The organism is Streptomyces fagopyri (genome assembly GCF_009498275.1).
GTDB classification, from domain to species: domain Bacteria; phylum Actinomycetota; class Actinomycetes; order Streptomycetales; family Streptomycetaceae; genus Streptomyces; species Streptomyces fagopyri.
The window spans coordinates 517,417-748,102 of record NZ_CP045643.1 but is presented as its reverse complement, the minus strand read 5'-3'; the positions used below and the strand labels follow the sequence as shown (position 1 = coordinate 748,102).

General features: G+C 70.6%; 182 protein-coding genes, 1 tRNA gene and 5 pseudogenes (2 of these 188 running past the window's edge). 89 read left to right on the top strand and 99 right to left on the bottom strand.

What is annotated here, in order from left to right:
• Positions 1-495 carry the 3' end of an iron uptake system protein EfeO gene (gene efeO, locus GFH48_RS03145; RefSeq protein WP_153286767.1) on the top strand. It extends 654 nt beyond the left edge of the window, so only the last 495 of its 1,149 coding nucleotides appear in the window; its start codon lies off the left edge, out of view; its stop codon occupies positions 493-495.
• Between the two features lie 21 nt (positions 496-516).
• Positions 517-1,386, top strand: coding sequence for an iron uptake transporter permease EfeU (efeU, locus tag GFH48_RS03140; protein WP_153286766.1), 870 nt, complete (start codon positions 517-519; stop codon positions 1,384-1,386).
• 37 nt (positions 1,387-1,423) lie between these two features.
• Here the strand turns inward: efeU and GFH48_RS03135 are convergent, their stop codons facing one another.
• The 3 genes from GFH48_RS03135 to GFH48_RS03125 all read right to left on the bottom strand — a co-directional run bounded on the left by GFH48_RS03135 (position 1,424) and on the right by GFH48_RS03125 (position 4,675).
• Positions 1,424-1,933: a DUF302 domain-containing protein gene (locus GFH48_RS03135; protein ID WP_153286765.1), complete on the bottom strand. Its 510-nt coding sequence runs from the start codon at positions 1,931-1,933 to the stop codon at positions 1,424-1,426.
• Between the two features lie 267 nt (positions 1,934-2,200).
• A complete protein-coding gene (locus GFH48_RS03130) occupies positions 2,201-3,277 on the bottom strand; it encodes an ABC-2 transporter permease (protein WP_153286764.1) in 1,077 nt (358 codons plus the stop codon).
• A gap of 873 nt (positions 3,278-4,150) precedes the next feature.
• Complete coding sequence (locus GFH48_RS03125; RefSeq protein WP_153286763.1) at positions 4,151-4,675, bottom strand: winged helix-turn-helix transcriptional regulator; 525 nt, start codon at positions 4,673-4,675, stop codon at positions 4,151-4,153.
• A gap of 89 nt (positions 4,676-4,764) precedes the next feature.
• On the opposite strand from GFH48_RS03125, the gene GFH48_RS03120 reads away from it, so the two are divergent.
• Positions 4,765-6,282, top strand: a complete 1,518-nt coding sequence (locus GFH48_RS03120; RefSeq protein WP_228120324.1) for an MFS transporter — start codon at positions 4,765-4,767, stop codon at positions 6,280-6,282.
• Positions 6,283-6,496: 214 nt separating this feature from the next.
• On the opposite strand, the gene GFH48_RS03115 is transcribed toward GFH48_RS03120, so the two are convergent.
• Positions 6,497-7,279, bottom strand: a complete 783-nt coding sequence (locus GFH48_RS03115) for a S1 family peptidase (RefSeq protein WP_194280479.1) — start codon at positions 7,277-7,279, stop codon at positions 6,497-6,499.
• 252 nt (positions 7,280-7,531) lie between these two features.
• Positions 7,532-8,338 (bottom strand): IclR family transcriptional regulator domain-containing protein, encoded by an 807-nt coding sequence (locus GFH48_RS03110; RefSeq protein WP_153286760.1) that lies wholly within the window; start codon positions 8,336-8,338, stop codon positions 7,532-7,534.
• A 154-nt stretch (positions 8,339-8,492) separates the two neighbouring features.
• Here GFH48_RS03110 and GFH48_RS03105 point away from each other — a divergent pair, with 154 nt between their 5' ends.
• From GFH48_RS03105 to GFH48_RS03070, 8 genes are all read left to right on the top strand, one after another.
• Positions 8,493-9,374 (top strand): dioxygenase family protein, encoded by an 882-nt coding sequence (locus tag GFH48_RS03105; protein ID WP_153286759.1) that lies wholly within the window; start codon positions 8,493-8,495, stop codon positions 9,372-9,374.
• Positions 9,371-9,895 (top strand): DoxX family protein, encoded by a 525-nt coding sequence (locus GFH48_RS03100; protein WP_153286758.1) that lies wholly within the window; start codon positions 9,371-9,373, stop codon positions 9,893-9,895. Before GFH48_RS03105 ends, GFH48_RS03100 begins: the two co-directional genes overlap by 4 nt.
• On the top strand, positions 9,892-11,367 hold the full coding sequence (locus GFH48_RS03095) for an amidohydrolase family protein (protein ID WP_153286757.1): 1,476 nt from the start codon (positions 9,892-9,894) through the stop codon (positions 11,365-11,367). Before GFH48_RS03100 ends, GFH48_RS03095 begins: the two co-directional genes overlap by 4 nt.
• Before the next feature lie 3 nt (positions 11,368-11,370).
• Complete coding sequence (locus GFH48_RS03090) at positions 11,371-12,678, top strand: CaiB/BaiF CoA transferase family protein (RefSeq protein WP_194280478.1); 1,308 nt, start codon at positions 11,371-11,373, stop codon at positions 12,676-12,678.
• The gene (locus GFH48_RS03085; RefSeq protein ID WP_153286756.1) at positions 12,671-13,465 is read left to right on the top strand and encodes a citryl-CoA lyase; all 795 of its coding nucleotides are present in this window, start codon (positions 12,671-12,673) and stop codon (positions 13,463-13,465) included. The genes GFH48_RS03090 and GFH48_RS03085 overlap by 8 nt, the downstream gene beginning before the upstream one ends.
• Before the next feature lie 226 nt (positions 13,466-13,691).
• The gene (locus GFH48_RS03080; RefSeq protein WP_153286755.1) at positions 13,692-16,241 is read left to right on the top strand and encodes a SpoIIE family protein phosphatase; all 2,550 of its coding nucleotides are present in this window, start codon (positions 13,692-13,694) and stop codon (positions 16,239-16,241) included.
• Between the two features lie 181 nt (positions 16,242-16,422).
• Positions 16,423-17,622 (top strand): PP2C family protein-serine/threonine phosphatase, encoded by a 1,200-nt coding sequence (locus GFH48_RS03075; RefSeq protein ID WP_153286754.1) that lies wholly within the window; start codon positions 16,423-16,425, stop codon positions 17,620-17,622.
• Between the two features lie 183 nt (positions 17,623-17,805).
• On the top strand, positions 17,806-18,522 hold the full coding sequence (locus tag GFH48_RS03070) for a tetratricopeptide repeat protein (protein ID WP_153286753.1): 717 nt from the start codon (positions 17,806-17,808) through the stop codon (positions 18,520-18,522).
• Between the two features lie 55 nt (positions 18,523-18,577).
• On the opposite strand, the gene GFH48_RS03065 is transcribed toward GFH48_RS03070, so the two are convergent.
• Both GFH48_RS03065 and GFH48_RS03060 read right to left on the bottom strand, forming a co-directional pair.
• Positions 18,578-18,961 carry a toxin Doc gene (locus GFH48_RS03065; RefSeq protein WP_153286752.1) on the bottom strand — a complete coding sequence of 128 codons (384 nt, stop codon included), beginning with the start codon at positions 18,959-18,961 and terminating at the stop codon, positions 18,578-18,580.
• The gene (locus GFH48_RS03060) at positions 18,961-19,200 is read right to left on the bottom strand and encodes a hypothetical protein (protein ID WP_168533035.1); all 240 of its coding nucleotides are present in this window, start codon (positions 19,198-19,200) and stop codon (positions 18,961-18,963) included. The genes GFH48_RS03065 and GFH48_RS03060 overlap by 1 nt, the downstream gene beginning before the upstream one ends.
• A 226-nt stretch (positions 19,201-19,426) precedes the next feature.
• Between GFH48_RS03060 and GFH48_RS03055 the strand changes: the two genes are divergently transcribed.
• From GFH48_RS03055 to GFH48_RS03045, 3 genes are all read left to right on the top strand, one after another.
• Positions 19,427-19,873 (top strand): SRPBCC domain-containing protein, encoded by a 447-nt coding sequence (locus GFH48_RS03055; protein ID WP_153286751.1) that lies wholly within the window; start codon positions 19,427-19,429, stop codon positions 19,871-19,873.
• On the top strand, positions 19,870-20,241 hold the full coding sequence (locus GFH48_RS03050) for an ArsR/SmtB family transcription factor (protein WP_153286750.1): 372 nt from the start codon (positions 19,870-19,872) through the stop codon (positions 20,239-20,241). Before GFH48_RS03055 ends, GFH48_RS03050 begins: the two co-directional genes overlap by 4 nt.
• Before the next feature lie 225 nt (positions 20,242-20,466).
• Entirely contained in the window at positions 20,467-21,006 is a 540-nt protein-coding gene (locus GFH48_RS03045) for an EF-hand domain-containing protein (protein WP_153286749.1), read from the top strand.
• A 99-nt stretch (positions 21,007-21,105) separates the two neighbouring features.
• Here the strand turns inward: GFH48_RS03045 and rph are convergent, their stop codons facing one another.
• Positions 21,106-23,703 carry a rifamycin-inactivating phosphotransferase gene (gene rph / locus GFH48_RS03040; protein WP_153292694.1) on the bottom strand — a complete coding sequence of 866 codons (2,598 nt, stop codon included), beginning with the start codon at positions 23,701-23,703 and terminating at the stop codon, positions 21,106-21,108.
• 1,140 nt (positions 23,704-24,843) lie between these two features.
• Here rph and GFH48_RS03035 point away from each other — a divergent pair.
• Positions 24,844-26,271 (top strand): chitinase, encoded by a 1,428-nt coding sequence (locus tag GFH48_RS03035; protein ID WP_228120323.1) that lies wholly within the window; start codon positions 24,844-24,846, stop codon positions 26,269-26,271.
• Between the two features lie 152 nt (positions 26,272-26,423).
• Here the strand turns inward: GFH48_RS03035 and GFH48_RS03030 are convergent, their stop codons facing one another.
• Positions 26,424-26,990, bottom strand: coding sequence for an enoyl-CoA hydratase/isomerase family protein (locus GFH48_RS03030; RefSeq protein ID WP_194280477.1), 567 nt, complete (start codon positions 26,988-26,990; stop codon positions 26,424-26,426).
• A gap of 39 nt (positions 26,991-27,029) precedes the next feature.
• On the opposite strand from GFH48_RS03030, the gene GFH48_RS03025 reads away from it, so the two are divergent.
• Positions 27,030-27,509, top strand: a complete 480-nt coding sequence (locus GFH48_RS03025) for a winged helix-turn-helix transcriptional regulator (RefSeq protein WP_228121262.1) — start codon at positions 27,030-27,032, stop codon at positions 27,507-27,509.
• Positions 27,510-27,592: 83 nt separating this feature from the next.
• On the opposite strand, the gene GFH48_RS03020 is transcribed toward GFH48_RS03025, so the two are convergent.
• Positions 27,593-28,252, bottom strand: coding sequence for a TetR/AcrR family transcriptional regulator (locus GFH48_RS03020; protein WP_153286746.1), 660 nt, complete (start codon positions 28,250-28,252; stop codon positions 27,593-27,595).
• A 131-nt stretch (positions 28,253-28,383) separates the two neighbouring features.
• Here GFH48_RS03020 and GFH48_RS03015 point away from each other — a divergent pair, with 131 nt between their 5' ends.
• The 7 genes from GFH48_RS03015 to GFH48_RS02985 all read left to right on the top strand — a co-directional run bounded on the left by GFH48_RS03015 (position 28,384) and on the right by GFH48_RS02985 (position 38,973).
• Positions 28,384-29,931 (top strand): FAD-dependent monooxygenase, encoded by a 1,548-nt coding sequence (locus tag GFH48_RS03015; RefSeq protein ID WP_153286745.1) that lies wholly within the window; start codon positions 28,384-28,386, stop codon positions 29,929-29,931.
• A gap of 441 nt (positions 29,932-30,372) precedes the next feature.
• Complete coding sequence (locus GFH48_RS03010) at positions 30,373-32,391, top strand: ATP-binding protein (protein ID WP_153286744.1); 2,019 nt, start codon at positions 30,373-30,375, stop codon at positions 32,389-32,391.
• A gap of 265 nt (positions 32,392-32,656) precedes the next feature.
• The gene (locus GFH48_RS03005; protein WP_228120322.1) at positions 32,657-35,788 is read left to right on the top strand and encodes a GH92 family glycosyl hydrolase; all 3,132 of its coding nucleotides are present in this window, start codon (positions 32,657-32,659) and stop codon (positions 35,786-35,788) included.
• A gap of 636 nt (positions 35,789-36,424) precedes the next feature.
• Positions 36,425-36,610, top strand: coding sequence for a hypothetical protein (locus GFH48_RS03000; RefSeq protein ID WP_228120320.1), 186 nt, complete (start codon positions 36,425-36,427; stop codon positions 36,608-36,610).
• A gap of 142 nt (positions 36,611-36,752) precedes the next feature.
• Complete coding sequence (locus tag GFH48_RS02995; RefSeq protein ID WP_153286742.1) at positions 36,753-38,024, top strand: FAD-dependent monooxygenase; 1,272 nt, start codon at positions 36,753-36,755, stop codon at positions 38,022-38,024.
• A 63-nt stretch (positions 38,025-38,087) separates the two neighbouring features.
• A complete protein-coding gene (locus tag GFH48_RS02990) occupies positions 38,088-38,621 on the top strand; it encodes a putative immunity protein (protein WP_153286741.1) in 534 nt (177 codons plus the stop codon).
• Between the two features lie 133 nt (positions 38,622-38,754).
• Positions 38,755-38,973 (top strand): hypothetical protein, encoded by a 219-nt coding sequence (locus GFH48_RS02985; RefSeq protein ID WP_153286740.1) that lies wholly within the window; start codon positions 38,755-38,757, stop codon positions 38,971-38,973.
• Between the two features lie 47 nt (positions 38,974-39,020).
• On the opposite strand, the gene GFH48_RS02980 is transcribed toward GFH48_RS02985, so the two are convergent.
• Positions 39,021-39,236: a hypothetical protein gene (locus tag GFH48_RS02980; RefSeq protein WP_153286739.1), complete on the bottom strand. Its 216-nt coding sequence runs from the start codon at positions 39,234-39,236 to the stop codon at positions 39,021-39,023.
• Positions 39,237-39,865: 629 nt separating this feature from the next.
• A complete protein-coding gene (locus GFH48_RS02975; RefSeq protein ID WP_153286738.1) occupies positions 39,866-41,182 on the bottom strand; it encodes an MFS transporter in 1,317 nt (438 codons plus the stop codon).
• Positions 41,183-41,316: 134 nt separating this feature from the next.
• Between GFH48_RS02975 and GFH48_RS02970 the strand changes: the two genes are divergently transcribed.
• Positions 41,317-42,252: a LysR family transcriptional regulator gene (locus GFH48_RS02970; RefSeq protein ID WP_153286737.1), complete on the top strand. Its 936-nt coding sequence runs from the start codon at positions 41,317-41,319 to the stop codon at positions 42,250-42,252.
• Positions 42,253-42,887: 635 nt separating this feature from the next.
• Here the strand turns inward: GFH48_RS02970 and GFH48_RS02965 are convergent.
• From GFH48_RS02965 to GFH48_RS02955, 3 genes are all read right to left on the bottom strand, one after another.
• Positions 42,888-43,820: an ADP-ribosylglycohydrolase family protein gene (locus GFH48_RS02965; protein ID WP_153286736.1), complete on the bottom strand. Its 933-nt coding sequence runs from the start codon at positions 43,818-43,820 to the stop codon at positions 42,888-42,890.
• Positions 43,821-44,153: 333 nt separating this feature from the next.
• A complete protein-coding gene (locus tag GFH48_RS02960; protein WP_153286735.1) occupies positions 44,154-44,873 on the bottom strand; it encodes a hypothetical protein in 720 nt (239 codons plus the stop codon).
• Positions 44,874-45,379: 506 nt separating this feature from the next.
• Complete coding sequence (locus GFH48_RS02955; protein WP_153286734.1) at positions 45,380-45,754, bottom strand: FKBP-type peptidyl-prolyl cis-trans isomerase; 375 nt, start codon at positions 45,752-45,754, stop codon at positions 45,380-45,382.
• Positions 45,755-46,118: 364 nt separating this feature from the next.
• Between GFH48_RS02955 and GFH48_RS39675 the strand changes: the two genes are divergently transcribed.
• Positions 46,119-47,369, top strand: a complete 1,251-nt coding sequence (locus tag GFH48_RS39675; RefSeq protein WP_265590167.1) for a COG1361 family protein — start codon at positions 46,119-46,121, stop codon at positions 47,367-47,369.
• 132 nt (positions 47,370-47,501) lie between these two features.
• Here the strand turns inward: GFH48_RS39675 and GFH48_RS02945 are convergent, their stop codons facing one another.
• A complete protein-coding gene (locus GFH48_RS02945; protein ID WP_228120312.1) occupies positions 47,502-47,753 on the bottom strand; it encodes a Clp protease N-terminal domain-containing protein in 252 nt (83 codons plus the stop codon).
• Between GFH48_RS02945 and GFH48_RS02940 the strand changes: the two genes are divergently transcribed.
• Together GFH48_RS02940 and GFH48_RS02935 are read left to right on the top strand one after the other, a co-directional pair.
• The gene (locus GFH48_RS02940; RefSeq protein WP_153286732.1) at positions 47,740-49,461 is read left to right on the top strand and encodes an FAD-dependent monooxygenase; all 1,722 of its coding nucleotides are present in this window, start codon (positions 47,740-47,742) and stop codon (positions 49,459-49,461) included. The genes GFH48_RS02945 and GFH48_RS02940 overlap by 14 nt on opposite strands.
• Positions 49,462-49,641: 180 nt before the next feature.
• Positions 49,642-49,887, top strand: a complete 246-nt coding sequence (locus GFH48_RS02935) for a DUF5133 domain-containing protein (protein WP_153286731.1) — start codon at positions 49,642-49,644, stop codon at positions 49,885-49,887.
• An 86-nt stretch (positions 49,888-49,973) separates the two neighbouring features.
• Here the strand turns inward: GFH48_RS02935 and GFH48_RS02930 are convergent.
• A pseudogene (locus GFH48_RS02930) lies at positions 49,974-50,189 on the bottom strand (helix-turn-helix domain-containing protein); the annotation flags it as partial.
• 85 nt (positions 50,190-50,274) lie between these two features.
• Between GFH48_RS02930 and GFH48_RS02925 the strand changes: the two are divergent.
• Positions 50,275-50,766, top strand: a complete 492-nt coding sequence (locus GFH48_RS02925) for a hypothetical protein (RefSeq protein ID WP_228120310.1) — start codon at positions 50,275-50,277, stop codon at positions 50,764-50,766.
• A gap of 100 nt (positions 50,767-50,866) precedes the next feature.
• Here the strand turns inward: GFH48_RS02925 and GFH48_RS02920 are convergent, their stop codons facing one another.
• The 7 genes from GFH48_RS02920 to ileS all read right to left on the bottom strand — a co-directional run bounded on the left by GFH48_RS02920 (position 50,867) and on the right by ileS (position 60,751).
• Positions 50,867-52,084 carry an IS110 family RNA-guided transposase gene (locus tag GFH48_RS02920; protein WP_153286729.1) on the bottom strand — a complete coding sequence of 406 codons (1,218 nt, stop codon included), beginning with the start codon at positions 52,082-52,084 and terminating at the stop codon, positions 50,867-50,869.
• Between the two features lie 442 nt (positions 52,085-52,526).
• On the bottom strand, positions 52,527-53,018 hold the full coding sequence (locus GFH48_RS02915; RefSeq protein WP_153286728.1) for a hypothetical protein: 492 nt from the start codon (positions 53,016-53,018) through the stop codon (positions 52,527-52,529).
• A 401-nt stretch (positions 53,019-53,419) separates the two neighbouring features.
• Complete coding sequence (locus GFH48_RS02910) at positions 53,420-53,968, bottom strand: DUF1062 domain-containing protein (protein WP_153286727.1); 549 nt, start codon at positions 53,966-53,968, stop codon at positions 53,420-53,422.
• A gap of 737 nt (positions 53,969-54,705) precedes the next feature.
• Positions 54,706-55,752, bottom strand: a complete 1,047-nt coding sequence (locus tag GFH48_RS02905) for a GNAT family N-acetyltransferase (protein WP_153286726.1) — start codon at positions 55,750-55,752, stop codon at positions 54,706-54,708.
• The gene (locus tag GFH48_RS02900) at positions 55,749-56,045 is read right to left on the bottom strand and encodes an acyl carrier protein (protein ID WP_153286725.1); all 297 of its coding nucleotides are present in this window, start codon (positions 56,043-56,045) and stop codon (positions 55,749-55,751) included. Before GFH48_RS02900 ends, GFH48_RS02905 begins: the two co-directional genes overlap by 4 nt.
• Positions 56,046-56,048: 3 nt before the next feature.
• Positions 56,049-57,602, bottom strand: coding sequence for an amino acid adenylation domain-containing protein (locus GFH48_RS02895; protein WP_153286724.1), 1,554 nt, complete (start codon positions 57,600-57,602; stop codon positions 56,049-56,051).
• Positions 57,599-60,751: an isoleucine--tRNA ligase gene (gene ileS / locus GFH48_RS02890; RefSeq protein ID WP_153286723.1), complete on the bottom strand. Its 3,153-nt coding sequence runs from the start codon at positions 60,749-60,751 to the stop codon at positions 57,599-57,601. The genes GFH48_RS02895 and ileS overlap by 4 nt, the downstream gene beginning before the upstream one ends.
• A 163-nt stretch (positions 60,752-60,914) precedes the next feature.
• Here ileS and GFH48_RS02885 point away from each other — a divergent pair, with 163 nt between their 5' ends.
• Positions 60,915-62,168 (top strand): MFS transporter, encoded by a 1,254-nt coding sequence (locus tag GFH48_RS02885; protein ID WP_228120309.1) that lies wholly within the window; start codon positions 60,915-60,917, stop codon positions 62,166-62,168.
• Entirely contained in the window at positions 62,165-63,376 is a 1,212-nt protein-coding gene (locus tag GFH48_RS02880) for a cytochrome P450 (RefSeq protein WP_153286722.1), read from the top strand. The genes GFH48_RS02885 and GFH48_RS02880 overlap by 4 nt, the downstream gene beginning before the upstream one ends.
• 413 nt (positions 63,377-63,789) lie before the next feature.
• Here GFH48_RS02880 and GFH48_RS02875 read toward each other — a convergent pair whose 3' ends face one another.
• The 19 genes from GFH48_RS02875 to GFH48_RS02785 all read right to left on the bottom strand — a co-directional run bounded on the left by GFH48_RS02875 (position 63,790) and on the right by GFH48_RS02785 (position 83,652).
• Positions 63,790-64,950: a pyridoxal phosphate-dependent aminotransferase gene (locus GFH48_RS02875; protein WP_228120304.1), complete on the bottom strand. Its 1,161-nt coding sequence runs from the start codon at positions 64,948-64,950 to the stop codon at positions 63,790-63,792.
• A complete protein-coding gene (locus GFH48_RS02870; protein ID WP_153286721.1) occupies positions 64,947-66,002 on the bottom strand; it encodes an SAM-dependent methyltransferase in 1,056 nt (351 codons plus the stop codon). The genes GFH48_RS02875 and GFH48_RS02870 overlap by 4 nt, the downstream gene beginning before the upstream one ends.
• Before the next feature lie 62 nt (positions 66,003-66,064).
• On the bottom strand, positions 66,065-67,090 hold the full coding sequence (locus GFH48_RS02865) for an isocitrate/isopropylmalate dehydrogenase family protein (protein WP_153286720.1): 1,026 nt from the start codon (positions 67,088-67,090) through the stop codon (positions 66,065-66,067).
• A 9-nt stretch (positions 67,091-67,099) separates the two neighbouring features.
• On the bottom strand, positions 67,100-67,720 hold the full coding sequence (leuD, locus tag GFH48_RS02860) for a 3-isopropylmalate dehydratase small subunit (RefSeq protein ID WP_153286719.1): 621 nt from the start codon (positions 67,718-67,720) through the stop codon (positions 67,100-67,102).
• Between the two features lie 10 nt (positions 67,721-67,730).
• Positions 67,731-69,134, bottom strand: a complete 1,404-nt coding sequence (gene leuC / locus GFH48_RS02855; protein ID WP_153286718.1) for a 3-isopropylmalate dehydratase large subunit — start codon at positions 69,132-69,134, stop codon at positions 67,731-67,733.
• Positions 69,131-70,303, bottom strand: a complete 1,173-nt coding sequence (locus tag GFH48_RS02850) for a LeuA family protein (RefSeq protein WP_153286717.1) — start codon at positions 70,301-70,303, stop codon at positions 69,131-69,133. The genes leuC and GFH48_RS02850 overlap by 4 nt, the downstream gene beginning before the upstream one ends.
• 157 nt (positions 70,304-70,460) lie before the next feature.
• A complete protein-coding gene (locus GFH48_RS02845) occupies positions 70,461-71,801 on the bottom strand; it encodes an aminotransferase-like domain-containing protein (RefSeq protein ID WP_153286716.1) in 1,341 nt (446 codons plus the stop codon).
• The gene (locus tag GFH48_RS02840; protein ID WP_153286715.1) at positions 71,798-72,946 is read right to left on the bottom strand and encodes an alpha-hydroxy acid oxidase; all 1,149 of its coding nucleotides are present in this window, start codon (positions 72,944-72,946) and stop codon (positions 71,798-71,800) included. The genes GFH48_RS02845 and GFH48_RS02840 overlap by 4 nt, the downstream gene beginning before the upstream one ends.
• Positions 72,943-74,046: a 4-hydroxyphenylpyruvate dioxygenase gene (gene hppD, locus GFH48_RS02835; protein ID WP_153286714.1), complete on the bottom strand. Its 1,104-nt coding sequence runs from the start codon at positions 74,044-74,046 to the stop codon at positions 72,943-72,945. The genes GFH48_RS02840 and hppD overlap by 4 nt, the downstream gene beginning before the upstream one ends.
• Positions 74,047-74,134: 88 nt before the next feature.
• Entirely contained in the window at positions 74,135-75,052 is a 918-nt protein-coding gene (locus GFH48_RS02830) for a phytanoyl-CoA dioxygenase family protein (protein WP_153286713.1), read from the bottom strand.
• Positions 75,049-76,560, bottom strand: coding sequence for a pyridoxal phosphate-dependent decarboxylase family protein (locus tag GFH48_RS02825; RefSeq protein WP_194280476.1), 1,512 nt, complete (start codon positions 76,558-76,560; stop codon positions 75,049-75,051). Before GFH48_RS02825 ends, GFH48_RS02830 begins: the two co-directional genes overlap by 4 nt.
• A 16-nt stretch (positions 76,561-76,576) precedes the next feature.
• Positions 76,577-76,906, bottom strand: a complete 330-nt coding sequence (locus GFH48_RS02820) for a hypothetical protein (RefSeq protein WP_153286711.1) — start codon at positions 76,904-76,906, stop codon at positions 76,577-76,579.
• A gap of 147 nt (positions 76,907-77,053) precedes the next feature.
• Positions 77,054-78,055 carry an LLM class flavin-dependent oxidoreductase gene (locus tag GFH48_RS02815; protein WP_153286710.1) on the bottom strand — a complete coding sequence of 334 codons (1,002 nt, stop codon included), beginning with the start codon at positions 78,053-78,055 and terminating at the stop codon, positions 77,054-77,056.
• The gene (locus tag GFH48_RS02810; protein ID WP_153286709.1) at positions 78,039-78,311 is read right to left on the bottom strand and encodes a phosphopantetheine-binding protein; all 273 of its coding nucleotides are present in this window, start codon (positions 78,309-78,311) and stop codon (positions 78,039-78,041) included. Before GFH48_RS02810 ends, GFH48_RS02815 begins: the two co-directional genes overlap by 17 nt.
• Before the next feature lie 11 nt (positions 78,312-78,322).
• The gene (locus GFH48_RS02805; protein ID WP_153286708.1) at positions 78,323-79,321 is read right to left on the bottom strand and encodes an aldose epimerase family protein; all 999 of its coding nucleotides are present in this window, start codon (positions 79,319-79,321) and stop codon (positions 78,323-78,325) included.
• Positions 79,318-79,869 (bottom strand): hypothetical protein, encoded by a 552-nt coding sequence (locus GFH48_RS02800; RefSeq protein WP_228120296.1) that lies wholly within the window; start codon positions 79,867-79,869, stop codon positions 79,318-79,320. Before GFH48_RS02800 ends, GFH48_RS02805 begins: the two co-directional genes overlap by 4 nt.
• Positions 79,866-81,236, bottom strand: coding sequence for an aldehyde dehydrogenase family protein (locus GFH48_RS02795; RefSeq protein WP_153286707.1), 1,371 nt, complete (start codon positions 81,234-81,236; stop codon positions 79,866-79,868). Before GFH48_RS02795 ends, GFH48_RS02800 begins: the two co-directional genes overlap by 4 nt.
• 94 nt (positions 81,237-81,330) lie before the next feature.
• On the bottom strand, positions 81,331-82,968 hold the full coding sequence (locus tag GFH48_RS02790) for a class I adenylate-forming enzyme family protein (protein WP_153286706.1): 1,638 nt from the start codon (positions 82,966-82,968) through the stop codon (positions 81,331-81,333).
• Positions 82,969-82,971: 3 nt separating this feature from the next.
• Positions 82,972-83,652 carry a cupin domain-containing protein gene (locus GFH48_RS02785; protein ID WP_194280475.1) on the bottom strand — a complete coding sequence of 227 codons (681 nt, stop codon included), beginning with the start codon at positions 83,650-83,652 and terminating at the stop codon, positions 82,972-82,974.
• Positions 83,653-84,045: 393 nt separating this feature from the next.
• Between GFH48_RS02785 and GFH48_RS02780 the strand changes: the two genes are divergently transcribed.
• The 4 genes from GFH48_RS02780 to GFH48_RS02765 are packed head-to-tail and all read left to right on the top strand — an operon-like array spanning position 84,046 to position 88,467.
• Complete coding sequence (locus GFH48_RS02780) at positions 84,046-84,897, top strand: TauD/TfdA family dioxygenase (RefSeq protein ID WP_194280474.1); 852 nt, start codon at positions 84,046-84,048, stop codon at positions 84,895-84,897.
• A 23-nt stretch (positions 84,898-84,920) separates the two neighbouring features.
• Complete coding sequence (locus GFH48_RS02775) at positions 84,921-86,489, top strand: pyridoxal phosphate-dependent aminotransferase (protein WP_153286703.1); 1,569 nt, start codon at positions 84,921-84,923, stop codon at positions 86,487-86,489.
• Positions 86,490-86,506: 17 nt separating this feature from the next.
• Entirely contained in the window at positions 86,507-87,316 is an 810-nt protein-coding gene (locus tag GFH48_RS02770) for a BtpA/SgcQ family protein (RefSeq protein WP_153286702.1), read from the top strand.
• 50 nt (positions 87,317-87,366) lie between these two features.
• Positions 87,367-88,467: an SIS domain-containing protein gene (locus tag GFH48_RS02765; protein WP_153286701.1), complete on the top strand. Its 1,101-nt coding sequence runs from the start codon at positions 87,367-87,369 to the stop codon at positions 88,465-88,467.
• Between the two features lie 219 nt (positions 88,468-88,686).
• Here the strand turns inward: GFH48_RS02765 and GFH48_RS02760 are convergent, their stop codons facing one another.
• The 4 genes from GFH48_RS02760 to GFH48_RS02745 form a co-directional block, all read right to left on the bottom strand.
• Positions 88,687-90,159, bottom strand: coding sequence for an AfsR/SARP family transcriptional regulator (locus GFH48_RS02760; protein WP_194280473.1), 1,473 nt, complete (start codon positions 90,157-90,159; stop codon positions 88,687-88,689).
• A gap of 1,256 nt (positions 90,160-91,415) precedes the next feature.
• On the bottom strand, positions 91,416-92,279 hold the full coding sequence (locus GFH48_RS02755) for a class I SAM-dependent methyltransferase (protein ID WP_153286699.1): 864 nt from the start codon (positions 92,277-92,279) through the stop codon (positions 91,416-91,418).
• Between the two features lie 93 nt (positions 92,280-92,372).
• Complete coding sequence (locus tag GFH48_RS02750; RefSeq protein ID WP_153286698.1) at positions 92,373-93,011, bottom strand: XRE family transcriptional regulator; 639 nt, start codon at positions 93,009-93,011, stop codon at positions 92,373-92,375.
• Positions 93,012-94,057: 1,046 nt separating this feature from the next.
• Positions 94,058-94,960 (bottom strand): helix-turn-helix domain-containing protein, encoded by a 903-nt coding sequence (locus GFH48_RS02745; RefSeq protein ID WP_153286697.1) that lies wholly within the window; start codon positions 94,958-94,960, stop codon positions 94,058-94,060.
• 540 nt (positions 94,961-95,500) lie between these two features.
• Between GFH48_RS02745 and GFH48_RS02740 the strand changes: the two genes are divergently transcribed.
• Positions 95,501-96,160: an SDR family NAD(P)-dependent oxidoreductase gene (locus GFH48_RS02740; RefSeq protein ID WP_194280472.1), complete on the top strand. Its 660-nt coding sequence runs from the start codon at positions 95,501-95,503 to the stop codon at positions 96,158-96,160.
• Positions 96,161-96,296: 136 nt separating this feature from the next.
• Positions 96,297-97,238: a D-2-hydroxyacid dehydrogenase family protein gene (locus GFH48_RS02735; protein ID WP_153286695.1), complete on the top strand. Its 942-nt coding sequence runs from the start codon at positions 96,297-96,299 to the stop codon at positions 97,236-97,238.
• 179 nt (positions 97,239-97,417) lie between these two features.
• Here GFH48_RS02735 and GFH48_RS02730 read toward each other — a convergent pair whose 3' ends face one another.
• From GFH48_RS02730 to GFH48_RS02715, 4 genes are all read right to left on the bottom strand, one after another.
• On the bottom strand, positions 97,418-98,497 hold the full coding sequence (locus GFH48_RS02730) for a sensor histidine kinase (protein WP_153286694.1): 1,080 nt from the start codon (positions 98,495-98,497) through the stop codon (positions 97,418-97,420).
• Positions 98,490-99,206 (bottom strand): response regulator transcription factor, encoded by a 717-nt coding sequence (locus GFH48_RS02725; protein WP_153286693.1) that lies wholly within the window; start codon positions 99,204-99,206, stop codon positions 98,490-98,492. The genes GFH48_RS02730 and GFH48_RS02725 overlap by 8 nt, the downstream gene beginning before the upstream one ends.
• 68 nt (positions 99,207-99,274) lie before the next feature.
• On the bottom strand, positions 99,275-99,997 hold the full coding sequence (locus tag GFH48_RS02720; protein ID WP_153286692.1) for a VanZ family protein: 723 nt from the start codon (positions 99,995-99,997) through the stop codon (positions 99,275-99,277).
• 592 nt (positions 99,998-100,589) lie between these two features.
• The gene (locus GFH48_RS02715) at positions 100,590-101,381 is read right to left on the bottom strand and encodes a class I SAM-dependent methyltransferase (protein ID WP_153286691.1); all 792 of its coding nucleotides are present in this window, start codon (positions 101,379-101,381) and stop codon (positions 100,590-100,592) included.
• Between the two features lie 400 nt (positions 101,382-101,781).
• On the opposite strand from GFH48_RS02715, the gene GFH48_RS02710 reads away from it, so the two are divergent.
• Positions 101,782-102,384 carry a TetR/AcrR family transcriptional regulator gene (locus GFH48_RS02710; protein WP_153286690.1) on the top strand — a complete coding sequence of 201 codons (603 nt, stop codon included), beginning with the start codon at positions 101,782-101,784 and terminating at the stop codon, positions 102,382-102,384.
• Between the two features lie 132 nt (positions 102,385-102,516).
• Here GFH48_RS02710 and GFH48_RS02705 read toward each other — a convergent pair whose 3' ends face one another.
• The 4 genes from GFH48_RS02705 to GFH48_RS02690 all read right to left on the bottom strand — a co-directional run bounded on the left by GFH48_RS02705 (position 102,517) and on the right by GFH48_RS02690 (position 105,513).
• Positions 102,517-102,819, bottom strand: coding sequence for a sigma factor-like helix-turn-helix DNA-binding protein (locus GFH48_RS02705; RefSeq protein ID WP_153286689.1), 303 nt, complete (start codon positions 102,817-102,819; stop codon positions 102,517-102,519).
• A 5-nt stretch (positions 102,820-102,824) separates the two neighbouring features.
• Positions 102,825-103,292: a glycoside hydrolase N-terminal domain-containing protein gene (locus tag GFH48_RS38945; protein ID WP_228120294.1), complete on the bottom strand. Its 468-nt coding sequence runs from the start codon at positions 103,290-103,292 to the stop codon at positions 102,825-102,827.
• Positions 103,293-103,561: 269 nt separating this feature from the next.
• On the bottom strand, positions 103,562-104,257 hold the full coding sequence (locus GFH48_RS02695; protein WP_228120287.1) for a response regulator: 696 nt from the start codon (positions 104,255-104,257) through the stop codon (positions 103,562-103,564).
• The gene (locus GFH48_RS02690) at positions 104,254-105,513 is read right to left on the bottom strand and encodes a sensor histidine kinase (protein WP_407698697.1); all 1,260 of its coding nucleotides are present in this window, start codon (positions 105,511-105,513) and stop codon (positions 104,254-104,256) included. Before GFH48_RS02690 ends, GFH48_RS02695 begins: the two co-directional genes overlap by 4 nt.
• A 336-nt stretch (positions 105,514-105,849) precedes the next feature.
• Between GFH48_RS02690 and GFH48_RS02685 the strand changes: the two genes are divergently transcribed.
• On the top strand, positions 105,850-106,542 hold the full coding sequence (locus GFH48_RS02685) for an ABC transporter ATP-binding protein (protein WP_153286686.1): 693 nt from the start codon (positions 105,850-105,852) through the stop codon (positions 106,540-106,542).
• Positions 106,539-108,962 (top strand): ABC transporter permease, encoded by a 2,424-nt coding sequence (locus GFH48_RS02680; protein ID WP_153286685.1) that lies wholly within the window; start codon positions 106,539-106,541, stop codon positions 108,960-108,962. Before GFH48_RS02685 ends, GFH48_RS02680 begins: the two co-directional genes overlap by 4 nt.
• Positions 108,963-109,246: 284 nt before the next feature.
• Here GFH48_RS02680 and GFH48_RS02675 read toward each other — a convergent pair whose 3' ends face one another.
• Positions 109,247-109,600 carry a hypothetical protein gene (locus tag GFH48_RS02675; protein WP_153286684.1) on the bottom strand — a complete coding sequence of 118 codons (354 nt, stop codon included), beginning with the start codon at positions 109,598-109,600 and terminating at the stop codon, positions 109,247-109,249.
• Between the two features lie 210 nt (positions 109,601-109,810).
• On the opposite strand from GFH48_RS02675, the pseudogene GFH48_RS38940 reads away from it, so the two are divergent.
• Positions 109,811-109,963, top strand: a pseudogene (locus tag GFH48_RS38940) (ATP-binding protein); the annotation flags it as partial.
• Between the two features lie 90 nt (positions 109,964-110,053).
• On the opposite strand, the gene GFH48_RS02665 reads toward GFH48_RS38940, so the two are convergent.
• Positions 110,054-110,494: a VOC family protein gene (locus GFH48_RS02665; protein ID WP_228120285.1), complete on the bottom strand. Its 441-nt coding sequence runs from the start codon at positions 110,492-110,494 to the stop codon at positions 110,054-110,056.
• A gap of 277 nt (positions 110,495-110,771) precedes the next feature.
• Positions 110,772-111,653 (bottom strand): NAD-dependent epimerase/dehydratase family protein, encoded by an 882-nt coding sequence (locus GFH48_RS02660; RefSeq protein WP_153286683.1) that lies wholly within the window; start codon positions 111,651-111,653, stop codon positions 110,772-110,774.
• A 99-nt stretch (positions 111,654-111,752) separates the two neighbouring features.
• Here GFH48_RS02660 and GFH48_RS02655 point away from each other — a divergent pair, with 99 nt between their 5' ends.
• Positions 111,753-112,118, top strand: a complete 366-nt coding sequence (locus tag GFH48_RS02655) for a winged helix-turn-helix transcriptional regulator (protein WP_153286682.1) — start codon at positions 111,753-111,755, stop codon at positions 112,116-112,118.
• Between the two features lie 411 nt (positions 112,119-112,529).
• Here the strand turns inward: GFH48_RS02655 and GFH48_RS02650 are convergent, their stop codons facing one another.
• The gene (locus GFH48_RS02650) at positions 112,530-113,303 is read right to left on the bottom strand and encodes an SDR family oxidoreductase (RefSeq protein WP_153286681.1); all 774 of its coding nucleotides are present in this window, start codon (positions 113,301-113,303) and stop codon (positions 112,530-112,532) included.
• Between the two features lie 598 nt (positions 113,304-113,901).
• Between GFH48_RS02650 and GFH48_RS02645 the strand changes: the two genes are divergently transcribed.
• Complete coding sequence (locus GFH48_RS02645; RefSeq protein WP_153286680.1) at positions 113,902-114,279, top strand: hypothetical protein; 378 nt, start codon at positions 113,902-113,904, stop codon at positions 114,277-114,279.
• A gap of 729 nt (positions 114,280-115,008) precedes the next feature.
• Positions 115,009-115,710, top strand: a complete 702-nt coding sequence (locus GFH48_RS02640; RefSeq protein WP_153286679.1) for an ABC transporter ATP-binding protein — start codon at positions 115,009-115,011, stop codon at positions 115,708-115,710.
• A gap of 201 nt (positions 115,711-115,911) precedes the next feature.
• Here the strand turns inward: GFH48_RS02640 and GFH48_RS02635 are convergent, their stop codons facing one another.
• From GFH48_RS02635 to GFH48_RS02620, 4 genes are all read right to left on the bottom strand, one after another.
• On the bottom strand, positions 115,912-116,868 hold the full coding sequence (locus tag GFH48_RS02635) for an ABC transporter ATP-binding protein (protein WP_153286678.1): 957 nt from the start codon (positions 116,866-116,868) through the stop codon (positions 115,912-115,914).
• A 223-nt stretch (positions 116,869-117,091) separates the two neighbouring features.
• Positions 117,092-119,851, bottom strand: coding sequence for an FtsX-like permease family protein (locus GFH48_RS02630; protein WP_153286677.1), 2,760 nt, complete (start codon positions 119,849-119,851; stop codon positions 117,092-117,094).
• Position 119,852: 1 nt separating this feature from the next.
• Positions 119,853-123,149 carry an FtsX-like permease family protein gene (locus GFH48_RS02625; RefSeq protein ID WP_228120282.1) on the bottom strand — a complete coding sequence of 1,099 codons (3,297 nt, stop codon included), beginning with the start codon at positions 123,147-123,149 and terminating at the stop codon, positions 119,853-119,855.
• A 330-nt stretch (positions 123,150-123,479) separates the two neighbouring features.
• A complete protein-coding gene (locus tag GFH48_RS02620) occupies positions 123,480-123,833 on the bottom strand; it encodes a DUF6882 domain-containing protein (RefSeq protein WP_194280471.1) in 354 nt (117 codons plus the stop codon).
• Between the two features lie 221 nt (positions 123,834-124,054).
• On the opposite strand from GFH48_RS02620, the gene GFH48_RS02615 reads away from it, so the two are divergent.
• From GFH48_RS02615 to GFH48_RS02605, 3 genes are all read left to right on the top strand, one after another.
• Complete coding sequence (locus GFH48_RS02615; RefSeq protein WP_153286676.1) at positions 124,055-125,407, top strand: S53 family peptidase; 1,353 nt, start codon at positions 124,055-124,057, stop codon at positions 125,405-125,407.
• A gap of 60 nt (positions 125,408-125,467) precedes the next feature.
• Complete coding sequence (locus tag GFH48_RS02610) at positions 125,468-126,052, top strand: hypothetical protein (protein ID WP_153286675.1); 585 nt, start codon at positions 125,468-125,470, stop codon at positions 126,050-126,052.
• Positions 126,053-126,394: 342 nt separating this feature from the next.
• Positions 126,395-127,039 (top strand): dihydrofolate reductase family protein, encoded by a 645-nt coding sequence (locus tag GFH48_RS02605; RefSeq protein ID WP_153286674.1) that lies wholly within the window; start codon positions 126,395-126,397, stop codon positions 127,037-127,039.
• Positions 127,040-127,372: 333 nt separating this feature from the next.
• Here GFH48_RS02605 and GFH48_RS02600 read toward each other — a convergent pair.
• Positions 127,373-127,446: transfer RNA gene (locus GFH48_RS02600), tRNA-Met, on the bottom strand.
• Positions 127,447-127,576: 130 nt separating this feature from the next.
• Complete coding sequence (locus GFH48_RS02595) at positions 127,577-129,841, bottom strand: MMPL family transporter (RefSeq protein ID WP_153286673.1); 2,265 nt, start codon at positions 129,839-129,841, stop codon at positions 127,577-127,579.
• A 390-nt stretch (positions 129,842-130,231) separates the two neighbouring features.
• Here GFH48_RS02595 and GFH48_RS02590 point away from each other — a divergent pair, with 390 nt between their 5' ends.
• The 6 genes from GFH48_RS02590 to GFH48_RS02565 all read left to right on the top strand — a co-directional run bounded on the left by GFH48_RS02590 (position 130,232) and on the right by GFH48_RS02565 (position 139,081).
• Positions 130,232-131,422, top strand: coding sequence for a sensor histidine kinase (locus tag GFH48_RS02590; protein ID WP_228120281.1), 1,191 nt, complete (start codon positions 130,232-130,234; stop codon positions 131,420-131,422).
• Positions 131,415-132,080, top strand: coding sequence for a response regulator transcription factor (locus GFH48_RS02585; RefSeq protein WP_153286671.1), 666 nt, complete (start codon positions 131,415-131,417; stop codon positions 132,078-132,080). The genes GFH48_RS02590 and GFH48_RS02585 overlap by 8 nt, the downstream gene beginning before the upstream one ends.
• A 228-nt stretch (positions 132,081-132,308) precedes the next feature.
• Positions 132,309-133,109: an inositol monophosphatase family protein gene (locus GFH48_RS02580; RefSeq protein WP_153286670.1), complete on the top strand. Its 801-nt coding sequence runs from the start codon at positions 132,309-132,311 to the stop codon at positions 133,107-133,109.
• Between the two features lie 441 nt (positions 133,110-133,550).
• Positions 133,551-134,825, top strand: a complete 1,275-nt coding sequence (locus GFH48_RS02575) for a phosphatase PAP2 family protein (protein WP_194280819.1) — start codon at positions 133,551-133,553, stop codon at positions 134,823-134,825.
• Positions 134,826-135,138: 313 nt separating this feature from the next.
• On the top strand, positions 135,139-135,537 hold the full coding sequence (locus GFH48_RS02570) for an NUDIX hydrolase (RefSeq protein WP_153286669.1): 399 nt from the start codon (positions 135,139-135,141) through the stop codon (positions 135,535-135,537).
• A 418-nt stretch (positions 135,538-135,955) separates the two neighbouring features.
• On the top strand, positions 135,956-139,081 hold the full coding sequence (locus GFH48_RS02565; protein WP_153286668.1) for a discoidin domain-containing protein: 3,126 nt from the start codon (positions 135,956-135,958) through the stop codon (positions 139,079-139,081).
• A 395-nt stretch (positions 139,082-139,476) separates the two neighbouring features.
• Here GFH48_RS02565 and GFH48_RS02560 read toward each other — a convergent pair whose 3' ends face one another.
• From GFH48_RS02560 to GFH48_RS02550, 3 genes are all read right to left on the bottom strand, one after another.
• The gene (locus tag GFH48_RS02560) at positions 139,477-140,496 is read right to left on the bottom strand and encodes a hypothetical protein (RefSeq protein ID WP_153286667.1); all 1,020 of its coding nucleotides are present in this window, start codon (positions 140,494-140,496) and stop codon (positions 139,477-139,479) included.
• 317 nt (positions 140,497-140,813) lie between these two features.
• Positions 140,814-142,463, bottom strand: coding sequence for a peptidoglycan-binding protein (locus GFH48_RS02555; protein WP_153286666.1), 1,650 nt, complete (start codon positions 142,461-142,463; stop codon positions 140,814-140,816).
• Positions 142,464-142,953: 490 nt separating this feature from the next.
• Complete coding sequence (locus GFH48_RS02550) at positions 142,954-143,400, bottom strand: peptidoglycan-binding domain-containing protein (RefSeq protein WP_153286665.1); 447 nt, start codon at positions 143,398-143,400, stop codon at positions 142,954-142,956.
• 262 nt (positions 143,401-143,662) lie between these two features.
• Here GFH48_RS02550 and GFH48_RS02545 point away from each other — a divergent pair, with 262 nt between their 5' ends.
• Positions 143,663-144,535 (top strand): peptidoglycan-binding protein, encoded by an 873-nt coding sequence (locus GFH48_RS02545; RefSeq protein ID WP_153286664.1) that lies wholly within the window; start codon positions 143,663-143,665, stop codon positions 144,533-144,535.
• Positions 144,532-145,617: a helix-turn-helix domain-containing protein gene (locus GFH48_RS02540; protein WP_153286663.1), complete on the top strand. Its 1,086-nt coding sequence runs from the start codon at positions 144,532-144,534 to the stop codon at positions 145,615-145,617. Before GFH48_RS02545 ends, GFH48_RS02540 begins: the two co-directional genes overlap by 4 nt.
• Before the next feature lie 417 nt (positions 145,618-146,034).
• On the opposite strand, the gene GFH48_RS02535 is transcribed toward GFH48_RS02540, so the two are convergent.
• Positions 146,035-147,486: an FG-GAP and VCBS repeat-containing protein gene (locus tag GFH48_RS02535; RefSeq protein ID WP_153286662.1), complete on the bottom strand. Its 1,452-nt coding sequence runs from the start codon at positions 147,484-147,486 to the stop codon at positions 146,035-146,037.
• A gap of 475 nt (positions 147,487-147,961) precedes the next feature.
• Complete coding sequence (locus GFH48_RS02530) at positions 147,962-148,465, bottom strand: DUF3761 domain-containing protein (protein ID WP_153286661.1); 504 nt, start codon at positions 148,463-148,465, stop codon at positions 147,962-147,964.
• 891 nt (positions 148,466-149,356) lie between these two features.
• On the opposite strand from GFH48_RS02530, the gene GFH48_RS02525 reads away from it, so the two are divergent.
• The 4 genes from GFH48_RS02525 to GFH48_RS02510 all read left to right on the top strand — a co-directional run bounded on the left by GFH48_RS02525 (position 149,357) and on the right by GFH48_RS02510 (position 154,312).
• Complete coding sequence (locus GFH48_RS02525; RefSeq protein ID WP_153286660.1) at positions 149,357-150,412, top strand: maleylacetate reductase; 1,056 nt, start codon at positions 149,357-149,359, stop codon at positions 150,410-150,412.
• A gap of 69 nt (positions 150,413-150,481) precedes the next feature.
• A complete protein-coding gene (locus GFH48_RS02520; protein WP_153286659.1) occupies positions 150,482-151,351 on the top strand; it encodes a dioxygenase family protein in 870 nt (289 codons plus the stop codon).
• Positions 151,352-151,483: 132 nt separating this feature from the next.
• The gene (locus GFH48_RS02515; protein ID WP_153286658.1) at positions 151,484-151,972 is read left to right on the top strand and encodes a flavin reductase family protein; all 489 of its coding nucleotides are present in this window, start codon (positions 151,484-151,486) and stop codon (positions 151,970-151,972) included.
• Between the two features lie 120 nt (positions 151,973-152,092).
• Positions 152,093-154,312, top strand: a complete 2,220-nt coding sequence (locus GFH48_RS02510; protein WP_153286657.1) for a LuxR C-terminal-related transcriptional regulator — start codon at positions 152,093-152,095, stop codon at positions 154,310-154,312.
• Positions 154,313-154,331: 19 nt separating this feature from the next.
• Here the strand turns inward: GFH48_RS02510 and GFH48_RS02505 are convergent, their stop codons facing one another.
• Positions 154,332-155,858: a 4-hydroxyphenylacetate 3-hydroxylase family protein gene (locus GFH48_RS02505; protein ID WP_228120278.1), complete on the bottom strand. Its 1,527-nt coding sequence runs from the start codon at positions 155,856-155,858 to the stop codon at positions 154,332-154,334.
• A 159-nt stretch (positions 155,859-156,017) separates the two neighbouring features.
• Between GFH48_RS02505 and GFH48_RS02500 the strand changes: the two genes are divergently transcribed.
• A complete protein-coding gene (locus GFH48_RS02500) occupies positions 156,018-158,870 on the top strand; it encodes a helix-turn-helix transcriptional regulator (RefSeq protein ID WP_153286655.1) in 2,853 nt (950 codons plus the stop codon).
• 481 nt (positions 158,871-159,351) lie between these two features.
• On the opposite strand, the gene GFH48_RS02495 is transcribed toward GFH48_RS02500, so the two are convergent.
• On the bottom strand, positions 159,352-160,215 hold the full coding sequence (locus GFH48_RS02495) for a LysR family transcriptional regulator (protein WP_153286654.1): 864 nt from the start codon (positions 160,213-160,215) through the stop codon (positions 159,352-159,354).
• Positions 160,216-160,308: 93 nt separating this feature from the next.
• On the opposite strand from GFH48_RS02495, the gene GFH48_RS02490 reads away from it, so the two are divergent.
• Positions 160,309-161,193: an oxidoreductase gene (locus tag GFH48_RS02490; protein ID WP_153286653.1), complete on the top strand. Its 885-nt coding sequence runs from the start codon at positions 160,309-160,311 to the stop codon at positions 161,191-161,193.
• Positions 161,194-161,537: 344 nt separating this feature from the next.
• Here GFH48_RS02490 and GFH48_RS02485 read toward each other — a convergent pair whose 3' ends face one another.
• From GFH48_RS02485 to GFH48_RS02455, 7 genes are all read right to left on the bottom strand, one after another.
• Positions 161,538-163,454, bottom strand: a complete 1,917-nt coding sequence (locus tag GFH48_RS02485) for a type 1 periplasmic-binding domain-containing protein (RefSeq protein ID WP_153286652.1) — start codon at positions 163,452-163,454, stop codon at positions 161,538-161,540.
• The gene (locus GFH48_RS02480; RefSeq protein WP_153286651.1) at positions 163,451-163,606 is read right to left on the bottom strand and encodes a hypothetical protein; all 156 of its coding nucleotides are present in this window, start codon (positions 163,604-163,606) and stop codon (positions 163,451-163,453) included. Before GFH48_RS02480 ends, GFH48_RS02485 begins: the two co-directional genes overlap by 4 nt.
• Positions 163,607-165,181: 1,575 nt before the next feature.
• Entirely contained in the window at positions 165,182-165,967 is a 786-nt protein-coding gene (locus tag GFH48_RS02475) for an SDR family oxidoreductase (RefSeq protein ID WP_228120276.1), read from the bottom strand.
• Between the two features lie 433 nt (positions 165,968-166,400).
• A complete protein-coding gene (locus GFH48_RS02470; protein WP_153286649.1) occupies positions 166,401-167,177 on the bottom strand; it encodes an ABC transporter permease in 777 nt (258 codons plus the stop codon).
• On the bottom strand, positions 167,174-168,205 hold the full coding sequence (locus GFH48_RS02465; RefSeq protein ID WP_153286648.1) for an ATP-binding cassette domain-containing protein: 1,032 nt from the start codon (positions 168,203-168,205) through the stop codon (positions 167,174-167,176). The genes GFH48_RS02470 and GFH48_RS02465 overlap by 4 nt, the downstream gene beginning before the upstream one ends.
• Positions 168,206-168,288: 83 nt before the next feature.
• Positions 168,289-169,134 carry a DUF4097 family beta strand repeat-containing protein gene (locus tag GFH48_RS02460; protein ID WP_153286647.1) on the bottom strand — a complete coding sequence of 282 codons (846 nt, stop codon included), beginning with the start codon at positions 169,132-169,134 and terminating at the stop codon, positions 168,289-168,291.
• A gap of 79 nt (positions 169,135-169,213) precedes the next feature.
• Positions 169,214-169,741, bottom strand: a complete 528-nt coding sequence (locus tag GFH48_RS02455; protein WP_153286646.1) for a hypothetical protein — start codon at positions 169,739-169,741, stop codon at positions 169,214-169,216.
• A 595-nt stretch (positions 169,742-170,336) separates the two neighbouring features.
• Between GFH48_RS02455 and GFH48_RS02450 the strand changes: the two genes are divergently transcribed.
• A complete protein-coding gene (locus tag GFH48_RS02450) occupies positions 170,337-172,304 on the top strand; it encodes a potassium transporter Kup (RefSeq protein ID WP_153286645.1) in 1,968 nt (655 codons plus the stop codon).
• Between the two features lie 161 nt (positions 172,305-172,465).
• On the opposite strand, the gene GFH48_RS02445 is transcribed toward GFH48_RS02450, so the two are convergent.
• Entirely contained in the window at positions 172,466-174,196 is a 1,731-nt protein-coding gene (locus GFH48_RS02445; protein WP_153286644.1) for a RecQ family ATP-dependent DNA helicase, read from the bottom strand.
• On the opposite strand from GFH48_RS02445, the gene GFH48_RS02440 reads away from it, so the two are divergent.
• From GFH48_RS02440 to GFH48_RS02430, 3 genes are all read left to right on the top strand, one after another.
• The gene (locus GFH48_RS02440) at positions 174,195-174,335 is read left to right on the top strand and encodes a hypothetical protein (RefSeq protein WP_153286643.1); all 141 of its coding nucleotides are present in this window, start codon (positions 174,195-174,197) and stop codon (positions 174,333-174,335) included. The two genes, GFH48_RS02445 and GFH48_RS02440, sit on opposite strands and share 2 nt — an antisense overlap.
• 92 nt (positions 174,336-174,427) lie before the next feature.
• Entirely contained in the window at positions 174,428-175,015 is a 588-nt protein-coding gene (locus GFH48_RS02435; protein ID WP_153286642.1) for a hypothetical protein, read from the top strand.
• A 909-nt stretch (positions 175,016-175,924) separates the two neighbouring features.
• Positions 175,925-176,587, top strand: coding sequence for a lysophospholipid acyltransferase family protein (locus tag GFH48_RS02430; protein ID WP_153286641.1), 663 nt, complete (start codon positions 175,925-175,927; stop codon positions 176,585-176,587).
• A gap of 261 nt (positions 176,588-176,848) precedes the next feature.
• Here the strand turns inward: GFH48_RS02430 and GFH48_RS02425 are convergent, their stop codons facing one another.
• The gene (locus GFH48_RS02425; protein WP_153286640.1) at positions 176,849-178,699 is read right to left on the bottom strand and encodes a glycoside hydrolase family 2 protein; all 1,851 of its coding nucleotides are present in this window, start codon (positions 178,697-178,699) and stop codon (positions 176,849-176,851) included.
• A 217-nt stretch (positions 178,700-178,916) separates the two neighbouring features.
• Between GFH48_RS02425 and GFH48_RS02420 the strand changes: the two genes are divergently transcribed.
• The 5 genes from GFH48_RS02420 (at position 178,917) to GFH48_RS02400 (ending at position 184,360) form a co-directional block, all read left to right on the top strand.
• Complete coding sequence (locus tag GFH48_RS02420) at positions 178,917-179,990, top strand: LacI family DNA-binding transcriptional regulator (protein ID WP_228120274.1); 1,074 nt, start codon at positions 178,917-178,919, stop codon at positions 179,988-179,990.
• Between the two features lie 405 nt (positions 179,991-180,395).
• A complete protein-coding gene (locus GFH48_RS02415; protein ID WP_153292683.1) occupies positions 180,396-181,727 on the top strand; it encodes an extracellular solute-binding protein in 1,332 nt (443 codons plus the stop codon).
• Between the two features lie 12 nt (positions 181,728-181,739).
• Complete coding sequence (locus tag GFH48_RS02410; protein ID WP_153286639.1) at positions 181,740-182,687, top strand: carbohydrate ABC transporter permease; 948 nt, start codon at positions 181,740-181,742, stop codon at positions 182,685-182,687.
• Between the two features lie 11 nt (positions 182,688-182,698).
• The gene (locus tag GFH48_RS02405) at positions 182,699-183,565 is read left to right on the top strand and encodes a carbohydrate ABC transporter permease (protein ID WP_153286638.1); all 867 of its coding nucleotides are present in this window, start codon (positions 182,699-182,701) and stop codon (positions 183,563-183,565) included.
• Positions 183,566-183,814: 249 nt separating this feature from the next.
• Positions 183,815-184,360, top strand: coding sequence for a GNAT family N-acetyltransferase (locus GFH48_RS02400; RefSeq protein ID WP_153286637.1), 546 nt, complete (start codon positions 183,815-183,817; stop codon positions 184,358-184,360).
• A 779-nt stretch (positions 184,361-185,139) separates the two neighbouring features.
• Here GFH48_RS02400 and GFH48_RS02395 read toward each other — a convergent pair.
• Positions 185,140-186,243 carry a Gfo/Idh/MocA family protein gene (locus GFH48_RS02395; RefSeq protein ID WP_153286636.1) on the bottom strand — a complete coding sequence of 368 codons (1,104 nt, stop codon included), beginning with the start codon at positions 186,241-186,243 and terminating at the stop codon, positions 185,140-185,142.
• Positions 186,244-186,276: 33 nt separating this feature from the next.
• Between GFH48_RS02395 and GFH48_RS02390 the strand changes: the two are divergent.
• Positions 186,277-186,363 (top strand): annotated as a pseudogene (locus tag GFH48_RS02390) (IS5/IS1182 family transposase); the annotation flags it as partial.
• A gap of 62 nt (positions 186,364-186,425) precedes the next feature.
• Here the strand turns inward: GFH48_RS02390 and GFH48_RS02385 are convergent.
• Positions 186,426-187,097: a TetR/AcrR family transcriptional regulator gene (locus tag GFH48_RS02385; protein WP_153286635.1), complete on the bottom strand. Its 672-nt coding sequence runs from the start codon at positions 187,095-187,097 to the stop codon at positions 186,426-186,428.
• A 444-nt stretch (positions 187,098-187,541) separates the two neighbouring features.
• On the opposite strand from GFH48_RS02385, the gene GFH48_RS02380 reads away from it, so the two are divergent.
• From GFH48_RS02380 to GFH48_RS02370, 3 genes are all read left to right on the top strand, one after another.
• Positions 187,542-188,042, top strand: a complete 501-nt coding sequence (locus GFH48_RS02380) for a cupin domain-containing protein (protein ID WP_194280470.1) — start codon at positions 187,542-187,544, stop codon at positions 188,040-188,042.
• A gap of 766 nt (positions 188,043-188,808) precedes the next feature.
• The gene (locus GFH48_RS02375) at positions 188,809-189,828 is read left to right on the top strand and encodes a DUF6215 domain-containing protein (protein WP_153286633.1); all 1,020 of its coding nucleotides are present in this window, start codon (positions 188,809-188,811) and stop codon (positions 189,826-189,828) included.
• Between the two features lie 19 nt (positions 189,829-189,847).
• A complete protein-coding gene (locus GFH48_RS02370) occupies positions 189,848-190,144 on the top strand; it encodes a hypothetical protein (protein WP_153286632.1) in 297 nt (98 codons plus the stop codon).
• Between the two features lie 352 nt (positions 190,145-190,496).
• On the opposite strand, the gene GFH48_RS02365 is transcribed toward GFH48_RS02370, so the two are convergent.
• From GFH48_RS02365 to GFH48_RS02350, 4 genes are read right to left on the bottom strand one after another with little or no spacing between them, the layout of a single operon-like run.
• Positions 190,497-192,401: an amylo-alpha-1,6-glucosidase gene (locus GFH48_RS02365; RefSeq protein WP_153286631.1), complete on the bottom strand. Its 1,905-nt coding sequence runs from the start codon at positions 192,399-192,401 to the stop codon at positions 190,497-190,499.
• Positions 192,398-193,753, bottom strand: a complete 1,356-nt coding sequence (locus GFH48_RS02360) for an MGH1-like glycoside hydrolase domain-containing protein (protein WP_153286630.1) — start codon at positions 193,751-193,753, stop codon at positions 192,398-192,400. Before GFH48_RS02360 ends, GFH48_RS02365 begins: the two co-directional genes overlap by 4 nt.
• On the bottom strand, positions 193,750-194,550 hold the full coding sequence (locus GFH48_RS02355; protein WP_153286629.1) for a sugar phosphate isomerase/epimerase family protein: 801 nt from the start codon (positions 194,548-194,550) through the stop codon (positions 193,750-193,752). The genes GFH48_RS02360 and GFH48_RS02355 overlap by 4 nt, the downstream gene beginning before the upstream one ends.
• Positions 194,551-194,570: 20 nt before the next feature.
• Entirely contained in the window at positions 194,571-195,617 is a 1,047-nt protein-coding gene (locus GFH48_RS02350) for a zinc-dependent alcohol dehydrogenase (RefSeq protein WP_153286628.1), read from the bottom strand.
• 126 nt (positions 195,618-195,743) lie between these two features.
• Between GFH48_RS02350 and GFH48_RS02345 the strand changes: the two genes are divergently transcribed.
• The 5 genes from GFH48_RS02345 to GFH48_RS02325 all read left to right on the top strand — a co-directional run bounded on the left by GFH48_RS02345 (position 195,744) and on the right by GFH48_RS02325 (position 201,288).
• On the top strand, positions 195,744-197,147 hold the full coding sequence (locus tag GFH48_RS02345; protein ID WP_153286627.1) for an ABC transporter substrate-binding protein: 1,404 nt from the start codon (positions 195,744-195,746) through the stop codon (positions 197,145-197,147).
• 31 nt (positions 197,148-197,178) lie between these two features.
• On the top strand, positions 197,179-198,201 hold the full coding sequence (locus tag GFH48_RS02340) for a carbohydrate ABC transporter permease (RefSeq protein ID WP_153286626.1): 1,023 nt from the start codon (positions 197,179-197,181) through the stop codon (positions 198,199-198,201).
• On the top strand, positions 198,198-199,064 hold the full coding sequence (locus GFH48_RS02335) for a carbohydrate ABC transporter permease (RefSeq protein ID WP_153286625.1): 867 nt from the start codon (positions 198,198-198,200) through the stop codon (positions 199,062-199,064). The genes GFH48_RS02340 and GFH48_RS02335 overlap by 4 nt, the downstream gene beginning before the upstream one ends.
• A gap of 4 nt (positions 199,065-199,068) precedes the next feature.
• Positions 199,069-200,283, top strand: coding sequence for an ROK family transcriptional regulator (locus tag GFH48_RS02330; RefSeq protein WP_153286624.1), 1,215 nt, complete (start codon positions 199,069-199,071; stop codon positions 200,281-200,283).
• Positions 200,284-200,391: 108 nt separating this feature from the next.
• Positions 200,392-201,288, top strand: a complete 897-nt coding sequence (locus tag GFH48_RS02325; RefSeq protein ID WP_407698696.1) for a Gfo/Idh/MocA family protein — start codon at positions 200,392-200,394, stop codon at positions 201,286-201,288.
• Positions 201,289-201,464: 176 nt separating this feature from the next.
• On the opposite strand, the gene GFH48_RS02320 is transcribed toward GFH48_RS02325, so the two are convergent.
• The 4 genes and pseudogenes from GFH48_RS02320 to GFH48_RS02305 form a co-directional block, all read right to left on the bottom strand.
• On the bottom strand, positions 201,465-201,740 hold the full coding sequence (locus GFH48_RS02320) for a hypothetical protein (protein WP_153286622.1): 276 nt from the start codon (positions 201,738-201,740) through the stop codon (positions 201,465-201,467).
• Positions 201,741-202,338: 598 nt separating this feature from the next.
• Positions 202,339-202,668: a histone-like nucleoid-structuring protein Lsr2 gene (locus GFH48_RS02315; RefSeq protein ID WP_153286621.1), complete on the bottom strand. Its 330-nt coding sequence runs from the start codon at positions 202,666-202,668 to the stop codon at positions 202,339-202,341.
• Positions 202,669-202,973: 305 nt separating this feature from the next.
• A pseudogene (locus GFH48_RS40040) lies at positions 202,974-203,102 on the bottom strand (aminotransferase class III-fold pyridoxal phosphate-dependent enzyme); the annotation flags it as partial.
• A 369-nt stretch (positions 203,103-203,471) separates the two neighbouring features.
• Positions 203,472-203,917, bottom strand: a pseudogene (locus tag GFH48_RS02305) (NAD(P)H-dependent glycerol-3-phosphate dehydrogenase); the annotation flags it as partial.
• A gap of 410 nt (positions 203,918-204,327) precedes the next feature.
• On the opposite strand from GFH48_RS02305, the gene GFH48_RS02300 reads away from it, so the two are divergent.
• The 4 genes from GFH48_RS02300 (at position 204,328) to GFH48_RS02285 (ending at position 210,933) form a co-directional block, all read left to right on the top strand.
• Positions 204,328-207,102: a helix-turn-helix transcriptional regulator gene (locus GFH48_RS02300; RefSeq protein ID WP_153286619.1), complete on the top strand. Its 2,775-nt coding sequence runs from the start codon at positions 204,328-204,330 to the stop codon at positions 207,100-207,102.
• 215 nt (positions 207,103-207,317) lie between these two features.
• Positions 207,318-209,000, top strand: a complete 1,683-nt coding sequence (gene alsS / locus GFH48_RS02295; RefSeq protein WP_153286618.1) for an acetolactate synthase AlsS — start codon at positions 207,318-207,320, stop codon at positions 208,998-209,000.
• 190 nt (positions 209,001-209,190) lie between these two features.
• Positions 209,191-210,432, top strand: a complete 1,242-nt coding sequence (locus GFH48_RS02290) for a PP2C family protein-serine/threonine phosphatase (RefSeq protein ID WP_194280469.1) — start codon at positions 209,191-209,193, stop codon at positions 210,430-210,432.
• A 255-nt stretch (positions 210,433-210,687) separates the two neighbouring features.
• Positions 210,688-210,933, top strand: coding sequence for a hypothetical protein (locus GFH48_RS02285; protein WP_153286616.1), 246 nt, complete (start codon positions 210,688-210,690; stop codon positions 210,931-210,933).
• 407 nt (positions 210,934-211,340) lie between these two features.
• Here the strand turns inward: GFH48_RS02285 and GFH48_RS02280 are convergent, their stop codons facing one another.
• From GFH48_RS02280 to paaI, 5 genes are all read right to left on the bottom strand, one after another.
• Positions 211,341-211,634 carry a hypothetical protein gene (locus GFH48_RS02280; protein WP_153286615.1) on the bottom strand — a complete coding sequence of 98 codons (294 nt, stop codon included), beginning with the start codon at positions 211,632-211,634 and terminating at the stop codon, positions 211,341-211,343.
• Between the two features lie 813 nt (positions 211,635-212,447).
• Entirely contained in the window at positions 212,448-214,901 is a 2,454-nt protein-coding gene (locus tag GFH48_RS02275) for a SpoIIE family protein phosphatase (RefSeq protein WP_153286614.1), read from the bottom strand.
• A 16-nt stretch (positions 214,902-214,917) separates the two neighbouring features.
• Positions 214,918-215,643 carry a TetR/AcrR family transcriptional regulator gene (locus tag GFH48_RS02270; protein ID WP_153286613.1) on the bottom strand — a complete coding sequence of 242 codons (726 nt, stop codon included), beginning with the start codon at positions 215,641-215,643 and terminating at the stop codon, positions 214,918-214,920.
• A gap of 145 nt (positions 215,644-215,788) precedes the next feature.
• Positions 215,789-216,436 (bottom strand): hypothetical protein, encoded by a 648-nt coding sequence (locus tag GFH48_RS02265; RefSeq protein WP_153286612.1) that lies wholly within the window; start codon positions 216,434-216,436, stop codon positions 215,789-215,791.
• A 490-nt stretch (positions 216,437-216,926) separates the two neighbouring features.
• Positions 216,927-217,304 carry a hydroxyphenylacetyl-CoA thioesterase PaaI gene (paaI, locus tag GFH48_RS02260; RefSeq protein ID WP_153286611.1) on the bottom strand — a complete coding sequence of 126 codons (378 nt, stop codon included), beginning with the start codon at positions 217,302-217,304 and terminating at the stop codon, positions 216,927-216,929.
• A 668-nt stretch (positions 217,305-217,972) separates the two neighbouring features.
• On the opposite strand from paaI, the gene GFH48_RS02255 reads away from it, so the two are divergent.
• The gene (locus GFH48_RS02255; RefSeq protein WP_153292682.1) at positions 217,973-218,953 is read left to right on the top strand and encodes a threonine ammonia-lyase; all 981 of its coding nucleotides are present in this window, start codon (positions 217,973-217,975) and stop codon (positions 218,951-218,953) included.
• A gap of 335 nt (positions 218,954-219,288) precedes the next feature.
• Positions 219,289-222,066: an ADP-ribosylglycohydrolase family protein gene (locus tag GFH48_RS02250; protein WP_153286610.1), complete on the top strand. Its 2,778-nt coding sequence runs from the start codon at positions 219,289-219,291 to the stop codon at positions 222,064-222,066.
• A gap of 31 nt (positions 222,067-222,097) precedes the next feature.
• Here GFH48_RS02250 and GFH48_RS02245 read toward each other — a convergent pair whose 3' ends face one another.
• Both GFH48_RS02245 and GFH48_RS02240 read right to left on the bottom strand, forming a co-directional pair.
• Complete coding sequence (locus GFH48_RS02245; protein WP_153286609.1) at positions 222,098-222,661, bottom strand: DUF3293 domain-containing protein; 564 nt, start codon at positions 222,659-222,661, stop codon at positions 222,098-222,100.
• Between the two features lie 238 nt (positions 222,662-222,899).
• Positions 222,900-223,742, bottom strand: a complete 843-nt coding sequence (locus GFH48_RS02240) for an alpha/beta fold hydrolase (RefSeq protein ID WP_153286608.1) — start codon at positions 223,740-223,742, stop codon at positions 222,900-222,902.
• Between the two features lie 453 nt (positions 223,743-224,195).
• Between GFH48_RS02240 and GFH48_RS02235 the strand changes: the two genes are divergently transcribed.
• Both GFH48_RS02235 and GFH48_RS02230 read left to right on the top strand, forming a co-directional pair.
• Positions 224,196-225,578 carry an NADP-dependent succinic semialdehyde dehydrogenase gene (locus GFH48_RS02235; RefSeq protein WP_153286607.1) on the top strand — a complete coding sequence of 461 codons (1,383 nt, stop codon included), beginning with the start codon at positions 224,196-224,198 and terminating at the stop codon, positions 225,576-225,578.
• A gap of 93 nt (positions 225,579-225,671) precedes the next feature.
• Complete coding sequence (locus tag GFH48_RS02230) at positions 225,672-226,580, top strand: NAD(P)-dependent oxidoreductase (RefSeq protein ID WP_153286606.1); 909 nt, start codon at positions 225,672-225,674, stop codon at positions 226,578-226,580.
• Between the two features lie 169 nt (positions 226,581-226,749).
• On the opposite strand, the gene GFH48_RS02220 is transcribed toward GFH48_RS02230, so the two are convergent.
• Complete coding sequence (locus GFH48_RS02220) at positions 226,750-227,580, bottom strand: helix-turn-helix transcriptional regulator (RefSeq protein WP_153286604.1); 831 nt, start codon at positions 227,578-227,580, stop codon at positions 226,750-226,752.
• Between the two features lie 127 nt (positions 227,581-227,707).
• Here GFH48_RS02220 and GFH48_RS02215 point away from each other — a divergent pair, with 127 nt between their 5' ends.
• From GFH48_RS02215 to GFH48_RS02205, 3 genes are all read left to right on the top strand, one after another.
• Positions 227,708-228,562, top strand: a complete 855-nt coding sequence (locus tag GFH48_RS02215; protein ID WP_153286603.1) for an NAD-dependent epimerase/dehydratase family protein — start codon at positions 227,708-227,710, stop codon at positions 228,560-228,562.
• 642 nt (positions 228,563-229,204) lie between these two features.
• A complete protein-coding gene (locus GFH48_RS02210) occupies positions 229,205-230,149 on the top strand; it encodes a hypothetical protein (RefSeq protein WP_322746973.1) in 945 nt (314 codons plus the stop codon).
• Positions 230,150-230,479: 330 nt separating this feature from the next.
• On the top strand, positions 230,480-230,686 hold the start of the coding sequence (locus GFH48_RS02205; RefSeq protein WP_153286601.1) for an RNA polymerase sigma factor. It continues 354 nt past the right edge of the window; only the first 207 of its 561 coding nucleotides appear in the window; it begins with the start codon at positions 230,480-230,482; the stop codon falls past the right edge of the window.

Genomic DNA, 230,686 nt, shown 5'->3' with positions numbered 1-230,686 from the left:
GGCTGGCACCGGCTGGAGAAGGCGCTGTGGCAGGACGGCCGGATCGGCGACCGGGAGAAGCGGCTCGCCGACCGGCTCATGACGGACCTGAACACCTGGGTGAAGAAGGTCGGCCAGGCGCAGATCACGCCCACCTCGATGGCGAACGGAGCCAAGAGCCTGCTGGACGAGGTCGCCCGCAACAAGGTCACGGGGGAGGAGGAACGGTACTCCCACACCGACCTGGTCGATTTCAAGGGCAACCTGGAGGGCGCCCGGAAGTCCTATGACCTTCTCAAGCCCGTCGCGTCGAAGAACGACCCACGGCTCACCGCGCAACTGGACACCCGGTTCGACGCCCTGAACACCTTGCTCGACACGTACCGCACCGCCAAGGGCGGTTACGGCTTCACCTCGTACGACCAGGTGGGCCGCCGGCAGCGCAAGGACCTCTCGGACGCCGTGAACGCGCTGGCCGAGCCGCTCTCCAAGCTCGCCGCCGCCGTCGTCAAGTAGCCCGGAAGGACACGTCCACCCATGTTCGGCAACTTTCTCATCGGACTGCGCGAGGGCCTCGAAGCCAGTCTGGTCGTCTGCATCCTCGTCGCCTATCTCGTCAAGACCGGCAACCGCCGCCGGCTCGCGCCGGTGTGGGCCGGCGTCGGTTTGGCGGTCGCCCTCTCCCTTGCCTTCGGCGCCCTCCTGCAGTTCGGCTCCTCCACCCTCACGTTCCAGGCCAAGGAGGCGCTCGGGGGGACCTTGTCCGTCCTGTCCGTCGCCCTGGTCACCTGGATGGTCTTCTGGATGCGGCGTACCGCCCGCCATCTGAAGGGCGAACTCCAGGGCAGGTTGGACGCCGCGCTGGCCGTCGGTGCCGGCGCGCTGGTGGTGACGTCGTTCTTCGCCGTCGGCCGGGAGGGCCTGGAGACGTCGCTGTTCGTCTGGACCGCCGTACAGGCCACCGACGACGGGATCCGTCCGCTGGCCGGCGCGCTTCTGGGGCTCGCCGCCTCCGCCGTGCTGGGCCTGCTCTTCTACAAGGGCGCCCTGCGTATCGACCTGGCGAAGTTCTTCCGCTGGACCGGCGCCATGCTCGTCGTGGTCGCGGCGGGCGTCCTCGCGTACGGCATCCACGACCTGCAGGAAGCCGACTTCCTGCCGGGCCTGCGCCGGCTCGCCTTCGACATCAGCGCCACCGTGCCGCCGGACTCCTGGTACGGCACCCTGCTGAAGGGCGTCTTCAACTTCCAGCCCGACCCGACCGTCCTCCAGATGACCGTCTGGGCCGTGTACGTCGTCCCGGTCATGGGTCTCTTCCTCGCCCCGCAACGCACCCCGCGCACACCCGCGTCGCGGAAGGAGACGGAGACCGCTCGGGCCGACCGGGCCACCGGGGCTCCGTCGTGAGCGGGACCTGGGCAGGGCGGCCCCGGGGCCGTGCCCGTCAGGCGAAGTCCTCCGACGCGTCGACTCCGCAGAGCCGCAGCAGTTCGATCACATGGCGTTCCAGATCCTTGCCGACCTCGGTGACCTCTGGGACACCGAGACTGCCGAACTCGTCGCTGGGGCGGTGCATCGTGAACACCGCGTTGCCGTCGTCGTCGCTGTGGACCAGCATCCGCAGGGGCGCGTACAGCAGTGCCCTCGGGTCATGGCGGAACATGGTCTCGGCGATGACGTGGTTGCCGGTCAGGTATTCCATCGACCTGACACTGTGTCCCGCAGGCCTGAGCACCTCGGTGCCGTTGAGCCGGAAGTAGCGGACCAGGTGGTGGGGCGCGTTCTCGGCCATCGCGGCACGGACGTCGTCCCAGGTACCCCCGGTCTCGTCGATGAGTTCGAACGCGCCTCGGTCGACCGCCGGGGCGGCCTCCTCCAGGGCGGCGATGAAGACGTCGAAGGGGATACCGGTGTGGACGTCCACGCGGGCTACGGTGTGGCTCTGGCTGGGCATGCGGAGACTCCCTCTTTCCGTGACCGGTGGGTGCGCCGACGCCCGCGACTCGCGACGAGGGCGGCGCCGTTCGCGGCAGCCCGTCGAAACCGGTCGGCAGTGTCTACGGAGAGCGACAGGCCGCCCGTCCGTCGCAGCGCGCCCCTTGCTCGAAGTGACCTTATGGCCGACCGATCGAGGGGGCAAACCGGGTGAAGGGTGATGATTCGCCATCGTCGGTCTTGATTTCCCGGCCCTGACAGCGGGGGCCTCTCGGTGGTCGTCACGTCATTCCGGGTGTGCCACGGCGGTGCGTTCCGCTCCGGGACGGCGGTACCTCAGGAGGCAGAAGACCATCGTCGAGACGAAGGCCCAGCCGATGAGGACCAGGAACGGGAAGGCGTGCAGATATCCGGGGAAGTAGACCTCGGTGTGGATCGCGCCGATCGCCGCGCCCGTCGGCAGCCAACGGCCGACAACGCCCAGGAAGGTGGGGAGCAGGGGCCAGGAGACCGCGCCGCCGGAGGACGGGTTCCCGATCAGGACCATCAGGCCCCAGGTGGGGATGAGCGCCCACCGTCCGAAGAGGACCATGAACATGAGGCACACCGTGCTGGCGGCGTACATGGTCAGGGCCAGCGTCAGCCAGACAGCCATGAAGGGGAGTTCGAGCGCACTGAGGAACCAGTCCACGACCGCCGTGATGGCGAAGGCCCCGAGCAGGGAGTAGGCGACGGTGAAGGCGAGGCGCGCGACGGCGCCGAGTTCCTTCGCGTTCACATTGAGCTGGATCGCGCCCACGAAGCTGACCACCACGGCTGCCAGCGAGATGTAGAAGATCGCCAGCCCGCGGGGATCCGCTCGCTGGTTCGGTTTGATGTCCCGTACCAGGACCTCCATTCCCGCGGCCCTGCCCACGGCTGGTGCCGTCTGTTCGAGCACCTGTGCCACCGACGCACCCGACGCGGAGGACACGTTCACCGTCACCGCGCGTTCCCGCCGCAGGTCGAAGATCGCGAAGACGGTCTGCTTCTCGACCGCTTCCCTGGCCTGTGCGTAGCCGGGGTACCTGTGGATCACCAACGAGCCGTCCAGCGCGGTCTCCATGCCGGTCAGGAAGGCGCTGTGGGCCGCGTCCGGCGAGCCGACCACCGCGGTCGGCACGTGGTGCGGGGTGGGGTTGGCGAAGGCGTAGGTGTACGACCACGCGAAGACGCCGGCCACCGCGGAGACGAGGAACACGAGCACCGTCGCCGGCAGGTAAGGGGAACGCGCGAAGGCCTCCCACCGCTTCGCGGGGGTCGGAGGCCGCTCGTGGGTCTCATGGTCATGGGCGCGGTTGCCCGGCGCATCCGGCTCTGACATGGCGTCGACGTTAGGTCGGACCGCCTGGCCGCGCATCTGGAGGGCGGCCCGGTGGAAGGGGACCGCGGGCGGCGTACTCGCGGGGTGTCAGCGGGCTGTTCGGCGCGGAGAGGGGCGTCGGGTCGGCGGCCGGGGAATCTCCGGTCGTCGTGGAAGCGGCTGCCCTGGAGTCTCCGGTCTCCGGTGTCGGTCGTATCGGCTGCCGTGGGTTCTCCGGTTCTCCGGTCTTCGTCGGGTCGGCCGCCGTGGCGTCTCGGGCCGCCGACGGGTCGACCCCTTGGAATCGTCGGGCTCCGTTGCGTCGGCGGGCCGGCCTCGGTCGCGCCCGACGGCTCCGGGTGTTTCGGACGGCCTCGGGGGCTTCGGACGGACGGAAGTGGCCCGCTCCGGGAAGCCCGTCCGGAACGTCGGCCGCGCCACCCGTGGCCATCGCGCGACGCGGGCGCGAGCCGCATGTCGCGCGGCCGGTCGCTGGACAGGGGACCGCCGTCGCCGGCCGCCGGCCGTATCGCTCCGGGCGTGGGCCGCGCGGCGGGCAGGGAGAGCGGGCGCGTAAGACTCCGCGGGCCCCGACCCCTCGCGCGGCAGGGCCGGTCCCGGACGGAGGGGTCCGCCGGGGAGGCCGACCCAGTCACGCAGTGCCCACTCTGGCCGTGGCGCGGCGAACACGCATCTTGTACCGGTCCGCCGGGGGACCGCGGGTGATTCCGCCGGGCCGACACGGGTCCGCGGGCGCTCTCGGGCCGGACACGGGTGACGTCGCCCGGAGGCCGGACCGCCCCGGGCCCCGGGGGCACCGCGCCCTACCCCGGGCATCGTGTCGGGGCCGATGACGATCCCCCGGGAATTCGGCCGGTCGTGCGGCGTCCGGAGTCAGAGAACCTCGCGTTCCCCGTCCGACACGAACCGCGCGGCCGTGTCGGAGAGGCCGACGTCGTGGCCGTTCGCGCACCGCACCACGGCGCCGACCGGGCTTCCGCAGTCGGCGTGCACGAGTTCGACGCCGCCTTCCCCGCCGAGGCGCGCCCCCCATTCCATCAGGGCGACGAACACGGGGAACAGCGACCTCCCCAGATCGGTCAGGACGTATTCGTGCCTGGTGCGCCGACCGGGCTCCCGGTAGGGATGCCGCTGGAGCAGGCCCGCGTCGACCAGGCGCTTGAGCCGCTGGGAGGTGACCGCTTCGGTGAGGCCGGTGTGCCGTGCGAGGTCGTCGAAGCGCCGCGCGCCGTAGTAGAGCTCGCGCAGAAGGATCATCGCCGACCGGGTGCCGACCAGTTCCAGAGCGTGCTCCATGTGGCACCAGCCCGCCACGCTCTCGTCGTGATCGGAGAACCGGCCGGTCTTGGTGATCACCGGCTCCACACCGGCTTCTGGCGCCCCGCTGGACTCCGTCATGTCCCCACGCTCTTCCTGGCTACGTATTTGCATAGCCAGCCTGATATCTTCTGGCTATGGTTTCCACTAGTCAGCCTAACATCCGTGCGGTGACGACCCCCGCTACCGCCGCCGTCCCGAACGGGCGGAGGTGGTGGGCCCTCCTGGTCCTCTGCCTGGGTGTGATGATGTCCTTCGTCAACGTGTCGTCGACGATCTCCGCGCTCTCGCCCCTCCAGGACGCCCTGCGCCTGTCCGCGAGCACCACGGTCTGGGTGAGCAGTGCCTTCAGCCTCGCGCTGGTGAGTCTGGTCCTGTCGGCCGGCACGCTGAGCGACATCATCGGGCGGCGGCGGATACTTCTGGCGGGCGTCGCGCTCTTCACGGCCGGCAGCGTCATCGCCTTCCTGGCGGGCGACGCGGGCCTGCTCATCGCGGCCCAGGCGCTGATGGGAGTCGGGGCGGCCGCCGTCCTGCCGTCCAGCCTGGCGATCGTGAGCCACACGTTCACCGACCCCCACGAGCGCACCGGCGCCATCAGCGTCTGGGCGAGCTGCGCGGGCCTCGGGCTGGCGGTCGGACCGCTGGTGGCGGGCGTACTGCTCGACCGGGTGTCGTGGCACGCCGTCTTCCTCACCAACGTGGTCATCGGCGTGCTCGCCCTGATCCTCACCCCGCTGCTGGTGACCGAGAGCAAGCACCCGACGCGACGGTTCGACCCGGCGGGCGTCGTGCTCGGCACCCTCGCCGTGGCGTCGGCGACGTACGCGATCATCGAGGGCGGCTCCACCGGCTACGGCGCGCCCGTCATCATCGCCGCCTACGTGGTCTTCACCGTCTCGCTGGTGGCCTTCGTGCGGGTCGAACTCCGCCACGACGACCCCATGTTGCAGCTGCGCCTGTTCAAGAACGCCTCGTTCGCGACGGTGATGGGCATCAGCGCCGTCACCATGTTCGGCTTCGTCGGCATCTCACTTCTCACCGTCCTCCATCTGGAGCGGGTCGCCCACGACGACGCCCTGACGACGGGCGTGAAGCTGCTCCCGATGTTCGCCACCTACATCGTGGTCAGCGCGTTCGCCGGCCGCCTGGTGCGCAGGATCGGCATCGCCGCCGCGCTCGTCACCGGCCTCGTCCTCATGGGGGCGGGGGCCCTCGCGCTCCTGGCGGCCGGACCGTCCAGCGGGTACGGGGCCATGTGGCCCGGCCTGTTCGTCGCCGGCGCCGGTTCGGCCGTCCTGGTGGCGCCGTCGACCGCCGCGGCCGTCAACAGCGTGCCCCCGCTCCAGGCCGGCATGGCGGCCGCGTCGGTCAACATGTTCCGTCAGCTCGGCAGCGTGCTCGGCCCCAGCGTTCTGGGCACCCTGGTCACCACCCGGTTCCCGGAGTACCTGCACGACCGGCTGGCCGCGTCCGGCGTCCCGGCCGACCGCGTCGACGGTGTGGTCGCGGGAATCACCCACGGCGGCGCGAGCGGTCCGCCCGCCGCACAGGCGCACGCGATCTCCGTCGCCGTCCCCCAGGCCTTCAGCGAAGCCCTGCACCTGGGCTGGCTCGTCGCCGGAATCGTGCTCCTCGCGGTGGTCGTCCCGACGGCGTTCCTCCTGCGCCGCCCCTCGGCGGCGTAGTCCGACGCGCCTTTCGCGGGTGCCGAATCACCGCTGACGGGGCCGTTGTCGGTGCTGTCGGTGCTGCGGGTGCCGTGGGTGGGTCGGGGCTGACGGCGTCGAGGGGGTCCGCCGGCGTTGCCACTCTTGTCGGGGCATCGGGGCATCGGGGCATCGGGGCATCGGGGCATCGGGGGGCATCCCGGGCATCGGGTTGTCGTGCGAGCGGCTCGGTTCAGTGCCGGATCCAGCGACGGATCCAGTCGACCAGGGCCGTGACCCTGGCGAAGTAGTTCTCCTGGCCCTCCGCTCCGCACGGATGATCGCCGACCATGCCGCTGGCGATACCGACGAGGGTGAACCCGCCCCGGCCGTTCCGGTGCGTCAGGGGCGCTCCACTGTCCCCGTAGCAGGTCGCCCGGTGATTGCGGATGAGTGTGCACAGGTGGACCTCGCGCTGGAGTCCCTGCCGGAAACACCGGCCGCTCTCGGCCTGTTCGGTCTTCAGCAGGGTGTCCGAGGCGGGACCGTCCTCACGGGTGTGGCCCCAGCCGGCGACCACGAGCGGCCCCGGGTACGACGTGAGGCGGGAGGAGGGCGGCAACGCCAGGGGCGCGACCGTGCGACCGAAGCTCACGGGCCGTTCCAGCCGCAGCAGCGCCGCGTCGTAGCGGAGACGGCCGCCGGTCGCGTACCGCGGATGCCTGACGACGCGGACCACCCGGAGCGAGCGGTCGGTCCGTGTCCGGAGCGCGGTGGTGCCCAGGACCACCATGATGTCCCGGCTGTCGACGCAGTGGCCGGCGGTGAGGACCCAACTCCCGCTCACCAGGGTGCCCGTACAGGCCCCTTGGAGCCGCCCGTCCCTCAGGATCTGGATCTGCGCCATCCAGGGGTACGTGGCCGGTGACGTCACCCGGTCGCCGTTGACGATCCCCCGGGCCGCCGCCGACACGCCGAGCACGAGGGCGAAGGCCGCCAGTACGGCCGTCATGGCCCGGCGGGGCTTCCCTGTCATCCACCACTCCCCGAACGAATCGTCCACCGTGCGGTGAACCGAGTCAGGCGCCACCCCCGAACCGATGGGGGACGGTCGGTGATCGTAAGGGGGCGGTGCCCCGGTCGCCGGACAGGCGCGACCGGATCTCCCTCTTCCGCCTCCGTACGCCCGCGCTTGCGGGCAGAGAGCGGGCGATCGTGGCATCGGGTGACGAACCGGTCGGCCCGGTTCACTCCGATCGCGGTGCCGCGTCCGTCCGGGCGGTGCCGCTCAGGGAGTCGTGCCGAGGATCTCCAGAGGGCGTGCCTGCCACGTCGCCCAGTCGGCGCTGATGGCACTCGCCGCCCGCAGCAGCAGGGGCAGATGGTGGTCGACGAGAGTCTCCACCGAGGTCTCGGCGGCGTGGGCGTTGACGTTCACGGCCGCGACCGTTCGGCCGTTCCCGTCGCGCACCGGCGCGGCGACCGAGCGGATGCCCGGTGCGAGGTCCTGATCCGTGACCGCCCAGCCCTTCGCCCGCACCTCGCGCAGGGCCGCGTCGATCTCGTCCCGGTCAGGGGTCCAGCGGGGGGTGACACCGGAACGGCTGGGCTCGGCCAGGGACTTGTCGAGTTCGTCCGGGGACAGTGTCGCCAGCAGGACCTTGCCGAGCGAAGTCTGCAGGGCGGGGAACCGCGTACCGATGGTGACGGCGAGAGTGACGAGTTTCGGTACGGCGACCCTGGCCACGTAGACGATGTCGGACCCGTCGAGCTGGGCGATCGAGCAGGACTCGTCGGTCTGCCCGACCAGGTCGCGCAGGTGGGGCTGGGCGAGTTCCCAGAGGTTCATCGAACCGACGTACGCGGTGCCGAGGTCGAGTACCCGGGGGGTGAGGGAGAAGCCGCGCTCCTGCGAGCGGACGTAGCCGAGCTGTTCCAGGGTGATGAGGATGCGCCGGGCCGTGGGGCGGGCTAGGCCCGCGGCGGCGGCGATCTCGCTGAGCGTCATCGAGTCGCAGCCCGGCCGGAAGCAGCGCAACACGTCCAGCCCCCGGGCGAGGGCCTCGATGAACTCGGGATTTCCGTCTCGGCGCATGAGGTCAGACTAACCGAGCGGACAGTGGTCCGGCAGTCGTACTTCTTTCTGGTCAGTGCAGAGGTCTTGTTTCGCTCTCAACTATGCGGCACATTGACCGCCGTGCGGACAGTCGTCCGCATGACGTCGAGCTGGCCGGACCAAGGAGGATTCCATGGCCTTCGTGACGGAGGAGAATCTCACCGACCTCGCCGAGAAACGGTGGGCCACCGCCCACACGCCCCGGCTCGCCGAGCTGACGACGGCGTTGGTGCGGCACCTGCACGCGTTCGCCCGCGAGGTCCGCCTCACCGAGGACGAGTGGATGGCGGCCGTGGAGTGGCTCACGGCGACCGGGCGGATCAGCGACGACAAGCGCCAGGAGTTCATCCTCGCCTCCGACGTGCTCGGCCTGAGCACCCTCGTCGTGCAGCTCAACCACCGGTTCGCACCGGACGCGACGCCCGCCACGGTCCTCGGCCCGTTCCACATCGACGGCTCGCCGCCGGCCCCGTACGGCTCCGACATGTCCGACGGAGTCGAGGGCACCCCTCTGTTCGTCACCGGCCGGGTGCTCGGACTCGACGGCACACCGCTGCCGGACGTCGTCCTGGACGTGTGGCAGGCCGACGCGGACGGCACCTACGAGTCACAGCTCGCCGAGGTCGACGAGGCACGGCTGCGCGCCAAGTACCGGACACGGTCCGACGGGACGTACTGCGTGCGCACCATCGCGCCGCTCGGCTACGCCATCCCGATGGACGGCCCGGTCGGGGCGCTCATCGGCCGGACCGGCATCAGCCACTTCCGGCCCGCGCACATCCACTTCCTCATCGACCATCCCGGCCACGACCGGCTGATCACCCACCTGTTCCGGAGCGGCTCCCCCTACCTCGACAGCGACGTCGTGTTCGGGACCAAGGACGGACTCGTCGTGGACTTCGACGAACACCCGGCCGGCACCGCGCCGGACGGGAGCACCGTCGACACGCCCCATCTGCGTGCCGTGTTCGACTTCGTGCTGCAGCCTTCGGCCCCGGACGGAACCCGGCCGTGAACGTCGGCCTGCTCCTGCTGCGGGTGCTTCTCGCCGTACTCCTGTGCGGCCATGGCGCCCAGAAACTGTTCGGCCGGTTCGGCGGGGCCGGCCCCGCCGCGACGGGCACCGTCTTCGAACGATGGGGCTTCGTGCCCGGCCGGCCCATGGTCCTGCTCGCGGGGCTGGCGGAGCTGACCGGAGCGGCGTCGCTCGCGGCCGGCCTGCTCACTCCCGGCGGCGCCGCCGTCATCGTCGGCACGATGACCGTGGCGGCCGTGGCGACCGCCCCGAACGGGTTCTGGGCGCAACAGGGCGGCTGCGAGGTCCCCTTCTGGTACGGCGCCGCGGCCGCCGTCCTCGGTTTCACCGGCCCGGGCGCATGGTCCCTCGACCACGCCGTCGGCCTCGGTTCACTCCACGGCAACGGGTGGGGAGCCGCCGCGCTCGCGGTCGGCGCGGCCACCGCCGCCGTACCTCTCGTCCTCAGGTCACGGGTGCTGCGCACCCGGGCACAGCAGCACAACGAGGTGACTTCATGACGATCGACATCCCGCGCCCCGACGAGCTCACCGCCGGACGCCCTCTTCTCTTCCGCAACGCCACCGTGCTGTCCATGGATCCCGCGATCGGTCGGCTGGACGGCGGGGACGTCCTGGTGCGCGCCGGGCTCATCGACCGTGTCGGGCACGCGCTGACGGCGCCCGAGGACGCGGTCGTGGTGGACGCCACCGGCGGCATCCTGATGCCGGGCATGGTCGACACCCACCGGCACATGTGGCAGACGGCGCTGCGCGGGTTCGGCGCGGACTGGACGCTGTCGCAGTACTTCGTCTTCTACTACCTGAACTGGGGCAAGATCTTCCGCCCCGAGGACATCCACGCGGGCAACCTGCTGTCGGCCGTCGAAGCGCTCGACGCGGGAGTGACGACGACGGTGGACTGGTCGCACGGGCTGCGGACACCCGAGCACGCGGACGCGGCCGTCGAGGCGCTGCGGGCCGTACCCGGCCGCTTCGTGCTGGCCTACGGCAATCTGCTGGGCGCGCCGTGGGAGTGGGCGACGGCCCCGGAGATGCGGCGGTTCGTGGACCGACACTTCTCCGCGCGGGACGACATGCTGGGGCTCCAGCTGGCGTTCGACGTCACGGGCGACGAGGCGTTCCCGGAGAAGGCCGCGTTCGAGGCGGCCCGGGAGTTCGGCGTACCGGTCACCACCCACGCCGGCGTCTGGGGCGCGACGGGCGACGACGGCATCCGGCTGATGTGGGACCACGGGTTCATGACCCCCGACGTCACCTACGTGCACTCCGCCACGCTCGGCGAGGACTCGTATCAGCGGATCGCCGCTTCCGGCGGCAGGGTGTCGGTGTCGGCGGAGAGCGAGCAGAACGCCGGACAGGGCTACCCGCCCACCTGGAGGCTGCGGCGGCACGGCATCCCGGTGTCCCTGTCGATGGACACCAGCGTGTGGTTCAGCGCCGACCTGTTCTCCGCGATGCGGGCCACGCTGTCCGCCGACCGTGCCCGCGAGCACCTGGAGGCGCACGCGGCAGTCGAGACGGTGGTCCACCACACGCTGCGGGCGCAGGACGTCGTCGAGTGGGCCACCCTCGGCGGCGCGCGGGTCCTCGGTCTCGACGACCGGATCGGCTCGCTGACACCGGGAAAGAAGGCGGACCTCGTACTGCTCAGGAACGACCGCGACCCGGCCATGTTCCCTCTCCTGCACCCCTACGGGCATGTGGTGTACCAGGCCCAGCGGGCCGACGTGGACACGGTCGTCGTCGACGGCAGGGTCGTGAAGTACCGGCACGAACTCCTCGGTGTCGACCTGCGCAAGGCACGCGAGGCCGTGGGCGCCACCGTCGAGTACACCCGCAGGACGCTGGGCGAGGAGGCGTGGCGGGAGGCGCTGGAGCCGGAGATCCCGCGCACCGAGCCCGTCTCGAACCCCTACACGTACAGCACGTACCGCGGCGAGGGTGTCGCGGTGCGGCAGGAGGAGTCGTAAGTCATGGCTGACGGTGCGCGCGGGCCGCTCGACGGTCTGCTGGTCGCGGATTTCTCGCGGATCCTGGCGGGCCCCTACGCGACGATGCTGCTGGCGGACCTCGGGGCCGACGTGGTCAAGGTCGAGGGACCGGCGGGGGACGACACCCGTACCTGGACGCCACCGGTGAGGGACGGGGTCTCGACGTACTACCTGGGTGTCAACCGGGGGAAGCGGTCGGTCGTCCTGGATTTCCGCGACCCGCGGGACGCCCGGCTGGCCAGGGAACTGGCCGGGCGGGCGGACGTGGTGATCGAGAACTTCAAGCCGGGCGGTCTGGCCCGCTACGGTCTCGACCACGCCTCGGTGAGCACCGGGAACCCCGGCGTCGTGTACGCCTCGATCAGTGGGTTCGGCACGGGCGCGGGGCGGGACGTTCCCGGGTACGACCTGATGGTGCAGGCGATCTCCGGACTGATGAGCCTCACCGGCGACCCCGAAGGGCCGGCGTACCGGGCCGGCATCTCGGTGTTCGACGTGATGGCCGGAAATCACGCGGTCATCGGGATCCTCGCCGCACTGCGGCACCGCGACGCCACCGGACGCGGTCAGCTGGTGGAGGTGAACCTGCTGTCCTCGGCGCTGACCGGGCTGGTCAACCACAGCTCCGCGTACGCCGCCGGCGGGACCGTGCCGTACCGGATGGGTAACGCGCACCCCAGCGTTTTCCCCTACGAACCGTTGCCGACCGCCGACCAGGACCTGATCGTCACCGCCGCCAACGACGGACAGTTCCGCAGGCTGTGCGAGGTGCTCGGCATCCCCGGGACCGCCGACGACCGCCGCTTCCGTCACAACGCCGACCGCACCGAGCGGCGCGAGGAGCTGCGGCCCATCCTGGTGGAGCGGCTGCGGACGCGCGGTGCGCTGGAGTGGTTCGAGCTGCTGGTGGCCGCGGGAGTGCCGTGCGGGCCGATCAACACGATCGAGGGCGGCTTCGCCATGGCCGAGCGCTTCGGCCTCGACCCGGTGGTCGAGGCCGGGGAGGGCGAGCGGGCGGTGCCCACGACCCGGCACCCGATCACCTTGTCCGAGACCCCGGCCGCCTACCGGCTGCCACCGCCCGCCCTCGACGAACACGGCGAGGACGTGCGCAAGTGGCTGGAGGGCGGCGAGGACGTGGGTAGATGGCCGGAGGGCGGCGAGGACGTGGGTAGATGGCTGGAGGGCGGCGAGGTCGCGGGTGCGGGGCGGGAGAGCGCCGAGGCCGCGGGTGCGGGCCGGGAGAGCGGCGAGGACGTACGCGCGGGGCGGGAGAGCGGCGATGCCTGATTATCCGACGGCCCTCGGCGCCTCTTCCCCCGACCGGATCACCCTGCTCGGGCGGGACCTCGCCGAGGAGGTCATGGGCGAGGTCGGCTTCGGCGAACTGGCGTTCTGGCTCGCGACGCAGCGCAGGCCGGCGAAGGGTGAGATCCGGGTCTTCGAAGCGGTGCTGGCCGCACTCGCCGATCACGGGTTCACGCCGACCGCCATCACGGCGCGGCTGACCTTCCTCTCCGCCCCGGACTCCGTCCAGGGAGCGCTCGCGGCCGGTCTCCTGGGGGGCGGTTCGCGCTTCCTGGGCGTCACCGAGGACTGCGGCAGGTTCCTGCACGACGTCCTGGCCGGTGTGGAGGGCGGTCATCCGGCCGACGACGCGGAATGGGACGTGCTCGCGCTGGCGGCGGTGCGGTCGGCGCGGGAGGCGGGCCGGCTGGTTCCGGGGCTCGGCCATCACGTGCACAAGCAGGGCGATCCCCGCACGGCGCGGCTCTTCGACATCGCCCACGAGGAGGGGGTGTCCGGCCCGCATCTCTCCCTCTTCGCCGCCATCGGCCGTGTTCACCCGCGGGTGTTGGGCCGCACGCTGCCGCTCAACGGTGCCGGGGTGTGCGGGGCCGCGCTCGCGGATCTCGGCCTGCCCCTGGAACTCCTGCGCGCCTTCGCGCTGCTCGCCCGCACCGCCGGACTCATCGGCCAGCTCGCCGAGGAGCTGCGCGATCCGGTCGCGAAGGACATCTTCCTGTCCGTGGACCTGAACAACCGATCGATACCGCCACGCCCTTTTGACGGATAAGGCGCCGTTCCACACCTCTTGTCACAGACCGCCTCATCTTCCGGTCAATTGCCTGAAAGGCGCGGTCGGGTCGGTCGCACGACTCCGACCGCGACCGGATCCGAGTGCGGAGATGGAGCGCGAGTGGTTCCGCCCGGCCGCTTGTCGTGGCCGAGGCCGTGTCCGGCGTGGACACGTCGGCCTCTCGCATCCGTACCGCCCCCACGGCCAGCGGAGGACCAGGGCGATGACCAGCACTGACACGGTGACGCAAGGGGAACACGCGAGCGCGATCGAGAGGTCGGACTCGGCGATCGCGATGCTCGACGACCAGGGGACGGTGGTGGGATGGACGCGGGCCGCGGAGCGGCTGCTCGGGTACTCCGCCGGTGACGTGGTGGGACGGTCCGCGGCGCTCGTACTGCCGTCCTCCGGGACGGCGCCGGCGACCTCGGCGTTCGCCGAACGGTGCCGTGCCCGGAACGGCTGGTCGGGGAGTACGGCGGTGTGTCACCAGGACGGCGGTGTGATCGACGTCAGCCTGAGGATCTCGATGTTGCGAGGGCTGGACGGAGCGGTCCGGTGGCTCGTGTCCCTGACCGACATCGGCAGACTGTCCTGGGGCGCGATGAGCGAGTCCGTGCGGGAGTCGCTTCTCGCCCACACCCCGATCGGTGTCGTCGTGCGTGACCCGGGACTGCGGTGCACCTGGGTGGACGACACGATGGAGCGCCACGACGGCATCTCCCGCGACCGGCGGCTCGGACGTCGGTTCACCGAGGTGCTGCCCGGCGCCCAGGCCGAAGCGCTCGAGGCGATGATGCGGGAGGTACTGAGGACCGGAACCACCAGGGTCCGGGAGTACCGGCTGAGCCTGCCGGCGGATCCGGGCGGGGAACAGCACTCGTTCGCGGTTTCGGTCTTCTGTCTCCAGGACGCCGACGCCCAGGTGCTGGGCGTGTGCGTCATCAGCATCGACGTCACCGAGAGCCGCCGCTCGCGCGAGCGCCTCACCATCCTCGGCGAGGCCGGTACGCGCCTCGGCCACACCCTGGACGTGATGCGGACCAGCCAGGAACTGGCCGACATCGCCGTACCGCTGCTGGCCGACTACGTCGCCGTCGACCTGGAGCAGTCGGTCCCCTTCGGTGAAGGACCGCCGGTGCACATCGGCTCGTCGGGCGAACGCCTCGTCTTCCGGCGTGCCGGACTGGCCTCGATCCACCAGGGGGTGCCGGAATCCCCCTGGGCGCGCGGTGAACCGGTCGTGGTGCGGCCCGCCTCACCCTTCATGGATGTCCTGCGCACCGGCAGGTCCCATCTGGAACCGTTCCTGGACAGCACGCCGGGCACGTGGGTCGACGAGGACCCCGCACGGGCGCGGAAGATCCACGAGAACGGTATGCACTCCCTGATGGTGGTGCCCATCCGCGCACGGCACGCCCTGCTGGGGGTGGTGCTGTTCATCCGGACCGAGGACCCCGGGCCGTTCCAGGAGGTCGATCTGCTCCTGGCCGAGGAACTCGTCGGCCGCGCCGCGCTGTCACTGGACAACGCGCGCCAGTACGCCCGCGAGCACACCGCGGCACTCGCGCTCCAACGCACCCTGCTTCCCCACCGGTTGAGGGGTGGCACGGCGGTCGAGACGGCCTCGCGCTATCTGCCCGCGGACATGGAGAACGGTGTCGGGGGCGACTGGTTCGATGTGATCCCCTTGTCCGGCGCCCGGGTGGCCCTCGTCGTCGGCGACGTCGTCGGACACGGCATCAACGCGGCCGCGAACATGGGCCGTCTGCGCACCGCCGTCCACACGCTCGCCGATATGGAGCTGCCGCCCGGCGAACTGCTGACCCACCTCGACGACACGGTCCAGCGACTGGCCGAGGAGGACGCCGACGCCTCGGACCAGCCGCCCGCGGTGGTGGGTGCCACCTGCCTCTACGCCGTCTACGACCCGGTGACCCGCCGGTGCGCCATGGCACGGGCCGGGCATCCCCCGCCGGTGATCATCGACCCGCGGGGCACGGTCACCTTCCCCGACCTTCCCAGTGGAACCCCCCTCGGTACCGGGCTGGGCGTCCCCTTCGAGTCCGTGGAGGTGGAACTGCCCGAGGGGAGTCTCCTCGCGCTGTACACGGACGGCCTGGTCGAGACCCGCGACCAGGACATCGACGTGGGGATCGGGCACCTCGGCGCCGCCCTCTCCCAGCAGGGTCAGTCCCTGGAGGATCTCTGCGCCCGCGCGACGGAAACCCTGCCCGGGCAGGCCCCGTCGGACGACGTCACCCTGCTCCTCGTCAGGACCCGCTCGCTCAGCCCGACCCGGGTCGCCTCCTGGACCCTGCCCTGTGACCAGAGTTCCGTCCGCAGCGCACGGCACCTGGCGGCCCGTCAGCTGACCGCATGGGGCCTGGAACGTCTGGAGGACTCGACGAAGCTGATCGTCAGCGAACTGGTCACCAACGCCGTTCGCCACGCCACCGGCCCGGTCGGTCTGCGTCTGATCCAGCACCAGGTCCTGACCTGCGAAGTGACCGATGCGAGCGTCTGTTCCCCGCGTCTGCGCCGTACGGGCTCCGCCGACGAGAACGGCCGCGGCCTCCTCCTGGTCGCCCAGTTGTCGCGCAGATGGGGTTCCCGCTCGGTGGCGGGCGGCAAGGTGGTCTGGGCCGAGGAGGACCTGGCCTCACCGCCCTCACACGTACCGGTGCGTGGCGGGGCGCCCGTACCGGGGGAGCAACCGGTGCCCGCCTCGCCGTCGCGGGTGTCCGGCACACGTGTCGACCGACAGGAATGACCGGGGAGCGTTCCGTGACCGGTCACATCGAGCGGCCACGATCACGGCGAAGGCCCGCGTTCGTGGCCGCTCGTGGCCGTTCGCGGCCCTGCGCGGCCGCTCGTGGTTCGGTGGCCGAACGCCTAACATGAAGCAGAGAAACCGAAAACCTGAACCACTGCCCCTGTGTGTGGGATGCGCCGTGAAGGATCCGGAGATCGATTACCAGGGCATCTTCGACGCGTCACCCAGCGCGATGCTGGTGCTCACGCCCGATCTTGTCATCGTGGACGCGAACACGTCCTACCAGGACCTGGTCGGGCGGCCACGACAGCAACTCGTCGACCGGTTCGTGTTCGACGCCTTCCCCAAGGACCCGGAGGGTCCGGACGATCTCCACGCGTCGCTTCGACGGGTTCTGGAGACCCGCGTCCAGGACGTCGCGGGCCCGATGCGCCACGACGTGGAGGAGCCGGGGCGGCCCGGGGTGTTCGAAGAGCGTTACTGGAGCCCGATCAACGCCCCCGTCCTCGACTCCGACGGAAACGTCGTGCTCGTCGTGCACCGTCTGGAAGAGATCACCGAGGTCGTGCGCGCGTGCGGTCCGGAATCCGACAAGCGGCGCCTGCGGACGCAGTTCGAGCTGTACGCGCGATCACGCGAGTTGCAGCAGGTCAACGAACGGCTGCGGCAGGCCAACGCGCGCGAACGGCAGGTCGCCCTCGCGCTTCAGGACGCGATGCTGCCCGCGCCCGAGTGCCTCGACCACCTTCAGGCGGCGGTGCGTTACCGGCCCGCCGAGGACACCCTCAATGTCTGCGGAGACTGGTACGAGGTGACACAGCTCGCCGACGGGGCCGCCGCCGTCGCGGTCGGTGATGTCGTGGGACACGGGCTGGCGGCGGCCGGGATCATGGGCCAGCTGCGCAGTGCCCTGAGCGCGGCCATCCGCGTCGTCGAGGGGCCCGCCACCGCACTCGACGGGCTCGACATGTACACGCGTTCCGTCGACGGCGCTCTCGCCAGCACCGCCGTGCAGACCGTCATCGACGAGGACGGCCACCGCATCACCTACAGCAGTGCCGGTCACCCGCCGCCGGCCCTGGCCCACCCGGACGGCACGGTGCAGTTCCTGGACCGGGCAACGGATCCCCCGCTGGGGGCCGGCCCCGTGCACCGGCCCCGTCCGCAGGCCACGACCGGCTACGCCGACGGCGCCGCACTCGTCCTCTACAGCGACGGGCTGATCGAGCGGCGCCGCGAGGACATCGACGAGGGTCTCCAGCGCCTCGCCGACCACCTCGCCCGCCACCACAAGGACGACGCCGAGGACCTGGCGGAGGAGCTGACCACGCTGAGCGCGGCCACCGACGACACGGTCGTGGTCGTCGTCCGGCTCTGACACGGACGAGCGCCACCCGCGCCGTGGCCACAGCCGCGGCACTGGCCGTAGTCCCAGTAGGGGCGGGGCGGGGGCGGGGGCCATGGCCGATTGCCGCCGCCACCGGCCCGGTGGCCTTGCGAGGCTGCGGCACAATGGCGGTAGGCGCCCGCCGAGGCAGGTCAGGACGAGAGAGGCAGCGACGTGGTGCAGTGGCAGGGGACCAACTTCACCGTGGACGGACACGAGCCGACCAGCGCCGAGGAGTACTACCGGATCGGCCTGCACTGCTGGGACAGCGCGGAGCACCGCGACGCGGCCACCGCCTTCCTGGAAACCGCGGCGGCCAACGGTCACGGCGCCGCCGTCGAGCTCCTGGGGCACATCGACTACGTGCGGGGGCATTACGCGAGCGCGCTGCCACGGCTGCGGCAGAGCACCGGTTCACCGCGGGCGGCCTACTACCTCGCCTCGCTGTACCACCAGGGCTGCCCCCAGGCGGGTGTGCCCCAGTCGTTCGACGAGGCGGCCCGCTGGTACCGCTCCTCGGCCGAACTGGGCGAACCCGAGGCGATGCTGGCGCTGGGCGACCTCTACCTGGAGCGGCTGCTGCCCGTCGCCCGCACCCCCGCGGAGCACGCCCTGGAGTACTTCCTGGCGGCCGCCGCACGCAACCACCCCTACGGCCAGTACCGTGCCGCCGAGGTCTACCGCACCCTCTACCAGGACGCCCAGCGCGCCGCCGCGCTGTACCAGGCCTGCGTGGACAACCCGATGACCGTGCGTCACTCGCTGGGGTCGATGATGATGCTGCAGAGTCAGGCGCACCTGCGGGAGATATCGGCGAACAGCGCGGCGGGCTTGTTGCGGCAGCGTCGCGACAGCGTCAATCCCCCGCATCAGCGAGACGACTTCTACTGAGCTCCACCGGTTCGGGGAGCGAAGGTGTGGACCGCGGACCTCGGTAGGGACGGCGTCAGATCCTCCAGGACCGCAGGACGTCCGCGACGGCGTAGATCGGCAGGCGGGTCTCCCGGACCTTTCTGATCAGGTCGGACAGGCTCCCGTAGGGGGGATCGATGCCCTCCCCGGACTGGTCCATGTACTGGGCGGCGACGAACGCGGCGAAGAGGCTGTTGCGGTGGGGCAGCGGCTCGAGCCGCACGACGGTGTGCAGGAGCGCTGCCGCGCGCCACGCCGTGTCGGGATTGGACGTCTGGAGGGTCGGCATGCGTGTCTTGTGCCGCGCGACGGCCGCGACCAGCGCCGAGTAGTCGGTGACCGACACGTCGTCGGTTCCGAGGGCGGCCTCCTGGACGTCCAGGAGCCAGGAGACATCGATGTACAGGATCTCGCTCATCAGGCCGCGGCGACCCCGTCGCCACGCTGCGAGGGTGGGACCTCGTCGGGGAACGCCTCGTCGAACTCGGCGTGCAGCTTGTCCGCCCACGAGGTGGCTCCGGCGACGAACCGCTTGCGGTGCATCTCGCGGACGCCGAGATCGTGCATGTACTGCTTCAGGCTCTTGCCCTCCGCCGAGGCGGCCGCGCGCACACCTTCCATTTCCTCGTCCGTGAACGTCACATTCAGTGATGGCATGGCAAGCATGGTACCTATCAGGTACCTGCGAAGCCAGGCCGGGGTGGAAGTCCGGAGCTCCGGGTCGTCCGGGGTGTCGGCGGCCCCCTGTGAACGGCGCCCCCGAACGGCACTCGGAATCGCATCTCTGAACGGCATCTTCGGGTGCAACCTCCAGGTTGCTCCTGAGGGGCTGATGTGCAACCCTGGAGTTGCACCCAATGGTCTGCATGGACGGAGTCATCTCATGAGCGAGGACCGCATCGAACGCGAGACCCTGATCGCGGCACCCCTGGAGCGGGTCTGGGCGCTGGTGGCCCAACCCGGGTTCTGGGTGGCCGACAAGGCGAGCCTTCCCGGCACCGTGGCCGAAGAGGGGGCGTCGATGATCGCGAAGAACGCCGAACACGGCGACTTCCCGGTACGTGTGGAGAAGGTCGAGCCGCCGACGTACCTGGCGTACCGCTGGACCAGCGCGTTCCCCGGGGAGGAACTGCGCGAGGACAACAGCACCCTCGTGGAGTTCACGTTGAGTCAGGAGGGCGACGGCACACGGCTGCGTGTCGTGGAGAGCGGGTTCGCGGAGCTGGCGGGGTCGGAGGAACTGCGCGGTCAGAACCTGAAGGACCACGGCGAAGGCTGGCCCCTGGAACTCGGCGCGCTCAAGACGCGTGCCGAACAGCCCTCCACGTGACGGAAGAACGTCCTGGCGCCGCCGAGGTCGTCGACAGCGTCCTGGTCGCGCTCGCCGACCCGACGCGACGCCACCTCCTCGAACTGCTCGCCGCGCGGGGCGAGGCCACCGCGACGACGCTCGCCGAAGGGCTTCCCGTCTCACGGCAGGCGGTGGTCAAGCATCTGTCCGTCCTGGACGCCGCCGGACTGGTCACCGGCGGCCGGGTCGGACGCGAGGTGCGCTACGCGGTGCGGCCCGCGGCACTGAACTCCACGGCCCGCTGGATGGCGGCGCTCGCGGCCGACTGGGACCGGCGACTGGCCACCATCAAGCACCTCGCCGAGGCGGCGGAGCGAGAGCGGGCGGAGGAGGGAGAAGGGGAGTGAGGAGGGCGGCGACCACGTTCTGCCGCGAGGCCGGAACGCGTGTGGAGTGGGCCGCGGCCCGGACGGTCACCCCGCCCGACGGGTGACCGTTCGCCCAGATGTGCCCGTGGGGCCGGAGGCCCGTCCCGGCCTACGCTGCTCGTGGCGACCGCGAACGGGACGGCACGCGTCCGGCAGTCGCGCTCTGCGGTTCGTGGTTCGGTTCGGCGTCGAGGGAGGCCGCTCGTGGCCAGCACGTTTCAGGAGCGCAAGCTCAAGGGGATGTTCGCCGCGTTCGACGCGGACGGTGACGGCTACCTGCGCGAGGACGACTTCACTGCGCTCGTCGCCCGCTGGAGCCGGCTCCCCGCGGTGGGGCCGGGGACACAACTCCGCGCACGGGTCGAGACGTTGCTGATGGCCTGGTGGGACGCGCTCCTGGAGGCCGGCGACGCCAACGGGGACGGCACGGTCGACTTGGGCGAACTGCTCACCCTCGTCGACCGGTTGCCCACCATGGCCGAGGCCGTCGCCGCGACCGCCGACACGGTGTTCGACGCCGTGGACGCCAACGGTGACGGCCGTATCTCCCCGGAGGAACACCGCAGGCTCGTGGAGACCTGGAACGGGCAGCCCGTGGACATGACCGGTGTCTTCGAGCTGCTCGACCCGAACGGCGACGGCCACCTCGGCCGCGAGGACTTCGCGTCTCTCTGGCACCAGTTCTGGACCAGCGACGACCCGACGGAGCCGGGCAACTGGCTCTGCGGCCGGTTCCCCGGCTGAGGGCTGCCCCGAGGGGCGCTGTCCGACAGACGCGGGCGGCGGTCGTGGGCCGGTCGCCGTCCGGCCGGAGCCACGGACAGGGCTTCCCGGTGCGGTCGGTCACGACAGGATCTCGACGTACCCGTCGGTCCCGTGCACGCGGATCCGCTGACCGTCCCGGATCAGCCGGGTGGCTCCCTCCACGCCCACGACGGCCGGCAAACCGTACTCCCGGGCGATCACCGCGCCATGCGTCATCAGGCCGCCCACCTCCGTCACCAGGCCCGCGACCGCGACGAACAGCGGCGACCAGCTGGGGTCCGTGAACGTCGTGACCAGGATGTCGCCCGCTTCGAGATCGGCCTCCGCCATGTCCAGGATGACGCGGGCCCGTCCCTCGACGGTCCCGGCGGAAACCGGTAGGCCGACCAGGGCGCCGGCCGGCACGTCGTCGCGCCGGTACGCCCCGGAGAGGGCCTCACCGTCCGAGGTGAGCACCCGCGGCGGTGTGAGCGCGTGGTACGACCGGAACGCCTCCTTGCGCCGCCGGACGAGCCGGCCGTCCACCTGGTGCGAACGCGCGACGTCGTGGAGTTCCTGGAACGTGAGGTAGAAGATGTCCTCCTTCTCAGGAAGCACGCCGGCCCGCACCAGGCGCCCGGCCTCCTCCAGCAGGGCCCGCTTGTAGACGAAGTAGCGGCTGACGATGCCGTACTTCGGGTACTCCCGGTACCCGATGAAGGTACGGACCCGGTCGATCATCCGCTTGGCCTCGTCGGCCTTCCGGTCCCCGTCCGGCAGGGACCGCAAGCGCGACAGCACATCCTGTTCCTTCTCCCGCGCCTTCTGCCGCCCCTGCTCGAAGCGCCGTTCGGCGGCGCCCGGTCCGAAGTTCCTGACGTTGTCCAGGATCACGGGCACGAGCGTGGTGGGGCGCTCGCGCCAACGGGGCCTCGTGATGTCGATCTCGGCGACGCAGCGCATGCCGTACCGGTCGAGATAGGTCTCCAGGGCGTCGCGCGCTCCGGTCCCGCCCGGGAGCTTCGCCAGCTCGTCCAGGAAGCCCTCGTCCTCGACGCCTTGCAGGAACGACACCACCTCCGGATGCGGGCGGATCACGTCCGCGATGTCGAGCAGCTCCAGTCCCATCTCCGACGTGATGTTGCCGGGGGCGGACAGCGTCAGCGTGTCAGCCGCGTTCTTCTCGCCCAGCCACTCCCACAGCTTGTCGTTGAGCCACCACGTGGCCTCCATCCCCGCCATGATCGCCTGAAAGTTCAGTGGATCACCGAGGACTCGTCTGTGCTCCTCGAAGGCATCCAGCAGGAAGTCGAAGAGCGCCGGTCCGGTCTTCGTCCGGATGTCGCGCTCCAAGGCGGCGACGGACACCTCGCTGCGCTCGATCAGCTCGGTGACGATGGCCGGATCGGTCTCGATCGGGGCCGGGGCCCCGCCGGCCGGCGGAGCCCCGGGGCCCGTGTCCGGAAGAGACGGAACGAAGTCACCGCGGTCCAGGACGGTCTCCAGCGCGTCCCTGACCAGCGGATCGCCCCTCCCCATGACGTCCAGGAGAGCCGCGCGGGTCGCGGGCGAGGCCAGGCGAGGGGTCACGTCGACGAACAGCCGCCCGCCGGCCGCGTGCATCGGGACCATGGCCGTCAGCTGCCACACGGAGAGCCCGAGCGGCTTCATGGGGTCGGTCATCATCTGCTGATGACCGACGGAGACATAGACGTGGTTCTCCTGGTCGCCGGCCTCGGGGACGGGGAACAGGGTCGTGATGGGCCGGCTCTGAACGATGTGGAAGCCGTCGTCGACCAGGCACCACTCGATGTCCTGCGGACGGCCGAAGTGCGCTTCGATCCGCCGTCCGAGCCGCACGAGCCGAACGGCCTGCGCGTCCGTCAGCGCCGGCTGCTCCTGTCGCCGCGGGTCGATCGCCACTTCCCGCGTACCGCCGGCCGGCAGGGCCTGAACGGCACGCCGTTTGGCGGCGATCGCCCTGGTGACGACTTCGCCGTGTCGCACGGTGAAGACGTCCGGGTTCACCAGGCCGGAGACCGGGGCCTCGCCGAGGCCGAAGCCGGCGTCCACGGTGGCGACCTTCCGGTTGCCCGTGACGGGGTCGGCCGTGAACAGGACGCCGGCCGCGTGCGGGAAGACCATCCGCTGCACGACCACGGCCATGTGGACCGTACGATCGTCGACGCCGTTCCGCCGGCGGTAGGTCACGGCCCGCTCGGTGAACAGCGAGGCCCAGCAGCGGCTGACGTGCCGGAGGACCGCCGCCGGCCCCACGACGTTCAGGTACGTGTCCTGCTGGCCGGCGAAGGAGGCCGTCGGCAGATCCTCCGCCGTCGCGCTGGATCGGACGGCGCAGGCGGCTCCCTCGCCGAGCCGCGCGAGCGCGTCGGTGATCGCCGCCGCGAGATCGTCCGGGACGGCGATCCCTTCGACGGTCCGGCGAATCCGCGCACTGAGGGTGCGGATCGCCTCCCGGTCGTCCGGGTGCACGCGCGACAACTCGTCGAGTCGGTCGCCGATGGACGGCGCCTGCGCCATGACCAGCCGGAAGGCGTCCGTCGTCACGCAGAAGCCCCCGGGCACGCGGATGCCCTCGATCCGCGACAGGGCGCCCAGGTGCGCGCCCTTGCCGCCGACGACCGCGACCTGCGTCTCGTCGACCTCTTGAAGATCCAACACGTACTGCTCGATCACTGCGAAACCTCCGAGGCAGCCGTGCTCCGTTCCACCATGGTGGCCGATCGCGTCACCGGCGCCTCCCACTCCGTCGAACCACTTGTCGAGCACGTCCTCATCCTGGTTGCCTTCCCTCTGACGAATCGGCCGGCCACTCCGCCCGGCCGGGGCCCCGCGTCTCCGCGCCGGGCCCCGCAACCGCACTGCCGGTCCGACCACTGGCCCGACGTCACGGCGTCCCCCGTGCGTCGACGACAGCACACGCACGTCGTGCTCCCGTTTCCGCTGGTTGTGGCATCGGCCGACGATTCTGCGCCGTGACCGGGGCCTTGCGGCAAGCCCCCCGGCGCGCTATATCTTGAGAGTGGCAAGGAGAGCGAGTGCTCCTTGCCCTTTCTTATCGGCCGCTCAGGGGAACCGACCGGCTTCTCGCGAAGGGCGGCGCGCCGCGTACGAGTGCGGGTACGGGGCGCCGGCACCGGCGGATGTCCCACCGGACCGGCGACGCGATCGCGGAGCCCGAAGGTCTCTCTCGCCGGCCGGGCCCGAACGGGCGTCGAGCGTGCCACCCTCTCCCGGGGTCTCTCGCGCCGCGCGGATGCCGGGGCGAAGCTCGTCCGTCGGCCGCTCGACGGTCGCCGTGCCCGGATCGGCCGGCACCCGAGCGAACGGTCCCGCGCCGCACCGTGCGGACCGTCGCCCGGCCGGCCCGCCGCACGGACCGCATCCGAGCCACGGGCAGCAACGGCGCGATCCGCTTCCACGCCGCACGCGTCCGCGGCGCGATCCGCTTCCACGCCGCATCGGTGATCACCCATCGGACACGCACGGCCGTCCAACTGATCGGACGGTCGAGGAGGCATGGTCCAGCCGCTGTCCGGGTGGTCCGGTACCTGTCCCGGACCGGCGGTATGTGCGGGCCCCGTCCCGCGACGTGCGGGCCGGAGCCGGCAGCGGCGGTCGCCACGCTCGTCCGAACTCTTCCCGGATTCAAGGGTATTGACGCGAAGCTGGTCTAGTCCATACCGTCATCGCTCATCGGGTGTTCATGTGGCGGAATCGATGTCAGCGACATGAACTGCCGTTCCGTCCCCGCTGCTCCACTCACGGCACCCCCCCGCATCATCGCGCCCCCGCGCTCATGACAGGAGCCGTCTTGTGATCAGATCCGCCGTCAGGGCCCTCGCCACCGCTCCGGCCGTCCTCGCGATGGCCGCCACCGCCGTCGTCGCCGCAGGCGGCTCCGCGAGCGCCGCCGCCAACCCCGGCCCCGGCTTCCCCGCCCACTACGCCGCGCCGTACGCCGAGACATGGAACTCGCCCTCGGCCATGACCAGCGTCCGCAACGCGACGGGCCTGAAGTACTTCACGCTCGCTTTCGTCATCGACGGCGGCGGCTGCAACGCCATGTTCAACGGAGACACCCCCGTCACCGACGCCGGCTGGACCTCCGCGATCAACTCCCTGCGGGGCGCGGGCGGCGACGTCATCGCCTCCTTCGGCGGAGCCTCCGGCACCGAAGAGGCACTGGCCTGTACGAACGTGACCTCGCTCAAGGCTCAGTACAAGAAGGTCATCGACACCCTCAACCTCACCCGCGTCGACTTCGACATCGAGGGAAGCGCGATCGCCGACACCGCGGCCAACGACCGGCGGAACAAGGCACTCGCCCAGCTCCAGCAGGAGTACGCCGCCGCGGGCCGCAAACTGGACGTCCAGTACACCGTGCCTGCCACGTCGTCCGGCCTGGACGGCGACGCGACGAAACTGCTGTCCAACGCCAAGAGCAACGGTCTCAACGTCAACCTCGTCAACATCATGACGATGGACTACTACGACGGAACGCGGGACATGGGCAAGGCGGCCACCGACGCCGCCACCGCCCTGCGCTCCCAGCTCGGCGCCATCTGGCCGGAGAAGTCCGACGCGCAGCTGTGGGCGATGGAGGGCAACACCCCGATGATCGGCGTCAATGACGACGTCAGCGAGATCTTCACCACCGGCAACGCCACCACGCTCACCAACTTCGCCAAGTCCAAGGGCATCCAGGAGCTCGCCTTCTGGGCGCTCGGCCGCGACAAGGCGTGTGCCACCAACGGGCAGCTCTCCGACACCTGCAGTGGCACCCCGCAGAGCGCCTGGCAGTTCTCCAGCACCTTCAACACCTTGACCGGCGGTACCACTCCGCCGCCGCCCACCGGCTCCACCGGCCAGATCACGGGCCTCGGCGGCAAGTGCGTGGACGTCGCCTCGGCGAGCAGCGCCAACGGCACCGCCGTCCAGCTGTACGACTGCAACGGGACCGCCGCCCAGCAGTGGACCGTGGGATCGGACAACACCATCCGCAGCCTCGGTAAGTGCATGGACCTCACCGCGGCGGGTACCGCCAACGGGACCAAGGTTCAGCTGTACGACTGCAACGGCACCGGCGCGCAGGTCTGGCAGCGCGGCAGCGGCGACATCCTGGTGAACCCGGTGTCCGGCAAGTGCCTCGACGTCACCGACAAGTCGACGGCCAACGGGGCCCGGCTGCAGATCTGGACCTGCGCCGGCGGCACCAACCAGCAGTTCCACCTGCCGGCCTGACGGGGGGACAGGCCCGACACCGCCCGGTGCACCGCGTGTGCGCCGGGCGGTGGCGCGTGAGGACCGGGGCGGCCGTCCGTTCCCGGCGGCCCGCGGCGGGGCCCGCCGGCACGGGCCGTGACGGATGCCCGCCGGTTCGGGGCTCGGTGTTCTCAGAGTTCACCGATGACCGTGCCGAGTTCGTACTCGGTGTGGGACCGCTCCTGGAACCCGCGCCGCATCAGGGCGCCCATCCGGGCGGCGACGGCGCTGTCGCCCGCCAGGACCTGGAACAGGCTGCCGTCGACGTGGACGTCCTCCCTGGGCGCGAGGCCGGCCGCGTTGATGCGGCGCTTGGCGAGTCGTACGGCCGCTTCGGGGAATCCGGCGATGCGCTCCGCGAGCCGCTCCACATGAGAGGTCAACTCCCCGTCCGTGACGGCCTTGTTGACCACGCCGATGCGTTCGGCCTCCCGTGCGTCGACGTCCTCCGAGCTCAGGATCATCTGCATGGCCTGACCGCGGCCGGCGAGTCGCACGAGATGCTGGACGGCGCCCGCGCCGGTGAAGACCCCGGTCCCCACCTCGGGCTGGCCGATGACGGCGCGTTCGAGGGAAGCGAACCGCATGTCGCACGCGTACAGGAACTCGGCGCCGGCGCCGCGAGCCCGGCCTTCGAGCAGCGCGATCGTGACGGGACGTGCCTCGCTGAGAGGGCGGAACAGGGCGCCGAGACTCACGTCGTCCGGACCACCGGACCTCGCGGCAGCCGCCGTGTACTGGGGGATCCCATCGACAGGTCTCTGCACGAAGTCGGCGACACCTGGACTCTGCAGATCCTGCGTGACGCGATGCACGGTGTCACGCGCTTCACGGACTTCAGCAAGCACATCGGCCTCGCGACCAACGTCCTCAGCGCGCGCCTCCAGAAGCTCGTGGCCGCCGGGATCTTCGAGATCCACGACTCGGAACTCGGCAACTCGCACGAGTACGTCCTGACCGAGAAGGGCAGGGACTTCCACACCGTCCTGGCGGCACTGCGCCAGTGGGGCCAGAGGCATCTCTTCGACGACGACGAGCTCGTCAACCGGGTCGTCGACGCCCGCACCGGCAGGCAGCCCCTGCCGGTCACCCTCACCGCGGAGGACGGCCGGGAACTGTTCGCCGACGACATCCTCATAGTCCAGTCACGGGCGTCGGACCCCATCGAGTCCGCGACGCCGGTCGACACGCCACGCCGTCGGCAGGCAGGGGCGTAGGGGACGCTCGATTCCGTACCGTCGCGGACTCGCCCCCCGGTGCGGCCGGGTGTGGCGGAGTGGTGATCCGATCCCGCTGAACGTCAGCCGGCGGTCGGGTCGTCGCCGGATTCCCGCCGGTGGTCGCCGAGCGGTGCGGGGCGTCCGGCCGGCGGCCTCTCGCGCAGCAGCGCGTCGACGGAGGCGGTGAGGTCCTCCGTGAAGCGTTCCGTGCTCATCTCCGCGAGCGCGCCGGCCCGGATGACGTACCGGCTGAAGGTGACGCCGACGAGCAGCGCGGCCAGGAACGGCACCCGGTGCTCCAGCGCGTGCGCGCCGAGCAGCCGGCGGTAGGTCTCGTCGGTGCGTTGCTGCATGGCGATGTACAGCTTCGCCGCGGCGTGTTCGTCGTCCGTCGCACTGCGCATGAGCGCGACGAAGGTGTCGGTGCTCTCGGGGTTCTCCAGGCGGCGGACGAACTCCTGGGCGATGCGGGCGGCGAGGGGTTCGCCGGAGTCCTCGGCCAGTTCTTCGATGGAGCGGGTGCCGGGAACCGCGGCGAGGAACAGGTTCTCCTTGCTGCCGAAGTGGCGCAGCACCAGCCCGTGGGTGACCCCGGCGCGCTGGGCGATGTCTCTCAGCGTGGCCCGGTTGTAGCCGCGCTCGGCGAAGGCCCGGGCCGCGGCGTCGAGGATGGCGCGGCGGTGCAGCTCCGGATCGCGGACGCGGCGGGGGCGGGCGGGCGGAGTCTGGGCGGTGGGCATGGGCTGAAATCTACCTTCGCCGACGAGGCATTCAATGACCGCTTGGTCATTTGCGTGGGGGAGGGCTACCCTGGCTAATGACCACTTGGTCAATAGCAGCTCGGACGCCGTTCACGAGGAGACGAACCGACATGACCGCCAAGCCCGAGGCTCCCTCGGAGGGGTCCTTGGACCAGCAGGTCGTGATCGTGGGAGCCGGCCCGGTCGGTCTCTGGCTCGCCCACGAACTCGCCGTGGCCGGCGTGACCCCCCTCGTCCTCGAACGCGCGGGCCGGCGCAGCCCTCACTCCAAGGCGCTGGGAATCCAGCCGCGCACCATCGAAGTGCTGGCCCTGCGCGACCGGCACCAGGACGTGATCGCCGGTGGCCGCCCCCTGCCGAACTGGCACTTCGGCATGCTCGAGGCACGCGTCGACTTCCGTGACCTGCCGACCCCCTTCCCCTATCTGCTGGCCCAGCCGCAGTCGGTCACCGAGCAACTCCTGGAGGGCTACGCCGCCGAACGGGGCGTTCAGGTCCGCCGCGGCCACGAAGTCGTCTCACTGACCCAGGACGGCTCGTCGGTGACCCTGGGGGTGCGAGGCCCGGACGGCGAGTACACGGTCGACGCCGGTTACGTCGTCGGCGCGGACGGGGCCCGCAGCGTCGTACGCCAGGAGGCCGGCATCGGCTTCCCGGGCTCCGACACGTCCGCGTACGGCTTCCTCGGCGAGGTGATCCTCGACCGGCCGCCGCTGACCCCCGGGTTCTCCGCCCTCAACGAAGCCGGACGCCTCCTTGTCGTACCGCTGCCCGGCGGAAGATTCCGTGTCACCGGGTACGACCCGCGCAACCAGACGCGCGAACCGATGACGCTGGACGAGCTGCGTGAGGCCTCGGTACGCATCGCCGGCACCGACTTCGGCATGCGTGACCCGTCCTGGCTGTCCCGTTTCGGCAACGCGACGCGGCTGGCGGCCACCTACCGCGCGGGCCGGGTGCTCCTGGCCGGTGACGCCGCGCACATCCACTGGCCGGCCGGCGGCGTCGGCCTGAACGTCGGCCTTCAGGACGCCATGAACCTCGGCTGGAAGCTGGCCGCGGTGGTCCAGGGCCGTGCCGACGACGAGCTCCTGGACACCTATCACGCCGAACGCCACCCGGTCGGCGGGGAACTCGCCGAGCACACCAGGGCGCAGACCGCTCTCATCGTGGGCCTGACGCCCGAGATCACGGCACTGCGCGCCCTCCTGAGCGAGGCCGTCGTCCGCGCGGGAGCCTTCTCCGACCTTCTGGCCGGCAAGCTCTCCGGGCTCGACATCGCCTACCCGCCCGCCGACGCCCGGGCGCACCCCCTGACCGGCGTCCGCGCCTACGATCCCGAGGGCGAGGGAGTGCTCCCGCTCCTGCACGACGGCCGCGCCGTGCTGCTGACGATGGGTCAGGAGCCGGTGGACGCGGCCCTGGCCGAGCGGGCGGCGAAGGCCGGTATCTCCGTCCACCCGAGCCGAATCGCCGAGACCGGCGGCCCCGCCTGGTCCGATGTCACCGCCGCGCTCATCCGGCCCGACGGACATGTGTGGTGGGCGACCGAAGAGCACAGCTCCGGAGCGGCGTTCACGGCCGAGGTCGGCAAGGCACTCGAAGAGCTGCGGGTGGTCTTCTCTCCGCCCGCCGTCGCGGACAGCGTCGTCTCCTGATCGATCCGCCCTTCGCTCTCGATCCCTGGATCTCCCCACTCGACGTTGCTGTTGGCGCTGGAGCCGACACCGACGCGGACAGGCGGACTTCGAGTCCGCCGCCGGGCCCGATGCGCCCGGCGCGGCCCCCCGACCGGCCATCGCGGCGAGGTCGGTCATGTCGGTCCGTCCGACCGGGCCGCACGAGAGGCCGACGACGGGGCGACCCAGGACGGCCGTGGCACGGTGGAACGCGCGGCGGGAGGGCTGCGCGAGTGGGGGGCGCCCACGCCGGTGCGATCGGGCCCATGAGGTCAGGCGGAGTGCCACACCTCGTCGACTACAGAAAGCCTCCGATCGAAAAATTGCCAACCTCGATCGTTTCTGACCGCTTCTTGTAAGGGGGTTTGGCTCGGTGCGTGAGCCGTGCAGGATGGGGCCGTGGTAGGCAACCTCCCGGTCATGACGACCAGCTTCGTCGGCCGCGACAGCGAACTCGACGCGGTCGAAACGGCGTTGACCCAGTACCGAGCGGTCACCCTGACCGGTGGCGGTGGTGTCGGCAAGAGCCGCCTGGCGCTGCGCGTCGCGGAGCGGGCACGGGGCCGGTACGCCGACGGTGTCTGGTGGATCGACCTGTCCAACCTCTACGACGACCGGCTGTTCACCGCCACCGTCTGCGACGCGGTCGACCTTCTGGACCACCATCCGCGCGCCCCGGTCGAGGGGCTGCGCGAGTGGCTGACCGGCCGACAGGTCCTTCTCGTCTTCGACTGCTGTGAACGAGTGCTGGCCTCCTGCCACTCACTGGTGAACGAACTTCTGCTCTCCGCGCCGCAGTTGACCGTCGTCGCCACCAGCAGAAGGCCTCTCGGTGTGCAGGGCGAGCACCGTGTCGAGGTGACTCCGCTCTCCACGGACGCCGGTGGCGGCGGAGACGCGGTGCGTCTGTTCCGCGAGCGCTGTGCCACCGCCGCCCCCGCGGTGTCCCTCGACTCCCGCGGTTCCGCCGAAGCCGTCTCCGCCATCTGCCGTCGGCTGGAGGGAATTCCGCTCGCCGTCGAACTCGCCTGCGCACGCCTGCGGGAGAGCAGCCTCACCGAGATCGCCGAGCGTCTCGGATCACGCCTCGACACTCTCGTGGACGAGACGGCATGGCCCACGCGTCACCGAGCGCTTCGCACCGCCATCGGCTGGAGCCACGAACTGTGTTCCCCGCTGGAGCGCCTGCTGTGGGCCAGGCTCTCCGTCTTCCGCGGGCCCGTCGAAGTGCCGGACGCCCAGGCCGTCTGCGCGGGTGGCCCTCTCGCCGCCCACGACATCCCCCGGCTGCTCGACCGGCTGGCCGATCAGTCCGTCCTCCAACGGGTGGGCACCCGCTACCGCATGCTCGACACCCTGTGCGAGTACGGGGCGATGTGGCTCGCGGAGCTGGGCGAGGAACAGGCCGTGGTCCAACTCCACGCCACGCACTTCGCCACCATGCTGGCCGAGGCCGAAGCCGGCTGGCTCAGCGGCCAGCAGGTCGCCTGGTACGCGCGGATCTCCGCGAGTCACACCGACATCCGCGCCGCACTGGACCATCTCATCGAGGCGGACCCCGATGCCGCTCTCGAAATGGCGGGCCGGACGGGCCTGTTCTGGCCCTGTTGCGGACACCTCCACGAGTCCCGCGACTATCTCGAACGCGCCCTGGTCCTCGACACGCCCGAGGGCCCGTCCCGTACCCGGGCACTGTGGGCCCTGGGTATCACGCTGACCCTCCAGGGCGACCACCGCACCGCCCTGCGCGTCGGGGAGGAGTGCGCCGACGCGGCGCGACAGGACGGTACCCCGCAGTCCGCGCTCTTCGCCGCCCACACCCTCGGCCTCACCCACCTCATGGCCGGTCGCCCCCAGGCCGCGTACGACGTGAGCGACCACGCCCTGATCACCCGCGGTACGTCGCCCCCGTCAGGGGCCCCGCAACTCTGCTGCATGGTGATCCGGACGTTCGCCCACTCCGCACTGGGCCGACTGGACGAGGCCTACGAAGCGGCCATCGGCCTGCGCCGTCTCAGCCTCAGGTACGGCGAGCACTGGGCGCGGTCGTACGCGTTCCACCAACTCGCCTTCATAGACCTTCTCCAGGGGCGCGCGCACGACGCCGAACGCCACGCCCGAGCCATGCTCACCAGCAAGCACAACCTCAACGACAACCTCGGGATCGCACTCGCTCTCGACCTCCTCACCGGTGCGAACGCCGCTCAGGGCAACGGCATCGGGGCCGCCCGTACCTCCGGCACCGGGAACTCGTACTGGCGCATGCTCGGCCACCCGAACCGCGGCACGCCCGAGCTCTCCGAGGTTCGCGACCAGTGGGAGCTGCAGGCCCGCCGGGCGGCCGGGGACGACGCGTACGACAGGGCCTTCCACGACGCGCTGAACAGCGACGCCGAACTGGGCCTCGCCCTCGTGCTGCAAGGCCCCGCACCCTCCTGACCGGGGCGTTCGAGCTCGGACGCCCCGGCTGCGCACCGGTCGATCCGGTCCGACCGGTCCGGTGAGCGGGTGCGGGGCGTCCCTCGGGGTGGTGTCGCGGGCCTCTTGACCTTGGCGTGACCATGCCCGAGTGTGTGGTGGCCGGGACGCCTCTGCACAGGAGTCGCACGTGAGACGCTTCAGAACGCAAGTCGCCGTCGTAGCCGCTGTCATGGCAGCACTGGTCGGGGGATCGGGAGGAGCGGCTTCCGCTGCTCAGACAACGTTGTCCACAGCGAGAGCCACCGAACTCGTCGAAGATCCCACCGAGTTCGTCGACCCGCTCATCGGCACCGGCAACGGCGGCGCGTCCGTCGGAGAGATCAACAACTTTCCCGGCCCGTCGACCCCGTTCGGCATGATGCAGTTCTCGCCCGACACCGAGGGCTCGTACGCCGGTTACCAGTACCACAGCGGAGAGATCAAGGGCTTCAGCCTCAACCACGCGTCGGTCGGCTGCACCGCGTTCGGCGACGTGCCGATGCTGCCGGTCGCGGGCGACGTGGGCAGCGCACCGTGGGACCGCGCCGAGACGTTCGGGCACACCGACGAAAAGGCCGAGGCGGGCTACTACGCCGTGACCACCGGCGACGACGCGAAGGTGCGCACCGAACTCACCGCCACCACCCGCACCGGACTGGCCTCCTTCACCTTTCCCGCCGGAACCGGGAAGAAGGCGCAGGTCCTGGTCAAGGGCGGCGGCAGCCTCGCCGGCGACAAGAAGGCCGACCTGACGATCTCCGGCGACCGCTCGCTCACCGGATCCGCGACCACGGGCAATTTCTGCGGCAAGGGCAACGAGTACACCGTGCACTACGCGATCACCTTCGATCGCCCCTTCGTCGCGCACGGCATCTGGGACGGCAAGGCGGTGACCGAGGACGGCGACTCGGTGGACGCCCCCAGGGCAGGCGCCTACCTGACCTTCGACGCCGCCGAGGAGCGCACGGTGCGCGCGAAGGTCTCCATGTCGTACGTGTCGGTCGCCGGCGCTCAGGCCAACATGGCCGCGGAGATGCCCGGTTGGAACCTCGACGACGTCCGTGAGCAGACCCGGGACCAGTGGAAGCAGGCGCTGCGCAAGATCCGTGTCGCGGGCGGCGAGAGCGGTGAGCGGAAGATGTTCTACACCTTCCTCTACCACTCGCTGATGCACCCGAACACCTTCGACGACGCCGACGGCCGTTACACCGGCTTCGACGACGAGGTCCGCACGCTGCCCAAGGGCCGCACGCAGTACGCGAATTTCTCCGACTGGGACACCTACCGCTCACTCGCCCCGTTGCAGGCGATGCTGTTCCCGAAGCAGGCGAGTGACATGGCGCAGTCCCTCGTCAACGACGCCGAACAGGGCGGCTGGTGGCCGCGCTGGCCGCTCGCGAACGACTACACGGGCCAGATGACCGGCGACAACTCCGTGCCGTTGATCGCCAACCTCTACGCCTACGGCGCGCGCGACTTCGACCTCAAGACCGCACTGAAGTACCTGGTCAAGGGCGCGACCTCGGTGGACCACACGCCGGGCGCCTACCAGGAGCGGCCGGGCGTCGAGGACTACATGGAGCGCGGCTACGCGAACAACAGTGGTGTGCGCGGGGACCACGCCCGCGTCGGCGCCTCGGTCACCCTCGAGTGGGCGATCGACGACTTCGCCATCGCACAGCTGGCACGGGCCGCCGGTGACCGCGGCACGGAACGCACCTTCACCCGTCGCGGCCAGAACTGGCAGAACATCCTCAACCCCGCGACCGGCTACCTCTCCCCGCGGGGCGAGGACGGTCTCTTCCCGGACGGACCCGGCTACCAGCCGCCGCCGGCGGGCAAGTTCGGCCAGGACGGGTTCGACGAGGGCAACGCGGCACAGTACAACTGGCTCGTACCGCAGGACACCGCCGGCCTCGTCCAGGCGATGGGCGGCCGCGACGCCGCGGCGAAGCGGCTCGACACCTTCTTCGGCAAACTCAACGCGGGTCCCAACGAGCCCTACATGTGGGCCGGCAACGAGGTCGACTTCGGGGTCCCCTGGGTCTACAACCAACTCGGCATGCCGTGGAAGACGCAGGAGAAGGTCCGCGCGATCGCGACCGGCCTCTTCAGCCCGACCCCCGACGGCGAGCCGGGCAACGACGACCTGGGCGCCCAGTCCTCCTGGTACGTGTGGGCCGCACTCGGGCTCTACCCCGCGACACCGGGCACCGCCGACCTGTCGGTGCACAGTCCGCTCTTCCCGCGCGTGGTCGTGGATCTGCCCGGCCACGGCCGGGACTTGGACATCCGGGCCCCGCGGGCGACGGCGGGCACGCCCTATGTGCACGGCCTGCGACTGGACGGCCGCGACCATGAGCGCACGTACCTGCCGACGTCGGCGCTGACGAAGGGCGGCCGACTGGACTTCGTCCTGTCGGGTACCGCGGACAGGACCTGGGCCACGTCGGCGAAGGCGGCGCCGCCGTCGTACCGCGACGGCGAGCAGGACTTCCTGGCGTACGCGGCCCGGAACCAGGTGACCACGTCCCCGGGCGGCGCCGGCACGAAGCTCATGGTGCACGGGCAGCGACTCGCCGGACACGACCGCGCGCTGACCGTCGCCGCGGACGCCCCGCCCGGACTGACCGTGTCGGGCGGCAGGATGAACCTCGCTCCCGACACGGGTTCCGGTACCGCCGAGTTGACGGTGAAGGCGGCGGCCGGGACGGAACCGGGCTACTACGAGGTGCCGTTCACCGTCCGGGGCCGCGCGGGTGACCCCGTGCACCGCACCGTGATCGTCCTGGTGGCCGAGGAAGGCGGCGTCACCGCGGCTCTCGGTGACGCGTACACGACGGTCGGAGTGTCGAGCGACGGCACACCGGCCGAGGCGGACTTCGACGGCGCGGGCAACAGCTACTCGCGGCAGGCGCTGGCCGCGGCCGGGCTCAAGGGCGGTGCGACAACACAGGTTTCCGGCACGAGCCTCACCTGGCCCGGCACGCCCGCGGGCCGCCCCGACAGCGTCACGGCGAACGGCCAGCGGCTCGACGTCGGCGCCGGCGCCGAGGAGGCCGAACGACTGGTCTTCGTCGGCTCGGCCACGAACGGCGACCGCCGGGGAAGCGCGACGGTCACCTTCACCGACGGCACCACCGCGCGGACGGATCTGTCCTTCGGCGACTGGACCCGACCCGGCGGCGGCACTGATCCGGTGTACGGCAACTCCGTGGTGGCGAAGACGGAGTACCGCAACACCCCGAACGGAAAGGGCGAGGCGGTGTTCGTCTTCGCGACCCGGCCCTACGAGGTTCCGGCGGGCAAGCGGATCAAGTCCGTGACCCTGCCTGAGGACGGAAACCTGCACCTCTTCGCGCTGGGTCTCGGCTGAGGTCCGCCGTGGGCCGGAGACCGACCCCGGTCCCCGGCCCGCGGGCCTCTCCCCGGCCGCGGGCTCAGCCGCGCGCATACTCGACGCCGACCCGGATGAGTGCCTCGTCGTAGGCGTCCTCGCACGCAGGGTGAGATCCGGCAGGCCGACCGCGACCGCTTCGACCGGTGGCCGGAGGCGGAGCCGCACCGAAGCCCACCGGCCATCGGTGGCGAGGCCCTGGCCGGCGGGACGGGACCCCTGCGTGCCGACGGGCAGGTGGCGGTTGCTGTCACTTTTTACCGTCATTTCTTTGACTTCGGCCAGCCGTACTCCTACGTTGGTACGTACAGGTTTTTGTCCTTTTTGTGGGCAAAAAATACGATCCGACAGTCCGCATCTCGGAAGGGCAAGACATCCGGCGACGGACCCGCACACGGGCTGTGTGTCGGCCCTGATGTGCATGGGCGCTCGCTCTCCTGCGCCCGGCAGCGACATCAACCCTCTGGAGAGGGGATCATCATGCGAGCGAACACCTCACGCATTAGGCGAGTGGCCATCGCCGTCTGCACGGCGCCCATCATCGCCATCGCGGCCGGAGTCGGAGCGGCCAGCGCGGCAAGCGCTCCCGCGTCTGCTCCGTCGGCAACCTCGTCCGTGCACGAAGACGGCTGGGGTTGGGGCGGCGGTCACGGCGGCGGCTGGGGCTGGGGCGACGACAGCGGCTGGGGTTGGGGCGGCGGCGGCTGGGGTGGCGGCGGCTGGGGCGGCGGTTGGGGCGGGGGCGGCTGGGGCGGCGGCGGTTGGGGTGGCGGAGGTTGGGGCGGGGGCGGCTGGGGCTGAATCGACCAGTCATCCGCTACGGCCATCCGTATGACCGGCATCAATTGATGGATCCGGGCGTCCGAGCCCGTGGGACGCCCGGATTCCTGCCGTCACCTGGGCGGCATCCGCGTACACGAGGACGTCGAGGCTGTGAGGCGGGATGAAGATCGTCTGCGTGGGTGGCGGTCCGGCCGGACTGTACTTCGCGATCTCGGCGAAGCTCCGCGACGCCGGACACGAAATCACCGTCCTGGAACGTGATCCGCCCGCGGCCACGTACGGCTGGGGCGTCGTCTACTGGAACGACCTGCTCGACATCCTGCATCGCAACGACCCCGAGAGCGCGCGGCAGATCGGCGCCAGATCCGTGCTCTGGCAGGGCCAGGAGGTGTGTCTGCACGGCGCCCACCACGACGGGTCGGCGTACTTCGGCGGCTACGGGTACAGCATGGGCCGCGCGGCCCTGCTGGACGTACTGACGCGGCGTGCGTCGAGTCTCGGTGTGGACGTCCAGTACGGGCGGCAGGCCACGGACGCCACGCAACTGCCGGAAGCCGACCTCGTTGTCGCGGCCGACGGTTCCAACAGCCGCATCCGGCAGGCCAACTCCGCGCACTTCGCCCCCCGCGTGGAGGTCGGCCGCAATCCCTACATCTGGCTCGGCACGGACAAGGAGTTCGACAACTTCGTCTTCTGCTTCGAGCAGACCTCCGCGGGCTGGATCTGGTTCCACGCCTACCCGTCGGTCAAAGGGATCGGCACGTGCATCGTGGAGTGCTCTCCGCAGACCTGGCACGGCCTGGGGCTTGATTCCCTGAGTGCCGAGGAGAGCACGCCACTGCTGGAGGGGATCTTCCGGCGGGCCCTCGACGGCCACTCGTTGATCAGCAAGTCGCGTGGCGAGGCCGCGAGTTGGCAGCGCTTCCCGCACGTCAGCAACCGGACGTGGTTCCAGGGTGACACGGTCCTGATGGGCGACGCCGCGCACACCACCCACTTCACGCTGGGGTCGGGGACCAGGCTCGCGATGATCGACGCGATCGTCCTCGCCCACAGCCTCTCGCAGTACCCGGAGAAGACGGTCGCGCTGCGGGAGTACGACCGGCACCGTCGTGCCGAACTGCACTCCGTACAGGCGGGCGCCCGCTCGAGCATGGCCTGGTTCGAGCAGCTCGACGACTACCTCGACCGCGACCCGGTGTCCTTCGCGTACGCCATGGCGGTGCGTCAGGGCAACCAGACGCCCTGGCGGTATCAGGTGCACCTCGCTACTCAGATCGCCGCGATCCGCAGGGCGCGACGTGCCTACGACTCCGGCAGGCGCTGGTATCTCACCAGACGGCGAGGCGAAGCACCGCTGCCCGCGCTGGGAAGAAGCCGTTCCGCCGGGCGCGAGGCGACCGAGGTGAAGACGCCGCTGCGCATCACCTGACCGAGGGCGAGCTCGTGGGTCCGCGGTAGGGTCGCGGTCGGCGATCCGGGGGAAGAGGGAGCGGTGCCGACCGATTCGGACAAGATCGAACTGAGCGAACACGAACTCCGGGAGATCGCGGGCTACGCAGCCGAGTGTGCGCGCAGGACGCTGGCGATCTTCGAACAGAGTCTTCCGGCCGACTCACGCCCTCGCGACGCCGTCGACGCGGCACAGGCCTTCGCCGCGGGCGGCCGACGCACGGCCGCCCTGCGGCAGGACGCGTGGGCGGCGTACGGAGCCGCGCGGGAAGCCGTACCACCTGCCGCGGCCGACGCGGCACGAGCGGCGAGCCATGCGGCCGCCGCCGCGTACCTTCATCCCAAGGCGAGCGCTCACCAGGTGAAACACATCCTCGGTGCCGCGGCACACGCGTCACGCGCGGAAGAGCTGGCATCCGGAGCGGACCCGCGCGTCACCGCGGGAACCCTTGACTGGGCGTGTCGACACGCACCACCAGCGGTCGGCGCGGTGCTCGGCCGTCTGCCCCCGGCACCTTCCGGAGGAGGGCGGGTGGGCGAACTCCTTCGCGTGCTCGACGCCGCTCTCCGCGCCTGAGGGCGGCCGCGCGACAGGCGCGGAGGGGGGAAATGGGCTCCGCCGGTCGACCGATCCGGCACGACGGCGCGGTCCGTGACGGCGTGGACCACGTCCGGATGCGCGGGGTGTGGCCGCGCGCGATGCTTGCCGCATGACCGAGCGTTCCGTAGTCGTCAGTGCACTCGTCAAAGGGGAGGGGCGCCAGGTGTGCGTGGACGGGGAGAGCATGGGGGCGGCCTTCAGCCTGCGTGGGCTGGCCGAGATCATGCGACGGGCGGGTTGGACCGACGTGGATGAGATCGACGTGGCGGACTCGCCGGTCATCGAGTGGCACGGCGGCGGCCCCGAGGTGTGGTCACGGCAGGGATGACTCCGTGGTGGTCGCGGCCGCCGGCCCGCCGGCGCCGGTGCGGGCCATCACCGCGGCAGCCATGCCGGGTCCGTTCGTACCGCAGTGCCACAGCCCTTGGTCAGGCAGGCCGGCAGGTACCGTCGGAGGAGTTGGCGCAGCGCTTCGGTCGCGCGGTCGTGCAGGGTGCCGTCCAGGCCTCTCAGGGGGTGTGCGTCACCGATGACGAGGGCCTCCTCGCCCGCTGGACCGATGTCGAGAAGGGTCCTCGGGGTGCCCGCCACGCGGCAGGGCCACCGATCGGGATGCGGGACCGCGAGCGCGCCGGCCGGAGGAACTCGACGTGCACGTCGGGCCGGTCTGGCGGATGATGTTCCCATTGCCGGTTCTCTCCTCGGATTCCGAGAGCTACGGCGCATTCGCGTTTCTCCCTGCCGAGGACGGGCACCCGGCTGAGGTATCCGAGAGATGTACGGGTATCCAGAGGATGACGGAAGAGCCGGGCCCCGCACGGGCTGGGCGCAGGAAGAAGATGAAGTGTCGTGAGCACTGAGGTCAGCAGGAAGATCGCCACGCGCCGGCCGGAGACGGGCTGGGCGGAAGCGCGTCGTCGGCACGGGAGCGGAGTACGTACCTGCGTTCCTGCGACCGTCGCCCTCGCCGCGCGGCGGGACCAGGCGGACAGCCCCGAGGGGAACATCGTCAGAGGTGAGGACTGAACCCTCGTTCCGGGAACGGGTGCCAAGGCTGAGGGCCGGTGAGGGAGGCGACTTCCCGACCGGCCCTTTTCTCTGTGTTCTCCCGGGTTCTCCCGGGCCGGCCCCGTGTGGTGGCTGCGCGACCCCGGCACGGTGACGGTCGTGGCGACCCGCCAGGTCTGGCTCGGCGACGGTCGGAACGGGAGGCGCGCCCGTCAGCCGCGGCTCGGTGACGGCTCCGGTTCGGGGAGAGGCGCTGCCGCGCGGCGGGGGAGCAGCAGCGGGGTCGCCAGCAGGAGCACGCCGGCCAGGCCGATGGCCGTACGCGGGCCGAGCAGGCTGCCCAGCACGCCCCAGACGGCGGTCAGGAGCGCGGTCGAGGCCTTGGTCGTCACCGCCCAGGCGGACAGTGTGCGGGTGACCCGGTCGGTCGCGGTGCGCTCGAGGCGGTAGGTGGCGTAGACGGGGTTGAAGACCCCGCAGCAGGAGATGAGCCCGAGTTCGACGCCCGTCACCAGCAGCAGCCCGCCGGTGTCCGGCCCGATGAAGGCCAGGCCCACGGGCCAGAGTGCGCGCAGCGCCCCCGTCCCGACCAGGACCCGGTGCTGCCCGAACCGGGTGACGAGCGGCCGGGCCAGCCGCGAACCGAGCAGGCCGCCGATCGAGGGCGCGGCGAAGGCGAGGCCGTACTGCCACGGTGCGAACCCGAGCGGACCGAGCATCAGGACCGCCAGCAGTGGCTGCGCGGCCATCACCAGGCCGTTGAAAAGGGCGGTGTTGAAGAAGAGTGGACGCAGCGTCGCGTCGGCGAGGATGAACCGCCAGCCGTCGAGCAGGTCCCCGGCCCGGATGCGTGTGGTCTCCCGGCGTTCGGGCAGCTGCTCGTGGCCGCCCGCCGCGCGAATGCCCAGGGCCGAGAGCAGGTAGCTGACCGCGTCGGCCACCACCGTCGCCACCGGACCGAGGAGTCCGATCGCGACGCCGCCCAGCGGGGGTCCGACGATCGTGGTCGTCCAGGCCGTCGACTCGAACCGGGCGTTGGCGACGAGCAGGTCCTCGGCCGGCAGCAGCGCCTTCAGGTACGCGCCGGATGCGGCGCGGAAGGTGATGTCGGCCGCCGCGACGACGACGGAGACCAGCAGGAGCTGAAGGAAGGTGAGCGCGCCGAGGGCGAACGCGGCGGGAATCGTCAGCAGCGCCGCGAACCGCACCCCGTCCATGGCGATCAGCACCGTCCGCTTGCGGCGGAACTCCACCCACGGTCCGAGCGGCACCGCCACGGCCGCGCCCACCGCGGCCCCCACGGAGGAGAGCGCGGCGACCTGGGCCGGTCCCGAGTGCAGCACCTGGATGGCGATCAGCGGGAAGGCGCCGAAGGCGAGCCACGTGCCGAGCGCGCTGGTCCCGTACGCTCCCCAGAACCAGCCGAACCGCCGCCCCAGCCGATCTCCGCGCGGACGTCCCAGCCGTTGTCCGCGCGGACGTCCCAGCGGCAGTCCGCGCAGACGTGTCCGCCGGTTCCCGCCTCTCATGCCCGTCGCCCCTCTCCACTCACCCGCACAACCGATCCGCGACCGGAAGCATCAAAGCGAGCGCCGTACCGAGGGGTCAAACAACCGCAGGACCGCCTGGCCACAACCAATGGTTGTGACCGTAGGGTGTCGACATGGACCTCGACACCGTCCGGACCTTCGTCGCCGCCGCCGACGCGGGCCAGTTCCAGGAGGCCGCCGCGGAGCTGGCGGTCACCCAACAGGCCGTCTCCAAGCGCATCGCCGCGCTGGAGCGCAACCTCGGCGTGCGGCTGTTCACCCGCACCGCGCGCGGGGCCGAGCTCACCATCGACGGGCAGGCGTTCCTGCCCCACGCACGTGATCTGCTGCGCGTCGCCGAACGCGCGGTCGCGTCCGTGCGCACCGGCCGCCGTCCGCTGCGGGTCGACGTGATCGCCTCACGTGGCGCGGCGGCGGGGCTGCTGCGCGGCTTCCACCACGCGCACCCCGAGGTCGATCTCGACGTGGTGATGCTGTTCGACATCGAGACAGCTGTCGCCGCGATCCACTCCGGTGCGATCGACGCGTCCTTCCGAGCCGTCGGCGTACCGGGCCGGCCTCTCCCCACGGACATCGAGTCCGTCCGGGTGCTCGACGAGCCGCTCGAACTCCTCACCGGTCCCGCGCACACGCTCGCGGGCGCCCGGTCGGTGACCGTCGCCCAGCTCTCCGGGCACCGGATCTGGATGCCCGGCATCGTCCCCGGTACCGAGTGGGCCGCCTACTACGACGACCTCGTCGCCGAGTTCGGCCTCACCATCGAGGCGACCGGTCCCAACTTCGGCTCCGACGCGCTCCTCGACACCATCGCCGACACCCCGGCCCTGGCCACCTTCATGGGTGGGCAGACCCGTCTCGTCTGGCCCGCGGGCCACGGCCTGCGCCGCATCCCGGTGACCGATCCGACGCCCGTCTACCCGCACTCGCTCCTCTGGCACCGTGACAACCCCCACCCGGCGCTGGCCACCCTCCGCGCCCACCTCGCCGCCACGACGACCGGCCGTGACGCCACCGGGACCTGGGCGCCGGACTGGGTGCTTCCGCGCTGAAGCCCCCGCCCGTGCGCCACCCGCCCGTGCGCCATCGGCCCGGACGCCGTCGGTTGCGGACGCCGTCGGTTGCGGCCGCCGTGTTGGGTGACAACGGCCGGGGGGCCGGTTCAGCCCCTGTCCTGCCGTGCGCCGGTCGGCCGTCGGCGGCGTGTGACGGCGGGCGGCGCGCTGGACGGTGACCGGGCCCTGGATCCCCACCACCGCCATACGGACCGGGAGCAGACGGTCGCCGCACGGATCGCGCTGAAGCTCGGCGGATACCGACCAGGCCTCCATGCCCGCGGATCCGGGACTTGCTCGGGGTCGAAGTCCGCCAGGGGGCCGGCGAACACGTCAAGCCCCCGCAGCCACGACCTCACGTCCTCAACCCGGTCCGTACCGCCCTCGGCATCCATACGCCCCCCATCGGCTCTTCGTCTGCGATGTCTCCGACCCCATCGGCGCCGTCATCCGTGCCGTGAAGGGACCGGAGACCTCGAACAGAAGCCCGGGAAATCCTGAACCGCACCACTGACACGGAGCAGTTGACAATTTCCCGGGGAATCCGAACCCGAACGACCTGGCGCACACCGTTCCCGTCCTGGCCCAACTGGCACCCCACCTGGGAAATATGGGCAGAAGCGGCTCCGCTGTCAGTTCGCGTTCTGCCGTTCCGTCCCGGTGGGGTCCTGGCTCCAGGCGGGGATGTCCTCGCGGGCCCGGAGCCAGGCCGCCGGCAGCGCGCCCGTGCCGGTTCGGGCCGCCACGACGCCACCCGCGATCGCACAGGTGGTGTCGCGGTCGCCCCACCCGGCGACGGTCTGCCACAACGCCTCGGAGAGATCGCCCAGATGACCCGCGGCGGACCACAGGGCGTACGGAACCGTGTCCGGAGCCGAGATCAGTGTTCCCGAGCCCAGTACGGACGCCGCGTGGCGAACGGACGTGCGCGGCGAGAACGCCGCGGCCACCAGCAGTCCGGAGCGGACGTCACTGTCCGGCACGTGCGCGGCGATCTCCCGCAGGAACTCCGCACGCGGTGGGGTGTCCGGGCCCTTGTCGGCGGTCGCCAGCGCCGCGGCGACCGCCACGGCCACGGCTCCCGCGACCGCCTCCGGGTGGGAGTGGGTGGCGAGCGCGGACAGCCGGGCCTGCTCACACACGACCGTCATGTCGTCCCGGAACCAGGCCCCCAGAGGGGCGACCCGCATCGCGGCGCCGTTGCCGTGGGAACCCTGTCCGCCGAACTGCGCCGTGGTGACGGCCCGCCAGTCCTCTCCGTCCCCGATGCGCCGCAGTACACCGTGCATGGACGGCCCGTACTTGCGTCCCGGGTCCCGGTCGTACTCGGCGGCGAACTCCTTCGCCAACTCGCCCGGCCGGACCTCCCCGTGGGTCGCGAGGTGTGAGAACAGGACGAGAGCCATGGCGGAGTCGTCCGTCCACGACCACGGCGCCGGACGCGGCCGGCGCGCCGCCCACAGGCCTTCGGTGTCCTCGTCGGAACGCGTGAACCAACCGTCACCGAAGGCGTCGCCCATCACCAGGCCGTCCAAGCTGTCGCGGGCGTGCTGCGGACCGGTCATGGCGGAGCTCCTCGAATCGTCGGCGGTCCCGGCATTCTCGTCGTACGCGGTCCGGGCGGGCGAGTGGATTACCGCGCACCACCTGTTCCGGTTCGTACGGTCCGGAGACCGCCGGGAAGGCGCCCGTGCGGGATACCGACGGTTCCTTCCGTGACCGCCGGCCGGGCAGGACCGGGCGGGGAAAGGCCGCCCCTCGGCCGGAGCCACCAACCGCTACCGCACGACCGGCGCGCTGCCCGCCCCCGGCACCCTCTGCGCCGACTGAGGAGCCTCGCCCCGCCGACGGTCACCTTCGGCGGGGCCGCACAGGGAGGTGCCGGCGGAAGGCTCCCGTCAGCTGTAGTGGACGTCGCTGAGGTCGATGGAGACCATGACCTGGTCCAGCAGCGGGCGACCCTCGGTGTCGCGGCGGTAGGCCCGGCGTCTGGTGGGCAGCACGATGCCGTCCGCCTCCACGTGGTCGTAGACGTACTGTGCGGCGGCGAATCCGCCGGCCACGTCGACGTGGTAGTCGTGGCGCCGCAGGAGTCGGTCGGGACCGAAGTAGAAGTCCTGGTGAGTGCTGTGGCTCGCGATCCGGGACGGGAAGGCGGCGCGCAGCCCCGGCCAGCTCTCCTCTCCTTCCCGCCACGGCTCGATCTCGGTGACCGTGAAGCCGGGCATGGCGAGCAGGAAGGGCGTGGTGAGGTAGGTCCACAGCGCGTAGCCGTTGAAGTAGGCGCGGTCCAGCGGGTCCCAGGGCGTCTCGAGTGTGTGTCCGGCGAAGGACGTCCGGGGGTCCTCGCGTTCGGCGACCACCTGACCGTCGAGCTTTTCGATGCGCACTCGGCCGGGTGTGAAGTCTGTCCTCTGATCGCGAGAGCCGAAGGGCTGTACCGAGGCGTGTTCCTCGTGCAGCCTGACGGTCATCACGCGTGGAGTGGCATCCTGCGGCAGGCCCTTGACGGCGAACAGGGCCCCGTCACTGACGAGAGTGGCTTGCGCCCGGCTCAGTTCCTGCCAGCGTCCGATCCCGCCGTGGGCCCCGATGACTTCGGTGAGCAGATCATTCACATGGGTTTCCTACCTCACGTTCTGTTCGTCCGCCCGGGGGAGACCTGGCGATTGGGCCGGACGGGCGGGCGCCGGGCCATGTGTCACCCGGTCGCCCGAGCCGGCCCGTGCCCCGGAGGAGGGGAGGACCGGAGTCGGAGGCTCGGCCGGCTGCTGGGGCATCCGTCCGGAGGCAGGAAGCGCGCCCAACACGGTCCGGCGTCCACCGGACACCCGTCGGGGGACATCACCCGCTCGCACCATCCGCAAAGGCCGAGCCCGCGGAGGCCGAGCCCGCGGAGGTCTTGCCCGGCATCGGCCCATGTCCGGCATCGGCCCATGTCCGGCCCGGCTGTGCGTCGGGAACCGTCGCCAGGCTCGCCCGCACCCTTGCCGATTCCGTACGCCACCTGGCGCGGTCGGCCCGGGAGGGCGACCCGCGGCGCGGTGGGCGACCCACCGTCGGACCGAACGAGGCGCCGCCCGGCCCGCGTTCCGATGGACGAGGCCGGGCGGCAGGGCTCACCTCACACGCCGAGCAGGTCCACGACGAAGATGAGTGTCGAGCCCGCCGGGATCAGCGGGGAGGGTGACTGGTCACCGTAGGCGAGGTGCGGGGGGATGGTGATCTCACGGCGGCCGCCGACCCGCATGCCCTCGACGCCCTGGTCCCAGCCCTTGATGACCCTGCCGGCTCCCAGGGGGAACCGGAAGGTCTGGCCGCGGTTCCAGGAGGCGTCGAACTCCTCTCCGGATTCGAAGGTGACGCCGACGTAGTGGACCTCGACGGCGGCGCCGGCCTTCGCCTCGGCCCCGTCACCCACGACGAGGTCCCTGATCTGCAGGTCGGTGGGAGCGTCGCCCCCGGGGAAGTCGATCTCGGGCTTCGCCAGTTCGGTCATCGCAGCCTCATCCTTCTCCGCCGGAAGTCACCGTGCGGATCCGCCGGCCGCATGGTCGCTCCATGCGGCTCGACGGCCACGCTACCTAGCCGGCGGATCCAACAGACGCTCCGAACGGTTCTGCCCGGCGGCCTGTCGCACCGTCGGGGGCGCGACAGGCCGGTCATCACGTCTTCCACCGGACCGGCTGTCGACCGGAGAGAGCGGGCCGGCCCCTGTGCCGGAAGCCCACGCGATCCCATGAACAGGTCAAAAATGCCTGGTCGGTACAACTCCGGTGATCCTCCGGATGTCCACAAGGTGAACCAGCGGACAGGAGAAGTCGACGCCGTCCTGTCCCTTCCCGTCTCTCGAGGAGATCCCCGTGGTGCGCGCACGATTCCGCCGAACGGCAACCCTGGCCACCGCCGTGCTCGGCATGACCGTCCCCGCACTGTCCGCGTCCGTCGCACACGCCGACGACGCCGGTGTGCACCTGGTGGTCTCGACGCTCCCGGCCCCCGCCCCCGAGCCGGGCGAGACCTACGACAAGAGCGTCACCGTCACCAACACCGGCACCGAGGCCGCGCACGGCGTCCTCTTCCAGACGCGGCTGACGCGGGGACTCGGGTTCCCCGACACCGTCGAGGGCTGCACCTACTCGACCGACGCCGATCAGGTGGCTCAGGCGCGGTGCAGGCTGGACACCGTCGTCGAGCCGGGGGCCTCCGTCACCGTGCCCGTACGGTTCAAGGTGCTCGCCAAGGCCCTCATGGAGACCGTCGAGTACGGCACGGGCCCCACGGGAGAGGCGCCGGACGAGGAGGGATACGACGACAGCTACCACCGGATGGCTCTGACCGCGGACAGTTCGGCCGACCTCGTGGCGGTCGGGGACCGGGCGAAGGGCCGTCGCGGGCACACCGTCACCCTCACGGCCACCCTGCGCAACGACGGACCCGGCTGGATCCACAACACGGAGAGCGACGAGCAGCCGGGCCTGATGGTGCACATTCCGGCCGGCACCACCGCCGTACAGGTCCCGAAGGAGTGCGCCCCCTTCGGGATCGACTCGCCGACCGGTCCGTCGGAGCCCGGACACCCCGTCTACGTGTGCTGGCACGACGACAACCTCATAGAGGTGGGGCAGAAGCTCAGTTACGCCTTCGTCCTCAAGATCGGCAGCAAGGCGCACGACACCGAGGGGGAGGTCCGGGCGAGTTCCGTCTACGGCACTCACCAGAGCTACGACAAGAACGCGGCGAACGACACGGCGTATCTCCACGTGGACGTGGTCACGGACGACGGCCCGGGAACGGGTGGTTCGGGCACGGGCGGCCAGGGAACGGGTGGTTCGGGCGGGCCCACCACCGGTAGCGGAGGGGGAGACGGTGGTCCGGGCACCGGCGGCGGCAAGGACACCCAGAGCCCCTCGACGGGCGGCTCCCCCACGATGACCGGGGCGACGACCTCGGCGGCCACCGGCGGCACGTCCGGCGCGAGCCCGCAGGGCGGTCTCGCCGCGACGGGCAGCAACGGCACTGCCGTGTGGGCCGGTTCGGCCGCGGCGACGGTCGCGGCCGGCGGTTCCCTCGTGCTGCTCGCCCGGCGCCGCCGCGACGCGAGCACGAGGTGACCGGAAGTCCTGCGAGTCGCACCGGGCGCAGGCCGGACCCGGCCTTCGGGCCGGGGCCCGACGCCCGCCGGTGACGGCCCGACACGGAGTCTCCCGTACTGACTGACCCGCTTCCCGTGTCGGAGCGAAGACTCAGGCGGCGGCCTGCCTGATGCGTTCACGGACGGACGGGCGGTCGATGCCCAGCCGCTCCATCAACTCCGCTGCGGGGTCCGGCAGTTCACAGTCGAGGATCGCGAGCATCAGGTGCTCCGGCGTGATGCGCCGGCTGCCGCCCTTCTTCACCTCGGCGAGTGCGCGCGGAAGGACCGAGCGCGCGCCCGAGGTGAAGGGGGTCCGTTTGCGTGAGGCGGGTACCGGCGGTCGCTCGATGCTCTGGACCAAGGCCAACGGACTGGTCGGGCGGGTGGTCCGCACGCTGGAGGTCCGCGGTGTGTACGAGCGGCTCGCCGATCGCGCCCGCCCTCCCGAGCCTCTGCCCTTCTACAAGTTCAGCGGCATACCGCTGGATCTGCGCGGACTGCGCGACAACCCGATGCACGTCCTTCAGGTACCGCAGACGCGCGCCGAGCAGGTGCTCGAAGAGCGGGCCCGGGAACTCGGCGTCGAGATCCGCCGCGGACACGGGCTGACCACGCTGCGCCAGGACGACGACGCCGTGACCCTCGACATCCGCGGCCCCGAGGGCGCGTACCGGATGCGTCCCCGCTACCTGGTCGGCGCCGACGGCGGACACAGCCTGGTGCGCGAGCAGGCCGGCATCGCCTTCCCCGGCACCACGGACGAGACCTTCGTCTCCCGCGCGGGACACGCCGTCGTCCCGGACGCGTTGCTGACCCCTGGCACCGGCGAACTCGATCTCCCCGGCCTGGGTGCACGCCTTCGGCCGTACGCCCACAACCGCCTGCCCGGTGGTGTGTTCTCCTTCGCGGCGATGCCCTCGCACCCCGGTGCCCACCTCGTCGCGGTCTTCGAGTGGGACCGGCCGCCTGTCGACGAGGGCACACCGGTGACCTTCGGTGAGCTCCAGGAAAGCGTTCGCCGTGTCCTCGGCGCGGACCTGCCGATGAACCGGCCCGCCACCCCGGGGCCACATCTGCTCCGCCGGGTCGCCGGTATCAACTCCCGGCAGGCCGAGTCCTATCGAGCGGGCCGCGTCCTGCTGCTGGGCGACGCCGCGCACGTGCACTCCGCCGTCGGCGGAGCCGGGCTGAACCTGGGCATGCAGGACGCCGTCAACCTCGGCTGGAAGCTCGCCGCACAGGTCCGGGGCTGGGCGCCGGCAGGCCTGCTGGACACCTACGAGACCGAACGGGCACCGGCCGGGCGACGCGTTCTCATGCAGACCCGCGCCCAGATGGCCCTGATGCGTCCGGGCGAGGACATCACCGCCACGCGTGAGCTGATCGCGGAACTGCTCGGTGACGAGAGCAACCGCGGTCGCGTCGCGGCGCTCCTGGGCGGAACGGACGTCGGGTACGACATGGGCGAGCACGCCTCGCACCTCCTGGTCGGCCAGTGGTTTCCCGGCCTTCAGGCGTACCTCGCGGGCGATCGGACCCCGATCGCCGAACGACTCCTGGCCGCCCGACCCGTACTGGCGGACTTCACCGAGGACTCCGTGGTGGCCGGCATCGCGGCAGGCTGGAAGGACCGGGTCGACCTCGTAGCCGCCCAGTCCGGCGACAAGCCCCTTCCGGCCTCCGCCGTACTCGTCCGCCCCGACGGATACATCGCCTGGGCCGCGTCCGTCGGCTCGCACGAAGCCGGCGCGCCATGGCCTGCGCGAGGCGCTGTCCACCTGGTTCGGCGCGGCGCGCTGAGCCGGGACGGACGAGCGGCTCCGTCGGCCGCTCCGTCGGCGCGGGCCCCGAGTGAACCGTCAGCCTCCTGCGGATCCTCGTACGCCGGTCGGACCGCGGGGGGAGCTGGTCGGCCACAAGGCCCACGGTCGCGTGGTGGTGCGACCCTCGCGTCGGACGTTGGGACAGTGGTTCCTGCGCAGGCCAACGGCTCCCTCCGCGGGGCGGTGAACACTCTCGGCGGAGATCGCGTCGGTCGCGCCGCAGTCGCCCGAGTGCTCGGTCCATGACCGGCCGTCGGACGGATGACACCCGCGCACGGCGGCATGATCCTCGCGACTGGGGGCACACGAAGAGCTGGCTGACGCCGGCTCAGCGTTGAGTGCGGCGCGAGACGCCCTAGGTGCGATCTGTTTCTCGCGGTGTCGGACACCTGTCACGCGAGCTGTGTTTTGGGGAGAGGAACCACCATGATCCTTCCGGCGGAGAGGGAACTGCGCTCGGTGCTGGCCCGGTTTGCGGACACACGTATCGAACACGACGTCCGCCCCACCGGCCGCACCAGCCGGGCACTGGACGACGTCACCTACACGTTGTGCGTGATGACCGGGTCCCGGACGGCTGAGCAGGCCCTGCTCGCAGCGGACGACCTGCTGGAGCAGTTCGGCGCCGACCGCGAGGGCGTCACACAAGCGGACGAGACGCTGGCCGCGTAGCGGCCGGGCCTCATGGCGTCATGGCGCGACGAACGATTCGTCGCGCTGTCTGACGCACTCCCGGGCCGGGCGGCGCCGGATCCGTGGCCGTCCACGATGAGCACGGTGCCGCGACGGAACCGCCGGCGGTGGTGCGGTGCCGGCAGTGGCCCTGTGTGGCCGACGATCCGGTCCACCGCCGACTTGGAGACCCCGAACGGTGGCGCGAGTTGTCGCAGAGGCGGATCGGTGCGCCAGTACGCGGCGACGAGCAGCGCTCGGTCTTCGAGCGGCGGCGACCACGGCCTTCCGGCGCGCCAGGCGATCCCTCAGCGGAACTACTAGAGTACTCCGAACGCCCGCAGGTGCGAACGTCTGTTCGCTGGGCTGGCCGGAGGAGACTGGAACGTGTTCGTCCTGCTCGCCTTGGCGGCTCTGCTCGCCACCCCGATATGGGCCATTGCCGTGGTCGTCATGCTGCTGTCCGTCGCTCTGCCCGGCAGGCGTCCGGACTGGGGCGTGCGAACGTTGCGATGGGGTGCCGCCATGACGGCGGCAGCCGCGGTACTGCTCCTGTTCATGGGGCTCGGCGCCGTCGAACTGTCCGACAACGAGTCCCGGTCGGGGGCGAATTCCTCCCCGGCGCCCGCCTGCCGCGACGCGGCGCCCTACCTTACGGAGCACCTCGTCGGCCGGCGCGCCTCGTATCTGCCGCCGGCTTTCGACTGCGTCCTGGACGACGGAACGACATACCCGAGTTCCGAAGGCTACGCCTGGCTCAACGGCCTCGTCGTCACCTGCGCGGTCGCGTCCGTACTGCTGGCGATGGGAGCCGTGTACACCATCGATCGGCAGTCGGCGCGGCGGATCCGTGTGCCGGATCCTGAGACGCCGGGGTGATCCGACGGCGGACAGCACCTCAGTGAACTCCCGGGGGGTGCCTCTATGTCTTTCGTCAAGGCACCCCTGTCGGGTTTGGGGTGATTCGGTCTTGCTGGGGTCATGCGGCGAGTTCGACGTCCGCGGGCGGGCGGGATTCGTAGAAGGTGCCGTCTCGGAGCATGGCGAACAGGACGCTGATGCGTTGGCGGGCGAGGCGGAGGAGGGCCTGGGTGTGGGTTTTGCCGCGGGCGCGTTGCTTGTCGTAGTAGGCGCGGGAGGCGGGATCGGCGTTCATGCAAGCGAAGGCGGAAAGGAACATGGCGCGTTTGAGCTGGCGGTTGCCGCCTCGGGGCGCGTGTTCGCCGTGGATCGAGGTCCCCGACGACCTGGTCGCCGGGGCGAGTCCGGCGTAGGAGGCCAGGTGGGCGGCGTTGGGGAAGCTGGTGCCGTCGCCGACGGTGACCAGCAGGACGGCGGCGGTCCTGACGCCGACGCCGGGCATCGACCTCAGGACCGGGGAAAGAGGGTGGGCCTCCAGCAGGGCGTTGATCTGGGCTTCCAGGGCCCGGCGCTGTTCGTGGACAGCGGCGAGCGAGCGGGCCAGGGAGGGCACGACGAGGTCGAGGGTGCCGGTCCCCGGGACCACGACGGTCTGCTCGTCCAACGCCTCGAAGACATCGTCGATCAGCCGCTGGGCCATGCGCGGGGCCTTGGGCCGGATGAGCTCGACGAGCCTGCGGCGGCCGGCTCTGCGCAGTGCGGCGGGGGAGCCGTAGCGCTCCAGCAGCCAGGTGACGGCCTGGTGGTCGAGGCGGGGGCCCAGAACGCGCTCCAGCGACGGGTGGAACTGGGTGAGCAGGCCGCGTATCCGGTTGGAGGTGCGGGTGGCCTCGGCCGCGAGGTCCTGGTCGAAGCCGACGAGGACCGTGAGTTCGGCGGTGATCTCGTCGGTGAGTTCCAGCGAGCGCAGAGTGTGCGGCATGGTGCGGGCCGCATCCGCGATCACGGCGGCGTCCTTGGCGTCGGTCTTGGCCTCGCCCGGATACAGGTCGGCGATTCGCCGCATCGCGAGTCCGGGCAGGTAGGCGACCTTGCAGCCGGCGTCCCGGGCGACCGTGAGCGGGAGGGCTCCGATGGAGGCGGGCTGGTCCACGGTCACCAGGACGGTGCCGAACTTCGCGGCCAGTTTGTCGAACACGGCCCGCAGTTTCGGCTCACTGTTGGGCAGCTGCTTGTCGAAGACCTTCTTGCCGGCCGGAGTCAGCCCGTGCCCGTGATGGGAGCTCTTGCCGACGTCCAGGCCGAGGAACACGCCCACGTCTTCGGTATCGAACATCGCGCCCTTCCAGGAGAGTTGAACGTGCCGGCCTCGGCAGTGGTGTCGTACGCGCGCATCCACGTTATGCAGACCTGCCGCCCGTGAGCTGTCCGGCATTGCGCCGGACCGGGTGGTGGCCGGACCTCTGATCAGCGTCTCCGACGGCACCTCCCGGGCCCGGTGGCACCACCCCCCAGGTCATGCCTTCGACAGGGGGGAACAGTCATGCCGGGCCCGGAGGCCAGCGGCCCTCTTGCAGGACCGCGAAGAAGATAACGGGGGTGGGCCACCCCTGAGAGGTCGAGAAGCCGGTGCATCGTCGCGGGGGGAAGAGCGGGATTGGCGGCGGCGTCCCGTGCGCAGCCGCGAACACCGATGCGGTGACGCAGCTCCCGGCTGGGGAGTCGGGGGTCCCGCAAGGCCCAGGAGCCGACTTCAGGGTCGTCGATCAACCGCAGGACTAGCTCGGGGCCGGCTTCGGGATCGTCCAGCGCGGCGCGGCGCAGCCGCGGATCGGGGTGGTCGGCGAAGCGGGCGAGACCGGGTCCCGCGAAGTTCGGGTGGCGCCGCAGGAAGGCCCATCTGAGGCCGTGCCAGTGGGCGTACATCTCCAGTACGAGTGCGTGCGGGGCGTCCTGGCACGACTCGCACAGGGCGAGTCCGACGAAGAAGTCCTCGTCCTCGGCGAGGCGATCCACCACGTCGGCGGGGAGGTGGGCTGCATGGCGATGCTCCGTCGCAGCAGGACATGACCGGAGGCGGCGGCGCGACGGGCGACGTGCGGTCGATGGCCGTGTTCCACGATCCAGCGCGGGGGTGTGCGGTAGCCGTTCGGCACGATGTACGCGATGGCGGAGCGCTGTTGCTCGGTGAGGTCCTCGCGCATCGAGGGGAAGAGCCGGACGAAGTCGTCCAGGTCCTCGGCGAGTTGCAGGGCCAGAGCGGTCGGCACGTCAGGATCCTGTGCCGCTCCGCTCCGCTCCGCCCGTTGGGGGAGGGGTCCTGGACGCGGCTGACGGGCTCGGGGAGGGGATTCGGTGCGGGTGGGAACAAACTTGGCCACAGCGGACAGGACTTGGGGCTCGGGTCGTCAAGCAGGGCTTCGCATACGGCGGTCGGAAGGCGTGGCCACAACCCCACGGTGAGGGCCGAGGCCCGCACCAGGGGGTCTTCGTCCTCGGCGAGCCGGGCCCGCACCGCCATGGGCAGGTCCCACTGCGTCGCCATCCGCCGGACTCTCGCCTCGCTGTCGCCGGCCAGGACCTCCGGCGCTCCGGCGGCGAACCGGTGTTCAAGGCCGTCCGGGGCCGGTCCGGCGACTCGTGCCGGACCGACCCCGGACGTGAAGAGGGCTCAGCGCTTGAGCGTGAAGGTGAAGTCGCCGGAGAGCTTGCCGCTCAGCCGGACCGCCGAAACGAGCCTCCCCTCCGTGATCAGCCTCTCCACCTCGGCGCGCGAGAGAGCGCAGCCTTCAGCGATCAGTCGCACCGGCCGGACGGGGATCCGCGCCGCGAAGCGGACCGAGACGTCGATCACCTCACGGTCCAGGTGATCCGAACCGCCGGTGTCGAGGCGCCATGCGTCGTCCCAGTCGAGGGCGATGCGATTACGGCGTCGCACGGCCGGATCCTGGAGCAACTCGGCTGCCAGGGTCGGGTCGTTGTCATGCAGCCGGTCCAGCAGCTCAGGTGGGACGGAGCGTACGTTCGTCCGTTCCAGGACCGTGAGTTTCGTGGTGTCCCCGCAAGTGGTGCAGAGCGCGAGGAGCCAGGCGTCGATGAGTTTGTGATGTGCGTTGACGCGGAATTTGCCGTCTGCGCGGAAGCGCTCGGACGCGCACGCGTGGCAACGCCGAAGAACGAACGGAAGGCAGGTGGGCAGGACCGCCCAGGTGTTGAGCACAGAAGTACACCGGTTCCAGTGAGAAGACCGCAGCATGAAGGAGCGCGGCGCACAGGCGCGACGCGCGACGGTTCAGCGCTCGGGGGGTCTCACACGGTGTACAACGGCACGTCCTTGACGAGACGACTTGGTTCGGCAGCACGGTAACGGCGCACAGCGGCGCCGCTCCACCGGTTTTCGACCGCCTCACCGCCAGGTTCCGTCCGGCGGATCACGGGCGACGCCAGAGCCGGATCACGGAGACGGCGCCGTGGAAGGCATCAGGCCTACGCGGACGGCCTCACCGTTCGGACCGCGCGAGACCGGGATGCGGTGCCCCACCACAACTTACGTGCGAGGAAAGAGTTGTTGAGGTGGTCGACATGGCCAGGGACGCGACGGCGTACGGGCCCTCAAGCAGGTGGGGCCGGCCTCGGCGGCCGGCCCCGGTGATTGCCCTGGCGTCGGCGGCGAAGAGCGGGGCGTGCGGGCCGTGGGCGCCGTTCCGGCCGGCCGGTCCTTCGACGGCCGGCCCGGGACCGAACGCGCCACGTGCCTCGCGACGCCCCGACTCACCGCCTGGGACCGGCCCCTGGCACGGGGTACGACCCTGCCTTCGAGCCACCGGCTACCGCGGTGGCAGGAATGCTTCGTTCGGGGAATCCGGCACCGGGCGCCCGCTGCGCCGGCATCCGCTGCCGCTCACCCCGGGTGTGCGGCAGCGGTCGCCGGGTGTGCGGCAGCGGTCGCCGGTGGACTCAACGCCAGCCGCGGCCGGAGACACCGCGCATGTCCCAGACCGATGGCGAGTTCAGGGTGGCGAGCGGTGACGACTGCCCGTCCAGCACGCCGGTGGAGCGCATCACGAGCTTGGGCAGGTGGATGTCCTGGCTCAGCCGCCCGCTCGGTTTTGTCAGTGACAGGCCGAGCGACTCGATCCCGTGTACCCGGGAAGGGGACAGGTCGCGCACCCACATGGTCACCACCTTTCCCGGCACCGTGGCCAGGGCCGCCTCGACGAGGTCGCTCCAGACGTCGTCGTCGACGGCCTCGCACTCCACGATCGTGGTCGGGGTGGGACCGTCGTCGGTGTCCACCGACGTGCGATGAGCGATCAGGTAGCCGACCGTCCCCTGCGACTCGGCCACGAGGTGGAAGTACCGCGCCAGCGGATTGTCGCCCCGCCAGCGGAAGTAGCGTTCGTCACGGACCACCCGGACACCGGCGTCGGTGGGCAGCTTCGAGGCCAGCGCCGGCATGTCGGCGGTACTGGTCGCGACGGACCTGATCACCGCTCCCGACCGGGAACCCCGAACGGCCTCCAGGTCGTCCCACGCCCCCTGCGTGGTCAGGGGCACCTCGCGCTCGGCGCTGGCCACCGGCCAAGGTCCCACCGCTGTCCAGCCGTTCATCAGCATCGCGGGACCTGCCGGCTGGTCGCCGAAGTCGAGCAGCCACGGCACCCCGTCGGCGCGCAGCCGCTCGATGAGGGAGTCCAGCATGCGCCCGAACAGCGGTCCGCCCCGGTGGTCGGGGGCCACCACCGTGTCGGCGAGACAGGGCAACATCACCGGGCCGTGACCGTCGACTTCCCAGGACGACCCGAAGACCCCGAGCATGCCGACGAGTTCGTGCCCCTCCCACGCCAACGTGACGTAACGGTCGTCCAGGTAGGGGTTGTCGGCGAACTTCCATTCGAGATACGCGGCGTTTCCCTGTGGACCGCCCTGCCAGAGCATCTGCTGGAACTCGATGACAGCGTCCCTGGCATCCGGCGTGTACTTCGTGATCCGGTAGTCGCTCATGCCCGCCCCGCGTCCACGGAGCTTTCGCTCGCGACGGTCCGGCGCCGTTTGGCGATCACGAACTCGCTGATGCTGCGCACCGTCTGGAATCTGTCCAAGGAGAGGTCATGGGCGGTGACCTCGATGTCGAACTCCTCTTCCAGGACGATGAACAGCCTGATGAAACCGGCGGAATCGATCAGACCGGGCTCGACGAGGTTCGTGTCGACCGTCACCCCGTCCAGGAAGAGTTTGTCCCGCAACCCTTCCAGAATGATCCGGCTGACTTCTTCCTGCTCGGGAAGTTGACTCATTTCTCACCCAGTCCTCTCGTCGAGAAACATTCTTCGCACTGCCAGGTGGTCGATCTTCCCGTTGGCGTTCATCGGCAGGGATTCGCATGCACGCCACTGGGAGGGAAGCATGTACTGCGGCAGTTTCGCCGCCAGCAAGGTACGCAGCTGTGCCGGCTCGGGCGCGGAGCCGGGCGCCGGGACATAGGCCGCGCAGATCCGGTTCCCCTCGGCCCCGGGGGCCGGGACGCTGACGACAGCGGTGTCCTTCAGTCCGGGCAGCTCGCGCAGCGCGGCCGCGACTTCGTCCAGCTCGATACGGTGACCGCTCGACTTGATCTGGCGGTCGGCACGCCCGTGGAAATGGAACACACCTCGGCCGTCCTGCCTGGCCAGGTCTCCGGTCCGGTACCAGCGCCTGCCCGACCCGGACGGCCATTCGACGAAGGACTTCGCCGTGAGCGCGGGATCGCGCCAGTAGGCGGGTGTGAGCCCCGCGCCGGATATGTGGAGGTCCCCGACCTCGCCGGGCTGAGCCGGACGCATGTCCTTGTCCAGTACTTGGAAATGCTTGCCGGGCACCGGCCGGCCGATCGGGACGGCTGTGGCGTCCTCGTCCGGAGCCGACCGCAGGGTGTGGCAGCTGGCCACGATCGTCGTCTCGGTCGGGCCGTACATGTTCGTGAACCGCACATTGGGCAAGCGCGCCATCCAGTACCTCAGGACGGGGAGCGAGAGCACGTCTCCGCCCCAGAAGATCCTCCGCAGTTCGGGGAAGTCCCCGTCGGCGACCACATCCCGAGCGGCCATCGAGGTGAGCACCGAGGGGACGGTGAGCCACTGGGTCAACCGTGATTCCCTGATGAAGTCCGCGACCGTGCTCGGAAGCAGGTTCCTCCGCCCGGAGACCAGGTGCAGTTCCGCTCCGGCGGACAGCGCTCCGAACACGTCCCAGAGAGAGCCGTCGAAGTGCAGCGGCAGCTGGCACGAGATCCGGTCGCCGGGCCGCAGTCCGAAGTGCCCGTTGGCCCAGGTGACGAAGTGGGCCACGTTGCTGTGGGTGATGGACACGCCCTTCGGCCGTCCCGCCGAACCGGATGTGAACAGGATGTAGGCGCTGTCACCGTTGGGGAGGGGGGCCGGGGCGGTGTCCGCGGCGGATTCCTCCTCGCCGAGCCGGAGAACGCCGCTGATCGTCCCTGGAGCGACCGCGTCCGTGATCCGCTCGGCGACGGCGGCGCACTCGGGAGCGACGAGCAGCAGGCAGGGTGAACACTGCTCCACCACCGACGCGAGCCGGAGTGTCGGACTCGTCGCGTCGAGGGGAACACAGACCCCTCCGGCCTTCAGGACCCCGAGGATGCCGGCGATGGCCGTGGCCGATTTCGGCACCAGCACGCAGACCCGTCCCTCGGGCCGCAGGCCACGGGCGATGAGAGTGTTGGCCACACGGTTGCTCCGGCGTTCGAGATCACCGAAGCTCAGGCGCTCGGCCTCGTCCACCACCGCGCAGTCGTCGGGGCGGCGTTCGGCCCGGGCGGACACCAGGCGTTCGAGGCGTTGTCCGATCGCCGTCACCGGGCGCTCCTTCCGGAGACCACGGTGTTCACCGACGCCTTGGCCTCGGCGCCGTCCCCCACGGACCCGGTGAAGACCTGCCGGCCCGCGGGGCCGTAGTGGACCGCGTCCGCCACCGTCTCCCGCGCGATGAACGCCTGGTACGGCCTGACGGCGGCGGCGATGTCGTCCGGCACCTCGAAAGTCAGCTTGATCCGGTCGAGCAGGTGGAGACCCGCCGCCCGGCGGGCCTGTTGCGCCACCCTCACCAGATCGCGGGCCATCCCCTCGGCGGCCAGTTCCTCGGTGACCTCGGTGTCGAGCGCGACGAGGCCGACGTCCCCCGGCAGGGCCGCGGCCCCGGGGGCGTCGACGACCAGGTGCTGCTCGGTCTCCCCGGGCCGCATGGGGATCCCCGCGATGGTGATGCCGCCGTCCGGTTCCCTGGTCCAGGCGCCCGCCGCGACGGCAGCGATCACCTTCTGGGTCCGGCTGCCGAGCCGGCGGCCGCAGGCTCGCGCGTTCACCGAGAGCCGTAACCGCCCGTAGGGGGTGATGTCGCCGGCGAACACCACGTCCTTCACGTTGGCCTGTTCACGGATCAGCCAGGCGAGCGCTTCCACGTCCGGGCTCTCGTCGGCGACGACCGTCAGCGTGGCGAGCGGCAGCCGGACCCGCAGGCCGTCCGCCCGGCGGAGGGACAGAGCGGTCGAGACGATCTGCCGCGTCCGCTCCATCGCGGTGACCAGCGCCTCGTCCGCCGGGAGTTCCGACGCGGCCGGCCAGTCGGCCAGATGGACCGAGCGGTCGCCCGTCAGCCCTCGCCATATCTGTTCGCTGATCATCGGAAGCAGTGGTGCCATCAGACGGCAGAGGACCTCGAGGACCGTGTGCAGGGTGTCGATCGCATCCGCGTCTCCGGAGGCGAACCGGGACCGCGAGCATCTGATGTACCAGTTGGTGAGCACATCGAGGAACTCCCGTACGGCAGCGCAGGTCGCGGACAGGTCGTGGATGTCCATGGCTTCGGTGGCGGTCGACACCAGCAGCCGCGTTCTGGCGAGCAGATACCGGTCCAGGACCTGTGGGCTGTCGGTGCGCCACCGTCCCTCGACCTGTGAGGTCCCGGCGTACAGGGCGAGAAACGCCCAGGCGTTCCACAACGGCAGGACCGCCTGGCGCAGGGCGTCCTGGCTGCCGCGCTCGGTCACCACCAGGTCACCGCCCCGCACCAGCGGCGAGCCGATCAGGGACCAGCGCATCGCGTCCGACCCGTCGCGGTCGAATATCTCGTCGATGTCCAGGTAGTTGTTGCGGGATTTCGACATCGCGTGGCCGTCGTTGCCCAGAACCACTCCGAGGACCGAACAGCTGCTGAACGCCGGGCGGTCGAACAGAGCGGTGGCCAGCATGTGCATGTAGTAGAACCAGCCGCGGGTCTGGGCCTGGTACTCGACGACCAGGTCGCACGGGCTGTGGCGCTCGAACCACTCCGCGTTCTCGAACGGGTAGTGGACCTGGGCGAAGGGCATCGATCCCGTCTCGAACCAGCAGTCCAGGACTTCGGGGATCCGCCGCATCGTCGAACGCCCGGTCGGGTCGTCGGGATTCGGACGGGTCAGTTCGTCGATGACAGGACGGTGCAGGTCGGTCGGCCGCACCCCGAAGTCCCGCTCGAGGTCGTCCAGCGAACCGTAGACGTCGGTCCTCGGGTACGCGGGGTCGTCCGAGACCCACACCGGCATGGGAGCTCCCCAGTACCGGTTCCGGGAGATGTTCCAGTCGTGGACGTTCTCCAGCCACTTGCCGAACTGCCCGTCGCGGATGCGCTCCGGTGCCCAGGTGATCCGCTGGTTGAGTTCGAGCATCCTGGCGCGGATGCCGTCGAGCGCCAGGAACCAGGACGGCACGGCGCGTTCGATCAGCCGTGACCCGCATCGCCAGCAGTGCGGGCACGTGTGACGGTGCGTCCCATGGCGCAGCACGGCACCGGCGGCCCGGAGATCACGCAGGATGGCGGGATTCAGGTCCAGGACCGACTGCCCGGCGTAGGGCGGCACTTCGTCGGTGAACCGGCAGCCGGCGTCGACGGGGAGCACCAGGGCGATGCCGGCCGCGTCGGCGACCGTCCTGTCGTCCTCGCCGAACGCGGGGGCGACGGGCACGATGCCCGTTCCCTCACCGGTGCTGACATGGGCTGCCGTGAGCACCCGGTGCGCGTGCTCGTGGTCGGCGAAGAAGTCGAAAGCAGGGGTGTACCGGCGGCCCGCCAACTCCGCGCCGAGGACCGTGGCCACCACCCGGTCGGCGACGTCCTCGCCGAGTTCGCGGGCGTAGTCCGGCAGACGGTCGACGGCCAGCAGAAGGCGTTCCGCGCCGTGCTCGACGACGGCGTACTGGGCTTCGGGATCCACCGCGATCGCGAGGGCGGCCGGCAGCGTCCAGGGAGCGCGGGTCCAGACGAGCGCCAACTCGCCGGTCTCCAGGCGCAATCGCACCGTCAGCTCCGGGTCCGACAGCTCCCGGCCGGTGTCCCGGTGATCCATGGTGCCCTCGCTCTCCGAGTCGGAGAGCGTCGTCTCACAGGATCCGCAATACCAGGACATCGAGTGGCCCTGGTAGACCAAACCCTTGTCCCACAGGGTTTTGAAGGCCCACAGGACACTTTCCATGTATTCCAGGTCCATGGTCTTGCAGTCGTTGTCGAAGTCCACCCACCGGGCCTGGCGAGTGACGTAGTCCCGCCACTCCTTGGTGTGGCGCATCACCGAAGTGCGGCAGACCTGGTTGAACTCGGCGACGCCCATCGACTCGATATCCCGCTTGGAGGAGATACCGAGCAGTTTCTCGGCCTCCATCTCGGAAGGCAGACCGTGACAGGTCCAGCCGAACCGGCGCTCGACGCGGCGCCCGCGCATCGTCTGGTAGCGCGAGGCCGCGTCCTTGGCGTAACCGGCCAGCAGATGACCGTAGTGCGGCAGACCATCCGCGAACGGAGGTCCGTCGAGCAGGACGAACTCCTTTCCGCCGTCCTTGTCCACCGCGCGTGTCTCCACACTGGCCCGGAAAGTCTGGTCGCTCTCCCAGTACTCCAGGACGCCACGTTCGATACCGGGAATGAACGGACGTGCAGGCACGCCTTCGCTCGGCTGTATTTTCGGATACGCCATGACCAAGACACTCCTTGCGGTCGGGCACTCGCGTCGCAGACGCTGTCGTGGCCGCACAGGCCAGAAGGCCTCCACTCTAGGGTTTGCGAGTAATTCTGCGGTCATTTCCACGTGCTGGAAAAATGACTGGTGAATTACCCGACCCTGTCTAGAATCCGGCTTCGTGGCCAATCCAATTACCCCCGCCCGCGGGCCTGCCCGCAGCCTCACGTCGGCGACGTTGTTCATGACCATGGGCAACGGCGCGTTCATGACCTGCTCAGCGCTGTATTTCACGAAAGTCATCGGGTTCACCCCGGCGCGACTCGGCCTCGGGCTGAGCATCGCGGGTCTGGTCGGGCTCCTGGCCGGGGTACCCCTCGGTCACCTGGCGGACCGCCGGGGCCCACGTGAAACCGCGGCCGCGCTGGTGGCCCTCAACGGGATCGCGGCCGGCGGCTATCTCTTCGTCGACTCCTTCGCCCCATTCGTGCTGGTGGCCTGCGCGTTCGTCGTCCTCGAAAGGGGCGGCCGAGCCGCTCTCCAGGCGACGCTCGCCGCCGTCCTGCAAGGCACGGACCTCGTGCGCACGCGCGCCTACCTGCGTTCGGTCAACAACGCGGGGATCGCCGCGGGCTCGCTGTTCGCGGGAATCGCGATTCAGATAGGCACCGACAACGCCTTTCGCGTCGTCCTGATCCTCGACGCGCTGAGCTTCCTGGTGTCCGCGCTGCTGCTCATGACCCTGCCCCGGACGGCGCCCGCGCCGGCGGCGGCCCCGGGCGAGCCCCGCCTGGCAGTGCTGCGCGACCGCCCCTTCGCGGTGATCACACTCATCAGTGTGGTGCTGTCCCTGTACGCGGTGCTGCTGGAGATCGTGCTTCCGCTGTGGATCGTCAGCCACACGACCGCTCCCCGATGGCTCGTGACCGTGCTGTTCCTGGTCAACACCGCGAGCGTGGTGTCGTTCCAGGTCCGCATCACGAAGAAGGTGGACACCCTGCCCCTGGCCATCGGGGCGTTCCGGCGTTCCGGGGTGGCGCTTCTGCTGTGCTGTGTGCTGTTCGCGCTCTCGTCCACGGGTACGGCCGTCACAGCGGGCCTGCTGCTCGTCCTCGGCGGCGCCGTCCACGTCTATGGCGAGATGGTGCTCTCCGCCGCGGCCTGGGTGGTGAGCTACGAACTGGCACCACCGGACAAGCAGGGGCAGTACCAGGGCTTCTTCTTCACCGGCTACGCGGCTTCCGTCATGATCGCGCCGGTCCTTCTGACGTCCCTGCTCATCCGGTACGGGACTCCCGGCTGGTTCGTCCTCGGCGGAGCGTTCCTGCTGTCCGCCCTGGCCATGGGCCCGGTCGTGCGCTGGGCAGCGCGGACCCGCCCGCAGTACTTCGGCTCCTCCTCCGTGCCATCGGCTCCCCTGAAGGGTGTCTCGTGAACATCGACGCCGACCTTCCGCGCTACCCGGCCACCCGCACCGGCTGCCCCTTCGACCCTCCCGCCGCCTACGTCGACTGGAACAAAGCCGGGGGCCTACGCCGGGTAAGGCTGTGGAACGGGCGCGAGGCCTGGGTGGCAACCCGCTACGAGGACGTGCGGGCCGTCCTCGCCGACCCGCGCATCAGCAGCGACGGAGCCCGGCCGGACATGCCCACGGTTTCGCCGGCCTCCCAGGTCATGACACCGTTACGGGCTTCCTTCAACCGGATGGACGATCCGGACCACACCCGTCTGCGGAGCATGGTCGCCCGTGACTTCTCGGCCCGTCGGACGGCCGAACTGCGGCCCAGGATCCAGGAGATGGCCGACGATCTCATCGACACGATGATGCTCCACGGTTCTCCCGCCGACCTGGTTGCGGAGTTCGCGCTCCCCTTCCCCTCGCTGGTGATCTCGCTGATGCTCGGCATTCCGTACGAGGAGCACGACTTCTTCCAGAAGCACAGCATCGCGCTGCTCGACACGCACTCCTCGGCCGAGGAGGTGGAGCAGGCGGGGACGGAGATGCGGGATTTCCTCCGCGAGCTGACGGCGGTCAAGGAACGCCGGCCCGGGGACGACATCATCAGCCGGCTGGTCACCGAACAGCTTGCCGTCGGCAGCATCACCCGGGACGAACTGGTCGACCTCGCACTGCTGTTGCTGATCTCGGGGCACGAGGCGACCACGAACATGATCGGGCTCGGCGTCGTCGCCCTGCTCGGCGATCCCGTCCAGCGGGCCCGGGTACGGGACACGGACGATCCCGCCTTCCTGGCGGGCGCCGTGGAAGAACTGCTGCGCTACCTCTCCGCGGCCGACGCGGGCTTCGCCCGTGTGGTCACCGAGGACATCGAGATCGGCGGCCACCTGCTGCGCGCCGGCGACGGGGTGTTCGTCAGCCTCTCCGCGGCCAACCGGGACGGTTCGGTGTTCGACTCCGCGGACACACTGGACACCGGTCGCGGCGCGCCCCGCCACCACCTGGCCTTCGGGTACGGCAGCCACCAGTGTCTGGGACAGAGCCTGGTCCGGGCGGACCTCCAGACGGCGTTGCCCACCCTGTTGCGACGGCTTCCGGAACTCCGGCTCGCGGTGCCCGTCGAACAGATCTCCTTCGCCCACATGGGCACCTTCGGCCCCGTCGAGCTCCCCGTCGCCTGGTGACGTCCGCCCTCGAACTCTCCAGGGCGGACCCCCGACCACGTCAGGGCTGAGCAAGTTCCCCGCCGGCAAGAGGCAGTTGGGCGCCCGCGCCCAGGTCGAGGCACAGCGGACCCCTCGGACGTCCCCACGGCGCACCCCGAACAGCCGCCCGCCACACGCCGCCCGGCATGGGCAATGACTGCCCGCCGGGACGGCGGAGGGAGCGGCGGGACGACCGGCGACGCGCACGGGATCACGCTCGCGACGGTCCGCGCGTACGACGTGATCGCCCACGAGTGCCGGAGCGCCGCCGACACGGTCGGGGCGCGGGAGTCGCCGATGCGCGGGCGACAGCGGTCGGCCCGCGCGAAATGGTGCTCGGCGTGCGGTGGTTCACGGCGGCGGGTCAATCGGCCATGACCCGCCGGCCGAGATCACCCGGAGGGCGGGGCCTCGGCCGCGAGGAACGCCGCGATCCGGTCGAGTGCCGCCCGAGTGGTCTCGGCACCGCGGACGAATGTCGTTCGTATCCAGCGGTCGCCGTCCTCAGGCCGCTGGAAGAACGGGGAACCGGGTGCGACCAGGACACCCGCCGATTCCGCCAGCCGGCGGGAGAGCGTCCGCGCGGGCCAGCCGAGGGCTTCGGTGCCCGCGAAGACGAACCAGCCCCCCTCGGGGGGACGCACCGTGAATCCCAACGAGGACAGACCGGCGACCAGTTCGTCCCGCCGGTCCTGGAACAGCGCCCGGCCGTCCAGTACGTCGGAGGCTTTCAGGGCGGAGGCACCGGACTGCAGGGGATGGTTGGTGCCCACGGTGGTGTGCTCATGAATCCTGCGCAGCACCTCTGTCATCTCCGGGTCGGCGATGCAGTACCCGATACGCCACCCCGTCATCTGCGCCTTCTTGGACAGGCTGCCGACGATCACGCTGGTCGGCCGCGCGCCCGGCATCGCGAGCGGGGACAGGTGCCGGCGCCCGTCGAAGACCGTGCAGTCGTAGACCTCGTCGGTGACGCAGGCGATGCCCCGCTCCTGGCAGAGGTTCATCAGGAGGTCGAGCTCCTGGGCGTCGAAGACCCGCCCGGTGGGGTTGTGCGGCGTGTTCAGCACCACGGCCCGGGTCCGCGGCGAGAGCACGCGCGTCAGCGCCTCCTCCGTCAGGCGCCAGTCGGGTGCCTCCAGCCGGACGAAGCGCGGTACCGCGCCGGCGAGCTCGACGATCCCCGGGTAGAGCTCGAAGTACGGTTCGAACAGCAGGACTTCGTCACCGGGATCGGTGACGGTCAGCAACGCGGTCAGCAACGCCTCCGTGGCGCCCACCGTCACCGTGATCTCGGTGTCCGGATCCACCACGACCCCATGGGTCCGCAGAGCGTCCGCCGCGATCACGGCACGCAACTCGGACAGCCCCGCCGTATCGGCGTACTGGTGCCGGCCCTTGCGCAGGGCTGACACCGCGGCCTCCACGACGGCCGCGGGCGGGTCGCCCGGAGGGATGCCCAGCGCGATGTCCAGCGAGCCGGACCGGCCCAGCCGCTGCAGCTTGGCCAGCTCCATGGGGGCGACCGCCTGCGCCCGCAGCGACGGCTTCACCGGACCGGCGCTCCGGCCGTGATCTCGTAGTACGCGAAACGGAACATGGTGTTGGGCACCGAAAGGACCCGCCGGCAGGTGAGTCCGGCCGCCTCGATGACCTTCAGCCACGGCTCCCGGGGCTGCGGGAAACCTTGTTCGGTGAGCGCGTGGACCAGGAAGAAGTCCGCGTCCACGGAGTCCGTGAACAGTTCGGGCTCGGCGAGAACCAGTACGCTGCCCGGCTTGCTCGCGAGCAGATCCGAGTAGGCGCGCAGCAGTTCGACGACCGCCGCCTCCCCGTCCCGGAAGTGCTCGTGCACGGCACCGACAGCGATGAAGAGGTCGCATTCCCGGGCGGCCTCGGGCCAGTCGTCGGGCGCGAACGCGTCACCGACGACGAAGGACGCCCGGTCGTCGAGCCCCTCCTCCGCCGCCCGTTTCGAGCCCAGCGCCACGGCGTCCTCGGCGATGTCCAGGCCCACCGCCCGCAGGCCGGGGTCCTCCCGGCACAGATCGAGCACCAGGCCCCCCGTTCCGCAGCCGAGGTCCAGCACCCGCTTGGCCTGGTACTTCCCGACCAGTTCGCGGACCACGTTCATGCCGACGCTCCGGAACAACACCTCGCAACGGCGGCCGAGTGCCTCGGTGTCACGCGCCACGTCGGATCCGTACCGGAGGCGTCCGGTGAGGAGTCCCTCGATGCTGCTGAGCACCGGCCCGTAGGCTTCGGCGTAATAGCCGATCACCGCCTCGGGTACCTCCCCGAGCAGGGAGGCGCCACGCGGAGTCAGCCGCCAGGAGTCACCCTGCGACTCGACCAGGCCGCGCACCTGCACGAAGCGCAGCACGTTCCGCGCCAGCTCGGTGTAGCCGCCCGGCGGGACGAGGTCCGCGAGGGGCGTCCACTCGCCGGACAGCCGGGCCGTGACCCCGGCCCGTGCCAGTCCCAGCACCGCGCTGGACAGCACATAGGACGAAGCGAGTTCGGCGGCGCCGGTCGCGGCCACCGCCTTCCACTGCTCCTGCACCGACGCGTCGAGCACCTCGACCGACTCGGTCCTGCTGGACATTGTCACTCCTGTCGTTGAGTGTCCTGGTGGATGTCTGTCGCCGCGCGCCGCGGCCGATGGGTTCACAACCGGGCTCGAATCGCCTCACCGGCACCACGGGTGTCCAGCGAGCCGCCGAGATCCGGGGTGGTCTCCCCGGCTGCCACCGCCTGCGAGATCGCGGCTCGCAGCGCGGCGGCCGCCTCGTGGTGGCCCAGGTCGCCGATGAGCAGCCCGGCGCTGAGGATGGCCCCGACCGGATTGGCGATGTCCTTGCCGGCGATGTCCGGCGCGCTGCCGTGGACCGGCTCGTAGAGGCCGAACCCGCGTTCCGGGTTGAGATTGGCCGACGCGGCCGTGCCGATCCCGCCGGCGACCGCGGACGCGATGTCGCTGAGGATGTCACCGTAGGAGTTGTTGGTCACGATCACATCGAATCCGGTGGGATCGGTGACCATCTGCATGGCGGCGGCGTCGACGTAGAGGTGCCGGGAGGCCTTGTCGGGGTGGCGCGCCGCGGCTGCCCGCCAGCACCGCTGCCACAGACCCCCGCCGAATTCCACCGCGTTCGCCTTGTCCACCATGCACACCTCACGGCGGGCGATGGAGAACGCGTACTCCACGATGCGGGCCGTACCGTGGTAGGTGCTGAGATCGACGTCCAGTGCGATCTCGTGCTCCGAACCGGGGTGCACCGAACCGCCCGCGCCCGTGTAGAGGCCCTCGGTGTTCTCCCTGATGACGATGCAGTCCACCGCCCGCGCGCTGTCCGCCCTGAGCGGGCTCAGCCGGTCGTGGAGCAGCTTCGCCGGGCGGTGGTTGACGTACAGGTCCAACTCGAAGCGCAGACGGAGCAGGACACCGCGCCCGTAGGCCGGCGAGCCGACCCGAGGGTCACCGATCGCCCCGAGCAACACCGAGCGGCTGGACCTCACCCGCTCGAAGTCCTCGTCGCAGAGAGCGACTCCGGTACGGAGGAACGTGTCGGCGTTGACGTGGTCGAGGACGTCGAATTCGAGGCCGAGCTGGAGCCGGTCCAGCGTCAGCATGGCCTGCTCGATCACCTCGGGCCCGATACCGTCGCCTGGAATGACAGTGATGACTGACATGTTCGGTCCTCAGCCGGATTCCGCGGGAACCGGTGCCATGCCGGGCGTCAGCACGGGCAACCAGGGCCGGCGTGATTTCTCGTGGGCGGCGATGTCGGCCTCCCTCGTCAGGGTGGCGGTGATGTCGTCGTGTCCCGCGAGCAGCATCCGCCGTGCGCGCCCGTCGATGTCGAAGTCCCAGCTCCGTCCGCCGGCCGAGACCCGGCAGTGCAGCAGATCGACCGTCGCCTCGAACTCGGCGTCCTCCTCGGCGTGTTGGAGCAGCCAAGCGACATCCGGTTCCGGCAACGTGACCGCCAGCAGACCGTTCTTGAGCGCGTTGCGGCCGAAGATGTCACCGAAGCTGGGCGCTATGACAGCGGCGAAGCCCCAGTCCCGCAGCGCCCAGACGGCATGCTCACGCGAACTGCCGGTGGCGAAGTGCGGGCCCGCCAACAGGACCGTGGCGCCGGACCGTTCGGGCTGTTCCAGGACGAAGCCGGGGTCCGAGCGCCATCTGGCGAACAGCGCGCCGGCGTACCCGGTGCGGTACAGACTCCTGCAGTGTTCGGCGGGGATGATCTGATCGGTGTCCACGTTGCTGCGGGGCAGCGGCAGACACTTCCCGGTGTGGGTGCTCAGCGGTTCCACGGAGGTCTCCTCAAGGCAGGTCTGCGGGGAGGGCGAGCCTGCCGGCCACCGCGGTCGCCGCGGCGATGGCGGGAGACACCAGATGCGTCCGGGCCTGCGGTCCCTGCCGTCCCTCGTAATTGCGATTGCTGGTCGACGCGCAGCGCTGTCTGCCGGGGAGCCGGTCGGAGTTCATGCCCAGGCACATGGAGCAGCCCGGCAGACGCCACTCGGCTCCCGCCCGGGTGAAGACCTCGTTGAGGCCCTCTTCTTCCGCCCGGGTGCGGACATCCATGGAGCCGGGGACCACCAGCACGCGTACGCCGTCGGCGACCCGACGGCCGCGGAGCACGTCCGCGGCGGCTCTGAGGTCCTCCAGGCGGCCGTTGGTGCACGAGCCGATGAAGACGGTGTCGATACCGATCTCCCGCATCGGTGTGCCCGGAACGAGGTCCATGTAGGCGAGCGCCCGTCGCGCCGAAGCCCGTTCCTGCGGGTCGGCGAGGGTCTCGGGATCGGGGACGGCCCCGCCGAGCGGCACCGCCTGGCCGGGATTGGTTCCCCAGGTCACCCAGGGGGTCAGCCCCGACACGTCGACGGTGACGGTACGGTCGAAGAGGGCGGAGGCGTCCGTCGTCAAGGTGCGCCAATGGGCGAGCGCATCCTCCCAGGCCGGTCCCGACGGACTGCCGGGCCGGTCCGCGAGGTAGGCGAAGGTCGTCTCGTCAGGCGCTATCAGCCCGGCTCTGGCACCGGCTTCCACACTGAGGTTGCACATCGTCATACGGCCCTCCATGGAGAGCGAGCGCACCGCCTCGCCGCGGTACTCCACGATGTGGCCGTGCGCGCCGTTGGCGCCGATCTCCGTGATCAGGGCGAGCATCAAGTCCTTGGCGGTGACGCCGTGGGCGGGGGTGCCGGTGAACTCCACCGACATCGTCCTCGGCTGCTGGATCGCCACGGTCTGGGTCGCGAGCACGTGCTCGACATCGCTTGTCCCCACACCGAAGGCGAGCGCACCGAAGGCGCCGTGGGTGGACGTGTGACTGTCTCCGCACACCACGGTCATGCCCGGCTGGACGAGGCCGAGTTCGGGGCCGACGACATGGACCACGCCCTGTCGGCGGTGACCGTGCGGGAACAGACCGACGCCGTGCTCGGCGCAGTTGCGGCGCAGCGCCTGCAACTGCTCCCGGCTGAGCGCGTCGGAGACGGTGAGCGAGTCGGTCGGCACGTTGTGATCCTCGACCGCCAGCGTCAGATCCGGCCTTCGCACCCCGCGGCCGGCCAGCCGCAGCCCGTCGAACGCCTGCGGTGACGTCGCCTCGTGGACCAGGTGCAGGTCGACGTAGAGGAGATCGGGACCGTCCGGCTCCGTGCACACGACCGCGTTCCGCCAGAGCTTGTCGATGAGCGTCGTCGCAGCCGTGCTCACGCCGTGGCTCCGGCGGTCCGCGGCACGCCGAGCCTGTCGGCCAACCGGTCGCGGAGCACGTCCAGTTCGTCGCAGTCGCCGTTCGGCCGGTTCGCGATGTACTCCTCGTACAGCTCGCTCACCAGGCCGTCGTCGGCGGGTATCCCGAGCTGCCCCAGGAGGTGCCGAAGGATCGACCGCCCGGAATGCCGTCCGACGAGCAGGGCGCGTTGACGCCCGAAGCTCTCGGGCCTGATGAATTCGTACGTGACGGGGTTCTGCAGCATGGCCGCCTGGTGAATTCCCGCTTGTGTGGCGAAAGAGTTCGTTCCGAAGATCGCCTTGTTGCGCGGGCGCTCCAGCGAGATGGCGCCGGAGAGGAGTTCGAACGCCTCGTCGAGGAGTTCGGTGCGAACGCCGGTGTCCATGCCGAGTTCGGTGCCCTTGTACGACAGCACCGCCGCCAGTTCCTCCAGCGAGGTGTTCCCGGAGCGCTCGCCGATGCCGGCGAGTGTCGCCTGGACCTCGTCGGCCCCGGCCGCGAGACCGGCCAGAGCGTTGGCCAGGGAGAGGCCGAGATCGTCGTGGCAGTGGGTCGCGAGCACGATGTCACGGGGTACGCAGGCACGCACCGCGGCGATGAGCTCGCCGAACTCCTGGGGAATCGCGAAACCGGTGGTGTCGGCGAGGGTCACGGCCGTGGCCCCGGCCTCCACCGCGGTGCCGACCAGGGCGCGGATCCACTCGTGCTCCCCGCGACTGGCGTCCTCGACCGCGAGGTTGATGTCGACGGCACCCAGGGACCGGGCGTACCGGACGGAGTCGTCGACCTCACTGAGGGCCTGCGCCCTGGTGATGCCACGCTTGTGGCGCAGATGGATGTCGCTGCCGGTGCAGCAGACCTGCACCTGGTGCCGCGGGTTGCCCCCGGCCGCCTCCATCGACAGGCGGATGTCCTCACGCGAGCAGCGGTTGAACGTGGCGAATCCGGCTGTGGTGAGGGATTTCGCGATCAACCGGGTGGCTTCGAAATCAGCCGCGGAGGAGCCGGGATAGCCGGTCTCGACCGTGTCGACTCCGAGTTCCTCAAGTTTCAGAGCGAGCGCCAGCTTCTGCTGGGGGGACATCGCGTTTCCGGGGGCTTGTTCCCCGTCACGAAGCGTGGCGTCAAAAATGCGTATCCGGCGCATTGTTCCTACCGCCGTTCGGGTTGATTACCTGTTCGAGTCCGCGCGGTGCGTCGATCTCCGAGGTCACATCGAATGTAGGGGAATTGAGCGTGGTGTCACAGCGGTCTCGTTCCATTCGCCGCACATTGTCAGGTAAGCGTGCGTGGATTCCGAGCCCTCAGAGCCCGGACCGCTGTTCATCGACGAGAGCCGCGAGCCCGTCCAGGCCCGCGCTGATCTGCTCGGGCTGAAGGAGGCTGTACGACAGACGTATCTGGTGGGTGTGCCGGCGTCCGGCATAGAAATGGTGCATGGGAGTCCAGATCACCCGGTGCTGCCGCGCCGAATGCTCCAGCAGCGTGTCGTCGGTGCGGAACGGCACCGTCAGGACGAGGAAGAACCCGCCGCCGGGTGTGTTCCAGGTGACTCCGGAGCCGGCGGGGAATCGTCGGGCGAGACCGTCCGACATCATCCGCAGGTTGCCACGGTACAGATCCGCCTGCCGCGCGTTGGCGCGGACCAGACTGTGGTCGTTCTCCAGCAGTTTGCCCGCGACGACCGCCTGGGCCAGCGGTGAGGTGTTCACCGTCAGCATGCTTTTGACCTTGGCCAGTTGGTCGGCCAGCAGGCCCAGCCGCCGGCCGGTCCCGTCGGTGACCACCTGGTCGGCGACGACGTACCCGACCCGGGCACCAGGCAGTGCCGTCTTGGCGAACGACCCGAGATAGACGACACGCCGGCCCGTGTCGAGAGCCTTCAGGGTGGGCAACCGCGCGGTGCCCGCGGGAAACAGGCCGTACGGATTGTCCTCCAGCAGGAGCAGATCGAGCCGCGAGGCCAGGTCGAGCAACCGGCGCCGGGTGTCCAGGTCCAGGCTGATCCCCAGCGGATTGGAGAAGTCGGGGATCACGTACAGGGCCCGCGGCCGCAGTCCCTCGGCTCTCGCCCGCCGTACCGTACGGGCGAGGTCGTCGAGGTCCACGCCGTACTCCCCGGCGCGCACCGGCAGCACCGGCAGATCGGCCAGCTGGGCGGCGCCGTTGAGACCGACATAGGTGGGCGACACGGCGAGCACCGCGTCGCGGTCGTCCGTCCGCAGCGCGCGCAGCACCAGGAACATCGCTTCCTGGCAGCCGACGGTGACCACGATGGCCTCCGGGTCGGCCTCGATGCCCTCGTCGACCGTGAGATTCCTGGCCACCAGGTCGTTGATCACGCCCTTGGTACGGCCGTACTGGAAGAGCAGCCGGCGGACCTCCTCCTCGGGCCAACCACGGTCCAGGCTCAAGTGGTCGCAGAAGGCGCGCAGATGACGATGGACCTCCTCGACCTCGAAGAAACCCTCGTAGGGCCGGCCGGCCGCGAAGGAGACCGCGTCCGGGAACCGCTGCGCCACCTCGTTGAGCAGGTTCATGGAGTCCAGCGAGGGGTCGTCGAGGGAACCGTGCAGCGTGTCGATCCGCAAGGCCGCCGGCTCGGCGGCACCGGGGCCCGGGCCCTCCCGCACCGCGGTGGTCATGGTGTTGTTCCCGTGCGAGCCGCGAGGACACCGGCCGGTACCGTCGTGGTGAGCCGGCCGGCCGATGACAGATCCGCGCATCCGGCGAGGGTCATCGCCTGCTCCAGCTCGGTGTGCAACAGGTGAAGCACCTCCGAGGCGCCGTCCCGGCCGCCCGCCGCGAGACCCCACAACGCGGGCCGGCCGACCAGCACTCCCGAGGCACCCAGCGCCAGCGCCTTGAGCACGTCCGTGCCACTGCGGATACCGCTGTCCACCAGGACGGGGCAACGACCGGACACCTCTCGCACCACCGAGGACAGAGCGGTGACGCTCGGCAGCGCACCGTCCAGTTGCCGGCCGCCATGGTTGGAGACCACCATCGCGTCCACCCCGGCGTCGACCGCGCGGGACGCGTCGGCGGGATCCATGATCCCCTTGAGCACCAACGGGAGACCGGTCCGGTCGCGAATCCACTCCAGGTCGGCCCAGCTCAGGGCCGGATCCAGAGCCTCGGCCGTATGCACCATCACGGCCGAACCGCCCGGCTGCTCGCGGTGGGCGGTGGACCCAGGCCCGGCGGCCGGCGATTCGGGCAGGTTCGCGGCGGTCACCGTGTTCGGCAGCGTGAAGGCGTTGCGCATGTCGCGCAGCCGCCGGCCCATCCGGGGAACGTCCACCGTCAGGACGAGCGCGCGACAGCCCGAGGCCTCGGCGCGCTTGATGAGTTCCTCGGTCCGGTCCCGGTCGCGCAGCCAGTAGAGCTGGAACCAGGTCTCGGCGCCCACGCCGGCGATCGCCTCGATGGTCCGACTGCTGAGCATGCTCGCGATGAACACCACTCCGGCGGACCGGGCCGCGCGGGCCAGCGCGAGTTCGCCGTCCGGGTGGACGAGCCGCTGGTACGCCATGGGGGCGACGGCGACCGGCATGGACACCGGGCTGCCGAGCAGTTCGCCGGCGCAGTCGCCGTGCGTGACACCGGTCAGTGCCCGTGGTGTCAGGCACACCTGGTCGAGAGCCGTGCGGTTGGCCCTGAGTGTCGACTCGCTGCCGCTGCCGCCGTCGATGAAGTCCCACACGTGCCTCGGGAGCGCCCGGAACGCCGCCCGCTCGGCATCACCGATGTCGAACAGCGCTCGGGAGCCCGAGGCCGAGGAGATCACGACAGAATCCCGGTCTTGATCCGCTCGGCTTCGACGGCCTCGTACAGTGCCTTGATGTTGCTGCTGCCGAAGGTGCGCGCGCCGAGCCGCTCGATGATCTCCAGGAAGAACGTACGGCGTGGGTGCGTGGACTGCGTGAAGATCTGGAACAGCTGCCCGCCGTGGTCCTCGTCCGCGAGCACGTTGAGCTCCCGCAGATCCTCGGTGGTGTGTCCGGTGGGAGTGAGCCGGCGGCCGAGCAACTCGTAGTAGGAGTCCGGGGTCTGCAGGAACCGCACCCCTCGCTCGCCCAGCGTCGCGACGGTGTGCACCACGTCCTCGGTGCGGAACGCGATGTGCTGGACGCCTTCGCCGAGATGGCTGTCGAGGAAGGCGTCGATCTGGCCGGGATCCCCCGTGGGGTCGGGCTCGATCAGGGTCAGGGTGACGGCGCGCGACTCGCTCTGCACCACCCGGGAACGCATGGCCTGGGTGCCCACGCCGATCTGCTCCTCGAAGACCAGGCGGAAGCCGAGCGCCGACTCGTAGAACTTCACCGCCGCGTCTATGGTCCCGGGATGCAGGCAGACCGCGAAGTGGTCGATGTCGAGCAGTGCCGTGCCGGTGTGCGGGGAGAGGTCCGGGGTGTCCGGGAAGCCGGGGAGGAAGATCTTGTCGCCGGCCCGGTCCGGAGCCTGGACGAAGGTGTGCCGCACATCGCCGAACCCGTGGATCGCGGCTGTGAGAGCGCCGGGGGAGCCCTCCGGCTGTCCGGGCGGAGTCAGGGGCCTGGCACCGCCGTCGACCGCCCGGCCGAACGCGGCGCGCGCGTCGGTGGTGCGCAGGGCGATGTCGGCGACGCCGTCACCGTGTGCCGAGACGTAGGCGTGGGCGGGATGCCCTGCGGAGCGAGGCTCGGTGACCACCAGGACGATGTCCCCCTGGCGCAGGGCGACGGAGAAGTGATCGCTGTGTCCACCCAGCGCCCCCGATGTGGCGAAGGGGTCGAAGCCGTACTCCGCGGCGAACCGGGCGGCCTGCTGCAGGGCGTCGGCCACATAGAACTCGACGTGATTGACCGTCAGGTCGGGGACCACAGCGGGTCGGGAAGCGCGGACCATGGGGGAACTCCTAAAATTCAGTGGCCGATGATCCGGGGTGCGAACCGGAGAGACGGCCGGGTCGTGTGCTCTGCCTCGCGGTGGACCTTCACGCCTTCCCCCTCCACATCACCGGGCAGAACTCCGGATCGGCGTAATCGGGTGTTCCCTCCGGTGTTCGGCGGACCAGGAAGTCATGGTTGTACGAGGCTGTCCCGCCGTCGGGCAGGCGGTATTCCTGGTAGGCGTTCTCGCCGTCCTGAAGGTGCAGGGACACGGCACGCCTCGGCGCGGCGGAACGGTTCTCGCCGCTCCCGTGGTACGTGTGGCTGTGATGGAAGCTGGCGTGCCCCTTGGGGATGATCATGGGCACCTTCCGCACCTCGGTTCCATTGAACCTGGCGTTCCGCGCCAGAATGGATTCGAGGTCGTTCCGGTCGCGGTCGGCGAAGTGCATCGAGGTGACGTTGTCCTCGCTCGCCTCCTGCCACCGGTTGCTGCCGTCGATCATCGTGATCGTCCCCATGCGCTCGTCGCAGTCGTGAAACGGAATGAAAGCGGTGAGCATCCGTTCCGATGCCGACGTGGCCCAGTAGTCTCCGTCGAAGTGCCAGGGGACGATATTGCTCGGCTCGTCCGGGCGCGGCGGCTTGAAGATGAGCGTGGACTGGAATATCCGGATCTCCGTCGCGCCGCAGAGGCGTGCCGCCACCGCTCCCAGCAACGGCTTCCGCAGAGTGGCACCGATGTCGGCGCTCTCGTAGTGGATGTAGTCGTTGTGCCGCTGAACCGGGCCCTTCTCCGGCTTCCAGTAGGCCAGGCGCGGAGGCCGGCCCGGCAGCGGGCGGTCCACACGGCCGGCGTAGAAGGCCTCGCTCGCCGCCTCCAACCGCTCCACCTCCCCGTCGGTGAAGAGTTTCTTCGACAGGTACCACCCGTGTTCCGCGTAGAACTCGACGTCACTGTCCGAGGGGAGGAGTTCGATCTCCTCCTCGGTCAGCGTGAATTCCCATGTGTTCGCCGTCATGCTGATTCCGTCCATGCTTCTAGCGACATCAACTCCGCCAACTCCTTCTCGGCAATCCGGTTGATCTCGCCCCAGGCTCGCTCCACATCGCCACGGACCGTGCGGATATTGCCGATGGACAGCCGCATCACATAGCCGTCGCGGATCACGGCGTGTGACAGGAAAGTGGTTCCCGACGCGTTGACCGCCCTGAGGATCCGGGCATTGAGCGCATCGGTGACTTCTCGTCTCCGGACTTCGGAGAGCCGGTCGTCGTCACGGATCACCTCGGGTTCGTAGCGCAGACACACCAAGGGATAGGACGACGAGACAGGGCACCTCCAGTCGGGATGCCGTGAGACGGACGCCCGCAGCCAGTCCGCGATCCCGACGGACCGGTCGAGCCGGGAGGCCAGACCCGCACGTCCGAAGGACCTGATCACCCACCACAGCTTCAGGGCCCGGAATCCGCGGCCGAGCTGGGGCGACAGGTCCATGAAGTCGCGCGTGTCGCCCTCGTGAGCGGTTCTCAGATACTCGGGCACGAGCCGGAAGGTGTTCGCCAGCGCACCCCGGCGACGGCAGTAGAGCGCGGTGGCGTCCAGTGGCACGAACAGGGTCTTCTGCGGGTTGACCACCAGCGAGTCGCCGACCGCGGGAGCTTCGAGGGTGCCGGCCAGTGACGGCGCGATGCGGTAGAGGCCACCGTACGCGGCGTCCACGTGCAGCCAGACGTCGTGCCTGGCACAGACCTCCGCGATGGGACCGAGGGGATCCGCCGCGCCCACCGAGGTGGTCCCCACCGTCGCCACCACCGCCAACGGCCGCAGCCCGGCGGCCAGGTCGCGCCGGATCGCCTCGTCCAGCAGATCCGGTCGCATGCGGTACCGCTCGTCGGACGGCACCCGGACGACGTTGGCGAGCCCTGTCCCCAGTGTGATCGCGGCCTTCTCGACCGAGCTGTGGGCCTGGTCCGACGTGTAGATGCGCAGCGTCGGCACACCGGGTCCCGCCGTTCCCCGTTCCCTGACGTCGAAGTCGAGAGCGTGGTCCCGCGCGGCCGTCAGGGCGTAGAGATTCGCCAGCGAAGCACCGCTGACCAGGAGGCCGTCCGCGTCCTCCGGGTAGCCGGCCATGCGGGCGATCCAGCGCAGCACCACCTCTTCGAGAGCGGACGCGGCGGGACTGGTCTGCCACAGCATGGAGTTGACGTTCAGTGCCGCCGTCAGGGTCTCCGCCAGGACACCTGGCAGGCTCGCGGAGGTGGGAAAATAGCCGTGGAACGACGGGTGGTTCCATTGCACGAGACCGGGAATCACCTTCTCGCGCGTATCGGCAAGGATGCGCGAGAAGTCCTCACCCGCCTCGGGCAGTTCCGCGTGCAGCGAAGTCCGCAGTTCCCGCGGATCCCGCGGGACGGCCACGGGAATGTCCCGGATGGTCTCGAAGTGCTCCCGGATCAGGGAGATCACCTCACGGCCGTACTCCTCGAAGGCGGCCGGATCCCAATCCCCTGCTTCCTCAGCCATCTTCTCCCCCCAGTTCTCAGGAGCCGCCGTCGGCGGCATCCACGTCCACCGGAAGCTCGGTGAAGTACGTTATCTCGCGAGGCCCGACGCAGTACTTGGCGTAGAAATCGGCGAGGAGAAGCTCCTCGTTCCTGATGAACTCCTCGTGCTCGGACCTGCTCCGCCACGCGTACATCATCCAGATCTCGCCCGGACTGCTCTGACGCTGGAAGAAGCGACCGTGCTCGCACCATCCCGGATCCACGTGAGCCGGCGGCCCGACCAGTTCGTCCATGTCCTGCATGAGTTCCAGGGCCTGACCGGCGAATTCGTCTCTGAGCCGCCAGGTCTCAACTACGGTGACCATTGATTCAGTGCCTCCTGGTCTAGTTCATCAGCCTGTTCACGCACTGCGGAGAACTGGGATTCTTCCGAGATTCCGACTCCGAGATGATCCGTGTCCGAGATTACGCTGCGCGCCTCACCCGGCGAATGGCCAGAATCCATCTCAGGCTCATTGGGCGGTAACCGCTCCGGTCCCGGAGGCGTACCTTTCCGGTGGCGGGGAGGAGGCCACGGCGGGCATCACGTGCCGGGCCACCAGTTCGACGGTCTGCCAGTCGATCGGCGGCCGGACCCCGAGCACGAAGTCCGTGACGCCCAGTTCGCGGAATCGAAGCAGGTCGGCGACACACTGTTCGGGCGTCCCGAACGTCACGTACTCGTCCAGCAGCGGCGAGTCCGCGGGGAGACGTCGCAGCAGTTCGGCCTTGCGGGCCCTCGCCTCCCGCTCGTCCTCGGCCAGTACCGCCCGGAAGGTGACGGACCTGCGGATCTCCTCCGGGGCTCGACCGACCGCGGCGCAATGCCGCGCGAGCGCCTCGCACTTGCGCCGATAGGACTCGGGGGTGCCGGCCAGTGTGTTCCAGATATCGGCGTGCTCGGCCACGATCCGCAGCAGCCGCCGTTCGCCGTCGCCGCCTATCACCAGCGGAATCCTCGGCTGCACGGGCTTGGGCGCCAAATGGGCCGAACTCAGCTGGACATACCGCCCGGAGAAGTCGGAGACCTCCTCCGTCCACAGCGCCCGCGTCACCCGGCACGCCTCGTCCAGCAGATCCATACGCGCTCCGGCCGGAGGGAACGGAATGCCGTACTGCGTGTAGCCGAGATCGGGGCCCGCCGCGCCCAGGCCGAACTCCAGGCGCCCGCCGGAGATGTGGTCGATGGTCGCGGCCATGACGGCCGCGACCGCCGGGTGACGCCAGGTGGGGGCGGAGACCAGCAGGGCGCACCGGATGCGGCTGGTCCGAGCCGCCAGCGCGGCCAGCAGCGTCATCCCGTCGAGGCAGGGACCGCCGGGGCCGCCCAGCGGAGGCCTGAAGTGGTCGAAGACGGACGCCCATTGATACCCGAGTGCCTCGGCGCGCTGCCACAGCTCCAGGGATTCCCCGAACGTGTGGTTCTGCTGGCCGGAATGGACACCGAACCGGACGGCTTCACCGTGTACCGGCATCGGGACCCTCCGTCCGGAGCGTCGCCCGGAGGGCTTCGGTGATGGTGCGCACGCTTTCGAAGGTGTCGCGGTGCATCGCGTCCGCGGGGAACCGTACGGAGAACGTGTCCTCGAGTGCGACCAGCAGGCTCACCAGTTCCAGCGACCCGAGCCGGAGCGTGTGGAGCTCGCTGTCGGGACTTGACAGCTCAGCGGCCCGTTCCTCGGGCAGTACACGCCGGACGATCTGGGTCACGGTGGCGAGAGTCGGGTCCATGTCTGGCCTCCTCAGCGGATCAGGAACTCGTGCGTCGTCCGGTGCCGGTAGACCTCGCCCGGATCGAGCCGTGAGAAGGGCGAGGCGTTGCGGCCGGGCGGGTCGGGGAGGGCGCCGGCTTCCAGACAGAGGCCGGCGCGCGGACGGTCGGTGAATTTGTCCGCCGAGTACACGCCCAGACCCGGCTGGTCGGTGGTCACCCTCATGGCGCGCCCGCCGGCCGGGTCGTACAGTTCCGCGGCCCAGGCCGGGTCGTCGAGCACGAAGCAGTTGTCGATCAGGGCATCCCCGATCGGGCGCGGTTCGCGGTAGTCGAGCGCGGTACCGGCGATGGGGGCGGGCGGTCCGGGGAGCGGCACCAGATCACCGTCGAACACCATGGCCCGATCGGCGTTGACGGCGAGCCGCTGCTGGTCCACGGTGCCCGAACCGGCCAGATTCCAGAAGGCGTGGTTGGTCAGCCCTACCACCGTGGGGGCCGTCGAGGTGGCCTGGTACTCGAAGGTGAGCCGCCGGTGGCGGTCCACGCGGTAGATCACCTCGGCGGACAGCGTCCCCGGATAGCCCTGGTCACCGTCGGGGGTGACCAGGCTGAGGTGGAGGAGCAGTTCGTCGTCCCGGCGCTCGGCGTCGGCCTCCCACACATAGCGGTCGAACCCGATGCCGCCGCCGTGCACATGGTGCTTGCCCTCGTTCCGGTCGAGCTCGTGCTCGACGCCGTCCAGCCGGATCGTCCCGTCTCCGACGACCCGGCAGTAGCGTCCGAGCGTCGCCCCGACGTAGGGGTTGCGTCGCCTGTCCTGGTAGCTGCTCAGATCCGGGAGCCGGACCACGGTGTTGTCGACCCGGCCGGAGCGATCCGGTGTCAGGACCTCGATCGTGGACGCTCCGTAGGTCCAGACCACCACGGTGAGGCCCTCGCCCGTGTCCAGGGTGTAGGAGTCGACGGGGGTCGGGGACTGGCCGGCGTGCCCCCGAGTGCTGCCCACCGTCTCCTTCCGAATGTTCATCGGCTCTCCTCCGACCTGGCGGCCGGGCCAGGTCCGAAGCTCTTCTGGAGGCGCACGGTGCGACGTCCCGCAGCGTCCGTCAGGACGTCGCCGTGCCGGCGGAAGCCGAGCAGTTCCAGCAGCTTCACGGTGCCGGCCAGATCCGGATTTGCCTCGGACCGTAGGGCGTCGGCGCCTCGGGCCGAGGCCAGTTCCGCGGCGCGGCGCACACAGGTCGCCCCGGTCGGCGCGCTGTCGGCCAGCAACCGCGGCGCGACGGCGAGACGACCGAGGTAGGCCGGCCTGACCGCCGGTGGAAAGGCGTCCGCGGCCAGGGTGAACGGCGGGTCCCAGGACAGGGTGAACATCCCGGCGACCTCACCGTCGTGACGCAGCAGGTGGACCTCGCCCGAGCGGACCCGGCGTTCGGTCGTGCCGGTGTTCCGTACGGGGGCCGGCGACCCGTACCGCCGCGCCTGGTACGCGTCGCAGGCGCGGAGCAGGGCGTGCACCTCGTCCGGGTCCTCGGCCGTTTCCCAGGTCCAGTCCACGGCCGTGCTCCCGGTCATCGCTCCGGCCCCGGGCGGCGGACCGTGACGGTCTTGGGCCGCTGGTAGTCGGACAGCGCGAGCACGCTCAGATCGGTGCCGTGCCCCGAGCCTCGGCGCCCGCCGTGCGGAAGCTCCGGGGTCTGCTCCAGGTGGCAGTTCACCCAGACCTCCCCGGCGTCGAGTGAACCCGCCAGGGCCAGGGCCGTGTCCACCGACGCGCTCCACACACTGGCGCCGAGGGCCTGCGGGACGCCGTTGGCCATCGCGACCGCTTCGTCGTGCCCGGCCACCGCCTGGACGGTCAGCACCGGTCCGAAGATCTCCTCCTGGACGGCGGGGTCCTGGGGCGGCAGGTCTGCCAGGATCTGGCCCGGACGCCAGTACCCGCCGGCCTCGCCGGGCCGCGTGGCGATGTCGCCGACGTGCCGGACACCGGCCGCGCTGCTCTCCAGGACCCGGTCGTACCGGGCCGCCTGGTCCGGGTTGTTGAGCGGACCGAAGTCCGTTCCGGCGGATCGGGCCGCCATCGCCTTCGCCAGGCCCTCGACGACCTCCTCGTAGTTCTCGCGCAGGGTGATGACCCGGGCGGGGGAGGCGCAGCTCTGGCCGGCGTTGTAGGTGCAGGCCTGGACGAGTGCCCGGTACGTGTCCTCGTCCGCGTCGGGGAGCACCACCGCGGGGCCGTTGCCGCCCAGTTCCAGGCTCACCCGGCGCAGGCCCGCCCTCCGCACCACGTCCAGGCCTCCCGCGGTGCTTCCGGTGAAGGCCACCGCGTCCACGGGGGTGCCGACCAGCAGACGCCCGGTCTCCCGGTCTCCCGGCACCACGGTCAGAACCCCCGGCCCGAGGATCTCCTCGCAGTACCGGCCGAGCGTCAAGGCCGAGTCGGGTGTGGTCTCGGCAGGCTTGACGACCACGGTGTTCCCGGCCGCGAGAGCCGGCGCGGCCCGCCACATGGTCATCAGGAACGGATAGTTCCAGGGCACGATCGCGGCGACCACGCCCAGCGGTTCCCACCGGACCCAGCTCTCGCGTCCGGGCAGCAGATGGCCGGCGGCCGGGCTGGTCCCGGTCCGCAGGGCCCCCGCGAAGAAGCGCAGTACATCGGCGCTCTGCTCGACCTCGCCCCGGGCCTCCGCCTCGGGTTTGCCGGTACCGGCCCGCTCGGCGGCGACGTACTCGTCGGCGTGGTCCTCGATCGAGTCCGCGAGCCGGAGCAGCAGCCGGGACCGCCGTGCCGGGGTCAGTGCCGCCCAGGCCGGTTGTGCCTGCCGGGCGCGGGCCGCCGCGCCGGCCACCGTGTGTGCGTCGCTGACCGGTATCTCCTGCCGCTGGATCCCGGTACGCGGGTCGGTCAGCCTGGTCGTGTCCTGTCGCAAGGACATGGGGACTCCTGTCCTGGAGCGCGGTGTGTGTCGTCGTACACCGGCCCCGCTGTCGCGTCTGCTTCTCATGACGGCGGGAGCTGCTCGATGGCCGTCAGGGCTGTGTGTCGGGTCCGGAGCCCATCAGCTGCCGGGTGAGTTCGGGTCGCAGGACCTTGCCGGTCCGTGTCCGTGGGATCGCTTCGAGTCTCGCCACCCGGCTGGGGTGCACCGCGGGCGAGAAGACGGCGGACAGGGCCGGGCGGAGGTCGACGTCCGACGTGCCGGGCGCCAGTACCACCGCGGCCACGATCTCCTCGCCGAGGAACCGGTGGGGCACGGCGACCGCGGCGGCGTCCACCACCAGGGGGACCGACCGCAGGACGCGGTCCATCTCGTCGAGGGACACCGATTCTCCGCGTACCTTCGCGATGTTCTTCCGTCTGCCGGTGATGACGAGGAAGGTCCGGCCGGTCTCCGCGTCCACGTGGTGAAAGCCGGTGTCGCCGGAGTGGAACCAGCCGCCGGCGAACGCCCGCGCCGTCGCCTCCGGGTTGCCGGCGTACCGCGTCATGACATTGGTCCCGCGCATGCAGATCTCACCCGTCTCCCCGGGCGCGGCACGATCACCGCGGTCGGTCAGCACGGCCACGTCGTTGCCGGGGAAGGGGGTGCCGATCGACGGGATGTCGGTGTCCAGCATCATGCGGCGGTAGGTGTCCTCAGGAAGGTCCGCCGGCATGGTCGTGGAGAAGTTGGTCGTCTCGGTGAGGCCGTAGCCCTGCAGGACGCGGGCTCCCACCTGGCGCGCCATCGCCCGCGCGGTCGCCGCGGTCAACGGCGCGGCAGCCGTGACGAAGTAGTCGAAGGTGGACGGCAGGGTCGGCTGCCGGACGGCGAGCATCGTTTCGAGGATGCTCGGGACCACGCTCGCCATACGGGGCCGGAACCGTTCGACGAGCTCCGGATAGCCGAACGGATCGAACTCGCGGGCCAGGACCAGATGCGCCCCGGCCGTCAGCGTTCCGAAGACGGTGAAGTGCAGTCCGTTGACATGGTGGACCGGCAGGCAGCCCAGCAGGCGGTCACCGGGCCGCAGGGCGTGGTGGCGGACCAGGGCGTCCGCGTTCGCAGCCGCGTTGTAGTGCGACTGGGCGACGAGCTTGGCGGCGGCCGTCGAACCCGAGGTCCCGAAGAACAGCGCGTCCGACCACGGGTCGAGGGGAGCGGAGGTCGGGTGCGCCGCTGCCGCGTCCGTGCGCGAGTGGGGAGCCGTCGGCAGTTCGACAGCCTCCGTGAGGACCGTGTCCGCGACGGAAGGGGACCTGAGGACCGCCTTGGCCGTGAGCCGGCCGGTCTGCTGCCGCAGGCGGTCCGGCGGGTCACCGGGGTTGAGCAACAGCACCGCGCAGCCGGAGCGCTGAAGGGCGAAGAGGGCCGCGATCGAGAGGGCGTCGTTGGCGGGCAGCAGCGCGGCGACGTCGCCGGCGCCGACACCCACCGTCCGCGCGATCCACGCGCCCACCTGACGGCTGAGCAGGTCGAACTCGCGGTAGGAGAGCGTGTGTTCCTCCCCCTTCTCGGAGAAGGTGGTGAGAAAGGGATCGTCGCCCCGGGCACGGGCACGCGCGGCGAGCCGGCCGGGCATGGTGGCCCCGGTGCTCAGGGAGGGGCCGAAGGCGACGCCGCCGTAGGTGTGGACGCGCTCGAAGTCCTCCTGCCGAACGCCTTCGGGCGCAATCACCGCAGTCATCGGTCAGCCGAACCGGTGCGGGGAGTGTGTGCAGCCCAGAGACTCCAACTCCTCGCCGCCGTCGGCCGAGAGGTCACAGATCAGGCAGTGGATGGAACCGAACGGGTTGAGCAGGGCGGCGTAGGCGGTCAGCGACTGCCGGTCCTCGCTGTCCAGAGCCCGGTGAGGTGTACCGATCGAGAGGATCGTGTGGTCGGTGATCGCCCCCACCGCGTGGACGACCGAACCGTCGACCATGTACGCCCGCCCCGGACCGGTCGGCACGATCTGACCGTTCACCGAGATGGTGCCCTCGCCCGCCAGGACGAACAGCAGGTGGTCCCCGGGGTGGGTGTGCGGGGCGAACCCCTCACCGGCGGGTACATGGAGGATGTCCGCTCCCAGGTGTCCGTTGGACAGCAGCGAACGCCCGGTGGCGGCACTGGTCTTGGCCACCTTCGTCGGGCCCGGCACCGACTCGATGCCGAGGCGCTGGGTCGCTCCCTCGGATCCCAGGTCGTCGGCCCAGTCGCAGATCAGCAGCGGCGTGGTGCCGGTGTCCGGGCTCTGGGTCCGCTGGCTGTCGAGGACCGCGCTGATCCGGTCGGCCTTGCGCTGCCGGCATACCGGATCCGGGTCCTGGAGGGCCTCCTCCAGTCGCTGTAGCAGCGTTGTCGCTAGGGTTTTCTCTACTGTATCGCTCACGTCAGCCCTTTCCAGCACGCCGGAACTTCTGATACAGGTTCCTCGGCAAATGGAAAGCGGGGCCGTCCACAGCCCTGCTCCTCGGGAAGGCAAGATTTGCCCTTCTCGCTGCTGCCACGATAGGGCGATTGCGTGGTACCGGTGCAAGGGCCGGAGAATTCCTCCTTCCACTGTCAGGTCGTTGGCCGCCCATAGCATCTGACCACTCATTACCCGACGGTTACCGGAGAATGAGACAGGGGGATTGTCTGGGCGACCGCGCCGCATACCTTGAATACGGCGACGGCGTTTTACGAGCCTCACGGGCCAGGTTGCCCGATCCACCGCCCTGTGCCGGAGCGCCGTTCACCGGTCGAGGAATTCGGAGCGCAGCAGATGATGCAAGGAATTTTTGTGAGCCGGCCCACAGACGCGCATATCGCTTCCAGGGCGAATCTTCTGGAAGGTGGCTCCGAGCTCGCACCGCCCTTGGTGCCCGTCCCGGAGGTGCGCGCGGAGGACTTCTCCGGCCGGGCGCTCGACGACTTCCTCGGGCGGCTGGGCGAGGCCGGGCTGGCCGGGCTGCTGCTCGATCGGCCCCTCTCGGACGAGGGCTTCCGCGCCTTCGGAGAGGCGCTGGGCACCCCACTGCCGGAAACCGACCCCGCCGTGCTCCCCAACGTCTCGCTGGACGTCGTGCTCAACCTCGTCGGCGAACGGTCCCGGACCGAGAACGTGTCCCTGCAGCCGTTCGCCGCCAACCCCCTGTCCCTGCACACCGAGGGCAGTGGCCGGCCGGTGGCGGAGCAGCCCCGCTACATCGTGCTGATGTGCTGCGATCCGGGGGACGACAGGGTCGCGGCCCAGACCGTGCTGGCCCCGATGGACGCGATCGGGAGCCGGCTCACACCCCCTGACCTGGAAACGCTGTCCCGGACGAGGTACCGGCGCAATCCCCAGGGGCCCCCGATCCTCAGGAACATCGACGGACGGCAGGTCTTCTCCTTCCGGGACTTCCTCGAGGAGTCACTGGAGTGGACGTACGGCGGCACCGACAGCGGGACCGGCACCGCGCCCGACACGGTCGACAGCGCGCTGCGTGCCCTGCTGACGGCCATGTACGCGCCGGGCGGCCACTCCGGTGTGCGATGGGAGCGCGGTCTGCTCCTGGTCATCGACAACACCTTCTACTTCCACGGCAGGAGAGCCGGCACATTCTCCGTCCCCGCCCGGCGCCGCCACCTCAAGCGCCTCCGGATCAAGTAGCGCCCGTGTCCCAAGGAGAAGGCATGCAGCTTTTCGCCGCTGTCCCCAGACCCCGGCTCAGCGTCGTCCCCGAGGAGGCCCGCCACGCCGCCGCCCTCTCGCACTCGGCCGACGGCGTTCGCCGCACCTTCGATCCCGGTGTCGACGAACGGGCCCTCGAAGTGTTCTCGCGGGCCCGCGACCCCCGTGATCCCTTCGAGCTGCGGGATCTGTGGCTGGGGCGGATCGAGCACGAGCTGGGGCAGCACTCGCACCGGCCCTGGCTCGCACAGAAGTGGCGGACCGCGCGGCAGCACCGTGTGGCCGACCCGGCCGAGGTCCTCTCGTCCCGCGCCACGGTGCGATTCGTCAAGGAGATGTTCAACTGGTACTTCCGTGACGACCTGTACGGGGACCTCCACTCGGACAGCCATCTCATCCTGTCCAGCGGATCGGTCGACGAAGAGCGATGGGGCCTGCCGTCCGCGTTGAAACACGCCGTCCAATTCGCCCTGGACCGGGACTGGTACGGGTACTCGGACTCACGAGGGCGGGTCCCGGCCCGCGAGGCCATCGCGGCGTACGAGACCGCCCGCATCACCGGGGCCGGGTACACCGCCGACAACGTGGCGATGACCATGGGCGGAACCTTCGCCATCAGCTCTCTGGCCGACTTCATCCTGCACAACGCCCCGGATCTCGGGGAGCCCGTGCTCTGCGGCACCCCGAACTATCCACCGCTGGTGGAGTCCATCGCACGGCGGCGAGAGGTACGGCTCGTACCGCTCCCCTGCGAGGACGGCCAGATGTCACTGGGTCCGCTCATCGCGGCACTCACCCCGAACACCCCCATGGTCATGCTCCAGACCGCGGCCAATCCCACCGGTGCCGTCGTGTCCGAGCGGGAACTGACCGAACTGATCCGCGCCGCCGCACCCACGACGATGATCGTGCTGGACGAGTGTCATGAGTGGCTCGGCCCGTCCGAGTCACGATCGGCCGCACGCGCCGCCCCGAACGTCATCCGCGTGTCGAGCCTGTCCAAGGCATGGTCGGCGCCCGGCCTGAAGATCGGCTGGTTCCTCGCGGACCAGGACTTCGTCTCCGAGTACTACGAGTACGCCTCGACGGCCTTCGGCGGCCCGCCGTCCTTCTTCTACACCCTGGTGGAGGTCGTGGCCCGGATGGAACGCTGGCTGCTCGAAGGGGTGGGTACCCCGGGAGCCGGCCAGGCCGCCGAGTTCGAGAAGGCGTACGAGATAGACCTGGACCGATTGCAGAGCGCCTATCAGACATACCGGAGCGAGCGGCTCCTCAGACAGGAGTCCCTGACCACCCTGCGTGAGGCGACCACCACTCGCCTCAGCGATGCCTCGGGAGCGGTGATCGTGCCGCGCTGCTCCATCAACACCACGGTGGAGTTCGCCGGTTGGACGGACTCCTACCTGTGCTTCCGCGACATCCTGCGCGAGACGGGTGTCTCCGTGTTCCCCACCATCCTGACCTTCGGCCTGTCCGGGGGAGCGGTCCGGGTCACCACCGCGCGCCCCTGGGACCAGCTGTCCGACGCGATCACCCGCATCGGCTCCTATCTCGCGGTGCCCGTGGGATGACCGGGAGGGAAGCAGACATGACCGAGCTTTTCCACGTCGACGGCCACAAGACCATTCTGGGGATGGTCCATCTCAAGCCTCTGCCCGGGACCCCGTTCCATTCCGAGGGCAGCCTCCGGGAGATCCTCGATGACGCCGTCCGCTCCGCGACCGCCCTGCGGGACGGAGGCGCGGACGGCTGCCTGATCCAGACGGTGGACCGGGTCTACAGCGTCAAGGACGAGTCCGACCCGGCCCGCACCGCCGCCATGGCTCTCATCGTGCGGGCGGTCGTCGAGTCCACCCACGGGAACGGCTTCCGGGTCGGCGTCCAACTGATGCGCAATGCCGTACGGGCGTCCCTGGCGGTGGCCAAGGTGACCGGAGCCGACTTCGTCCGTGCCGGGTCGCTGGTGGGGGCCACACTCACCGCGCAGGGCCTGGTGCAGGCCGACCCGCTGGACGTCATGGAGTACCGCCGGAAGATCAACGCGCAGGACGTGGCGATCGTCGCGGACGCGGACTCGATGCACTTCAGCTGGCTGGGCGGCGGCAGGCCCACCGGCCGCGTGGTCAAGGACGCGCAGCAGGCGGGCGCCACCGCGGTCTGCGTCTCCCACGCCGAGGAGCAGCGGATGTTCGACATGGTCGCCTCGGCCCGCGCGTCCGCGCCGGCCGTGCCCGTACTGCTCGCCGGCAACACCACCCACGAGAACGCGGCGCGACTGCTGGCCGTCGCGGACGGAGCCTTCGTGGGCACCTGTCTGGAACGGGACGGCTGGGGAGGCCTCATCGACATCGACCGGGTGAAGGCGTACGTGGAGATCGTCCGAGGCTTGGAGCGGTGACCACACCATGACCGTGCCCACGTCGCAGGACAGCAGAGGGGGACACACCCGTGGAGGCGCTTGAACCCGAGGTGATGCTGCGCCAGGTCGGCAGCCTCGCCGACGATCTGAGGGAACTCGTCGGCCCGGTGAGCCGCCGGAGGGACGCCTTGTTCGCCTCGGCGGACTGGGCGTCGGTGGGATCGGTCCACCTCGTCGGTGACGGCGACTCCTACTACGCCGCCCAGGCGACGGAACTGGCGTTCCGCTCGCTCGCGGGGACCAGTTGCGTAGCGACGGCCGCGCTCGGATTTCTGGAGTACGAGGCTCCGTGGCTGCGTCTGGCCGGTCCCGGCAGACCCCTGGTCGTCGGCATCTCGTCCTCGGGTTCCACACCCCGGGTCGTCCAGTCGGTCACCCGGGCACGGCAGCACGGCGCGCTGACCCTCGCGCTGACCGGCGTGCCCGGCAGCCCGTTGACGCAGGCCGCCGACCACACGCTCCCGCTCGGCCTGTCTCGGCCCGAGAGATCCCCCGGGATCCGTACGTATCAGGCCAGTCTGCTGGGTCTGTTGCTGCTGGCGGTACGGCTCGGAGAGGCCCGGGGCCGGCACTCCGCGGATGAGACGCGGGACTTGGACCGGGAGCTGGCCTCGTTGCACGAGGGCCTCGCCGCCACCGTCGAGCTGCTGGGCGACCGGTGCCGGGATGTCGCGGCCGTGGTCGGCGACGCACCCGTGGTGGTGATGGCCGGCAGTGGGCCGGGGTTCGGCACCGCCTCGTTCTGTGCCGCCAAACTCATCGAGGGCGCCGGTGTCTTCGCCCGCGGTCAGGACCTGGAGGAGTGGCACCACGTGGAGCGGTTCGCCACGCCCCACGACATGCCCGTGTTCGTCATCGCGCCACCGGGCCGCTCCCACTGGCGAGCGGTGGAGATCGCGGCCAAGGCCCGGGAACTCGGCAGGCGGGTCATCGCCGTGACGCACCGGGACGACGTGGAGGTGGTCCGGCACGCGAGTGCCGTGCTGCCCGTGGCGGTGTGCTCCCGAGAGGAGTTCTCACCCTTGCTCTACCACCCTTTCTCCGCGCTGCTCGCCTGTCGTACGGCACAACTCCTGGGGCGTACGCCGTTCCGCGCCGGACCGGCCGCCGCCGAGTCCGCCCGACGCTGACCGGCCCCGGCCCGTGACGGACCCTCATGGCGGCACGCCCGGCACCGAGTCCGGGGCGGCCGGGATACGACATCGCGGTGGCGGTGCGAGAGGTGCGCCGAGGGCGTGGCACGCGGACCGGCCACCGCGGGCCGCTACCGCGCTACTTGGTCGCACCCGGCGCCGGCAGCGCTCGATCGCGTCCGGCGCCGGCAGCGGTCACGGCGAGGCGTATGCGCCTCAGCCCGCTTCGTGCAGCCCGTCGTCGACGCGTGCCTCACCGCGGGCCGAGAGTGAAGTGAGCACTTTCCAGCCGCTGTCGGGTTCGTGGGCCACGGAATACTCGGACCGGGTGGCTTGGTGCGTCGCCCTGCAGACCCGGATCTCCCCGGCGGACGTGAATCGCAGAAGCTGCGTGCACCGGTCCATCACACCGCCGATCACGGTCATCCCCAACTCGGCCCCGCCGTCCGTTCCGTACTGCAGGACCGCCTCGCCGGTGGCCACGGCGATTCTGGCGCTCACGGTACATCGGGGACCGGTGGCACCAGGCTGGATTCCGGGGTTGAAATGCCGGTGGATCGCCATCGCCGCACGCATCGCGCGCTTCGCATGGTCCCTGGGCAGATCGGCGCCCCGGAAGAAGCTGAAGGAAACCTCTCCCATGCGCATGCGGATCGTCCCGTGGTTCCTCTCGAATTCACGGTGAATCCTCAGGGAGGCGCTGTGGGTCAGCTCGGCGGTTTCCTCGGGCGTCGGCTCGCCGTCCCATGAACCGACCTGGACTTTCACCATGACGACGCTGATCAGCTCCGGCTTGCGGTCCGCCGGCAGCAGGGGGAGCGGAATGACTCCGTCGTGGCGCTGCTGCCGGGGAGCGGAGCCGCCCGCCGAAGGGTGCAGCAGCACGTCGCGGGAGGACGCCGGGTGGGCCGAGGGGATGGTGGACAGCGGCGAGAGCGCCGGGTCCTGAGTGATGATGGCCGTCTGGAGGGCTTTGAGGTCGTGACCGGGCTCCAGGCCGAATTCGTCGTCGAGCAACGACCGGATGCGCTGGTACAGAGCGAGCGCGTCGAGTTGTCGGCCGCATCGGTAGAGGCCGACCATGAGCTGTCCCGACAGCCGTTCGCGTGACGGGTGGCTCATGTGGAGGTTCTCCATTTCCTCGAGAACCGCGCGGTGGCGACCCAGCGCCAGCTCCGCCTCGAAACAGTCCTCGCGGACGTTCAGGACGAAGTTCTCCAGAGCCTCGATCTCGGGCCAGACGATGCCCTCCTCCACCAACTCCGAAAGAATCGGCCCCCTCGGCAGGCTGAGCGCGGCTCGCAGTGCCTGACGTGCCGGTTCATGGGCGCCTTCGGCGAGGGACGCCCGGCCGGTCGCGGCGAGTTGCTGAAAACGCGACAGATCGACGTCCTTGGCGGCGACCCGCAGAAGGTAGCCGGGCGGATGGGTCAGCAGGATCGGCTCATCGGCCTGCGGTTGGCCTTCGTTCATGGTCCGCCGTAAATCGGACACGGCGTTCTGCAGCATCTTGCGCGCGGTCGCGGGGGCGCCCGAGGGCCACAGGGCGTTCAGCAGATGACTGGTCGGCACCACACGGTTGGAGTAGAGGAGCAGCAGGCTCAGCAGACCGCGCTTGACGAAGCCGCCCAAGGGCACCGGCTCGCCCGCCCGCGTGATGTTCAGTCCCCCCAGAACCTCGAATTTCATAGCGCCTCCACCTTCCGTGTATGTCGTGGTCGTCGCCTGTCCGGTGCTTTCGCGGGCGCCGCGGCCCCTGGTCGGGACCGCTGGTGGTGGCCCGACTCGTGGACGCGGGGCGGCCCGCGGTCCGAGTACCGGATGCCGCCGGAGCCCCACGGCATCTGTGCGCGGGGGCTCGCTCACCGAACCGGTCGGGAGAGACGGAATCCACCAGCGCGTCCGGCAGAGGGCCCAGAGGCGGCACCTCGTGGTCGGCCGCCTCGGCGCCGCGGATGGCGTGGGCCACGCTGCCGTTCGCCCCGGTGCGGCCGTACACGTTGCGCGGCCGCACCGCCAGGAAAGGCCGGGACGGTTGGGCCCGCGCCGACCGCGGCACGTGACCATGCGCCAGCAGCGGCTCGCGCACACCAGGGAACTCGGACCCGGCGACCGCCCAGGGGGTGTGGACATCGATGTCGGCCCCGCCCGGCGGGACGAGCCCGGGGATGCCGGCGGGTCCTCCGACGCGGGGAGAGGGAGCGGCGGTCGGCTCGGCGGCGGTGAAGTGCCCGGCCTCGGGGCCGCCTTGGGCGCTGGGCTCAAGCCGTACCGGCTCCATCATGGCCGCCTCTCTGCGCGTTGAATCGTCGCTCGGGACACGCGGCATCGCCGGGCTCTTGGGTCACGTCCGGAGGCACCGCCTCCGGACAACGGGAATTCTGACCTCCGCAGATGCCGCCTGGATACCTCGGCAGACAGGTGGTAGGGGAAACAATGGAACGTTCCAAGAATGTCGACCGAAGCCCGGCCAGGTTGTTCTCCTGCGAGTGGATCGTGTGGTAGGGGCACGCTTCTGTTGCGCGTGGGGGCCGGCGCCACGATCGTCGTGTCACCCTGAGATCGCTGCTGAGTCCACTGTTGTCCGGCGTCGGGACGGGTGCGCTTTCCGTCCCGTACGAGCGCGTCGGATGCGGTGCGACCGCCGGTCCCAAGGGCTCCGTCCCCGCCTCCGGCAAAGCCGCGTTTCTCGGCCTTGCCGGAGGCGCTCGCGATCTTCCTCCGCCGTTCCCTGGCGTCGGGCTTCGCAGTCTGTGGGCGCGCCGTTCGCGGCAAGAGGGTTCGCCGTTGCCTGCCCGCCTGCCCGCCTGCCCGCCTGCCCGCCTGCCCGCCTGCCCGCCCGCCCGCCCGCCGTTCGGGCTGTCTGCTGGTCTGCTGGTCTGCTGGACTGCCGCTGAACAACGCGGCGGCGATCCCCCGGGCCCGGGTCCGGGCGGGCTTCCGGTTCAGGCCTTGGCGCGCGCCGCCCAGACGTCGCGTTCGGTGCGCACCACCAGGTCGTCGCGGCGCAGGACGCTGTGCGGGCCGTCGACGTCGAGCAGTTGGTCGAGCGAGGCCAGGTCTTCGGCGGACAGCGCGTCGGCCACGCTGCCGCGCAGGCGCCGCAGGGTGGCCGACGCGTAACGGCCGACCGCCTCGCTGCCCGCGCCCTCGATATGCACGGAGACGGTGCGCTCGCCCTCGATCGCGAATCCGGCGGCGGTCAGCAAGGCGCCCCAGTCGGCGCCGCGGTGGGACACGTGCTCGGCGTGAAAACGATCGCTCGCCTCATGGCAGCGTTCTTCCAGACCGGGCCGGTCTTCCGGGGCGTTCTCGGGCAGGAAGCGGGGGAAGCCGGCCAGCTCGACGACGGCGAACAGTCCGCCCGGTGCGAGCGTGTCGTAGACCTTGCGCAGCGCACTGCCGGGGTCCGCCATGTGGTGCATCGAGGCCGAGGCCCATACGAGGTCGGGTGAGCCGAGGTCCGGCCAGTTCGCGGCGCCGAGGTCGGCCCGCACGGTACGCACGCGGTCCTGCACTCCCTCGGTGCGCGCCCTCTCCCGCAGGCGGTGAAGGTGTTCGGCTGAGGAGTCGACGGCGGTGACGTCCGCGTCGGGGAAGCGGTCGAGGAGCGCGAAAGTGCCGGTGCCTGTCCCGCAGCCCAGGTCCACGATGCGACCAGGAGCCGACGTGATGGGCAGCCATGCGGTGATGGCGGCGATGTGCTCGGCGAGAACCTCCGCGTCCAGGTCGAGGATCTCGGTCTGGCTGTCGGAGTCGGCGACGTGCCGGCGGCCGTGAGGGGAGGCGTGCGGGTGTGTGTGGCTCATGGATCCACAGTAGGGAGAATATGCGTACTGGGCATGAAAGGTTGCCGAAAGCGCAAAGAGATGCCTCACTGAGGGGCTCGGTACGCAACATGACTACCTCGGCGGGATGTCACTCCCGCGAGACGATGTCTGGTTCGTGGTCTCGGAGTCTCCGCCGGCACCCTTGCCGATGGGGTCGCGTTGGTGGCCGCGGCGGGCGTCGCGGTCGAAGATGCCCAGGATCTCGCAGGGGCCCGTCTCGGTTCCGATGGCGTGCGGGAGCATGGTGGGGAACTCGGCGGCCTGGTTGGTCTCGATCCGGAAGCGGCGGTGGCCCAGCAGCAGGATCGCGGTGCCGGACAGGACGACGAGCCATTCCCGGCCGGGATGAGCGCGCAGGCGCGCGGGATTGTCCGGCGGCGGCTCGGTCATGCGCTGGCGTACGACGCTCATGCCCGGGTCGCCCTTGACGGGCCAGCGCATCAGGCCGTGAGCCCCGTCGATCACCGGGCTGGTGACGACATCGTCGGAGGCGGTCTCCACCAGCTGGTCCAGGGACGTGTCCAGGGCGCGAGCGAGGGTGACGAGCTGATCCAGTGCGAGGCGGCGCTGACCGTTCTCGATGCGCGAGAGCGTGGACTGGCTGACCTTGGCCCGGGTGGCCAGTTCCTCCAGCGACCAACCCTGTGCCACCCGCAGAGCCCGGATCCGTCTGCGTACGAGGCTGTCCAGCTCTCCATCATCTTGCGTCATAGGCAACATCTTATGCCCTAGGTGCAATACGGGGTGGTCCTCGTGGTGATCCGGAACAGCTGGTGCCACGTTCGGGCGAAGAGAGGACATGCCGGTGACGGCGCCTTCGTGGCCCGCCGCGTCCTGGAGGTCGCCGCCCCGACGCGGTCGCGCACCGATGGCCTCGACGGCCTGAAGCCGTCGATGGAGGACACGCCCGGCACCATCGGCCGCGGCTGCGCCTACCGGCATCCCGGCACCGCCGACGTGGCGGGAGTGCGGGGGACCGGCAACGGCACGGACCGATCACCCGGGCCGGTGCTCGCGCGGCTGGAGCCCCGACCGGATTCCACGGCAACGCCGTCCATGGCACCGCGGACGGCGACCCCGACGTCGCGCACGCCTTCGCCCTGGCGCGGGCGATACCACCACGCTCCGACACACGGGCCTTCGCCGGCCCACGCCCCACCCCATCGAGCCCGACCACCGCGTGACCACGTCGAACGACGCGTCCGGTGGCGGGGCGGAGCCAACCCCTTCACCCGGCGACCGGCCATGCTCCGGCGCCACCCCACATGCCCGTTCGAGAGGAACCCATGAGCACGAACCGGACGAACCAGCGCCGGCTACCGCGACGCCGTCGACGACAGGCTGCACGGCATCCCGCGGGGGACCGCGGACACCGCGCGCGAAGGCGTCGCCAACGCTGTCGAGGCCGCGGACGGCGCGGGCTCCCGCGCACCGGACCCGGTCCACACCGCCCAGCAGTCCTTCGTCGACGGATGGCGGCAGGCGATGTGGGCGGGCGTCGCCGTCATGGGTGTGCTGTTCGTCCACATCGCCCTCCCTGGCCCGAAGAACACCGCCCCCGCCGGCGAGGGCGCCGTGGATCGGCACGAGGTCGGGGCGGAACTTCCTTGGCCACCCGACCAATTGGGCGACCACCTCGTCCAGGGGCGCGTCGCGGAGCCGGGGGCGGCCGGCCGCCGAGGGGTTGTCGCGGGTGTCGCCCTGCCAGGGCGTCCGAGGTCGGCCCGCACCAAGCGATCGCCGAGATCCGGCCCGGCTCAGGTACGCCATCCATCCTGGTGTGAGGGAGCGGGCTGGTTCCGCTCGTCGCCGTCGCTCTGTTGGCCGGCGGCCCAGGAAGCGAGGAGAGCGAGGCTGTCGTGCGAGGGCGTTCCCGGTTCGGCACTGTAGGTGATCATCGTCAGGCCGGGTTCGGCGGCCGGTCGGAGGAGGTCGTAGCGCAGTTCCAGTGCGCCCACGACGGGGTGCTGGAAGCGTTTCGTCCCTCGGCCGTGGGCGCGCACGTCGTGGCGGGCCCACAGCTCGCGGAAGGTGTCGCTGCGGGTGGACAGCTCGCCGACGAGGTCGGTGAGTGCGCGGTCCAAGGGGTTGGCGGCGGCGCGTAGTTGGGCGGTGAGGTCGTCGGCGACCTGGTCCCAGTCGCGCCAGAACTCGTGGGCGCGGGGAGTGAGGAACGTGAACCGGGCGAGGTTCGGCGCCGTGCGCGTGTCGGTGTAGAGCACGCTGTACAGGGCACGCCCGAGGGGATTGGCCGCGATCATGTCGAGGGTGGGGGTGCGGACCAGGGCGGGGACGCCGACGAGGGCGTCGAGGACCGTCTGCAATTGCGGCGCGATCGCCTCCGGCGAGGTGCGGCGGGACCGGGACGCGGCGGACGGTCTGTCGGCGCGGGTGAGGTCGAGCAGATACGCCTGCTCGGCGGCGTCGAGTCGCAGCGCACCGGAAATGGCCCGCAGGACGCTGTCGGAGGCGTTGGTGAGCGCTCCGCGCTCCAGCCGGATGTAGTAGTCGATGCTCAGCCCGGCCAGGGCCGCGACCTCCTCGCGCCGCAGCCCGGGCACCCGCCGCTTGCGGCCGGCCACGGGCAGTCCGACCGACTGGGGGCTGATCCGTGCCCGGCGGGAGACCAGGAACTCCTGAATCTGCCGGCGATGGTCCATGTCCTCCACGGTAGGCGCGGGTGAGACGGTTATGGAGGGCTCGGCAGTACCCCCTTCGACGTGTCCTGCCACACCGCCGGTCATGCTGCTTGACTCGACGCCATGACCAGCAAGAACAGCTCCCGGTGATGCGGCCCCGGCTCGTCACCCTGACAGGGACCGGCCGCGCGGCCGGGCATTCCTCACGTCGCCGCCCGGCCACTGACTGAACCGGCGCCTGCTCGTCCCCGCGTTCCTGCTCGTCCGTCGCCGGCGGCCCGCGGCACCGAACCTCGCCGTGACGGCGGCCGTGCTCAGGACGACCACGGAGGCCGGGCAGCCGTCGACGCCGGCCGCGGGTGACTCGACCCGCGAGGACCGGTACGGCGGAGTCGTCGACGGGCCGTACCGGTCGAGCGCTCACCGACACCGGCGTCGTACCGGCACGGGTAGCCGGTGACGAGAGGGACACCCAGGGTGACCACCACCCCCAACACCTGGACAGCAGGTCGAAAGATGACCCATGGCATGACTCCCCCTCCCATCGAAGAAAGGACCGTCATGGCCCTCGGAACCGCAGTGATCGTCGGCGTCGGACCTGGCCTCGGCCTCGCGCTTGCCCGCACCTTCGCCGATGCCGGACACCCGGTCGCCCTGCTCGCCCGCGACAGGGCGAGGCTCGACTCCTACGCCGGCGAGCTGGCCGCCGCCGGACATGACGTCCGCGGTTACGCCACGGATGCCGGTGACCCCGGCAACCTGCGCGCCGCGCTCCACTCCGCGATCACCGAACTGGGCGCCCCCGATGTGCTCGTGTACAACGTCGGGGTGCTCCGCAGGGACTCGCCGACCGGTGGTGACGACCAGGACTGGGCCCGGGTCACGGCCATGAATGTCCTGGGTGCCAGGGTCGCGGCCGAGGCCGTCCTGCCCGAGCTGCGCGACGGCCGCGGGAGCCTTCTGTTCACCGGAGGCGGCTACGCGCTGCACCCCTCCAAGGACTTCGCGTCCCTGTCCGTCGGCAAGGCCGCGCTGCGTGCGTACGTACAGGTACTGCACGACCAGTTGGCGGGCACGGGTGTGCACGCGACCAGCGTCACGATCACCGACGAGATCGGCGGCGGGGAGACGCGCTTCGACCCGGCGGTACTGGCCCAGGCATACCTCGAACTGCACAACCAGCCCGAGACCGAATGGCAGCACGAGCTGATGCGTTACTGAATCCTCCCGATGGGTTCGTGGACGGACCGAGCTTTCCCCGAGGGGTTCGTGGACGGCCGGCGGTGCCCCGTGGGGCACCGGATGGCCGGTCGTGCCGGGCCGCACCGGCGTCGGTCCAGCCCCTACCATCGCTTTCATGAAGATCGCGGTGCTTGACGACTACCAGAACGTGGCTCTCGACTGTGCCGACTGGAGCGGTCTGAACGCCGAGGTGGAGGTGTTCAACCGTTACATCCCGGACGTCGAGGAGTTGGTTCGCGGGCTCGCCGGGTTCGAGGCGATCGTCGCGATGCGTGAACGCACCTGGTTCACCGCCGATGTTCTGGGCCGGCTGCCCGATCTCAAACTGCTGGTCACCACCGGGCCACGCAACGCCGCGATCGACCTGATGGCCGCCGCCCGGCAGGGCGTCGTCGTCTGTGGAACCGGCTACTACCCCGAGCCCACGGTCGAACTCACCTGGGCGCTGATCCTCGCCGCCGCACGCAACCTGCCGGTGGAAGAACGATCGATGCGGGACGGGGGCTGGCAGCGCACGGTCGGCACCGAGGTCCGCGGAAAGACTCTCGGCCTCCTCGGACTGGGAAACCTGGGCAGCCGGGTGGCGAGGATCGGCCAGGCCTTCGGCATGGACACCATCGCCTGGAGCGAGAACCTCACGCCCGGACGTGCGGCCGAGCACGGGGTGAGGGCAGTCACCAAAGAAGAGCTTTTCGCCGGCGCGGACGTGTTGTCGGTGCACCTGGTGCTCAGCCCTCGCACCCGCGGGCTGGTCGGCAGCGCCGAGCTCGCCGCGATGAAGCCGTCCGCGATCCTGGTGAACACCTCGCGTGGCCCGCTCGTCGACCAGGACGCGCTCCTGGACGCCCTGCGGCGCGAGGCGATCAGATGCGCCGCACTCGACGTCTACGACACCGAGCCGCTGCCTCCTGACCACCCGCTCCGTACGCTGACGAACACCGTGCTGACCCCGCACATCGGCTACGTGACCCGCGAACTGTACGAGGTCTTCTACCGCGACGCCGTGGAGGACATCGCCGCGTTCCGAGCCGGCCGGCCGATCCGTGTCATCGGCTAGCGCCGTGCCGGACACCGCGAGGCGGTGAACCGTTCCGGTCACAGCACCGGTCAGGCCATCGCCCTGAGAAGTCATGCCCAGGCGACGGAGTTTCGAGCCGGTACACCGGTTCGAGCGCCTCGTGGCGCGCTGGGCACGGCAGAGGGCAATCTCGCCGCACGGTTGCCCGGAGACGATGTCTACGGCCTGGCGGGAAGCCGGACCGTGACGAGGAGACCGCCGGCGGAGCGAGCGGCGAGGTCGAGGGTTCCGCCATGGGCGCGGACGATGCTGTGCACGATGGCCAGGCCGAGGCCGACGCCGGCGTGCTCGTCCGTGCGTACGCGTTCCGTTCCGCGCTGGAAGGGTTCGGTGAGGGTCGGTACCAGTTCCGGTGGGAGCCGACGGCCGGTGTTCTCGACCCGCAGCACGCTCGTGTCGCCGCGCGCCTCGGTGTGGACCGTCACGGTGCCGCCGGCGGGGAGGTTGTGGACGACGGCGTTCTGGACGAGGTTCGTCACCATCTGCTGGAGGAGCTCCACGGAGCCGCTGGTCCGGGCCGTCTCGCCGGTGACGTCGAGCGCGACGCGGCGCTGTTCGGCGAGGGGAAGCAGCGTCTCGCCGGCTTCCTCGGCGACGAGGGAGAGGTCGACGCTCTTCCGGGTGAAGGATCCGCGGTCGCCGCGACCGAGCAGCAGGAGGGCCTCGATGAGGTCGATCGCCCGCGTATTGACGGCGTGCAGGCGCTCGATGAGTTCACCCCGGTCCCGTGTGGGGTCCTTGCGGGCGACGTCGAGGAGCGTCCGCGAGATCGCCAGTGGGGTACGCAGTTCATGGGAGGCGTTCGCGGCGAACCTCCGCTGTCCGGCGACGTGGGAATCGAGTTGTTCGAGCATCAGGTCGAAGGTGTCGGCGAGTTCACGGAATTCGTCCTTGCGGCCCTTCATGCGGATCCGGTGGGACAGCGACCCGCTGCCGGCCATCCGTGCCGCATGCGTGATCTGGGTGAGCGGCGCGAGCATCCGGCCGGCGAGGATCCACCCGCCGACGAGCCCGAACACGAGCAGGAGGACCATCGCCACGGCCGCGGCGGGGGCGAACATGCGCACAAGGAGGTAGCGATTGGGCGCGATCCCGAGAAGGCCCCGGGAGTTGTCGGGTACGTAGCGCAGCAGGAACACCCACACCACGGCCATGAGGAGAGCGCCGGCGACGGCGAGGAACCCGGCATAGCTGAGGGTGAGTTTCAGGCGGGCGCTGAGCCCCGGGCGTCTACGCATGTGTGGCGCCGGGGTCCGGGGTGTCCCTGCCCGGGGTGATGGAGCCCGTGCCGGTGCCGATCCGGTAGCCGACACCGGGCACCGTGGCGATGACCCATGGCTCGCCGAGCCGTTTGCGCAGCGCGGAGACGGTGATGCGCACCGCGTTGGTGAGGGGGTCGGCGTTCTCGTCCCAGGCCCGTGCCAGCAGCTCTTCGGCGCTGACGACCCCGCCCTCGGCGGCGACGAGGACGTCCAGCACGGCGAACTGTTTGCGGGTGAGCGCGACGTAGCGTCCGTCGCGGAAGACCTCCCGGCGGAAGGGGTCGAGCCGCAGGCCCGCGATCTCGCGGACCGGAGGCCGGGCGTACGCGCGTCTGCGGTCGAGCGCCCTCAGCCGCAGGACGAGCTCCCGCAGATCGAACGGTTTGGTGAGGTAGTCGTCGGCGCCGAGCCCGAACCCGGAAGCCTTGTCGTCGATCCTGTCGGCGGCGGTCAGCATGAGGATCGGGATGCCGCTGCCGGAGGCGACGATGCGCCGGGCCACGTCGTCACCGGAGGGGCCGGGGATGTCACGGTCGAGGACCGCGAGGTCGTAGGAGTTCACACTGAGCAGTTCCAGGGCGGAGTCGCCGTCGCCGGCGATGTCGGCGGCGATCGCCTCCAGCCGGAGACCGTCCCGCACGGCTTCGGCCAGGTAGGGCTCGTCCTCCACGATCAGTACGCGCATGCCCGAAGCCTAAGCAGCACGCCATATCGCCGACGTATGCGGAGACGTGCGCACGCCGGACACGCCACTCAGCCCGCCGACGCCGACGCCGACGCCGACGCCGACGCGGGGCGAGGCCGGTCCGACGGCGCTTGCGCCGTGGCGCGCCACCAGTGGCGCGACGCCAGCGCGGCCAGCACGGCGCCGACGGCGTTCACCAGTACGTCGTCCACCGAGGACACCCGGTCCAGCCGCAGGACGTACTGCGCGGTTTCGACCAGGGCCGAGCAGCCCGCCCCGAGCGCCAGGATCCGCGGCAGGGACGCCAGTGCCGTGAACCGCATCGGAGCGAAGAATCCCAGCGCCGCGAACACCAACAGGTTGCCGACGATCCCACCCGGCCCCATCGTGACCAGGTCCCGCAGCGGTACCAGGCTCACCCGAGGGGGGACGGTGCCGGCTCCGCCGCCCGGCATCATGGTCATCCAGAGGAACGGCACCGTCCCGTGGACCATGCCCACCTCGGCCAGCGACTTCCGCCACGCCGATGTGACGCCGGCCGCACGTCGAAGGCGCGCCAGAGCCCACACCACCAGGAAGGCCAACGGCAGCGCCACCAACGTCATGAGCACCACACCGTTGAACGTGTCGAAGCAGCCGTGCCACCGCCCGGCCACGCACCTCGGAGCGGACATCATGAGCGGCCGCCGCAGGACGAACGCGGCCCCCGCCGTGCCGAGGCCCGCCAGACCGAGGAGCACGGCCTGGCGCGTGAGACGGGGCGGCGCTGACAGTGATGCGTTGTGGTCCATGCCCCCATTGGAGGCGCAGGGCCGTTGCGGCGGCGTATGCGATGTGCGATACACCCGCGATACACGCGCCCCCCGCATCCAGAAACAGCTGACGAGCCGTCAGGTCGCGGGCCGCACGGACGGCGGTCCGGTCGCCGGGCAGTGTCCAGTGGGCGACCTGCGTGGGCTTGAGCGAGCGGGTGCGGACGAGAAGCAATGGGCCGCGGTCGCGCTGACGGCTTCACCGGGCTTGCCGACGGCCGGAAGGAATTGCCACGAGGCGGGCCGTCGCATGACCGTCGCCGTTTCGCGGATAAGGACCGGAGCCGGTCTCTGGTTGTGACAGCCCCCGCGAGCACCTTCCTCGGACGGCGCGCGAAGATGGCGGGCGACCGGTGCCCGTACCGACCGCGTGCTGATGACAGCGGGCCGAGAGCGTCCCGCCGAACCCGCCGCCGATCGATGACCGCACCGCCGGAGGGACCGCCTCGCGAACGTCCGCTCACCACGATCCAGGGTTCGGGGCTCAGTGGCGTCAGTGGGGGGCCGGGCCGGCACAGTGCTCCACCTGGCCCTTCGGAGACGCGGCCGTCTCGGCCGGCCCTGGGCTGGGTCAGCCCGGCTTGACCGCCAACGTCGCGAAATAGTTCGACATGTATGGAGCGGATGCGTTGGAATGGTGCGGCGCTTCCGCGAAGCCGGTGAGGACGAACCCCGCGGCGAGTTGCCCGCCGATCTGGTCGGTGAGGGTGTGGCTGTATTCAAGAGGGGCATCCGCGCCGAACCTCGTGGCGCGTTCCTCGGCGGAGTAGTGCGTGACATCGCTGTAGGGCAGCTTGTGCACGACGATCAGCTCGCCGCGCTCGTCGAGCGCCTCGTGGTCGAACAAGTACACATCAGGGTTGAGGAATCCCACGAGCAGGGTTCCGCCCGGTCGCAGGGTGCGGAAGCACTCACGCCACACCGCTGCCAGGTCTGGTACGAACAGGTTGGAGACCGGCTGGAACACGACGTCGAATGTCGCGTCGCCGAAGGCGCTGAGGTCGCGCATGTCGCCCAGGACGGTGCGCAGTTCGAGTCCGTCCCGCGCCGCCACCATCTGGTCCTGGCCGAGCTGGCGGGGTGAGTTGTCGAATACGGTGACCCGCGCCCCTGCGGCGGCGAGGATCGGACCCTGCTGGCCACCGCCGGAGGCCAGGCACAACACGTCCTTGCCGGTCAGGTCCGTCGGCAGCCAGGAGCGGTCGACTGGCTCATGCCCAACGAGAACGATCGACCAGTCGCCCGTGCGGGCGCGCTCGACATCCTCCGAACTCACCGGCCTCGACCACTCGTTGCCCTCTTGGACGTATTTGTCCCAGGCTGCTCGATTGTGGGCAACCGGGTCTACGGCAATGTCCGGCATGTTCAACTCCCTGCTACAGCCGAGCGGACACCTGCTGTACTGACGGTTCGATGCCGCCGGCCAACATGATCGCAGGGTGCGGGCTCAACGAGATCAGCGGGCCTTGAGGCTCGTCGTAGCGCCGGCGACGCATGGCCCGCACCAGCCGTGGTCGGAGGCCACCGGCCGGCAGGTCACGCGGCCGGGTCACCCGCCGGCCCTTCGGCCGCCGCGCCCGGCCGCCGCGCCCGGGCGCCGCGGTCCGGGCAGAACGGGATGTCGTCGAGGTCTGCCGCGGTCCCGCCGGGGGTACCCGGTATGGACGGCCGTGCATCACGAATTGCGGGCCGACGGACCGGCGCATAAGCACGCGGCATGTTAAGTTAACATGAAGGTTCGTTTTTTTCGCTGAGGATGGCCCATGCCCAAGGTCACGCAGGAGTACATGGACGCCCGCCGGGCGCAGATCCTGGACGCGGCGCGCCGCTGCTTTCTGCGCGACGGATTCCATTCGACGTCCATGCAGGACCTCTTCGCGGAATCGGGCCTCTCGGCCGGTGCGGTGTATCGGCATTTCGCCAGCAAGAACGAAATGATCACGGCGATCGTCGAGGAGAACATGCGCGACGTTCTCGCGATGGTCAACAGTGTCGCGAGGAACAGGCCCAGCAGTTCCATCGGTGATCTCATCGCCGATGTCCTGGAAATCGTGAAGACCAAGACGGCTGAGCAGAACATCGCCGGGCTGTCCGTACTGGCCTGGTCCGAATCTCTGCGGAACCCCTCCCTGGCCGCGCAGTTCGACGATCTGATGGCTCAGATGCGCAACGCGCTGACCGATGTCATCCGGGAGCACCAGCAGCGCGGCAGCCTCACGGGCGCGGTGTCCCCGGAGGCGATCGCCGCCACGTTGATGTGCATGCTGCCCGGCTACATTCTCCAGCTGGCCATGGGGGACTCCAAGACGCTGGAGGGGGTCCCGGACGCCTTGCGCGCGCTCTGGCCGGACCCCGCGACGCCCTGAAACCGACGGTGACCGGGCGGACCATTCCCTCGGAATGGGCCGCCCGGAACGGGATTGCTCGGAAGGAGCGAGACGGGGAGCCGGCCGGGTCACGTGCCTGACGGTTGACCGCTGACGGCGGAAGTCAGGGAATTACGCGGCCTGCGCGGCGCCCATGCAGTCGGAGTACGAGACGATCTCTTCCCTGAGCAGTTCCTCCAGTACGGCCACATTTCCTTCCTGGGAGGCCGTGGAGAATGCCGTCAAGAACTGGCGGTGGTCGGCGGCCGTGACAGTGGCACGCTTCTCCGCGGCCAGATGCCTTCGCGCCCGGCTGACGAGTTGGCGCGCGTTGGTCTGGGACTGGCCGAGCACTTCGGCGATCCGCCCGTACGGGTAATCGAATGCCTCTCGGAGCACATACGCCGCCCGCTGCGCCGGCGTGAGTCTTTCCATGAGTATCAGCACCGCGACTTCCAGCGCCTCGCCGTCCACGGCTCCCAGTGCGGGGTCACCCCCGCTGCCGGCCTGCTCCAGCGGCCACTGACGGCCTCCCGGCGGAAGCGGACTCCACGGTGCCGGTAGGTCGCGGACACGACACCGTTGCTCAGGTCGAGGCCGCGTCTGTAGTCACTGATCGTCTGGGCTGTGTGGTCCGGCAGCGTGATCCGGAGCTTGGCCAGGAGGCCGAGACTTCCGAAGTCATCGGGTCCGTAGGGGAGTTGCCCGTCGTCGGTTGGGGTGTCACTGCGTCCGCCGGTCCAGAACGAGCCGTCGGTGAGGTAGAGGAAGTCGTCCGCCGGGTCGCAGCCGATCAGAGCCCCCAGGCGGCCGTTTCCCAGCGGCAGAGCCTCCTGAATGATGCGTGACTCGGCGGCGGGCGTGCGATACCAGAGGCTGGTCGCCTCGGTCTCCGGAACGAGGGTCACGTCGGCGGGACGCTCGGGAGCGGCGTGCGCGGTGAACGGCGGCAGACCGCCGAAGACCGCGAGACCGCCACCGGCGGCACCGGTGAGGGGAGGGGGCTTCCGCAGGGATGCGGCCGACCCCGGCAGGCCCCATCGCCGCCACCACGCGGCAGGCCGCGTGAGCGAGGGCGTGCCGGGAGACCTGGCGCGGAAGATCCTTCTCCGGCGCCGCCCGGTGGACCGTCGCGGGGCTGACATCCGGCCTCGTGACCAAGCCCCTGCCATGGGGTTCAGTTGGTGCCGGGTGGGTGTTGCGGGGAGATCAGGCCGCTCTCGTAGGCGAGTACGACGGCCTGGACGCGGTCTCGGAGGTCGAGCTTCGACAGGATGCGGCCGACATGCGTCTTGACCGTGGTCGGGCTGAGGAACAGGCGGTCGGCGAGTTCGGCGTTGCTGAGGCCGGTCGCCAGCAGGCGCAGCACTTCGAGTTCGCGCGGGGTCAGCCCGGACAGGTCGTGGTGGAGGCCGTTCGGCGGCGACTCCTGGCGGTGTGCGAAGCGCTCGATCAGCCTGCGGGTGATCGTGGGCGCCAGCAGCGCGTCGCCGGAGCGCACGAGCCGCACGGCCGCCACGAGGTGCTCGGGGGTGACGTCCTTGAGCAGGAAGCCGCTCGCTCCGGCGGTGAGCGCCGCGTACACATAGTGGTCGAGGTCGTACGTGGTGAGGATGATGACCCGGGTGCCTTCACCGCCCTGGACCCCGCTGCCGAGAATGTGCCGGGTGGCCTCGATGCCGTCCATCCGCGGCATCCGGATGTCCATGAGGACGACGTCGGGCCGGGTGCGCCTCACCGCGTCGACCGCCTCGGCCCCGTCCGCCGCCTCGGCCGTCACCTCGATCCCGTCCGCGGCGAGGATCATTCCGAATCCCGTACGCACCAGGGCCTGGTCGTCCGCGATGACGGCGCGCAGGGCGGGCCCGTTCACACCGCCTCCCACGGGATGTGGGCCGTGACCCGGTATCCGCCCGCGAGCGTGGGCCCGGCCGTGAGCTCGCCGCCGTAGACCGCGAGGCGCTCGCGCAGCCCGATCAGGCCGCGGCCGTTGCCGTCCACCGGCGGCGAGTCGCGGACGGCTCCCGTGTCGGTCACCTCGATCTCCAGCCAGGAGCCGGCGAGGCCGATCGTCACCGTCGCCCCGGCGCCCGCCGCGTGCTTGATCGTGTTGGTGAGCGCCTCCTGGACGACGCGGTACGCCGTGAGTTCCACGCCGGGCGGCAGCGTGCCGGGCGGCAGCGACACCGTCAGGTCCACCGGTGTCCCGGCGGCCCGCACCCGTTCGGCGAGGCCGTCGAGCTGTCCCAGGCCGGGCTGCGGTTCCAGGCCGTCGGCGGGGCTGCCGGCGCCCGCGTCCGGGCCGGCGAGCAGGCCCATCACATGGCGGAGTTCGGCCATGGCGGCGCGGCCGCCGGCCTCCACCGCCAGCAGTGCTTGTCTGGACCGCTCCGGGGCCGCGTCCATCACCTTGCGCGCCGCGCCGGCCTGAATGACCATCACGCTCACATTGTGGGTGACGACGTCGTGCAGTTCGGCGGCTATCCGGGCACGCTCCTCCTCGACGGCCCTGCGCATGGCCTTCTCCTGGTCCTGCTGGAGGTCCGTGAAGCGCTTCCGGCTGGCCTCCAGCCGCAGGCGCCCGAAGCGGACGAGACTGGCCAGCACCCCGGCGACCAGGAGCACGACCGCCGGGCTTGACCAGCCGGGCAGCACGGGGTCCGAGTCCCGGAACGCGACACCCGCCAGCACCGCGGTGACGATCAGCGCGGCCATCGCCCGCGTCCGGTAGCGGCTGTGCACGACGGCTCCGTACGCCCCGATACTGCAGGTCAGCACGTTGATCCAGGAGACGCGGTCACCAATGGCGAGTGCCGCGGCGGCGACCACCGCGAACGCGAGCAACGGATACCTGCGCCGGGCCACGAGCGGCAGGGCCGACAGCACGACCAGCACCCAGGGAGGCGCGGAGGGCTCCGGTTCGTACCCGAACCCGGGACGGGGAACGGCCGGCGGGTGGGGGAGTGATCCCCGGCTCTCGGACACGGCCCTGGAGCTGATCCGCACCGGCCCGTCGCCGGGGTAGCGCGCCGCGACGATCAGCGCGACGACGGTCAGCACGACCGCCAGCACCACGTCCACGCGCGCCGCCCGCCGGGACAGCGGGGCGGGCCTGCCCTCCGGCCGCATCGCGTCGCCGACGTGAGCCCACCACGTCCCGGGCCGCAACACGTCGCCGGCCCGCTCCCGCCATGTGCCCGGCCGCCGCACGTCGCGTGGCCGCCCGTACGGGTCCTCCGTCTTCATCCGCACATTGTGTGGCCCCGCGGCACGGGTCCGCGTCCGTCTGGACGGCCGGACCCCTGTCCGGCAGGAGTACTCCTCGGGGATGACCCCGCGGCGGGTCCTCCGGGGGGAGGGCCCGATGTCGGTGCCGTGGCCGACGCGCCGTGCCGGCGTCCGCCCGTACGTTCACCGGGCCCGCACAGGGCATCGGCTCCTCGACCACGAAGGACGGACACACCCATGACTCAGGTGATCGAACTGGAGGGCGTGGCCAAGCGGTACGGCGGCACCGACGCCGCGGCGCTCGGACCGGTCGACCTCCGCGTGGCCGAGGGCGAAGCCCTCGCCGTGACGGGGCCGTCCGGCAGCGGCAAGTCCACGCTCCTCAACCTCGTCGCCGGTCTGGACCGGCCGAGCGAGGGCACCGTGACCGTGGCCGGACAGCGCATCGACCGGCTGAGCGAGCACGCGCTGGCCCGGTTCCGCCGTGAACAGATCGGCATGGTCTTCCAGTTCTTCAACCTGCTCGACGACCTCACCGTCGCCGACAACATCCAGCTTCCCGCCCAACTGACCGGAACCGCCCGCCGGACGGCCGCGTCGCGTGCCGGGGAGCTGATGGAGGTGCTCGGCATCCACAAGCACGCCCGCGCCTACCCGGGGCGGTTGTCCGGCGGCGAACGCCAACGGGTCGCGGTGGCACGGGCCTTGGTGAACCGGCCCGCGCTCCTGCTCGCCGACGAGCCGACCGGCGCACTGGACACCGCGTCGGGACAGGAAGTACGGGAGCTGCTCGTGGATCTGCACCGCGGCGGCCAGACCGTCGTCCTCGTCACGCACGACCTGGAACTCGCCCGGGCGTGCGCGCACCGCACGATCCATCTGGTGGACGGCCGCGTCGCCGTCGACACCCAGGTGGAGGCCGTCCGATGAGCCCGTTCGGCAGCGGTGCCCTGGGACGGGTCGTACGCTCCGGCGTCGCCAGACGACGCGTCCAGACCTTGGTCATCGCCGTGGCCACGATGATGGCGGTGGCCTCGGCCGTGGTCGCCGGGTCCCTCATGGTCGCCACGAACGCTCCCTTCGACCACGCCTTCGCGCGGCAGCACGGAGCGCACATCACCGCACAGTTCGCCCCGAACCGGGTGAGCGCGGCCCGACTGGCGAGCACCGGCCGCCTGGACGAGGTCGCGGCGAGCGCGGGACCCTTCCCGTCCACGACGATCAGCCCGGTGGGCCGGGACGGGGGACACCTGCCCGCGCTGACGCTGGTCGGACGGCCCGGTCCGGGAGGTGACGTGGACGAACTGGACCTGAAGTCCGGCCGGTGGGCGCGCAAGCCCGGCGAGATCGTGCTGTCCGCCTCGTTCTCCGGCCCGTTCCTCAAGCTCGGTGCGACGCTGAGGAGTTCGGACACCGCGAACGCGCCGACGCTGACGGTGGTCGGCTTCGCGCTGTCCGCGGGCGCGAGCGCCGACGTCTGGGCGACCCCCGCCCAGGTCAGGTCCCTCGTCACCGGGGACAGCCGCCTCACGAGCCAGATGCTCTACCGCTTCGACTCCGCGGGGACGAAGGCCCGGATCGCGGAGGACCGGAAGAAGCTCACCGCCGCCCTGCCCGCCGGAGCACTGATCGGTACCCAGTCATGGCTGGACACCAAGCGTGCCGCCGATCAGGGCGCGGCGGCGACGATCCCGTTCCTGTTCGCCTTCGGCGTGCTCGGGATCGTCATGTCGGTGATCATCGTCGGCAGCGTGATCAGCGGCGCCGTCGGCACGAGCCTGCGCCGCATCGGCATCCTCAAGGCCATCGGATTCACCCCGCGCGAAGTCGTAAGGGCCTATGTGGCCCAGGCGTTGATCCCGGCAGGGGCGGGTATCGCGCTGGGAGTCGTCCTGGGCAACCTGCTGGCCGTGCCGCTGCTCGAGGACACCGAATCCGTGTACGGGACCGTGTCGCTCACGGTGGCCTGGTGGGTGGATGTCGTGGTGCCGGCCTGCGCGCTGCTCGTGGTCGGGATCGCGGCCCTGGTGCCCGCGCTGCGGGCCGGGAGGCTGCGTACGGTCGAGGCGATCGCCGTCGGCCGGGCGCCGCGCTCCACACGCGGCCAGTGGGCGCACCGCGCGGCCGGCCGGCTTCCGCTGCCGAGGCCGGTGACGTACGGCCTCGCGAGTCCGTTCGCGCACCCCGTGCGTGCCCTCGCGATGGTGCTCGCGGTGACCTTCGGGACGGTGGCCGCGACGTTCGCCGTGGGGCTGACCCAGTCCCTCGACGCGGTGGCCGGCGCGCAGGACCCCGAGAACCGCGCCGACGTCACCGCCGTCAGTGGCGCCCACGACTCGGGCTCCGGGCCCCTCCGGGTGGAGAAGAAACCGAAACAGCCCTCGGCCGGCCCGCAGCGGACGACAGCCGCCTCAGGACCGGACCAGCAGCAGCCGTCGGCCGACCCGGACGCGGTGCGCGCCGCGATCGCGGCCCAGCCCGGCACCGCCTCGTACTACGGGATGGCGCACGGGGACGCCACGGTGTCCGGGATCTCGGGCACCGTGCGGGCCAGCTTGTACCAGGGCGATTCGAGCTCCGGCGCTTACGAGATGATCGCCGGCCGCTGGATCGACGGGCGGGGCCAGGTCGTGGTGCCCACCCGCTTCCTGGAGAGGACCGGTACCAGGATCGGCGACTTCGTGCGGGTGACCTTCGAGAAGGAGACGGTGCGCCTGCGGATCGTCGGCGAGGCCTTCGACACGTCGGACGACGGCATGCAGGTCCACGCGGATCTCGACAGCTTCCCCTCGGCGGAGCCCGGAGCCTTCAACATCGAGGTGAAGGCGGGGGTTTCCCCGGCCGACTACGCCCGTGAACTCGGTGAGGTGGTCTCGCCGCTGGGCGGCGACGTCTTCGTCGACTCCGCTCCGCAGGGGGAGAACATGATCCTCCTGCTGGAGGCGATGGCCGCGCTGCTCACCCTGATGCTGGTCTCCGTGGCGGGCCTCGGGGTGCTCAACTCCGTTGTCCTGGACACCCGCGAGCGTGTCCACGACCTGGGAGTGTGCAAGGCGCTCGGCATGTCCCCGCGGCAGACGGTGGGACTGGTGCTCGCGTCCGTGGCCGCGATCGGCGTGGTCGGTGCGCTGATCGGTGTCCCGGCCGGGTTCGCGCTGCACGGCTACGTGCTGCCGGTCATGGGAGAAGCCGCGGGCACCCGCCTGCCGCCGTCGGTCCTCGACGTGTACGACGTCCCACAGTTGGTTCTTTTGGGCCTGGCAGGGGTGCTCGTCGCCCTGCTGGGCGCGACGGCCCCGGCGGGCTGGGCGGCCAAGGTCCGTACGGCCACGGCGTTGCGCACGGAGTGACCGACATCGGTCGGCGCCGTACGGCGCACGCCGGGGCGCGGGGCATGAGACACACGGAGGTGGAGGCCGGCGGCGCGGGGGAGGGGGCCCGCGCCTGCTCGGCGACGGTTCGGTTCGGCCAGGCACGAAGGCGTCGTCCACGACGAGCCCCGTGCCCTTGGCGAGCCGTGTGCGGGACCGGAGCGCGACCAACGGTCGGCGATGGCCGATCACGCGGTCCGACACCGAGTGGACATCCAGTCAACTCGGCATGCGTACATGCCACTTCAACGGGTCCGCCCGCCTCAGTGGAACTCGTGCACCAACTGGATCTCGCCGACGACGTGAGCGTTGAAGTCGTCCAGCTCCTCGGCCGGCACCCAGAGTTCGAGGATCGTCCGCCCTCCGGCCTGCCGGACGGGATACCGGCTCAAGAACTCCGACTCGACCTCGAAACGGGTGACGAAGCCGGCGCCATCGTGCTTCACGTTCCAGTCCCGCGCGATCCTGACCGCGTAGTCCTCGTTGAGGACCGGGTAGAAGATCGGCTGCTCGGGCAGCCGGGGTGGCCAGGCACGCCAGTTCAACTCCCTGACCAGGTCGAGCTCCTTGGGGCCGGTGGGGCGCCACAGGGTCGTCGTCGCTCGACGGCTGGTCATCGTAATCGCTCTCTGAACGTAGGACGCGGGTACGGCGGATCGGGAGACCGCACGATAGCGGTGCCGGGAACTCGGCGGCCACGGAGTTTCCGGGAGCCTGTCAGCTCGGTGACGGGCGGTTCGGGTCAGCCCTCAGCGCCGGTACGCGGTCGAGGACTCGTAGGAGCGGTTCGACCGCGTGGCCACCGCGCACCGTTAGCCTCGGGTGCCATGATCGTATGGCTCAACGGTACCCATGGCGCGGGCAAGACGACGACCAGTGCTCTCGTGCAGCCGCTGATCCCGGATTCACGGGTGTTCGACGCCGAGAAGGTCGGTGAGGCACTCATGGACATCACGCCGGGGCTGCCCGCGACGGACAACTGTCGCCCGAATTCTCTGGAGGGTCATGAGACGCGTCTGCGTATCTCCCTGGATCGTTCCGGTTGGGTGGCGCGCGACCGAGACGGGCCGTCAGCCGAGCTGTTCGGCCAGAGCGACGATGATGCCCGCGGGGCCCCGGAGGTTGCAGAGCCGGTAGCTGTCCTCGTACTGCGCGATGTCGCCGAGGAGTTCGGCGCCGTGGGGACGCAGGCGGGCGACGGTGGCGTCGATGTCGTCGACGGCGAACATGACACGGTGCAGGCCCAGAGTGTTGGGCGGAGGGGCGAGCGGTCCGGAGTCGATGGCCGTCGGGGCGTGGAACCTCGTCAGCTCCAGCTTGCTGTGGCCGTCGGGTGTCCGCATCATCGCGATGGCGCTGCGGACGCCGTCGATTCCCACGGTGCGGTCCGCCCAGAGGCCCTCGATCTCCGCTGTGCCTTCCAGCTCCATGCCGAGTTCGGTGAAGAAGGCGACGGCGGCGTCCAGGTCGTCGACGACGATGCCGACATTGTCCATGCGCTGAACCGTCATCGGTGGTTCTCCTTCTTCGTTGCGCAGCCTGTTGTGGCCACTGGTACACCCAGGACGGAGCCAGCTCCACTTTCTCGACATCCGCGAACATGTGCCCGCTCCAGGGAGTGGACAACACCGGTGCCTGGCCCGGAGCCGGGCGACTGCCCGGCGTACAACCGTCCCGGGCACTCTCGCTCTCCCTTCCCCGATCCTCACCGCGGCCACGGCGCGCACAGGTGGCGACCGGTCGCGTCGGGTGGGTGTCTGGCGCACCCACCGCGCGTCGTGCCCGGTGCTACCGGCCAGGGGCGTAGCTGCCGTGTTCCAGTTCCTCCGCGAGAGAGGGCCGGGTGGGGTTCCAGCCGAGTTCGGAGCGGGCTTTGGCCCCGGTGGCCGACTGGCTGCGCAGGAGCCCTTCCGCGAACGCGCCGAGCCGGCGGCGGGTCTCCTCGGCGCTCTCGGGGGCCACGGCGCCATCCGTCCCGGCAGCACGGGAGGCGGCTTCGCCGAGTGTACGGACGTTCGGGTTGGCGCCGTCGGACGCGATCCAGTACGAGCCCCCCTCGCCGCGTTCCAGGAGGCGGGAGTACAGGTCGGCCAGGTCGTCCACGTGTACGGTGATCCAGCGCTGGGTGCCGTCACCGGGCAGGGTGAGCGCACCTGAGGCGGTGCGCGGAGCTCCGGCTATGACGAGGGGAATTCCGACGCCGTATCCGTAGACGACCCCGGGGACCACGATGGCGGTGCGGGCGGGGACGGCCAGCACGTCCCGTTCGATCGGCTGCCGCCAGGCGAGCGGCGCCACCGGGGCGAAGGGGGTCCGCTCGGTGACGGCGTCACCGCTGCCGTACATCCACACACCACTGGTGTGAACGTAGGACTTCTCCGTCCCGGCGAACGCCTCCCGCGCGGCCGCGGCGATCGACGCGTCGACCTGCGCGCTCGTCGCGTCACCGGTGGCGGCCGTGTGAATGGCCGCGTCCGCCTCCGCCATCCGCCGCGCCAGCCACGCCGCGTCGGTGATGTCGCCGGGCAGTGCGGCGGCCCCCGCGGCGGCGACCCGGGCGGCCGACGCTTCGCTGCGCACCAGCGCGGTCACACGGTGTCCCTCGTCGAGCAGCCGGCGCAGTACCGCCGAGCCGACGAAGCCGGTGCCACCTGTCAGGAAAACATGCATGTCGTCTTCTCCGAGTTCCGGAGACGCTCACCGTGGGCGTCTCGTGGACTGGACGGTATGCATTCGATACTGAGTACTTCAAAGTGCCATACTCACCTGATGGATACTGTCAGGGATGTACTGGACCCGACCTGTCCCTCCCAGGTAGCTCTGGGCATTCTGGGCAACAAGTGGACGATGCTGATCATTTTCGCCCTCAGTTCGGGCGTGCATCGCTTCTCGGAACTGCGGGACCGGATTGCGATCATCACACCGAAGGTCCTGACCCAGACGCTCCGCGCGCTGGAGCGGGACGGGCTGGTGGACCGCACGGTCCACCCGGTGGTTCCGCCCAAGGTCGAGTACCGCCTCACGGACCTCGGCCGGAGTCTGCTGGAATCGATCACGGCGGTCCGGGCATGGGCCGAAGCGCACGCCGACGAGGTCCTGGAGGCCCGCGACCGCGCTGAACTCGCCCAGGACTGAGTCCTGAAGATCGCGGATCTGACGGAACAGGTGACGGGCTACGTCACCGACGGCGTCCTCCGCGGTCCGCGGCCGCATGTCGTCGGCGAATGCCGGGCCCCTACTTTGCGAAGCGGCTGCGCGAGGATCACCGGTCACGTCAGACTGTTGACGCGCCCCTCGCCGTCTCCCCCGTCAGCGAGGGGCGTGCTGTCGTCCGAACCGGCGCCGGTCCTTTCCGCGCGCCGGCGAAGTCAGGTCCGACCCGCGCCCGTGCGCACCCCCGGCTGAGCAGTGGTGTGACGGAACGTCGCGGCGGCGGGAGGGCGGTGAAGGTTCCTCCTGCTCAGAGGTGTCAGCATCCGCGTTCGTAGGCGACCTGTACGACCGCCGCTGTGACGGCCCAGGGCCCACGCCGCGCGAACGGTCCGGTCAGCCGGTCTGGCCGGTGGGCATGATCGTGACCTGCTGGAGATTCACCCGTGGGGGCAGCGAGGCGAGGAAGCCGATGGTCCGGGCGATGTCCTGCGGGGTGAGCCAGTCCATCGTGTCCTTCGACCCGTCGAGCCATGCGAGTGCGCCGGCGTCGGTGACGTGGCTCTGGAGTTCGGTACCGACGATTCCCGGCTCGATCGCGGAGACCCGGACCTTCTTCGGCCCCAGCTCGGTCCGCAGGTGACGGGACAGGTGGGTGACGTAGGCCTTGGTACCGGAGTAGACGGCGAAGTTCGGGAAGATGTTCTGCGCGGCGATCGAGGACGTGTTGATCAGGTCGGCCACGCCGCGCTCGCCCGCGCTCTTGACCAACTGCGGTACGAACGCCCCGATCACGTTCATCAGGCCGGTCACGTTCAGGTCGATCTGGCGCTGCCACTGGTCGGTGGCACGTTCCTCCACCGGGGCCGGAAGCATCACACCCGCGTTGTTGAACAGCAGGTCGGCGCCGCCGAGTTCCGCCTCCACCCGGTCCGCCGCGGCCTGGACGGCTGTGGCGTCGGTGACGTCGGCACCGATCGCGAGCGCGTTCCCGCCGTTCTCCTCGATCCGTGTGACCAGGTCCTCCAGACGCCCCGCCCGTCGCGCGAGGACGACGACCTTCGCGCCCAGCGATGCCAGGTGTTCGGCGGATGCCTCACCGATACCGCTGGAGGCACCGGTGATGACGGCGACCCGGCCGTCGAGAGGGTGTACAGAGGCAGTGGTCATGGGGGCGCACCTTCCAGGAATGGCGGATCTTTCGCGGAGCGGCGGCCCGACCGCCGCTCTCCGCCCTCCAGCAGAGCATCGGGCGGGCCGTCTCATGCGGCGCCGGACCGGTACCGGTGGGACAGGAACCACCAGGACCACCCACCTGGACCGCCGGCCGGGGGTGCCCGGGTCGGACCGGGGTCATGAATCACGGCCATGAATCACGGCCGGGAGATTGCCGCCGGGAGATCGCGGCTTCCTCCGCACACGGCGCGGCGGGATCACCCCTGCTGAGGCCGCGGTTCAAGTGCGGTCGGGGTGGTCACCGGCGAGCCCGTGAGGATCGGATCCGGCCGGTTCTCGCGAAGCCGACGGTGGCGCCCTTGTGGACGGCGAACTGCCCGGAGGGGCGGCGGACGTGCGTCTTGCCGGTTCCGACGTCGGGGGACCGTCCCGGCGCGCCCGGGAACGGTCCCCCTCTTCACGACACGCGGCCCGCTGTCCGCGGACACGGCCGCACGCGGCCCCGCCAAAATCTCCCGCGACATCCGTGGCCAAGGCCGCACGTGGGGAAAGCTCCCTAGGTGACCTGCCTTCAGCCCTGCGGGGAGTACTTGTGACCCGACACGAAACCGCCCGCGCCCTGGGCGCCACCGTCCTCACCACCGCGGGCGCCGTCACCGCCTTCCACCATCTGTGGTGGGAGACCGGTGTGTTCTGGGCCCTCGCGCTGGTTCTGGTCCCGGGCGCCATCCGGGAACGCCGCGCACGCCACGGCCGGGAACGCCGAGCCCGCATCGAGGCGGAGCGTGCCGAGCTGGCCACCCGGGGCCCCGCACCGCTCCCTGGTCCCTGCTGCCGGATCTGGAAGTCCTCCGAAGGTGCCGCACACGGGGCCGACTGCACCCGGCCCCCGGCCGCGCGCACCATACTCCGCGACGCGGAGCAGCGCGTCCTCGACCAGCTCGACGACGACACCCGGGACACCGCGTGACCGGCGAGACGGCCGCCGCCCATCACACCCGCAGCGCCCGCGCCGCGACTCTCGCGCCGGCCGTCGAAGCGACGGCATCGGTGGCATCGGTGGCGGCGGTCAGCTCTGTGTACGGGGCGGGAAGAGGTCCCGCCACTCCAGTCCCGTAGGCGGTGCACCGCGTGACTCCGCTGGAGTCGGCGGGGGAGCCGTGGTGAACGGGGCGCGTGAAGTCCACGCCCTGTCGGGAAGTTGCATCCGCAGGACCACCTCGTGACTGCCGATGCCCCGCTCGTCCGGGAGTCGTCCCGGCACCTCCCTCTGATCAACACGCCCCGGCCGGCAGATGGAGTTGGCCGACGGGATTCCCACGGGAGCCCGCGGGGCGGCAGGACGTCGGTTTCACGGGGATGAGCGCCATGCCCCTGCGCCCGCACCGGCCCACGCGGACTCAGCGAGACCTTGCGCGTCCGGCGCCGGACCGGGAACCAGCCTCCACCACGGGCACTCCCAGCCGAAGACGGCACAGTGATCCATATTCCTACCTACGTCGGCACAGCACCCCCCCGAGCTGCGAACTCACGATCCAGAGCGCAATCCCGGAATGGATCGCCCTGGGCGGGCTCGGGACACCGGCGGAACTTCGTGGCCTCGGCCCACCCGTGTCCCATGAAGGTCCTCAGAAGCGTTGAGGGCCGGGCCGAAGGCGGCGATACTGATGCCTGGCCCACGGGGATCAAGGGAGAACACATGAGCCAGGTCGTCACAGGGGCCATGGTGCGCGTCGAGGACATCCACAAGTCGCACGGTCAGGGAGCCGCCGCCGTCCACGCTCTGCGCGGCGTCTCCTTCGACATCCCTCGTGGTGAGCTCATCGCGCTCAAGGGGCGTTCGGGTTCAGGGAAGACCACCCTGCTGAACATCGTCGGCGGACTTGACGCCCCGGACCGTGGCCGGGTCACCGTGGAGGGCATGGACCTGTCGGAGCTCGGCGAGGACGGCCTGCTGGCGCTGCGCCGGGACCGTATCGGCTTCGTCTTCCAGTCCTTCGGCCTCATCCCGATCCTGACGGCCGCGGAGAACGTGGGTGTGCCGATGCGCTTGCGCCGGGCCGACGTGCGGGAGCGCGAGGAGCGGGTCGAGCTGCTGCTGTCCCTGGTGGGCCTCGCCGACCACGCGGCGCAGCGGCCCGGCGAGCTCTCCGGCGGCCAACAGCAGCGGGTCGCCATCGCCCGCGCCCTGGCCAACAGCCCCTCGTTGCTGATCGCCGACGAGCCCACCGGCCAGCTGGACGCCGAGACCGGCCATGCCGTGATGGAACTGCTGCGGGCGGTCGTGCGCAGCGAACAGGTCACCGCCCTGGTGGCCACGCACGACGCGACGCTGCTCGACCTGGCCGACCGGGTCCTCGAAATGCGCGATGGAGAGATACGGGACGTGACGGGGGAGTAGGCCCAGCCGTCACCGGTCCGGCTCGCGGCGCGGAAGTCCCCGGGGCTGCTCCTCGGCACCCGGGCCGGGATCGTCGAGCACGAGGCCGGCGCCTTGGGGAAGAGGGCGACCCGCTGATCAGGACCGGCGGGTTCACCGTCGACCGTGCCACCGAGGCGGGGTGAGCGGCCCGCGTCCCTGCTGTTCGGTCACAGCCGGCGATCAGTCGTGTCCGCTGTCGTCCGGCCATACGGTGATGTGGTCCTCCTCCAGATCCAGCGCCACCCGGTCGCGCATGCCCAGCGCCCCCGTGTACTCGGCGGGCAACTGGAGCCGGCCGGCCCGGTCGAGCATCGCGTACTCGCGGGCCACCAGCGTCTCGTGGCCGGTGGTCTCGTCGACCTCGCTCCGGCGCAGGACCTCCGTGGAGGTGCGGCCGTCACGGATGGCGACCGTGCGGCGCACCTCGCCCGCCACGGCGCGGTCATGGGTGACGATGACGATCGTCGTGCCCAACTCCTCGTTCGCCGTGCGGAAGGCGGCGAAGATCTGCTGGGCGGTGTGGGAGTCGAGTTCGCCGGTGGGTTCGTCGGCGAGCAGCACCGCCGGGTCGCAGGCGAGGGCCACGGCGATGGCGACCCGCTGCTGCTGACCGCCGGACATCTCATGCGGGCGGCGGTCCCTGCAATCGGCGACCCGGAGCAACTCCAGCAGTTCCAGGGCACGTTCGGCGCGGGCCCGGGAGCGGCGGCGGCCGCCCGCGAACTGGAGGGGCAGGGCGACGTTCTGGGCCGCGGTGAGATACGGAAGCAGGTTGCGGGAGGTCTGCTGCCAGATGAAGCCGACCACCTTGCGCCGGTAGTGGAGGCGGTCCTTCGCGGTCATGGCCAGCAGGTTGTGGCCGGCGACCTGGGCCGCTCCGGCGGTGGGCGTGTCCAGGCTGGCCAGGATGTTCATCAGGGTGGACTTGCCGCTGCCCGACGCGCCCACCAGAGCCATCAGTTCGCCCTTGCGGACGAGCAGGTCGAGACCCTGGAGTGCCTGCACCTCCACGCCGTCCGCCGAGAAGATTCGCACCAGACGGTCGCAGGCGATGAGAGCGTCGTGTCCATAAGCGGGCCGAGCGCGGGTGGCGGTCGCCTTGTCGGTCAGTTCGGCGAGGGTGGGATTCGTCGTCATCGTCATCGGGCTCCTTGGTCAAGGGGTGCGCGGCCGGCCCGGTGCGCGCCGGGGCGGCCGGGGGCCACCGGAGCGGTGCCGGGGCGGCCGGGGACAGGGACCGGCGTCGCCGGAGCCTCCGGAGTCCGGTGCCATGACCTGAGGCGCCGACGCCCCAGAGCCTGACGCCGGAGCCACCGGGCCCTGCCGCCGGGGCCGCCCGAGACGGCACGTGCTGCTCGCCTCACCCTGTGTCACCTGCCCTCAACTCCCGTACCGCTCCTCTCCTCCCCGCCCACCACGCCTGCACGCCGGCGATTCCCACCGTCACCGCCACCACGGTCAGCGCCGGCACGGCCAGCGACCAGGCGTCGGTGTGCAGCGGGGTCTGCTCCAGGGGCGCGAGCGAGGGCGGCAGGGCAACGGCGGTCAGGTCCATGCCGGGGGAGAGCAGGTGGATCGCGGCCCAGCCGGTCAGGACACCGCCGACCGCGGCGAGCACGGCCTGGGGCAGGGACTCCAGGACGAGCAGGCGGCGGCCCTGCGGACGGGTGAGGCCCATGGTGCGCAGGCGTGCGAGCAGCGCGATGCGTTCGGGAGCGGCGCGCAGGAGTGACAGGAGCAGCGCGAGTACGGCGTAGCCGGCACCCGCCGCCACCGCCGCCGTGTACAGGTGCGTCACGCCGGTCTGGAGAGGGGAGTCGACGTACCGGGCTCTCTCCTCCGCGCGGAGGCGGACCGACACCGCGTTACCGGCCGCCTCACGCAGGACACGGCCGTCCGCTTCCGGGCCCGTCACCAGCAGGGTCGTCGGCTTGACGGCCGTGGCGCTGAGACCGGCGCGATCCACCACCAGGAAGTCGGCGCCCAGCACGGCCGGGGTGATGTCCCGGACGGCGATGATGCGGACCCTGACGATGCTGCCGTCCACCATGCCGACGGGGAACGGGGCGGAGCCGTAGGTGTGAGCCACGCCAGGAGAGGCCACGGCGGGCAGCACGGCGCCGGAACCCAGGTTTCCGCGGCCCGTCCTCAGCACTCCCTCGGGGAAGGCTCCGAGCCCCGTCCGTCTCGTCAGCCCCGCGTAGTCACCGGGATCCACGCCCACCACCGGCACCGTCTGGCGTCCGTCGTTCGGCCTCGCCCGGTAGTCGACGCTCACCGCCGTCACGTCCCGCACACCGGAGACACGGCGCACCCGGTCGGTCAGCCCCGCGGGCAAGGGATCCATCGCCGACTCCAGCCGGGCGTCGGCACGGACGGCGAGGAGCGCCGAGTGGTCCCGTGCCTCGCCGATACCCGCGAGGACCGAGCCGCCGAACGAGGCCGTGGTCAGAGCGGTGAGCAGAGCGAGCAGCGGCAGTACCGCGGACGCGGAACCGCGGCCCGCCCGGGCCAGGGACAGATGGCTCACCACACCGCGCAGCCGCCCGGCGGGACCGGCCATGCCACGCAGGGGAAGCGGGTAGACGCGGACCAGCAGCAGCGCGGCGATGACTCCCACCAGTACGGGCGCCGCCGAGATCAGCTGATTGCCGGAGCCGCCGGACGTACCCTGCCGGCGCAGGGTCACCAACGCGCCGGCGGCCACCGTCACCAGCGTCAGCTCCGCGACCGTTCGGCGCCGGGACGGTCGTACCGATGTCACGTCCTGGCGCAGCACGGAGCTGCGGACGAGCCGGTGGGCGCCCGCCGCGCGCAGGGGCAGAGCGACGCAGGCGACGACCGTGACCGCGAGGGCGGCCAGTGCGGCGGGAAGGGCCCGGGCGCCGGGGAGGGCCCACACGGCCACGGCCAGGCCGACCGTCCCCGCCGGGACGGCGATCACCGCAGTCTCCGCGAGCAGACGGGCGGTGAGGCCCGGCAATGAGGCGCCGCGGGCGCGCAGCAGGGCCAGTTCGGTGCGGCGGCGGTCGGCGGACAGGCCCGCCGCCATCGCCAGGACGACGGCGGCGACCGTCCCGCTGCCGAACGCCGCGACCGAGATCAGCGCCGAGACGCCGGAGAACAGGTGGGAGTAGGAGGCGAGTACGTCGTCGAGGCCGGTGTCGGCCTCCGTGAGGGACCCGGTGACCGTGCTCACCTGGTGGAGGCCGGGACCCGACACCAGGGACGCGAGCGCGGACTGGAGCGCGCCCAGGTCACGGTGGTGAAGGGCGTCCGGGGAGGGGGCCAGCCGCCAGTAGCGGTTGGGCCGCCCCTCGGTGCCCAGGAGCGCGGGGGCCGCCTCGGGTGGCAGCAGCACGGCGCCGAGCCAGTACCGAGCCGAGTACGGGTCGGCGGGCGTTATCCGCTTCAGCACGGGCGTACGCAGCAGCGGGTCCGTCGCCCAGTAGGCACCGTCGCGCTCGCGCGGGGCGACGATCCCGGTGACCCGGACGGCGAGCGGGCCGCGGCCCGCTCCGGGGACGTGCAGGACCGACCCCACCTTGATGTGCAGGATCCCGGCGGTGTCGGTGGTGACCGCCGCCTCCACCTCCGGCGTCGTGGTGGTGACCGTGCCGGACGCGCGGGGCAGACGGCCCTCGCTCAGCCGGGCGTGACCGGCGAGACCTGCCGGTGCGACGAGGGCGACCTGGGCCGGCAGTGCGTCCGGCCGGGGCAGCCAGGGGTCGGGCACCAGTTGGTTGACGGTGGTGGTCACGCCGTACGACGACTGGTTCCGGTCGGGGACGAAGGGGCGCCGGACCGTGCCGAGGATGCTGTCGTACTGGCTCTTCACAGAGGCGGGACGCAGTGCTCGCTCGCGCAGGTCCTGCGACAGACTCGGCAGGGGAGCCGGGGCGGACAGACTGACGACGCTCCGGGAGGGGGACACCTGCTCGACGGCGTGGCGCAGGCCCGCGTCCTCGTACCGCTCCAGCGCGCGCGGGAACGCGGCGGCCAGACAGGCGGTCAGCACCACCAGCAGCGCGAGGAAGAGGGAAGCCCCGGGCGCCGACCGCAGCCGGGTGCGGACCCAGGGAGCGGGGGCGCGGTCCACACGCCTGAACGGGTTCACCATGTCACGTCCCCTCCCGCAGTACCCGCGCCGGATCGGCCTGTCGCACCGCCAGCAGCGCCACGACGACGACCGGGACGGCGGCCACGGCCGCCAGCAGGGCGGCCACCCGCAGCGGCGGCAGTTCCACCAGCAGATCCGGCACCGGGCGGGTGGCCACGCCGGTCAGGACGATGAGCGGCAGCACCGCTCGGGTCAGGGCGACGCCCAGGCCCGTACCCACGGCCAGCGCCAGCGCGACGAGCACGCCGTGCTCGGCGGCGACGGCACCGGCCAGCCGGCGGCGTGAGGCGCCCAGGGCACGCAGGATCGCGAACTCGGCGTTCCGCTCCCGCAGCGCTCCGGCCGCGCTGACCGCGAACCCGAGCGCGGCCAGGACCGCCGCCGCGCCGGCCGCCGCGGTGAACGCGGCCTGCGGGGCGGCGCCGAACGGGTCGTCGCGCAGCTCGGCGGCGATCTCGTCGCGCACGACGACGTGCCCGGGATCGAGGTCGGGTCGGGCGCGCAGGGCGGAGGCGATGCCCGCGGTGTCCGACGGCGAGTCCGGCCGCAGCCACCACTCCGTGGGCCCGACGGCGGCCCCGTAACGCGCCTGGAGGACCCGGTTCACAGCGTGCAGATCGACGAGCACGGCGCCGCCGTCCGACTCGCCGCCGCCCTGGGCCGTCGGCAGCTGCCGCACGGCACGCACGATGCGCACGGGCACGTTCTGCCCCTCGAAGGTGAGGTCCAACGTCTGACCGGGGCGGGCGCCGCCGGAGGCGAGGAAACGGTCGGTGGCGAGGGCGGCCACCGCGGTGGTCCTGGGCTGCGCCACCTGCATACGCAGCGCCAGCGACGGGGTGAGCCAGGACTGGTCGGACGGGACGTAACCCGTGTCGTACACCACGGTCGGGTGCGCGGCGGGGCGGACGCGCGGGCGGGTCGGCGCGGTTCCGGGGGCGGCCGCGCCCTCGCCGTAGGTGTCGGAGACCGCAGTCCAGGACGCCGCCGGCAGGGGCACCCGCTGTGCCGTGCCGGTGGCGGTCGTCGCGGTCAGGGCGTCGAGGGTCAGGGTGTGCTGTTCGGCGTGGCGGGGCGGTACGGGCAGTACGAGCTGTACCCCGGTGAGTTCCAACGGCCCGTGTTCGCGCGGGAGTTCAACAGTGAGGGTGTGGGCGCGCCCGTCGACGGGGAGGTCGCCGGACGGCAACTGGTAGGGGACGCCGTGATCGTCCTCCAGCGTCTGGGTCACGGTCGCCGCGCCATCCGTGCCGCGCACCGAACTGAGCAGCGTCGCCGTCAGCTTCAGCCGGGTCGCTCCCGCGGGAACGTGCGCGCCCACCGACTCACCGGACGGAACCAGCCCCGCCAGCAGCTGCTTCGCCGGGGCGGGCGCCAGGTCGGGGCGCAGCAGGACGGTGTCCGCCGCGTGCGCGGTGTCCAGCGCCAGCACCGTCGCCGTGCGGCCCCCGGACAGCGGCAGGGTCGTCCGTACGGCGGGGACGGCCTCACGCACGTGGGGCACGGCCCCGTAATCCTGTGTGCGGCCGAGCTCGCCGGGGCCGTTGCCCATGACCCGTACCGGCGCGCCCGCCGCGAAGTCGGCCTGGTCGTCCTGCGAGCGTTCCCACGAGGAGCCCTGTCCGATCGCCAGTACACCGAGCGCGACGGCCAGGACGAGCAGCAGTACGGGACCTGCGCCGCGTCCCGGGCGCCGGCTGAGCTGCCAGCCGGTCAGCGCCGGGGCCAGGCCCTGCCCGCCCGTCGTACGGCGCTCGACGAGCCGGGCGGCGACCGGCAGCAGGCGCAGGGTCAGGACCGCGCCGGCCAGCAGCGCGAGGGCGGGCGCGGCGACCAGCAGCGGGTCGATTCCCCAGGCACCGGTCAGGTCCGCGCTCACCGCGCCCGACGTACGGCGGTTCAGTTGCCAGTAGGCGACCCCGGCCACCGCCACCAGCCCGAGGTCCGCCCCTGCCCGCAGGGGAGCGGACAGGGCGCGGGCGCGGGACGTGCGGAACCCGGTCGACGCGACCGCCGGGAGGGTCACCGCCAGCGCGCACCCCAGCGCCACGCCGGCCGCCGTCAGCCACACCCCGGGCTGTCCGCCGGCCGGCACCTCCAGCTCCAGTCCGATCCGGGCCAGCGCCCCCTGTTCGGCCAGCAGCCGGATCAGCGGGCCGGCCAGCCACGGGGCGATCAGCAGCGCGGGCACGGCCAGCAGGAGGGCCTCCCGGGCGGCGAGGCCGGCGAGGGCGGCGCGGGAGGCGCCGCGAGCGCGCAACAGCCGGGTCTCGCCGGTGCGTTCGGCAGCCAGCAGCCGGGCCACGAGCAGCAGCGCGCAGGCGGCGAGCAGGGCGAGCTGGAGGGCGACTATCAGCAGGGTGGAGCGGGAGACGAGCAGGGAGCGCTCGACCCGGTCGAGGGCGTCGGGGAGGGCGGTGCGCGCGGTCGCCCTGCCGGTCGTACCGCCCTTGCCGCTGTCCCCGGTGGGCAGTCTGAGAAGGGTGGACGGCCCGGTGCGCGCGGCGGTGCGCAGGGCGTCGACGCGGTCGGCGGTGAGGCGCGTGAAGTCGGCGCCGGCGAGCCACGCCGACGGTCCGAGGCTCAGCCGGCCGCCGGTGACGACGGAGGGCGCCGTCAGCAAGGGGCCGTACGTGGTGAAGGCGGAGGTCCGTACGCCCCTGCCGCCCAGTTCGTCCAGCAGCCAGTAGGTGGAGGCGGGGTCGGCGGGCCGGTACACGCCGGTGACGAGGATCCGCACGGCTGGTCCGTCGAGCCGGTCGGTGACGGTGAGACGGGCGCCCGGCGCCAGCCGCAGCCGCCGCGCGGCGGTCTCGGGCAACGCCACCTCGACGTCCCGCGTGCCCGCGCGGGGCATACGCCCCTCGCTGAGCCGCACCTGGGTGGAGTCGAGCGCCGCGAAGTGCGTGAGGTCGGGGTCGTCGCCGCGCCGGGCGGTCGAGGCGCGCGTGCTCGCGGGCAGGGCGTACGGGCCGGAGCGCACCAGTGTCCGCACGGTCACCGGCAGCCCGTCGAAGGTCCGGCGCGCTCCGTCGCGAACGGCGGTGTCGACGGCCCGGCGGGCGCCGGTCGTTACCTCGGCCTTGACGACCAGCGCGGCATCGGCGGCGTTGCGCGGCTCGGTGAGCGAGTGGCGCAGGGCCGCGTCGCCGATCGCGGTCGAGTAGGCGGCCAGGGCCGCCAGCACGGACGTGGTCAGCAGGACGGTGACGAGCGCGGCGGTGATCAGCAGGCGATGCGCGCGCGCCCTCACGAGGACGAGCGTGGCACGCCCCGAACGCACCCCGTACGTCGTCACCCGGCTTCCCCCGAAACTCCGTCGTCTCCATGACCCAGACCCTCGGTGATCTTGTCAGATCGGATGCGGCGGGGTCAGTGGCAGGGGAGCGGGCTTGGCCGGATTGTGACCGAAAATCGGCGTTCTATGAACAGAATCGGGGCAGGGAAGCGCGAAATCCGGCAAGTTGATCATTGCCGCTGCCGCTGCCGCTGCCGCTGCCGCTGCCGCTGCCGCTGCCGCTGCCGCCGCCTCGGCCCTTGCCCGCCGACATCGATCCTGCACGTCGAGGTGCTGCCGTCGCGGGTGGTCAGGGTGACCGGTCCGAAGGTGATGATCGCGTTCGACCCGTTACCGGGCCCTCGACAGAAGCCCGTCGCTCCGGACCGCCAGTGCCGCGAGAGCGGCTGCCTTCTGCTCGTCGGCCTCGGCCTTCGGCTCCGCGAGAGCGGGGTGGCCATTGGCCAGGGCCCCGTCGCGAACGGTGCGCGCGTCGCGACTCGTCCCGGGCGGGACGCTCACGTCGGCCCAAGCCCGCAGCCAGGATTCCGACGACGGGCTGTGGCTGCCGAGGATCCGCGCAGGCGCGCCGGCAGTCCTGTCGGGGAACGTCCAGGTGATGATGCCGGTTCGCTGGTCGAGTCCCCACCGGTCCGCCGAGCCGAACCCCCAGGACCTGTGCGCGCCTGCCGGCTGATCGATCATGTCCTCGCCCGGAGCAGCGTGGCCGGCCCAAAGTCCGCGCTGCACAAAATGACACCGGTGAACCGTGAACTGTGCTCGTGGGCAACTCCGTTAACGGGTTGTCAGTGGTTCGTCCTTCGACATGTGGCGGACCGTGTACCCACCGAGTGGATCGAGTGCATGTGAGACGACGAGGATGGATATGGGCGGGAAGCGTGCCCGGGAGACGTCGGGTGGCAGGGGTGGCAGCAGCGGTCACCGTGCTGGTGTGCGCCATGCTCACGGCGAATACGTCGTCGTCGGCGGCCGTGCCCGCCGCAGCGGACGCGGGCACGCCCCAACCCCCTGTCGTGCGACTGACCGGAACAGCGAGTTCCGGTGAGAGTGTCGCCCGTCTGCACCAGGAGGTGAAGGACGGAACGCTGCTCGACCACCACGGGGCACGGGCTGTCTGCCCACGGTGTCACGCGAAGGTCGTCACCGAGGACGCGGACGGGAAGACGCCGTTGCGGTCGCCCGCACCGGCCGGCTACGGCCCGGCCGAACTGGGGGCGGCCTACGGGCTGCCCGCCACCTCCCGGAGCACACGGACCATCGCCATCATCGACGCTGGTGTCTATCCGACACTGGAGAAGGATCTCGCCGCCTACCGCAAGACGTTCGGACTGCCGGCCTGCACCACGGCCTCCGGCTGTCTCACGCTGAGGAACTACGACGGGGGCAAGCAGCCGGCCCCGCAGACCGGGACCCAGGGCCGGTACCTGGAGGAGCAGGTCGCGCTCGAGACGGCACTCGATCTCGACATGGCCTCCGCGGCCTGCCCCTCCTGCCGCCTTCTCGAGATCTCCATTCCGTGGCAGGACGCCCAGGACGACAACGACGTCTCCACCGCCGACTTCGCCCGAGCGGTGAACACCGCCGTGGGCGAGGGCGCGTCGGCGGTCAGCGTCAGCTACGGCTACAGCGCCGATGTCCAGAACACGCACGGCACCCGACGCACCGCACTGGACCACAAGGGCGTAGCCATCACCGCCTCCACGGGCGACGCGGGCTTCAACGGCGGCGTTCACCAGTCCTGGCCGTCCGCGCTGCCCTCCGTGATCAGCGTGGGCGGTGTCAGTCTGCCCGCGGACGGAGGGAAGGCCACCGCCTGGTACGCCGCGGGCAGCGGTTGCGAACAGGCGTTTCCCGCCGCCACCGGGCAGCCGTCCTCGGTCACATCGGCCTGCGGCGGCCACCGGGCAGCGTCCGACATCTCCGCGGACGCCGATCCTGCCACCGGTGTGGCCGTGTACGACACCTACGCGCCCAGCGGCGACGACCCCTACAACTGGGTCGTGACCGGAGGCACCAGCGCGTCGGCGCCCTACGTGGCCGGGTTGTTCGCCCGCGCCGGCCACCTCTCGGCGGTCGACGGTCCCGGGAGTCTCTACCGCGCCCCGAAGGCCGACTTCACGGACGTCACGGCCGGCAACAACGAGGCCTACCACCAGTGCGCCTCGTATCCCGGCATCAGCACCGCCCTGTGCAACGCGGGTCCGGGCTGGGACGGACCGACAGGTCTCGGCGTCCCGCACGGCCTCGGCGCGTTCTGACCGGGCCGTTCCCCCAGGCCACGTCGGCCACGGATTCCCTAAGTGTTGTGGAGGTACCTCATGCGTCTCAACTCCCGTGCGGCGGCTGTCGGGGCAGCCGTCGCCGCCATCGTCCTGAGCGGTACGGCGGTGGCGAACGCGACCATCGGCGACAGCGCGGCGGCCGGCAGGACCACCGCGCGGCAGGCGCCCGCGAAGGCGGCGAAGGCGGCGGCACCCCGTCCGTGCACCACGGACGACGTCTCGTTCTACTTCGGTGGCTACACCGCCAGCCTCAGCCGGCGCAGTTTCGACCTGACGCTGCTCGCCCATGACGGTGTGGTCTGCACGCTCAAGGACACACCGCTGATCACCGTCAAGGGCTCTCCCGACGAGGACAAGCCCATCCCGGTCACTGTCAACGGCCGAGGCGGCACCCTCGTACTGAGGCCCGACTCCCCGCTGCACACCACCGCGATCTACAACATCCCCGACGCGGCCGAGCACACCCTCAAGGTCAGCTCCATGACGCTGAGCATGCCCGACCACAGCAGCCGCGGCACGTATTTCTACACGCCGGGCGTCAGCGAGATCTACCAGGCAGGCGTCTCGTTCACCTCCTGGACCACCGGGCTCGGACTGGGCCAGGGAGAGGAAGCGTACTGATCCCTGGCTGATCGCACTCGCGCACCGATACCGCTCCGGAACGGATCAGAGCGGCGAAGAAGGGATGGGCCGGTCCACACGGACCGGCCCATCCCCATCCCTCAGGGTCCCGTCGGCGCTACAGCCTCGCCCCACACGGGCGCCCGCGGCACCCTGGGGAAACCCTGGCCGCGGCATTGGACGTGTCGGTGGGTGATCAGGCGGGTCGCGGGGTGAACTGTCCATCCGTGCGCGTCTTGAAAAAAACCATCAGCGGCCGTCGATCCGGCCGAGTGCCGTTCGACGTACTGATGTGGGGCACCTCGCCACACAAGGACGCGACAGGACCTGACGAGGAGACACGTGGAACAGCTACTGCGAGTGATGAATTTCAACGTCTCAAGGGACGGTATCGGTGCCGGTGAGCACCAGACCCTCGAGAGCCCGTTCGGGCACGCCCATCCCGAGCGGCTGTTCGCCTGGGCCGGTGCCACCGCCAGCTGGCCCATGCGCACGGACCCCGGTGGGAGCCGGGGCCTTGACGACTACTTCACGCGGGACTTCGCACACAACATCGGCGCCGAGATCATGGGCCGCAACAAGTTCGGCCCCCAGCGCGGGCCCTGGCTCGACCATGACTGGCTCGGTTGGTGGGGGGAGGAGCCCCCGTTCCACACCCCTGTGTTCGTCATGACCCACCACATTCGCCCGGCGATCACGCTCTCCGACACCACGTTCCACTTTGTCGACGACGACCCCGGCACGGTCCTCGAACGGGCGCGGAAGGCGGCGCAGGGCAAGGACGTCCGCCTCGGCGGCGGGGTCAGCACGATCCGGCAGTTCCTTGATGCCGACCTCGTCGACACCCTGCACGTGGCGGTCGCGCCGGTGGAACTCGGTTCCGGGATCCGGCTCTGGAAAACACCCGACGAACTGCTCGACCGATTCCACCTGGAGATCGTGCCCAGCGCCAGCGGCGTCGCGCACCACCTGTTCTGGCGGAAATGACACAGGGCTCGAACCGACCACCGACCGCCAACCCGGCGAACCCGCCCGGCCGGTGACTCAGCGATCAGGCCCTGGCGCCGGCGGAGACGTCGGCGGCGCGCGGAAGGGGACTCGTCGGACGTGTACGGGCCGGCACTCGGCGCCCTCGATGACGCCCGCGCGTTCCTGCGGCTCCCGTCGTCCGGATGCCGCGGGCGGGTACAGACGGCGCTAGTCCTGGCCACCGGCAGGTTGAGCTGCTTGTCGGTGACGTGCGTGTTCCACTTCCGATGGTGCAGCGGCGCCACAAACAGCCCCGGCCCCCCGACACGAAGTCGGGGGGCCGGGTTTTCGTAGCGGGAGCAGGATTTGAACCTGCGACCTCTGGGTTATGAGCCCAGCGAGCTACCGAGCTGCTCCACCCCGCGTCGGTGGTTCCATCGTACGACAGACGGAGCGGCCTGGCAGACATTTTCCGCTACGGACGGGTGCGGCCTGGTGATCCGGAAGGACGGCACGCACCGGCCTCCCGTGACTGCCGCACCGGCGCGCCCTCCCTCAACCTCGCGCGGGCACCGCCACGTCGGGCGACGGCTCCTGGTCAGGTGCGAGGGCGATCACGTCGTGGTCCAGGTCCGGCAGCCACCGCAGCCAGCGCGGCAGGTACCAATTGCGCTCGCCGAGCAGCGCCATCACCGCGGGCAACAGGACCCCCCGGATGACGGTCGCGTCGATGAGGACCGCCGCGGCCAGGCCGACGCCCATCTGCTTCATGGACTGCATGGACAACGTACCGAAAATGGCGAACACCGCGACCATGATGGCCGCCGCGCCGGTGACGACGCCCGCCGTGGTGACCACGCCCCGGGTGATCGCGTCCTTGGTGCTCAGGCCACGCGTCCGCGCCTCCTTGATCCGGGAGACCACGAACACGTGGTAGTCCATCGAGAGGCCGAAGAGGATCACGAACAGGAACAGGGGCAGCCAGGCGACGATCGCGCCGACGCCCTCGGCACCCACCAGGGACGCGCCCCAGCCGTGCTGGAACACCGCTACCAGCGTCCCGTACGCCGCCCCCACCGACAGCAGGTTCAGCAGGATGGAGGTGATGGCCAGCGTCAGTGACCGGAACGAGAGCAGCATGAGCAGGAAGGCGAAGACGACCACGAAGGCGAGGACCGGCGCGACAGAGCCGGCCAACTGGTCATTGAAGTCCTTCGACCCCGCCACCTGGCCGGTCACCGGGGCCTCGACCCCCGCGGTCCGGCCGAGCGTCGCGGGCCGTACGTCGTCACGCAGCACGTCCAGACTGTGCCCCGCCTCGTCGAGATCGGAGCCGCCGACCAGCGGCACCGTCAGCACCGCCACGTTCTGCTCCCTGTGCACCACCACGTCGACGGGCCCGCCGGACGCGCCGGACGACACCGCGCGGCGGCGGAAGTCCTCGATCGCGGCGGTGACTTCGGGAGCGGCGACATCGTGGGCTCTCACGACCACCTGGGCGGGCTCGGAACCGCCGGGGAACGCCGCGTTGACGTGCCTGTAGGTGGCCACGATGGGCAGCCGGTCGCCGAACTCCTGGTCCAGCGTGAGCTGCTGGGTCTTCATTCCCAGCGCGGGTGACGCGATCACGAACAGGGCTCCGGCCGCCGCCACCAGCGACACCGCCGGCTTCGCGAGCACCACACCCAGAACCTTCCGCCATACCCTGCTGCCCTCGCCCACGGGCCGCCTGGTACGCCGCTTCTCGGGGTGAAGGAAAGGGACTCGGCCGTTTTCGACCCTCTCGCCGAGGAGTGACAACAGCGCGGGCAGCACCGTCACCGAGCCCACCACGGCGACCGCGACGACCATCAGCGACGCCAGTCCCATCGCTTGGAAGTCGGCGATCCCGGTGAACAGCAGGCCGGCCATCGCCACGCACACCGTCACCCCGGAGACCATCACGGCGCGTCCGCTGGTCGCCGCCGCGATCATCAGTGCCGTACCGGCGTCCCGGCCCGCCTCCCGCTCCTCGCGTTCCCGGCGCAGGTAGAACAGGCAGTAGTCGACGCCGACAGCGAGTCCGACCAGCAGCATCACCGAATTGGCGGTGTCGCTCATCGGCTGGAGGTGGCTGACGAGGCCCATCAGGCCCATGGTGGCGACGATCGCGGTGAGCGCCAGCGCCACCGGGAGCAGCGCGGCCACCACCGCGCCGAAGGCGATCAGCAGAATGCCCAGCGCCACCGGCACCGCGGAGTACTCGGCCCGGTGGAAGTCCCTGCCGTAGGCGTCGTCGTACGCCTTGCTCATACTGGCGGCGCCGATCTCCTCGACCCGTAGGTCCGGGTGATCCCCGCGCACCTTCCCGACGGCCTTCAGAACGGATGTCACCCGGTCCCCGGCGGTGTCGGCGTCGCCGCGCATGTCGAACCGCACCAGCGCGCTGCGGCCGTCCTTGGAGATCGTCCCCGTGGTGTACGGCGAGGTCACATGGGTGACGGCACCGGTCGCGCGGACGGCCTCCATGACCTGCTCCACCGTGGCGCGGAACCCTGGATCCCGAGATCCGCCGCGCCCGCTCCGCGCCTGGACCAATACGGTCTCGGTGGCGGGTTCGTCGATCCCCGCGTCCTCGACGATGCGCGCCGCCTGACCGGTCTCGCCACGGAGCATGCTGCTCTGCCGCACATCCACCCGCCCCGTTGCCGAACCGAGGCCCATGGCGAGGACGACGAACAGCAGCCAGACGCCGAGGGCGGACCAACGATGGCTCGCGCTCCACGCTCCGGCGCGAGCGGCGAATCCGCGCCCTCTTGTCGTCGTGCGGTTCTTCTTCATGGATACGTGCCCCTCCGCGACTCGCCCGCGGCAACCCGCCGCGGAGCCGTCGACAAAGCTAGGGAGGGGGACCGCGCCGCTCGTCGTACCGCGCTACCAACCTGGCGGCCCGGCTCTCCACCCCAGGGACCGGGCCAGGTCACCCCACGAGGTGACGACGCCCGCCGCGGACACGCGGACGGCCAAGTGAGCTATTCGGCGCGGGTTTTGGAGGCAGGTGCGGGCATCCGCGCCGGGATGCCGGAACCCGCTGGGAGAACACCGGTGCGCCGCGCCGAGCCTGGGGAGCCACGGCCGTGTTCTCGCGCCCGTTGGATGTGGTCCCCCACGCGGCGGAAGTAGTCCCGGGGTATGAGGTGGGAGCCGTGCGTGCGTCCTAGAGTGCGGCGGGTGGATGCAGATCGTCTCCAACTGCGGGTGTGGTGCTTCGACTTGGGCCTGATCGCCATGGTGCTGCTGCCGCTCGCGCTGTCGCAGCCCAGCACGGACCCGTCCTTCACGGCATGGGCTCTCCTGGCGGGGTACGGGGTCGTGGCCGCAGGTGCCCTGCTGGTGCGGCGGCGGCTTCCGGCCACGGCCACGCTCGTGATCGTCGCCACGTTGACCGTGACGGTCGTGACCGGCGCCGCCGTGGGACACAGGTCGTCACCACTGGACGTGCTGCCACTGGGCGTGGCCCTCTACAGCCTGGGCAGCGACTGCGGGGACACCCGGCGCACGGTGCGGGCTGCGCTCGGCGGCATCACGGTGGTCCTCATCGGCTTGTGGGTGAACCACAGCGCGGGCACCGAGAGCGAATACCACGGCGGGTTCGACGTCCTCGCGGTCCTGGCGCCGATGCCGCTCGTCTGGGCCATGGGATACGCGACCCGTACCCGCCGCGCCCTGCACGACGCGGCGGAGCAACGGGCGGCGGATGCGACCCGTGAACAGCACCTGCGGGCGGAACAGGCCGCGCAGCAGGAGAGGTTGCGGATCGCACGCGAGATGCACGACGTGGTCGCGCACTCGCTCACCCTGCTGGTCATCCACGCCGAGGCCCTGCGCGCGCGGCGCGAGGAACTTCCCGGCTGGGCGCACGCGCAGGTGGACGGGCTGGCCGCGGCGGGCAGACAGACCGGGGGCGAACTCCGTGATCTGCTGCGGATGTTACGAGACCCCTCCGACCTCGATTCCCTGCAGCCCATACCCGGGTTCGGGGAACTGGGCGCGCTGCTGGACATCCATCGGGCCGCGGGCGGGACGGTCGACGTACGGATCCGGGCCGAACTGGACGTACTGCCGAGGCCGTTGCAACTGGTCGGCTATCGCGTCATCCAGGAGTCGCTCACCAATGCCCGGCGTCACGCGCCGGGAGCGGCGATCCGGCTCACGGTCGAGGGTGACAGGGATCGGCTCCGTCTCGAAGTGGTGAACTTCCGGGCCGTACATCCCGGTACGAGAGGTGCGGGGACCGGGCTGGGGCTGGTCAGCATGCGAGAACGGGTGGACGCCATGGGCGGCGAACTGACCGCGGAACCAACAGGCGACGGCGGCTTCCGCGTCGTGGCCACGATGCCGATGGAGAACGCCGGTGTCTGAGCGGATCACCGTGCTGGTCGTGGACGACGAACCGATCATCCGCACCGGCCTCACCACGATTCTCCGGACCCAGGACGACCTCACCCTGGTAGGTACCGCCACGAACGGCCAGGAAGCGGTCGACGCGTGCGCGGAACGGAGACCGGATGTGGTCCTCATGGACATCCGTATGCCCCGGCGCGACGGGATGTGGGCTCTGGCCGAACTGGCGCGCAGACGGCTCCTCGGACCTGGCCGGACGCAGGCACTCATGTTGACCACCTTCGACACGGACGAGTTCGTCGACGCCGCGCTGGCCGCCGGGGCTGCCGGCTTCCTCCTCAAGAACAGTTCGTACGAGGAGCTCACGGCCGCGATCCGTGCGGCGGCCGCCGGGCACAGCGCGTTGAGCCCCGCTGTCACACGGCGCGTCATCGAAGGGCACCTCGCCACCGTGCGACGACCCGACGACCAGGAACTGGCCCGGCTGGGGGAGCTCACCGCACGGGAGCGCGACGTACTGCGACTCATCGGCGAAGGACTGAGCAACTCCGAGATCGCCGACCGTCTCGTCGTGAGCGTCAACACCGTGAAGACACACATCACGCATGTGCTCGCCAAGACCGGCTGTCAGAGCCGCGCGCAGGCCACGGTACTGGCCAGGAACACCCTTTTCTGAGACATTCCCCGCAGAATGCCCTCCGTGGTTGAGGACGCGCGTTCACACCGGAGTCGAACGCTCGCTCCGACCGTCGTTCGAGGGCATGTGGGCGGCACTGTCCGACCGGCCGCGGAACCGCCGCTGAGCACTCGCAGGGTGCAGCCCCGCAGCGGCGGGCCTGTGTGGTGTTGAGGTGACCGGGAAGGCCTGCCGGGGCGGCAACCCCGGCTCGGTACTCTGCGTGGTGTGATCAACTCATCCGCGAGCACCAACGATGTTGCAGTCGCGATAGCCGGGGCGAGGGCCGGGGCCGACGTGGTGCGCACCATGTACGGCCGGCGGCTCAACCGCATCGACAAGGGTGCCGGGGACTTCGCCACCGCCGCCGATGTGGAGGCGGAGAAGGCGATCCTCGGGGTCATCCGTGCCGCGCGGCCCGATGACGCGGTGCTCGGCGAGGAAGGTGGACAGCAGGGTGCCACCGACGCTGAGCGCCAGTGGTTGGTGGATCCCCTGTGCGGCACGCTGAACTACGCCGTCGGCAGCATGCTGGTGGCCGTCAACGTGGCGCTGCGCGAGGGGGCGGCGGCGGTGGCCGACCCGTTCAGCGGCGAGGTCTTCTTCACGGACGGCGAGACCGCCTGGAGGCGGCGTGACGGGACCGACGACGTCTCACTTGCACCCACGTCCGCCACCCGATTGGTGGACGTCAACCTGGATCCGCCGTTCCCCAGTGCGCCGGGATTCCGCGCCGTGGATCTGCTGGCCCATCCCGGGTTCGCCGAAAACTTCCGGCCGCGCGTCGTCTCCACGACGCTGGCGCTGGCCTGGGTCGCTGCCGGCAAGCGCGCCGCGTATGTCACTGATGGCGGCGACCTCTCCTGGAGCGTTCATTTCGCGGCCGGCATCGCTCTGTGCCGGGCTGCCGGTTGCGTGGTCACCGGGATCGACGGTGCCCCGGTCGGCGGGTCAGGCCGTGGGCTCGTGGCCGCCGCCGACGAGGAGACCCACGGGCTGCTGATGTCGATGGTGCGCGACCGGACCTAGCGCTGTGACCGCTGGTCCGGTGACCGCACCGGTTTTGCCGGCCGGGTCGGGCTGAGGCCCGGAGATGCCTGTGGTCCCCACGGGCCATTCCGACTGCGGATCCGGGCGCATCAACGGCGTTGAGCTGCGAGGACGCCTGAGTGGCGGGTGTCGGTGTCGCGCGGGTCCAGCTCACCTCTCCCGATGATGCGGATCGACTGACCTCCGTACCGCCGGTGACCAGCGAAATTCACGCGCACCGCTCCGATACGATGTTCGATCTCGCGCCGATCGCCCTGATCGTCCACCCTCGGCAGAGACCTGTCAGACGTACGGAGGGTGGAGTGAGCCATGTGACCAAAATCTAATAAATCGGCCAAATAATTGATTTCTATAGCATTGCGAATAATTTCGCAAACAAGCGGCAGAGTGACGTTCGCCGTGCGGCGTCAACCGCGGGCGCTGCTGTGGGGCATGGCGGGTGTGGCGACCCTCGGTTTCCTGGTCGCGCTGGAGATCGCCGCGCGTCGCTACGGCGTGCCGGGGCCTCTCGCCAACCAGGCGCGCGAGGTGATATTCGCTCCCCACTCGGGGCCCCTGTTGTACGCCGGTATGGCGTTGATGATGGTGGTTCTCACGTGGCGGCAACGATTCATCGCGCTCGGCGCCGCGGTCGCCATCGACCTCGCCTTCTGGCTGGTGCGGTGGGCGGTCGGCGCCGGCATGAACTTCGGCAACGGTGCGTTGTGGGTGATTTTGGGCTGCGCGGTCATGGCCGTCACGCGTCGCACGGGCCGGGAGCGTGTCCTGCTGCTGAAGGGTGTCGGGCTGGGCCTGCTGCTGGTGGCAGGCCACAAGACCGGCGACGCCTGGCTGCTCATCACGTCGAAGACCCGCCCGATGGTGCTCGATCAGTACGTGGCGACCGCTGATCACGCACTGGGGAACCCATCGTGGGTGGTGGGCAGGTTCGTCGAGGCCACCGGCCCGATCGGTGCCCATGTTCTCGGCGCCGTGTACGGCCAGCTCCCCCTGGCGGCGGCCATCGTCGCGTTCTACCAGCTGCGTAACGTGGCGGTCGAGCGCCGCTTCCCGGGCCACCACCTGGTGCGCACCTTCCTGGTCATAGGACTGCTCGGGCCGGGCATCTACATGATCTTCCCGGTGGTCGGGCCGATCTTCGCGTACGGCGCGGACGGCGGGCACTGGGCCGTGGCCAACCTGTGGCCGGACACGCCTTCGGTGGTCCAAGTTCCGCACCCGATCCCGTTCGACGAGATCACCCCTCGCAACTGCGTGCCGAGCCTGCACACCGCATGGGCGACCACGCTCTTCCTTCATTCCCGCAAGGGCCCGCGAATTCTGCGGTTCGCGGGCACGTTCTGGCTGATTGCCACGCTCTGCGCGACGCTGGGATTCGGCTACCACTACGGCGTGGATCTCGTCGCCGGTGTGGTGTTCGCGCTCACGGTCGAGGCGGCGATGCGCTCGTTCGACCGTGGCTGGGACCGGCAAGGTGTCCGGCTGGTGACCTACGGCGCGACGGTTTTCGCCGCGCTCCTGCTCTCGTACCGCTATCTGTCGGTGGAGATGGCCGCAGAGCCATGGGTGTCCGGGCCACTTCTCATTCTGGCCATGGCCTCAGTGGTGCACGGTTACATGCGCACCACCAAGTCGTGGGATCCGAAGGCAGCGGCACCAGAACAGCGACCAGAACCGCAACTCATGCAGGCGTGACCGCTTTCCGCCCACAGCCGTTCGAACCTGACCCGCAGTGCCCTCACTGATTCTCGAACTCGTTGACGGTGAGGCCGCGGCCCTGTCGAAGCGGTCCGACAGGGCCGGCACTGCCGGACCGCGGGTTGGTCTGCGTGCGACCTTGTCGAGCATCTGGGCGGGCAGGTGAAGGGCTTGAAAGGGCGTGCGGGGCCCGGCACCTGACTGGTGGGCCCTGGGATGTTCCGCGCCGGTGGGCGGCGGCGCACTTCTCGACGGCGGCGCGCGTCTCGTCGTCGAGGTGTACCACTCCCGGAGAGGGGAGGATTCCGCCATGGACGCTGACAGGTTGATCGCCGGGGCCGTGGTTGCGCTCGAAGGCCGGGTGTTGTTGATCCGACGCGCTGTCCCGGTCGGCGATCTGGTCTGGCAGTTCCCGGCGGGCAAGGTCGATGTGGGGGAGTCGGTCGAAGAGGCCGCCGTGCGCGAAGCGTCGGAGGAGGCCGGCGTGGTGGTCGAGTCGGCGTGGGTGATCGGTGAGCGGACGCACCCGGTGACGGGCCGGCGCGTGGCCTATGTGGCGTGCCGGTGGGTGTCCGGTGATCCGCGGGTGGCGTCTTCGCGGGAGGTGGCCGAAGCTGCCTGGGTGCCGTTGGGCGAGGTGACGGAGCGGATTCCCGGCGGGGTGTTCGGTCCGGTGCGGCGGTACCTCGACGAGGCACCGCCGCGCTGAGGTGGGAACGAGCCAACTCCCGTGTGTCCGTGAAGACGGCGTCGCCTGCGCCGTGAGTTGGACGCCGCTCACAGCAGCACCGGGCGCCGTCCCGCGGCCGCACCCGACGGCGGGATCAACAGCTTCACGATCTCCCGCGGCCCATCCGGAACAGTGCAGCTCCAAGCCCCCGGTCCCATGCACCGACCAGTGAGTCAACCCCACAGGGGACATCATCCCAGGTCCGTGGTTTCAGGCCCATCCCGCTGGACGGGGACGCTTGCGGGCTCCCGACCTGGTCGTACCGCGCCGAAGGCCGCCATCGTGCGCCACGGACGCCAACGATCACTCCTGGCACACCTCTTGACGCACGGACGATCTCGGACGAAGAATTTCGGTCATCCGACTGACAACGTTGTCTTAGCGAGAGGCGCTCAGCGTGTCCGATGCATCCCTGTATGTCGATCGCCGCCGTTTCGTCCAGCTTCTCGGAGCCACCGCGCTCGCGGCGACGGTCCCCGTCACCCTCGGCGGCGGCATCGCGAGCGCCCACGGACGTCCGGACACGGCGCCCGACACCCTTGCGGACACCTACTACCGCGTCCTGCTGAACCACACCCACTGGTCCGAGACGCAGTGGGACGAGGCCCGCGGCTACTACACGGACAAGGACTTCGGCTTTGCCGTGGTGCTCGGCAACGCGGTTCTGCTCACGCGCGGCAGCTACGACGGCGACCGCGCCGGGATCGACGAGAAGACGCTGAAGGCCCGGACGCTCGCCACCATCCAGCACTTCGCCGCGTCGAACAGGCTGACCGGCGGCACCCAGTGGGGCCGAACGCTGTTCTTCGACACCACCTTCCAGCTCTACTTCGTGCTGGCCGCGCGGCTGTTGTGGGACGAGCTCGACGAGGCCACTCGGACGAACGTCGACACGATCGCCCGCGAACAGGCCGCCTACACGACGGGCTTGGGCACGCGCGACGATCCGAACTCCGGCAGCTGGACCCCGCACGGCCTGCTCGGTGGGCACGAGGGCGACACCAAGCTCGAGGAGATGGGCGTCTACGCGCAGTCCCTTGCCCCCGGGCTCGCCTGGGCCACGGACGACGCGCGGCACGCCGAGTGGGACAAGGCCTTCGGAACGTGGTCACGCAACGAGACCGGTCTGCCCCAGGCGGACCTGGTCAACCCGACCCGTGTGGACGGCGTCCCCGTGTCCGACAACACCGCACGCAATCTGTACGACACCTTCATCGTCGAGAACCACGGCTCCTTCGGCCCGCACTATCAGGAAGAGTTGTGGCGTACGTCCGGCCGCAACGCCGCCCATTTCATCACCGCCGGGCGCCCGTTGCCCCAGGTGCTCACCAACCAGCCGAACGCGGACGAGCTGTGGCGCACGCTGCTCGGGGTGATGAGTGACGCCGGCGAACCGCTGATGCCGATGGTCAACGACCGGGAGCACCTCTACGGCCGTGACGTCATCCCGCTCGCCTTCCTCGCCCAGGTGGTCGGCGACCGCGCGGCGGCCCGAGCGGAAGTGGCGCTCGCGGAGCGGCTGGAGGCGTACCAGAAGTACCCGCCGGAGTACCGTCTCGCGAAGTTCTCGGGCGAGCCCAAGTACGAGCCGGAGGCGCGCGCGGAAGTGGCCATCAGCTACCTCCTGCACCTGTGGGCGGCGGGCCGGGGCCGCGTGGTGCGGCCACTGTCCTCGGAGGAACTCTTCGAACACGCCTCGGGCGTCACCGACTTCGGGACCGTCCCCGGCCTGGTGTCCCACCAGTCGGTCGGAGCCTGGGCGGGCGCCGTGACCAAGCCGGGCTTCGTGAAGTTCGCCTGGCAACCGGCGCACGACGACTGGCTGTTCAAGCTCAGCGGCGCCAACCCCATGTTCCTGCCCAGCACGGCGGCGCAGGTGACCGGTCGCCAGGTGCGGACGTACAGCAAGCTCCGCGACGGGTTCGACGGCAGTGCCACCGTGCTGCGTCTGAACACGGGCCGGGCGGGCCTGACCACCTTGCCCTCGGGCGCGGTCGTCTACGCGACGACCGGCGTCGCGGCGGGGGAGGGGCACCTGGAGGTCCACAACCTCACCATGCCGGGCATGGCGGGCCTCACGGGTTCACGGACCTACCGCTTCGCGGAGGGCAGTGCCACCGTGACCGCACAGGACGCCCGAGCGGCCGCCGCCACCCCGCGGGTGGACGAGGTCACCTTCACGAAGGCGCAGGTCAGGCATCTGCGCATGAGGGGTGTGCTGCCCGACCCGACGTACGGCTACTCCCTCTACGCCTTCGAGGCCCGCGACGGTGCGGGCGGCGCCGACCTCGCCCGGAGCGGGACGGCGACAGCGTCCTCGTACGACCTCGGCAAGGAGCCGGCACTCGCGGTGGACGGCAACGCCACGAGTCGATGGGCGGTCTCGAAGGCGGACCGGCCCCGGGCGGACAGCTGGATAGCCGTCGACCTCGGAGCGACGTACGAGGTGGACCGCGTCACCCTCCGCTGGGAGGCCGCGGCCGGACGCGCGTACACCGTGCAGGGTTCGGCCGACGGTCAGCAGTGGGACGACCTCGTCTCCTGGCCCGAACCCGACGTCTCCAGCAAGGGCGGCTGGCTCGACGTCGACGGCCGAGCCGGCATTGTCGTGAGGGGAACCGAGCGGCCGCTCGCGGTGTACGGCGACACGGTGGTCCTGGCCGACGGCCCGGCGTCGCCGCTCGTTGCCGAGGGTTATCCCGGTGTATCCACCGACGAGCTCCGCGAACTCGCCCGGGGTGCCGCTCCGCAGGCCGAGGACGACAGCGTTCGCGCGGCTCTCACCGAGGAACACCTCAGCCTGTTCAATCTGTCCGACGAGCAGGTGACGACGCGCGTCGACATCCCCCAATCCGGCTCGTCACGAGCCCTGTTCGAAGGGCGCCAGACTGTCACCGCCCAAGGCAGCGCATACGAGGCCCATCTTGATGCCGCCACGGCCGAACTGCTGCCTCCACGCATGGTGGTGAGCGCGCTGTTCGGGGGAAGGCTGCCCGCCGGACTCCGGGCGGAGGTCCTCGACTCCGCCACTCTGCGGCTCAGCGGGCCTTCCTGCCGTCTCAGGGTGACCGGCCAGGGCCACAGCGAGGTGGCCGAGGTCCGCGCGGGACGTACCACCACCGTCATCCTGCGGGACGCCGAGACGTACCCGCTGGACGACCTCGCCCTGGGCCGCACGGTCTTCCCGACCAATCCGCTCCCGGCGGGCATGTCGAGCCCCTCGGCCGCCGTCGACGGTGACCCGCACACCGCTTGGACGCCCGGCCCCGACGGCCGCATGGTCGTCGACCTGGGCGCCGAACGCCCGGTCCGGGAGATCGATACGGAGTGGACCGGCGGTCACGTGCCCGGCCTCCGAGCAGAACTCAGCAGCGACGGTGTGACCTATACGGAGGCCGGCCGACTCACGGGACATGGCAGAAGCCGCCGACTCACCACCAACGGCACCGCCCGGTACGTGGCACTGGCGACCGACGCGGGGCAGCGGGAGGGCGCCCGGCTGACCAGCCTTTCCGTGCGCTGACCGGCCTCTCCACCCCTGGCCGCGTCCCGGCGGCGGAACTCTGCTGACAACGGAGGGAGTTCCGCGACCGGACGCTCAGGTCTCCACGAGCTGGAGAAGGGCGAACGGCCACGCCGTGGCCGTGGGCCGGAGAAGTGCGGGGGCAGCGCGCCGCGGAGCTCGATCGCCGGTGACGCCCTGGCGGCCTGGCGCCCAAGGTTGCACGCGGTCCGGCTTCCGGTGTGCCACAGGCTGAATGCTTGCCGTACGCGCCTCGACGCTTCCCCGGGACATTTCGTCGGTCGCCGGCGCAGGCGTGCTGGTGGGCGCGGATCATTGGGCTGTCCCCGGCGGGACGGGTCGCGTCGGCGTGGCCCTCCGGTGGCTCGGGACGTCCACGGGCCGTGTCTTGCCTGTCAAGTCAGCAGCCAGGAGGGGCTGAGAGGGGTGTTCAGGTAGCTCCAGAGCTGGTGGTCGTCCAGGACGTGAAGGGTGCCGGCGATGGTGGGGAGGTCGTCCCCGTTGTGGCCCGAGGTGACCGAGAGCCGGATCAGAACACCGTCACGGCGCTCCGCGTATCCGGTGAAACCCCGGCCGCTCAGGGTCCAGCGGTTCGGGCCGGCCGGGGTGCATTTCTTGGCGGGCAGCGTGATGATCTGGCCGTCAGGGAACTCGTCCTGACTCGGAACGGTCTCGTAGGCGGCGATGACCCCCACACCACCGCACGGGTCGGTGCCGGACCGGGACACCGTGACGACTGCTTCGGAGAAGCCGTCGATGTTGGTGTTCGGGAAGTACACATCGAGCCGGACGCCGTAACTGCCCGCGGTGAAGGTGCCCTGCCGGCCGCCCGGCCAGTCGACTGCCTGAAGCAGTCGGGGATCGGTGGCGGAGTGGTGCCCGCGCCAGGCGTCGGCGGCCAGGTGTTCTTGGGCGGTGCGCAGCGGAAACACGGTTCCCGCTATCGCGATTCCCGCCGCCGTGACCGCGACGCCGGTGCGGAGGTCGGGGGCAGCCAGCAGGGCGAAGGCCAGGGGGTAGGGAAGGCAGAGCAGCAGGAGTGAGAGCGGACCGAAGGGCAGGACGAACCTGGGACCCGAGCACAGCACTTGGTTGAGGGTGAGCATGGCGGCGGATCCGAGGATCAGTATCGCCACCGCTGTTCGCAGCGGCCGGGGGCGAGCGGGCCGGACTTGCTGGACGGAGCGGCACAGCAGTGCGGAGGCGACCACCTGGCAGGCGGAGCAGAGGCCGAGCACGATGAGGACGACAAGGCCGGCGAGTCCGCCGCCGCCTGGGACCAGGTTGGTGATGACGGCCCGAACGAGACCGATGCCCGTGGCAGACGCCAGGCCGGCCAGCCATGCCCGTACCAGGAGCCAGGCGGTCAGCGGATGAGGCCCGGCCTCTGTGACGGTCCCCGTCAGGTAGAGCATGTCGGCGCCACTCGGCCGTGTTCGACGCAAGACCATCGTCCCTCGGGGAATTTGAGCGTGTTCAAACTTGCTGACGGCACGACTGTAGGCCGTGATTTGAACATGTTCAAGTCCGATGTCGACTGATGCCTGCTCATCGCCGGTCACCTTGCGCGCGGCACTCTTGGCAGGCTTCACGGCGGCTGAGTCGCTGGTCGCCGGTTCGTCGGCACTCGATGCTTTTGACGGCACCCGGCACCCGGCACCCGGCACCGGGGCCCCCGGGAGGCCGCCGTGTTCGAGCGCGGCCTTCCGAGGACCCCGGCGGAGCCGGTCGGTCAGCGGACCCGGATGAAGACCACGTCGTAACCGCTGTTCGTGGAACGGGACTTGACGTAGACGCCGTCGCTTCCGCCGTTGGGGTTCCCGGTGTTGCCCTCGACGGTGGTGAAGGACGACCCGGAGGACACCGTCCGTACGATGCCAATGTGCTCGTTGCCGCCGGTGAAGTCGCTTCCGCCGTCCCAGTCGAAGGCCACGATGTCACCCGGCTGCGGGCTGGTCGTCACCGACAGGTGGTAGTTGCCGGCCCGCGCCTGCTTGACCCAGCCGGAGACATAGGAGTTGCGGTAGGAGCTGGCCCCGGTCTGCTTGGCCACCCAGCTCACGAAGGTCGCGCACCAGGCGTAGTCGCTGGTGGAGAGCGAAAGACCCACGGCGGAACCGTAGCTGTTCGCGCGTGCGCTGCCCTCGACCGTGCCGACCTCGGCCTCGGCCACGTCGAGGATCTTGCCGTAGCCGCCGCCGGGCGGGGGCGACGACGGCGGGGTGACCGCGCCGTACAGCGCGGACTTGGTGTTCGGTCCGACATGGCCGTCGACCGAGAGACCCTTCTCGGCCTGGAAGTCCCTGACGGCGCTGTCGGTGAGCGAACCGAAGTCGCCGTCGACGGCGAGGTCGGCACCGTGGTGGTTGAGCAGGCTCTGCAGTTCGGTGACGCAGCCGCTGCGCTGTCCCTTGACGATCTCGCTCGGGCACGACGCGGAGTTCAGGTTGATCGGCGCGGGCGCGCCGTTGCCGCCGCCACCGCCGATGTTCGAGTACAGCGCGGCCTTGGTGTTCGGACCGACCTCGCCGTCGGCGCTGAGGCCGTTCGCGGACTGGAACGCCTTCACGGCCGTCAGGGTCTGGGGGCCGAAGCTGCCGTCGACGTCGACGTTCTGGCCCTTGCCGTTCAGCAGGGACTGGAGCGTGGCGACGCAACCGCCGCTCTGCCCCTCGACGATGTTGTCCGGGCAGGAAGAGGACCTCAGGTCCAGGCCGGTGGACGGTGACTCGTCGGTGTCGTAGAGCGCCCGCTTGGTGTTGGCGCCGACCTGCCCGTCGGCCGTGAGGCCGTAGGAGGTCTGAAAACTGCGGACGGCACTCGCGGTTCCGGCGCCGAAGTCGCCGTCCACGTCGACCGCGTAGCCGTGGTGGCGCAGCAGTCGCTGGAGCTCGGTGACGCATCCGCCCTTGTCACCCTGGACGATGTTCGCGGGGCACGAGGAGGACTGGAGGTTGATGGGGGCGGGCGCCGAGCCTCCGGTCGCGTACAGCTTGCTCTTGGTCGCCGGGCCCACCCGCCCGTCCACGGCGATCGCGGTGGACGCCTGGTACTCACGGACCGCGTACAGCGTGCTCGGTCCGAACTGACCGTCCACCACCAGACCGGCGCCGTGCGCGTTGAGCAGGTTCTGCAACTCGGTGACGCAGCCGCTCACCTGGCCCTGCACGATCTCGGTGGGGCAGGACGCGGAGGTCAGTTTGATCGCGGACGGCGCGACCGCCGCCGCCGGACCGGCACCCAGTACGACGCCGGCCGAGACCATCGCCGCGGTGGCGGCGAACGTACCGATCCGGATCCGCCACCCTGGCGTCGTGCGGTGCGTGTCTCTGTGCCGTGAGCTGTCGTCTTCGGCGCGAACGAGGAATGCGAGTCTTCCCATGGCGGCGAGGTTCTCCTTCGGTTGCTGGAGCGTCGTCCGACGCGTCCTCGTGTGAGGGACCGTCGTACGCGTCCGGCGTTCTCCAGCCCGGTCCGCGTGCTCAACGGGCCTACGAGGACTGCCGGGACGAGAACGCGCGGCTGCGGCGGGGTGACAGGACGAGAGTGGTGCGTGGCGGGGACGGATGCCACCGCTACAGTCGAAGTGCGGTCGTGACGGGATGCCGTCCGCGCTGACCTGCCGGGACGCCCATCTGGACGGCCGCAGAGTGGGACGACGGCGACGGCCCGACGGTCGGTGCGTTCGCGGGAACGAACCGGGCCTCTCGGTACGGCAGTTGCCCCAGGCGTGCGGGACGCGGTCCGGATGAGGGGTGAGGGAACGCATCCGCGGCCCGTCCTTGCCGGGCAAGGACGGGCCGGGTGGGTCACTCGACGGTCGGATCGGACAGGCCGGTCAGTGGGTCGGGCGGGTCCGACCGGTCAGGTGGTCAGGCGGCGAAGCGCTTGAACGCCGCCCGGGTGCCCGAACCGGCGACCCCGTCGATCGCTCCCGTGTAGCCGTAGTCGTCCGCCAGCAGACGCTGCAGCGCCTTGATGGTGTTGGTGCCCGGGTCCCCGTCGATGGCGCCCGTGTAGCCCCAGTACCTCGCGAGGCAGCGCTGGAAGGCCTTCCAGCTGTTGGTGCCCAGCTGACCGTCGATCGTGTCGGTGTATCCCCAGTAGTCCGCGAGGAACTCCTGGACGTTCTTCGCCTCGGCCGTGGTCAGACCGAAGTTCTGCGTCGCGGCCGCGGCGGCGGGCTGCGCGGCCGCGGCCGTCCGCGCGGTGGTCGCGGTCGCCGCGAAGCTGGTGCCCGCGGTCGCCACACTGCCGGCGGTGAGGCCGGCAACAACGATGAGGCCGGCGATGGTCCTGCCCAGAGCGTTCGGTCGCATGCGTTCCTCTTTCGGTCGTGGGTCGGCACCTGTCCCGACTGGGCGGCAGGTGGCGAGACCAAAGGTCCAGGACTCCCGGGCGGGTGGCTACGGCTGGGGCACAGGTGGCGGTCTTACGGGACGACCGCCCTGCTGACCTGCGGCGACAGCACCCGGTGGGACGGCTGCGTGGGACAGCTGTGACAGATGTGGCGGGCTCATGCAGAATGCGGAGCAGCGGAGGGGGCCGCCGTTCACGCTCATGACCGCATTGGGGGAAAACATGCCGCGTTTCAAGGCGCTGCCCGCTGAACTCGATCCCTGCGCACGGCAGTTGGTGGAGCAGTTACGCCAGCTGAAAGACCACAGCGAGCTGACGATGCGGCAGCTCGCGGCCAAGACCGGCTACAGCGCCAAGTCGTGGGAGCGGTACCTGGGAGGTACGGTACTGCCGCCCCAGGAGGCGGTGGAGGCACTGGCCCGGATCACCGGCGCCGACCCCATCCCCCTGTTGGCGTTGCACGAGATCGCCGCCGACACCCGGGACAGCCGCCGCGCCAAGGCCGTCGTACAGCCGCGGTCCACCGCGCAGCCGCAGCAAGGGCAGCAGCGGCAGGAGGGGGAGGGGCGAGAAGAGGGGGAGCAGGAGCAACAGGCGACCTCGGCCGGCCCGCTTCCCGAGGTACCGGCCACACCGGTCGCGCTCACCGCACCACCCGCCACCGGACCGGCCCCCGGCCGCTTCCCGCACTTCGCTCTCACGGCATGTGTCGTCGCTCTGACCGTGGCACTCCTGGCGGCGCTGCTGCTCATGCTGCGTCTCGGCGACGACGGCGCCCCGGCCGCCGTCGCCGCGGCGCCCCGCACCACCGCGGCGTCGCCGCCGCCCTCCTACACATGCCGCATCACCCGCGTCGACGGCGGCTGGTCGGCAGGTGTCAACAACGGCCGAAACTCCGAGATCTCCTACGGCGCCACAGGCGTCGACGTCGCCGAGGCACAGTGTCTGCTGCGCCGGGCAGGCATCTCACCCGGCGGGATCGACGGCATGTTCGGCCCGCTGACGCTGCGGGCGGTCAAGACGTTCCAGCAACGTGCGGGCCTGGACGTCGACGGCATGCTGGGGCCGCGTTCCTGGAAGGCGTTGCGAGGATGACGCCCAGCGCACCCTCACCGTCGGGCGCCCGACTGGCCGTCGTACTCACGCAGTTGAAGCAGCGCACCGGCATGAGCCTGGCGCAGCTCGCGAGCGCGACCACCTTCAGCAAGTCGTCCTGGGAGCGCTATCTCAACGGCAAGAGCCTGCCACCCCGCAGCGCGGTCAAAGAGCTGTGCCGGCTCGCAGGGGAACCCGCCGACCACCCGTTGGCGCTCTTGGACATCGCCCGGACGCATCGGGTGGATGAGGTGAACCGGGCGGATGGGGTGGACAGGACGGGTCGGACGGAAGTCGATGTGTCGACGCGTGGGGCGCCGGGCCGGCAGAGCACCGGCACCCGAACGGGGACATCGGCCGGACAGCGCACCGGCACCGGAACGGAGACACCCGCAGGGCAGAGCACCAGCACGCGAACGGAGGCTCCGGACCGACAGCGCACCGGCACCGGAACGGAGACACCGGCTTCGGCCCCTGCCGCCGCCCCGCCCGCCACCGCCCGGCCCGACGCAGGCCAGAGTGAGACGGGCCTGAGCGGCGTCGGTCATATCCGTACCGGCCCGACCGGGAACCGGCGCGTCATCGTCGTCACCGCTCTCGCGTCGGTCTGTGCCGTGGTCCTGGGAACGCTCGTGTTCATCCACCTTCCGACTTCGCAGCGCAAGCCCGCGTCGCCGTCCCCCGCGCCCCCTCCGGCCACCGGGCCGCTCTGCCGGCACACCGCCTGTCAGAACAAGGACCCGATCGCGATGAGATGCGCCGCCGACCCATTGACCCTCGCCGAGCACGAGACCGCGACGGGCGCCTGGATCCAGGTCCGCTACAGCCTGGAATGCGGGACGAGTTGGGCCCGGATGTGGGGCGCGGACGTGGACGATCGCGTCGAGATACGGGCGAGCGGCCGCGACGACTCCGTCCGCGCCGCCCAGGTCACCAGCCGCGGCGAGGCCGACACGTACGTCCGCACCTCCATGAGCGTGGTCAGTCCCGGGATGTCGGTGAAAGCCTGCTTCCTTCCCGCGACGGGCGGCGGGAAGGAATGCTTCGAGACCCGCACGGACAAGGCCGTCTTCGCCCCTTGAGACGTCAGGAGGCTCGTCCGGCTCCCACCGGCGGACATCGCGTGCGTGACTCTTTGTCACTACGCGGGGCTCGGGCGTCCACGGGAACGCGTGTGTGCTGCCGTCCGCCGTGTCGCCGTGCCCCGCCACCTGGCTCCGCTTGTTGACCGTACGTCCCACGCCGTACGTCTCATTCCCCGTCACGAAAGAGGGGTCGGCCGCCGGCGGACCGCGCCGGATCGTCCATCCCGGAGCCCGGTCGGCATCCCTGTCCACGTGGTCGTGTGGGGACCCGAGGGGTCTCTGGAGCCGGGTGGCGGTGGTCGTCGGCCGCTGTGGATCCGGCAGGGGGGTGAGGCCGTTGACAGAGGGCCTGGTCCGATGGCACGCACTGCCCGCGACCTCACACTCCTGATCGTTCTTCGCCGGTCGGTGGGCTCAGCGTGCGAACGGCCCGGCCAGTCGAAGGTACGACAGCCTCAGCGACGTCACGGTGTACGACTTCGAGCCCGTCGTCGTGATGCCCGAGCCGGAGCCCTTGAGCAGGTGGACGAGGCCCCAGCGGTCATCGGAGCCCAGTTGCTCATTGGTGTCGATCACGAGGTCGGCACGGCCGTCGCGGGTGAAGTCGGTGAGCTTGAGGTGGTCGCCGAACAGATCCTCGGTCTCGGCGGTGCCGGTGATACCGGAGGTGTCCTGGGTGTAGGACTTGGCCCCGGTGCCGGACAGGCCTCCGGCGCGGCCGAGGAGGACGGTGACCGCGCCGGCGTCGCGCTTGGTGCCGAGGTCCTCGCCGTGGGCGCCGACGGCGAGGTCCGCGTAGCCGTCGCCGTTGACATCGCCGGCGGCGATGGCCGAACCGAAGAAGTCGCCGTTCTCGGAGGAGCCGGGCACACCGGCGGTGTCCTGGGTGAACTTGACCGGCTTGCGCGCGGTGTCGGGCCCGTTCGAGCCGCCGTACTGGACCGTCACGTAACCGCGTTCACCGTCGCCCGGTTCGTACCCGCGGCCGATGGCGAGATCGCCGTAGCCGTCCTTGTCGAAGTCACCGACGGAGAGGATGTCGCCGCTCTGGTGGCCCCCGTCGTCGGGCACCCGTACCTCGCCCGCGCGCTGGGTGAAGGTGCTGCCGCCGCGGTGGAAGTAGGCCCGCAGGTCCACATCGCTGTTGCGCTGGAGGTCGGCGCCGAGGATGTACAGGTCGGTGGCGGCGTCGGCGGTGACCCGCCCGGCGACCAGGTTGGCGCCCCACAGGAGGCCGTAGGAGTCGCCCAGGGAGTTCCAGCCGCTCTTGCCGCCGGTGCGCGTGAAGGGGCCCTTCAGGAGGACCACACCCGCCCGGCTGTTGCTGGTGACGGCCAGGTCCTGGTCTCCGTCGCCGTCGAAGTCGCCGGCCACCACGTCCTCGCCGAACGCGTCACCCCCGTTCTGGTACTCCTGCGGGACCGGCGAGTTGAAGACCGTGCCCGAGCCGAGGCCCGTCGCGCTGCCCCACACGACGGTCAGCCCGCCGCGCATCTTCACGTCGCCCACGTTTTCGCCGGGCGAGGAGACCACCAGGTCGGCGTAGCCGTCGCGGTCGAGGTCGGCCGTGGTGGCGGCGGTTCCCCACCCGTCCCCCGCCTCCACCGCGCCCGGGATGCCCGGCGAGTCCTGGTGGATGATCTGGACGCGGGTGCCGGGACCGGACGAGGTGCCGTAGACGACGGTGATCCGGCCGTCCTTGCCGTGCGAGCCGCCCTGCATGACGAGGTCGCGGTAGCCGTCGCCGTTGAAGTCGTCGGGCAGCTTGGCGGGGGCCGCCGACGCCACGGGGGCCGTCAGGAACGGTGTGCAGACCGCTGCCACGAGGGCCACGGCGGCAGCGAGGGCGGTACGTCTGGCGTGCATGGGTCTCCGTTGTCGAGAGCTTGCTGTGAGCGACCTGTGAAGGTGATCAGATCGACTGCGCTCTACGACGTACACGGTGGCCGAATGGTTGTACGTATGCGGGGGTGTTGAGGACGACTGTCTCCAGGTGGTCTCCCACTGTCCGGGGTGCAGCGTCCCGGGCCGCCGTCCGGATCCACCGTCCGGGTCCGCTCTCCGTGCGCCGAGGCCGGCTTGAGCGCGGTACCGATCTCCACACGGTGCGCGGGGCGGTGGACCTCCTGCGGCGCGGGGCGTGGACCGGCGATCTGGTCATGATGCTCGGCCAAGAGCCCGCGAGCGCGGGCGCGAGGCCGGCCCGCCGATGCCGTCGCCGTCCGTTCCGCGCGGCGAGCGTGCGGGCCACCGCCGGTCACGGGCTGCGCCGCGACCGGCCGACAGCGCCTGCCGTCACATCCGGGTCGTGGGCCGGCGACGAATGGCCGTGCGGTCCGGCCTACTTGTAGAAGACGGCCACGCCTCCATGGTGCGAGCACGCTCCCTGATGGTGCGCGGCGTAGGAATAGGTGCCGTCGTTGCAGCGAGCGGTGGCGCCGTTTCCGGCAGCGTCGGAACCGCCCGAAGAACCTGAGCCACCGCTCCCCGACGATCCGCCGGACGAACCGCTGCCGGAGCCGCTGACGGCTGCTGCCTTCGCGGTGACGGTCACCTTCACCTTGACCGTCTTCGTGGCGGTCACCGTCGGCGCGGGTCTCGGCGTCGCGGTCTCCGTCGCGGTCGCCGTCGCGGTGACAGTGGCCGCGGGCCGCACCTTGGTGGCCGCGGCCTTGGTGGTGTCGCTCTTCTGGTCGTTGCCGCCGGCGCCGACGCCGATGAAGAACGCGACGCCGATGGCAGGCAGTACGTACCTTTTCCGGGCCCACTTCGGCCGGGGCGGCTGTGGGGCGGGAGCGGCGGGTGGCCAGTATCCGGGCGGTGGCGGCGGCTGGTTGTACGACATGGTCCCCCCAGAGATGGTTCGTGGTGGGGTGACCGTAACAGGAGTTGTGAAGAAGATGTGAGTGAAGTGTGGTGATGGGGTCGGCGCGGTTACGGCCGTTCACAGCGGGGCGGACGACCCCGGCGCGGCTGCTTCGGTGACCGGCTCGCCCCGGCACCGTGTCCGCGCACCTCGACTGGACACCCACCTCTGTGCTGTCAAGACATGCGATCCGCTCGGCCGGCCCGGTGCGAACAACGTGCCCGCGTACGCTCGCCCACTTCCAACCGGCCGTTCGCGGAGGCGGGTTCAAGCCCGCGCGGGGACCCGTCACGGCCAGAACCGGAACACGCTCGCCATCGGGTCGGGGTTCGGACGTCAGGGCGACGCCCTGGCCGACGTCAAGCGTCAGTACGGAAGGGCGGCTTGAGCCTGACCGGCAGAACCCGGATCCGTATGTCCGGCGCACCGGCTGAATCCGAATCCGCCCGCCGGAACCGACGCGCTGTCCGGCACTTCCGCCAGCACCTTCCGATCGTGGCGGCCTTTTCATCCATCGCTTTTCACGCCGCCTCTCACCGACGCGGACCGTCCGGCGTTTTCCGTCAGGCAATGCACGAGAATGGGAGGGGGTTCGGCGACAGGCTTCGAGGGCGACGGGAGCCGCCGGTCCCCACCCGCACCTGCATCCGGACCCGCGTCCACGGTCCGACGTCTGTTGCGGGTCCGCCATCCCGCAGATAGGTGATATCGCGGGTAAACCCTGGGGAGTTGGGGTCCTGAGGATCGCGCGGACGAGGTATTCCCGGGGTGCTGGCCGTCATCTTTCACGGGTTCCGTTGACGTGCGCCATTTCCGTGGTGACGCTTCCTTCCACCCATGAAGAGGTGTGGCAGGACCGAGGGAATCATCATGAAAGAATTCGTGCACCGGGGACAGATCACCAAAGTGGTCTTCGGCAGCGGGACGCGCCGCCGTATTCCCGAAGAGGTCGATGCTCTCGGGTGCCGGCGGGTGCTCGTGCTGTGCACGCCCGACCAGGTGGACCAGGCGGCGGAGATACGTGATCTGCTGGGAGCGGCGGCCGCGGGAACCTTCGCCGGGGCCGTCCCGCACACCCCGGTCGAGGTCACTCAGGAGGCGGTCGCGCGCGCCGGGTCCGTGGGAGCCGACTCCGTGCTCGCCGTCGGCGGCGGATCGACCATCGGTCTCGGCAAGGCGATCACCGCCCGGACCGGTCTCCCGCAACTGGCACTGCCCACCACCTACGCCGGTTCGGAGATGACACCGATCCTCGGAGAGACCGAGGGCCGTATCAAGACGACCCGGCGGCTGGCGGAAGTACTGCCCAGGACGGTCGTGTACGACGTCGAGTTGACGCGCACACTTCCGGCGCCGGTGTCGGTGGTCAGCGGCATCAACGCCATGGCGCACGCCGTGGAGGCCCTCTACGCACAGGACCAGGACCCGGTCGCCCTCCTGATGGCCGGTGAGTCGCTCGACGCCCTCGCCCGCTCCCTCCCCCTGATCGCGCGACGTCCGGACGACGCGGAGGCACGCGCCGACGCGCTGTACGGCGCGTGGCTGGCCGGCACCTGCCTCGGCACGGTGGGCATGGCCCTGCACCACAAGGTGTGTCATGTGCTGGGCGGCGCCTTCGGGCTGCCGCACGCCGAGACCCACACGGTCGTCCTGCCCCACGTCATCGCCTACAACGCCCCGGCCGCGGGCGAAGCCATGGCCCGCATCACGCGGGCACTGCCGGGGGACGACCCCGCGAACGCCCTGTTCGACCTCGCGGGGCGGCTCGGCGCACCCAGGGCCCTGCGGGACCTCGGGATGCCCGCGTCGGGGATCGAGCGGGCCGCCGAACTCGTCGTGCGGGACGGCTACTGGAACCCCCGGCCCGTGGACCGGAGCGCGGTCCACGCCTTCCTGACCCGCGCCTGGGCCGGTGAGAGGCCATGAACATCGCCCAGCGTCCGCACCCGCGGACCGAATCCGTCACCGCACACCCCATCACCACAGGAGCACCCCATGCGTGATCTGACCAGCGACACCATCACCGGGGCCGTGATCTCGACCATGCGCGACACCAAGGACCCCCGCCTGGCCGAGATCCTGCACTCACTGGTCCACCACCTCCACGCCTTCGTCCGCGATGTCGAACTGACCGAGGAGGAGTGGGCCGCGGGAGTGGACTTCCTGACGCGGACCGGGCACACGTGCACGCCGACGCGCCAGGAGTTCATCCTGCTCTCCGACGTCCTGGGCGTCACCATGCTCGTCGACGCCCTGAGCAACCGACGTTCCGTCAAGTCGACGCAGAACAGCGTCCTGGGCCCCTATTTCAGGGAGGACCGCCCGGAGCACTCCGACGCCGCCGACATCTCCGGCGGCCTGACCGGCACCCCGCTGTTCTTCGAGGGACGGGTCGTGGACCGCGAAGGAGCGCCGGTGCCCGGTGCCGGGGTGGACGTCTGGCACAGCGACGCGGACGGCCACTACGACATGGAGGTGCCCGGCCGCACCGATCCGGCCATGCGCGCACTGTTCCGCACCGACGGGACAGGGCACTTCGGCTTCCGCTCCATCCGCCCCGCCAGCTACCCGATCCCCGGAGACGGGCCGGTCGGTGAACTGATGAGCGCCACCAGCAGGTCGCTGATGCGTCCCGCCCACGTCCATGTGCTGATCACGGCCCCCGGATTCCAGCGCGTGACCACCATGCTCTTCCCCTCCGACGACCCGTACCTCGACACGGACCCGGTGTTCGGAGTGAAGCAGTCCTTGCTGGACTCCTACGACACCTACGAGGCCGACGCGGGCCCCCGCCGCGGCCTGACCGACGAGCCCTACACCCTGCTGCGCCGGACCTTCGTCCTCGAACCCCACCCGGCGGACTGACCTCGCCGCGGCCGGCGCACCACACGTCATGCCGCGCCCGAGCGACGGGCGCGCCCGCACACCCACCGGCACCGGGAGCCGTCCCCGGCCCCGACACCCCGACGTTCCCCCGACTTCCACGGAGGCCCCCCGATGACCGAATCCCTCGACACGACCGTCGATTTCCGAGCGACGATGGGCCGGCTCGTCACCGGCGTCAGCGTGATCACCACCCGCTCCGGAAGCACGCCCATCGGGATGACCGCGAGCGCCGTGTCCGCTCTCTCCCTGGCCCCGCTCCAGCTGATCGTGTGCATCGCCAACCGCCTGTACACGCGGACCGCGATCGCGGAGCACGGCCGCTTCGCGGTCAACGTGCTCGGCGAGGACAGCGAGATCCTGGCCCGGAACTTCGCCATGTCCAAGCCGGAGAAGTTCGCGGGCGTGGAGACCATCGACGACCACGGCGTGCCGGTGCTGAAGGACGCCATCGCCGCCGTCGTCTGCGATGTCGCCGAGGCACTCCCCGGCGGCGACCACACCATCTTCGTCGGTGACGTCCGCTACTGCACGCACCGGGTGGACAGCCGCCCGCTGGTCCACTTCGCCGGTGACTTCGGCGCGCTCAGCGCATCGCGTTAGGCCCCGGCGGCCGCGGTCCCCGGGAGCGGCCCACCGACACCCCCGACGTCCGGCGCTCGAAGGCGAGCCACGGCCGTCGGGGGGCTCCCGCTCGTCCCGACCCACCTCACGGGAAGTGCCATGCCCAGCTCCGTGCCGGCCTTCAAGCTGCGTCCTCCGGACCAGCCCCCGCACCTTCTGACCCGCCCGCGACTGCTGCACCGGCTCGACGCGGCGACCGAGCCCGTGGTGGTGCTCTCCGCGCCCGCGGGTGCCGGAAAGACAGTGCTGCTGACCGAGTGGTCGCGGGACCTGGCGGCTCGCGGTGAGTGCGCCTGGCTCAGCCTCGACGCCTACGACAACGCCCCGGACCGGCTCTGGAGCGGCATCACGCGCGCGGTGCGCCAGGCACGACCGGACCTGCCCGCGCGCCTCGACGACGTCGAGTGGACGGCCGACACCTGGCTGCAGGAGATCCTGCCGATCCTGCTGGCCGCACTGGGCGCGGCGGGCCCGTGCACGCTGATCCTCGACGGACTGGAGTTCGTCACGGACGCCGACGCGCAGCGCACCCTCGCGGACTTCCTGACCAGGCTTCCGCACGGCTTCCGCGCCGTCCTGTCGACCCGGCACATTCCCGGAAGCCCGCTTCCGGCCCTGCGGGCCCGGGGACTGACCGCCGAACTCGACCAGCATGACCTGGCCTTCACCCCGGGGGAAGCACACGCGGTGCTCAGTGGTCTGCTGGGATCCCCTCGCGCGACGGAGAACTCGCGCGCACTGCACGAGGCCACCGAGGGATGGGCCGCCGGACTGAGCATCATGGGGCGCGCGCTGACCCGTACGGAGAACACGGCCGGCACCGAAGGGGCCTCGGCCCGGGGCGGGCAGGCGGTCACCCAGTACCTGGCCACCGAGGTCCTCGACCGGCTCACCACCGAAGAGCGCCGGTTCCTGCTGCGTACCAGCGTGCTCGACGAACTGAGTGCCGGCCCGTGCCAGGCCCTCGCCGGCGACCGGGCGGGCGTTCTGCTGCGCGAGCTCGCGCGCACCGTGCAACTACTGGTCCCCGTCGCCGGAGAGGCGTCGACGTACCGGCACCACCGGGCACTGTCCGCGCTGCTGTCCGACGCCCTCGAATCGGAGGGATCGGACACGGTCGCGGGCCTGCACCGGTCGGCGGCCGGGTGGTACGCGCGGCAGGGGCGGACGGGCGAGGCCGTACGGCACTGGATACGAGGCGGTGACGAGTGCGCGGCCGTCGCGTCTCTCCTCGACGGATGGGAGACGGCGATCTCGGCGGGCCACGCCGCGCGGGTGGCCCGGTGGCTGGCCATGCTGCCGCATCGCACGGTGGCGGCCGACGCGCGCCTGTGCGTCGTGGCGGCGATGACGGCCCTCTCGCGGGGCGCCCCCGAGATGGCCTGCCGCTGGCTCGACGTCGCACTGCTCCGGCAGACCGGAGCACAGAGCGTCGGCGAGGGCGGCACGGTCGGCCGGGCGGCGGCCGTCGCCCGGGTCATGGCCTGCTGTCAGAAGGGGGAGATCCTGACCGCCGACCGGCTCGGCGCGTCCGCCGTCACCGGCACCGCGCCCCTGACCGCCTGGCGGGCCCTGGCCGGTTCGGCCCGCGGTGCCGCTCTGCTGTGGCTGGGCCGGTACGAGGAGGCGGAGACGTCGCTCGGCGAGGCGACCCGTGACGCGCATGGCGCGGGGCACGGCCTGGCCCTCGTGCGTGCGCTCGGTCTGCGGACTCTGTGCGCGCTCCTGGCCGGACACCGCGAACTGGCGCACGTCCTGAGCGCCGAGGCACTGCACGAGATCACGGCGGTCGGTCTGGACCGGCACTTCGTCTCGGCGCCCGCCCATGTCGGCCGGGCCGGCCTCCTTCTTCGGGAGGGACGTCTGGAGGAGGCCGAACGGGCGCTGGCCGACGCGGAAGCGGCGCTGGCGGGACCGTCCGGCGCGGAGTGCGAACCTCATGTACGTGCGTTGTGGCACTTCACACGGTCGCGGCTGGAGAGCGCGCGGCACGACACGTACGCGGCGCGCGGGGCCCGGGAGGCGGCCGGACGGGCGGCCGACCGGTGCGAGACGCCCGGAATCCTGACGGACCTGCTCGGACAGGGCGATGCGGTCACGGCCGTCGCGCTCGCCGCCCCCCGCACCCAGGACCTGTCCATGGGGGAGCAGCGAGTGCTGCGCGCGCTGTGCGGCTCGCTGACACTGCGTGAGATCGCCTCCGAGCTGTACGTGTCCCACAACACCGTCAAGACACAGGTGCGTGCGATCTTCCGCAAGCTCGGCGCGCACGACAGGAGCGAGGCGGTCGCCAGGGCCCGGGAGTGCGGTGTGCTGTGATCCGGGCCCCGGCCGCTGCTCAGGCGTCCTGGCGTGAGGCGTCCTGGCGCCGGGCGTAGTTCGCCTGCGCCTGGTAGTCGGTCTCCTCCTGGTCGCTCACACCACTGATACCGCAGACCTGGCGTGCGAGGTCCGCCATGGCGCCGTTGGGGGACATCTCGGCACGCTTCATGGTGAGCGTACGGATGGCCAGCAGGGGCGTGCCGTTGAAGTTCTCGAAGACACTGATGCGGTCGCCCCAGTCGGACAGGAACATGTCGCGGATCACGCGGCTGATCTTCAGGCGGTCGTGCGGCCTGCCGACCGGTCCGGTCTGCAACGCCTCGAGCCACGGCCTGAGTTCGGGCTGCTGCCACTGTCCCTCGGTGGGATAGATCAGCGCGGCACGGCCGGACAGGTCGATCAGCTCGTGGACCAACTCGGTGATGTGCTCGATGTAGTAGGCCCGCCCGAAGTCGAACATGAGGACGTTCGGCTTGAAGATGCCGCCGGGTGTGAAGAAGCCCTGGGCCTCCGACCCGTACACATGCGCCTTGAGCGTCTGGTGGAAGCCGGCGAACCTGGCGATGCGGGCCTGGATGGGCGGCAGTTGGTAGGTGCCGATGTGCTCGGTGATCAGCAGGGCCAGGCCGAGCATCAGCTCGGCCTTCACCATCGCCCGCACCAGCGAGTGGTAGTGCAGCCAGTCGAAGACGCGCTGCGGGTAGAGGGCGGCGTGCTGGGGGTTGCCGATGTGGAAGACGCGGTTCCAGGGGATGAGCACGTCCTCGAAGACGATGATGCAGTCCAGCTCGTCGCCCTGCGCGGCCAGCGGGTGCTCCACCTCCTCGCCGTCGCGGACGTTGCTCTCGCGGCAGATGATGGTGACGCCGGGGGTGTTGGGCTTCACCGCGCCGTAGATGATCTGCTCCGCGACGATCCCGGGGCGGTAGAAGACACCGATGTGGATCCGGTCACCGAAGGCCGCGCCGGTGCTGATCGCCTTCACGCCCCGCACGGTGATGCCCTCGTCGGAGGTGGCGACCACCCGCAGGGCGGGGGAGTCGCCCTGGGCGGAGTCGCGGGAGCGGTCCGCCTGCGGGTCGACGAACGCCGGCGTCGCGTTGAGGTCGCCGTCGCGCACCTCGTTCCAGAAGTCGAGGAGCCCCGCCGTGAGGTCCCTGCCGTCGGTCCCGACGGACTGGCTGCTCCAGGGCTCCGGGTCGTCGACATAGGTCAGCAGGACGTAGTTGTTCACGTCCGGCGTGCGCGGGACGGCCCCGCCGCCCAGTTCGCGCTGCACCGTCTCCAGGTACTGCCGCTTGCGCCGCAGGTCGTCCGCGGAGCGGTGCTGGAACCAGGTCATGGACCTCCGCACGCCGTCCTCGTCGACGAACGTCATGACGTCCTCGAGGTCGGCACGGTGGTGAAGGTCGTAGAAGGCCGCCAGACTGCGGGCGTACGCCCGGGTCTTCGGGTGCGTGGCCACGTTGTCGACGACCTCGTCACCCACCCAGACCTTGCGGCCGTCGTTCAGCGCTGCCAGGTATTCCTTGCCTGTACGCACGTCGTGCTCCTCTCCAGGGGCAAGAGATCCGGTCGGCACGGAGCATGCGTCGCGGCAGGGTGAACCGACGGCCCGGAAGCGACATTCACCCGGGTGAAAGCCGTGGTCACGGGCGAACCCGCGTTGAGGACGGACACGCCCCTGAGCCATGCTGGGCCCATGCACAGCACAGACCCCGCCGGCCACGACACCGGCGGGCGCGGGAACAGGGCCATGACCGGGCCGCACCTGAGGGGGCGCGAACGCGAGGTCGCGGCCGCCCGTGAGGCACTGGACGTGGTGCGCGGCGGCCGGGGCACCGGCGTCGTCGTGGAGGGCGCGGCCGGCGTCGGCAAGAGCCGGTTCCTCGCCGAACTGGGCGAGATGACGAGGCGCTCCGGGTTCGACGTGGTCTCGGTGCGGGCCGACGAACTCGACCAGTTCGCGGCGGGAGCCGCCCTGCTGTCCGCCCTGCCGCCCTCCGACGGGTCCCACCGGGCCCTCGCGGCCGCCGACGACCAGCGGCTGTGGCTGCTGGACAGCATCGCGGACGCCTTGGAGGAGCGGGCCCAGCGCGCACCGGTGGCCGTGCTCGTGGACGACGCCCAGTGGGCCGACCCCGCCACCCTCTTCGCCCTGCGCACGCTGCCCCACCGACTGGCCGCCGCGCGGGTCCTGTGGGTACTGGCGCTCCGCTCGGACGCCGAGCGGCCGATCGTGGCCAGGGTCCGGGACGACCTCGAACGCCTCGGCGCCCGATGGCTCACCCTGGGCTCCCTGCCCCATCGGGAACTGCAGTACATCGCGGCCGACGTCCTCGGGGCACCGCCGCCACCCGCCCTGGCCAGACTCCTGCACGGCGTCGCGGGCAACCCCTTTCTCGCCATCGAACTCGTACGCGGCTTCGCCGACACCGACGCCGCGAGTACGGCAGCGGGCGAGACGGACCTCCTGCGCGACGGTATTCCCGTCAGCTTCCGCCGCAGTGTCGCCGCACGCGTCGACCGGCTCCCCGACGACGCCGTGCACCTGCTCCGGATCGGCTCCGTCCTCGGCCGTGAGTTCGACCTCGGTACGGCCGCCCGGATGATGGGCAGGCAGGTGGGCAGCCTGCTGTCGGGCGTCGACGCCGCCCTGAACGCCGACCTGCTCTCGGCCGACGGTCCACGCCTGGCCTTCCGTCACGACCTCACCCGGCAGGCGGTCCACGACCATCTGCCCCTGGCCGTACGCACCGCCCTGCACCGGGACGCGGCCGACCGCCTCCGTGACACCGGAGCGCGCCCGGCCGAGGTGGCCTGGCACGTCGTGATGTCGGGCGGCCCGGTCGACGACCAGTCCGTGACCACCCTGACCACCGCCGTGCGGGACATGTCGTCCTCGGCCCCCGACGCCGCCGCGGATCTCGCCCAGCGGATCGCCGGCCTGCTGCCGCCCAAGGACCGGCGCCGAATCGCCCTGCTGACCGACGCCGCCGAGTACCTCGGCCGCACCCGCCGGGTCCACGAGGCACTCGACCTGGTCGACGCCACGCTGCCGGAAGGCCTTGAGCCGGTGCAGGAAGCGCGGCTGCGTCTCGTGGCCGGCGAGATCCACCAGGCCGCCGGCGACGACGCCGCCGCGATGACCCACCTGCAAAAGGCCCTCGACCTGCCCGGGCTGCCCTCCGACCTGCGGGTGCGGCTGGCGAAGACCAAGGCGACGGGCCACGTCTACCTGGGTGACATCGCCGCCGCCGAGCTGACCGGCACCGGGTTGGTGGAGGCTTCGTACGGCAGCGACGATCCGGCCGTCGTCGTCAGCGCCATGGTGTTCCAGTCACAGGCGTTCTTCTACCGCGGCGACCTGGCCCGGGCCCTCGAACTCGCCGCGGAGGCCACCCGGCGCGCCGGCATCGAGCCCGCCGCCCTCTATCTGCGGCCCCCGCGGATTCCGGCACTGTGGCAGGCCACCGTGCTGACCGCCACCGACCGGCTCGCGGACACCGAGCGGACCCTGCGGGAGGGACAGCGCGAGGCGGAGTCGCTGGGCCTGGGCTGGTCATTGCCGCACTGGCACGCCGCCCGCGCCTGCGCGCTGCTCGAACAGGGAGCGCTGGACGACGCGGCGGTGGAGGCCGAGGCCAGCCTGGTGGTGGCGGACGAACTCGAGATCACCCTGACGAATCCACAAGCCCGTGCCGTCCTGGCACTGGTGGAGATCCGGCGCGGTGACCTCGCCAAGGCCGACGACCACCTCAGCGCCGCCGACACCGGCTCCGGCACACACGCCCAGCGGTACGGCCCCTGGGTGTCTCTGGCCCGCGCCTGCCTGGCGGACGCCGGGGGCGCACCCGGCGGAGCGGCGGCGCTGCTCGCGGAGAGCTTCGCGAGCCGGGAACCGGCGCGGCTGCTGGCACTTCCCCCGTCCCACTGGCCCGAGATCGTGCGCATCGCGCTCCGCGGCGGGAACCCGTCGCTCGCCCGGGCGGTGTCGGGCGCGCTGCTCGGCCTGGCCGCGCAGGACGAGAGCCGGCAGATCGTCGGGGCCGTCCGCGCCCATGTGGACGGCCTGCTCCACCACGACCGCGGCGCACTGGAGTCGGCCGTCACCGGCTACCGGAACACCGGCAGACCACTGGCGCGGGCGGCGGCCTCCGAGGACCTCGCCGAACTGATGGCCCGAACAGGCGAGACGGCGTCGGCGATCGAGTCCTTCGAAGAAGCGGGCCGTCTGGCGTCGGCCTCGGGAGCGGGGCGCGACCAGGAACGTGTCCGGGGGCGTCTGCGGCGGCTCGGCGTGCGTTCCGCCCCTGTGCGGACGCACACGGCCGGTCCCCAGGGATGGGAGGACCTGACCGAATCCGAGCGGAAGCTGATCCCGCTCGTCGTAGGCGGCCTCACGAACCGGGCCGTCGCCGACCGGCTCTACGTCTCCGTGCACACCGTCAACACCCACATGAAGCACATCTTCGCCAAGCTCGGCATCAACTCACGGGTCGAGCTGACGCGGTTGGCGATCGAGCGGGACGCCGGCGCCGAAGCGGCCGACTGACCGGTGCGGTGATCGCGGAGCTCGGTGACAGGGATCCCCCGCTCGCGTGACGTCCGATCCGGCTTCGGCGCCGCCGTGATGGCAGCAGCGGTGGCGGGGCCTTCGGCGCGGCGCTGTCACGCATCGGCACCGTCCGGGCGCGTGACCTCACCCGCGAGTTCCGGGGGCATGTCGGACAGCCGCCGTGAGCCTGCCGCAGACGGTCCGCGAACGACCGCGGTGCCCGCGCCGAGGAAGCCGCACTCCGTGCTCGCGTCATGTCGCGCGCCCTCGGCCGTCTCCGCGCTCGCTGCCGCGACAGGCCTACGCCGAGAGCGGGAGGAGACAGGGCAAGGCGCGGTGGTGTCCGCGTCGTACAGGCAGCGGCCTCCGTCGACGGCACGCTCTCCACTGCGCGCCCGGTACCGCCGAGTCGGCGGATTCGTTGCCGGCAGGGCCGACGGTCGGATGGCGTGTCGGGGAGAGGGCCGGCCGGCGCGGATCACAGCCGTGTGGCCGTGCGGATCAGCCCGGCGAGGGCGAGGGAGCGGCTGTGCGCGGGCCAGGCGATGTGGGTGACGACGGGCGGTGCGTCGGTCAGGGGCACGGCGGTGTGCTCGGCCCACAGCCAGGCGCGGGCGGAGTCGGGGAAGACGGCCATGGTGCGTCCGAGGGCGATCAGCTGGGCCAGCTGCGTCTGGTCGCGGACCTCGGGGCCCGGGCCCGGCGGGTACGCGCCGTGGCGGGGCCAGCGGGCGAGCGGAAGACCGGGGACGTCGCTGACGTCGGCCAGGGACAGAGTCCTGTGCGCGGCGAGGGGATGCCCGGTGGGCAGGATGGCGATCTGCCCCTCCGTCGCCAGTTCCTCACTGTCGAACCCGGCCAGGGAGTTGTACGGCGCGTGCATCAGCGCCACGTCGGCGCGGCCGTCCCGCAGCATCTCCTCCTGCTCACATGTACCGCTCGGCAGCACCTCGATCTCGGCGGCGTCAGGCTCGGCCGCGTAGGCGTCGAGGAGCTTCTGCAGCAGGCCGTGGAACGCGGCGGCCTTCACCGACAGCACCAGGCGGTTGCGGACGCCGCCCGGACTGTCGGCGCCACCGGCACGACGGGTGCGGCGCGCGGCGGCGGCGGTGGCGTCGAGAGCGGCGCGGCCCTCGTGCAGGAGAACCTCCCCGGCGCCGGTCAGGGAGACGCCGCGGCGGTTGCGTTCCAGCAGGCGGACACCGAGACGCCGTTCGAGCTGCTGGATCGCCCGGGAGAGCGGCGGCTGGGCGATGCCCAGACGGTCGGCGGCACGGCCGAAGTGCAGTTCCTCGGCGACGGCCGTGAAGTACCTCAGCTCGCGGGTCTCCAAGGTGTCCATGGTCACAACCTACCTCGGTGATACCCGCCGGGTATGACAGGCCACCGTGTCGGTATTGGATGCGTCGGCTGTCCGCGAGCGAACATCGACGGCATGAGCGAAACCCCGAACACCCCCTCCGCGTCGCTGCCCGGCGGCACCTGGACCCTGGGCGATCTGACCGTCACCCGCTTCGGCTACGGCGCCATGCAACTCGCCGGCCCCGGCGTCATGGGCCCTCCGGCCGACCGCGACGGCGCGCTCGCCGTCCTGCGTGAGGCGGCCGGCCTCGGGATCAGCCACGTCGACACCGCCGGCGCGTACGGACCACGTGTCACCAACCAGCTGATCCGTGAGGCGCTGCACCCCTATTCCGAATCGCTGCACATCGTGACCAAGGTCGGCGCGGTCCGCGACCAGCAGGGCGGCTGGGTCCTCGCCCGGCAGCCCGAGGACCTGCGCCGCGCCGTCCACGAGAACCTCGACGACCTCGGTCTCGACTCGCTCGACGTGGTCAATCTCCGGATCGGCGACGCTCAGGGCCTTCGGCCCGGCTCGCTCGCCGAGCCCTTCGAGACGCTCGTCGACCTCCAGGAGCAGGGTCTGATCCGGCATCTCGGAGTGAGTAACGCGACGGCGGAACAGATCGCCGAGGCCCAGACGATCGCGCCGATCGTGTGCGTGCAGAACATGTACAACCTCGCCCACCGCCAGGACGACGAGCTGATCGGCGAACTCGCCGACAAGGGCATCGCCTACGTGCCCTTCTTCCCGCTCGGCGGCTTCACCCCGCTGCAGTCCACGGCGCTCTCCGCCGTGGCCGCCCGACTGGACGCGGCGCCGATGTCGGTCGCCCTGGCCTGGCTCCTGCGGCGGTCGCCGAACATCCTGCTCATCCCGGGCACCTCGTCGGCGGCGCACCTGCGTGAGAACCTCGCCGGCGCGGCACTCCCGCTCTCCGACGAGGAACTCGCCGAGCTGGACAAGATCGGCCACTAGCAGGACGCGGCCCGGTACCCGGCGGGACGACGGGACAGCGGTGGTCTGAAGTCCCGACGCGGGCTTCATCGTCCGTGACCGAGGGGCGTGTTCACGCACGCTGCCGTGCGGTCGGGCTACGGGAGACGGCTCCTTCGCCCGCCGGAGCGTCCACCCGCCCGCGGAGCGCGGACGGGACGCGGACTCCGCCGGTGCCGGTCACCCCCGTTCGTCTGCCCGCTCCTTCCCCGGGTCGCGGCCGGCGTTCCGCCCCCGCGGCCCACGTGCTGCGGCCACGGACTGTCGCGGTCGCCTGGTGGGGGGAGACCGGAAGTGGTCTCCCCCCAAGCGTTCGCACGGAGTGCTCAGTTGGTACCGGGCAGGATGTGGAGGGTGACGGGCAGGTCGGTGCGGTCTCCGTCGCGGTCGATGCCGAGACGGCCGGTTGCCGCGGGGACGGTCTCGTCGCCGAGGGCGTAGAGCTGGTTGGTGACGTCGTAGCGGTTGGGGGTGTGGCCGTCGGTGTTGGCCGCGGCGGTGTGAATGGCTGTGGTGGCGGTCAGGACGGCGTCGTGGGCGAGCACGGGCCAGTAGCTCCCTGCGAGATGGCCGGCGGGGAAGTGCCGGCCGTGGTGGTCGGAGGTGAAGGCCTGGACGAACGCGGTGTACAGGCCGTGGTCGCGGTGGCGGGTGGCGGCGAGACCCGCGGGGGAGGGGAAGGACGCGTACATCAGGGTGATGGGGGCCTCGGGGTCGTGGAGAGCCCGCATCTTCGGGTCGAGTGCCGCCGCGTCGGATCCGGTGACCACGGTGATCGGTTTCTTGTAGCAGCTCCTGTGCCGGAGGGCTTCGAGGAAGGTGGGCAGGTACTTGGCCCGCGCGGCGTAGTACACGACGTCGACGCTCTCGGTGCCGCGGCAGAGGTTCTGGGAGATGCTGGGCATCGCGGCGTCGGCTCCGCCCTGCGGACTGAAGGGGAAGTCCGGCGAGTCGTCGTCCAGGTACTTGCTGAGGGACTTGATCGTGCGGAAGCCGTGGTCCAGCGACTTCGTGTAGAGGTCGCTGCCTCCGGTGGGGGTCACCTCGCTTCCGATCAGGGCGACCGTGTGCGGGCCCGTGTCGAGTTCCTTGCCGAGCGCGGTGAGCTGTTCCTTGTTCGGGATGGTGACGCGGACGAGCCCGTTGATCGGGCCGAGGCGGTCGATGGCGCCGGTGGTGTCGAATCCGTCCGCGGTGATGAGGTCCGCGACCATCGGGATGCCGGCCTTGCTCAACGACCGGGCGGCGTCGACGGATTGCTGCTGGCTCAGACCCATCCCGACCACGGCCACGAGACCCTTCTCCGCCTTGAGCCCGTCGACGGCGTGCTTCCACCGTTCCTCGCCGCTGCCCATGTTGGCCAGGACCAGACGGATCTTCGGACGGCTGTCGCTCTCGTTCGCCCGCTCGACGGCGGTGTACGCCCCTTCGATCTCGCCGACGAACTGGTCGAGCGTCAGATCCTTCTCCCTCCCCTTCGACGTCAGCGGTGCCAGGAACCCGATCGTCACGTACCTGCCGTTCCCCACCGTGTTCCCGTTCTCCGCGCCGAGAGCGGCCAGCACCGGCTCGAGACCGCTGCCGAAGACCCCGGGGCCGTCACTGCCGTCGCTCACGCCGGTGCACTCACCGGCTCGCAGGACGAGGTCCGCGTTCCGTGTACCGCAGTGCGTGCGTACGAACTCCTCGTGCGCACGCACCTGCCGATCGTGGACCTGCCGCGCGTGGACGTGGCGCGTGTGCACCTGCCACACGCCTACGGCCGCGACCAGCGACGCCGCTGCCATGGCGGCGCCGCAGGTGACAAGCCCCCCGCGGGTCCTCAGCCACCGGCCGGCCTGCCGCCACCGCACGCCGTCGCCCTCTCCGGGAGACCCGGACGGAGAGGTGTCGCCGACGACGCCGGGCTCCACCGGCGCTGTTCCCTTCCGGACCGCCTCCCAGGCCCGCTCCCACCGCTTCAGCCCCTCGCCCGCCACGGCGCAGGCAGCGACGTAGGCGGCCACGAAATCCCAGTCAGGGAGATCATCCGCCTTCAGTGTGGTGCTGACCGTCGGGGACGTGAGCCTCTTCGAACCCTGGCGGTCCGTCTCCTGCTCGAGCTGCTTCAGCGTGATGCCTTTGCGCTCACGTAAATCCTTGAGCGCCTGGCGGAACTCACGCTGATCCGCGATACGCAGCGGATCCGGAACCTGCTCTCCGGCATTTCCCGACTCCGCCTCGCTGTGGGCCTGTTGCGTCACTGAGCACCGCCCGGAGTGGTGCCGCTCAGACGCTGCTCGCTGAGCCAGGAGCCGATCTGGGCCGCGGCGGCGCCGGCGGCCATGACGATGCCGAGAGCGGTGGTGACGGACTGTCCGCTCGACACACAGACGATCACCACCACCAGAATCACGGTGAAGACGGTGATCCGGTGTCCGGACGTGAGAGTTGTCCCGCACAGAACCTGAGGTGCGGGTGCGGGCTGCGGGTGCGTCCCTCGACAAAGGCGCAGAGACATGACGGGATACCTGCCTTCCTGGGCGCGGCACATGTGCCGACACGAGAGCTCCGCCTCCGGTTACCGGCCGTGATGCGGAGCGAGGTGACTGGTGCCTACCTTTTTGTCTCCGCCGAAATAAGACAACCCAATCGACGGCATCGGAAATAAACCGAACAATCACGCTCACATAGTGGATCGTTCTTTAATTTTCCGTTCGCTCAACGGGCTCGTTCCAAGCACGCGCCAGGCCACCTCCTGCCCGCCCCGGTCCTTCCGTGGGTGCTCCCTGTCCTGGCGGGTGGCTGCGCCGAAGGGGCGACCGCGGTTTCCGAACGTCCGCGCTGACCTGCCCGTACGGTCCTCAGCCCGTTCGGAACGCCTGGTGGATCTTGCGACCGAGGCGTGGGGGTGGTCACCTGGTGCCATACGGCTACGGCCGCACCCCGAAGATGCCGACCCGCCTTCCTGGGCACAAGAACGCATCGGACAGGGAACAGAGGGGGCTCCTGTTACCGGCAGGAGCCCCCTCGCCCTTCTCGAAGCCGTATTGCGTCCTCCCGGTCGGCGCTTTCGGGGACATTCGGTTGCGGGAGATTTCGTGAGGTGATTTCCGGCGGTGACGTGATGCCGCGGTGAAGACGATTTCTGTTCGACTCGGAGCCGGGCGGGCGGCCCGATAATCGCGTCGTGTCGGGTTCGACTGTTTTGAACGGTGGCGCAACGGCAGAGGCGACCGAAATCACAGCCGGAAGCGCAGCCGAAATCACAGCCGAAATCACAGCCGGAAGCGCAGCTGAAATCGCGACCCTCGAAATACGGCGGGCCGTGCGCTGGGCGCCTGCGCCAGGTCGGGCTCTGTGCGGGATGCCCGTGACGGACGTGGCGGTACGGTCCTGGGGACCCCTTGCGCATCTGGTGCATGGCGGCGCGGCAGGCGCAGTGGGGGACTGACGTTCCCTTCAAAAGTGCCCGTGGGTAGGCCGGTTGCGCTGGCTCAGCCGGTGAGCGGCCCCGGCCTCGCGGCGGCCCAGGACGGGCCCGGCCCCCGGTGCCGGCGCCCGGCCCCGGGTTCGATGCCGCAGACCTTGTGTCCGCCCCTTGACGGTGCTGGTCCGGTCGATGTGGCGAGCGGAGGTGCGTCTGGCCGTGTGGGATCCCGCACCCGGCCGGGGCTGCCCCGTTCTCCTCGCCGCCCCGTGGCTCCCCGGCGCGTCCGGGCGCCATGAACGCACTGTGGGGCAGTGGAGATCTGCACGTGAGCGCAGGGCGATGACGAGGCGTGCGACGAGATGGTTGGAGCGTCAACCGGTAGCGCGGGCCGATCGCGCCGCCGGGGAAGTCGCCTTCGCGGTGCCGTGTGGCGGCGTCCTCGGCGTGGCGCGCTTCGAGGGGGCGGGTGATCGGCTCGGGCTGTGTGTCCGGGGGCGGGCGGGGTGATGGTGCGGGGCTGGTCGTCCCGTGTGACGGGTCCTTCGGGTGGTGCGTGGTTCAGACGGTGGGAGTGGTGCCGCCGTCGATGACGTGTTCGGCGCCGACGATGGCCGAGGCGCGGTCGGAGACGAGGAAGGCGACCAGCTCGGCGACTTCCTCGGGCCGGTTCGGGCGGCCGAGGGGAATGCCGCCGAGGGAATCCATGAGTCGCCCCAGCGCCGCCTCCTGGGTGATATCGGCCTCGCCCGCGATGCGGGCGATCAGATTGTCGGCGGCGGTGGTCTGGATGAAGCCCGGTGAGACGGTGTTGACGCGGACACCGTTCGGGGCCACCTCGTTGGCCAGGCCCTTGCTGTACGTGGTCAGGGCGGCTTTGGCCGCCGCGTAGGCGAGGGTGCCGTTCCACAGCGGCATGCGGCGCTGGATCGAGGTGACGTGCACGATCGCACCACTGCCGGCCTCGATCATGCCGGGCAGCAGGCCACGGTCGAGGCGGACGGCGGCCATCAGGTTGGTGTTCAGCTCGGTGGCCCAGTCGTCCTCTCCGAGTGCCGCGAATCCTCCCGCGGGTGCCTCGGAACCGCCGAGGGTGTGGACGAGGATGTCGACGCCTCCGAGGCGGGCCTCCACCGCGGTGACCACTGCGGCGGCACCGCTCGCCGTGGACAGGTCGGCCGCGACGAAGGTCTTCTCCTCGACGTGGTCGGGACGGCTGCGGGCGGTGACGAGCACCGTCGCGCCGGCTTCGGTGAGGCGCCGGGCGATAGCGGCTCCGGTGCCCTTCGTGCCGCCGGTGACCAGGGCGCGGCGCCCTGCGAGGGATTCGTTGAGGGGGGTGGTCACGGTGTCGTCCGTTTCCGGGTGCGGGCCTGCGCCGCCCCTATGATGACTGCGAGAATAGAAGCTACTGACTTCGACTTTAGCAGTAACTGAGGGAAGGGCGCGCATCGGCGAGTGGGATCAGATGACCAGACCGGAGCGCGTCGGGAGTGCCCGCTGTCCGCGACGGTGCGGCCCTTCGGTGAGGGGTGGACGTCGCTGATCCTCCACGAGCCTCCGCCGGAGGGACGGATCATGATCCTCGTCCTCGCCGGCAGCGGCGGGCCGGTCGAGCGCGTGGTTGTCGATGCCCAAACCGGCCGCCGACTTCGACGACCGCGACGAGTACGTCTTCACAGCGGGCGCTACGGCCGACGGGCCGGGGCGGCTGCCTCTCGGTAGAGGCAGCCGATCCCGACCCGGTCACTGTCCTGTCGCTGATCGTGGATCGTGTCGTCTATTTCGGGTCGCGGTCGAACTGTGTCTTCGACCAGCGGTGTCCGAGGATGCTGAGGGCGAGGCACCAGGTGAGGGCGATCCACCAGTTGTTGCCGATCTGGGTGCCGAGGAGGAGTCCGCGGAGGGTTTCGATGGCGGGGGTGAAGGGCTGGTACTGGGCGATGGGCTGGAACCAGCCGGGCATGGAGTGCAGGGGTACGAAGGCGCTGGAGATGAGGGGCAGCAGGATCAGTGGCATGGCGTTGTTGCTGGCGGCCTCGGCGTTGGGGCTGCTCATGCCCATGCCGACCGCGATCCAGGTGAAGGCCGTGGCGAAGAGGGTGAGGAGGGCGAGGGCGGCGAGCCATTCCAGGGCGGTGGCGTCGGTGGAGCGGAAGCCCATGGCGGCGGCGACGGCGGCGACGAGGACGACGCTGATGAGTGCTTGCAGGACGCTGCCGACGACGTGTCCGAACAGGACGGATCCGCGGTGGATGGCCATGGTGCGGAAGCGGGCGATGATGCCCTCGTTCATGTCGGTGGCGACGGACACGGCGGTGCCGACCACGGTGGAGCCGATGGTCATGAGCAGGATGCCGGGGACGATGTAGGCGATGTAGGCGGAGCGGCCCGTGCCGCCGCTCATGGTGTCGCCGAAGATGTAGACGAACAGCAGGAGCAGCATGACGGGGGTGAGCAGCAGGTTGAGGGTGAGGGAGGGGTAGCGGCGGGCGTGGAGGAGGTTGCGGCGCAGCATGGTGGACGAGTCGCGTACGGCGAGGGAGAGGGAGTTCATCGCAGGGCCTCCTTGGGCTGGTTCGGCTCGTTGGGCTGGTTCGGCTGGTTGGGCTGGTTGGGCTGGTTGGGTACGTCGGTGGTGCCGGTGAGGGCGAAGAAGACGTCGTCGAGGTCGGGGGTGTGCACGGTGAGTTCGTCGGCTTCGATGCCGGCGGTGTCCAGTCGGTCGAGGAGGGCGCGCAGTTCGTGCTGGGTGCCGTTGTTGGGGATCTGCAGGGCGAGGGCCTGGTCGTCGCGGACGGTGTCGCCGAGGGTGAGGGTGGCGGAGCGGTAGGCGGCGGGGTCGGTGAAGCGCAGGCGGACGTGTCCGCCGGGGATGAGGCGTTTGAGTTCCTCGGCGGTGCCTTCGGCGGCGGTCTTCCCGTTGTTCAGGACGGCGATGCGGTCGGCGAGTTCGTCGGCCTCCTCGAGGTACTGGGTGGTGAGGAAGACGGTGGTGCCGGTGGTGACGAGTTCGCGGATGATCTGCCACATGGTGTGGCGGGAGCGTGGGTCGAGGCCGGTGGTGGGCTCGTCGAGGAAGATGACGCGGGGGGCGCCGACCAGGGTCATCGCGATGTCCAGGCGGCGTTTCATGCCGCCGGAGTAGGTGGAGGCCGGCTTCTTCGCGGCCTGGACCAGGTCGAAGCGTTCCAGGAGTGCGGCGGTGGTGCGCCGGCCCTCGGTCTTGGACAGGTGGTGCAGGTCGGCCATGAGGAGCATGTTCTCCTCGCCGGTGATCAGTCCGTCGACGGCGGAGAACTGTCCCGTCACACCGATCGCGGCGCGTACGCCCTGCGCGTCGGTGGTCAGGTCGTGGCCCGCGACCTGGGCCTGGCCGCCGTCGGCGGTGATGAGGGTCGAGAGGATCTTGACGACGGTCGTCTTGCCCGCCCCGTTCGGGCCGAGCAGAGCGAACACGGTTCCGGCCGGAATGTAGAGGTCGACGCCGTCGAGGACGGTCTTGTCACCGTAGGACTTGCGCAGTCCTACGGCGGAGATGGCCGCCGGTGCCGGCTGTCCACCGTTCCGAATGGATGTGTGCATGACAGATGAAGGCACGGAGCCCTCCCTTTCGAAGGCGTGACGAGCGGTGAAGTGTTCGCGGCTGCGGGGGTGGCGGCGGCGGTTCAGGCCCGGGGGCGGCGGATGTCGATGTTGCCGTAGCGGGTGCGTGCTTTGACCTCGACCGTCTCCTCGGACGCGTCAGGGCTGTCGGACGGGGTGAGGGCGTTGTGGACCTGCCCGTTGCCCGAGCTGACGTCGAGCCAGGCGGCCGTGCCCTTGCGGATGCCGATCTCGATGGCGCCGTAGGAGGTTTCCAGCTGGACGGTGCCACGGGCCACGTCGCCGACGCGCAGGGTGCCGTGGGCGGTGGTGGCGGTGACCGAGCTCTCGGCGCGCTGGATGTCGATGTCGCCGTTGGCGCCGCTCACCCGCAGCTCGCCGACCGCGGTCCCGACGCTCGTGGTGCCGTGCGAGTTCTTCAGAACGGCGGGCCCCTCGATGGTGCCGACGCGCAGGCTGCCGGAGCTGGTGGTGATCTCGGCCAGGCCCTCGACCTGGTCCACGGTGATCGAGCCGTGTGAGGCGGTCAGCTGCAGGGGGCCTGTCGCATCCAGGCGGACGTCACCGGCCGACGTCTTCACCCGGACCTCGCCGAGCCGCCCTTCGCCGAGCACCTGGGTCCAGGACCCGGTCGTCTCCACACGCGAGCCGGTGGGGAGTTCGACCGTCACATCGACGCTGCCGGTGGGCCCGACGAGGTAGCGACCCTTGGGCGTCCTGATGGTCAGCACGCCGCCCGTGTAGGTGACCTCCGTCTGTTCGGCGACCCGCACGTCCTTGTCCTTCTTCGGATCGCGAGGCCGCACCTCGACGACCGTGTCGGGGCGGTCGCTCGCGGAGAACTGGATGGAACCGGCGGCCACGTTGGCGGTGACCGAGATCGGCTGGGGAGTGTCGAAAGAAGGCATGGTTGTCCCGTCCTCTTGGGTGTTCGTGGCGTCCCCGCTGGTGGGACGTGGTGTGGTGACGTGCGGTGGCCGGGTCCGGTCAGCGGACCCAGCCCGTGAAGTTCTGTCCGACGGTGCGGGTGGTACGGGCCTTCTCCGTCGTCGCATGTGACGGGCTGCCGCCGTCGACCGCGGCCGACACCGCCCGCACCAGCCACGCGTTGACCGACAGGCCCTCGCGGCCGGCGGCCTCCTCGGCGCGCGCCTTCAGATGGGCGGGCAGGCGCAGGTTGACCCGCGCGGTGCCGCCCTCGTCGCCCTCGACGGGAGCCGAGGTCCTGTGCGCTTCGAAGGACGGGGCCGGCTCCGCGGGGCCCGTGTCGGCGGGCGGACGTGTCACGACGAAGTCGGGGTCGAGCCCGCGCAGCCGTACGTCGACCGAGCCGGGGGCGAGGTCGCGGGTGATCTCGTCCATCGCGGCGGAGAGCACGTTGAGCATCGTCAGCCGGGTCGCCGACTCCAGCGGGGCGGTCAGTCTCTCGGCCAGCTCGCGCGCCTCCTGACCGCCGGCCTCGGCGGCCACCGCGAGTTCGCGGCGGAGGGTGTCGACATACGGGGTGAGGTCCATGACTCGATGATGGCACCACTATGGCGCCAAACGCAAGCCTGAATGGCACCATCCTTGGAGGATCCTGACCGTCCAACACGCCCACCTGCGTAAATGCGCGTCGGGCCGGCCTGTCCTTGTGGCGTCACCCATGCTCGATATGCCTACTCCGTGGGTGGTGTGGCGTCGGATACCGCCTTTTGGCGCCGTACGGTGCCATGCGGTGCCACGCGGTGCCATGCGACGCCAGGTAGTACCGGCTGCGGGAAGAAGGGGACCACTCCCGCAGGTGCGTGCCGGGCGGCGGCCACCCGCTCCGGCACCGTGGTCTCGCGTACGTATGTGTCGATCGGCCGGCCGAGGGCGCGCCGCTCCGAGGCGAGCGGGCCGAGCGGAAAGTCAGGACAGCCGGCCACACGCGTCACCGTCCCGAGGCGAAGCGGCCGCCGTACGGGTGTCGCACACGGAGGCCGGATCCGTGATGCTTCGGCCCCGGTGGGCCCCGGAACTCGCCGTACGCAGAGCCCTCATGAAGGACCGGGGCGGGGCGTGATGGGATCAGGCCGACCCCGCCGCGCCGACCCCGGCGCGCCGCCCCACGCCTTGGAGGCTCGACGTGCCCCACTCCCAGCACGTGCCCGCGCCGGACGACGGATCCGCGGCGCCACCGTCCGCGCAGGGGCGGGCCGGACGGGACGCGGTGCGTCTCGCCGTGGTGATCGGTGCGCTCGGTGTCGTGTTCGGCGACATCGGGACCAGCCCGATCTACACCCTCCAGACCGTGTTCAACCCGCAGGACCCGCACCCGGTCCCCGTCAGCACGGCGAACGTGTACGGCGTGGTGTCGCTGGTCTTCTGGTCGGTGGTGGTCATCGTCATGGTCACCTACGTCCTGCTGGCGATGCGTGCCGACAACGACGGCGAGGGCGGCATCATGGCCCTGATCACGCTGCTGCGACGGCAGAGCGCGCAGCGGGGACGGCGCGCCGCCGTCGTTCTGGCGGCACTGGGCATCTTCGGCGCCTCGCTGTTCTTCGGCGACAGCATGATCACTCCCGCGATCTCGGTCCTGTCCGCGGTCGAAGGTCTCAAGGTCGTCGAACCGTCGCTGGGCGAGCTTGTCGTCCCGGTCACCGCGGTGATCATCGTGGTGCTGTTCCTGGTGCAGCGCAGGGGCACCGCGGCGGTGGGCCGGGTCTTCGGGCCGGTGATGATCGTCTGGTTCCTGACGATCGGAGCGTGCGGTGTGGACGGCATCATCGGCCACCCGCAGATCCTCAAGGCACTGTCACCGACCTACGCCCTGGGCTTCCTGACCGGCCACTTCGGCACCGCGTTCTTCGCCCTGGCCGCGGTCGTGCTCGCGGTCACCGGCGCCGAGGCGCTGTACGCCGACATGGGGCACTTCGGACGCAGGTCGATCACGCGCGCCTGGCTGATCCTCGTCTTTCCCGCGTGCATGCTCAGCTACCTGGGCCAGGGCGCGCTGATCCTGGCCGACCCGGCGAACATCAGCAGTCCCTTCTTCCTGCTCGTGCCGGACTGGGGACGCTGGCCGATGATCCTTCTGGCCACGGCTGCGACGGTCATCGCCTCCCAGGCGGTGATCACCGGGGCGTACTCGGTGGCCTCGCAGGCGGCGCAGCTCGGCTATCTGCCACGACTGCGGATCGCACACACCTCCGAGTCCACCATCGGCCAGATCTACGTCCCGTGGGTCAACTGGCTGCTGATGGTCTCCGTCCTCACCCTGGTCTTCGCCTTCCGCAGCTCCGCGGCGCTGGCGTTCGCGTTCGGCATGGCCGTGACGGGGACCATCACCATCACCACCCTGCTGTTCTTCTACATCGCCCGATCGAGGTGGGGCACGCCCCTGTGGCTGGTCGGCATCGGCGCCGGCGCGCTGATGTGCGTGGACCTCCTCTTCGTAGCGGCCAACCTGACCAAACTCGTCCACGGCGCCTGGCTGCCGCTGCTGATCGGCCTCACCGCGTTCACCGTCATGACCACCTGGCAACGCGGCCGCGAGGTCGTCACGGCAGAACGAGCCCGGGCCGAAGGTCCGCTTCCCGAGTTCATCGAGCAGCTGCGCACCGGGCGGACATCCACCCTCCGCGTTCCCGGTACGGCCATCTTCCTCAACCGCGGCAAACGGACCGCACCCCTGGCCATGCGGGCCAACGTCGAGCACAACCACGTGCGACACGAACAGGTCGTGATCCTCTCCGTGGAGACCGAGCCCGTACCCCGGCTCCCGGCGGACCGGCGAACCAGCGTGGACCCCCTCGGCCACACCGACGACGGGATCATCCATGTCACCGTCCGCTACGGCTACATGGACACGCCCGACGTTCCCGCGGCGCTGGCAACACTCGACCCGGCCACCACCGAGGGACCACTGCAACTCGACCGGGCCTCCTACTTCCTGTCGAAGATGGAACTGAGACGCGGAAAGGAACCGACCATGGCCCCCTGGCGCAAACGGCTCTTCATCGCCACGTCCTACATCACCTCCGACGCGGCCGAGTACTTCGGCCTGCCCCGGGACCGGACGGTCATCATGGGATCGGACATCGAGGTGTAGACACGCGGCCCGGCTGCCCCGCTCCACGCGGCCGGCCGATGCACCACCCCCATGCCCAACCGCTGTTCGACCGGCTCGCCCGGCGTGCGGAGATCGCCGTCCGCCAGAAGGGCATGGCGCTCCACCCGGTTCACGTGACCTTCGACGACGCCGGGGTGGCGTCAGCTCCTCGTCGCCGTGGACGGCAGCGGAGTCAGCAGGCCTCGCGCACGGACGGCGGGGAGGGACAGCGTGCGATAGCCCACGCTCTCGAACAGGACCGTGATCCTGTTCCCCTCCTCGCTCATCACCTCGCCCGCACCCCACGTGGTGTGCCCCACCCGAGTCCCGGGCGGGAACGCGCCGTCGGTCGCCACGGGCTCCAGCGGGGCAGGGCCCGTACCGGAAAGGATGTCTCCCGTCCGGACGGGGGACTCCTTCAACTCCTGTGCGCGGGCGCATACGTCGCAGCCCGCGCAGTCGCCCTCGGCCAGACTCTCACCGAAGTATCCGAGCATGTGGCGCCGGCGGCAGGTGTTCGTCTCCGCGTACGCCCGCATCATCTCCACCCGGGAACGCTCCAGGTCGACACGGGCGGAAGCGATCCGCATCGCCTCGCGGACGCAGGTGTCCCGCCGCGCCCCGGGCACGGCCTGCACGCCGCCGCGCTTCCGCGTTGTCACGGCTCCGGCCTCCTCCAGCAGGTGCAGCATCGACGACAGCGCCGTCTGGGACAACTCGGTGCGGTCGCGCAGACCGGTCGCCGTGACCGGTCCCCGCTGCTCGCGCACCGCGTCGATCAGACCGCCCAGCGCCTCCGGTTCGGGGTGGGCGCCCGTCCGGAACCGCTGCACGCCGAGGTCCTCGGGCCGGTACGCGAGGATCGCCGTCGACGGTTGTCCGTCGCGGCCCGCCCGGCCGATCTCCTGGTAGTACGTGTCGAGGGATCCCGGTACCGACGCGTGCAGCACGAAGCGGATGTCCGGCTTGTCGATGCCCATTCCGAACGCGGAGGTGGCGACGACCACGTCGAGTTCGCCGTCCCGGAAGCGGTCGTGCGTCCTGGAGCGCTCAGCCGCCGACAGACCCGCGTGGTACGGGGCGCTGTCGAATCCGAGCGCCGACAGTTCCCGCGCGTACTCCTCGGCCTCTCGCCGGGTTCCCGCGTAGACGATGCCCGGCTTGGCCTCGGCCGCGGCCCGTTCCACCACCCACCGGCGCTTCCCCGCGTTCTCCCGGTGCCGTACGACCTCCAGCGTGATGTTGCGGCGGTCGAACCCCGCGACCACCTCGTGCGCCTCGCGCATGCCGAGCCGCTCCACGATGTCCGCCCGTACGGGAGCCGCCGCGCTGGCGGTGAGGGCGAGGAGCGGAGGCCGCCCGATGCGTTCGCGCACGTGGCACAGGGACAGGTAGTCGGGCCGGAAGTCGTACCCCCACGAGGACACGCAGTGCGCCTCGTCGACCACCATCAGCCCCGGACCGGCCGCGGCGATCTGCGCCACGACCTCGTCCTTCGCGAGCTGCTCGGGCGAGACGAACAGAAAGTCCAGACTGCCCTCGCGCACACGCTCCCACACGGCTTCGTTGTCCCGTGCCCGCTGCGCGGAGTTGACGGCCGAGGCGCCGGATCCCTTGATGCGGGCGAGATGGGCCACCTGGTCCCGCTGGAGCGCGATCAGGGGCGAGACCACGACGGTCGGCCCCTCCAACAGCACACCCGGCACCTGGTACACGGCGGACTTCCCGGCACCCGTCGGCATCACCACGATGGTGTCGCGCCCCTCCATCACGGCTGTCATGGCGGCGAGTTGCGGCGGGCGCAGGCTCTCCCAGCCGAACACCTCGCGGGCACAGCGGCGCAGTCGCCTCCTGAGTGACCTGGTCCTGAAGTATCCGACCTTGACGCGCATGGCACTCCCGACGCCGCTTCTCCAGTGGGGTTCGGCGCTCGTGTACCCCCGACACGACGGAAAACGGTCCGCTCCCGAGGAGTTGTCGTTCCGTGTCCTCGGAGCACGACCGGACTCGTCCCCGGTCGAGAGCAAGTGACCAGGTCAGCGGACCGGCCGGTCCCCGGAGGAGCTATCTTCTGCAAGCCGGCTCGAACGGCCTGAACGAATGGAAGCGCGAAGGTGCGATCGATGATCACGTACTGGTCGGCGGTGGTCGGCCGCGTCGCGCCCGCCGCCGGACTGACCGCGTTGGTGGTCGGCGGTGCCATGCTCGCGGCGCTGCTGGTGGGCGACGGGGCGCCCTGGACGACCGCGCTCACGCAGAGCGCGCTCGCCGGGCTGACCTGCGGTGTCCTGTTCACCCTGGTCGTGAGCATCCCGGACACGGCCACCGCCGTCCGTACGGCTGCCCACTTCGGGCGGCCCCTGGAGCCGGCGGCGGCGCGGCTGCCCGTCATCCGCCGGGTGGCCGCAGTCACACGGGGCGTCACGGCGTTCCAGTTGGCCGACAGCACCCTGTATGCCCTCAAGAGAGCGCAGACCCCGGTGGTTTCCGAGGTGTTGAAGCTGGGCCACGGACAGGCCGTCCTCATCTGCAAGTCGCCTTACGGGCCTGAGATCCACGTGTCCGTGGACTTCACCGTCACCGACAGCAGGACCCTCGCCGTCCTCACATGCCGACCCACGACCAGCTGGAAACGCCTCGACGGCGGGGCGAGTTGGGCGATCGCGGGCACCCTGGAGCGCCAGGTGCGGGCAGCTCTCCGGGAGCACTGAATCCGGCAGTGCCAGGCCATCGGCCGTCAGAGTTCCGAGATTCGCAACAGCCCGCCGTATCGCACGACTTCGCGGTCCACGACACAGCCCGGCTGACGGCGCCGATGCCTCGGAAACGCTCCGCCGGGAACACCAAGAGCAACCGCCCGCACCGCTGCCTCCGCACGACGCCGCACCCGGACACACCTGACGCCGAGAAGCGTGGGGACGACTCGTGGTCCTGTGTGTGCCTCGGTCACCACCCGTAAGGCCGGGGGAACCGGGTGGCTGCCCCGATGAGCCTGTCACCGTCACGCTCACGTGGTGCCGATCGCAGGGGAAAGCCCCGACTGGACGGGGGAGACCAGCCGGGGCCGTAGAGGGTGACGTGCGGAGGGGTGTCGCCTCGCGGCGGAAAGGCTCCATGGGGCTTCAGCCGGACGATCGTCCCCATGGGCTATAGGTGAGGCCCGGGGACACTGTCCCCTCCGCAGCCACATGGAGAAGAACGGCAAACTGTCCCCGCTTGTTCCAGGGTTGGTGCCCCGGACCGTGTGAGGTGAGGCACCTCCAGCCGGGCGGCAGAGCGCGAGTTCGGCCTGACGGACGCAGTCCGGCAGGCGCGACGGCCGTGGCGGCCCGACCACCTTGTTGCGGGCAGGCGGCGAGGTGCCGGCCCGGGGGCGGCAGGCCGGGCGCACCGCGTGTTTCCTCCGGCGTGCCCGGCCGAACGGAGCCTCACGGGCGGCACGGTCCCGGCAGAGCATCCGGGCCCCCGCCCCGCACCCCGCCCGTAACCCGGCAAGGTCCCCATGACAGCAGGGCAACCGGACTGGGTAGGGCAGCCGGAAGATGAGTACGACTGCTCAGGCCCCGGCCGTGACCGGCACCGACGATGGAGAGCACCATCGCCAAGCAGGGAGCCCGCTCATGCTCAGCCGTACCGCCAGCACCCTGATACCCGCCGTCGGGCGGCTGTCCGTGACCAGCGACCCCGGCGCGGAGCTCACGCCGGGCAGTATCGTCGCCGCGAACCACACCTCCCTCGCCGACCCCGCCCTCGTCATCGCGGCCCTGCACCGTCTCGGCGTCACGCCGGTCATCATGGCCACCGCGGGGCTGTGGCGCATCCCGGTGCTCGGCCGTGCCCTCACCCGCGAGGGGCACATCCCCGTCCACCGGCGCGACCGGCGAGCCACCGACGCTCTCGACCTCGCGGCACATGCCCTGCGACAGGGACGGCTGGTCCTCATCTACGCCGAAGGCGGTCTGCCCCGCCGCAAGGACGCCGCGGAAGCGGCCCCCGGCGACTTCCGCACGGGTCTGGCCCGCCTCGCCGAGCGCACCGGTGCCCCCGTCGTGCCCGTCGGGCAGGCCGGCGCCCGCCGGGTCACCTCGGGCGGCATGATCAAGCAGATCGCGGGCCTCGTCACGGCGCCGCTGCGCCGACCCGCCCTGCACGTCCACGTGGGCGCCCCGATCGTCCTGAGCGGTGACAGCACCGAAAGCACCGCGCAGGCCCGCACCGCGGTGATCACCGCGTGGAGGACGGCGGCCGCGCACCTCGACGAGCCGGCCGCGCTCGCCGCGTGACCACCGCGGCGGCTGTGAACTGCCGTGTGCGGCTCCTACGACGCGGGTCATGGCAGGGCTGGGGGCGTTGCATCAGGCGCGGGGGCGGTTGAGCCCCGGCGTCGGCACCCGCGGGTGCTCCCGCCACCTGTCACCCCACCTGTCGCCGACGCGCGGGAACGGCCACGGCCGTTCCCGCGCGGCACCCGTCGGATCTCCCCGCCCCGCGCCTGTGGCGACTTCCCGGGCATGGAGCGGTCACAGCATTCGACGGGGTGAGTCCTAGCCGCCCTGGGCCGGGGACTCCGGCTTCTCCTCGGGGGCGGGCTCGGTGCCGGTGACGATGCGGCGGATCGTCTCCAGCGGCAGCTTGGGCGAACCGTCCGTGTAGAGGAGGCCGTTGGTCTCCTGGGCGGTGTCCATGAACTGCGTGTAGCAGAACCCCGCCACGATCGGGCTCGTGTGCAGCACCCCGAAGATGTCACCGAGCAGGGCGGCGTACTGCGTGTCGGAGCTGGTCCGCGTGTAGGAGAACTCGTCCTCCTCGGCGCCCACGGACAGCCCGCCGAACTCGGTGACCATCAGCGGGACTTCACCGGTGCGGTAGCGCTCCGTCTGCCGCGCGTCGAGCGAGAGGGTCCGCCCGGCCGGGCCCGGTGAGGCCAGCAGCGCCTCGAATCCGGCGGCGTCGCCGTAGCGGCGGGTGAGCAGTTCGGGGTCGGACGAGTAGTCGTGCACACCCATGATGTCGCTGTCGGTGTGCTCCCAGCCCTCGTTGGACATGACCGGGCGGGTCGGGTCCAGGGCGCGGGTGAGGTTCGCGAGCGCGACCGTGTAGGCCCGCTGCGCGGGGTCGTTCGCGATGTCGGAGCAGCCCCAGCTCTCGTTGACCGGCACCCAGGTGACGATCGAGGGGTGGCTGCGGTCGCGTCGCACCATGTCGAGCCACTCACGGGTGAGCAGTTCCACGGCCTCGGTGCCGTACTCGTACGCGGCCCCGGTCTCGCCCCACACCAGCAGGCCGAGCCGGTCGGCCCAGTAGAGGAAGCGTGGGTCCTCGGCCTTCTGGTGGATACGGACCGCGTTGAAGCCCATCGCCTTGATGAGCTCGACCTCGCGGCGCAGTTCGGCGGTGCCGGAGTTCGCGATCAGGGTGTCGGGACGGTATCCCTGGTTGAGCACCGAACGCACGTAGTAGGGGCGGTCGTTGAGCAGGAAGGCGCCCCGGCCGACCCCGGCGCTGCGCAGACCGACGTAGCTGTCGACGGTGTCGAGCACCTCGGAGGTGGCGGCGTCGCGGACGGTCACCCGCGCGTCGATCAGCGTGGGCCGCTCGGGGCTCCACAGCAGGTCCTCGCGGTCGATGCCGTTGCGCAGCGCGGGGACGACGAGGTCGACGCGGCTGCGCGGGGTGCGTACCACGGTGGTGGACTCGGCGAGCACCTCGCCGTCGTGGCTCAGTGTGATCTGCACGCTCAGCGGGGAGGCCGGCACGGAGGCCAGGGTGATCTCGGCCTCGACGCCGCGAGCCGGGTCGGGGATCCAGGCCAGGTCGGTGACGTGCAGTCCCGCGACGGTCTCGGTCCACACGGTCTGCCAGATGCCGGTGGTCCGCTCGTACCAGACCGCGTGAGGCCGGTCCTGCCAGTCCTGCTTGCCGCGCGGCTGGGCCAGGTCGGCCGGGTCGTCCTCGGCGCGGACGACGAGCACGTGCTCGGTGGCGCCGGGGCGCAGGGCGTCGGTCACGTCGGCGGTGAACGGCGTCTGGCCGCCCACGTGCTCGGCCACCAGCCGCCCGTCCAGCCAGACCCTCGCCCGGTGGTCGACGGCTCCGAAGTGCACGAGCGCCCGGTCGCCGCCACTGACGGCGAGAACCGCGTGGGGTACGCGGCGGCGGTACCAGACCACCGCGTGCGGAGCGGTCTCGCCGATGCCGGAGGCCGGGGCCTCGGGTGGGAACGGGACGGTGATCTCCCGGTCGAACACTCCCGTCGCCTCCTCGGAGAACCACGCGTCGCGCTCGCCCTCACCCTCGTCGTCGTACCCGAACTCCCAGACGCCGTCGAGGCTGTGCCACCGCTCCCGCTGCAGGATCGGCCTCGGATACGTCCCGTCCTGCTCGCTCGCCCTCACGGATCCTCCTCCTGCCTTTTCCGGAATTCCCGGCATAGGCGTTTCTACGATCGAAGCCCTGTCATCATGAGTGATCGTTTGCATCGATGCAAGGCCTGGTGGGATGCGACAGTGAGTCGGGGGCTCCCAGGTGCGGCAGACTCTGAGGGCCTGTCGGGCGCTCGATCAAGGCCACTCGGCAGGCTCCGAGTGCCGACACGACGGGAAGGAGGCCCCAGTGGCCAGGGTGCGGATGCGGGATGTGGCCGAGCACGCCGGGGTGTCGGTGCGGACGGTGTCGAACGTGGTCAACGGCTTCTCGCATGTGAGCCCCGACACGCGCGCCAAGGTGCAGCGCTCGCTCGACGAACTGGGTTACCGCATGGACTACCTGGCCCGCGGTCTGCGCTCGGGCCGCACGGGCTTCATCGCCCTCGCGGTTCCCTTCGTCGCCGAGCCCTACTTCGCCGAGCTGGCCCAGGCCGTCATCCGGGCCGCGGGCCGGCGCGACATCACGGTGCTCGTCGAGTCGACCGCGGGCGACAGCGAGGTGGAGCGTCGGATCATCGAGGGCGGCCTGACCAATGTCGCCGACGGTGTGCTGCTGAGCGCCCTGACCCTCCCGGCGAGCGACATCGCCGCCAAGAAGCCTGACTTTCCGCTGGTCATGCTGGGTGAGCACAGTGTCGGCGACCAGTTCCCGCGGGTCGGCATCGACAACGTGGCGGCCGCCCGGACCGCTGTCGAGCACCTGCTGGAGCAGGGCTGCCGGTGGATCGTCGCGCTCGGCCGCAACGGCAGCGAGAACGGCCGCCAGCGCACCGAGGGGTACGAGCAGGCGATGTCGGCGGCCCGGGTGCGGCGGGTGAACTGGCTGGTCGTACCGGTCGAGGACTGGACGAGGGAGCAGGGCTACGAGGCGGTGCGGGAGCTGCTGGAGGGTGACGGCCCGCTGCCCGACGCCATCTTCGCGTTCAACGACGCGCTCGCCGTCGGCGCGCTGCGGGCCCTGCACGCCTCCGGGGTACGGGTGCCCGAGGACGTCGCGGTCGTCGGCATCGACGCCATCCAGGAGTCTGCCTACACCCACCCGCCGCTCACCTCCATCGCCCCCGACCTCGACGCCATCGCCGAGCGTTCGCTGGCACTGCTGGAGGAGCAGATGCGGTCCCCGCAGTCCTCCGGAGGGACCGAGGGGGCCGAGTCGGAGGAGGACGCGCAGGTGGGAGCGGTTGTGGCGGCGCCCCAGGAGGCCACGCCGTACCGGCTGGTCGTCCGGGAGTCCTCGCGCCGCGAGTCCGTGCGGGAGTGAGCCGGGGCCCGGCGGGCGGGGTGTGACGCCCGTCGCTGTGTGACCCCCGTCGCGGTGGACGACGGCCCGGCAGGTGCAGGCTGGGTCCGGCGCGTCGGGCGCGGCGTTCACGCGCACCAGGGTGCCCGATTTGTGAGGGTGTGAGGCAGTGTGGTCCGAGCCCCGACCGGCGCGGCGAAGCGCGTATGTCGCCCCGGATCCACGCCCCGCACCGCTGCGGAACCACCTTCGAGGGATCGCGGAACCGGACTCGGCGGGGTCGCGGGAGCGGGCTGGCGGGGTCGCGGGAGTGGTCCGGCGGACTCCTCTCCATCGATCTATTGCATCGTTGCAAAACGTGTGCGAGGGTCTGCGCCATCGAGTTCACATCGAATTAACGAGGTGAATACCCCTATGAGCGGAGCGATGGCTCGCCGACGGTTTCTTGCCCTCAGCGGTGGCCTTGCCCTGACCGGAGGGCTCGCGGCGTGCTCCTCCCCGCTCGCGTCCGGCCTGACGGGCTCGCAGCCGAATACGGCGGATGTCATCTTCTGGAACCTCTTCACCGGTGGTGACGGCGCCAACATGGTGCTGATGGAGAAGGCGTTCCGGAAGGCCAACCCGGGAACGACGGTCGAGGCGACCATCCTGGGCTGGGGCAATCCGTACTACACGAAGCTGGCACTGGCCACCGCGAGCGGCACACCGCCGGACGTCGGCATCACCCACCTCTCGCGACTACCGCTGCTGGCCGCCTCCGGCCTGCTGGAGCCGATCGAGCGGACCCCCCTCGGGGAACTGGGCGTCACCCAGGACAAGTTCACTCCGGCGGCCTGGAAGAAGGCCACCGTGGACGGCACGGTGTACGCGGTCCCGCTGGACACGCACCCCTTCGTCCTCTACTACAACGTGGACATCGCCCGCAAGGCGGGCCTGCTCGACTCCGCCGGCGACGGTCTCGTGCCCCTCAAGGGCAAGGAGGACTTCGCCGACGTGGTGAAGGCGATGAAGGACGCGGGCGGCGCCCAGTTCGGCGCGGTCATGTCGATCACGGCGGACCCGTCCACCGCCTGGCGCTTCTTCAGCATGATCTACTCCGGCCTCGCCGGCCCGATCGTCACCGACTCCGGAACGAAGATCGCCATCGACGACGAGGCGATGCAGGAGACGGTCGCCTTCATGCAGAGCCTGACCGGCCCGAACCTGATGCCGAAGAACCTGACCGGCGCCGGCGCCAACGCCCTGTTCAGCACGGGCAAGTCAGGCTTCCTCTTCGACGGCGAGTGGCAGATCCCGACATACCGGGCGGTCAAGAACCTGAAGTTCAACGTGGTGCCGTTCCCGGCGCTGCTCGGCTCGAAGCCGGTGGCGTACGCCGACTCGCACGCGCTGATCCTGCCGCGCAACGACCGCGGTGACGACACCCGTACCCGCAACGCGTCGAAGTTCGTCAAGAGCCTCCTCGACAGCAGCGCGGTGTGGGCCGAGGGCGGACACATCCCGGCCTGGCTGCCGACGCAGCACAGCAAGGCCTTCCTCGACCAGTCGCCGCAACGCAACTACGTCGAGGCCGCCTTCAACGCCCAGTACGACCCGGTCGCCTGGTACACCGGCGCCGGCTCGGACTTCCAGGGCGTGATCGGCGGCACGGTCATCGAGGCCCTCACCGGGCGGATCACGCCCAAGGGCATGGCGGGCGCGATGCGTTCCGCCCTGAAGCGGTACACCACGTCCCGACCGCCGGTCACGATGAAGTAGGAGGCAGTCACCATGACGACCGTCGTCTCGACGCGACCGGCACCCACCGCACCCCCCACGGGACTCGCCGCCGACCGGCCCACCCCTTCCGAACGCCGGGCGGGCAGGCTGCTCACCGCCCCCTTCCTCGTGATCTACCTGCTGTTCCTGGTCGGCCCGCTCCTCGTCGGCGTGGTGCTGAGTTTCTTCAACACCACCACCGTCAAGAGCGGCCTCGGGGACTTCGTCGGCCTGTCGAACTACCGCGAAGTCCTCGGCGACTCCCTCTTCTGGGAGAGCATGTGGCACTCGGTGCTCTTCACTCTGCTGACCACACCTCCCCTGGTGATCCTCGCCCTGGGCGTCGCGATCCTGGCCTCGCGCATACGCCGCGGCCGGCTCTTCTACCGCATCGCCTTCTTCCTGCCGTACGTCGTACCGTCCTCCGTGGTGACCCTGGTCTTCCTGTGGATGTACACCCCGCAGATCGGCCTCATACCGAAGGTCTTCGACGCCGTCGGACTGCCGGTGCCGGACTTCATCGGCAGCACCTCGGGCGGCTGGACCGCCGTCGTGCTGATGACCGTGTGGTGGACGTTCGGCTTCAACTTCGTGCTCTACACCGCCGCGATCCAGGACGTCCCCGCGGACGTCTACGAGGCGGCGGCGATCGACGGCGCGAGCCCCTGGCAGCAGATCCGCCACATCACGGTGCCGCTGCTCGGCCGGACCACCAGCCTGGTGCTGATCCTCCAGATCCTCGCCTCGCTGAAGGTGTTCGACCAGATCTACCAGCTGCTCGGCGGTGGACCCAACCAGTCCACCCGACCGGTCATCGAGTACATCTACGACACCGGCTTCACCGCCTACCGGGGTGGCTACGGCGCTGCCGCCACCATGGTGTATTTCGTCATCATCGTCGCGATCTCGGCGGCCTGGTACGGGCTGCGGCGCCGTCGCGCGACCAGCAGCGCGGCCTGAGCGGAGGACCCATGACCACCATCACCCAGCCGCAGACCGCCGAACCGAAGGGCGCGGTCAACGGCGCCAAGCTCTTCAACCGGCTCTGCGCCGTGTGCCTGACCCTGTTCGCCCTGATCTGGCTGGTGCCCTTCGTCTGGGCACTGATCACCTCGCTGCGCGACGACGCGTCCATCACCCAGAGTCCCACGTCGATCTTCGCCGGTGGATGGTCGCTGGACGCGTACTCGACCGCGTGGGACAACCATCCCATCGGCACCTGGTACCTCAACAGTCTGGTGATCTCGGTACTCGCCGTGATCTTCACGGTGGCCTTCTGCTCGATGGCCGGATTCGCCCTGGCCTTCCTGCGCTTCCGCGGCCGGGGGCTGGTCATGGCCGTCGCCACAGCCGGCCTGATGCTCCCGACCGAGGCGCTGGTACTGCCCCAGTTCATCGAGTACCGGTCGTTCCACCTGCTCGGCACGTTCTGGGCGCTGGTCCTGCCGTCCGTCGCGGCCCCGATCTCGGTGTTCGTCTTCCACTCCTTCTTCCGCGGCATCCCCACGGCACTGATCGAGGCGGCCCGCATCGACGGCGCGAGCTGGTGGCGCGTCTACGCCAACGTCTGCATGCCGATCTGCCGCCCGGCGGTGTCCACGGTCGCGATCCTCACCTTCATCAGCTCCTGGAACGCCTTCCTGTGGCCGCTGCTGGTCCTCAGCCAGACCAAGTCCCAGACCATCCCGGTGGGCCTCGCCTCACTGGTGGACCCCAGCAGCCCCCAGTACGCCGAGGTCATGGCCTCCTCGGTCCTCGGCTTCATCCCGCTCATCGCGGTCTTCCTGGTCTTCCAGCGGCAGATCGTGCAGGGGATCGCCACCACGGGCATCAAGTGACGCACCCGACCCCGCCACCACGGCGGTGCCACGTCCCGCGCCGGGAGACCGGGACGGGAGGGGGCACCGCCGCGCGCGGACGATGGAGCGGGTGCGGTGGGTGAGCCGGACCGTCTGGCCGGCACGCGCGTCGCGCGCTGTCGCGACCCGGACGGACCTCAGCACCGAGAGACGGCAGCTCCGCACGACCCTCGGGCCGGTGCTGAAAGTGGCTGGTTGTGGCCCGGTGGCCCGTGCTCCCATTCCGGAGTGAACATCCAGAGGTCCGAGCAGCCTGGCGAGAGGCCGAGCGTCCGCGTCCGGCAGAGGGCTGATGGCGATGCCGAGGAGTGCGTACGGGTCCTCGCGGAGGTCCATCGGCTTGACGGCTATCCGGTGAACTGGCCTGACCGGCCCGGGGAGTGGCTGTCAAGCGGTCCCCTGCTGGGCTCCTGGGTCGCCGAACGCGAAGGCCGCCTGGTCGGGCATGTCAGTCTGTCGCCAGGCGGCGAAGGTGATCTGGCACCGACGCTGTGGAGCGAACAGAACGGGGCGACGCGGGACATGACCGCCGTGGTCGGCAGACTGTTCGTCGACCCTCAGGCGAGAGGACACCGGATCGGTGCACTGCTGATCGGCCATGCGGTGGAGGAAGCGCGGAGCCGTGGCCTGCATCCGGTACTCGACGTCGTCACCACCGATACCGCCGCGGCAGCCCTGTACGAGCGGCTGGGCTGGAAGCTGATGGCCACGGTGGAGCAGCGGTGGAGCCCGCACCGGACGGTGGCCATCCGCTGTTACGCAGCGCCATCGTGACGTGACGATGGCTCCGTCCGCAGCTCTCCCGTTTTTCCTCCCAGCGGCGGCGTGCTGGTGGGCCCGGCACACCGCGAAGCCGGCGTTGATGTCCTAGGGGATCAGTTCTTTCACGACGCCCGGGGGCCTGGAGCGCGGTGAAGATGCGATCCAGGCCCCAGCAGGCCGCGCCGACGCCGATCCGTACGCGTTGCTCCGTGTCCGTGGCACGCACGATGAGGGTGACGCAGGAGAGCGGCGGCCGCGCCGGAGTACCAGCAGATGCACAGTCTGCGGGTGCGAGGCACGCGTCAACCGCAACGGACCTGCCGCGCACCATCGTTGACATCGTGCCCTCGGTCATCATCACCGCGCGGGAACGCTGTGCATGCTACGACCCCGGCTCTGGCGGTTGTTCAAGATGGTGGTGTTCGTGTGGGCCCGCGGCGAGCGCGCACCGGGTGCCGCTGGTCGAGGCCGGTGCCACGTTCGAGAGAGGGGGTCCTGGTCGTGCGTCAGGAGCAGGCTGCCCGAGCGGGAGGACGAGGTCCCGATTCTGTCCAGTCTCCCTATACTCCCGCTCGGCCGTCCAGCCCAGGTCTTGACCACGCCTCTCCATCCCGCGACCGAACCAACATCACGTAGGCCAGGGAACTGCCCGAGCCGCCCAACTCATCCACAAGTCTTGATCACTGCGCGCGTCGATCGTCTCGTCGACGGTCCGGTGCAGGTCGCCGAACTCGATGTCGTGGCACTGGACGAGTCCGAGGTGATGAGGGGGAGCCGCGCGGTCGGTGGGATCAGCGTGCCGCCCATGCCTGCACAGCGGTCGTCACCGGCGCTCCCGTACGCGAGGACTCCTCGATGGCCAATGCCAGCAGATGGTCCTGGCAGCCCTCGGCCAGCGGATACGGTTCCGGGCCGGCGTCCCGGACCCATGCCCCCGTACGGCACAGCAGGTCGACCACGGCGAGGTCGTCCTCGGAGAGGCTCGCGCCCACGTAGTCGTTGCGCCACACCACCCGGCCGTCGAACGAGATGTGGTGCACCTCCGGCCCTTCGAGATTGAGATCCGTCCCGGTTCGCCGACGCGTCAGCGCGGACTCCACGGGCGTGCGCGGATCGGCCATCCGTACCACCGTGTCGTCCACGATCTCGCCGAGCGAGCCGCGTACCACGATCCGGCGGGCGCGCAACGGATTCCACCACTGGTTGTCCGTGAAGTCGTACAGACCCGTGCGGCCCTCACCGAAGTCCAGAAGAGCGAGGGTGTTGACGGCGTCCTTGGGCGTGAGATCGTCCGACCAGCCGCCGGGGGACAGCGGATCGGCGAGCGGGGCGGTGAAGGCCCGGGCGGTCACCGTCACGGGGTCGCAGGCGACACCCAGCATGTGCCGGATCAGCGACATCGCGTGATACATGTGCGTCGAGGACACCTGGACGGACGTGACCTTGCCGATCACTCCATCGCGTACGAGGGCCAGACGAGCGGCGTGGCCCGGCATCAGGGTGTACTGCTCGGCGACTTGGACGAGTCCGCCGCCCCCGGCGCGTGTCGCACCTCCCACGGCATCCCACAACTCCTGAAGACCCCGTACGTCGGGTGCCGGCGGAGTCTCCGCGAGGACCGGCACCTCATGTGCGACCAGTTCCCGCACGACCTGCGGCGTGATCTCCCACGGCACCGACGGGATCACGAACTCCGGTTCTGCGGCGCACAGTTCGCTGACCGCTCGGAACGCGGGGACACCCCACTCCGCCTTCACCTGGGCAACGCGTTCGGCCGAACGCGTCACCACGCCGGCCACCGCCAGCCGCTCGGGCAGTGCCCTCGCCAGCCGGGCGAAGAACTCGGCCCGCCAGCCACTGCCGACGATGCCGAACCGTATGGGTGTTGTGCTCAAGTGTCCGTTCCTCTCCGCGTCCGCGCCCCGGGCGGCGGCGTCATCGACCTGACCGGAGCCCGCACTCACAAGATTATCCGGATCTGCGAGCGACAAGGTCTCCCGAGCCGCGCCGATCGCGTCGCCCCATGATCGTCATCACCAAGGCCGTCCTCACGCTCGACAGGCGACGCTGAGAGGCCTCAGTTTCTCAACAGTCCATGGATGACCACGTCCGCCAAGGACTGGGCCAGTTGATCCCACTCGCCGACGGGCGGATCCCCCGCCTGCCGGATGCGGCGGCCCAACTGCTTCTGGGTCAGGACGACCGCGGGGCCGGTCAGAGCGCTGAAGAGGACCTCCATCGACATCTCCGGCATTCTCCCCGACCTCATGAGTCGCTCCACGAGCGGCTCGACCCGCTCCAGGAACGGGCCCGTGTACTCGCTGTACAGGTAGTCCAGGCGCTCAGACTCAAAAGCCGCCTCAGCGGTCATGATCCGGTTCATGTGAGGGATGTTCGCCGCGAGGGAATAAAATACATGAACCACGGTTTTGAATGCTTCGACATCGTCGGTAGTGCTTTCGAACGCATCGAAAAGTTGACGCAGAGGGTCTCTGAGAGCGTGGTCCACGGCCGCGCGCCAGAACATCTCCTTCGATTCGAAACGGTCATTGATGAAGTTGTGACTCACCTTCATACGCTTGGCGAGTTCACGTACCGAGGCTCCCTGATAGCCCAGTTCGGAGAACGCCTCCAGGCCTCGCTGGAGAATCTCGGAATCGGAGAGACTGACCAATGGCGGTCTCGTCCGGCGAGAAGGTTCGCGCACTTCTGTGGTCTTTCCGTCATCGTGCGCGGAAGACTCGACCATATTCGTGCACGTCTCCTTTCCATGGATACCCCAGCTGCGGAGGTCGGGGTTCACGTCAGCGCGGCCGTCCGGGGCCGGGCCCGCGTGGACCGGGTCCGGGCCAGAGGGTGGCGTCGGCTTCAAAGATTAGCGGCCCTCGGAAGATGACCGCCCTCGGAGGGGCGGTCCGGTGCGGCTCGGGACCCGCGACCCGTCATTCGAGCTCGCGTGACCTGCCACGGCGAGGAGCCGGCCGAGGGAGCCGTGCCTGCGGCGGGAGTAGTCGTCCCCCTGTTGCCGGCATCGGTACTGGCGTCGTCGGGTCACGGAGAGCGCACCCCTCCTGTCTGACAGCTGTCAGAGCACGTTAGTCTGACAGCTGTCAGACGGTGGATCGGGCTGCCCGCCCGCTCCGCCTGCTCAGCAACCGCAAGGGATGCCTTGATGAGTCTTGTCATGCCGCAGATGGATCCCGACGACCCCCGCTGGACGAAGCGTGGCTCCATCCACGTTCCGGCCGGTGAAGGGATCACGAAGTGGATCTCCGACAACGTCTACACGGTGAAGGTCCACACGGACATGACCGATGGACAGCTCGGCTTCGTCGAAGCGGATGTGCCGCCGGGCGCCGGGCCGGTGGCGCACGTGCACAACCGCAACAGCGAGGCTTTCTACCTGCTGGACGGGGAACTGGAGTTCCTCAATGGCGACGAGAAGCTGACCGCGCGCTCCGGTGATTTCATCTATGTCCCGCCGGGAATCCGTCATCGATTCCTGAACAAGAGCGTGCGCCACGCCAAGATGCTCTTCCTCTTCACGCCGGGAGGACCGGAGGCCCTGTTCATGCGCGGCGACGAGCCGATCCCTGGTGTTCCTGCACCCCTGTGGGACGGAGAGCGTTTCGCGCAGTACGGTGAGTCGCTGAGCGATCTCGACATCGACTCGCCCGTGATGCCGGAGGGCTGACAGGCCGTCGAATCCAATTCGCCTCCATCTGAACACGTGAACGGCCGGCCTGGACCCGACGAGGACGCCGGGCCGGTCGTCACGCCAGCAGGTTGACAGGCCCAGCGGGCCGACCAGATCTTGATCGGGAGGCGGCCACCGTCGGTGGGCGCGGCGTCTCGCCGACGAGATCCCGGTGCGGCGCGAGCAACTGATCGCTTCTTGAACTGCCACGGGGTCCGCACGCACGGGCCGGCCGTGCCACCCGAACTGGAAACCCGGTTCTTCGACGCGGACACCGCGCCGGCCCAGGCTCTCCTCACCCAGTTCCGCGCGGCGACACCGTGACGTTCCCTGACCGGTGGGGCGTTGGGCAGGCCCGCTGCCGTCTTCCGCGTGTTGGCGTCACCGAGGTCCACCGGCGACGGAATGTGTTCCTCGGGCACCACCACGATGTGCACCGGATGCGACGGGCGGGTGTGGTGAAACCCCGTCACCCGGTCGATATCCGTGCCGACTTCAATGTCCGACGGACCGGGAATGGCCCGGTGGCGGGGGAGTGCCGCAGCCGCGTGCGTGCCCGGGGAACGGCAGGTGGCCGCGGCGGGAACGGGGCGAACGGCCCGTTCGGTGGCATGACTTGGTCCAGGACGCTCGTTCGTGCCGTCATCGCTGGTCCCCTCCGGTGAGGCGATCGACCCGCTGATGCCGCACCGGCGCCGTGTTCGTGCCCGGAACTGTGGCTTCCACCATGGCGAATGTGATCTTGTCGTGGTGAGATCGTCGGATGCTCGGTCTTCTTCTGCGTGTTCTGCCGTTCTGGGTCCGTGAGCCCCTGCTCATTGTGGTCGGGTCCGTTTTCGGCGTACGCATCATGTATCTCGCCGTCCGCGACCAAGAACTGGTCCCGGCCGGTCTCGGCGTGCTGTTCCTCGTGTTCACCGCAGTGCGCGTGCACATGGTGGTCCGGGCCCTGCGTGCACGCCGGAACCCGCCCCCGATCTCCACCACGACCGCGACCGCGAGTCCGGTGGTCCCCGCGGACGGGACGGTGGCCGATGCTGCCGCCCAGGCAGGACCCGAACCGAGCCAACGCCCGGCCCCGCAGGAGAAGGAGCACCACCCGTGGCGCCAGGCCTTCGCCGCTGTGGCCCTGTTCGGGGCACTCGGGGCCACGGTTTGGGTGGCCCCGCACGTGATGCCGTCCGACAACACCACGCCCAAGCCCGCCTCGTGTTCGGACGGAGAACGCGAGGCGTTGCCGAAGGCCTACGAGAAGACGCCCCGGCCTGTGACCGGTGAAGAGCTGTGCAAGGCGCTCAACCGGCCAGACCTGGCCGCGGTCCTCGGAACACCGGGGGAGATCGCGACGACCGCCTCCGGCAACAACAACACCGCTCTCCTGACGGATGGGAAGGTCGCCGAGCCGGAGGCCGAGGTCAGGTTCGACACGTACACCGTGAACGTCTCGGCCACTTACAACGATCTGTCGATCGGCCAGGACGTGAAGCTGATGAAGTTCGGGGACGAGAAGGACGTCAAGACCCTCACGGTTCTCGGTCGGTCCGCGGTCTTCTCCTCGAGTCACACCATGAAGCTGGAGATAAATCTCGGGAGCGGTGGATCCGGCGGACCGGTCGGACAAGGCCCCCTGGCCAGGACGCTGACCGTGGCCCTCGACCGTAAGGATCGGGGCGGGTACTACGACATCACCGTGTGGAGCGAGTCCGGGGCCCTCCCGGACGACGGGGTTCTCGTCGACATCGCCGAGAAGGTTCTTCCGACGATCCGTGAACGAAGCTCGTGACACGCCCAGATGTGTCACGGTGAGCACTGCGACCGACGGCATCGCATGGCTTGCCGCTCCGAGGTCGATCACCTTCGGTGGTTACGGCGTCGTGCTCGCCCGCGGGTTGGACTCCGAAGAGCTGGTGACTCGGCCGCTGCCGGACTGCCGGACTGCCGGACGCCAAGGTGCCTCGCCGCGAGGTGCACCGCACCGCACCGGACTGGGGATCACCGGGCGGCACTTCGGCCTTTCCCTGCCACGCAGGCAAGTGCTGGAGGACGCACTCCCCGCCGTGGTCCTGGAGATCCCACAGCTGACGAACTCCTCCAACTGAAGGACTGTTCCTGCCCGTTGGAGACGGAAGGGCGGGCGGCCCGCGCCTCCGTCTCCACTTCGCCCGCGATCTGGTCGGCCCGTAAGTCGACCAACGCATGGGCGTGAAGGACCGGATGACGGGCGACGGCACCCGGCTCCAGCTGTGGGGCCGCAAGAGGCGCGGCAATCAGAGCGGGAGGGAGGGTTGAGCGTCGCCCGCCCGCCCGCTCTGATTGCCCGCCCGCCCGCCCGCCCGCCCGTCCGGGCGCGGGCACCGGTCAGCTGCCGCGCCGGTCGGTTCCCGCGGCCCCGGAGGAGCCTGCCGGGCCCCGCGCGCGGGCTGCGCCGGTGACGCGGAGCCCGGCTGGGCTTCACAGCATCCGTAGTGCCGTTCGCAGGGCAAGAGGCGTTGCCGCGGCCCAGGCCTGAGGCGAGCACGAGTGGGGGTAGGGCACCGGCCGCGCCGTGGCCGTACGGTCGTAGCCGGCCAGTACCTCGGGCAGGCGGTATCCGTGATGCGCGGCTGCCGCGATCAGACCGTCGGCGACGGTACGAGCCTGCTCCGCCAGTCCGTGCCGGGCCAGACCGAGCACGATGACGGCGTTGTCGTGCGGCCATGCGCTTCCTCGGTGGTACGACAGCGGGTGGTAGGGCTTCTGCCCCGCCGCGAGAGTACGGATCGCCCAGCCCGAGAAGAAGTCGGGCCGCAGCAGACGCTGCCCCACACGGCGGGCGAGCTCCTGGTCGAGGATCCCCGACCACAGCAGATGCCCGGCGTCGGAGGCCAGGGCGTCGGCCTGACGTCCTCGGCCGTCCAGGGCGAGAGCGGGGAAGTCGGCCTCCCGCATCCAGAAGTCGGAGGCGAAGCGGGTGCGCAGTGACGCGGCGGCCTCGCGCAGCCGGTGGGCGTAGGGCTCGTCCTGCCAGACGGCGGACGCCAGTTCCGCGGTGCGGGTCAGGGCGTCGTAGGCGTAACCCTGTGCTTCCGAGACGGCGATGGGACCCTCTGCCTGGGTGCCGTCGGCGAAGCAGACGGCACCTGCCGAGTCCTTCCAGTTCTGGTTGACCAGACCGTTCGGATCGGGCCGATAGGTGAGGTAGCCGTGCTCGTCCAGGCCGCCGTCGGCGAACATCCAGTCGACGGCCCGCCTCGCGTGCTGCTCCAGCCGGACGGCGACGGCCCGGTCGCCGGTCGTCTCGTAGTGGGCGTGGAGGAGCACCAGGAAGAGAGGGGTGGCGTCGACGGCGCCGTAGTAGCGGCCGTAGGGGATCTGCCGGAAGTGCGCGAGCTCGCCGTGACGGGTCTCGTGGACGATGCGTCCGGGCTGTTCGCCGCTCACGGGGTCGTGGTCCCGGCCTTGGGTGGCGGCCAGGGCGCTGAGCGTGGCGGCCGCCGTCTCCGGCCGGTAGGGCAGCAGGAAGTAGGAGGTCAGCAGTGAGTCACGGCCGAACAAGGTGAGGAACCAGGGGATGCCCGCGGCGGGAACGGCGGCTGTCTCGCCATCCACACCCACGACCGGGATCGTCAGCAGATCCACGTCGGCCAGCCCCCGTTCGCAAGTACGGGTCAGGTCGTCGGCAGCCGATGACGTCCGCCGTCGCGGCCGGGCGACGGTGGGTGCTGCGGACGTCTGCCCGTGGGGCCGGGCGTGGACGGTCAGGTGGAGATCGGCCTGACCGTGGGCGTCGAGTCGCAACTGCCAGCTCAGTGTGCGGGCGCCGGGCGCGTCCGGGGCTGCGTCGAGGCCCATGGGGGCCGGGCGGCCCACGACCGTGGTCCGGGAGTGCCAGTCGGCTCGTCGGTAGTCGAAGACCACTCCATCGTCGGTGCGGTGGATCTCGCGTCGGGCGCCGGGCTTGTCGTAGTGCCGGTCGTCGGCGCGCAGCTCGAACAGGTCCGCGAAGTCGACGCCGACGGTGATCTCCACAAGAGCGGTGACTGGGACGGGCCGGTTGCTGACCAGACGCAGATGCTCGGTCAACATGCCCGCGCTGACGCCCTGTTCGCGGAAGACGGTGTAGGCGGGCGGGTTGTCCCGGGTCCCCCGAGGGGTCAGCACGGACAGCGCCGTGTCGTCGGTCTCGGCGCCGGCGGGCACCAGGGCGACGGGCTCGGTTCCGTCGACGGTCAGGTGCCAGCGGCTGAGGTGGCGGGCGTCGCGCAGGAACAGTCCGTCCGGTGCGGTGCCGCGGGTGCCGCTGATGCCCCCGGCGGCGTCCACGCGGGCGAAGGTGGCGTCCCGTACGAGCTGGACGCGGTCGTCGGCCGCGGTCATGGCGTGGGCTCCTTGAGGTCGGCGCTCAGCAGGTCGAGGGTGAGGGCGGCGGTCCACGAGAAGTGCCGGGCGCCACGGGCGGCACCGGTGGTGGGGTCGATGTACTCGGCGAAGCCGGAGTGCGCCGCCTCATCGAGGAAGCCCTGCCGCAGGCGCTCGGCCTCCTGTTCCCGGCCGTGGGTGCGCAGTCCCAGGTGGATCAGCCAGGCGGTGTTGAACCAGGCGGGCCCGCGCCAGTAGCGCTGGGCATCGAAAGCGTGACCGGTCAGGGCGTAGCTCGGGACGAGGCGTGTGGCCGGTGCGTCGAAGTGCGGCCCGGTGAGGGTCTCCACGAGGCGGCTGACGATGTGCCGCGGCAGGTAGGGAACGATGAGCGGGATCAGTCCGGTGACGCTCCGCTCCTCGACCAGGGTGTCGGTGGCCAGGTCGCGGACGCGGAACAGGCCCGCGCCCTCGTCCCACAGCCGGGTCACCAGATGCCGGGTGAGCGCGTCGGCGCGTGCGGTGTGCGCTGTCGCGTCGGCGCCCGTCTCCTCGGCCATGGCGGCCAGGGCCCGTTCGCTGACGATCAGCAGTGCGTTGAAACACGGGTCTTCCACCGCGAAGGTGTGCCGCAGGGCGTGGTCGTCGTAGCCGGCTTCGCGGTAGTCGGTCACCAGGCGGACGTATCGGCCGTAGTCCAGGTCGGTGGGCCGGTCGGCGGGATGGCCGTGATCCAGGTCCGCACGCTGGAAGGCGTCCGGCGCGGCCGGGACGACCCGTCGCAGGGCCCGGTCCCAGCAGGGACTGTTGTCCATGCCGGGCTCCCAGGGGTGGACCACGGCGGCCAGCCCCCCGCCGCCGAGGTCACGGCGGTCGAGGAGATAGTCGTGCCAGGCGGCGAGGCGCGGCACCACTCGGGTCAGGAATCCGCGCCGCCGCGACTCCTCGGGGTCCGCGCGGTGCACGAGCCAGGCAGCCAGCGCGTGCACCGGGGGCTGGACGATGCCCGAGGTCTCGAGACCCGCCGGTGCGCCCGCCGCGCGGCCGGCGGTGGAGGAACGCCAGAAGCCGGGACTGGGGAAGTAGGCGTCGTCGGGTACGGCGGAGTTGAAGACGATGTGCGGGACGCGTCCGTCGGCCCACTGCGCGGACAGCAGCGACTCCAGTTCCTGCTGGGCGCGGCGTACCGACAGGTGGCGCAGCCCGATCGCGACGAACGCGGAGTCCCAGCTCCACTGGTGCGGGTAGAGGGTGTGGGAGGGAACGGTGGAAGTACCGGTCCAGTTGTCGATGAGGACCCGTGCCGCACCGCGCCGCACGGTCAGGGATGCGGCGGCGGTGGGCACGGGCCGGTCGAGGAGGGACTTCACGCGCCGGACCTCTTGAGGAAGGCGGGCACGGAGCGGACGGCTTCGAGGGGGTCCCCGGTCAGCCTGCACTCCAGGGCGAGGTGGCCGTCGTATCCGATGGTGTGCAGGGCGCCGAGCCAGGCGGACCAGTCGAGGTGGCCGGCTCCGGGCTGGAAGCGGTTGGAGTCGGAGACCTGGGCGTGTCCGATGACGTCGGCGTGGGCGAGGATCGCGGCCGCGGGGTCGGTCTCCTCGATGTTCATGTGGTAGCTGTCGATACCGATCCGCACCGAGTCCAGGCCGGTGGCACGGATCAGGTCGGCGGCCTGCTCCAGCCGGTTGACCATGTGGTCCTCGTACCGGTTGAGCGGCTCCAGGAAGAGCGTGACACCCTCCTTGCGGGCGTGCTCACCCAGCTCGGTGAGACCGGTCAGCAGAACCTCACGGTCCTCCGCCTCGCTGCGCGGGGGTTCGAAGGGCGGCAGGCGACGGGAGAACATGCCGTACGAGGCAGGGGTCTGAGCGCCCACGCCGCCGATCTCGGCGATCACGGTGAGCTGCGACTTCATCTGCGCGACGGCGTCCCGGCGCAGATCCGTGTCGAAGGCGCCGAGGAAGTGCAGCATCTCGACGCACACCGTGGGCATGACCACGCCGTCCTTGCGAGCCTGCTTCAGTTCGTCGAGTCGGGAGGCGAAGTGGAGGTCGCCCTTGCCGCGCAGTTCGATGGCGGCGTAGCCCGCCGCTTGGGCGAACTCCCACTTGGCCTGCAGGGTGTCTCCGGGCAGGAGCTGTTCCTGCGCCGCGGTCTTGAGCATGAGGGAGCCTTTCGAGACGTTCAGAATTCCAGCACGACCTGCAGCGCCTCGGCGGGCCGCTGGTCCAGCAGTTCGTAGGCGTCGGCGGCGTCGGCGGCCGGGACGACATGGCTGACGAGGGAGGTGACGTCCACCTGTCCCTCGGCGACGAGCCGCAGGAAGGTCTGCTGGAGGCGCTCCACGGTCCACCGGTGGGACAGCTGGGGTGGGACGCCGCCGATCTGTGAGCAGATGAGCTGGACGCGGTTGTGGTGGAACTCGTCGCCCAGGCGCAGGCCGACGCCGTCGCCCTGGTAGAAGCCGGAGGCCACCACACGGCCGCCGGCGGCGACCGAGCGCAGGGCCTGGTGCAGAGCGGGGTAGGCGCCGCTGATCTCGATGGCGAGGTCGGCGCCGAGACCGCCGGTGGCCTCGCGGACCCGTTCGGCGACGGCGTCGGTGCGCGCGTTGAGGGTGTGGTGTGCGCCGTAGCGCTTGGCGGTCTCCAGACGGCCGTCCAGCGCGTCGACGGCGGTGACGCGGGCGCCGTTGAGCTGGGCGAGGCGGGTGGTGAGCAGCCCGATGACGCCTTGGCCGAAGACGGCGACGTCCTCGCCGAGGTGGATGTCGCCTGCGAGTACGGCGTTGTAGGCGATGGCGCCGACCCGGGCGAAGGCGCCGGCCAGCGGTTCGAGGCCGGCGGGCAGGGTGTGGCCGATCATGCGTTCGGCGGGGACGATCCCCTCGCTGCGGTGGCCCCAGATGCCCCAGACCAGGTCGCCCGGCTGTGGCAGGCCTGGCGTACCGGCCAGATCCGGAGCGACCTCGACGACCTCGCCGACCTCCGAGTAGCCCCATCCGGCCACGGGGTACTGGATGCCGGCCGCTCCGTCACGGAACAGCCGGGCCTGAGGGTCCCAGGTCCGTGTCAGATACGGATTGGTGCCGCGGTAGGCGGTGAGTTCGGTACCGGCCGAGATGCCCGAGTAGCGGGTGCGGACCCTCAGGTGCCCGGCGGGCAGGTCGGCTCCGGCCTGCTCGGTGAGCTCCACCTGAAGGGGGCCGGTGAATTGGACGACGCGTTCCACGGATGGCTCCGGAAGGGGTTGCGAGTTGGGTTGCGTCGACAATAACCCCCTCTTATGTCTTGTCAACCAGCAAAAGTGATGCTGTGATGCGTATCAAGTAGACGTAAGTCGGAACGAGGACATGCAATGCGCACCAAGAGCCGGCGATCGAAGGCGATCGCGGTGGGCATCACGGCAGCCTTGGGGCTGGGGCTGCTCACGGGCTGCGCCAGCAGCACGGGGCCCGGAAAACCCGACCGGGAGATCACGGTCTGGTCCCAGGAGAACCTCCCGGATCGCATCGCCGTGACCCAGAAGATCATCAAGGGGTTCGAGAAGAAGACCGGCATCAAGGTCCATCTCGTCGGTGTCGACGAGGGCCAGATGCCCCAGCTGATCATGTCGGGCGCCGCCTCGGGCACGCTGCCGGACGTCATCGGCGCCGCCCCCATGGGCCAGGTATGGCAGATGTACAGCAACGGCCTGCTCAACACCGAGATACCCCGGCAGATCGTCGACGAGCTGGGGCCCAAGACGTTCAACGCCAACGCGCTGAAGCTGACCTCGGACGGCGGCGAGAACCTCGGCGTACCCTCCAGTGCCTGGCTGCAACTGCTGGTCTACCGCAAGGACCAGCTCGACGCGAAGCACCTGCCGGCCCCGGAGACCTACGCCAAGGCGCTCGCCGCGGCCAAGGCGCTGACCACGAAGGGGCGGTACGGCATCTCCGCGGCCACCGACCCGAGCGACGCCTTCACCTCGCAGAGCTTCGAGAGCCTCGCGCTGGCCGACGACTGCCAGCTCGTCGACGACCAACACCAGGTCGCCCTCGACTCCCCGCAGTGCCGGACGGCGTTCAAGACCTATGACCAGCTCGCGCGCGCCTACGGCGCCCCGGGCACCCAGACCGTCGACTCCACCCGCTCCACCTACTTCGCGGGCCAGTCCTCGATGATCATCTGGTCTTCGTTCCTCCTGGACGAACTCGCCGGCCTGCGCAAGGACGCCCTGCCCAGCTGCACGGAGTGCAGGAACGACGCGCGGTACCTCTCGCGCAACAGCGGCATCACCACCGCGATGCAGGGCCCCGACGCCACCGACGCGGCCCAGTTCGGCGAGATCACCTCATGGGTGACCACGAAGACCGCCGAGACACAGGCCTCACGCCAGTTCATCGAGTACATGATGGGCACCGGATACGAGTCCTGGTTCGGCATGGCACCCGAGGGCATGATCCCCGTCCGCGCGGGCACGGCCGCACAGCCCGAGCGCTACCTCGACGCCTGGCGCCACAGTGAGATCGGCGTCGACACCAAGAAGCCCTTCGACGAGGTCTACCCCCCGAGCCTGCTCAACCAGCTCGCGGCCGGAGTCAGCAACATGCGGCGCTGGGGCATCACCCAGGGCGAAGGCGCGCTCGTCGGCGCCACCAACGGTGAACTGCCCGTGCCGAAGGCGATCGGCGCCCTGACCAGCGGTCAGATCTCGCCCTCCGAAGCGGCCCACGAGGCCGACGACGAAGTCACCGCCCTGCAGAAGTCCCTCCAGTAGCCGCCCCCTTGCCCGTCACAAAGGTCCCCTCATGACAACAGCTCCAGCCGATACAGGACAGCGCCGTCACACCGGTGACGGATCCCCGGACCGGCCCACCGAAGACGGCCGCCGCCCGATGACGGCGAGCCGCCGCGCCAACCGCGCGGGCCTGGCCTTCGTCTCCCCGACCTTCGTCGTGGTCCTCGTCGTGGTGATCCTGCCCATCCTGTGGACCGTCCTGCTCGCGTTCCAGCACGCCAGACTCGTCGACATCCAGGGCATGGGTCTGTTCGGCCACTGGACCCTGGACAACTTCGACCAGGTCTTCGGCTCGGCCGGTTTCTGGTCGAGCCTGGGCACCACCCTGCTGTACACCGTCGGCGCCACCTTCGGATCCATCGCCCTCGGACTGATCGCCGCCCTCGCCCTGCGCAAGCCGTTCCGGGGCCGCGGGCTGCTGCGCGCGGCGATGCTGCTGCCCTACGTCGCTCCCGTCGTCGCCGTCTCCTTCGTCTGGGAAGTGGCGCTCAGCCCTCAGTACGGCATCGTCAACGAATGGGGCCGGCGCCTGTTCGGCTGGGACGACCCCATCGCCTTCCTCTCCACCCGCGCCTACGAAGTCCACCTGCTGGGACTCCACTTCGACATCCCGCTCGCACTGCTGACCGTCATAGCCTTCGAGACCTGGCGGTACTTCCCCTTCGCGTTCCTGTTCATCCTGGCCCGGCTGCAGGCCGTACCCGACGGCCTGGAAGAGGCCGCCCTGGTGGACGGCGCGACCCCCACCCAGCGGTTCCGCCACATCCTGCTGCCCCAACTGATGCCCGTCATCGCCCTGTTGTGCGTCCTGCGTTTCATCCTGACCTTCAACAAGTTCGACGACGTCTACCTGCTGACCGGCGGCGGCGCGGGCACCGACGTCGCGGCCGTACGGGTCTACGACTTCCTCACCGCCCGTTACGACGTGGGCGCCGCGGCCGCCCAGGCATTGGTCCTGGCCGTCGCACTCATGATCCTGATGGGCCTCTACTTCAAGTTCTTCGGCAACAAGGTCCAGGAGGAGTCGTCATGAGCCGCGCCCAGTTCGAGGAGAGGTTCTTCGGCGTCCTGCGCTGGATCGTCATCGCGTTCCTGGCGGTGATCACGGTCCTGCCCTTCTACTACATGCTGCTGCTGTCGCTGAAGCCCATCGACGCGCTGCTGCTGGACCCGGGCTCCCTGTGGGTCTCGACCAAGGACTTCACCCTGTCCACCTACCGCGACGTGCTGCGGTCCACCGACGACGGCGGCCAGGGGTTCCTCAAGTTCCTGCTCAACTCCGCGCTGGTCTCGCTGGGCACCGTCGCCCTGACATTGCTGGCCGCGGTGCCCGGTGCCTACGCGATCAGTCGGCTGAAGTTCTTCGGACACCGCCAGGTCAGCGCCCTCTTCCTCGCCGTCTACCTGTTCCCGGCGACGCTGCTGGCCGTCCCGCTGTTCGTCGTCTTCGCCAAACTGCACCTGTCCTCCAGCCTGGTCGGGCTCGCCATCGTCTACGTCGCCCAGACCGTGCCGGTGGCCATCTACATGCTGAAGAACTACCTCGTCACCATTCCCTACTCGATCGAGGAAGCCGCGGCGCTCGACGGCCTCAGCAGGCTCCAGACCCTGCGCAAGGTGATCCTCCCCCTGGCCCTGCCGTCCCTCATGGCGACCGGACTGTACGTCTTCATGATCGCCTGGAACGAGTTCCTGTTCGCCCTGCTCTTCCTGGCCGCCGACCCCGGCAAGTGGACGGTGCCGCTGGGCCTGGCGCAACTGTCCAACGGCGTCGAAGTCCCCAAAACCGTCCTGATGGCAGGGTCGGTGGTGCTGACGATTCCCGTGATACTCCTGTTCTTCGCCGCCGAACGCATGCTCACCGAGGGGCTGACCAGCGGTGCCGACAAGAGCTGAGACGATGGGGGAACCGATGCTGACACCGAACCAGATCAGTGCGGGCGAACTGCTGCAACTCATCCGCGGCGGTCGCGCGAACACGCGCGCGGACCTGCAGCGGATCACCGGACTCTCCCGTTCGACCGTCGGCCAGCGACTGGACCTTCTCAACCGGGCGGGGTGGCTCAAGCACGTCGCCGGTTCGTCGACCGGTGGCCGCCCCTCCCAGCGAATCGTCTTCGATCCGCGGCACGCCTCGGTCATCGCCGTGGACCTGGAGATCAAGCACGCACGGGCCGCGGTCCTCGATCTCGGGGGCGCCATACTCGCCGAAACCACCGGACCGCTGGACATCGGTGAGGGCCCGGAGGCGGTGCTGGACCAACTGGCCCGCTGGTTCCCGGATCTGATCGCCGCCGCCGGAGTCGACGCCGGCCACATCTGCGGAATCGGGCTCTCCGTGCCCGGGCCCGTGGAGTGGGAGACGGGCCATGTCATCGAACCACCGGTCATGCCGGGCTGGGACCGGTATCCCATCCGGGAACGTCTTCAGCGGGCCTACGCCGAGCACGTGGGCCCGAGCATGGGCGACGGACTCGTGCCCGTGTTCGTGGACAACGACGCCAACCTCATGGCGCTGGCCGAACATCAGGCCAGCCACCGGGACTGCGCGGCCTTCGTCCTCGTGAAGGTCTCCACCGGCATCGGTGCCGGCGTCGTCGTGGACGGCAAGGTGTACCGCGGCATCGACGGCGGCGCCGGCGACATCGGCCACATCCGTCTGCACGACCGGCCCGACGTCCTGTGCATGTGCGGCTCCCACGGCTGCCTGGGCGCCGTGGCCAGCGGCCGGGCACTGGCCAGGGACCTGAGCGCCCTCGGCGCGGACGCCACGTCGGCCGCCGACGTCAGGCGTCTGCTCGCCGACGGCCACCCGGACACCCTTCGGCTGGCCCGAGAAGCCGGACGGAGGGCCGGCGAGGTCCTGGTCACCGTGGTCAGCCTGCTCAACCCCGGCGTCCTCATGATCGCCGGCGAACTCTCGGGTGCCCCCTTCATGACCGGGGTCAGGGAGTTGCTCTACCAGCGGGCGTTCCCCCGGGCCACCGCGAACCTGCAAGTCGTCACCTCACGCCTCGGGGATCACGCGGGCGTCATAGGGGCGGCCGCCATGGTCGTCGAGATCCTCTACGCCCCCGACCGAGCCGAAGCCCGCCTGAGCCACCTCGCCGCCTGAACCAGGCGCCGGCTCACTTCTGCCGCAACGGACGGGACTGCCGAACAACCGCTCGCTCGGCCCCACGTACGGCCGCGCGCGGACCTCCGTACAGACAGGAACACCGTGATCGTCACCCCTGCCCCCTGGGCGGACCGGCCCGTAGAGGTCGGCCTCGTGGGCGCCGGCCCCTGGGCCCGCGCCATGCACGCCCGGATGCTCGCCGCCGGACCCGAGACCCGCCTCGCCGCGGTGTGGGCCCGCCGCTCCGAAGCCGCGCGGGAGACCGCCGCACCGCACGGAGCACACGTCGCCGCGTCCTTCGGTGAACTCCTCGACCGGTGCGAAGCCGTGGCGTTCGCCGTACCTCCGGCCGTGCAGGCCGAGCTGGCACCCCAGGCCGCACGCCAGGGGAAAGCGCTGCTGCTGGAGAAGCCGCTCGGGCCCGACCTCATGGCCGCGCAGCGTGTCGCCGACGCCGTCCTCGGCGCCGGCGTGGTCTCCCAACTCGTTCTGACCAAGCGCTACCACCCGGTCACCGAGGCCTTCCTTGACGCCGCGCGCACCCGCGAGGTCTCCGGCGCGCGCTCCTGCTACCTCCACGGCGCCTTCCTCGGCGGCGACTTCGCCACCGGCTGGCGTCTCGAACACGGCGCGCTGCTCGACCTCGGCCCCCATCTGCTCGACCTGCTCGACCTCGCCGTCTCGCCCATCACCGGCATACGGAGCACCGGCGACCCCCGCCGCTGGATCGAACTCACCCTGGAACACGAGAACGGAGCCGTCAGCCAGGCGTCCTTGTCGGGCTCCGTCAGCGTGCCCCGCGCCCTGACCCGCGTCGAACTCTTCGGTCCCGAAACGCCGTTGACCTACGACACGGCCGAGATCGACCACGAGGAGTGCTGGCCGATCCTGCGCCGCACCTTCGCCACCGCCGTGCGCGCGAACGAGCCCACGGACCTCGACGCCGCACGCGGGCTGTATCTGCAGCGCCTCATCGATCAGGCGGCCCGGGCGACACGGTGAGAGCGGGGGAACCCACCTTCGTTCGGGACATCAACGTTCTGGACCAGACGCGGGACGAGATCCTCTGCCGACTGCTTCAGGACGAGTAACCATGGCCGACCGCCCGGTTCTTGCGAGCGGGTGCGTGGGGCGGGGCCGCGACGTGCGGGTGCCGGCGCCGACTGTGACGGGCGGGTCTATCGCGGTTCGTGGGCTGCCAGTCGGCAGGCGCCGTTCGCGGCGCCGCCCGCCACTCCGGCCCCGGTCAGCCCGCTCACACAACCTTGCAGGTCGCCGCTCACGCCACGGTGACACGCCGCCGTGACGGCGTCGTTGGCATCGGCACCCGCCTGGGCTGCCATCTGGGTGCAGGCGGGGATGTCCGCGTGGGAGGCGGGGGCGGTGAGAGCCGTGGCGCCCAGCGCGAGGGTCAGGCCGGTGAGGACACCGGCGACACGGGTCGACGTGTGCATGGGACGCACCTGCTTTCCGAGAGGTCCACGCGGCCCGGCCCAGGCGGTGGAACCGTGTGGGAACGGTGGCGTGTGGGAACGGCGCCTATGGGCGCTCGGCGAGGGGTGGGCTTCTCCTCCCGCTCACGACACGCGCCTCCGGGGGGCGATGAGCGGCCGCATGGTGATGCGCGGTCTCCGGCGGGGCGGACACCACCACCGGTTGCTGCGGAGGCGCGCCACCCGCTGCTTCCACCGTACGACGCCGGGGGCCCCGCCACGAGCCGATCGGTTCCTCGGACCACCGGGCAGGCCGTGTGGACGGCCGGCTCGTGGTGATGGAGGTGGAGGCGGTTCCGAACGTGGTCGGTGTCGTCCAGTCGGCAGTCGGACCACGTGGTGCGTATTCGTCTGCCCCAACGGGCCCGAGTATTCGTACCGCTGGAGCATCCAGTAGCCTGCCGTGCCCCTGAGGAAGCACGGCGCACACGTAACCGGGGTGCCCGCGGCGGCCGTTGGAATCGTGTGGCGAAGACCGACGAACGTGCCGAGGACACCTGCCCGCTCGCCGGCTCTGCTCCCAGTAAGCCCGGCTTTTGCAACGAGGGCTGTCTGCCCGTCAATTGGCCTGTTCGTAGGCCACGCGGATGTTGGCCGGGACCCGTCCGCGGTCGTTGACCTCGAATCCGTTGCTCCGTGCCCACGTGCGCATTTCCACTGCGCTGGGGCCGTCGGCGTCGGCCTTGCGGCCCTTGCTCACCCTTGTCCGACCGGTCTTCCGGCCCGCCTGGATGAAGCGGGCAAGGGCGTCGGCCAGCTCGTCGTAGCTGTCCGGCGACAGATCGATTTCATACTTTACGCCGTTCAGCGAGAACTCGTGGGTGGAGATCTCCGGGTGTTCTTTACCTGTGAGGTCGTCGGTATAGACCGTAATTTTCTTCTGAGCCATAGTGGGATCGTACTGCAAACATTCACCCATTCGCCCCGGACCTTCTGAACGTCATGACGAAAGGCTGCCTTCGACGTCCAATTCGGCCGACTTTGCGCGCGATGGCGTTGGGCGCAGCCCTTTAGCCACTCGATTTTGACGGAGAGTCCACCTGCGTCGAGTGGCGGGTTTCGGTGAGCAGCCGAGTCGGTGTCGGTGCGGCACGATCGGCAGCGGGCGGGGATCGGCGCATACGCCGGGAACAGTCCCATGGCCGAGGTGATCAGGCCAGGACTCAGGCCGAATTCGGTGGTGGCGAACATCCCTCAGGTACGGCCGAAACCGGTCACGACCTCGTCGAGGACGAAGAGAATGTCGTGCCGGGCGAGGACCTCCTGAACACGGGGGTAATAACTCGACCCGGGGATGATGACGCCACCCGTGCTGAGGATCGGTGCCGTGGTAACCCCTCTCCGGGGAGAGAGTCTTTAGCCGACCGTGACGGGCGAGACACTGGTGGTAGTACCACGCCAGTTTGAAGGCGCTGCCGTTGGCCTCCGCACCGGAGTTCGCGAAAAAGGTGCGGCCCATGGGTAGGGGCACCAGCCGGGCCAGATCCTCTGACGCCGCGCGCTGATCCACCGGGGATTACGGGACAGCCCTCAGCCGTATCCGAGTACCCGTCGACCCCGCTGGACCCACACACACCGCCTGCCGTGGCCACGGAGCTGCCACTTGGGCCCGCCGGACTCTGGTGTCCTCGGGGACCCACCGCGGGCCGAGCCCGGGGACCGGGCCACGGTCGTTCGGGCGGCGGAGGTGGCTCAGACCCCGTAGCGCTCCGGCTTCGGCGCCCGGGACATGAGGGCATCGGCGGCGTCCGGGACGGACACAGTGCCCGCGATGACCGCGGAGACCACCTCGGTGATCGTCATCTCCACGCCGTGGGCGCCCGCCAGGTCCAGGACCGCGCGGCACGACTTCACTCCCTCCGCGGTCTGCTTCGTGTCACGGTGGCTTCCTCGACGGTCAGCCCGCGGCCCAGGTGCTCCCCGAAGGTCCGGTTCCTCGAGGGCGGGGAGGCGCAGGTGGCGATGAGGTCCCCGGCGCCGGCGAGCCCGGAGAACGTCAACGGGTCGGCGCCCATGGCCGCGCCGAGCCGGGCGGTCTCCGCGAGTCCGCGCGTGATGAGCAGCGCTCGGGCGTTGTCGCCGAGGTCCAGCCCGGTGGCGAGGCCGACCGCGAGGGCGATGACGTTCACGGGCTCGCCGGGCCGCGCCCGCATGTCCTCCCCGTCGAGCCCGCCGGCCGCATGTCCTCCACGTCGAGCCCGCCGGCCGCGGCCCTGCTCGGTGACACGACCGAGGAGGCCGCTCGTCCCCGGCCCGTGTCATCACCAGCCGGCCGCCGGTCCGCACGATCCGCCGTATCTCGACCGGCGCTCGGACGAAGTGGGATCGCGCGCGACAACTTCCCTTTGCGAGCGGGTGACTTGGGCTCTGAGCAGGGCGTATGCACTCGTCGGCGGAACAGCCTACGGACTCCGCGCCGGCCGGCCCTGCTCCGCGTCCGCGGCGCCTCACGGTCCCGTCGGCCGGCGCCTGTGGTCATCCGGCATGAGGCCGGCTCGGAGAGGTGGTCGGAGAGGTGTTGACCGAGTGCCGCAGGTAAATTGGGAACATGGTGTGGCCGGGGCGTCCCGCGGTTCTGCTGGGGCGGCGTGCCGAATGCGCGTTGTTCGACCGCTGGCAGGACGCCGTCAAGGCCGGTCGAGGCGGCGCTCTCGTGGTCCTCGGCGAGCCCGGGATCGGCAAGTCCGCGCTGCTCGACCACATGGCTTCGACCACGGTCGGCTTCCGCGTGGTGCGGGCCGCGGGTGTGGAAGCGGAGACGGAACTGCCCTTCGGGGTGTTGCACCAGGTCTGCGCGCCGTTCCTGGCAACGCTGGAGCATCTGCCCGGACCGCAGGAGGACGCCTTGTCCGCGGCTTTCGGGTTGCGGACAGGCGCGGCGCCCGACCGGCTCATGCTGAGCCTGGCCGTACTGGGGTTGCTGTCCGAGGCGGCGGTCCGCCAACCGCTGATCTGTGTGATCGACGACGCCCAGTGGCTCGACCCCGGTTCGGCCCAGGCGTTGACGTTCGTGGCGCACCGTGTCGGTGCGGAGCCACTCGGCCTCGTCTTCGCCACCCGCCATGCCGGTAATGGTCTACGCGGGTTGCAAGAGGTGCGGCTGACCGGACTGGGCCCGGGGGACGCACGCGCCCTGCTGCACTCGGCTCTGCACGTGCCGTTGGACGAGGGAGTCGTCGAGCGGATCGCGACGGAGGCCCGGGGCAGTCCGCTTGCCCTGCTCGAACTGCCCCGGACGCTGACGGCCGCGGGATTCGCGGGCGGTTTCGGTCCGACGGACACCGCGGCTGCCGTGCCGGGGCGCATCGAGGACAGTTTCCGCAGCAGGGTCCTCGGCCTTCCCCCGGCCACCCGCATGCTGCTCCTGGTGGCCGCGGCGGAGCCGACCGGCGACTCCGCACTGCTGTGGCGGGCGGCCGGCCGTCTGGGAATCGGGGTCTCGGCCGCGACGGCGGCGGAGACCGACGGGCTTCTCTCCATCGATACGAAGGTGGTCTTCCGCCACCCTTTGGTCCGGTCGGCCGTCTATCGGGCGATGCCGACGTCGCAGCGGCGGGCCGCGCACCGGGCTCTGGCCGAGGTCACCGACCCTTCGGAGCCGGACCGGCGGGCCTGGCACCGCGCGCTGGCAGCCGTCGGCTTCGACGAGGAAGCCGCGGCGGAGCTCGAGGGGTCGGCTCACCGGGCCCTGGCCCGCGGGGGTGTCGCCGCCGCCGGGGCATTCCTGGAGCGGTCGGTCGCGCTGACCGCCGAACCGGCCGCCCGGGCAGGGAGAGCGCTGCGCGCGGCACGTGCCAAGCAGCAGGCCGGCGCGTACGACAGTGCTCTGGACCTTCTCGCGCTGGCCGACCGGGGGCCCGAGAACGAGCGGCGAGCCGCTGACAGTGAGCTCCTGCGCGGGCAGATCGCCTTCGCCCGCAGTTTCGGCGGTGGAGCCACCTCCGTGCTGCTGAGCGCGGCCCGCCGTTTCGAGTCCATCGACGCCTCCCGCGCGAGGGACGTCCACCTGCAGGCCCTGGCCGCGGCGATGCTCGCCGGCCGGCTGGGCGACGAGTGCCGGATCGCGGAGGTGGCCCACAGCGCCCGCCGGGTGCCTGCGGCGTCCGTACCACGCGCCTCCGACCTCCTGCTGGACGGACTGACGCTCCTCATCGTCGAAGGCCGCGGCGCCGCGGTTCCGGTGTTGCGCAGGGCGGTGTCGGCGTTCACCACAGAGGAACTGGCCCCGGAGGAGGAGTTGTACTGGCTGTGGCTGGCCGGGCATGGCGCCGGTCTGTTGTGGGACGACGAGTCATGGCGTGTGCTGGCCACGCGGCTGCTGCGATCGTGCGAGATACGAGGAGCGATCAGCATTCTCCCGGTCGCCGCCGCCACACGTGCGGGACTGCACCTGCTGAGCGGGGAACTCCTGCAGGCCGCGTCATTGGCCGAGACGGCTGCCGACGTCACTCTCATGACGGGAGCCGGACCCGTCGCCTACGCGGAGGTGGGGCTCGCCGTCTTCCGCGGGCGGGACGACGAGGCCCTTGCCGCGATCCGCACCGCGACCCGGGACTCGATGGCGCGGGGCGAAGGCATGGCGCTGACCTACCTGCAGTGGGCCACCGCCGTGCTGCACAACGGTGCGTGCCGGTACGAGCAGGCCTTGGAGTCCGCGCGCCAGGCCGGTGCCGATTCCAGCGTCCAGCGGATCCGCAACTGGGCGCTGGCCGAACTCATCGAGGCGGCCGTGCGTACCGGACACCGGGACCTGGCCGACGAGGCACTGCGGGAACTGTGCCGGACGACCGGTCCCTGCTCCAGCCACTGGGCCGCGGGTGTCGAAGCGCAGTGCCGGGCTCTGCTGGCCGATGGCCCGGATGCCGAGGACCTGTACCGCACGGCCTTGGGACGGCTCGAACGCACCCGGCTGTGTGCCGCGGTGGCCCGGGTCCACCTTCTGTACGGGGAGTGGCTGCGGCGCGAACGCCGTCACCTTGAGGCACGGAACCAACTGCGGCAGGCGCACGAGATGTTCGTGCGGTTCGGCATGGACGGTTTCGCCGAACGTGCCCGCAGCGAACTGTCAGCGGCCGGTGAGCCCACCCGCACGCGTCGGTCCTGGCTCGGTGATCAGCTCACTCCGCAGGAGAGGCGGATCGCGATGCTGGCAGCCGAGGGATGCACCAACCCCGAGATCGCGTCCCGGCTGTTCATCAGCGCCAGCACGGTCGACTACCACCTGCGCAAAGTCTTCCGCAAGCTCAAGGTCACCACGCGCACTCAGCTCGCCTGGCTGCTGCAGGATGCCCAGCCGATACCCGCGGACGCGACCCGTCTCTGACGCCGCGACCGGACAGGACTACGCATTCACGCGATGCCCTGGAGCGGGCGCGTGTGCCTACCGTTACCAGTGATGCGGCACCGGAGCACACCGACGGCACAAGGGTCGGACATGCCTTGCGCGACACACCGCGGAATCCGAGCGGACCGCCGTGATCACACCTGATTCCCCGTGTGCCGCTGCGCGGCACAAGAATCGAGAAGGGTGGCGGGCACATGCCCATCCCTCCCGTCGGCGCGGCCCAACGCCTGGTCGAGACCCTCTCGCAGTACGGCGTGCCGTACGTCTTCGGTGTCCCCGGAGCGGCGATCGACGCTGTTCAGGATGCCCTGGCCTTCGCGGGTCCCGAACTCGTGATGTGTCGCCACGAACACCATGCCGCCGTGATGGCCGGCGCCGTCGGGCTGTTGACGGGCACCCCCGGAGCGGTCCTGGCCACCTCGGGAGCGGGCACCACCAATCTGATGACCGCCCTGCTGACGGCGACGACCGAGCAGCACCCCATGATCGCTGTGTGCGGGGCCGTGACCTGCCGGGACCGGTCCAGACGAAACCGGCGGTCGATGGACGCCGTCGCCGCGCTGCGACCGGTCACGACGTACACCTGCGAAGTCCACGACCCCGACGATGTCCCCGAAGCCATCGCCAGGGCCCTGCGTGCCGCGGTCACCCCGCCCAGGGGTGCGGCCGTGGTGGTGATACCGGCCGATGTCGCGGGGGCACCCACCGCCGCGACCGTCGTCCAGCCGCACAGACACCCGTCTCACGGTCCCGCTCCCGCCGAATGCGTCCACCGTGCCGCGCAGCTCATCCGTGCCGCACGGAACCCCGTTCTCCTGGTCGGGTTGCGGGGCGCGGACGCCGAGGCCTGCACCGCGGTGCGTGAACTGATCCGTGTGACCGGGCTGCCTGTGGTGGAGACCTTCCAGGCGGCGGGCATCGTCCCGCGCGCGCTGGAGGAGCAGTACGCCGGTCGCGTCGGCCTCTTCCGTGATCAGCCTGGGGACGTCATGGTGACGCAAGCCGACGTACTGATCACCGTCGGCTACGACCCCGTGGAGTACGACCCGGGTCTGTGGAACACCGACCCGGCCCGGACGATCGTCCACGTCGACGCGGTGCCCGCCGAGGTCGGCAGCCACTACCAGCCCGCTCTGGAACTGCGGGGCGATGTGGCCGCGACGGTCGGTGAGCTGTCCGGGACGCTCTCCGGACGGCCGGTCAGCGACCGGACCCGGGACGCCCTTGCGGGCCGGCGCGCCGCGCTGGCCCGCATCGACGCGGAGGCCGCAGCGGCACCGGGCACCGCTGCCGGCCTCAATCCCGCGGCGCTGATCCAGACGATCGCTGACAACGTGGAGGACGACGCCACGGTGGTGTCCGAAACCGGTTCGCACCTCCACATGGCCCGTCATCTGCGCGGACACCAGCCGCGCCGTCTCCTGCTGTCCAACGGCCTGGAGACACCGGGAGTCGCCCTGTCACGGGCGATGACCGCCGCGTTGCTGGAGCCGGGGCGACAGGTGGTGTCGGTCTCCGGGGAAGGCGGGTTCCTGTCCAGCGCGGCGGAAATCGAGACCGCCACCCGGCTGGGCCTCCACGCCACGCACGTGATCATGCGGGACAACGCCTACGACATGGTGGCGTTCCAGGAGCATCGCAAATACGGCAGGGCGTCCGGAGTCCGACCGGGCGCCTACGACATCGCCCTGTACGCCCGCGCGTTGGGCGCCAGAGGTATCCGGACCGAGACCATGGACGCCTTCGAGACCGAACTGCGCAGATCCCTCGACCCGGTCGGACTCTGCGACCCCGGCATCACCGTCATCGACGTGCCGGTCGACTACGCCCACACCGCCGAACTCTTCGCACAACTCCACGACGGCATTCCGAGATGACGGTCCGGCCGGTCCGACCGGCCCGGTCGGCCCGGTCGGCCCCTTCGACGCCCGATCGGCCGCGTTGAGACGACACGGATGACATGACGCACGACCGAGGCTGCCCACCGGCCCCGGCGGACACCCGACCGCCGGCCGGACCAGCCGCTTTCGTACGTGACAGGAGGTTCTCATGACGAAGGAGGCACCCATGGACACAGGTGCGCACGGCGCTGTGACGGACGGGGGGTTCGTCCTCAGCTTCCCGGCGGTACGGCTGCGAACGCTCATCGCGCTGGTGGTCGCCTCGGTCGTACTGCTGGGTGTCACCCTGTGGGGCGTGATCGTCCCCGCGGACGTTCACCTGGAAGTGCTGTTGGTGGCGGTGCCCGCGCTCACCGCGGTGGTGGACAACACGCGCACGACCGTCAGCATGACCGCCCTGGCCTGTCTCGGCGTGGTCGCGGTCGACGTCGACGACGGTCTGCCCCGCTCACCCATTCTCGCGATCGACGTCCTGGGTCTGCTGGTCGTCTGCGTCCTGGTCCTCGTGTTCCGGCGCGTGCGAGACGTGGATCATCGAACGCTCTGCGCGGTGCGCTGCGTCTCGGAGACGGCGCAGAAGGCGCTGCTGCCCCCGCTGCCCTGTCGTATGGCGGGTCTGGAAATCGCCACGGCCTATCGCTCGGCCGCCGCCCACGCACACATCGGCGGAGACGTGTACGCCGCCGAACGCGTCGGCGACACGGTCCGCATGCTGATCGGTGACGTGCGGGGAAACGGCTTGGCGGCAGTCGACGACGCGGCGGCCGTCATCGGCGCGTTCCGCGAGGCCGCGCACCGCGACGTGCGGCTGGAGCATGTCGCGCTGTCCCTGGACGCCGGTGTGCGCCGCCGCGTCGACCAGGTGAGTTTGACGGACACCAACGCGTCGGAGCGGTTCATCACCGCTCTCGTCCTGGAGATACCCGACGACCTCCATGTCGTCCGCGTGATCAGCTGCGGCCACCCCGACTCGATGCGCTCTCACGGTGAAGAGGTGGACCTCCTGGAAGTTCCGCAGCCGGCACCGCCGCTCGGCCTGGGCGGCGACCGGACGGCCTATCAGGTCGACACCTTCCGGTTCGAGCCGGACGACACGCTTCTCCTGCACACCGACGGCCTCCTCGAGACTCGCGACGGGGCGGGCGTGTTCTACCCGGCGCTCGACCGTTTCGCGCTTCTCGCCGAGGACGAACCGCATCACCTGATCGAGCGCCTCATGAGTGACCTGACGGTCCACGCGGGCGGCGAGGTGCAGGACGACGTCGCCATGGTCGCGGTACGCCGCCGGCCCCCGACGGCCGTGGAGGGTGCCGGCGAGGACGGCCACGGCACGTGTCCTGTGAACGAACGGGTGCGGCGGGAGCGCGCCGGAGTCGCGAGCGAGACCGACCGGTACGGGACCGGATGACGCCGGCAGCCAGCGGACCGCGGACACACCGGGCGGCCAGGCGCAGGACGGCACCGGATCGAGGGTTCACACGGAACGGCCGTCGACGTGTGGGAACGAGGGACAGAGCGTCGGTCCATCCGTTCACGGGCCCGTCAATCCTCCGTTCGGCGCGGAACACAGCCGGCCCCGAACCCAACTCGCGTACTGCTGAAGCCCGTCAGGAACGCTGGTCGTCGTGGATTCCGTATCCGGCTCGCCGCAACCGGCTCATTCATGAGGACACCGATCGCCGCCCGCCGGCGGACGAACGACACGCCCGGCCCCGCCAGGGCCAACGCCCACCGGCTGGGATCGTCCGGGGTCACCGGCCCGGATGCCGCCGAGGTCGAAGAGCGGGCCAACGCGTTCCTGCGAACCAACAGTATGCTGGTCGCACGGGAGAAGGGGGCGCGGGCGGCCGAACCGATCCGCCTCCGCGTGCTCCTCGTCGTCGCGCTGACACCGTGCTGCCGCCAATAGGATCTAATGGACTGGCACACGGGGGAGTGAGACGCAGATTCTCACCGGTCTCCAGCGCTGCTCCGGACCCGTGCGACCCTCAACTCTGGATGGTTGTGTATGGCTGCTCTCTCGCCCAGCCCCGATTCTGCCCGACCCGAGCGGAACAAGTCCGACGTGCCTGCCGCGCCGCAGCATCGTGATCTGTTCCTCCAGCCGCAGTACACGGTTGAGCTGCCGCCACTGAACGAGGACGAGGACACCTTCTCGCCGCCTCCGCCGTCCTCGGAGCGGCGCCGTGGAGCCATCCGGAGTCGCTGACCGCGGCGCGTCTCGCCAGGCCGTGACCGCTCGTCGATTCCACAGCCTGGGGCACGGCGTGTTGGACTGGCGGGCTGGGCGCGGCCACATGGATCCGGGGCCGTCCGTCAGTCGGCGTCGGTGAGGCAGCGGTGGCTGGAGGAGCTGCAGATCTTGGCGTGCGGCGGTATCTCGGGACCGTAGGAGCCCCACTCCACGAAGGTGACTGCGCGGTCCGGTTTCAGTACGGCTCTGGCCTGGTAGAGGACGCCTCGGTGGTCGTCGCCGGTGAGGCGGAACGGACCGGCGTCGTCGATGACGACGGCGAACGTGTAGTAGTACTGGTTGGGTGCGTCCTGTGACGGCAAGCGGTCGGTGAACCCGTGCAGCCGGCCGACCGCGCGCGGGGGCGTAGTCCGCACCGGTGGCGACGAGAGTGGCGGTGTCGTCGTCGTAGAGGCCGCAGGTGATCGAGTGCGCCCCCTGGAAGCTGTGGCCGAGGCAGTAGCTGTCGCCCGAGATCCACCCGAAGTGCCTGCTGCCCCCACGGCCCCGGTGGACGACCACCACCGCCTCCCGTGGCGGTCTGGGGTATTCACCGGGGAGGGCCGTGCTGTTGATCAGGTCGGCCAGGTAATGTCCGCCGGCCCGAGCCGTGCCGCCGCCCCCAGCGGACGGGCCGGCCCCGCGACCGCTGTCGGCGTCGCCGGAGACGACGAGCGGAGTGGGACGGTGCCAGGGCGGGAGCCCTGCCCGTGTTCCCCACTGGTACAAGCGGCGAGGGCGAGGAAGACCACGCCGCGTGCCGTCAGCCGTGCGACCCGTCCAGCCCCCATTGGTCCCCCCAGGTCGCCCACCCCGTGCCGGCAGTATGCGTCCTGTCCAGTCGCGCTCCGAGGCGGCGCCGGCGAGGGTGACCTGATGCCGGACACCGGCCTGTCACCCGCCGTCCGGCGGAGCATGAATGCGAGGATCAGGCGTCAGCCCCCGAACATGCGTCCACGCGGCCCTGATCGTGCCCGTGGGTTCGGCGTGGGGCGCGCGGTCGTGCTGGGCGGAACCCACCTGGGCGGAACCCACCTGGTCGGTGCTCAGCGTGGGGGCGGTCGGTGAATATGCCACCGGCTGGGCGCCGGTGCCCTGATGCCCGCCACGGCGGTCTCGACCGCGGGACGCGGCGCCAAGTGCTGAACTTCCTGTCACGCAAACGCGGTTGGTCCGGCGGGGTCGGGTCCTCAGGGGAGGGGCACGTTGATCTCCTGTTCGGCCCAGACGGTCTTGCCGGTGGGGGAGTGGCGGGTGCCTCGGCGACTGGACATCTGCCCGACGAGAAAGAGACCGCGGCCGCCCTCGTCCGTCGGACGGGCATGGCGCAGACGTGGGACGGAATCGCTGGTGTCGGTTACCTCGCACACCAGCACCTCGTGGCGGATGAGGCGAAGGGTGATGGGGCCGGCACCGTGTCGTACGGCGTTGGTGACCAGCTCGCTGACGATGAGTTCCGTGGTGGCGGTCAGCGCCTCCAGTCCCCATCCGGTCAGCTGTGTGGTGGCCAGGTTCCGGGCGTGCGCGACGACGACCGGATCGTTCGGCAGGTCCCAGGTGGCGATCTGTGACGGCATCAGCGCGTGCGGCCGGGCCAGGAGCAGGGTGGCGTCGTCCTCCAGCGCTCTGGCCGCCAGGGTGTCGAACGCGGCCGTGCAGAGCTCGTCCAAAGGTCGGTCCGGTCGTGCCAGGACGGCGCCCAGGCGGCTTATCCCGGCGTCGATGTCCTGGTCCCGGGTCTCCACGAGCCCGTCGGTGTAGAAGGCGACGACACAGCCCTCGGGCAGTTCCACCTCCACCGCCTCGAAGGACGCCTGCCCGACACCGAGCGGCAGACCGGCAGGGAGGTCGGGGATCGAGACCTGGCCCTCGGGCGAGATGACCACGGGCGGCGGGTGGCCCGCCCGCGCCATCGTGCAACGTCGCGTGGCCGGGTCGTACACGGCGTACAGGCAGGTGGCGCCCGACTCCGCGGCGGCGCGTTCCGGGATGCCGCCGTCCTCCACGTCGAGCCGCGAGATGGTGTCGTCGAGATGTGCCAGCAACTCGTCCGGGCACAGGTCCATGTTGGCGAGTGTGTGCACCGCGGCCCGCAGACGGCCCATGGTCGCCGCGGCGTTGATGCCGTGGCCGACCACATCGCCCACGACCAGGGCGACCCGGGCGCCGGAGAGCGGGATGACGTCGAACCAGTCGCCGCCCACGCCGTGTTGCGTGTCGGCGGGAACGTAGTGGGACGCCACGTCGACGGCCACCCCGCCGATGAGCCTGCCTGGCAGCAGGTTGCGCTGAAGGACGAGGGCCGCGGCGCGTTCGCGTACGTAGCGGCGGGCGTTCTCCAGGGACAGGGCTGCACGCGCGACGAGTTCCTCGGCCAACCGCAGGTCGTCCGCCTCGAAGGGCAGGGAGTCACCCACGCGGACGAAGACCGCCACGCCCAGCACCGCACCACGCGCGTGGATCGGCACGATCATCAGCGAGTGCATTCCGTACCTGCGTATCTTGTCCAGCCGTTCGTGGTCCCGGTCCAGCCAGGTGCCTCGCGAGGTGTCCAGCACAGGTTCGAGATGGGATTCGCCCGAGGCCAGGACCTCCGTGAACGGGGAAGGGGCCGGTACGGGCACGGTCTCGCCGCGTGACCAGAGCGACTCCGGAACGCCCTCGCGAATCGAGGCGACCCCCGCCCGACGGAACGCGGGGACGTGGCCGTTCGTCGAGCCGAGCCGGGCCAGGGAGTCCTCGCCCTGCGTGACGGACTCCGCCAGGTCCACGGTGACGTAGTCCGCGATGCGGGCCACGGCCAGGTCGGCGAGTTCCTGCCCGGTTCTCATCACCTCCAACGTGGTGCCGATCCGGGTGCTGGCCTCGCTGAGCACGGCCAGACGCTCGCGGGCCCGCTGCCGGTCCGTCACGTCGACGCTCATGGCGCATATCCCCAGGGTGCGCCCGTCGGCGTCGTCGAGACGGAAGAACGAGGTCGAGAACGCGTGTTCCTGCTGTGGTTTCGCCGGCATCCACGCGCGGTATTCGTGGTCGACCTGCGGCTTCCCGCTCTGCAGGACCAGCCGCATCACCGCCTCGACGGACTCGGCCTCGGGCCCCGGCAGCACCTCCGTCAGCCGGCGCCCGAGCCTCTTCTCGCGGGGGATGCCGTCCTGGAGAGCCAGCGCGTCATTGACCCAGGTGCACCGCAAGTCGGTGTCGCGCACGGCGATCCCGATCGGCGCCCCGGTGAGGAGCGCCCGCACCCCGGCCCCGTTCATCGGCCAGGAGGGAACTGCCGTCATCTCGGTCGCGGTGACCAGCCACCGCACTCCGCCGTCCCGCTCCGTGAGGGGGGAGACCCGCAGGTACACGTCCAGCGGGGTGCCGTCGCGGCGGTGGAGCCCGACGATCCCGGTCCAACCGTCCGCCCAGCGGCGGCGATCGGTGAAGGCGGGTGCTCTGAGGACCACTTCCGGGTCCACCAGGAGCCGCCCGGCGAACAGTCCGATCGCCTCGGCGGCCGGAAAGCCGCTGAGCCGCTCGGCCTCCCGGCCCCACGCGACGACCACGCCGTGCGCGTCCACCACCGCCGTGGCCGTGTCGACCGTGTGCCCGGCTTCTTGCCCGGCGTGCGGCATCGTGTCCCTGGCTCTGGCCATCGGCGCCGTCCTTCCTTCAGGGGGTCGACCGGGCGGCGGGATTCCCGTCGGCGAGGCGGTCTAGCCAATCCGCCAGGAGTGCGCGTTCGGACGGTGTCATCGCGGTGGTGCCGCTCCGGGACAACGCCTCGCGCAGGGACACGGCTCGGCATGCCACGTCCGCGCTCTCCTCCTCGACGGCGCTCGCGGTGGTGATCATTCGCAGTGCGTGTTCGCGGGCCGTCGTCGACAGGCTCGCATCCCGCTCGGAAGGAGGCGTGGCGATGAGGGACAGCACCACACCCAGGCCCATGGCGTGGACGAGTTGCGTGGCCCGCTCCACGCTCATACGAAGCCGCCCGGTCGCGGCCACCCGGGCAAGGGTCCGGCGGAGGATCGCGATGGTCTCGAGTCCGCCCGGTATTCCGCCGCGGTAGCGGCCTTCGCCGTACATCAGCACGTAGAACCCCGGGCGCGACAGACCGAATTCGACGTGCAGGTCCCAGGACCGGCGCAGGTCGTCGAGGGGTTCGTCGGTCTGGTCGAGGGCCTGTTTCTCGCGCAGATACTGCTCGAAACCGTACGCCGCGAGGGCGTCGAGCAGCCCGTCCTTGTCCCCGAACAGCCGGTACAGAGTCGGCGGCTGCACGCCGGCCGCCGCGCTGACGGCGCGCGTCGAAACGCCCGCACGTCCTTGAGAGCTCAGGAGCTCCGCGGCGGCGCGCAGAACCCGTTGCTGGGTACGTACGGCCCGATCTTGCATCTGTCCAATTTATCACTGTTGTGATATTTTCACGTAACGTTGATAAGCCCCTGGCCTCGGGTGACGGCAACGTCGGGCGGGTCTCGGTGAACTGCCGGTCCCACGCGACGGCGCGGGACCGGCGGGGTGGCGCGGGAGCCGGGAATCAGGAGGCCTGACGGACCTTCCAGGAGCCGGTGCCCGGGCCGCGGTCGCTGTAGTGGCTGGTGGACACGTCGTACTTGGCGCCGCCCTGCCGGCTGGACAGGCCGTTGACGTCGAGGAACCCGCCGTTCGCGGAGCCGTAGTCGTTGAGCAGGTTCACGACGTCGTCGGTGCGGAGGTGGCCGTCGGAGGGGGAGGGCGCCTTGCCGAAGATGTGCCACTTGCTGGTGCCCCGGCCGCGGTTCCCGTCGGCCGTGGTCGACACGTCGAACTTGGCGCCGGAGCGGGCGGAGCGCCCGTTGGTGTCCAGGCAGGTGCCACTGGAGTACTGGTTGACGAGGTGGACGACGTCGCCGCTGGTGACGCGGCTCCCGTCGGCCTTGCCGGTGGCCGAGACGACCTTCCAGGCCGAGGTCTTGGGGCCGCGGCTGTTGGGGGTCTGGTCGGTGCTCACGTCGTACGCGGCGCCATGCTGACCGGACAGGCCGTTGGTGTCCAGGTAGCCACTGTCTCCCAGGTACTGGTTCCGCAGCAGGATCTTGCTGCCGTAGGTCGGCTCGTGCGGGACCGTGGAACCCGCCGCCGCGGTCGGAGCGGTGAACGTGAACGCCGTGCCGGTGGGCGCGGCCGCGGCCGCGAGGGCGGGCATGACGAAGCGGATACGTATGACTCTTCCTCTGTTGTCTACGACGGGCTGGAAAATCCGCCCAGCAATTACCCAGCGCAATTGTCAATTACGAAGCGTAGTAGCTGGGGATCTTGGGGTGATGGGACGCACCGCCCGCGGAAGGCGGTCGGAGGGCGGCCGGGCGCCTGCCGCGGAACGCGGGTTGGACAACGGCTGAGCTACCGCTCTCCGCTGCGCCATGACCGCCGGGGCGGACCTCTGTGCCCCGGCCGGCACCGGGCACGTCGATGTGCGCATGGACGGCATCCCGGACCGGGGGCGCGACGAGCCGGCGTGCGTGACGGATCCCCATGGCTACCCCGCGGCCGCCCTGCTGATGGGCTCACCTGGCCGCTTGGTCGCCACGCACCGTCACTGCCGACGACGACGAGACGAGGCCGTCCCGCCGGTTCGCGGGCCGTCGGTGAGCGGGAGACACCCGGCGGCTGTCGTCCCGGGCCGAAATCGCCGCCTACTCCGAGGTGTCCTTGATGACCCGGCTGCGTCCGCGGAACTCGGCGATGACGGTCTCGCCGCGCATGACGGTCACGTCGTAGATCCCGCTACGGCCGTACCGGGTGCGCTCGTGGGCGGTCGCGGTCAACACGTCACCCTCCTGGGCGGGAGCCGTGAAGGAGATGTCCGCGCCCGCGGCCACGGTCACCGGGCCGTAACTGTTGCAGGCGCACGCGAACGCCGTGTCGGCGAGGGTGAAGACGTAACCGCCGTGGGCGATGCCGTGGCCGTTGACCATCTCGGCGGTCACGGTCATGCGGACCACCGCCGACCCGCCCGCCGCCTCCAGCAGTTCCATGCCCAGACCACGGGAGGCGGGGTCGGCCTCGAACATCGCGCGTGCGGGATCAGTACGCGCAGTACGCTCACCAGGGGTCTCTGTCACAGGGGTACCTCCGGGGTGTCGCCGGGGTGCCGCCGGCGGTCGATTCGATGCGGTCGACGTGGCCTTCCACGCACGGGTGAGTCAGGACGGTCCGCGACCCTCGACAGGCGAATGAACGTGGCCGTCCGGGGGTCTGGCAACCGACAACACCATCTCCTCCTGAGCACAGAACACCGACGTCGAGGTAGTCGAGGTAATCGCCTCCGCCGGAACGCACACCGGCCCGGCGGCGACTCTACGGGGGACTGCGAACTCAGTGACGGGTGGTGTCGCCGGCCAGGCCCGAGCCGATGGTGGACCAGGCGATCGACCGGGCTGCCGGACGCGGCTCCCCGGCCGTGCGGGCCAGAGTCTGCCTGGACCCTGGCGCTGTCGCGTGGACCACGATGGTGTGACTCGCCCCGTTGGGTGGCTACTTGGGGAAAAGGCGCCCCGTAAAGGCAGTCGAGGGCGTCACGCAGGCCGGTCACCGTCGGGGCATCCGCGGTTCGGCCCGGCTCATGACGGAGCCCGATTCGCCCGCGGACACCTCGTCGATCGCCCTGAAGCCCAGGCGACCTGAACTGCCCTGTCGGTCCATGGGATGTGGGCAATTGCTCACGTTAGGCTGCTGTGCCGTGCAGAAGACGCGTCTCGACACTTCCCGGATCCGGGCAGCACGCCGGGTCATCGACCCGGTTTTCCTCGACACTCCGCTGTATCGCTGTGAGGCGCTGGAGCCCGGCCTCGGGTGCGAGGTGAGCATCAAGCTCGAAACGGCGAATCCGGTACGCAGTTTCAAGGCCCGCGGTACCGAGGTCGTCGCGAGTCTGCTCGCTGCGAATGGCTCGCGAGACGTGGTGTGCGCCAGCGCGGGCAACCTCGGCCAGGCGCTCGCTTGGTCCGGTCGCGGCCGGGGACTCGAGGTGACTGTCGTGGCGTCCCGCTTCGCGACCGCGGCCAAGCTCGACCGCATCCGCGCGCTGGGCGCCGGTCTGGAACTGGTGGACGGAGACCACGAGATGGCTCGCGAGCGGGCGGCGGCCATCGCGCGGTACGACGGCATCCGGCTGCTCGAAGACAGCCTGGACATCGAGACCTGCGAGGGCGCGGCGACCATAGGCCTGGAACTGGTCGACACCGTACCGTCGTTCGACACCGTCCTGATCGCTCTCGGCGGCGGTGCGCTGGCCACCGGCGTGGGTCATGTGGTGAAGGCCGCGGCACCCGAAGTCGAGGTGATCTGCGTCCAGCCGCTGGGCGCACCGGCGATGACACGCTCGTGGCGCGGGCGGCGCGTCGTCACCACCGACTCGACCGACACCATTGCCGACGGCGTCGCCGGCCGGCGTCCCATCCCGGCCGTCCTGCACGACCTCCTGGTCGTCGCTGACGACGCCGTCCTGGTTCGGGAGTCGTCGATCACCGCCGGTATGCGGATGCTCCTCGATCACGCCGGCCTCGTCGTCGAACCGTCGGCGGCGCTCGGCATCGCGGCGATCCTCGAAGACCGGGACCGCTTCGCCGGTCGACACGTGGCCACGATCGTGTGCGGAAGCAACGTCGACGTGGACGCCTATCGCCACTGGGTGGGTGTGGATCCCGTCCGCGGGCGTTGACGGCTACTCCCCGCCCGAGGAGTCGGGAGCGGCGCAACCCCCTCAACACCTCCCAGGAGGGCTGGTGCTCGGCGCGCACTCGCGCGCTCCGTGGATCGCGCGCTCCGTGGATCGCGCGGTTCGAGGTACCCGCCTTGGTGAACCTTCACTCTCGTCCCATTGACGATAAGTGGGATGCGGTGCCAGACTGACGAAGCGTCGATGTGCTGATGAGCGGCACTTTTTCAGCATTCAGTGTCCGCGTCGTCCCGGTTGATTCCGCCCGGGACCGCTGCCTTCACGCCCTTACCCGTCTGGTCCGTCATCCGCACGCCACAGCGCCTCATGGAGTTCGCATGGCTCATGCCCCGCAGCCCCGCCTGGACGCACGGGCCACCGACCGGGCCGCCGGTGTACTGCTCGGCGCGGCCGTGGGCGACGCGTTGGGCGTGCCCTACGAGTTCCAGGCGACGCTGCGCGAGGACCAGCGGCCGCGCATGATCGGTGGCGGCCTGGGGCCGTACGAGCCCGGCGAGTACTCCGACGACACCCAGATGCAGGTCTGCGTCGCCGAGGTCGCGGCCGACGGAGCGGATCTGCGGACGCCGGAGGCCCTTGACGCGATCGCCGTCAACTTCCAGGGCTGGCTCAGCGGTGGCGCCAGTGACGTCGGCTCCCAGACCCGCGCCGTCCTGGGCGCCGCGGGCGGCGCCTCCGCGGAACCGGGCGCGGCGATGCTGGCCGCCGCCGGCAGCTTCACCGCCGGCAACGACCGCAGCGCGGGGAACGGCTCGTTGATGCGCACCGGCGTGGTCGCCCTCGCCCACCTCGGCGACGTTGCCGAGATGGCCGAGGCCGCCATCGCCGTCAGCGCGCTCACCCACCCGGATCCGGACTGCGCCGATGCCTGTGTGCTGTGGTGCTCCGGTATCCGCACCGCGGTGCTGCACGGAACCTTCGACGGCGTGCGGGCCGGCCTGGACCTGATCCCCACCGAGCGTCGCGCGGTCTGGGCCGAGCGGCTGGACCAGGCGGAGGCCGATCCGCCGCATCATTTCGCCCACAACGGCTGGGTCGTTCACGCCCTTCAGGCCGCATGGTCGGCGATCACGCGCACGGCTGTCCCCGAGTCGAACCCCGCCGAACGCAGTTTCCCCGCGCAGCACTTCGGCCTCGCCCTGGAGGCGGCGGTGCGGGCCGGGACGGACACGGACACCGTCGCGGCGATCGCGGGCGCCCTTCTCGGCGCGCGCTGGGGGTGCTCCGGTATCCCGTTGGAGTGGCAGCGGGTTGTGCACGGTTGGCCCGGCCTCGCCGCAGCCGACCTGGTCCGACTGGCGGTGCGCACGGCCCGGGGCGGGGGTGACGACGCCCAGGGCTGGCCCTCGGCACCCCGTATGTCCGTCGGCGGCCATCGTGGCTTCGCCGTGCCCCACCCGCACGACCCCGGGGTGGTGCTCGGCAACCTGGCGCTGGCCCAGGGCGCCGGGCCGGTCCCTGTCGAAGCCGTGGTCTCGCTGTGCCGAACCGGCACGGATCCGATCCTGCAGGGCACCGACGTAGAACACATCCGCGTGTGGCTGGTGGACAGCCAGGGGGCGAACGCCAACCTTCACTACGTCCTGGATCAGGCCGCCCGCCACGTGCTGCGGTTGCGTCAGGAGGGCAAGCGGGTCCTGCTCCACTGCTTTGCCGGGCAGAGCCGCACCCCGGCCGTCGCCGCGGTCTACAGCCACCTGGCCACCGGCACCGAATCCCGGACGGCTCTGAACGACCTGCGCCGGGTGCTGACCAGTGGCTGGTATCTCGATGCCCACCCGCAGATGCGCGAGGCGGTGCACGAGCTGACCACCGGGCGCGCGGGAGGCTCGCAGCCGACCGGTCCGGGCGTCGCGGGAACTGATCCGACCACGGCCGGACCGGTCCTGGCCCACCGCGTCGCGCCGCGGGACCGGGACCGGGCGCCTGCCGAGCAGAGTGAGGAGGAACTGGACCTGGTTCCTGAGGAGGAGCCGGAGAGGCAAAGGGAGTTCCTGAACGAGAAGCGGGCGGCGTCGCGGGTGCGCGGGATGATGCTGGGCCTGGCGCTGGGAGACACACTGGGTGCGGCCCGGGGCGAACTGTCGGCGGACGGCCCGCTGCGAGCCGGGGTCAGCACCCAGTTGGCCTGCTTCACCGCCGAGGGCGCGATCCGTGCCGGCGTGCGCGGCAACCACAAGGGCATCTGCCATCCGCCGTCCGTGGTGTGGCACGCCTACTGCCGGTGGGCGGCCCTGCAGGGGATCGAGGTCGAGCGGATGCGGCGGCGCTGGGCCCACGGCGACAGGGCATGGCCGGACGGCTGGCTCGCCCAGGTGCCCGTGCTGGCACAGCGGCGCGGTTCGGCACCGGCGACCGTGACGGCCCTGTCGAAGACCGAGCACGGCAACTTGGGGATGTCTACGACGAGTCGGGGCTGTCACGCGCTCACCCGTACCCTTCCCGTCGCTGTTGTCGGAGCCGCGCAAGACCCCGCGCGGTCGGCCAAGTTGGCGCGAGAGGTCGCCGCGCTCACGCACGGCGACCCGGAGGCGCAGGCCGCGGCGGCCCATGCGGCCGTGCTGGTCAGCCATTGCCTGACCAGCGGTCCGCCGACGCGGGTGGACCGGCTCGGCGGGCAGTCGCAGGTGCGGCAAGCCCTGCTGGACGGTCTAGACGCCCTCCCTGACGCCGATCGCGGCCTGACCGCTGATGAAAGAGGCCGGCTTCGAGCGGCGTTGCGAGAGGCCGAGGAGCGGCCCGCGGACGCGGGACGCCTCGCAGGACTCGCGCCGGACGCCACCGCGCCCTCGGCCCTGCTCGGCGGCCTGTATGTGGCCGCCTCCTTCCCCGAACCGGCCCAGGTGCACGACGCGCTGCGCTTCGCCGCCATGGCGCCGGACGGTGACTCGGTCGCCTGTGTGACCGGCGCACTGCTCGGGGCGGTGCACGGCGTCGAGGCACTGCCCGTCGACCTGGTCAGCCGCCACGAACTGGCCTGGGTCGCCGACACTCTGGCCCGCGACCTCGTGGCCCAGTTCACCGACTCACCCGGCGGTGGCGAGTACCACGGTGGCTGGGACCCGTACTGGTTGGACCGTTACCCCGCGTGGTGACGCGCCGCCCGCCTCGACGACGTCGCCGGGGTCAGCCGGAGGGTGTCGAGGCGGCACCCGAAAGGTGTCTCCTGGGAACAGAGACGGCTTCCTGGCGGCGGAACCGGTGGGGTGGTGGGGTGAGGAGGTCGGCGTGCCGGCCGGTGAGGACCGTGTCGTGGGCCGTGTCGGCGCAGGCCAGGAGTCGCCATGAGCTCGGTGACCACGCGAACACGGCGTCCTGGCCGAACCGTCGGCCCAGAGACCGGGCCCGGGCGTCGTCCAGGCCGACGACGGCTGCGCTGATTTCCGCGTGGGTGCCGACCGGGTCGCCTCCGACGGCCGGCCACCACCGCAGTCCACGCAGACCGATGTTGTGCAGCAACTCATGCTGTGCTCGGAGATTGGCCCGCGCGGTGGTGTGGCGTCCGTGGGGATTGAAAGCGGTGACGATGTGGATCGTGTGCGCGCTGTCGAGCGGATACGGCAGACCCTCTACGCCGTCCAGAGGTCCCGGCGCAACACGAACGCTGTACGCGGGGAAGGCGATGTCCACGACCGCGCGCAGATAGTTCGGCCACTGCGTGGGCTCGGCGAAATGAGAAACGGCAGGCACAGGAGTCTCCTTCGAAAGGGGACCCCCTTACCGGCCGGCAGGGAGATCTGCGCGCCCGCTGACGCGGGACGACCTCAATTACCAGGTGTTGATCACCTGATGGACGTGATGTTGCCACACGGCTCCGCGCGAAGTCCAGAAGTCGTTCCCCAGAGAAGGGGCTTGCGTGCTGAACCCACCGCACGGTGCCGGGCGGCCGCCAACTGCACGACCGTAAGGGCGCCTTCGTCAGGACCGCTCACTGGTGACCCGAGTCATGGGCCGCGCTCACGATGAGGTCCGTGACCGCCTGGGGTTGGGAGATCAAGGACACGTGCGAGGCGTTGATCTCCACCGTCTTGCGCGCGTGCGCGCGCTTGGCCTCGAAGCGCTCGAGGTTCGGGTTGATGGCCCGGTCCTGCGTGCCGACGAGTACGTAGACCGGCTTGTCCCGCCAGGCCGCCGCGGTGAGCTTGTCGGTGAACGCCGACTGTGCGATCGGGCGCTGCGTCGCCGCCATCACGGACGCCTGCTGCCGCGAGAGGTCCTGCGCGAAGGTCGCGTGGAGCTTCGAGGGCTGGATGTACAGGTCCGTGCCCGTGGTGCCGTCGCCGTTGCGGAACGGGACCTGTCTGAGCGCCTTGGCGAGCGGTGCGGCCGGGAACTTGGCGGAGAGGCCGGCGAACGACTCACCCTTGTCGGGCATGATCGCGTTGACGTACACGAGTGCCTTGACGTTGTCGAGCCCCGACGCCGCCTGCGAGATCACCTCGCCGCCGTAGGAGTGTCCGACGAGGACGACCGGCCCCTTGATGGTCTTCAGGAGACTGTTCAAGTACGTCGAGTCCTGCGGTAGGCCGCGCAGCGTATTGGGCGGAGCGATGACCTGATAACCGTCCTGCTGCAAGCGCTGTACCACTCCGTTCCAGCTGGACCCGTCGGCGAAGGCCCCGTGCACGAGTACCACGGTCGGCTTCTGCCCACCCGGCGCCCTGCCGAGATCGTCCGCGGCGTGAGCCGGCACCAGGGTCAGGGCGGAGAGCACAGCCGCTCCGAGGACGAGTCTGCCCACACCTGAGGTGAAGATCGCAGAGGTGGCCATGTGCTTCCACTTCCTCGGCGTGCAAGGCGCGCTCGGCCTTGGCGGCGAGCGAACGAGCGGAGTAGGGATCGTGCGCCGTGGACGGCGCCGACCGTGGTCGCCGCGTTCGTGTGTCGCGACGGCGCATACGGCCGGCTGCGTTGTGCTCGCGTGAAAGCGCTCGCGTGAATGCGCACGCGGGAAAGGAACACGCGGGGAAATCGCCGGTCCGCGCCCTGCCGTATGTCGCGTATATCAAGGGTCGCATGTCTGCGCATCTCGTGCATCCGGTGTCGTGTTGGAGATCGGCATCGGGCGGTCCTGCCGCTCGACGGGCCGGCACCGTTGAAACGCGGATCTCCGGCGGAGGCGGAGGGTGTGGATCCTGATGACCGGTGTCACCGCAAGCACATCTCGAACAAGAGGGCAAATGGGTGAATTGCGGGCCCTCTGGTGCGGTCATATCGTCGAACCATGGCTATTACAACGACGAGTCCCGTGACAGGTGAGGTCCTCAGGAGGTTCGACGAACTGACTCCTGAGGAACTGGAGGACAAGCTCGCCCGGGCGGCGGCCGCGGCCGCCTCGTACCGGTTGACGAGCGTCGAGGAACGGGCGGGATGGCTGCAACACGCGGCCGAACGCCTGGAGAAGGAGATCGAGAGCGTCAGCCAGATGATCACCACGGAGATGGGGAAGACCTTCCGTGCGGCTGAGGAGGAAGTGGTCAAGTGCGTGCACGGGCTGCGGTTCTACGCCACCCAGGGGCCCGTGTTCCTGCGGGACATGGAGGGTGACGCCGGTCGCGTGCACGCGAAGCAGACGTTCGTCTCGTACCAGCCGATCGGTGTGGTACTCGCGGTGATGCCCTGGAACCTGCCGTTGTGGCAGGCCATGCGGTTCGCGGCGCCCGCTCTGATGGCGGGGAACGTGGGCCTGCTCAAGCACGCCTCGAACGTCCCACAGTGTGCCTTGTACCTGGAGGAACTCTTCCGTGACGCGGGCTTCCCGGACGACGTGTTCCAGACTCTGCTGATCTCGGCGGGGAGGGTGGAGCAGGTGCTGCGCGACCCGAGGGTGGCGGCCGCGACCCTGACGGGCAGCGAACCGGCGGGACGGTCGGTGGCCACCATCGCCGGCGACGAGATCAAGAAGGTGGTTCTCGAACTCGGCGGGTCCGACCCGTTCATCGTGATGCCGTCCACGAACCTGGAGCGGGCCACCGATGTCGCGGTCAGGGCACGGTGTCTGAACAACGGTCAGTCCTGTATCAACGGCAAGCGGTTCTTCGTTCACCAGGACATCGGCGACGCGTTCATCGAGATGTTCGTCGCGAAAATGGGCGCGTTGGTGGTGGGCGACCCGATGGACGCGGGCACGGACGTCGGTCCGCTGGCCACCGAGTCCGGCCGGCGGGATGTGGAGTCCTACGTCGACGACGCCGTCGGCAAGGGCGCGACGGTGCTGCTGGGCGGCCAACGCCCGGACGGGCCCGGTTGGTTCTACCCGCCCACTGTGCTGACCGACGTCACCCCGGAGATGCGGATGTATCACGAGGAGGTCTTCGGTCCCGTGGCACAGGTGTGGACGGTCCCCTCCCTGGAGGAGGCCCTCCACGAGGCCAACGGGCACCCCTACGGGCTCGGGTCGAACCTGTGGAGCGAGGACGAGGCCGAACGTGAACTGTTCGTCCGCGACGTGCAGTCGGGCATGGCCTTCATCAACGGCAACACGACCAGTTATCCCGAAATCCCCTTCGGCGGTGTCAAGCGCAGTGGCTACGGACGCGAACTGTCCGACCTCGGCATGCGGGAGTTCATGAACGCCAAGACCGTCTGGATCGGCCAGGACGCCTGAACCCGTGCGTACCGCGCGGCAGTCGACACCACTGGCACGCGCGCATAGGCTCCCGCGGCGCGCGCCGCCGACCGAGTGCTTGGAGGCGCGACGATGAGCGGAGCGAACCGGAAGCCGGCGTCCGGACAGGGAGAGCCCGTGGTCGCGGTACTCGGGACGGGCACCATGGGGAAGGCCATGGCGCGCAACATCGCCGCCGCGGGACTGGGCCTGCGCGCGTGGAATCGCAACCGCGCCGCCGCCGAACCGCTGGCCGACGCCGGCGCCGAGGTGTGCGACACGCCCGCCGAAGCCTGCCGCGGCGCCGACGTCGTACTGACCGCGCTCGCGAACGAGAAGGTGGTCGCAGGCGTGATGGACCAGGCCCGTGACGTCCTGGACGGCCACCCGGTGTGGGTGCAGACGTGCACGGTCTCCCCGGAAGGGGGCCGTCATCTCGCGGAACAGGCGGCCCGGTTGAACGTCCCGTATGTCGAGGCCCCCCTCCTCGGCACCAAGGAACCGGCCGTGGCCGGCACTTTGACCGTGCTGGCGGCCTCTCCCCAGCAGGAGGCACGCGAAGAGGTGCGACCGGTCCTGGACGCGGTGGGCGCACGCACCGTGTGGCTCGACGAGGTCGGTCAACCGAGCAGCCTCAAACTCGCCTACAACGCCTGGGTCCTGACGACGGTGGAGGGTATCGCGGAGTCGCTCACTCTCGCCGACACCCTCGGAGTGGACCCGCGCCTGGTCATCGACGTCATCGACGGCAGCGGCCTCAACAGCCCGTACGTGCAGAGCAAGGGTCCGAAGATGATCGACGACGACCTCGACACCCCCTCGTTCCCTCTCGAAGCGGCGGCCAAGGACGCCGGCCTGATCACCGACACCGCCCGTGCCGCCGGCCTGCATCTGGGCATCGCGGAGGTCGTGTGCGAACGTCTTCACCGCGCCGCCGACGACGGACTCGGGCGCGCGGACGTCGCCGCGACCTACCGCACATCTCGCCAGGCCGCGTCCTGACCGGATACTTCCTCGGCGCCTGCCGCGTGCCGCGTGCCGCGTGCCGCGTGCCGCGTGCCGCGTGCCGCGTGCCGCGTGCCGCGTGCGGACAAGGGCGTCCGCGAGCGGTCCGGGACCTCACACTCGACCGGCCCCCGGACGACTGACCCTCCCGACACACATGACCGCCTTACCGGCTGGGGGCCAGGTTCTGAAGGCCGACGACCCGCAGCAGTTCGAGCCGTTCGTACGTAGGCGTGCCGGGTCGGGCGGAGTGCACGATGAGCTGCTGACTGTGGCCGTCGCTGAGCAGCACCTCGCAGTCGAGGTCGAGGACACCGACGACCGGATGCACGAACCGCTTCGGCGACGGGCGGCGCACCACGACATCGTGCTCCGCCCACAGCGCCTCGAACTCCCTCGACCTGGAGCGGAGTTCGGAAAGGAGAGCGGCCGGGCCCGGGTCGTCGGGGCGGGCCGTGGTGACCGTCCGCAGGCTTGCCACATGGGCGCGGCCGTGCTGCTCGTGATTTTCGGGCGGGGCCAGATTTCGAGTGCCGGGCTCCATGAACCAGCGGCGAATGAGATTCGCCCCGGCGTGGTCTCCGGTCAGAGCCACCGCCATCGTGTTCTGCGCGAGCACCTCGCCCCAGTCGCTCAGCACCGACGCCGGAAGGTCGTGCAGCCGGTCCAGGATCAGCAGCAGCCCCGGGCGGACGTGGTCCGAGGAGCCGCCGGGCCGGGGCGGTTCCTCGCCCGCGAGGTGGAACAGGTGGTCGCGCTCGACGTCCGTGAGCCGCAGGGCGCGGGCGAGCGCGGTGAGCATCTGCCGCGAGGGGTGGGAGCCGCGGCGCTGTTCGAGGCGCGTGTAGTAGTCCGTGGACATCCCGGCGAGCTGCGCCACCTCCTCGCGGCGCAGACCCGGGGTACGGCGTCGCGGGCCGGCGTTCAGGCCCACGTCGGAGGGGGTCAGGCGGGCACGGGCGCGGCGCAGGTAGTCGGCGAGTCCGGTTCGGTCCATGAACCCAGGATCCTCCGGGTCCGGACGTGTATCCAGGGAGAGCCGGTCCCTGGATAACCGCGTCTCTCCCGCCACCGCCGTCGTTCGCGCACGCTTCGGACATGGCTACGACGACGAGGAGGCGGCCATGCTGATATTGGTGACAGGAGCGACGGGCCAGGTCGGGCGGCGGTTCGTGCCGAGGCTGCTGCAGAGCGCGGCGCCCGGTGACGAGGTGCGGGTCCTGGTACGGGACGCGGCGCGCGGCGGGACGTTCGCCGGGCTCGGCGCCCAGGTGGTGGTCGGCGATCTGCGTGACGCGGAGGTGCTCGGCAAGGCGACGGCCGGCGCGGACGCGGTGGTGAACGTCGCCGCCGCGTTCCGCGGGGTGCCGGACGACGAGGCGCGGGCGGTCAACCGGGACGCGGCCGTCGAGCTCGGGCGGGCCGCCGTGGCCTCCGGTGTGCGGCGGTTCGTGCAGGTCAGCACCGGACTCGTGTACGGCGCGGGGCGGGGCAGGGCGCTGGTCGAGAGCGACGAGACGATACCGGGAGCACATCTCTGGGGCGCCTACCCCGAGTCCAAGTGGGAGGCGGAGCGTGCGCTCGGGGACTTGGAGGGGCTCGACGACCTCCGCATCGGACGGTTGCCGTTCGTGTACGGCGACGGAGATCCGCACCTGGTCGATGTGATGGAGTGGGCGCCGAACTGGCCCGCCATGCAGCGCCTGCACATGGGCCACCACGTGGATGTCGCGCAGGGCCTCACGCGGCTGCTGTACTCACCCGGGGCGCACGGCGTCTACAACATCGCCGACGAGGCCCCCGTGACCACGGTCGACCTCTTCGACCTCCACGGTCTGCCGGTGCCGCAGGAGGCGTACGACAAGGAAGCCGCCGACCCGTGGCACAGCGTGATGTCGACGACCCGCATCCGGCACGAACTGGGCTACCGCCCACTGGTCCCGTCGGTGTGGACGGCGCGGGAGGCGGGGTTGCTGTGATCGGGGCCGCGGAACGGAGGTGAAGGCCGCACCCGGTCGGTTCCGCGATGATGGACGGAGGACCCCTGCAGTACCCCTCCGCACGGAGGACGCAGGGCGGGGCAGTCGCCTGACCGGGCCCCTGGGAGCGGCGGCCCACCAGCTTCCACGGCGATGAAGCGGCACGTTGGCCCGTTGGCCCGTTGGCCCGTTGGCCCGTTGGCCCGTTGGCCCGGTGTCCCGCTGTCCCGGCTGATCCAGGCCGTCCGCGAGCATCGGGTGGTAAGCACGAGCTGAAGGGCTTCGGCTCGCGGGGCTTTCGTGAACCTGCTCGTTCGCGCCCACATCCAGCATCCAGTACCGCCCAGAAATGGCCGACGGCTGTCTCGTCGGTACGTGGCCAACCACGGATGGCTGACCGACGGTACGCAGCACGTTCAGCGGCTCAGCCCCGCGTGGCTTCTTGCCCCTGAGGCCGCGACCGGCGCGGCGAGGCCCGTTCTGCCGCTCGGCGGTGCGTTTGGTGTCGCCCGAAAACCCTTTGCCACCCGGTCCGCCGCTTGGTGGGATGCAGGGGCTTCGACGGCGGGAGGGAACAGCTTGGCGGTGTTCGGGTGTGCGGGCTGCGGTGCGGTCCTCACCACGGCGGTGTCCGAGGTTGCGTTGCCGATCCACCTGGCCGACACCCACTGGGAGACGTTGCACCCGCCCCTGCTGGAGGCAGGGTCCTACGCCGTCGACCCCGCGCCGTACGGGCCGCCGTGGCGGCAGTGGGACGAGGTCGGGGCGTGCGAGGCGGCGGAGCGGGGGCGTTTCGCGCCGTGCGGGGCACTGTCCGACGGGGCGTCAGGCACCATCCTCCTCGCGCCCGGCGACATGCGCGGCACCGGGCTGATCATCGAGCGGGCCGCGGGCTACTGCAGGGGAATCGACGGGAGGGACGGGCCGAACCTCGCCTGTCTGGGCTGCGATCTGCCGGTCGGGACCAGGATGGACGACTGCGGGTGCTGGCAGGTCGTCCGGCTCGTCCCGCAGGCGGTGGTACGGCTGCCCGGCCCACCGGAGCGACCGGTCATGGAATGGGCGGAGCTGCTGGCCACCGGCGCGCTGTGGCACCGGCTGCGCGAATACCGGGACATCCCGGCGGGCGTGGCTCTCGCCCAGGTGGTGGTGGCCGCAGGGGGCGCGCCGGTCGAGGTAGTGTCCGGGCCGGTCGCGGAGCTCCTCGGCCGGTCCCTCGGCGCGCTGCTGCCCGTCGGCGAAGATGCGAAGCGGCTGGACCTGGCAGGACCGGGGTTCGGCGAGCCGGCCAGTGACCTTGTGCTGGTGCCGGTCCACCCGCAGACCGGAGACATGTGGCAGCCGCGTTCCGGGGCGGTGCCGGTACCCATGGATGCCGCGCTCTGGGCCGAGCTGGCCTTCCCGCCGCACCGGACCAGGCTGCCGGCAGTAGGCGGGCTGCCGGCAGGGGTGGAGCGGGACGACCCACTGCCGCCGCATCCGTGGTACCCGTTCCAGCCCTCCAGGGCGGCGTTCCGGTACACGCTCGCGCGGATGCCCGCCGTCAAGGAGCCGCGCCTGCGGGCGATCTACGATCGAGGGTGCTGATCCGTCAGAGGTGGTGGGGACCCGGACCGTGGGTTCGACGTGGACGGCAAAGTCGCGAACCGAGCCGCAGATTCGTGGTCGAAGCCGCGCACATAGACCCCGGCGGCCGAGAAGACGATCGAGTACTCGTCTCCCGATCCGTTGCGCGTCGAGGCCATCTCCTCGCCTTCGGCCCAACCGGCGTTCATGGAGTACCTGCGCTCCAGCGCCATCCGTGGCGGAGGGTTCTGACGGCGATGCCTGATCGGGTGGAGCCCATGGGTCTTCCCGCATGTGGCGCGGATCACGTCAGAGAGAAAACCCGCGGCCCGGCTCGGGCGTCTAGCCGGTGTGAGATCAGTCAGGGCAGCGCTGCACGAGCTGGACGAGGAGCGTCTCGTCCGGCTGGTGGCGAAGGGCGACCGTGCCGCGTTCGAGGAGTTGTACCGGCGTACGTCGCCGTGGCTGGCGGTGCGGCTGCGCCGCCGCTGTGTGGACGAGCAGATCGTCGCGGAGGTCATGCAGGAGACGTATCTGGCGGTCTGGCGCGCGGCGGGT

Excerpts from the sequence above, each read along its gene's own strand:
- efeU (WP_153286766.1), top strand. The coding sequence starts at position 517 with ATGTTCGGCAACTTTCTCATCGGACTGCGCGAGGGCCTCGAAGCCAGT.
- GFH48_RS03135 (WP_153286765.1), bottom strand. The coding sequence starts at position 1,933 with ATGCCCAGCCAGAGCCACACCGTAGCCCGCGTGGACGTCCACACCGGT.
- GFH48_RS03130 (WP_153286764.1), bottom strand. The coding sequence starts at position 3,277 with ATGTCAGAGCCGGATGCGCCGGGCAACCGCGCCCATGACCATGAGACC.
- GFH48_RS03125 (WP_153286763.1), bottom strand. The coding sequence starts at position 4,675 with ATGACGGAGTCCAGCGGGGCGCCAGAAGCCGGTGTGGAGCCGGTGATC.
- GFH48_RS03115 (WP_194280479.1), bottom strand. The coding sequence starts at position 7,279 with ATGACAGGGAAGCCCCGCCGGGCCATGACGGCCGTACTGGCGGCCTTC.
- GFH48_RS03110 (WP_153286760.1), bottom strand. The coding sequence starts at position 8,338 with ATGCGCCGAGACGGAAATCCCGAGTTCATCGAGGCCCTCGCCCGGGGG.
- GFH48_RS03105 (WP_153286759.1), top strand. The coding sequence starts at position 8,493 with ATGGCCTTCGTGACGGAGGAGAATCTCACCGACCTCGCCGAGAAACGG.
- GFH48_RS03095 (WP_153286757.1), top strand. The coding sequence starts at position 9,892 with ATGACGATCGACATCCCGCGCCCCGACGAGCTCACCGCCGGACGCCCT.
- GFH48_RS03090 (WP_194280478.1), top strand. The coding sequence starts at position 11,371 with ATGGCTGACGGTGCGCGCGGGCCGCTCGACGGTCTGCTGGTCGCGGAT.
- GFH48_RS03085 (WP_153286756.1), top strand. The coding sequence starts at position 12,671 with ATGCCTGATTATCCGACGGCCCTCGGCGCCTCTTCCCCCGACCGGATC.
- GFH48_RS03080 (WP_153286755.1), top strand. The coding sequence starts at position 13,692 with ATGACCAGCACTGACACGGTGACGCAAGGGGAACACGCGAGCGCGATC.
- GFH48_RS03065 (WP_153286752.1), bottom strand. The coding sequence starts at position 18,961 with ATGAGCGAGATCCTGTACATCGATGTCTCCTGGCTCCTGGACGTCCAG.
- GFH48_RS03060 (WP_168533035.1), bottom strand. The coding sequence starts at position 19,200 with ATGCCATCACTGAATGTGACGTTCACGGACGAGGAAATGGAAGGTGTG.
- GFH48_RS03055 (WP_153286751.1), top strand. The coding sequence starts at position 19,427 with ATGAGCGAGGACCGCATCGAACGCGAGACCCTGATCGCGGCACCCCTG.
- GFH48_RS03020 (WP_153286746.1), bottom strand. The coding sequence starts at position 28,252 with ATGCCCACCGCCCAGACTCCGCCCGCCCGCCCCCGCCGCGTCCGCGAT.
- GFH48_RS03015 (WP_153286745.1), top strand. The coding sequence starts at position 28,384 with ATGACCGCCAAGCCCGAGGCTCCCTCGGAGGGGTCCTTGGACCAGCAG.
- GFH48_RS03010 (WP_153286744.1), top strand. The coding sequence starts at position 30,373 with ATGACGACCAGCTTCGTCGGCCGCGACAGCGAACTCGACGCGGTCGAA.
- GFH48_RS02995 (WP_153286742.1), top strand. The coding sequence starts at position 36,753 with ATGAAGATCGTCTGCGTGGGTGGCGGTCCGGCCGGACTGTACTTCGCG.
- GFH48_RS02985 (WP_153286740.1), top strand. The coding sequence starts at position 38,755 with ATGACCGAGCGTTCCGTAGTCGTCAGTGCACTCGTCAAAGGGGAGGGG.
- GFH48_RS02975 (WP_153286738.1), bottom strand. The coding sequence starts at position 41,182 with ATGAGAGGCGGGAACCGGCGGACACGTCTGCGCGGACTGCCGCTGGGA.
- GFH48_RS02970 (WP_153286737.1), top strand. The coding sequence starts at position 41,317 with ATGGACCTCGACACCGTCCGGACCTTCGTCGCCGCCGCCGACGCGGGC.
- GFH48_RS02965 (WP_153286736.1), bottom strand. The coding sequence starts at position 43,820 with ATGACCGGTCCGCAGCACGCCCGCGACAGCTTGGACGGCCTGGTGATG.
- GFH48_RS02955 (WP_153286734.1), bottom strand. The coding sequence starts at position 45,754 with ATGACCGAACTGGCGAAGCCCGAGATCGACTTCCCCGGGGGCGACGCT.
- GFH48_RS02940 (WP_153286732.1), top strand. The coding sequence starts at position 47,740 with ATGCTCTGGACCAAGGCCAACGGACTGGTCGGGCGGGTGGTCCGCACG.
- GFH48_RS02935 (WP_153286731.1), top strand. The coding sequence starts at position 49,642 with ATGATCCTTCCGGCGGAGAGGGAACTGCGCTCGGTGCTGGCCCGGTTT.
- GFH48_RS02920 (WP_153286729.1), bottom strand. The coding sequence starts at position 52,084 with ATGTTCGATACCGAAGACGTGGGCGTGTTCCTCGGCCTGGACGTCGGC.
- GFH48_RS02905 (WP_153286726.1), bottom strand. The coding sequence starts at position 55,752 with ATGAGCGACTACCGGATCACGAAGTACACGCCGGATGCCAGGGACGCT.
- GFH48_RS02900 (WP_153286725.1), bottom strand. The coding sequence starts at position 56,045 with ATGAGTCAACTTCCCGAGCAGGAAGAAGTCAGCCGGATCATTCTGGAA.
- ileS (WP_153286723.1), bottom strand. The coding sequence starts at position 60,751 with ATGGCGTATCCGAAAATACAGCCGAGCGAAGGCGTGCCTGCACGTCCG.
- GFH48_RS02870 (WP_153286721.1), bottom strand. The coding sequence starts at position 66,002 with ATGTCCAGCAGGACCGAGTCGGTCGAGGTGCTCGACGCGTCGGTGCAG.
- GFH48_RS02865 (WP_153286720.1), bottom strand. The coding sequence starts at position 67,090 with ATGTCAGTCATCACTGTCATTCCAGGCGACGGTATCGGGCCCGAGGTG.
- GFH48_RS02850 (WP_153286717.1), bottom strand. The coding sequence starts at position 70,303 with ATGCGCCGGATACGCATTTTTGACGCCACGCTTCGTGACGGGGAACAA.
- GFH48_RS02845 (WP_153286716.1), bottom strand. The coding sequence starts at position 71,801 with ATGACCACCGCGGTGCGGGAGGGCCCGGGCCCCGGTGCCGCCGAGCCG.
- hppD (WP_153286714.1), bottom strand. The coding sequence starts at position 74,046 with ATGGTCCGCGCTTCCCGACCCGCTGTGGTCCCCGACCTGACGGTCAAT.
- GFH48_RS02830 (WP_153286713.1), bottom strand. The coding sequence starts at position 75,052 with ATGACGGCGAACACATGGGAATTCACGCTGACCGAGGAGGAGATCGAA.
- GFH48_RS02825 (WP_194280476.1), bottom strand. The coding sequence starts at position 76,560 with ATGGCTGAGGAAGCAGGGGATTGGGATCCGGCCGCCTTCGAGGAGTAC.
- GFH48_RS02820 (WP_153286711.1), bottom strand. The coding sequence starts at position 76,906 with ATGGTCACCGTAGTTGAGACCTGGCGGCTCAGAGACGAATTCGCCGGT.
- GFH48_RS02815 (WP_153286710.1), bottom strand. The coding sequence starts at position 78,055 with ATGCCGGTACACGGTGAAGCCGTCCGGTTCGGTGTCCATTCCGGCCAG.
- GFH48_RS02810 (WP_153286709.1), bottom strand. The coding sequence starts at position 78,311 with ATGGACCCGACTCTCGCCACCGTGACCCAGATCGTCCGGCGTGTACTG.
- GFH48_RS02805 (WP_153286708.1), bottom strand. The coding sequence starts at position 79,321 with ATGAACATTCGGAAGGAGACGGTGGGCAGCACTCGGGGGCACGCCGGC.
- GFH48_RS02800 (WP_228120296.1), bottom strand. The coding sequence starts at position 79,869 with ATGACCGGGAGCACGGCCGTGGACTGGACCTGGGAAACGGCCGAGGAC.
- GFH48_RS02795 (WP_153286707.1), bottom strand. The coding sequence starts at position 81,236 with ATGTCCTTGCGACAGGACACGACCAGGCTGACCGACCCGCGTACCGGG.
- GFH48_RS02790 (WP_153286706.1), bottom strand. The coding sequence starts at position 82,968 with ATGACTGCGGTGATTGCGCCCGAAGGCGTTCGGCAGGAGGACTTCGAG.
- GFH48_RS02775 (WP_153286703.1), top strand. The coding sequence starts at position 84,921 with ATGCAGCTTTTCGCCGCTGTCCCCAGACCCCGGCTCAGCGTCGTCCCC.
- GFH48_RS02770 (WP_153286702.1), top strand. The coding sequence starts at position 86,507 with ATGACCGAGCTTTTCCACGTCGACGGCCACAAGACCATTCTGGGGATG.
- GFH48_RS02760 (WP_194280473.1), bottom strand. The coding sequence starts at position 90,159 with ATGAAATTCGAGGTTCTGGGGGGACTGAACATCACGCGGGCGGGCGAG.
- GFH48_RS02755 (WP_153286699.1), bottom strand. The coding sequence starts at position 92,279 with ATGAGCCACACACACCCGCACGCCTCCCCTCACGGCCGCCGGCACGTC.
- GFH48_RS02750 (WP_153286698.1), bottom strand. The coding sequence starts at position 93,011 with ATGACGCAAGATGATGGAGAGCTGGACAGCCTCGTACGCAGACGGATC.
- GFH48_RS02745 (WP_153286697.1), bottom strand. The coding sequence starts at position 94,960 with ATGGACCATCGCCGGCAGATTCAGGAGTTCCTGGTCTCCCGCCGGGCA.
- GFH48_RS02740 (WP_194280472.1), top strand. The coding sequence starts at position 95,501 with ATGGCCCTCGGAACCGCAGTGATCGTCGGCGTCGGACCTGGCCTCGGC.
- GFH48_RS02735 (WP_153286695.1), top strand. The coding sequence starts at position 96,297 with ATGAAGATCGCGGTGCTTGACGACTACCAGAACGTGGCTCTCGACTGT.
- GFH48_RS02730 (WP_153286694.1), bottom strand. The coding sequence starts at position 98,497 with ATGCGTAGACGCCCGGGGCTCAGCGCCCGCCTGAAACTCACCCTCAGC.
- GFH48_RS02725 (WP_153286693.1), bottom strand. The coding sequence starts at position 99,206 with ATGCGCGTACTGATCGTGGAGGACGAGCCCTACCTGGCCGAAGCCGTG.
- GFH48_RS02720 (WP_153286692.1), bottom strand. The coding sequence starts at position 99,997 with ATGGACCACAACGCATCACTGTCAGCGCCGCCCCGTCTCACGCGCCAG.
- GFH48_RS02715 (WP_153286691.1), bottom strand. The coding sequence starts at position 101,381 with ATGCCGGACATTGCCGTAGACCCGGTTGCCCACAATCGAGCAGCCTGG.
- GFH48_RS02710 (WP_153286690.1), top strand. The coding sequence starts at position 101,782 with ATGCCCAAGGTCACGCAGGAGTACATGGACGCCCGCCGGGCGCAGATC.
- GFH48_RS02705 (WP_153286689.1), bottom strand. The coding sequence starts at position 102,819 with ATGGAAAGACTCACGCCGGCGCAGCGGGCGGCGTATGTGCTCCGAGAG.
- GFH48_RS02690 (WP_407698697.1), bottom strand. The coding sequence starts at position 105,513 with ATGCGGCCGGAGGGCAGGCCCGCCCCGCTGTCCCGGCGGGCGGCGCGC.
- GFH48_RS02685 (WP_153286686.1), top strand. The coding sequence starts at position 105,850 with ATGACTCAGGTGATCGAACTGGAGGGCGTGGCCAAGCGGTACGGCGGC.
- GFH48_RS02680 (WP_153286685.1), top strand. The coding sequence starts at position 106,539 with ATGAGCCCGTTCGGCAGCGGTGCCCTGGGACGGGTCGTACGCTCCGGC.
- GFH48_RS02675 (WP_153286684.1), bottom strand. The coding sequence starts at position 109,600 with ATGACCAGCCGTCGAGCGACGACGACCCTGTGGCGCCCCACCGGCCCC.
- GFH48_RS02665 (WP_228120285.1), bottom strand. The coding sequence starts at position 110,494 with ATGACGGTTCAGCGCATGGACAATGTCGGCATCGTCGTCGACGACCTG.
- GFH48_RS02660 (WP_153286683.1), bottom strand. The coding sequence starts at position 111,653 with ATGCATGTTTTCCTGACAGGTGGCACCGGCTTCGTCGGCTCGGCGGTA.
- GFH48_RS02655 (WP_153286682.1), top strand. The coding sequence starts at position 111,753 with ATGGATACTGTCAGGGATGTACTGGACCCGACCTGTCCCTCCCAGGTA.
- GFH48_RS02650 (WP_153286681.1), bottom strand. The coding sequence starts at position 113,303 with ATGACCACTGCCTCTGTACACCCTCTCGACGGCCGGGTCGCCGTCATC.
- GFH48_RS02640 (WP_153286679.1), top strand. The coding sequence starts at position 115,009 with ATGAGCCAGGTCGTCACAGGGGCCATGGTGCGCGTCGAGGACATCCAC.
- GFH48_RS02635 (WP_153286678.1), bottom strand. The coding sequence starts at position 116,868 with ATGACGACGAATCCCACCCTCGCCGAACTGACCGACAAGGCGACCGCC.
- GFH48_RS02630 (WP_153286677.1), bottom strand. The coding sequence starts at position 119,851 with ATGGTGAACCCGTTCAGGCGTGTGGACCGCGCCCCCGCTCCCTGGGTC.
- GFH48_RS02620 (WP_194280471.1), bottom strand. The coding sequence starts at position 123,833 with ATGATCGATCAGCCGGCAGGCGCGCACAGGTCCTGGGGGTTCGGCTCG.
- GFH48_RS02610 (WP_153286675.1), top strand. The coding sequence starts at position 125,468 with ATGCGTCTCAACTCCCGTGCGGCGGCTGTCGGGGCAGCCGTCGCCGCC.
- GFH48_RS02595 (WP_153286673.1), bottom strand. The coding sequence starts at position 129,841 with ATGAAGAAGAACCGCACGACGACAAGAGGGCGCGGATTCGCCGCTCGC.
- GFH48_RS02570 (WP_153286669.1), top strand. The coding sequence starts at position 135,139 with ATGGACGCTGACAGGTTGATCGCCGGGGCCGTGGTTGCGCTCGAAGGC.
- GFH48_RS02560 (WP_153286667.1), bottom strand. The coding sequence starts at position 140,496 with ATGCTCTACCTGACGGGGACCGTCACAGAGGCCGGGCCTCATCCGCTG.
- GFH48_RS02555 (WP_153286666.1), bottom strand. The coding sequence starts at position 142,463 with ATGGGAAGACTCGCATTCCTCGTTCGCGCCGAAGACGACAGCTCACGG.
- GFH48_RS02550 (WP_153286665.1), bottom strand. The coding sequence starts at position 143,400 with ATGCGACCGAACGCTCTGGGCAGGACCATCGCCGGCCTCATCGTTGTT.
- GFH48_RS02545 (WP_153286664.1), top strand. The coding sequence starts at position 143,663 with ATGCCGCGTTTCAAGGCGCTGCCCGCTGAACTCGATCCCTGCGCACGG.
- GFH48_RS02540 (WP_153286663.1), top strand. The coding sequence starts at position 144,532 with ATGACGCCCAGCGCACCCTCACCGTCGGGCGCCCGACTGGCCGTCGTA.
- GFH48_RS02535 (WP_153286662.1), bottom strand. The coding sequence starts at position 147,486 with ATGCACGCCAGACGTACCGCCCTCGCTGCCGCCGTGGCCCTCGTGGCA.
- GFH48_RS02530 (WP_153286661.1), bottom strand. The coding sequence starts at position 148,465 with ATGTCGTACAACCAGCCGCCGCCACCGCCCGGATACTGGCCACCCGCC.
- GFH48_RS02525 (WP_153286660.1), top strand. The coding sequence starts at position 149,357 with ATGAAAGAATTCGTGCACCGGGGACAGATCACCAAAGTGGTCTTCGGC.
- GFH48_RS02520 (WP_153286659.1), top strand. The coding sequence starts at position 150,482 with ATGCGTGATCTGACCAGCGACACCATCACCGGGGCCGTGATCTCGACC.
- GFH48_RS02515 (WP_153286658.1), top strand. The coding sequence starts at position 151,484 with ATGACCGAATCCCTCGACACGACCGTCGATTTCCGAGCGACGATGGGC.
- GFH48_RS02510 (WP_153286657.1), top strand. The coding sequence starts at position 152,093 with ATGCCCAGCTCCGTGCCGGCCTTCAAGCTGCGTCCTCCGGACCAGCCC.
- GFH48_RS02500 (WP_153286655.1), top strand. The coding sequence starts at position 156,018 with ATGCACAGCACAGACCCCGCCGGCCACGACACCGGCGGGCGCGGGAAC.
- GFH48_RS02495 (WP_153286654.1), bottom strand. The coding sequence starts at position 160,215 with ATGGACACCTTGGAGACCCGCGAGCTGAGGTACTTCACGGCCGTCGCC.
- GFH48_RS02490 (WP_153286653.1), top strand. The coding sequence starts at position 160,309 with ATGAGCGAAACCCCGAACACCCCCTCCGCGTCGCTGCCCGGCGGCACC.
- GFH48_RS02470 (WP_153286649.1), bottom strand. The coding sequence starts at position 167,177 with ATGAACTCCCTCTCCCTCGCCGTACGCGACTCGTCCACCATGCTGCGC.
- GFH48_RS02465 (WP_153286648.1), bottom strand. The coding sequence starts at position 168,205 with ATGCACACATCCATTCGGAACGGTGGACAGCCGGCACCGGCGGCCATC.
- GFH48_RS02460 (WP_153286647.1), bottom strand. The coding sequence starts at position 169,134 with ATGCCTTCTTTCGACACTCCCCAGCCGATCTCGGTCACCGCCAACGTG.
- GFH48_RS02455 (WP_153286646.1), bottom strand. The coding sequence starts at position 169,741 with ATGGACCTCACCCCGTATGTCGACACCCTCCGCCGCGAACTCGCGGTG.
- GFH48_RS02440 (WP_153286643.1), top strand. The coding sequence starts at position 174,195 with ATGGCACTCCCGACGCCGCTTCTCCAGTGGGGTTCGGCGCTCGTGTAC.
- GFH48_RS02445 (WP_153286644.1), bottom strand. The coding sequence starts at position 174,196 with ATGCGCGTCAAGGTCGGATACTTCAGGACCAGGTCACTCAGGAGGCGA.
- GFH48_RS02435 (WP_153286642.1), top strand. The coding sequence starts at position 174,428 with ATGATCACGTACTGGTCGGCGGTGGTCGGCCGCGTCGCGCCCGCCGCC.
- GFH48_RS02430 (WP_153286641.1), top strand. The coding sequence starts at position 175,925 with ATGCTCAGCCGTACCGCCAGCACCCTGATACCCGCCGTCGGGCGGCTG.
- GFH48_RS02415 (WP_153292683.1), top strand. The coding sequence starts at position 180,396 with ATGGCTCGCCGACGGTTTCTTGCCCTCAGCGGTGGCCTTGCCCTGACC.
- GFH48_RS02410 (WP_153286639.1), top strand. The coding sequence starts at position 181,740 with ATGACGACCGTCGTCTCGACGCGACCGGCACCCACCGCACCCCCCACG.
- GFH48_RS02405 (WP_153286638.1), top strand. The coding sequence starts at position 182,699 with ATGACCACCATCACCCAGCCGCAGACCGCCGAACCGAAGGGCGCGGTC.
- GFH48_RS02385 (WP_153286635.1), bottom strand. The coding sequence starts at position 187,097 with ATGGTCGAGTCTTCCGCGCACGATGACGGAAAGACCACAGAAGTGCGC.
- GFH48_RS02380 (WP_194280470.1), top strand. The coding sequence starts at position 187,542 with ATGGATCCCGACGACCCCCGCTGGACGAAGCGTGGCTCCATCCACGTT.
- GFH48_RS02375 (WP_153286633.1), top strand. The coding sequence starts at position 188,809 with ATGCTCGGTCTTCTTCTGCGTGTTCTGCCGTTCTGGGTCCGTGAGCCC.
- GFH48_RS02365 (WP_153286631.1), bottom strand. The coding sequence starts at position 192,401 with ATGACCGCGGCCGACGACCGCGTCCAGCTCGTACGGGACGCCACCTTC.
- GFH48_RS02355 (WP_153286629.1), bottom strand. The coding sequence starts at position 194,550 with ATGCTCAAGACCGCGGCGCAGGAACAGCTCCTGCCCGGAGACACCCTG.
- GFH48_RS02345 (WP_153286627.1), top strand. The coding sequence starts at position 195,744 with ATGCGCACCAAGAGCCGGCGATCGAAGGCGATCGCGGTGGGCATCACG.
- GFH48_RS02340 (WP_153286626.1), top strand. The coding sequence starts at position 197,179 with ATGACAACAGCTCCAGCCGATACAGGACAGCGCCGTCACACCGGTGAC.
- GFH48_RS02335 (WP_153286625.1), top strand. The coding sequence starts at position 198,198 with ATGAGCCGCGCCCAGTTCGAGGAGAGGTTCTTCGGCGTCCTGCGCTGG.
- GFH48_RS02330 (WP_153286624.1), top strand. The coding sequence starts at position 199,069 with ATGGGGGAACCGATGCTGACACCGAACCAGATCAGTGCGGGCGAACTG.
- GFH48_RS02320 (WP_153286622.1), bottom strand. The coding sequence starts at position 201,740 with ATGCACACGTCGACCCGTGTCGCCGGTGTCCTCACCGGCCTGACCCTC.
- GFH48_RS02315 (WP_153286621.1), bottom strand. The coding sequence starts at position 202,668 with ATGGCTCAGAAGAAAATTACGGTCTATACCGACGACCTCACAGGTAAA.
- GFH48_RS02300 (WP_153286619.1), top strand. The coding sequence starts at position 204,328 with ATGGTGTGGCCGGGGCGTCCCGCGGTTCTGCTGGGGCGGCGTGCCGAA.
- alsS (WP_153286618.1), top strand. The coding sequence starts at position 207,318 with ATGCCCATCCCTCCCGTCGGCGCGGCCCAACGCCTGGTCGAGACCCTC.
- GFH48_RS02290 (WP_194280469.1), top strand. The coding sequence starts at position 209,191 with ATGGACACAGGTGCGCACGGCGCTGTGACGGACGGGGGGTTCGTCCTC.
- GFH48_RS02285 (WP_153286616.1), top strand. The coding sequence starts at position 210,688 with ATGAGGACACCGATCGCCGCCCGCCGGCGGACGAACGACACGCCCGGC.
- GFH48_RS02275 (WP_153286614.1), bottom strand. The coding sequence starts at position 214,901 with ATGGCCAGAGCCAGGGACACGATGCCGCACGCCGGGCAAGAAGCCGGG.
- GFH48_RS02270 (WP_153286613.1), bottom strand. The coding sequence starts at position 215,643 with ATGCAAGATCGGGCCGTACGTACCCAGCAACGGGTTCTGCGCGCCGCC.
- GFH48_RS02265 (WP_153286612.1), bottom strand. The coding sequence starts at position 216,436 with ATGCCCGCCCTCGCGGCCGCGGCCGCGCCCACCGGCACGGCGTTCACG.
- paaI (WP_153286611.1), bottom strand. The coding sequence starts at position 217,304 with ATGTTCGAGGCCGACCCCGCCTCCCGTGGTCTGGGCATGGAACTGCTG.
- GFH48_RS02250 (WP_153286610.1), top strand. The coding sequence starts at position 219,289 with ATGGCTCATGCCCCGCAGCCCCGCCTGGACGCACGGGCCACCGACCGG.
- GFH48_RS02240 (WP_153286608.1), bottom strand. The coding sequence starts at position 223,742 with ATGGCCACCTCTGCGATCTTCACCTCAGGTGTGGGCAGACTCGTCCTC.
- GFH48_RS02235 (WP_153286607.1), top strand. The coding sequence starts at position 224,196 with ATGGCTATTACAACGACGAGTCCCGTGACAGGTGAGGTCCTCAGGAGG.
- GFH48_RS02230 (WP_153286606.1), top strand. The coding sequence starts at position 225,672 with ATGAGCGGAGCGAACCGGAAGCCGGCGTCCGGACAGGGAGAGCCCGTG.
- GFH48_RS02220 (WP_153286604.1), bottom strand. The coding sequence starts at position 227,580 with ATGGACCGAACCGGACTCGCCGACTACCTGCGCCGCGCCCGTGCCCGC.
- GFH48_RS02215 (WP_153286603.1), top strand. The coding sequence starts at position 227,708 with ATGCTGATATTGGTGACAGGAGCGACGGGCCAGGTCGGGCGGCGGTTC.